The sequence below is a fragment of the Thermoclostridium stercorarium subsp. stercorarium DSM 8532 genome (genome assembly GCF_000331995.1).
In the GTDB taxonomy this organism is placed as follows: Bacteria; Bacillota; Clostridia; order DSM-8532; family DSM-8532; genus Thermoclostridium; species Thermoclostridium stercorarium.
Genome location: NC_020134.1, coordinates 1,728,275 through 1,958,960, shown reverse-complemented (window position 1 = coordinate 1,958,960; position 230,686 = coordinate 1,728,275). Strand labels below are relative to the sequence as shown.

Annotated in this window: 177 protein-coding genes, 7 pseudogenes, 1 CRISPR repeat array and 1 other annotated feature (1 of these 186 only partly in view); of the genes and pseudogenes, 135 read left to right on the top strand and 49 right to left on the bottom strand. The window is 41.3% G+C overall.

The window, feature by feature from the left end:
* The 3 genes from CST_RS08445 to CST_RS13740 all read left to right on the top strand — a co-directional run.
* On the top strand, positions 1-950 hold the 3' portion of the coding sequence (locus CST_RS08445) for a saccharopine dehydrogenase family protein (protein WP_015359459.1). The gene continues 250 nt to the left of window position 1, outside the view; 950 of the gene's 1,200 nt are visible here — the last part of the coding sequence; its start codon lies off the left edge, out of view; the stop codon is at positions 948-950.
* Between the two features lie 10 nt (positions 951-960).
* Entirely contained in the window at positions 961-2,136 is a 1,176-nt protein-coding gene (nspC, locus tag CST_RS08440) for a carboxynorspermidine decarboxylase (RefSeq protein ID WP_015359458.1), read from the top strand.
* Positions 2,137-2,432: 296 nt separating this feature from the next.
* Complete coding sequence (locus CST_RS13740; protein ID WP_015359456.1) at positions 2,433-2,660, top strand: DUF6485 family protein; 228 nt, start codon at positions 2,433-2,435, stop codon at positions 2,658-2,660.
* A 478-nt stretch (positions 2,661-3,138) separates the two neighbouring features.
* On the opposite strand, the gene CST_RS08430 is transcribed toward CST_RS13740, so the two are convergent.
* Positions 3,139-3,699, bottom strand: a complete 561-nt coding sequence (locus CST_RS08430) for a tyrosine-type recombinase/integrase (RefSeq protein WP_015359455.1) — start codon at positions 3,697-3,699, stop codon at positions 3,139-3,141.
* A gap of 410 nt (positions 3,700-4,109) precedes the next feature.
* On the opposite strand from CST_RS08430, the gene CST_RS08425 reads away from it, so the two are divergent.
* The 6 genes from CST_RS08425 (at position 4,110) to CST_RS08400 (ending at position 13,686) form a co-directional block, all read left to right on the top strand.
* Positions 4,110-4,463 carry a response regulator gene (locus tag CST_RS08425; RefSeq protein ID WP_034836250.1) on the top strand — a complete coding sequence of 118 codons (354 nt, stop codon included), beginning with the start codon at positions 4,110-4,112 and terminating at the stop codon, positions 4,461-4,463.
* A gap of 25 nt (positions 4,464-4,488) precedes the next feature.
* The gene (locus CST_RS08420; RefSeq protein ID WP_015359453.1) at positions 4,489-4,917 is read left to right on the top strand and encodes a chemotaxis protein CheW; all 429 of its coding nucleotides are present in this window, start codon (positions 4,489-4,491) and stop codon (positions 4,915-4,917) included.
* Positions 4,910-7,021, top strand: coding sequence for a chemotaxis protein CheA (locus tag CST_RS08415; RefSeq protein ID WP_242823539.1), 2,112 nt, complete (start codon positions 4,910-4,912; stop codon positions 7,019-7,021). The genes CST_RS08420 and CST_RS08415 overlap by 8 nt, the downstream gene beginning before the upstream one ends.
* 41 nt (positions 7,022-7,062) lie before the next feature.
* Positions 7,063-11,499, top strand: a complete 4,437-nt coding sequence (locus CST_RS08410) for a methyl-accepting chemotaxis protein (RefSeq protein ID WP_015485049.1) — start codon at positions 7,063-7,065, stop codon at positions 11,497-11,499.
* Positions 11,500-11,773: 274 nt separating this feature from the next.
* Entirely contained in the window at positions 11,774-12,610 is an 837-nt protein-coding gene (locus tag CST_RS08405) for a CheR family methyltransferase (RefSeq protein ID WP_242823538.1), read from the top strand.
* A complete protein-coding gene (locus CST_RS08400) occupies positions 12,607-13,686 on the top strand; it encodes a protein-glutamate methylesterase/protein-glutamine glutaminase (RefSeq protein WP_041746575.1) in 1,080 nt (359 codons plus the stop codon). Before CST_RS08405 ends, CST_RS08400 begins: the two co-directional genes overlap by 4 nt.
* Positions 13,687-13,880: 194 nt before the next feature.
* Here the strand turns inward: CST_RS08400 and CST_RS08395 are convergent, their stop codons facing one another.
* From CST_RS08395 to asnA, 3 genes are all read right to left on the bottom strand, one after another.
* Positions 13,881-15,146: an adenylosuccinate synthase gene (locus CST_RS08395; protein ID WP_015359448.1), complete on the bottom strand. Its 1,266-nt coding sequence runs from the start codon at positions 15,144-15,146 to the stop codon at positions 13,881-13,883.
* Between the two features lie 189 nt (positions 15,147-15,335).
* On the bottom strand, positions 15,336-17,438 hold the full coding sequence (locus CST_RS08390) for a glutamine synthetase III family protein (protein ID WP_015359447.1): 2,103 nt from the start codon (positions 17,436-17,438) through the stop codon (positions 15,336-15,338).
* Positions 17,439-17,453: 15 nt separating this feature from the next.
* On the bottom strand, positions 17,454-18,461 hold the full coding sequence (asnA, locus tag CST_RS08385; RefSeq protein WP_169316010.1) for an aspartate--ammonia ligase: 1,008 nt from the start codon (positions 18,459-18,461) through the stop codon (positions 17,454-17,456).
* A 602-nt stretch (positions 18,462-19,063) separates the two neighbouring features.
* On the opposite strand from asnA, the gene CST_RS08380 reads away from it, so the two are divergent.
* The 15 genes and pseudogenes from CST_RS08380 (at position 19,064) to CST_RS08310 (ending at position 35,514) form a co-directional block, all read left to right on the top strand.
* On the top strand, positions 19,064-20,203 hold the full coding sequence (locus tag CST_RS08380) for a class II glutamine amidotransferase (RefSeq protein ID WP_479694037.1): 1,140 nt from the start codon (positions 19,064-19,066) through the stop codon (positions 20,201-20,203).
* Positions 20,194-21,699, top strand: coding sequence for a glutamate synthase-related protein (locus tag CST_RS08375; RefSeq protein WP_015359444.1), 1,506 nt, complete (start codon positions 20,194-20,196; stop codon positions 21,697-21,699). Before CST_RS08380 ends, CST_RS08375 begins: the two co-directional genes overlap by 10 nt.
* A 69-nt stretch (positions 21,700-21,768) precedes the next feature.
* Complete coding sequence (locus CST_RS08370; protein WP_015359443.1) at positions 21,769-22,485, top strand: GltB/FmdC/FwdC-like GXGXG domain-containing protein; 717 nt, start codon at positions 21,769-21,771, stop codon at positions 22,483-22,485.
* Positions 22,486-22,578: 93 nt separating this feature from the next.
* Positions 22,579-22,854, top strand: a pseudogene (locus tag CST_RS08365) (glutamine synthetase beta-grasp domain-containing protein); the annotation flags it as partial.
* A gap of 81 nt (positions 22,855-22,935) precedes the next feature.
* Entirely contained in the window at positions 22,936-23,376 is a 441-nt protein-coding gene (locus tag CST_RS08360; RefSeq protein WP_015358154.1) for an ISL3 family transposase, read from the top strand.
* Positions 23,363-24,721 carry an ISL3 family transposase gene (locus CST_RS08355; RefSeq protein ID WP_257745869.1) on the top strand — a complete coding sequence of 453 codons (1,359 nt, stop codon included), beginning with the start codon at positions 23,363-23,365 and terminating at the stop codon, positions 24,719-24,721. The genes CST_RS08360 and CST_RS08355 overlap by 14 nt, the downstream gene beginning before the upstream one ends.
* Positions 24,696-25,787, top strand: coding sequence for a glutamine synthetase family protein (locus CST_RS08350; protein ID WP_095666467.1), 1,092 nt, complete (start codon positions 24,696-24,698; stop codon positions 25,785-25,787). Before CST_RS08355 ends, CST_RS08350 begins: the two co-directional genes overlap by 26 nt.
* A gap of 34 nt (positions 25,788-25,821) precedes the next feature.
* Complete coding sequence (locus CST_RS08345) at positions 25,822-26,391, top strand: ANTAR domain-containing response regulator (RefSeq protein WP_015359440.1); 570 nt, start codon at positions 25,822-25,824, stop codon at positions 26,389-26,391.
* Between the two features lie 106 nt (positions 26,392-26,497).
* Positions 26,498-28,108: a CTP synthase gene (locus CST_RS08340; RefSeq protein WP_015359439.1), complete on the top strand. Its 1,611-nt coding sequence runs from the start codon at positions 26,498-26,500 to the stop codon at positions 28,106-28,108.
* A gap of 123 nt (positions 28,109-28,231) precedes the next feature.
* Complete coding sequence (asnB, locus tag CST_RS08335) at positions 28,232-30,076, top strand: asparagine synthase (glutamine-hydrolyzing) (protein ID WP_015359438.1); 1,845 nt, start codon at positions 28,232-28,234, stop codon at positions 30,074-30,076.
* Between the two features lie 193 nt (positions 30,077-30,269).
* Positions 30,270-30,716 (top strand): MFS transporter, encoded by a 447-nt coding sequence (locus CST_RS08330; protein WP_015359437.1) that lies wholly within the window; start codon positions 30,270-30,272, stop codon positions 30,714-30,716.
* On the top strand, positions 30,662-32,974 hold the full coding sequence (locus CST_RS08325; RefSeq protein WP_015359436.1) for a chemotaxis protein CheA: 2,313 nt from the start codon (positions 30,662-30,664) through the stop codon (positions 32,972-32,974). Before CST_RS08330 ends, CST_RS08325 begins: the two co-directional genes overlap by 55 nt.
* A gap of 30 nt (positions 32,975-33,004) precedes the next feature.
* Positions 33,005-33,499, top strand: coding sequence for a chemotaxis protein CheW (locus tag CST_RS08320; RefSeq protein ID WP_015359435.1), 495 nt, complete (start codon positions 33,005-33,007; stop codon positions 33,497-33,499).
* Positions 33,500-33,646: 147 nt separating this feature from the next.
* Entirely contained in the window at positions 33,647-34,462 is an 816-nt protein-coding gene (locus CST_RS08315) for a CheR family methyltransferase (RefSeq protein ID WP_015359434.1), read from the top strand.
* 5 nt (positions 34,463-34,467) lie between these two features.
* Positions 34,468-35,514, top strand: a complete 1,047-nt coding sequence (locus CST_RS08310; protein ID WP_015359433.1) for a protein-glutamate methylesterase/protein-glutamine glutaminase — start codon at positions 34,468-34,470, stop codon at positions 35,512-35,514.
* A gap of 256 nt (positions 35,515-35,770) precedes the next feature.
* On the opposite strand, the gene CST_RS13735 is transcribed toward CST_RS08310, so the two are convergent.
* Together CST_RS13735 and CST_RS13730 are read right to left on the bottom strand one after the other, a co-directional pair.
* A complete protein-coding gene (locus tag CST_RS13735) occupies positions 35,771-36,262 on the bottom strand; it encodes a P-II family nitrogen regulator (protein WP_257745864.1) in 492 nt (163 codons plus the stop codon).
* 39 nt (positions 36,263-36,301) lie between these two features.
* Positions 36,302-36,652: pseudogene (locus CST_RS13730) on the bottom strand (P-II family nitrogen regulator); the annotation flags it as partial.
* Positions 36,653-36,754: 102 nt separating this feature from the next.
* Between CST_RS13730 and CST_RS08300 the strand changes: the two are divergent.
* Both CST_RS08300 and CST_RS08295 read left to right on the top strand, forming a co-directional pair.
* Complete coding sequence (locus CST_RS08300; protein ID WP_015359430.1) at positions 36,755-37,444, top strand: hypothetical protein; 690 nt, start codon at positions 36,755-36,757, stop codon at positions 37,442-37,444.
* Positions 37,445-37,525: 81 nt separating this feature from the next.
* On the top strand, positions 37,526-37,969 hold the full coding sequence (locus CST_RS08295) for a hypothetical protein (protein WP_015359429.1): 444 nt from the start codon (positions 37,526-37,528) through the stop codon (positions 37,967-37,969).
* A 415-nt stretch (positions 37,970-38,384) separates the two neighbouring features.
* Here CST_RS08295 and CST_RS08290 read toward each other — a convergent pair whose 3' ends face one another.
* Positions 38,385-39,656, bottom strand: a complete 1,272-nt coding sequence (locus CST_RS08290; RefSeq protein WP_015359428.1) for an ISL3 family transposase — start codon at positions 39,654-39,656, stop codon at positions 38,385-38,387.
* A gap of 319 nt (positions 39,657-39,975) precedes the next feature.
* Entirely contained in the window at positions 39,976-41,649 is a 1,674-nt protein-coding gene (locus CST_RS08285) for a helix-turn-helix domain-containing protein (protein ID WP_015359427.1), read from the bottom strand.
* Between the two features lie 321 nt (positions 41,650-41,970).
* Between CST_RS08285 and CST_RS08280 the strand changes: the two genes are divergently transcribed.
* The 3 genes from CST_RS08280 (at position 41,971) to CST_RS08270 (ending at position 45,510) form a co-directional block, all read left to right on the top strand.
* Entirely contained in the window at positions 41,971-42,438 is a 468-nt protein-coding gene (locus tag CST_RS08280; RefSeq protein WP_015359426.1) for a chemotaxis protein CheW, read from the top strand.
* A gap of 80 nt (positions 42,439-42,518) precedes the next feature.
* Entirely contained in the window at positions 42,519-43,043 is a 525-nt protein-coding gene (locus CST_RS08275) for a CHASE3 domain-containing protein (protein WP_015359425.1), read from the top strand.
* The gene (locus CST_RS08270; RefSeq protein ID WP_015359424.1) at positions 43,027-45,510 is read left to right on the top strand and encodes a methyl-accepting chemotaxis protein; all 2,484 of its coding nucleotides are present in this window, start codon (positions 43,027-43,029) and stop codon (positions 45,508-45,510) included. The genes CST_RS08275 and CST_RS08270 overlap by 17 nt, the downstream gene beginning before the upstream one ends.
* Positions 45,511-45,620: 110 nt before the next feature.
* On the opposite strand, the gene CST_RS08265 is transcribed toward CST_RS08270, so the two are convergent.
* Complete coding sequence (locus CST_RS08265; RefSeq protein ID WP_015359423.1) at positions 45,621-46,847, bottom strand: sensor histidine kinase; 1,227 nt, start codon at positions 46,845-46,847, stop codon at positions 45,621-45,623.
* Positions 46,844-47,515, bottom strand: a complete 672-nt coding sequence (locus CST_RS08260; RefSeq protein WP_015359422.1) for a response regulator transcription factor — start codon at positions 47,513-47,515, stop codon at positions 46,844-46,846. Before CST_RS08260 ends, CST_RS08265 begins: the two co-directional genes overlap by 4 nt.
* Before the next feature lie 189 nt (positions 47,516-47,704).
* On the opposite strand from CST_RS08260, the gene CST_RS08255 reads away from it, so the two are divergent.
* The 8 genes from CST_RS08255 to CST_RS08220 all read left to right on the top strand — a co-directional run bounded on the left by CST_RS08255 (position 47,705) and on the right by CST_RS08220 (position 57,049).
* A complete protein-coding gene (locus CST_RS08255) occupies positions 47,705-48,433 on the top strand; it encodes a polyphosphate polymerase domain-containing protein (protein WP_015359421.1) in 729 nt (242 codons plus the stop codon).
* Complete coding sequence (locus CST_RS08250; RefSeq protein WP_015359420.1) at positions 48,426-49,130, top strand: DUF4956 domain-containing protein; 705 nt, start codon at positions 48,426-48,428, stop codon at positions 49,128-49,130. The genes CST_RS08255 and CST_RS08250 overlap by 8 nt, the downstream gene beginning before the upstream one ends.
* A gap of 16 nt (positions 49,131-49,146) precedes the next feature.
* A complete protein-coding gene (locus CST_RS08245; RefSeq protein WP_015359419.1) occupies positions 49,147-50,967 on the top strand; it encodes a carbohydrate-binding domain-containing protein in 1,821 nt (606 codons plus the stop codon).
* Positions 50,968-51,078: 111 nt separating this feature from the next.
* On the top strand, positions 51,079-53,289 hold the full coding sequence (locus CST_RS08240) for a methyl-accepting chemotaxis protein (RefSeq protein WP_015359418.1): 2,211 nt from the start codon (positions 51,079-51,081) through the stop codon (positions 53,287-53,289).
* A gap of 73 nt (positions 53,290-53,362) precedes the next feature.
* On the top strand, positions 53,363-53,848 hold the full coding sequence (locus tag CST_RS08235; protein WP_015359417.1) for an NADPH-dependent FMN reductase family protein: 486 nt from the start codon (positions 53,363-53,365) through the stop codon (positions 53,846-53,848).
* Positions 53,849-54,074: 226 nt separating this feature from the next.
* The gene (brnQ, locus tag CST_RS08230) at positions 54,075-55,463 is read left to right on the top strand and encodes a branched-chain amino acid transport system II carrier protein (RefSeq protein ID WP_015359416.1); all 1,389 of its coding nucleotides are present in this window, start codon (positions 54,075-54,077) and stop codon (positions 55,461-55,463) included.
* 144 nt (positions 55,464-55,607) lie between these two features.
* Positions 55,608-56,081, top strand: coding sequence for a YbaK/EbsC family protein (locus tag CST_RS08225; protein ID WP_015359415.1), 474 nt, complete (start codon positions 55,608-55,610; stop codon positions 56,079-56,081).
* A 179-nt stretch (positions 56,082-56,260) separates the two neighbouring features.
* Positions 56,261-57,049 (top strand): SDR family NAD(P)-dependent oxidoreductase, encoded by a 789-nt coding sequence (locus CST_RS08220; RefSeq protein WP_015359414.1) that lies wholly within the window; start codon positions 56,261-56,263, stop codon positions 57,047-57,049.
* A gap of 52 nt (positions 57,050-57,101) precedes the next feature.
* Here the strand turns inward: CST_RS08220 and CST_RS13235 are convergent, their stop codons facing one another.
* From CST_RS13235 to CST_RS08185, 7 genes are all read right to left on the bottom strand, one after another.
* The gene (locus CST_RS13235; protein ID WP_015359413.1) at positions 57,102-57,269 is read right to left on the bottom strand and encodes a FeoB-associated Cys-rich membrane protein; all 168 of its coding nucleotides are present in this window, start codon (positions 57,267-57,269) and stop codon (positions 57,102-57,104) included.
* Between the two features lie 27 nt (positions 57,270-57,296).
* The gene (gene feoB, locus CST_RS08215) at positions 57,297-59,450 is read right to left on the bottom strand and encodes a ferrous iron transport protein B (RefSeq protein WP_015359412.1); all 2,154 of its coding nucleotides are present in this window, start codon (positions 59,448-59,450) and stop codon (positions 57,297-57,299) included.
* A gap of 48 nt (positions 59,451-59,498) precedes the next feature.
* On the bottom strand, positions 59,499-59,720 hold the full coding sequence (locus CST_RS08210; protein ID WP_015359411.1) for a FeoA family protein: 222 nt from the start codon (positions 59,718-59,720) through the stop codon (positions 59,499-59,501).
* Between the two features lie 26 nt (positions 59,721-59,746).
* Entirely contained in the window at positions 59,747-59,959 is a 213-nt protein-coding gene (locus tag CST_RS08205) for a FeoA family protein (protein WP_015359410.1), read from the bottom strand.
* Between the two features lie 440 nt (positions 59,960-60,399).
* Positions 60,400-60,807, bottom strand: coding sequence for a metal-dependent transcriptional regulator (locus CST_RS08200; protein ID WP_015359409.1), 408 nt, complete (start codon positions 60,805-60,807; stop codon positions 60,400-60,402).
* Between the two features lie 890 nt (positions 60,808-61,697).
* Positions 61,698-63,521 (bottom strand): ABC transporter ATP-binding protein, encoded by a 1,824-nt coding sequence (locus tag CST_RS08190; RefSeq protein ID WP_015359407.1) that lies wholly within the window; start codon positions 63,519-63,521, stop codon positions 61,698-61,700.
* A complete protein-coding gene (locus CST_RS08185) occupies positions 63,439-65,175 on the bottom strand; it encodes an ABC transporter ATP-binding protein (protein ID WP_015359406.1) in 1,737 nt (578 codons plus the stop codon). The genes CST_RS08190 and CST_RS08185 overlap by 83 nt, the downstream gene beginning before the upstream one ends.
* Positions 65,176-65,394: 219 nt before the next feature.
* Here CST_RS08185 and CST_RS08180 point away from each other — a divergent pair, with 219 nt between their 5' ends.
* The 4 genes from CST_RS08180 to CST_RS08165 all read left to right on the top strand — a co-directional run bounded on the left by CST_RS08180 (position 65,395) and on the right by CST_RS08165 (position 69,579).
* Entirely contained in the window at positions 65,395-65,964 is a 570-nt protein-coding gene (locus tag CST_RS08180; protein ID WP_015359405.1) for an NADPH-dependent FMN reductase, read from the top strand.
* A gap of 201 nt (positions 65,965-66,165) precedes the next feature.
* On the top strand, positions 66,166-67,467 hold the full coding sequence (locus tag CST_RS08175; protein WP_015359404.1) for an MFS transporter: 1,302 nt from the start codon (positions 66,166-66,168) through the stop codon (positions 67,465-67,467).
* A gap of 369 nt (positions 67,468-67,836) precedes the next feature.
* A complete protein-coding gene (locus CST_RS08170; protein WP_015359402.1) occupies positions 67,837-68,481 on the top strand; it encodes a phosphoribosyltransferase in 645 nt (214 codons plus the stop codon).
* Positions 68,482-68,589: 108 nt separating this feature from the next.
* Complete coding sequence (locus tag CST_RS08165; protein WP_015359401.1) at positions 68,590-69,579, top strand: hypothetical protein; 990 nt, start codon at positions 68,590-68,592, stop codon at positions 69,577-69,579.
* Positions 69,580-70,192: 613 nt separating this feature from the next.
* Here CST_RS08165 and CST_RS08160 read toward each other — a convergent pair.
* Both CST_RS08160 and CST_RS08155 read right to left on the bottom strand, forming a co-directional pair.
* The gene (locus tag CST_RS08160) at positions 70,193-71,011 is read right to left on the bottom strand and encodes an alpha/beta fold hydrolase (protein ID WP_015359400.1); all 819 of its coding nucleotides are present in this window, start codon (positions 71,009-71,011) and stop codon (positions 70,193-70,195) included.
* 60 nt (positions 71,012-71,071) lie between these two features.
* Positions 71,072-72,271 (bottom strand): SLC13 family permease, encoded by a 1,200-nt coding sequence (locus tag CST_RS08155; protein WP_015359399.1) that lies wholly within the window; start codon positions 72,269-72,271, stop codon positions 71,072-71,074.
* A gap of 303 nt (positions 72,272-72,574) precedes the next feature.
* Between CST_RS08155 and CST_RS08145 the strand changes: the two genes are divergently transcribed.
* The 12 genes from CST_RS08145 to CST_RS08090 all read left to right on the top strand — a co-directional run bounded on the left by CST_RS08145 (position 72,575) and on the right by CST_RS08090 (position 86,700).
* The gene (locus CST_RS08145; RefSeq protein WP_015359398.1) at positions 72,575-73,543 is read left to right on the top strand and encodes a D-2-hydroxyacid dehydrogenase; all 969 of its coding nucleotides are present in this window, start codon (positions 72,575-72,577) and stop codon (positions 73,541-73,543) included.
* Between the two features lie 167 nt (positions 73,544-73,710).
* Positions 73,711-75,657 carry a glycosyltransferase gene (locus CST_RS08140; RefSeq protein WP_015359397.1) on the top strand — a complete coding sequence of 649 codons (1,947 nt, stop codon included), beginning with the start codon at positions 73,711-73,713 and terminating at the stop codon, positions 75,655-75,657.
* A 243-nt stretch (positions 75,658-75,900) separates the two neighbouring features.
* Positions 75,901-76,389, top strand: coding sequence for an RNA polymerase sigma factor (locus CST_RS08135; protein ID WP_015359396.1), 489 nt, complete (start codon positions 75,901-75,903; stop codon positions 76,387-76,389).
* Complete coding sequence (locus tag CST_RS08130; protein WP_015359395.1) at positions 76,386-77,549, top strand: hypothetical protein; 1,164 nt, start codon at positions 76,386-76,388, stop codon at positions 77,547-77,549. The genes CST_RS08135 and CST_RS08130 overlap by 4 nt, the downstream gene beginning before the upstream one ends.
* Positions 77,550-77,728: 179 nt before the next feature.
* Positions 77,729-79,540: a transglycosylase SLT domain-containing protein gene (locus CST_RS08125; protein ID WP_015359394.1), complete on the top strand. Its 1,812-nt coding sequence runs from the start codon at positions 77,729-77,731 to the stop codon at positions 79,538-79,540.
* 38 nt (positions 79,541-79,578) lie between these two features.
* Positions 79,579-79,926, top strand: coding sequence for a cupin domain-containing protein (locus tag CST_RS08120; protein ID WP_015359393.1), 348 nt, complete (start codon positions 79,579-79,581; stop codon positions 79,924-79,926).
* Positions 79,927-80,142: 216 nt separating this feature from the next.
* A complete protein-coding gene (gene rbr / locus CST_RS08115) occupies positions 80,143-80,805 on the top strand; it encodes a rubrerythrin (RefSeq protein WP_015359392.1) in 663 nt (220 codons plus the stop codon).
* 184 nt (positions 80,806-80,989) lie between these two features.
* Positions 80,990-82,024 carry an S-methyl-5-thioribose-1-phosphate isomerase gene (gene mtnA, locus CST_RS08110; RefSeq protein ID WP_015359391.1) on the top strand — a complete coding sequence of 345 codons (1,035 nt, stop codon included), beginning with the start codon at positions 80,990-80,992 and terminating at the stop codon, positions 82,022-82,024.
* A 46-nt stretch (positions 82,025-82,070) separates the two neighbouring features.
* Positions 82,071-83,810 (top strand): S-layer homology domain-containing protein, encoded by a 1,740-nt coding sequence (locus tag CST_RS08105; protein WP_015359390.1) that lies wholly within the window; start codon positions 82,071-82,073, stop codon positions 83,808-83,810.
* Positions 83,811-83,968: 158 nt separating this feature from the next.
* Positions 83,969-85,171, top strand: a complete 1,203-nt coding sequence (locus CST_RS08100; RefSeq protein ID WP_015359389.1) for an MFS transporter — start codon at positions 83,969-83,971, stop codon at positions 85,169-85,171.
* Positions 85,172-85,186: 15 nt separating this feature from the next.
* A complete protein-coding gene (locus tag CST_RS08095; protein ID WP_015359388.1) occupies positions 85,187-86,230 on the top strand; it encodes an oligogalacturonate lyase family protein in 1,044 nt (347 codons plus the stop codon).
* A 119-nt stretch (positions 86,231-86,349) separates the two neighbouring features.
* On the top strand, positions 86,350-86,700 hold the full coding sequence (locus CST_RS08090; RefSeq protein ID WP_015359387.1) for a cupin domain-containing protein: 351 nt from the start codon (positions 86,350-86,352) through the stop codon (positions 86,698-86,700).
* A 57-nt stretch (positions 86,701-86,757) separates the two neighbouring features.
* Here the strand turns inward: CST_RS08090 and CST_RS08085 are convergent, their stop codons facing one another.
* Entirely contained in the window at positions 86,758-87,891 is a 1,134-nt protein-coding gene (locus CST_RS08085) for a serine hydrolase domain-containing protein (protein ID WP_015359386.1), read from the bottom strand.
* A gap of 238 nt (positions 87,892-88,129) precedes the next feature.
* Here CST_RS08085 and CST_RS08080 point away from each other — a divergent pair, with 238 nt between their 5' ends.
* From CST_RS08080 to CST_RS08060, 5 genes are all read left to right on the top strand, one after another.
* Positions 88,130-89,104, top strand: coding sequence for an ABC transporter ATP-binding protein (locus tag CST_RS08080; RefSeq protein WP_015359385.1), 975 nt, complete (start codon positions 88,130-88,132; stop codon positions 89,102-89,104).
* A gap of 112 nt (positions 89,105-89,216) precedes the next feature.
* Positions 89,217-89,906, top strand: a complete 690-nt coding sequence (locus tag CST_RS08075; protein WP_015485042.1) for an ABC transporter permease — start codon at positions 89,217-89,219, stop codon at positions 89,904-89,906.
* Position 89,907: 1 nt separating this feature from the next.
* Entirely contained in the window at positions 89,908-90,684 is a 777-nt protein-coding gene (locus CST_RS08070) for an ABC transporter permease (protein ID WP_015359384.1), read from the top strand.
* Between the two features lie 186 nt (positions 90,685-90,870).
* Positions 90,871-91,323: an RNA polymerase sigma factor gene (locus tag CST_RS08065; RefSeq protein WP_015359383.1), complete on the top strand. Its 453-nt coding sequence runs from the start codon at positions 90,871-90,873 to the stop codon at positions 91,321-91,323.
* Between the two features lie 17 nt (positions 91,324-91,340).
* Positions 91,341-92,558: a hypothetical protein gene (locus tag CST_RS08060; protein WP_015359382.1), complete on the top strand. Its 1,218-nt coding sequence runs from the start codon at positions 91,341-91,343 to the stop codon at positions 92,556-92,558.
* Between the two features lie 111 nt (positions 92,559-92,669).
* Here the strand turns inward: CST_RS08060 and CST_RS08055 are convergent, their stop codons facing one another.
* Both CST_RS08055 and thrS read right to left on the bottom strand, forming a co-directional pair.
* The gene (locus tag CST_RS08055; protein ID WP_015359381.1) at positions 92,670-93,578 is read right to left on the bottom strand and encodes a DUF2935 domain-containing protein; all 909 of its coding nucleotides are present in this window, start codon (positions 93,576-93,578) and stop codon (positions 92,670-92,672) included.
* Positions 93,579-93,907: 329 nt separating this feature from the next.
* Entirely contained in the window at positions 93,908-95,557 is a 1,650-nt protein-coding gene (gene thrS / locus CST_RS08050; protein ID WP_015359379.1) for a threonine--tRNA ligase, read from the bottom strand.
* A gap of 273 nt (positions 95,558-95,830) precedes the next feature.
* Positions 95,831-96,055, bottom strand: a binding site (T-box leader).
* 426 nt (positions 96,056-96,481) lie between these two features.
* Between thrS and CST_RS08045 the strand changes: the two genes are divergently transcribed.
* A complete protein-coding gene (locus tag CST_RS08045) occupies positions 96,482-98,473 on the top strand; it encodes a methionine--tRNA ligase (RefSeq protein WP_015359378.1) in 1,992 nt (663 codons plus the stop codon).
* Positions 98,474-98,540: 67 nt separating this feature from the next.
* On the opposite strand, the gene CST_RS08040 is transcribed toward CST_RS08045, so the two are convergent.
* A complete protein-coding gene (locus CST_RS08040) occupies positions 98,541-100,628 on the bottom strand; it encodes a methyl-accepting chemotaxis protein (protein WP_242823537.1) in 2,088 nt (695 codons plus the stop codon).
* Between the two features lie 272 nt (positions 100,629-100,900).
* On the opposite strand from CST_RS08040, the gene CST_RS08035 reads away from it, so the two are divergent.
* Positions 100,901-106,327: a glycosyl hydrolase 53 family protein gene (locus CST_RS08035; protein ID WP_015359375.1), complete on the top strand. Its 5,427-nt coding sequence runs from the start codon at positions 100,901-100,903 to the stop codon at positions 106,325-106,327.
* An 85-nt stretch (positions 106,328-106,412) separates the two neighbouring features.
* On the opposite strand, the gene CST_RS13725 is transcribed toward CST_RS08035, so the two are convergent.
* Complete coding sequence (locus CST_RS13725) at positions 106,413-106,613, bottom strand: hypothetical protein (RefSeq protein ID WP_015485041.1); 201 nt, start codon at positions 106,611-106,613, stop codon at positions 106,413-106,415.
* Positions 106,614-106,643: 30 nt separating this feature from the next.
* Positions 106,644-108,356 carry a methyl-accepting chemotaxis protein gene (locus CST_RS13535; RefSeq protein ID WP_242823536.1) on the bottom strand — a complete coding sequence of 571 codons (1,713 nt, stop codon included), beginning with the start codon at positions 108,354-108,356 and terminating at the stop codon, positions 106,644-106,646.
* Between the two features lie 310 nt (positions 108,357-108,666).
* Here CST_RS13535 and CST_RS13915 point away from each other — a divergent pair.
* Positions 108,667-108,780, top strand: a pseudogene (locus tag CST_RS13915) (IS30-like element ISCth2 family transposase); the annotation flags it as partial.
* Here CST_RS13915 and CST_RS08025 read toward each other — a convergent pair.
* Positions 108,774-110,000 carry an IS256 family transposase gene (locus tag CST_RS08025; RefSeq protein WP_015358103.1) on the bottom strand — a complete coding sequence of 409 codons (1,227 nt, stop codon included), beginning with the start codon at positions 109,998-110,000 and terminating at the stop codon, positions 108,774-108,776. The pseudogene CST_RS13915 and the gene CST_RS08025 overlap by 7 nt on opposite strands.
* Before the next feature lie 28 nt (positions 110,001-110,028).
* Here CST_RS08025 and CST_RS13345 point away from each other — a divergent pair.
* The 3 genes and pseudogenes from CST_RS13345 to CST_RS08015 all read left to right on the top strand — a co-directional run.
* Positions 110,029-110,247 (top strand): annotated as a pseudogene (locus CST_RS13345) (IS30 family transposase); the annotation flags it as partial.
* Between the two features lie 177 nt (positions 110,248-110,424).
* Positions 110,425-110,964 carry an inorganic diphosphatase gene (locus tag CST_RS08020; RefSeq protein ID WP_015359374.1) on the top strand — a complete coding sequence of 180 codons (540 nt, stop codon included), beginning with the start codon at positions 110,425-110,427 and terminating at the stop codon, positions 110,962-110,964.
* 177 nt (positions 110,965-111,141) lie between these two features.
* Entirely contained in the window at positions 111,142-111,336 is a 195-nt protein-coding gene (locus tag CST_RS08015; protein ID WP_015485040.1) for a DUF6485 family protein, read from the top strand.
* A gap of 39 nt (positions 111,337-111,375) precedes the next feature.
* Here CST_RS08015 and CST_RS08010 read toward each other — a convergent pair whose 3' ends face one another.
* Positions 111,376-112,908 carry a hypothetical protein gene (locus CST_RS08010; protein ID WP_015359371.1) on the bottom strand — a complete coding sequence of 511 codons (1,533 nt, stop codon included), beginning with the start codon at positions 112,906-112,908 and terminating at the stop codon, positions 111,376-111,378.
* Between the two features lie 446 nt (positions 112,909-113,354).
* Between CST_RS08010 and CST_RS08005 the strand changes: the two genes are divergently transcribed.
* The 3 genes from CST_RS08005 to CST_RS07995 all read left to right on the top strand — a co-directional run bounded on the left by CST_RS08005 (position 113,355) and on the right by CST_RS07995 (position 116,591).
* Positions 113,355-113,552, top strand: a complete 198-nt coding sequence (locus CST_RS08005; RefSeq protein WP_015359369.1) for a ferredoxin — start codon at positions 113,355-113,357, stop codon at positions 113,550-113,552.
* A 127-nt stretch (positions 113,553-113,679) separates the two neighbouring features.
* Positions 113,680-114,744, top strand: a complete 1,065-nt coding sequence (locus tag CST_RS08000; RefSeq protein ID WP_015359368.1) for a YkvI family membrane protein — start codon at positions 113,680-113,682, stop codon at positions 114,742-114,744.
* Between the two features lie 119 nt (positions 114,745-114,863).
* A complete protein-coding gene (locus CST_RS07995) occupies positions 114,864-116,591 on the top strand; it encodes an ABC transporter ATP-binding protein (RefSeq protein WP_041746662.1) in 1,728 nt (575 codons plus the stop codon).
* 27 nt (positions 116,592-116,618) lie between these two features.
* On the opposite strand, the gene CST_RS07990 is transcribed toward CST_RS07995, so the two are convergent.
* The 5 genes from CST_RS07990 to CST_RS07970 all read right to left on the bottom strand — a co-directional run bounded on the left by CST_RS07990 (position 116,619) and on the right by CST_RS07970 (position 122,468).
* Complete coding sequence (locus tag CST_RS07990; protein WP_242823535.1) at positions 116,619-117,371, bottom strand: carbohydrate ABC transporter permease; 753 nt, start codon at positions 117,369-117,371, stop codon at positions 116,619-116,621.
* Positions 117,372-117,495: 124 nt separating this feature from the next.
* On the bottom strand, positions 117,496-118,380 hold the full coding sequence (locus CST_RS07985; protein WP_015359365.1) for a carbohydrate ABC transporter permease: 885 nt from the start codon (positions 118,378-118,380) through the stop codon (positions 117,496-117,498).
* A gap of 123 nt (positions 118,381-118,503) precedes the next feature.
* A complete protein-coding gene (locus tag CST_RS07980) occupies positions 118,504-119,796 on the bottom strand; it encodes an ABC transporter substrate-binding protein (RefSeq protein WP_015359364.1) in 1,293 nt (430 codons plus the stop codon).
* Positions 119,797-119,921: 125 nt separating this feature from the next.
* Complete coding sequence (locus tag CST_RS07975) at positions 119,922-121,706, bottom strand: cache domain-containing sensor histidine kinase (RefSeq protein WP_015359363.1); 1,785 nt, start codon at positions 121,704-121,706, stop codon at positions 119,922-119,924.
* Positions 121,707-121,712: 6 nt separating this feature from the next.
* Positions 121,713-122,468 (bottom strand): response regulator transcription factor, encoded by a 756-nt coding sequence (locus CST_RS07970; RefSeq protein WP_015359362.1) that lies wholly within the window; start codon positions 122,466-122,468, stop codon positions 121,713-121,715.
* A 358-nt stretch (positions 122,469-122,826) separates the two neighbouring features.
* Between CST_RS07970 and CST_RS07965 the strand changes: the two genes are divergently transcribed.
* From CST_RS07965 to CST_RS07935, 7 genes are all read left to right on the top strand, one after another.
* Positions 122,827-123,684: a transporter substrate-binding domain-containing protein gene (locus tag CST_RS07965; protein WP_015359361.1), complete on the top strand. Its 858-nt coding sequence runs from the start codon at positions 122,827-122,829 to the stop codon at positions 123,682-123,684.
* Between the two features lie 232 nt (positions 123,685-123,916).
* On the top strand, positions 123,917-124,627 hold the full coding sequence (locus CST_RS07960) for an amino acid ABC transporter permease (protein ID WP_015359359.1): 711 nt from the start codon (positions 123,917-123,919) through the stop codon (positions 124,625-124,627).
* Complete coding sequence (locus CST_RS07955; RefSeq protein ID WP_015359358.1) at positions 124,611-125,435, top strand: amino acid ABC transporter ATP-binding protein; 825 nt, start codon at positions 124,611-124,613, stop codon at positions 125,433-125,435. Before CST_RS07960 ends, CST_RS07955 begins: the two co-directional genes overlap by 17 nt.
* 184 nt (positions 125,436-125,619) lie before the next feature.
* Positions 125,620-126,786, top strand: coding sequence for an aminotransferase class I/II-fold pyridoxal phosphate-dependent enzyme (locus tag CST_RS07950; protein ID WP_015359357.1), 1,167 nt, complete (start codon positions 125,620-125,622; stop codon positions 126,784-126,786).
* 265 nt (positions 126,787-127,051) lie between these two features.
* Entirely contained in the window at positions 127,052-129,184 is a 2,133-nt protein-coding gene (locus CST_RS07945) for a methyl-accepting chemotaxis protein (protein ID WP_015359356.1), read from the top strand.
* A gap of 80 nt (positions 129,185-129,264) precedes the next feature.
* Positions 129,265-130,566, top strand: coding sequence for a glycoside hydrolase family 27 protein (locus CST_RS07940; protein ID WP_015359355.1), 1,302 nt, complete (start codon positions 129,265-129,267; stop codon positions 130,564-130,566).
* A gap of 221 nt (positions 130,567-130,787) precedes the next feature.
* Positions 130,788-132,482, top strand: coding sequence for a M3 family oligoendopeptidase (locus CST_RS07935; RefSeq protein ID WP_015359354.1), 1,695 nt, complete (start codon positions 130,788-130,790; stop codon positions 132,480-132,482).
* A gap of 41 nt (positions 132,483-132,523) precedes the next feature.
* Here the strand turns inward: CST_RS07935 and plsX are convergent, their stop codons facing one another.
* Both plsX and CST_RS07925 read right to left on the bottom strand, forming a co-directional pair.
* A complete protein-coding gene (plsX, locus tag CST_RS07930) occupies positions 132,524-133,522 on the bottom strand; it encodes a phosphate acyltransferase PlsX (protein ID WP_237266396.1) in 999 nt (332 codons plus the stop codon).
* A gap of 55 nt (positions 133,523-133,577) precedes the next feature.
* A complete protein-coding gene (locus CST_RS07925; protein WP_237266307.1) occupies positions 133,578-134,012 on the bottom strand; it encodes a hypothetical protein in 435 nt (144 codons plus the stop codon).
* Positions 134,013-134,245: 233 nt separating this feature from the next.
* Between CST_RS07925 and CST_RS07920 the strand changes: the two genes are divergently transcribed.
* The 5 genes from CST_RS07920 (at position 134,246) to csx2 (ending at position 140,078) form a co-directional block, all read left to right on the top strand.
* A complete protein-coding gene (locus CST_RS07920; protein ID WP_015359351.1) occupies positions 134,246-134,938 on the top strand; it encodes a response regulator transcription factor in 693 nt (230 codons plus the stop codon).
* A complete protein-coding gene (locus tag CST_RS07915; RefSeq protein WP_015359350.1) occupies positions 134,916-135,971 on the top strand; it encodes a HAMP domain-containing sensor histidine kinase in 1,056 nt (351 codons plus the stop codon). Before CST_RS07920 ends, CST_RS07915 begins: the two co-directional genes overlap by 23 nt.
* A 92-nt stretch (positions 135,972-136,063) precedes the next feature.
* Entirely contained in the window at positions 136,064-137,488 is a 1,425-nt protein-coding gene (locus tag CST_RS07910; protein WP_015359349.1) for an MATE family efflux transporter, read from the top strand.
* Between the two features lie 68 nt (positions 137,489-137,556).
* A complete protein-coding gene (cas6, locus tag CST_RS07905) occupies positions 137,557-138,285 on the top strand; it encodes a CRISPR-associated endoribonuclease Cas6 (RefSeq protein ID WP_015359348.1) in 729 nt (242 codons plus the stop codon).
* Between the two features lie 437 nt (positions 138,286-138,722).
* A complete protein-coding gene (gene csx2 / locus CST_RS07900; protein ID WP_015359346.1) occupies positions 138,723-140,078 on the top strand; it encodes a TIGR02221 family CRISPR-associated protein in 1,356 nt (451 codons plus the stop codon).
* A 248-nt stretch (positions 140,079-140,326) separates the two neighbouring features.
* Here the strand turns inward: csx2 and CST_RS07895 are convergent, their stop codons facing one another.
* Positions 140,327-141,571 (bottom strand): DNA polymerase Y family protein, encoded by a 1,245-nt coding sequence (locus tag CST_RS07895; protein ID WP_015359345.1) that lies wholly within the window; start codon positions 141,569-141,571, stop codon positions 140,327-140,329.
* Positions 141,572-141,886: 315 nt separating this feature from the next.
* Between CST_RS07895 and trpS the strand changes: the two genes are divergently transcribed.
* From trpS to CST_RS07835, 12 genes are all read left to right on the top strand, one after another.
* Complete coding sequence (trpS, locus tag CST_RS07890) at positions 141,887-142,972, top strand: tryptophan--tRNA ligase (RefSeq protein ID WP_015359343.1); 1,086 nt, start codon at positions 141,887-141,889, stop codon at positions 142,970-142,972.
* A 267-nt stretch (positions 142,973-143,239) separates the two neighbouring features.
* Positions 143,240-144,874, top strand: a complete 1,635-nt coding sequence (locus CST_RS07885) for a class I adenylate-forming enzyme family protein (RefSeq protein ID WP_015359342.1) — start codon at positions 143,240-143,242, stop codon at positions 144,872-144,874.
* A gap of 245 nt (positions 144,875-145,119) precedes the next feature.
* Positions 145,120-146,361, top strand: coding sequence for a BaiN/RdsA family NAD(P)/FAD-dependent oxidoreductase (locus tag CST_RS07880; RefSeq protein WP_015359341.1), 1,242 nt, complete (start codon positions 145,120-145,122; stop codon positions 146,359-146,361).
* Positions 146,358-147,968: an NAD(P)/FAD-dependent oxidoreductase gene (locus CST_RS07875; protein WP_041746570.1), complete on the top strand. Its 1,611-nt coding sequence runs from the start codon at positions 146,358-146,360 to the stop codon at positions 147,966-147,968. Before CST_RS07880 ends, CST_RS07875 begins: the two co-directional genes overlap by 4 nt.
* Positions 147,969-147,995: 27 nt before the next feature.
* Entirely contained in the window at positions 147,996-148,910 is a 915-nt protein-coding gene (locus tag CST_RS07870; RefSeq protein WP_015359339.1) for a ribonuclease Z, read from the top strand.
* A 207-nt stretch (positions 148,911-149,117) separates the two neighbouring features.
* Positions 149,118-150,755 (top strand): transglutaminase domain-containing protein, encoded by a 1,638-nt coding sequence (locus CST_RS07865; protein WP_237266306.1) that lies wholly within the window; start codon positions 149,118-149,120, stop codon positions 150,753-150,755.
* Between the two features lie 69 nt (positions 150,756-150,824).
* A complete protein-coding gene (locus tag CST_RS07860) occupies positions 150,825-151,547 on the top strand; it encodes an aspartate/glutamate racemase family protein (RefSeq protein ID WP_015359337.1) in 723 nt (240 codons plus the stop codon).
* 93 nt (positions 151,548-151,640) lie between these two features.
* The gene (locus CST_RS07855; RefSeq protein WP_015359336.1) at positions 151,641-153,170 is read left to right on the top strand and encodes an AMP-binding protein; all 1,530 of its coding nucleotides are present in this window, start codon (positions 151,641-151,643) and stop codon (positions 153,168-153,170) included.
* A 2-nt stretch (positions 153,171-153,172) separates the two neighbouring features.
* A complete protein-coding gene (locus CST_RS07850; RefSeq protein WP_015359335.1) occupies positions 153,173-153,403 on the top strand; it encodes an acyl carrier protein in 231 nt (76 codons plus the stop codon).
* Between the two features lie 5 nt (positions 153,404-153,408).
* Positions 153,409-154,998 (top strand): MBOAT family O-acyltransferase, encoded by a 1,590-nt coding sequence (locus CST_RS07845; RefSeq protein ID WP_015359334.1) that lies wholly within the window; start codon positions 153,409-153,411, stop codon positions 154,996-154,998.
* Between the two features lie 17 nt (positions 154,999-155,015).
* Positions 155,016-156,098 carry an SGNH/GDSL hydrolase family protein gene (locus tag CST_RS07840; protein WP_015359333.1) on the top strand — a complete coding sequence of 361 codons (1,083 nt, stop codon included), beginning with the start codon at positions 155,016-155,018 and terminating at the stop codon, positions 156,096-156,098.
* A 39-nt stretch (positions 156,099-156,137) separates the two neighbouring features.
* Positions 156,138-156,749 (top strand): hypothetical protein, encoded by a 612-nt coding sequence (locus tag CST_RS07835; protein WP_015359332.1) that lies wholly within the window; start codon positions 156,138-156,140, stop codon positions 156,747-156,749.
* Positions 156,750-156,752: 3 nt separating this feature from the next.
* On the opposite strand, the gene CST_RS07830 is transcribed toward CST_RS07835, so the two are convergent.
* A complete protein-coding gene (locus tag CST_RS07830) occupies positions 156,753-157,163 on the bottom strand; it encodes a hypothetical protein (RefSeq protein ID WP_015359331.1) in 411 nt (136 codons plus the stop codon).
* 213 nt (positions 157,164-157,376) lie between these two features.
* Between CST_RS07830 and CST_RS13400 the strand changes: the two are divergent.
* The 12 genes and pseudogenes from CST_RS13400 to cas2 all read left to right on the top strand — a co-directional run bounded on the left by CST_RS13400 (position 157,377) and on the right by cas2 (position 169,538).
* Positions 157,377-157,939 (top strand): annotated as a pseudogene (locus CST_RS13400) (LemA family protein).
* Between the two features lie 68 nt (positions 157,940-158,007).
* On the top strand, positions 158,008-158,250 hold the full coding sequence (locus CST_RS13530) for a hypothetical protein (RefSeq protein WP_015485035.1): 243 nt from the start codon (positions 158,008-158,010) through the stop codon (positions 158,248-158,250).
* A complete protein-coding gene (locus tag CST_RS13105; RefSeq protein WP_015359328.1) occupies positions 158,186-159,400 on the top strand; it encodes an MgtC/SapB family protein in 1,215 nt (404 codons plus the stop codon). The genes CST_RS13530 and CST_RS13105 overlap by 65 nt, the downstream gene beginning before the upstream one ends.
* Before the next feature lie 44 nt (positions 159,401-159,444).
* A complete protein-coding gene (locus CST_RS07810) occupies positions 159,445-161,076 on the top strand; it encodes an FAD-dependent oxidoreductase (RefSeq protein ID WP_015359327.1) in 1,632 nt (543 codons plus the stop codon).
* A gap of 205 nt (positions 161,077-161,281) precedes the next feature.
* Positions 161,282-161,998: a CRISPR-associated endoribonuclease Cas6 gene (cas6, locus tag CST_RS07805; RefSeq protein WP_015359325.1), complete on the top strand. Its 717-nt coding sequence runs from the start codon at positions 161,282-161,284 to the stop codon at positions 161,996-161,998.
* A gap of 18 nt (positions 161,999-162,016) precedes the next feature.
* Positions 162,017-163,711, top strand: coding sequence for a type I-B CRISPR-associated protein Cas8b1/Cst1 (gene cas8a1, locus CST_RS07800; RefSeq protein ID WP_015359324.1), 1,695 nt, complete (start codon positions 162,017-162,019; stop codon positions 163,709-163,711).
* Between the two features lie 2 nt (positions 163,712-163,713).
* Positions 163,714-164,589, top strand: coding sequence for a type I-B CRISPR-associated protein Cas7/Cst2/DevR (gene cas7i / locus CST_RS07795; RefSeq protein ID WP_015359323.1), 876 nt, complete (start codon positions 163,714-163,716; stop codon positions 164,587-164,589).
* Positions 164,586-165,338: a CRISPR-associated protein Cas5 gene (gene cas5 / locus CST_RS07790; protein WP_015359322.1), complete on the top strand. Its 753-nt coding sequence runs from the start codon at positions 164,586-164,588 to the stop codon at positions 165,336-165,338. Before cas7i ends, cas5 begins: the two co-directional genes overlap by 4 nt.
* Positions 165,339-165,371: 33 nt before the next feature.
* Positions 165,372-167,717, top strand: coding sequence for a CRISPR-associated helicase/endonuclease Cas3 (locus CST_RS07785; protein ID WP_015359321.1), 2,346 nt, complete (start codon positions 165,372-165,374; stop codon positions 167,715-167,717).
* 16 nt (positions 167,718-167,733) lie between these two features.
* Positions 167,734-168,225 (top strand): CRISPR-associated protein Cas4, encoded by a 492-nt coding sequence (gene cas4 / locus CST_RS07780; protein WP_015485033.1) that lies wholly within the window; start codon positions 167,734-167,736, stop codon positions 168,223-168,225.
* Positions 168,226-168,261: 36 nt separating this feature from the next.
* The gene (cas1b, locus tag CST_RS07775) at positions 168,262-169,254 is read left to right on the top strand and encodes a type I-B CRISPR-associated endonuclease Cas1b (protein WP_015359319.1); all 993 of its coding nucleotides are present in this window, start codon (positions 168,262-168,264) and stop codon (positions 169,252-169,254) included.
* Between the two features lie 5 nt (positions 169,255-169,259).
* On the top strand, positions 169,260-169,538 hold the full coding sequence (gene cas2 / locus CST_RS07770; RefSeq protein ID WP_015359318.1) for a CRISPR-associated endonuclease Cas2: 279 nt from the start codon (positions 169,260-169,262) through the stop codon (positions 169,536-169,538).
* Positions 169,539-169,825: 287 nt separating this feature from the next.
* A CRISPR array of direct repeats spans positions 169,826-173,952; the repeat unit is 30 nt; unit sequence CTTTGAATCTAACCATATTGGAATGTAAAT.
* A 44-nt stretch (positions 173,953-173,996) separates the two neighbouring features.
* Here the strand turns inward: cas2 and CST_RS13910 are convergent.
* A pseudogene (locus tag CST_RS13910) lies at positions 173,997-174,254 on the bottom strand (IS3 family transposase); the annotation flags it as partial.
* Between the two features lie 377 nt (positions 174,255-174,631).
* Here CST_RS13910 and CST_RS07765 point away from each other — a divergent pair.
* From CST_RS07765 to CST_RS07750, 4 genes are all read left to right on the top strand, one after another.
* A complete protein-coding gene (locus CST_RS07765; RefSeq protein ID WP_015359316.1) occupies positions 174,632-175,954 on the top strand; it encodes an ABC transporter substrate-binding protein in 1,323 nt (440 codons plus the stop codon).
* A gap of 95 nt (positions 175,955-176,049) precedes the next feature.
* Positions 176,050-176,952 carry a carbohydrate ABC transporter permease gene (locus tag CST_RS07760; RefSeq protein WP_015359315.1) on the top strand — a complete coding sequence of 301 codons (903 nt, stop codon included), beginning with the start codon at positions 176,050-176,052 and terminating at the stop codon, positions 176,950-176,952.
* A 10-nt stretch (positions 176,953-176,962) separates the two neighbouring features.
* Positions 176,963-177,793, top strand: a complete 831-nt coding sequence (locus CST_RS07755; protein WP_015359314.1) for a carbohydrate ABC transporter permease — start codon at positions 176,963-176,965, stop codon at positions 177,791-177,793.
* A 37-nt stretch (positions 177,794-177,830) separates the two neighbouring features.
* On the top strand, positions 177,831-180,041 hold the full coding sequence (locus CST_RS07750) for an alpha-galactosidase (protein WP_015359313.1): 2,211 nt from the start codon (positions 177,831-177,833) through the stop codon (positions 180,039-180,041).
* A 60-nt stretch (positions 180,042-180,101) separates the two neighbouring features.
* Here the strand turns inward: CST_RS07750 and CST_RS07745 are convergent, their stop codons facing one another.
* Both CST_RS07745 and CST_RS13525 read right to left on the bottom strand, forming a co-directional pair.
* Positions 180,102-180,983, bottom strand: a complete 882-nt coding sequence (locus CST_RS07745; protein WP_015359312.1) for an AraC family transcriptional regulator — start codon at positions 180,981-180,983, stop codon at positions 180,102-180,104.
* Between the two features lie 103 nt (positions 180,984-181,086).
* Positions 181,087-181,245, bottom strand: coding sequence for a hypothetical protein (locus CST_RS13525; RefSeq protein ID WP_015359311.1), 159 nt, complete (start codon positions 181,243-181,245; stop codon positions 181,087-181,089).
* A gap of 374 nt (positions 181,246-181,619) precedes the next feature.
* Between CST_RS13525 and CST_RS07740 the strand changes: the two genes are divergently transcribed.
* The 12 genes from CST_RS07740 (at position 181,620) to CST_RS07690 (ending at position 193,528) form a co-directional block, all read left to right on the top strand.
* Positions 181,620-182,990 carry a sn-glycerol-1-phosphate dehydrogenase gene (locus CST_RS07740; RefSeq protein ID WP_015359310.1) on the top strand — a complete coding sequence of 457 codons (1,371 nt, stop codon included), beginning with the start codon at positions 181,620-181,622 and terminating at the stop codon, positions 182,988-182,990.
* A gap of 138 nt (positions 182,991-183,128) precedes the next feature.
* Positions 183,129-183,926: a YlmH family RNA-binding protein gene (locus CST_RS07735; protein ID WP_015359309.1), complete on the top strand. Its 798-nt coding sequence runs from the start codon at positions 183,129-183,131 to the stop codon at positions 183,924-183,926.
* 115 nt (positions 183,927-184,041) lie between these two features.
* Positions 184,042-185,613, top strand: coding sequence for a sodium/proline symporter PutP (putP, locus tag CST_RS07730; RefSeq protein WP_015359308.1), 1,572 nt, complete (start codon positions 184,042-184,044; stop codon positions 185,611-185,613).
* Between the two features lie 20 nt (positions 185,614-185,633).
* On the top strand, positions 185,634-186,986 hold the full coding sequence (locus CST_RS07725) for a sn-glycerol-1-phosphate dehydrogenase (protein WP_015359307.1): 1,353 nt from the start codon (positions 185,634-185,636) through the stop codon (positions 186,984-186,986).
* Positions 186,987-187,046: 60 nt separating this feature from the next.
* Positions 187,047-188,327 (top strand): MFS transporter, encoded by a 1,281-nt coding sequence (locus CST_RS07720; RefSeq protein WP_015359306.1) that lies wholly within the window; start codon positions 187,047-187,049, stop codon positions 188,325-188,327.
* Between the two features lie 4 nt (positions 188,328-188,331).
* On the top strand, positions 188,332-189,135 hold the full coding sequence (locus tag CST_RS07715; protein WP_015359305.1) for a glycerophosphodiester phosphodiesterase family protein: 804 nt from the start codon (positions 188,332-188,334) through the stop codon (positions 189,133-189,135).
* A 467-nt stretch (positions 189,136-189,602) separates the two neighbouring features.
* On the top strand, positions 189,603-189,794 hold the full coding sequence (locus tag CST_RS13865; RefSeq protein WP_015485030.1) for a hypothetical protein: 192 nt from the start codon (positions 189,603-189,605) through the stop codon (positions 189,792-189,794).
* Positions 189,770-190,135 (top strand): ECF transporter S component, encoded by a 366-nt coding sequence (locus tag CST_RS07710; RefSeq protein ID WP_338064561.1) that lies wholly within the window; start codon positions 189,770-189,772, stop codon positions 190,133-190,135. The genes CST_RS13865 and CST_RS07710 overlap by 25 nt, the downstream gene beginning before the upstream one ends.
* Positions 190,128-191,198: a uridine kinase family protein gene (locus CST_RS07705; RefSeq protein ID WP_015359303.1), complete on the top strand. Its 1,071-nt coding sequence runs from the start codon at positions 190,128-190,130 to the stop codon at positions 191,196-191,198. The genes CST_RS07710 and CST_RS07705 overlap by 8 nt, the downstream gene beginning before the upstream one ends.
* Before the next feature lie 109 nt (positions 191,199-191,307).
* Positions 191,308-192,528 carry a cation diffusion facilitator family transporter gene (locus CST_RS07700; RefSeq protein WP_015359302.1) on the top strand — a complete coding sequence of 407 codons (1,221 nt, stop codon included), beginning with the start codon at positions 191,308-191,310 and terminating at the stop codon, positions 192,526-192,528.
* Positions 192,529-192,679: 151 nt separating this feature from the next.
* Positions 192,680-193,153, top strand: a complete 474-nt coding sequence (locus tag CST_RS07695) for a MarR family winged helix-turn-helix transcriptional regulator (protein ID WP_015359301.1) — start codon at positions 192,680-192,682, stop codon at positions 193,151-193,153.
* A gap of 33 nt (positions 193,154-193,186) precedes the next feature.
* Positions 193,187-193,528 carry a HEAT repeat domain-containing protein gene (locus CST_RS07690; RefSeq protein ID WP_015359300.1) on the top strand — a complete coding sequence of 114 codons (342 nt, stop codon included), beginning with the start codon at positions 193,187-193,189 and terminating at the stop codon, positions 193,526-193,528.
* Positions 193,529-193,580: 52 nt separating this feature from the next.
* Here CST_RS07690 and CST_RS07685 read toward each other — a convergent pair whose 3' ends face one another.
* Positions 193,581-194,939: a hemolysin family protein gene (locus CST_RS07685; protein ID WP_015359299.1), complete on the bottom strand. Its 1,359-nt coding sequence runs from the start codon at positions 194,937-194,939 to the stop codon at positions 193,581-193,583.
* Positions 194,940-195,415: 476 nt separating this feature from the next.
* Between CST_RS07685 and CST_RS07680 the strand changes: the two genes are divergently transcribed.
* Complete coding sequence (locus CST_RS07680) at positions 195,416-197,518, top strand: substrate-binding domain-containing protein (RefSeq protein ID WP_015359298.1); 2,103 nt, start codon at positions 195,416-195,418, stop codon at positions 197,516-197,518.
* 21 nt (positions 197,519-197,539) lie between these two features.
* Here the strand turns inward: CST_RS07680 and CST_RS07675 are convergent, their stop codons facing one another.
* Both CST_RS07675 and CST_RS07670 read right to left on the bottom strand, forming a co-directional pair.
* The gene (locus CST_RS07675; protein ID WP_015359297.1) at positions 197,540-198,580 is read right to left on the bottom strand and encodes a response regulator transcription factor; all 1,041 of its coding nucleotides are present in this window, start codon (positions 198,578-198,580) and stop codon (positions 197,540-197,542) included.
* Positions 198,558-200,357: a sensor histidine kinase gene (locus tag CST_RS07670; protein WP_015485027.1), complete on the bottom strand. Its 1,800-nt coding sequence runs from the start codon at positions 200,355-200,357 to the stop codon at positions 198,558-198,560. Before CST_RS07670 ends, CST_RS07675 begins: the two co-directional genes overlap by 23 nt.
* Before the next feature lie 197 nt (positions 200,358-200,554).
* On the opposite strand from CST_RS07670, the gene CST_RS07665 reads away from it, so the two are divergent.
* The 4 genes from CST_RS07665 (at position 200,555) to CST_RS07650 (ending at position 206,080) form a co-directional block, all read left to right on the top strand.
* Positions 200,555-201,511: an ABC transporter permease gene (locus tag CST_RS07665; RefSeq protein WP_015359295.1), complete on the top strand. Its 957-nt coding sequence runs from the start codon at positions 200,555-200,557 to the stop codon at positions 201,509-201,511.
* A gap of 12 nt (positions 201,512-201,523) precedes the next feature.
* Entirely contained in the window at positions 201,524-202,405 is an 882-nt protein-coding gene (locus CST_RS07660; RefSeq protein ID WP_015359294.1) for a carbohydrate ABC transporter permease, read from the top strand.
* A gap of 28 nt (positions 202,406-202,433) precedes the next feature.
* The gene (locus CST_RS07655) at positions 202,434-203,990 is read left to right on the top strand and encodes a type 2 periplasmic-binding domain-containing protein (protein WP_015359293.1); all 1,557 of its coding nucleotides are present in this window, start codon (positions 202,434-202,436) and stop codon (positions 203,988-203,990) included.
* A gap of 77 nt (positions 203,991-204,067) precedes the next feature.
* Positions 204,068-206,080 carry a rhamnogalacturonan lyase family protein gene (locus CST_RS07650; protein WP_015359292.1) on the top strand — a complete coding sequence of 671 codons (2,013 nt, stop codon included), beginning with the start codon at positions 204,068-204,070 and terminating at the stop codon, positions 206,078-206,080.
* Between the two features lie 54 nt (positions 206,081-206,134).
* Here CST_RS07650 and CST_RS07645 read toward each other — a convergent pair whose 3' ends face one another.
* Positions 206,135-207,361: a CCA tRNA nucleotidyltransferase gene (locus tag CST_RS07645; RefSeq protein ID WP_015359291.1), complete on the bottom strand. Its 1,227-nt coding sequence runs from the start codon at positions 207,359-207,361 to the stop codon at positions 206,135-206,137.
* A 262-nt stretch (positions 207,362-207,623) separates the two neighbouring features.
* On the opposite strand from CST_RS07645, the gene CST_RS07640 reads away from it, so the two are divergent.
* The gene (locus CST_RS07640; protein WP_015359290.1) at positions 207,624-209,297 is read left to right on the top strand and encodes a ribonuclease J; all 1,674 of its coding nucleotides are present in this window, start codon (positions 207,624-207,626) and stop codon (positions 209,295-209,297) included.
* A 62-nt stretch (positions 209,298-209,359) separates the two neighbouring features.
* On the opposite strand, the gene araA is transcribed toward CST_RS07640, so the two are convergent.
* Entirely contained in the window at positions 209,360-210,847 is a 1,488-nt protein-coding gene (gene araA, locus CST_RS07635) for an L-arabinose isomerase (protein WP_015359289.1), read from the bottom strand.
* A gap of 321 nt (positions 210,848-211,168) precedes the next feature.
* On the opposite strand from araA, the gene CST_RS07630 reads away from it, so the two are divergent.
* The 3 genes from CST_RS07630 to araD are packed head-to-tail and all read left to right on the top strand — an operon-like array spanning position 211,169 to position 214,699.
* Positions 211,169-212,248 (top strand): GntR family transcriptional regulator, encoded by a 1,080-nt coding sequence (locus CST_RS07630; protein ID WP_015359288.1) that lies wholly within the window; start codon positions 211,169-211,171, stop codon positions 212,246-212,248.
* A gap of 56 nt (positions 212,249-212,304) precedes the next feature.
* Positions 212,305-213,981, top strand: coding sequence for a ribulokinase (araB, locus tag CST_RS07625; protein ID WP_015359287.1), 1,677 nt, complete (start codon positions 212,305-212,307; stop codon positions 213,979-213,981).
* Between the two features lie 31 nt (positions 213,982-214,012).
* Positions 214,013-214,699: an L-ribulose-5-phosphate 4-epimerase gene (gene araD, locus CST_RS07620; protein ID WP_015359286.1), complete on the top strand. Its 687-nt coding sequence runs from the start codon at positions 214,013-214,015 to the stop codon at positions 214,697-214,699.
* Positions 214,700-214,781: 82 nt separating this feature from the next.
* Here the strand turns inward: araD and CST_RS07615 are convergent, their stop codons facing one another.
* Both CST_RS07615 and CST_RS07610 read right to left on the bottom strand, forming a co-directional pair.
* Positions 214,782-218,363 (bottom strand): DUF5704 domain-containing protein, encoded by a 3,582-nt coding sequence (locus tag CST_RS07615; protein WP_015359285.1) that lies wholly within the window; start codon positions 218,361-218,363, stop codon positions 214,782-214,784.
* Complete coding sequence (locus CST_RS07610) at positions 218,357-219,661, bottom strand: S-layer homology domain-containing protein (protein WP_015359284.1); 1,305 nt, start codon at positions 219,659-219,661, stop codon at positions 218,357-218,359. Before CST_RS07610 ends, CST_RS07615 begins: the two co-directional genes overlap by 7 nt.
* Before the next feature lie 362 nt (positions 219,662-220,023).
* Here CST_RS07610 and CST_RS07605 point away from each other — a divergent pair, with 362 nt between their 5' ends.
* Complete coding sequence (locus CST_RS07605) at positions 220,024-221,367, top strand: MATE family efflux transporter (RefSeq protein WP_015359282.1); 1,344 nt, start codon at positions 220,024-220,026, stop codon at positions 221,365-221,367.
* Between the two features lie 145 nt (positions 221,368-221,512).
* On the opposite strand, the gene CST_RS07600 is transcribed toward CST_RS07605, so the two are convergent.
* Complete coding sequence (locus CST_RS07600) at positions 221,513-221,941, bottom strand: DMT family transporter (RefSeq protein ID WP_015485025.1); 429 nt, start codon at positions 221,939-221,941, stop codon at positions 221,513-221,515.
* 422 nt (positions 221,942-222,363) lie between these two features.
* Here CST_RS07600 and CST_RS07595 point away from each other — a divergent pair, with 422 nt between their 5' ends.
* Positions 222,364-222,789, top strand: a complete 426-nt coding sequence (locus CST_RS07595; RefSeq protein ID WP_015359279.1) for a VOC family protein — start codon at positions 222,364-222,366, stop codon at positions 222,787-222,789.
* A gap of 252 nt (positions 222,790-223,041) precedes the next feature.
* On the opposite strand, the gene CST_RS07590 is transcribed toward CST_RS07595, so the two are convergent.
* Complete coding sequence (locus CST_RS07590) at positions 223,042-223,701, bottom strand: zinc dependent phospholipase C family protein (protein ID WP_242823534.1); 660 nt, start codon at positions 223,699-223,701, stop codon at positions 223,042-223,044.
* Between the two features lie 246 nt (positions 223,702-223,947).
* Here CST_RS07590 and ku point away from each other — a divergent pair, with 246 nt between their 5' ends.
* The 5 genes and pseudogenes from ku to kamA all read left to right on the top strand — a co-directional run bounded on the left by ku (position 223,948) and on the right by kamA (position 229,081).
* On the top strand, positions 223,948-224,772 hold the full coding sequence (gene ku / locus CST_RS07585; protein WP_015359276.1) for a non-homologous end joining protein Ku: 825 nt from the start codon (positions 223,948-223,950) through the stop codon (positions 224,770-224,772).
* Positions 224,773-224,775: 3 nt separating this feature from the next.
* The gene (ligD, locus tag CST_RS07580) at positions 224,776-225,687 is read left to right on the top strand and encodes a non-homologous end-joining DNA ligase (RefSeq protein ID WP_015359275.1); all 912 of its coding nucleotides are present in this window, start codon (positions 224,776-224,778) and stop codon (positions 225,685-225,687) included.
* 98 nt (positions 225,688-225,785) lie between these two features.
* A pseudogene (ligD, locus tag CST_RS13860) lies at positions 225,786-226,604 on the top strand (non-homologous end-joining DNA ligase).
* Between the two features lie 326 nt (positions 226,605-226,930).
* A complete protein-coding gene (locus CST_RS07570; RefSeq protein ID WP_015359272.1) occupies positions 226,931-227,953 on the top strand; it encodes a D-alanine--D-alanine ligase family protein in 1,023 nt (340 codons plus the stop codon).
* A 15-nt stretch (positions 227,954-227,968) separates the two neighbouring features.
* Positions 227,969-229,081: a lysine 2,3-aminomutase gene (kamA, locus tag CST_RS07565; protein WP_015359271.1), complete on the top strand. Its 1,113-nt coding sequence runs from the start codon at positions 227,969-227,971 to the stop codon at positions 229,079-229,081.
* Positions 229,082-229,215: 134 nt separating this feature from the next.
* On the opposite strand, the gene CST_RS07560 is transcribed toward kamA, so the two are convergent.
* A complete protein-coding gene (locus CST_RS07560) occupies positions 229,216-230,547 on the bottom strand; it encodes a D-alanyl-D-alanine carboxypeptidase family protein (RefSeq protein ID WP_015485023.1) in 1,332 nt (443 codons plus the stop codon).
* Positions 230,548-230,686: the final 139 nt, after the last annotated feature.

Below are 230,686 nucleotides of genomic sequence, written 5' to 3'. Positions count from 1 at the left end.
TGCCGTATCAGGATCTGACCATAATGGATGCGTGCCTTGCCACAGGAACCGATTACCTGGATACTGCCAATTATGAGCCACCCGAGATCCCGAAATTTGAGTACAAGTGGCAGTGGGCATACAAAGAAAGATATGAAAAGGCAGGAATTACCGCTATTTTGGGTTGTGGTTTTGATCCCGGTGTTACAGGAGTATTCACTGCCTATGCCCAGAAACATTATTTTGATGAAATTCACTACATAGACATACTGGACTGTAACGCCGGGGATCATGGCTATCCGTTTGCCACTAACTTCAACCCGGAAATCAATATACGTGAAATAACGGCACCGGGACTTTACTGGGAAAACGGGGAATGGATTGAAACAAAACCGCTGGAAATCAAAAGAACTTACAATTTTCCGGAGATAGGCAACATGGATATTTATTTGCTGCATCATGAGGAAATAGAATCGCTGGCAAAGAACATAAAGGGTGTAAAGAGAATTAGATTCTGGATGACGTTTTCCCAGAAATATCTTACCCACCTTCAGGTTCTCCAGAATGTCGGCATGACGTCGATAGAACCGATAGAATTTGAGGGTAAGCTCATACAGCCACTGAAATTCTTGAAGGCCGTTCTGCCCGATCCGGCAACGCTGGGGCCCAAAACAAAAGGCAAGACAAATATCGGGTGCATATTCCGGGGAGTTAAAGACGGCAAGCCCAGGGATTATTATGTCTATAACGTCTGTGACCATCAGGAATGCTACAGGGAAGTTGGGTCTCAGGCAGTTTCATATACCGCCGGTGTTCCGGCAATGATAGGTGCAATGATGGTACTGACCGGCAAATGGAAAAAGCCGGGCGTATTCAATGTAGAAGAACTTGATCCCGATCCGTTTATGGATGCGCTGAACAAAAACGGCCTGCCGTGGAAGGAAAGTTTTACACCCGATATTTTGGATTAGGTGAGTGCGGATGAATAAAAGTGTCCAAAGTTTCAAAGCCGTTGATTTGGATATTGATATATCCGGGCTTCCAACACCGATATACATTGTAGATGAGAGGCTTGTGGAGAAAAATCTCAGGATACTTAAAAACGTAATGGACAGGACAGGCTGCAAAATTCTCCTCGCCCAGAAAGCTTTTTCGATGTACTCGCTGTATCCGCTTATCGGCAAATACCTCAGCGGTACGGCAGCCAGTTCGCTTTTTGAGGCAAGGCTGGGTTTTGAGGAGATGAAGGGGAAAGAAGTGCATATATACGCTCCGGCGTACAGGGAAGAAGAATTTGATGAGATAATGAAAATATGCGACCATATAATTTTTAATTCCTTTTCCCAGTGGAACAAATACAAAGCCAGGGTTAAATCTTCAGGCAGGAAAATAGAATGCGGGCTGAGGATAAACCCGGAGTATTCGGAAATTGAAACTCAGATTTATAATCCGTGTTCCGAGGGTTCCAGGCTTGGTATAACGCTGGAGAATTTCAGGGAGGATGATTTGGAAGGCATAGACGGCCTGCATTTTCATACCATGTGTGAACAGAACTCTGATGTGTTAAAGCGAACTATTGAAGTGGTGGACAGGAAGTTTGGAAAATATATAAGCAGGATGAAATGGATAAACTTTGGCGGAGGACATCACATTACCAGGCCCGGATATGATATGGAAACACTGAGTGAATGCATTATGTATATGAAAAATAAATACGGTGTGGAGGTTTATCTCGAACCCGGCGAGGCGATAGCTTTGAATGCGGGGTATCTGGCTGCCAGGGTTCTGGATTTTGTGAAAAATAAAGTTGACATAGCAATACTGGATACTTCCGCGGCATGCCACATGCCCGATGTTATTGAAATGCCTTACAGGCCCAAAATAGTAGGGGCAGGCGACGCAGGAATGTATCCCTATACTTACAGGCTTGGCGGGCTTACATGCCTTGCAGGCGACGTTATAGGGGATTATTCCTTCAAAGAACCGTTGCAGGAAGGCGACGTTCTTCTTTTTACCGATATGGCAATTTATACGATGGTCAAAAACAATACATTTAACGGCGTAAACCTTCCTGCAATAGCGGTATATAACGATAAAGACGGATTAAGAATAATCAAAAAGTTTGGATATGAAGACTTCAAAGGACGTCTGTCGTAGTGTAAGATAAATTTGGCAGCCCCCGGTATTGTTACGGTATCGGGGGTTTTGTTTTGTCAGGCGTATAGTCGGGAATGTCTTTGGTACCGGTTTTTAAACCAAAATAAAAAAATGACATGGTATCTGTTTTTAGCCAAAACATAATAATTAACCTTTGAAGAATTGAAATTCCATTAAAACTTTCATGTTTTTAGGAAAATATTTTTTCATGTAAAAATTTTGCATTTCTTTACAATAAAAAAGCCGCGTGATATAATATGCTCCATGCATAATGCGGAAGGGAGCAATAAGTAGATATGGAAAATAAAAAACATTTTTGCACATGCACCGATTTAAGCTGCAAATTGCATCCTAATAACCATTCCAAAGGATGTGATCCCTGCGTGCGTAAAAATCTTAAAGACGGGGAAATTCCGAGCTGTTTTTTCAGACTGATTAATAATGATATATCAGAATTGAAAGAGTTCACAATCGAAAGTTTTGTTGATTTCTATTTAAAAAACAAAACAAATAAAACTGAATAAGGCGCTGCATGCCAAAAAATCGTTTTATACTGTATTGGGTTCACGTAATTATTGTAAAAAACCGTTTTAAAATCCTATAGCCGATGTGAGGGCATATGAAATCCGTGGACAGAAACCTTCATGTGCACAGGGGTAATTCAAGTGGATGAAAAATGTCGCACGGTGTGTAGGCGGAATGATTGAAAGAACTATGGATAGCTGGATATTAGTTGTTAGGAAAACGGTGCAGCTTTTCAGTAATTGTAGGATCTGGCAGTTGCTTTAGAAACAAAAATGTTTATTTGTCATTTAAATGTGGTAAATAATAATGCGAAAAATATTATTCAATTAGAGGGCAGAGTTTTCCTATATGCAATGTAACAATATGTCCATTTTGTTACTTTAAATTATATATCGGCAAGATTGTTAATTATTCAACGTATTTAAATACGTCCAAAAATAAAATTCCCAAATAATTTATTTGGGAATTTTATTATACTCAAAATTGGACTAAAGAGTAAAGCTCATCTTTTTGATCCTGGTTTACACCTATATAACGCAGCGTTATACTTTGTGAGCTGTGATTGAATGTATCCATAATAAGCCCTATATTATACCGGGACATTTTATAGGTCCAGTATCCCCAGGTTTTACGCAAACTATGGGTGCCAAAGTTCTCCACGCCTACGGCTTCGGCTGCTTCACGCAATACTCGGTAGCTTTGTACTCTGCCAATATGCCCTCCTTTTCTGCTCGCGAAAAGCCAATCCTCATATTTTAAATTTTGCGTTTTTACGTAGTTATCTATCTCTCTCTTTAAAGAATGGTTTATTTTTATTTTTTTCTCCTTATCCGTTTTTTTCTCTTTCAGAATAAGGTATTCACGAAACCGGTTATCCGGTGTATAGACATCTTTAACTTTTAAAGGCAAAATATCGCTTATCCTTAATCCCGTGTTCAGACCAAATTTAAACAACAGTCCGTATTTGGGATCCTTTCCGTTCAAGTAATAGTACATTTTTTTAATTTTTTCCTTGCTGCGAATTGGTTCCACAGTCATGAATCTATCCTCCCTTTAAAGTTTTAAAGCGGTTTTATATGCCTGTATCATCCGGGTATGCACAAATAATATATCGTAACTAAGCTGCCGGCTAATGCAACAATTTATCAGAAATATAATTAAAAAGATTCATGAGTTTTTTTGCTAAAAATTGATGTTTAAAAAGTTATTAACGTCAGACATGCGGTATATAAGGCTTTTTATTTCTAAATAATGTAACAAAATGGACATATTGTTACTTTAGAAAAAAGAAAAGAAATATAAAACATGTATTGTGTTTGTAATTTTAGAAAACAAACCCGGGAGGCACACGGAGTACCGGGGTTTGGGCCAAAGGAACGCAATTGAAGGCCGGAATGGCTGATTATTTTGTTTTGTATTTTTACATGACTTGAGAGGGTGAAATGCTAATGAAGAGAGTTCTTATCGTTGATGACACCGCTTTTATGAGAATGTCTTTAAAAGCCATGCTTGAAAAGAATGGCTTTCAGGTAGTGGACGAGGCAGAAAACGGTTCAGTGGCAGTAAAAAAATATAAAGAGCTCAGACCGGATATTGTAACGATGGATATAACAATGCCGGTCATGGATGGTATCCAGGCACTGAAGGAAATAAGAAAATTTGATGCCAATTCCAAAGTTATAATGATTTCGGCCCTCGGGCAGGAAGCTTATGTGAGGGAGGCAGTCCTGTCTGGAGCAAAAGGGTTTATAGTAAAGCCGTTTAAGGAGGATTACGTAATTCAGACATTAAATAAACTGTAACAATTTTCAAACGGGGGGGGGAACAATGATGGACGAGCTTTTAAACAGCCAATATGTGGTTTATGAATTGGCCGGTGAGAAATATGCGTTAAAAATCAGCGATGTATATGAAATTATAAAAATGCAGAATATTACACCAATACATAACAGTAAAGCTTTTCTTGAGGGAATTATTAATCTCAGGGGCAGGATCATACCTGTAGCCAATCTTCATAGAAAATTCGGTCTTCCTGATTACACCTCTACGAAGAAAACCAGGATAATAGTTGTAAAAAGCAGGAATGAAATGATTGGGATTGTGGTTGATAAAGTAAACCAGGTTATAAGATTTTCCGATATTCAGCCACCTCCGGAGATGGTAGCCGGTATTGACGGCAGCTATTTTGAGGGCGTAGGTATTACCGACGAAGGCGTTATAAGCATTTTGAACATTGACAAGGTACTCTATGAATAAGAAGGGGGAAAGCATGGCCAGTATATTTGAAAGTCCTGAGATGATTGGAGCTTTTATTGCCGAAGTGGAAGAACAGTTACAAATGCTTGAAAACAGCATTATAAGTTTGGAACAAAACGGGGAGACGGAAGAACATGTGCATGAATTATTCCGCATTGCCCATACCTTAAAGGGCTGTTCGGCCACCATGGGTTTTGAGAAAATGAAAAACCTTGCCCATGAACTGGAGAATGTTTTGGACAGTATCCGGAACGGTTTTCTGAAAATATCCGGACCGGTTACAGATGTCCTTTTTGATTGCCTGGACTGTTTAAGAATGCTGAAAGATGATTACGTATCGGACGCGAACAACATTAAGACCGATATAAATCCTGTTATAAACAAACTGAAAGCAATAACGGCGTCTGAGAATAAGCAAGAAGATAATCCGGATAAAGCCGGGAATGCGGAGGTTGAACATAGTAAATCAGTAATATTCGCTCTTGACACAAAACAGCGGGAGCAGATAAACCATGCCTTGGAAATCGGGCAGAATGTTCTTGTATGCGAAATTAGTATTTCTGAAGACAGCCAGATGAAATCAACCAGAGCCTGTCTTATTATGAACTTTCTTAATGAATGGGGCACTGTCGTAAGCATGGTTCCAAATGTCTTGGAGGTGCCGGTAGATTCTGATATCTGCAACGTGGCCTTTTTAGTTATCACACAGATGAGCGCTGCTGCGTTGGAGCATAAAGCGCGGAATGACCTGATGGATGTAAGTGATGTCAAAGTTTTTCCTTATAGCGTCGATACCGCTGAACATGTAATAAAAGCATATGAGACTGAGACACGGGACATGGACAATGCCTCGTGTGCAAAAACACCGGGGGATGAAAAAAAGATTGTACATACCGTTAGGATTGATGTGGATCGGCTGGAAAGAATGATGGAGCTGGTAGGAGAACTGGTGATAGAACAGATAAGAATTGCACAGGTTGCAAACAGCTTATACAACCGGTATCGGTCTGATGAAACTGTCGATGATCTGGTTGTTATTTCAAACAATATATCGGTGTTGATAAACGAGCTTCGCGAAAAAATCATAAAAACACGCATGATTCCGATACAGCAATTGTTCAGCCGATTTCCCCGAATGGTGCGGGATTTGTCCCGATCGTTGAATAAAGAGGTAAATCTTGTGCTTGAGGGTGAAGAAACCGAGATAGACAGGACAATAATGGAAGAAATGAGTGATCCTTTGATCCACCTTATACGGAATGCCATAGATCACGGGATTGAAGAGCCGGAGGTACGCAGAAGATTGGGAAAGCCTGAAAAGGGTACTTTGCGGATAACTGCATTTCATCATGACAGCAATGTAATAATAACTGTTGAAGATGACGGGGCGGGGATTGATATACAGAAAATAAAAGAAGCTGCGGTAAAAAAACGGCTTGTAACAGCGCAGGAAGCAGACAGTATGACCGAACAGCAGCTGATAAACTTAATTTTTCATTCGGGTTTTTCAACTTCGCAAACTGTAAGTGATATTTCCGGGCGTGGAGTCGGACTGGATATTGTAAAGTCGCATGTTGAGAAATTAAATGGAATCATTGATGTTGAAACATGCGCTGGGGCCGGTACAAGGTTTATAATCAAGCTTCCGTTCACGCTCGCAATATTGAAAGGACTTCTGGTAAAAATCGGGGATGAAACATACGCGATTCCTATGAATAACGTGATTGAAATTGTAAGGAAAACAAATAACGAAATAGAGTCGGTTAACGGACAGGCCATTACGGTTATAAGGGACAAAGCAATTCCTTTGGTATGGCTGCATGATTATTTCGGGATTCCGCGAGGAGAGGAGAAAAGGAATGTTCTTGTAGTATTACTCGGAATAGCTGAAAGGCATTTCGGCCTTGTAGTGGATGGACTTATAGGGAACCAGGAAATTGTTGTTACAAACCTGGGATCTTACATAGGAAAAGTTGAAGGTATATCCGGAGCTACGATTCTGGGTGACAGAAGTGTAGCCTGCATACTTGACGTGGCGGGAATTCTGGACATGATAAGCAAGAAAAGGGCTGCAAAAATCCATAATAAACAGACTGAAAATTAATTTTCAATAAACATGAATATTTTGGTAGGGGGCAATTATATATGGGATTCAAAAGAAATATGGCTTTAAAATTTATGAAGAAATCGGGAATTACTTACAGTGTTAATATTGCCGCAGATTCAGCAAAAAAACTGGATGAAAAACTAAAGGTTTTATCCGGTATTGCCGAACAGGTAAAAAAAGGTACCGTGGAACAATCCGCTGCTGTAGTTTCCACAAATTCAATGACGGACGAGCTTTCAAAGTCAATTAAAGGTGTTGTAAGGAACGCCGAAAGACTGATGGAACTTGCCGAACAGTCCCAAAAGTTTCTTGAAGAAATGGTTTTTACGATAAAACAGGTTGTCGGGAACAGTGAAAGCACGTCGAAGTCGGTGGAGGAGATATCGGCTTCGATTGAGCAAATGGGAAAATCAATAAAAAGTGTGGCAGGTAACGCTGAAAGTATGGCAGCTTCAGCCGAAGAGATCTCAAAGATCTCAAAAGCCATACAGGAGATAGTTGCGTCTATCCAGCAGGTGGCCGGAAATGCTGAAAGTACTGCTGGGTCTGTAGAGCAGATTTCTGTTTCGATAGAACAGATGAGTAAATCGATAAAAGGCGTTGCCGGAAATGCCGAAAATCTTACCGGCTCTGCAAAAGAGGCTACTGCGGTGGTTCAGGAAGTTGCTGCGTCTATTCAGCAGGTAGCTGGTAATGCTGAAAGCACAGCTGCCTCGGTGGAACAAATCTCTGCTGCCATTGAACGAATGGGCAAATCTATCAAAGGAGTGGCGGATAACGCGGAAAGTCTGTCAAGTTCTGCCGAAGAAGCGACAAAAGCCATTCATTCAATGGTTGCATCAATCCGGCAGGTGGCCGGCAATGCTGAAAATACTGCGAATTCCATAGAAAGGATATCTTTATCCGTCGAGCAAATGGGCAAATCGGTTAAAAGTGTTGCCGGAAATGCCGAAAGCATGACAGAATCCGCCCAGGAAACATCGGAAGCGGTACAGGAGATTGTGGCGTCCATTCAGCAGGTTGCCGGAAACAGTGAAAGCACATCGATATCCATAGAACAGATATCTTCTTCAATAGAGCAGATGGGTAAGTCTATAAAAGGCGTTGCCGGAAACGCCGAAAGCCTGAAAGAATCTGCCGAAGAGGCTACAGCGGCGGTGCAGGAAATTATATCGTCCATACAGCAGGTATCCGGTAATGCCGAGAGTACCGCCAACTCGGTGGAACAAATTTCTTCATCCATTGAACAGATAGGAAAGTCTATCAGGAGTGTAGCGGGCAATGCCGAAAGCCTGACAGGTTCCGCGGAAGAAGCGTCGGCGGCAATACAGGAGATTGTGGCATCCATCCAGCAGGTGGCCGGGAACGCGGAAAGCACGTCAAAATCAGTCGAAGAAATAGCTTCATCTATAGAACAAATGGGTAAGTCCATACAAGGAGTTGCGGGAAATGCCGAAAGTTTAAAAACATCTGCGGACGAGACTGCTGCGGCAATACAGGAAATAGTAACATCCATCCAGCAGGTGGCCGGAAATTCGGAAAGTACGGCAAGCTCAGTAGAACAAATCGCTTCGTCCATAGAACAAATTGGTAAGTCGATAAAAGGAGTGGCAGGGAACAGTGAAAGCCTGAAAGCATCGGCAGATGAATCCTCTGCTGCAATACAGGAAATGGTGGTATCAATACAGCAGGTATCGGGTAATGCGGAAAGTACCGCAAGTTCCGTGGAACAAATTTCATCATCCATCGAACAAATGAGCAAATCGATAAAAGGTGTTGCCGGAAACGCCGAAAGCCTTAAAGGATCAGCAGAAGAGGCAACGGCAGCGGTGCAGGAAATAGTGGCGTCAATCCAGCAGGTAGCCGGAAATGCGGAAAGTACGGCCAAATCGGTTGAAGAGATATCTGCTTCTATAGAACAGATGAGCAAATCAATTCAGGGTGTTGCGAAAAGTGCCGAGTTGCTCCAGAAATCCGCAAATGAAACATTTAACGTCGTTGAAAACATGGCGGCTTCGATCAGCCAGGTCGCGCAAAGCGCGCAAAATGTAAATAAATTGAGTGAAAATGTGATGAATGACGCGAAAGACGGTCAGAAAGCCGTTGCCGATACATTGCTGGCTATAAAGGATATATCCGAGGTTATTCATCGTGCTGAAAATGTTATAAACGGACTTGGGAAAAGTTCGGAAAAAATAGGCAGTATAATTGAAGTCATTGACGATATCGCGGAACAGACCAATCTCCTTGCGCTGAACGCTGCAATTGAAGCGGCAAGAGCGGGAGAGCATGGCAAGGGATTTGCGGTTGTCGCCGATGAAGTAAGAAAACTGGCGGAACGCACGGCCACAGCAACAAAGGAAATATCGGATCTCATTAAAGGAATACAGGGAGAAACAAGCCAGGCCATCAAGGCGATAGAAATCGGCACTCAAAAGGTTGAGCATGGTTCAAGGTTAAGTGATGAGGCAGGAAAGGCCATTGAAAAAATAGTTGAAGGAATAGAAAATGTGAATGCGGAGATCCGCCAGATAACCACTGCGACTGAAGAACAGAATAAAGGCAGCGCAAAAATCATTGAAGCGGTGAATACGGTAGCTAACCAGGCGGCGATGGTTACCCAGGCGACGAAAGAACAGGCTGCAGGAGTGGAAAATATAGTCAAAGGTATTGCAAATGCAAGAGAACAGGTGAGACAGGTTACTGTTGCGGTGAAGGAACAGGCAAAACAGGGACAGAATATTGTAATCGCCGTGGAAAACGTAACAAATCAGGCCGCGCAAGTTACTCAGGCTACAACGGAACAGGCCAGAGGCGTGGAAGAAATTATCAAGGGGGTAGCCAATGCAAGGGAACAGATGCGTCAGGTTACCGTTGCGGTGAAAGAACAGGCAAAGCAGGGGCAAAACATCGTACAGGCCGTTGAAAACGTTACCTTGCAAACAGCCCAGGTATCTGCCGCGGTGAAAGAACAGGCCGCCGGGGTTGAGGAAATAATAAAGGGCATAGCCAATGCCCGCGAACAGCTAAGGCAGATTACCATAGCGGTGAAAGAGCAGGCAAAACAAAGCCAGAATATAGTGGCTGCCGCTGAAAACGTTACCAAACAGGCCGCACAGGTAACTCAGGCCACCATCGAACAGGCTAAAGGTGTTGAAAATATAATTAAAGATATTGATAACGCAAGGGAACAAATGCGTCAGGTTACACTTGCAGTGCGAGAACAGGCCAAGCAGGGGCAGAGCATTGTTGCGGCGGTTGAGAATGTGACCAGGCAGGCGGCACAGGTGAGCGATATAACCAAGGAACAGGCCAAAGAGCTTGAAAATATTATAAAGGGCATAGAGAATTCCAGGGAACAGATAAGGCAAGTCAGCGAAGCGGTGAAGGAACAGGCGAAACAGGGGCAGAATATTGTAATTGCAGTGGAAAACGTGACAAAACAGGCAGCCCAGGTGACACAGGCCACCATTGAACAGGCTCAGGGAGTTGAAGAAATCATTAAGGGTGTAGTCAACGCAAGAGAACAGGTAAGGCAGATTTCAGATGCGGTAAAGGAACAGGCAAAACAGGGACAGAATATTATAGCGGCAGTGGAAAATGTAACAAAACAGGCAGCCCAGGTGACACAGGCCACCATTGAACAGGCCCAGGGCGTGGAAGAAATCATTAAAAGTGTTCTGAATGCGAGGGAACAGATAAATCAAATAAGCGAAGCAGTAAAAGAACAGGCGTCTCAGGGACAAATCATCGTTAAAGCCGCTGAAAACGTTACAAACCAAGCCTCCCAGGTTTCCCAGACGGTACAGGAACAGGCGGCAGGTGTTGATGAAATCATCAGGGGTGTTGCCAATGCGCGGGAACAGGTACGACAGATTACCGTTGCAGTGAAAGAACAGGCAAAACATGGCCAGGATATTACAAAGTCGGTTCAGAACATTACCGAACAGGCGGCTTTTGTGACAAACGCGGTTAAAGAACAGGCTCAAGGTATTAACGATATAGTGAAAAGCATTGAGAATGCAAGAGAACAAATGCTCCAGGTTACAACTGCAGTAAAAGAACAGGCCAGACAGGGGCAAAACATAGTTTCCGGCGTTGAGAATATTACCAGTCAGGCGGCACAGATTACCAATATTACAAAAGAACAGGCTCATGGAGTTGAGAATATAGTAAGAGGCGTGGCAAATGCAAGAGAACAGGTAAAACAGATTACGGCGGCTATGAAAGAGCAGTCGGCAAGTGCGGATAAGGTTATTAATAACGTAGAGCATGTAACCCTTCAGGCAGGTGGAGTGGCTGACGCGACAAAAATTCAGGCGAATGATGTGGAACAGTTGGCTAAATATACTTCGGAAATAAACCGTGTTATCAACCTTAATATCAAGGATGTTGAACGAACTGTTACAGTAACGAATGAATTGTCTAAATACTCGGAAGAGATTATGAATGTGCTTCTTGAATTAATTCAATGACTAAAAAACAAGGCGTTTCATTGTAAAATCCCATCCGCCTGAAACAATAACCTGATTTCGGTGTGATTAAGCAGTAACGTTGTGGTGGAGGCGGGGACCCTGCCTCCACATACATATGATACGGGTATTTCAGTGCAGAAACAGATTCCTTTAGCGTATATGATCGGGTTAACTGATAAAAGTTCTTCGTGATCTGCGTGTTTTAGATCGGTCAATTGGGAAAAAAGAATCGTTCAAACCGGAAAATACTTACGTTCTCATGAGATAAAACGCTGTGGAGGATGGAACAGTCGGTATGGATACGTTCGGGCTTATTCAACTGGCAGAGCTTATATATGAATACTGCGGAATTGATTTTTCCAAAAGTCTTTCCTCACTTGAAGCCAAAATATCGGAAAGGCTTAACGAACTTGGGCTTTCCTGCTGGGAATACGGAGGTTATTTAAGGGTTGAACCGAAAGAATGGGATATGCTTATTGAACTTATTACGGTGAATGAAACTTATTTTTTCCGTGAAGAAAACCTTTTGGCAGAATTTCAAAAGACTGTACTGCCACAATATAAGGACCGTACTCCCGAAAATCCTTTGCGTATATGGTGTTCAGCCTGTTCCAGCGGGGAGGAGCCTTATACATTGGCGATAATAGCCGAAGAAACAGGACTTTTTCAAACCGGCGCCGTTGAAATCATTGCATCTGATATAAATAAAAAGGTTCTGGAAAAGGCCATAAGTGGATCATATAACAAAAAGTCATTTTCTTTCCGTACAATGCCCAAAGAGATGCTTGAAAAATATTTTGTTTCGGCTGAAGAGGAATATGTGATCAGGGATTCGGTCAGGGCAATGGTTGATTTTCGCTGTATAAATCTCATGGACAAGGATATAGCGGAAAGAATAGGGAAAGTGGATATAATTTTTTGCAGGAATGTACTGATTTATTTTAATAAGGAAGCTATAAACAAAGTTATTAATTCCCTGTATGATGTGTTAAACGACGGCGGATACCTGTTCTTAGGTCATGCTGAAACCATAACCGGTATGAATACCGGATTTGAGACTATATACACACCTTCTGCATTTTATTACCGGAAAGGGGAAAAGTGTACGTGAAGCAGTATGGGGTATTGGTAGTGGACGATTCGTCCTTTATGCGCAAATGTATAAGCATGCTTATAGAGAGGGATCCTCAGCTTTTTGTCATAGGAATCGCAAGAAATGGCGTTGAAGCGATAGAGAAAGTACGGAGGCTAAGGCCCGACATTGTGACAATGGATATTGAGATGCCTGAAATGGACGGTATTACAGCTTTGAAAGAAATTAAGAAGTCTTGTCCTGTTCCTGTTGTTGTGCTGTGCAACAAAACCGGCAAATATCCGGAAGCTGCTTTTCAAGCTTTGGAGTCGGGGGCTGCAGACTTCTTTTTAAAAAACGTATTGTTGGGGGATGATGTAAAACCTGAGATAATAAAGGAGTTTCTTGAAAAATTAAAAACCATAGCCGAAAACGCGAAAAGGACTGTAAATAAAGAGCGAAATAAAACCATTTCTGAGGTGACTGAAATTCTCGAAAGCATTTTGAATAAACCCGAAAAGGTGACCGAAACAAAAACAGGACTGGCGGATCTTATAATAATAGGATGTTCAACCGGAGGTCCCTCGGCGTTACAGGCCATACTGCCCCGTTTTCCGGAAGACATGCATGTGCCAGTCGTTGTTTTGCAGCATATGCCTCCGGGTTTTACAAAACCGTTGGCTGAACGTTTTGACACCATCTGCAAATTACGGGTAAAAGAAGCTGAAAACGGGGATATTCTCAAAGCCGGTAACATTTATATAGCGCCGGCAGGTTACCAAACATTCATTGATAAGAAAACGGACGGAGCAACAGTTTTAAGAATAGAAGACAACCTGTCTGTTGACACTGTTTACAAACCGTCTATTGACATAACCCTTTATTCGGCGGCGCAGGTGTTTAAAGAAAGGTTATTGTCTGTAATTCTTACGGGAATGGGAAACGACGGTCTTTTAGGATGTGAAGCGGTGAAAAAATACAACGGAAAGGTGATTGTTGAGGCTGAAGAATCATGTATTGTGTATGGCATGCCAAAGGCCGTTTATGAGGCAGGGCTGGCTGATGTTCAGGTGCCTTTGTCGGGTATTTTTCGTGAAATAATGTCATATATCTGAATTGCCTTTTATTTCAAATGAAAAAGATAAGCCGCATATAACAACCACGCGTGATATGCGGTGATCCATGGTCTTAAACCGCGCGGCGTTCTGTTATTTGGGCTTTAATTATTACGAAAAGAAATTGAGCACCCATGAGGAATAAAAATAGAAAGGTGAGCGGATGAGAATCAGGGTGCCCAATAATAAACAGCTTACATTTCTATATAATCGTCCCTTCCCGGACCCACAGAAACATATTTAATCGGGCAGCCTACTGCTTCTTCAATAAAGCGGATATATTTCAGGGCTGCTTCTGGTAAATCTCCTGGGGTTCTGCATTTTGATATGTCGGTCTTAAATCCGTCAAGATATTCAAAAACAGGTTTTGCTTTCAGAAGTCTGTCGCCTGTGGGGAAGCTGTCACACCGCACGCCGTCGATTTCATATGCCACACATACGGGAATTTTGTCCATATAGGACAGCACGTCAAGTTTTGTTAAAGCAATTTCGTCCGCGCCCTGCATTTTAACCCCGTATCTGCTTGCAGGAATGTCGAATGCGCCCACCCTTCGCGGCCTTCCCGTTGCGGCACCGTACTCGCCTCCGGCTTCACGGAGTTTTTCCGCCTCTTCACCGAAGAATTCGGCGGTAAAAGGACCTTCCCCAACACAGCTCGAATAGGCCTTCATGATACCGATTACATGGTCAAGTTTTACACCCGGTATTCCAGCGCCAATGGGAGCGTATGCGGCAAGGGTCTGGGACGACGTGGTGAACGGATAAATTCCGAAATCAATGTCGCGCAATGCACCCAGCTGGGCTTCAAACAAAATATTTTTATTACCGTTAACGGCATCGGTAAGGAATTTGGTTGTATCAGTGATGAAAGGAATAAGTGGTTTGCCGAATTCATTAATCCATTGCATTATATCTTTCAGCGAAAACTTCTGCCCATACCCCCTGAGTGTAAGATTTTTCCACTCGAGTATATCGGCGATTTTGCCTTCAAGAGTATCAAGGCAGAGCAAATCACCCATCCGAATGCCTTTTTTCATGTATTTGTCGCCATATACAGGCGCAATGCCTCTTCGGGTTGATCCGTATTTTTTCTCTGCCAGGCGTTCCTCTTCAAGAATATCCTGCTGTTTGTGATAAGGCATGCAAATAAAGGCTTTGTCACTTATCTTTAAATTGTCAGGAGTTATTCTGACGCCTTTTTCTCTGAGCCTTTCAATTTCACCGCATAAATGCTCTATGTCAATAACCATGCCGTTTCCCATGACATTAACAGTATTCTCCCGTAATATGCCGGACGGAAGAAGATTCAATATAAATTTCCCTTTCTCATTCACTACGGTATGCCCGGCATTGTTGCCGCCCTGGTACCGGCATATTATGTCATATTCTTTGGAAAGCAAATCCACCATGCGGCCTTTTCCTTCGTCTCCCCAGTTTATTCCGACAACTGCTGTAAGCATAAAAAAATCCCCCTTAATCTTATGTACTAACCCGTTTTTTTTGCGCGGGCAAACAGCCATGAAAACCGGAGCATTTTAAAGATCCAGCCTATATAACCTGAAAAATAAGAATGCATTTATACTTTACCCTCTTTCTGAATTCTTAATCACGCACAAAGGTGTGAAACCTTCGTGCGTGGGAGAGGGGGGTTATTCATAAACACTGTTTAAAATCTCGGAATAGGACGGAATTCTCCAGTGTTTGCTGCTTACAATCAGCTCAAGCTCATCAACAATCATGCGAAGTTCGCTCATTGCGGCACATACTTTTTCACGGTATGCCTTTGCCATTTCCAGATTGTCCTTGATTTCCTTTACGGCTATTGTCTGTTCTGTAAGGCGTTCCAGCTTTTCCGTCAGGTATTCTGAAAGTTTTGACAGCCTTTCCATAAGCTTTTCTTCCGGAAGAGTTGAAAGCTCAGGGCTAATGCTCTTTTTACGGATTGCCAGCTCGGCAAGTTCGTTCTGGTAATCAAAAACGGCAGGAATTACCATCTTGTTAACCATGTCAATCATTGTCAGGGCCTCGATGTTAATTGTTTTTGAATAATTTTCAAGCAAAATTTCATAGCGTGAACGGATTTCATGCTCGGTAAATACGCGGTGACGGGTGAACAATTCAATGCTTTTCGGGCTGACAAAGGCCGGCAGCGCATCGGGCGTGGTTTTCAGATTTGACAGCCCTCTTGCTTCCGCCTCTTTAACCCATGAGCCGTCATAGCCATTACCGTTGAAGATAATGCGCTTGTGCTCTCTGATAACCCTTTTAATAAGTTTGTTCAGATTGGCCTTAAAATCACTGCTGTTTTCAAGTTCGTCGGCAAATTGCCGTAACGATTCCGCCACAATTGTATTCAGGACAATGAGCGGGCCTGCGATCGAAAAGGCTGAGCCAAGCATACGCAGCTCAAACTTGTTGCCTGTAAACGCAAAGGGGGATGTGCGGTTCCGGTCAGTAGAGTCTTTAGGGAAGCGGGGCAGTACCGGTGCGCCTATTTCCATCAGTGCCTTACCCTTGCATTCATACAAAGCGTCGTTTTCGATGGCATTCAAAATTCCAGTAAGTTCGTCACCGAGGAATATTGAAACTATTGCAGGAGGAGCTTCGTTTGCTCCCAGCCTATGATCGTTACCCGCACTTGCTACCGAAACACGGAGAAGGTCCTGATAGTCGTCCACTGCTTTTATTACCGCAACAAGGAATAAAAGGAAGAGCGCATTTTCAAAGGGCGTGTCACCGGGATCAAGAAGGTTTATTCCCGTGTCTGTGGCCAAAGACCAGTTGACGTGTTTTCCGCTGCCGTTTATCCCTGCAAAGGGTTTTTCATGTAAAAGGCATGCCAGACCATGTTTGGCCCCTATGGTTTTCATAAGTTCCATTGTCAGTTGGTTCTGGTCGGTCGCCACATTGGCTTCGGCATAAATTGGTGCTATTTCATGCTGTGAAGGAGCCACCTCGTTATGTTCGGTTTTTGCATAAACGCCAAGTTTCCATAACTCTTCATCCAGTTCTCTCATAAATTTCAGGACACGCTGCTTTATCGGCCTGAAATAATGATCTTCCAGCTCCTGGCCTTTTGGCGGACGGGCACCGAACAAAGTTCTTCCGCAGTGCATCAGATCCGGTCTTTTTAAATACATATTCATGTCGATTAAAAAGTATTCCTGTTCCGGGCCTGCCATTGCCACAACACGTTTTACGTCGTTCAGCCCGAAAAGGCGGAGTATCCTTAAAGCCTGTTCGTTTAATGCATGCATTGAGCGTAAAAGCGGGGTCTTTTTGTCAAGGGCTTCTCCGCTGTACGAGCAGAATGCGGTAGGGATGTACAGTGTATTGTCTTTTATGAAAGCATAAGAAGTTGGATCCCATGCGGTATATCCTCTTGCTTCGAAAGTGCTGCGAAGACCGCCTGATGGAAAGCTTGATGCATCGGGTTCGCCTTTTACCAGCGATTTTCCGGAGAACTCGGTAATTGCCCTTCCTGTTCCGTCAGGTGCCAGAAAGCTGTCATGTTTTTCTGCGGTAATACCCGTCATGGGCTGGAACCAGTGGGTAAAATGAGTGGCACCTTTTTCTATTGCCCAGTCTTTCATAACGCTGGCAACTACGTTTGCAACGTCAAGCTCAAGCGGAGTGCCTTCGGCAATTGATTTTTTCAGGGATTTATATATATCTTTTGGCAGCCGTTCACGCATGACTGCTTCGTTAAATACCATGCTGCCGAAATTTTCGCTTATATTATTGTTGTACATGTTAAATTCCCCCTTTTAAAGCAATTCTATTCCGGCTTTTTTGCAACCTGAAATTGTTTCTTCGTCCCAAATGGAAACCTGAACTTCGCCGATATGCGCTTTCTGCAGTAACAGCATGCACACCCTCGACTGGCCTATACCGCCGCCTATTGTAAGAGGCAGCTCACCGTTAAGCAGCATTTTGTGGAAAAGCAAATTGCGGCGATCATCGCAGCCTGCTTTCGTAAGCTGTTCGTCCAGGGATTTTTCGTCAACGCGGATGCCCATCGACGACACTTCAAAAGCACATTCCAGGACATCATTCCAGAACATGATGTCACCGTTAAGTTTCCAGTCGTCATAGTCAGGCGCCCTGCCATCATGCCTAATTCCCGATTTCAGTACATCGCCAATCTGCATGATGAAGGCGGTTTTATGTTCCCTTAAGTATTCGTTTTCGCGCTCCCGTGGCGAAAGAGCGGGATATAAATCTTCCAATTCCTGAGTGGTTATGAAGGAAACTTCCCGCGAGAGCTTAACCGTAATCTGCGGGTACAGTTTTTTAATTTCGTCCAGCGTGTCGCAGATGACACCGACAATTTTTATTACCGTGCTCTTTAATGTATCCACGTTTCTTGTGGAACGATCTATCACTTTTTCCCAGTCCCACTGATCAACGTATATGGAGTGAAGGTTATCCATCTCTTCATCCCGGCGTATGGCATTCATATCGGTATATAACCCCTGACCGACAGGAAATCCGTATTTGTGCAGTGCCAAACGTTTCCATTTCGCAAGGGAGTGGACAACCTGACCGTAAGTGTTTGTTTCTCTTATGTCAAACTCCACAGGACGTTCAACGCCGTTCAGGTCGTCGTTTATTCCTGTATTGGCGGGAACGAACAGCGGAGCGGAAACCCTTATCAGATTCAATGCCTTTGACAGTTTTTCCTCAAAAATTCTTTTTATCGTTCCTATTGCATTTTGCGTTTCATAAAGATTAAGAACAGGTTTGTACCCTTTTGGAATAATGAGTTTACTAATGGTTAACACTCCTTTCATAATAAACAACCGTAGAAATATCTTAGGAATTCGGCTGCCTGAAAACATGCAGGTCTCTAAGCCATTTCTTCGGCTGTTTCGGTGAAAATGAAAAACAGAAAAGGCGCTGCGGATTTTAAAATCCACAGCGCCGTTGCTGTATTACGGGTTTAGTGTAACACAGGGAAAGTTAATTGTCAACCCTTTTTTTTACAAAAACACGGATAAAATGAATTAAAGCAATTTGAAAATTGCAAATAACAATGATTTTTAGGTCATAAGTTTTAATTATATTAGACATTATGCAATATTATTATTTAAAAACTTCATCATTTGGTTGACATCGGTTCTTATCCCATAGTATAATGAAGTAGAAATATTTAAAGGGTGTTTAATGAACAAAGGCGTTCATTAGATAGTACCCATGCTGTAAAGCATACTGGGAATTGTTTCCTTGTCGGGTACTATGTAATGGACGCCTTAATTTTTAGCTTATATTGCGGGTGTACGGAATAAAAGATACGAAAAGATTTAAAATGCGGGGCTTGTTCCCGCCAGACGGGATAAAAAAATTTTCAGTGTCCTTTTAATGTGTAAACGGAGGGTTGATTGTGAGGGAAGGAACGTTCAGAAATATATCAGGATGTGCGATTTCAGGGATCTTTTCAAAATCCGGCAGGCGATTTTCGGGCAAGCTCATAATGGATTCGATAGCCACTATGCGTGAGCGATCCAACGGGCTTGGCGGTGGTTTTGCAGCTTACGGTATATATCCGGAGTACAAAGACTATTATGCTTTCCACATATTCTATGACAGTGAGGCTGCAAAAGAGGAATGCGAAAAATTCCTTGACAGACATTTTGAAATTATATCACTTTCAAAAATTCCCACAAGAAAAATCCCACAAATAACCGATGCTCCGCTCATCTGGAGATATTTCATGGCACCGTCGCCCGTAAAGCTTGCCGAAAACAATCTGGATGAGCGTGAATATGTGGTAAGGTGTGTATTCAGGATTAACAGTACGATAGACGGCGCCTATGTCTTTTCCAGCGGAAAAAACATGGGTGTTTTCAAAGCCGTGGGATATCCCGAAGATGTAGGACGATTTTACCGCCTTGAGGAGTATGAAGGGTACTGTTTCACCGCCCATGGACGGTACCCTACAAATACTCCCGGCTGGTGGGGAGGGGCACATCCCTTTGCGCTGCTTGATTATTCCGTGGTACATAACGGTGAAATATCGTCGTATGATACCAATCGTCGTACCATTGAAATGTATGGATATAAATGTATGTTAAAAACAGATACTGAAGTAATTGCTTATATGATTGATTATCTCCATAGAAAGAAGAAGCTTACCCTTAATGAGGTTGGCACGGTATTTGCCGCACCGTTCTGGTCAAGTATGGAAAACATGCCGGAACAGGAAAGGGAACAAGTTGAATTTCTTAGAAATGCTTTTGAATCATTTCTGATTAACGGGCCGTTTTCCATTATTGTAGGTTTTGAAGGCGGAATTATGGCGCTGAATGACAGGTTGAAGCTCAGGAGCATGGTGATCGGTGAAAAGGATGACATGGTATACATAGCCAGTGAAGAGGCCGCGATACGCATAGTGCAAAATGATTTGGACAGGGTATGGTCGCCCGGTGGAGGAGAACCCGTTATTAAAACAATTGAGAAAGTTAAAACAATGGAAAAAATCAGAACAATAGAGGAAGGAATGCTGCAATGCGTGTAAATTTCCTTTATCCCGAATATGAAGTAATCAGAAACTATGATCGTTGTATAAACTGCCGTATATGCGAACGCCAGTGCGCAAATGAAGTACACAAATATTTAAGTGAAGAGAAAAAAATGGTTTGCGATGATACGAAATGCGTAAACTGCCAGCGGTGTGTTGCCGTGTGCCCGACCATGGCGTTAAAAATTGTTAAAACCGACAATACATTCAAGGAAAATTTTTACTGGAATTCAAAAACCATAAGGGAAATATACAAACAGGCCGAAAGCGGCGGGGTATTGCTGTCCAGCATGGGTAATCCGGAAGAATATCCTGTTTATTTTGACAGAATGCTCCTCAACGCGTCCCAGGTTACAAATCCCTCGATAGATCCTCTGAGGGAACCGATGGAAACCAAAGTTTTCCTTGGGCCTAAGCCGGACAGGATAGAACGGGACAGTGCCGGGAGGATAATCAGCAACATCCCTCCGCATCTTACCCTCTCAATGCCGGTTATGTTTGCGGCAATGAGCTACGGCGCCCTCAGTTATAATGCACATGAAAGCCTTGCAAGGGCGGCTGAGGAGCTGGGGATTTATTACAACACCGGTGAGGGCGGTCTTCACGAGAATCTTTACAAATACGGGAAAAATACAATTGTCCAGGTGGCGTCGGGACGTTTTGGCGTTCACAAAGCATACCTTAACAGTTGCGCGGCTGTTGAAATCAAGATTGGTCAGGGTGCAAAGCCCGGGATAGGCGGACATCTCCCCGGCACGAAAATTGTGGGAGATATTTCAAAAACACGCATGATTCCCGAGGGCTCTGATGCCATCTCTCCGGCCCCTCACCATGATATATATTCTATAGAGGATCTAAAACAGCTTGTTTATTCGATAAAGGAAGCCACTGCCTATAGTAAGCCTGTTATTGTAAAGATTGCGGCCGTTCATAATGTGGCTGCAATAGCGAGCGGCATTGCAAGAAGTGGCGCTGACATTATCGCGATTGACGGTTTCCGGGGCGGAACCGGTGCTGCGCCGACGCGTATCCGCGACCATGTGGGAATTCCAATTGAACTGGCTTTGGCAAGTGTCGACAGACGCCTTCGTGATGAAGGGATTCGTGACAAGGTATCCATTGTCATAAGCGGAGGAATACGTTCCAGCGCCGATGTGGTAAAGGCGATAGCGCTGGGGGCTGACTGTGTTTACATAGGCACCGCCGCACTTATTGCAATGGGGTGCCATATGTGCAGGAGTTGCCATACCGGTAAATGCAACTGGGGAATCGCGACTCAGAGGGAGGATCTTGTAAAGAGACTGAATCCTGACATTGCCTATAAAAGGCTTGTTAACCTGTTAACCGCATGGCAGCACGAAATAAAGGAAATGATGGGCGGTATGGGCATAAATTCAATAGAAAGTCTGAAAGGCAACCGCCTTATGCTCCGGGGCGTCGGCCTCAGTGAAAAGGAGCTTGAAATATTGGCGATTAAACACGCCGGAGAATGACGGGTTTTCTTAGAAGCGAAATTTAAGTGGTGCGAGTTTTTTCAGATAAACTGCGGGAGGTGCTTATTGATGACTTTGTCTGCTTATGAACTGGGTTTTAGGGTATTAAATGATAAAATGCGTGCCGCAAAAGGAAAGGTAGTAATAAATAATTGTTTTGGCGAGCGGTTTATCGGTGCGGGTGCCGATTCACAGACCATTATTGTAAACGGAACGCCCGGCAATGCCCTTGGCATGTACCTTGACGGTGCAACGATAATAGTAAACGGAAACGCACAGGACGCAGTCGGTGATACAATGAACGACGGGAAAATAATAATACACGGGAATGCCGGTGATGCCCTCGGTTATGCCATGCGTGGGGGAAAGATATTTGTAAAGGGAGACTCGGGATACCGTACGGGCATTCATATGAAGGAATACATGGACAAAAAGCCTGTGATAATAATCGGAGGATGTACCGGAAGTTTTCTGGGCGAATATCTTGCCGGGGGTGTTATTATAGTTCTGGGGCTTAATACCGACGGCTGGCCTGCCGGAGATTTTACAGGCGTCGGAATGCACGGCGGCGAAATGTTCATAAGAAGCAGCAAGGTTCCTTTAAATCTTCCGCCACAGGTGAGTTTTGATATAGCGGATGAAGAGGATTTGGAGAAAATAAGAGATGATCTGCTGGAGTTTGGCGGGACATTCGGTGTTTCAACCGATGAGATTTTCAGTAAACCCTTTTATCACCTGGTGCCGAATGGAAAAAATCCGTTTAAAAAACTTTATACCGAAAATTAGTGGGTGAAACCTTTAAATGTTTGAATTGCCAATTAATAGCTCATGCTGATATAATGGAATTAAAGGAAGGATAAGATAACTGGAGGGTTAGAAATGCTCACCACCGTTGATGAGGTTCTGGATTTTATAAAAGATAATGATGTAAAGTTTATTCGCCTTTCTTTCTGTGATTTGCTGGGGAGACAGAAAAACATATCCGTTATGCCTGATGAACTGCCGCGGGCATTTGAACATGGCATTCCGTTTGATGCCCATGCAATAAGCGGTTTTAACGACATAACAAAGTCAGATCTGCTGTTAGTCCCCGATCCAACCACATTGTCGGTTTTGCCGTGGCGGCCCCAGCAGGGAAGGGTGGTTCGGTTTTACGGTTCTTTCCAGAGTTAGTTGATTTAATATAAAAGTATGGTATAATGAAAAAGTATTAAACAAAAGAAAAGAGGTAATTTTATGGATGAGTTTATTAAGCAGTTAGATCAAAATCTAGACTACATTTGTCATGAAATAATTAATGGCAGATGCTATATAACAGTAGCTTCCAACCGTAAAGAAGTAATATGTCCATTCTGCGGTTGGCCATCATCCAAAACACATTCCACATATAGCAGAACCTTTCAGGATCTTCCAATACAAGGTAATAAGGTATTTATTATTATGCGTAATAGAAAGATGTTTTGTAATAATCCTGACTGTAATCATACTACTTTTGCAGAAAGATTTGATTTCATTTCCGATAAGGCGAAGAAAACACAACGCCTTGAGGATGAAATTGTACGCCTGTCATTAAATTGCAGTTCTGTTGCGGCGTCTAAAACTCTGAGGGAGAATGTTGCGGATGTTGGTAAAAGTACTATCTGCAACCTCTTAAAAAAAAGAAATACCTGTTGTTGATAAGGAGAATGTAATAGCTGTCTGCATTGATGATTTCGCCATTAGGAAACGTGAAAGCTATGGAACAATTATGGTGGATATCTCCAAACGTCAAATAATTGATATGATTAACTCAAGAGATTATGAAACTGTCTGCAAGTGGCTAAAAACATACCCAAATCTTCATGTGGTATCGAGAGACGGGTCTGTCACCTATAATAATGCAATTGCAGATGCACATCCGGGGGCTTTACAAATAAGTGATCGTTTTCACTTACTGAAGAATCTGACCTCATATGGGAAGGAGTATCTAAAAAAGAAGCTAAAGCCACAAATCTTAATACAAGCGGTTAGTCAGGAAACTTCCAATGAAGGAACAGGAACAATTAAACAGGCAGATGAAAATAGAAAACTTACATTAAAAGAGAAATATGAGCGGATAGAACAACTTCTAGCAGCAGGAAAGTGCAAAACAGCAATCTGCCAAAGCATAAATATGGATATACGGGCTTATGATAGGCTGATGTCAATGACGCCCGAAGAAAGAGAATCTTCATTTCAAACAAAGATGATGACCGTGCACGAAGAGAAAGTGAAACAAAAAATGGAACGTGTGAATGAAGTGCGTGAGTTAAAGAAAATAGGTTGTAGCAATCATGAGATATCCAGACGTACTGGACTTAATAGATCAACAATTCGGAGATATCTTGATGAAAACTTTAATCCAGTCCATGCTTCCTATGGCAAAAAGAAAAACGGGAAACTAACACCATACATAAAAGAAATTGATGAATGTCTTGAGAAAGGGATTATGGGTTCTGAGATTGAAAAAAAGATACGTGGGATGGGATATGATGGTTCATCATCAACTGTGCGGCAGTACATAACAGATTGGAAAAGGTGTAGAAAATTATATTACGATAGAAGTAGAGAAGGTGGAAGAAAAACGGAAACAATTGAAAGAAAAAATATTTTTAAGCTATTATACCACCCAATAGAGAATGTGAAGTCAATCAGCCGGGAACAATTTGAAAGGATATGCAATGAATATCCTTGTTTTGAAAAGATACATAGTATAATATGGGAATTTAAAGGACTTCTCACTGGTAAAAATGTTGACGCACTCGATAAATGGATGGAGAAAGCAAAAAAGCTAGGTATACCGGAAATAGACAGTTTTATATGTGGACTTGAACGGGATTTGGATGCCGTGAGGAATGCGATAAAATATGAATATAGCAATGGGCTTGTAGAAGGGAGTATTAATAAACTGAAGGTAATAAAACGAGTTATGTATGGGCGATGCAGTTTTGAAACATTAAGAACCAAAACTCTCCGGCTTGAAAAAATGCGATTGCTCAACTAACTCTGGAAAGAACCGGTTTTACTGCAGCATAAAGAACCCTGACGGCAGTGTTTTCTGGGGTGATACCAGGGAGATTCTCAAGTCGGTGGTAAATAAATTTTCACAAAAAGGGTACACATGCATGATAGGTGCCGAATGCGAATTTTATCTGTTTAAGACCGACGAAAACGGAGAACCTACTACAAAACCCTTTGACAACGGTGGTTATCTTGATGTTTCACCCCTTGATAAAGGTGAAAATGTAAGGCGCGAGATTTGCCTGTGCCTTGAAGAAATGGGGATTAGGCCTGAAACATCACATCATGAGCAGGGACCCGGTCAGAATGAGATAGATTTCAAATTTTCAGACGCCGTAAACAGTGCGGACAATCTTATTACTTTCAAACAGGTGGTAAGGAGTATAGCGGCAAGGAACGGACTGTTTGCTTCGTTTGCTCCGAAACCACTGCCCGGTAAAAGCGGCAGCGGTCTTCATATAAATATTTCACTGATGAAAAACGGACAGAATATATTCAGGCTGGGTGAAAAAGAAGATTCCAAAATACCCGAATCTTTTGTCGCAGGCGTCCTTCAGAAGATAACCGAAATCACCGCATTTTTAAATCCCATACCCAACTCTTACGAACGTTTGGGTTATTTTGAAGCACCGAAATATGTTTCATGGTCTTATGGCAACCGGTCACAGCTCGTGCGCATTCCTGCCGCTCAAAAGGACAGGAGGCGTATGGAGCTGAGGTCTCCCGATCCTGCCACAAATCCGTATCTTGCCTTTGCGCTTGTAATAGGAGCGGGAATGTATGGGATTGAGAACAATCTGGAATTGCCGGAAAGCATAAACGTGGATCTTTATTCGGCGGATGAGAGTATTACAGGTAAACTTCCGAGGTTGCCGGAGAACCTGGAAGAAGCTTTGAGACTTGCCGAAAAATCCGACCTTGTAAGAAGTATATTAAACGAACGGGTGATTGAAAGATTTGTAGAGCTAAAGACAAAAGAACTGAAGGAATACGACCGGGCTGAGGATAAGTATGGGCATTTTATTGAAAATTATTTCAGGGTGATTTAGTCGGTTGAGCTTCTGTAAATAAAGGTGAGACTTTATGGATAGTGCGCTTATAATATCAGGTTCAGATAAAATTGCCATGTCTCTGGCGGAGATGCTGGCACAGGCGTCTGTGACGGAAGTCACCACCGTGTCGAACGGCGGAGAAGCAAGGAGGATGCTGATAGAAAGGGATTTTGATCTATATATTATAAATACGCCGTTGCCCGATGAATTTGGAGAGAGTCTTGCATTAAGCATCGCAACAAAGGAAATAAGCGTAGTTATTCTAATAGTAAAGGCTGAACTGATGGATGAAGTTTCAGACAGAGTGGAGGATTATGGCGTCATTACATTGGGACGGCCTCTGAGCAGGGCACTGTTCTGGAATGCACTGAAACTTGCTTCTGCAACTCATAAAAAGCTTAAAGCAATACATAATGAAAATAAGAAACTCATTCAAAAAATAGAAGACCTGCGTGTTATAGACAGGGCAAAATGTATTCTGATTTCGCGTTTTTCAATGACCGAGCCAGAAGCGCACAGATTTATAGAAAAACAGGCAATGGATATGCGGATAACAAGAAGGAAAGTCGCGGAAAAGATACTGAGAGTTTATGAAAATTAAAATAAGGTGTTGCAGAACTACATAAAACGGATGTGGGGCGTTAAGCCCCTAATCTGTGTGAATTGCAAAAGTAGTTTGATTTGCAACGGGTAACAAGGAGGATAAAATGACTAAATTTATATTCGTAACAGGCGGAGTTGTGTCAGGGCTTGGAAAAGGGATTACTGCCGCAAGTCTGGGAAGGCTTCTGAAACAAAGAGGTTTAAAGGTTGCGGCACAGAAACTGGATCCGTATATAAATGTAGATCCCGGAACAATGAACCCCTTTCAGCATGGTGAAGTGTTCGTGACCGATGACGGCGCTGAAACCGATTTGGATTTGGGACATTACGAGAGGTTTATTGATGAAGATTTGACCAAGTTTTCAAATCTTACTGCCGGAAAGGTTTACTGGAATGTACTGAACCGTGAGCGTACAGGTGGTTATCTGGGGCAAACCGTTCAGGTTATCCCGCATATTACAGGGGAAATCATCAATTTCATATACAGCGGAGCGGAAAAGAGCGGGGCTGATGTATTGATTACCGAAATCGGCGGTACGACAGGGGATATTGAAAGCCAGCCTTTTCTTGAAGCAGCAAGACAGATCTATCTTGAAAAGGGGCATGAGAACTGCCTTTTTATTCATGTTACGCTTGTTCCGTATTTGAAAGGTTCAAATGAGCATAAATCAAAACCCACGCAGCATTCGGTGAAAGAACTGCGGTCCATGGGAATTTCGCCGAATATCATTGTTGCACGAACCGATGAACCTTTTGATGAAAGCATAAAAGCAAAGATTTCTTTATTTTGCAATGTCAAGCCCGACTGCGTGATTGAGAACCTTACCCTTCCGTGCATATATGAGGCACCGCTGGTATTGCATGAAAACGGCCTGGACGAGGTGGTATGCAGGGAGCTCGGGCTTAAAACTGATAAACCCGATTTGACGGAATGGAGGGATCTGATAAATAAGATTAACAGCCGGGATAAAGAGGTCACGATTGCTATTGTGGGCAAGTATGTGAAATTCCATGATGCATACCTGTCAATCATAGAAAGCCTTAACCATGCCGGATTTGATACAGGCACAAAAGTTAATATTAAATGGATAGAAAGCGAAACGGTAACCGAACAGAATGTGGATGAGAAATTGAATGATGTAAGCGGTATTATTATACCCGGCGGATTCGGAGACAGGGGAATAGAAGGCAAGATAGCGGCCTGCAGATATGCAAGGGAAAACAACATACCTTACCTCGGGATATGCCTTGGAATGCAAATAGCAGTTATCGAATTCGCGCGGAACGTTTGCGGGCTTAAGGGCGCCCATTCCACTGAATTTGATCTAAACACCCCGCATCCTGTTATTGATCTTATGGAACAGCAGATTGGAATTACGCAAAAGGGCGGTACAATGAGGCTGGGGGCTTATCCGTGCAAAACAAGGGAAGGAACAAAAATCAGGCAGTTATACCGGAAAGAATTAATCAGTGAAAGGCACCGCCACAGGTATGAATTCAACAATGCTTACAGAAAAATCATTACCGAGAACGGAATGAAAATATGCGGGACATCACCTGATGAAAATCTTGTGGAAGCAATTGAACTTCCCGGAAATAATTTTTTCATTGGTGTTCAATACCATCCCGAATTCAAGAGCCGCCCGAACAAACCCCATCCGCTGTTTGTGGGCCTTGTGGAAGCCGCTCTGGAGTTCCGGAAAGGGAAAAAATAAAACATAGAGCAGGGGATTTGCGTACATTTTTTATTTTGTCGCATATACTGTAGTATGTGAACAAAGGCGTTCATCCGGTATTGCTTTCCGGATAGCGCCTTTTATGTTTTCGGAGGTTCAGGTATGTGCGGAATTGCAGGTTTTTGTAATTTAAACACCGATTATACCCGTAACAGTGAATACTGGCATCAAATTCTTGTTGATATGAGAAAGTCTGTTTCACACCGCGGATGTGACAATACCGGTGAATATCTGAGAAGAAATGTCGGGCTTGGCCATACCCGCCTGGCAATAAGGGATTTATGTTTCGGGGCGCAGCCTATTGTCAGAAACATCAGCGGGAAAGAATACGTAATTGTTTATAACGGAGAAATCTACAATACCGACGAATTAACGCCTGAGCTGAAAAGAGAGGGATTTGTTTTTGAAACCACAACCGACACCGAAGTAATTCTATATGCTTATATTCATCACGGCATTGATTTCGTAAGCAGGCTTAACGGTATCTTCGCCTTTGCAATCTGGGACGAGGCTTGTGAAAGACTGGTATTGTATCGTGACCGGCTTGGCGTAAAACCGTTATTCTATACTATAAAGGATGATACGCTGGTCTTCGGATCCGAAATAAAGGCCCTTTTCTGCTTCCCGGCAGTAAAACCTGAAATAGACATTGAAGGTCTGAGGGAAATTTTCGGTGTCGGCCCTGCAAGAACGCCTGGAAATGGTGTCTTTAAGGGTATAAATGAGATAAAACCCGGGCATTACGCTGTTTTTTCAAAAGAAGGTTTTAATGTCAAAAGGTATTGGGAGCTTGAAAGCCGTCCGCATACAGACAGCTATGAAGAAACGGTGGATAAGGTTTCATTTCTCGTCAGGGATGCGGTTAAAAGACAGATGGTTTCGGATGTTCCGGTTTGCAGTTTTCTTTCAGGTGGTATAGACTCAAGTATTGTAACTGCAGTAGCTTCGGGCTACTTGTCCGGATTTGGCTTGAAACTGAATACTTTTTCCTTTGACTTCAAAGACAACGGTATCTACTTTAAGTCCAATTCCTTTCAGCCCGAACGTGACAGACCTTATGTGGATATTATGTTATCGGAATATAATCTTAACCATACATATCTTGAATGTGACGAATGCCTTCTGGCCGATTTGCTTTTCGACGTGGTTGATGCAAAGGATCTGCCGGGTATGGCCGATATCGATGCGTCGCTTTTGTATTTCTGCAGGCTGGTGAAAGCCCATAATAAAGTTGCGTTAACCGGTGAGTGCGCTGATGAAATTTTCGGCGGCTATCCGTGGTTTTACAGAAATGAACTTTTATGGACTGACGGTTTTCCGTGGTCAAGGGATATATCGGCCAGAACATTGCTATTGACGGATGATTTTGTAAAAGAACTTAATCTTCATGAATATGTTTCCGAAAGATATTCGGATTCATTAAAATCGGTTCCCTTTCTGGAAGGCGAAAGCCCGGCGGATAAAAGGCGCAGGGAAATTACTTATCTGAACATAAAGTGGTTCATGCAAACACTGCTTGACAGGATGGACAGGGCAAGCATGTACTCGGGGCTTGAGGCGAGAGTGCCGTTTGCAGACCACAGAATAATTGAATATGTATTTAACGTTCCGTGGGACATGAAGCTTAAAGACGGGGTGGAAAAGTCCCTTTTACGTGAGTCGTGCAAGGATCTGTTGCCCCGTAAGCTTCTGTACCGTAAAAAAAGCCCGTATCCAAAGACATATCATCCAAATTATGAAAGATTGCTTTCACAAATGTTTACCGATATTTTAAATGATCCGAATTCTCCGATTGTTTCGCTGGTAGATAAGAACAAAGCCATGATATTTCTGAAATCTCCGTCTGAATACGGAAAACCGTGGTTCGGACAGTTAATGGCGGCTCCGCAGCTTTTAGCTTATATGATACAGGTAAATTACTGGCTTGAGAAATATTCTCTTCTTTAACGGCTTCAGTAAGCTGTTCTTTTTTTATATTTGCAAAATAACGGAAAAAGAAACTTTAAGTATCGGAGATGTAACGGGACATAGTAGATGTGCGCAGTATTGCATTAGTAAAAATTGTTCTGTTTTCAGTTCACGAGCACCTCCTTTGTTTTGTTGTTAATAACAACAAAACAAAATGAAGAGGAGCCTGAACATGAACTGTATGATGAATGTCCGTAAACGGTATGCCATCCGTTTTTTTCACAACCTGATTCCGGCTTATGTAATAGAAAGGCTGTTCTGGGAACAACGGGGCATGACAGTCCCAATGGTGGTTTACACTGAAATCATATATGCGTTTACGGTTGTCCTGTTGGAGGTTCCGTCCGGTATTATTGCCGATAAATGGGGCAGAAAAAAGCTGATAATAGTAAGCGCATTCCTGGGATGTTGTGAATTTCTGATACTGATATACGCGAGAGAGTTCATTCACTTTTCGCTGGTGGTATTTCTGGCAGGGGTGGGACGCGCAGCCGGAAGTGGAGCAGAGAACGCTTTGCTTTATGATTCGCTTTTCTCAGATGGTTCCGAGGATTCTTTTGAAAAATGCCTGGGATTTTTAATGCTCTGGATTTCACAGCGTCAATTCTGGCTGCATTAAGCGGAAGCCTAATAGCCGGCCGGTACGAATTTGAGCTGAATTACCTGATATCCTTCATCAGACCCAGGAAATATTTTATTTATGTGATTTATGTTGTATATTTATTAGCTCTTAATGGCAAGTCGAAATATGTCGATATTAGTATCATATTAATGTTTAAAATACTTTGGACGGTGAAGAAAATGGCGGATCTTTTTTCAAATGATGCCATGCTGGAAATGTTCCTTTTTGAAGCTTCTCAGTTGCTGGAACAGCTTGAGCAGGTTGTTTTGTCATGTGAAACAAGGCAGCATTATTCCGAAGAGGACATAAATGAAATTTTCAGAATAATGCATACCATAAAAGGATCCTCTTCAATGATGATGTTCAACGGAATAGCGGCGCTGTCCCACGCCATTGAGGATCTGTTTTCCTATATACGCAAGGAAAAGCCCGAAAAATATTTTTCCTCGGATTTGAATGATTTAATTCTTACTTGTATAGACTTCATTAAAATTGAGCTGGAAAAAATAAGAAACAAGGATAATGTTGACGGAGACCCTTCCGAACTTGTGGAAAAGATCAAAAGTTTTCTTGCGCAGTTGAAAGAGAGAGGATTTAACGTTCCTGAGGAAAAGAATGAGGAAGTAATTAATTATTTCAAAGCCGTCCTTTATTTTGAAGACGGCTGTGAAATGGAAAACATAAGAGCATTCGCGGTTGTTCACAACCTTGAAAAAATCGCATATAAGCTTGTTTATTATCCGGCTGACATTATTGAGAATGAAAAAAGCGTTGAAACGATCCGTCGCGAAGGGTTCCAAATATTTATTAAAACCGACAGGTCGAAGGAAGAAATACAGGAGCAGCTGGTGCAGACCGTATTTTTAAGGAAACTGCAACTGCCGGTTGTTGATGAAAAAGCGTTTGCTGAAAGCCTTCAGGATCGGGAAAACGGTGAATTAGTTCTGTCTGAAAATTCTGTAAAAAAACAGGAGGAAAATGCCACGGCTGAAACTGAAGACGGAGGGAAAACTGCACAGGTTGAAAAAAGCCATACAGAGACCGAGCAAAAACAGAATGTCGGCGATCATCACAGCACGTCATCAGCGCAGAGTTATATAAGCGTCAGCGTGGCAAAACTGGACAGACTGATGGATCTTGTAGGCGAAATGGTTATAGCCGAGGCGATGGTAATACAAAATCCCGATTTGCAGGGATTAGAGCTTGCGAACTTCCATAAGGCGGCAACCCAGCTGAGTAAAATAACCAGTGAAATTCAGGATATCGTAATGTCGGTAAGAATGGTGCCGCTGGCGGCCACTTTCCAGAGAATGAACCGAATTGTAAGGGATATGTGCAGAAAGCTTAACAAGGAGGTTCAGCTCGAAATAATAGGGGAAGAAACAGAGGTGGACAAAAACATTATTGAACGGATAACAGATCCCCTGATGCACCTTGTAAGAAACGCCGTAGACCATGGAATAGAAACTGCTGAGGAAAGAGAAGCAATGGGTAAAGGCAGGGTAGGGAAAATAACCATCGAAGCCAAAAATGTGGGCAGTGACGTACATATTATCGTTAAAGACGACGGAAGGGGCCTGAACAAGGAGAAGATACTTAAGAAGGCCAGGGAAAATAATCTGCTTACAACCGATGAAGACAGCTTGTCGGATTCGGAGATATACAGACTTATACTCCTGCCCGGTTTTTCAACAAGTGATAAAGTGACTGAATTTTCAGGCCGCGGCGTTGGAATGGACGTTGTAGCGAAAAACATTGAGGCAATTGGCGGAAGTATTTCCATAGAAAGCGAAAAAAACAAGGGAACACAGATAACCCTTGCCATACCGCTTACTCTGGCGATTATTGACGGAATGAATATACAGGTGGGAAAATCCACTTTTACGATACCTACCATTTCAATACAGGAATCGTTCAGACCCAGGGATGAAAAAGTGATTGTGGATCCCGACGGTAACGAGATGATTATGGTACGGGGGGAATGCTACCCTGTATTGAGACTCCACAAGTTTTTCGGGATAGAGACCGAAGTAACGAATATTTCGGACGGTATAATTATTATGATTTCGCAGGATGAAAGGAACATATGTGTTTTTGCCGACAGACTGCTGGGCCAGCAACAGGTAGTGGTGAAATCCTTGCCTGAATATATAAAAAGATTTAAGAAAATTAGCGGCATATCCGGCTGTACCTTGCTGGGGGACGGAAGTATAAGCCTTATACTGGATATTGCCAATCTTGTTCATAACAAATAACATTTTTTATTTTTTTAAGGGGGCGTTTTAATGGCGGATATTCAGACCAGTATCGTGACGGAAGACAAAGATACCCAGGAAGGAAGGTACCTGATATTTTCAATAGATGATGAAAGCTACGGTATAGAAATCCGGTATGTAACCGAAATCATCGGGATTCAGACAATAACCGGGGTACCTGAACTGCCTGATTATGTAAAGGGTATCATTAATTTAAGGGGAAAAATTATTCCTGTAATGGACGTGCGGCTGAGGTTCAAAAAGGAACCAAGAGAATACAGCGACAGGACCTGTATTATCGTTGTGGATATAATGGGGATGTCGGTGGGACTTATTGTTGACAGCGTGTCTGAGGTGGTCACTATAAATGAAGCTGACATTTCTGAACTGCCGTATATCAGGCAGGGATATCAGAATCACTACGTTAAGAAAATAGGAAAAATAAGCGATGAAGTCAGGCTTCTTCTTGACTGCGAGAAATTGCTGACAGATGAAGATGTTGAAAGTTTAAATGAAGTTTTATGATTTATTGTTTATGCCCCTGCATGCTTCTGTGGGGGCATCTTATGGCGGACAGATGTGGGGAGAACTGTGAAAGGACAGTTATGTTAAGTGACAGTGAATTTGAAATTGAAAACATAAAAGCGGAAGCAAGCGGGTGATAAATGTATTGTGATTACAATAACGGAGCAGGAATTTAAACAGCTGGCGGAATATATTGAACAAAACTATGGAATTCATATAAAAAAAGAAAAAAAATTGATTTTAAGCAGCAGGTTATATAATGAACTTGTTAACAATAATTGTGAAAATTTTACACAGTATTTTGAATTTATCCGCTCTGACAAATCAGGTAAAGCATTGATAGAACTGGTGAATAAAATAACCACAAACCATACGTTTTTTATGAGGGAAGCAGATCATTTCAATTATTTCAGGGAAAACGTGCTTCCCTATCTTGCAAAAACGGTAAAGAACAAAGATTTAAGAATATGGAGCGCCGGGTGCTCAACCGGACAGGAGCCTTATACCCTTGCAATTATAATTGATGACTTCTTTAAAAACGAAAAAGCACTATGGGACACAAAAATACTTGCCACAGATATATCAAACAAAGTGCTTTACGAAGCTATAAACGGAATTTACGGCAAGGATGAGGTTGAAAGCCTTCCGTCAATGTGGAGGCTGAATTATTTCGAAAAATTGGACAACGGAAATTACATGATAAATAACAAAATTAAAAAGGAAGTTATTTTCAGAAGGTTTAACCTTATGGAAAAGGTTTTTCCGTTTAAGAAAAAATTTCACGTTATTTTTTGCCGCAATGTTATGATATATTTCAGGCATAGCACGAAAATGGAGCTCATTAACAAATTCTATGACATCATGGAATACGGCGGATACCTTTTTATCGGGCATACTGAGTCCATACCCCGTAACGAAACGGGCTTTCAGTATATTCTGCCGGGTATCTACAGAAAGGTGTGACATATGTGGAGTTGGGAGGAGATTCGGTGGGAAACGGCAGAACCATAAAAGTTCTTGTGGTTGACGACAGTATTGTATTTCGCGAATTATTAACGCTGGGTATCTCATCGGAGCCTGAAATAAAGGTTGTGGCTACAGCGAAGGATCCTTTTGAAGCAAGAGATAAAATACTGATATATAAGCCTGATGTTATAACATGTGACGTGGAAATGCCAAAAATGAACGGAATAGAATTTATACGGAGACTTATTCCTCAATATCCGGTACCTGTTATTGTGGTAAGTTCGGTAAGCGGCGTGGTTTTCGATGCATTGAATGCCGGTGCGGTTGATTTTGTTGAAAAACCGAATATGGGAGATGTGACAAATGTAAAACAGTTTATTTACAGCCTCATTGAAAAGATAAAAGTTGCGTCAAATGCAAAAATAGTACAGAATACGGTGAAAAGTTCCATGCAGCCCGAAGGGACGTCGGAAGCCTTTGATTCACGAAAAATAATCGCTATAGGGGCTTCTACCGGAGGAACCGAGGCAATAGCGAAAATACTGAAAGGCATGCCTCCGACAATTCCCGGAATTGTTATAGTTCAGCATATACCCCCTGTATTTTCAAGGCTTTTTGCTGAACGGCTGAATTCATCCACACAACTCCGTGTGAAAGAGGCAGAAACCGGTGACTATGTGGAACAGGGAAAAGTGCTGATAGCTCCCGGGGATAAGCATATGAGAATAAAGAAAGTGGCGAACAGGTACAAGGTGGAATGTTTTAATGGTGAAAAGGTCAACGGACACTGTCCGTCGGTTGATGTATTGTTTGAATCTGTTGCAAAAGAAGCCGGAAAGGACGCCATTGGGGTTATCCTCACCGGAATGGGTTATGACGGAGCAAAGGGCCTGCTTGCGATGAAAAGAAAAGGAGCGTATACAATCGGCCAGGACGAGCATTCTTCGGTGGTTTATGGCATGCCTAAAGTGGCATATAACATTGGTGCCGTGACCAGGCAACTTTCTCTGGAGCGGATAGCGGCATCAATAATGGAGATGGTAAGGTAACCCTGCGGGATATAAGAATATACCGACTGTAAGTATCACAAGGCGGCAGCAGCACCCATTGACTGTAAAAAATATCAAACTCCTTCTGTGTTTTAAGCATTTCGGCACAGAAGGAGTTTTGATTATTGTCCGCTGTTTTGATTATATTTGCCTTATCCGTTCACTAAAAGGATTTTATACTGTTTACATTGGAATAAAATTACAGGGAGCATATATGATTGATTGCCCCCCCTGATCGTGCGTACTTTAATATTTCTTATTCTTTATCCTCGTCCTGAAGTGCGTCGTATCCTTCTTCGCCCGTTCTTATTTTTATGACATTTTCAACATCATAAACAAATATTTTTCCGTCGCCCACATTGCCGGTGTAAAGTGATTTTTTAATTGTGTTTATCACGGTTTCTGTAGGTATTTTGCAAACCACAATGTCCACCTTAACTTTCGGAAGAAGCCGTGTCTTTACCGGTACCCCGCGGTAATACTCGGTGTACCCTTTCTGCATGCCGTAACCAAGGACATTCGTAACGGTAAGCCCGGTGATGCCGATTTTGTCCAAATCGGATTGCAGTTTCGGGAATTTTTCCTGATTGGTAATTACGGTAATTCTGGTAATCTTCGCACCGGGACGAGATTTGTCAACCACAGGTATCGCAACGTCCGGCGATACAACATCTGAAGCAGGTTTTGACACAGCGGCCTGAATACCCGCAATCTGTTCATCATAGGAAGTTCCGTTCACCGAAGCCATGATGGGTGCCACTATGGCAAAATCGGGATAGGCGGTATTCCCGTGTTCGCCTATGTCAAGCCCCTGAATCTCCTCCTCAAGGCTTACCCGGATGCCAACGGTTTCCTTGAGGATAAGCCAAACAAGGGATGTGGAGACAAACACGAATGCCCCGACAGCTATTATGCCAAGAAGTTCAATTCCGAACAGTTTCAGGCCTCCGCCGAAGAACAAGCCGTTAACGGTTGAAAGGCTTGTAACTCCTTCCTGAGCGAAAAGTCCGACGCAAAGCGTACCGAAAACGCCACAAACCAAATGGACCGACGTAGCGCCAACCGGGTCGTCAACTTTTACGCGGTCAAAAAACAGGACCGAGAAAACAACAAGCACGCCTGCTATTGCGCCGATAAGAAGAGAGCTGGCAACGACAAATTAGATTACAATGCATATAATGGCATTACAAGCAACTGTAATGCCATTATATGCATTGTAATCATGAAAGGAGTATCTAACATGAAGAAGCTAATTAAAAAGCTATTAAGTTTCACATTAGTAGTTTCAATGGTAATGTCTATGACGGCTACAGCCTTTGCTACAAGCGGTCCGCGAGATTCTTTATCTGTTAATACTACTGGATTAGTTCAAGAATTGTTTCCAGAATTAAACAATAAAGAAATTGCAGAAATAGAAAAGGAATTAAACAATTTTCTGAATCATTCATCACAAGATTCTTCGCGAATAACGCTTAGCAGCAATGGAAATTTATATTGGGGCCCAGTTACAGTAGGTGATATCCAATTAAAGATTATTGGACCTCATGCTCATAAGTTCGGAAAATTTTCATATCCTGTAGAGCATATAAATTTTCATGTTGATAAAGTTAATAATAGTGGTAAAATAGTTAAAAATGTAGCTAACTATCATATTGCAAAATATACATCTAACGGAAAAGATTGCCTCTATGTTTACGATAGTGTTTCAAGAAGCACTCTTATTGATAGATGTGACAGTAACTGGAAAGACACTGTAAAAGATGTTGTTAGTGCAGCTTCTAAAGCAGCTGCAAAAGTATCCTCCGAGGGAAATTGGATAGTTAAAGCGGCGCTTTGGGCAACGGCCGTAGTAATTATAATTGACCTAGTTTTACCTATGGATCCTATTCCTGTCATTCCATTTTCAAATGATAATCTAGTTCTTCAATAGTAATTCTATAGTGGTAGTAATTGTGCTTTATAAAAGGCAATTACTACCACTCATTTAAAATAATAAGTAAGGTGAAAGATTATGAAAAGAATAAGTCTTAATGTAATTGACTATGAAATTAATAATATTAATGTAAATTGGTGGAAACAGATTATGTCTGTATTTTTAAAACCTGGTCATAATTTTGAGATTCGATGCTGGAAAAATGAAAAAGAGGTAATAGAAAAAGCTTTGAAATATGGAAAACTTAATGAGGCTGAAAAAAGTAAAAATGAAATATCAATCAATGGAATCTTGTCGGAAAAAATGATACAAGATATTCTTGCTGAACCCAAACCAGATAACTATGATAAATGGACTGATTTCTTTACAATCAATATCAAAGATAATTTTTGTAGTGCTCATTACGGAGCTGAAATATATATATATGATTTAACAGACCATGATGTTGAAATTATCAAACAAATCATATCACCTATACAGGATTTTTTTAGTTTTGGTGTGTTTGATATGGAGAAAGATTAAACTTCGAAGATATCATTTCATATTTTGCCTAAGGCCTCAATAATATTGCTTTACGATTCATTATAGAATAATAAAAGCATAACCTTTAAAGGAGAACATAACATGAGAACTATGTTAGTTCTGATTGGTGAAAAAAATATTTATTAGAAGAACAAAGCAAGAATGATCAATGATATATTTGATATAAAAAAACGGAAATCAGTAGATAATTTGCATTCCGTTCTTTTTAAAACTCTATGGGAGATTAAAAATTATACCTGCCAAATAAAAAAATGTGTTTTGGTGGGTATACCTATGTGCTTAAATATTTGGTTCTTTGTCAACTGGTGTTGGTGAAGAAAATATTAATTAGTTTTACAACTGAATAAACTTAAGTAAAATACAATCTAGGGCTTAGGATCATTATTTATGACTCCTAAGCCTTTAATGTTGCTAAGTTTTGTGTAATGAGTATCCTATTTCTAAAATGATAAAAGCTTCTATAACCAAATGCTATTCGCTTAATAACTTTAATTTTGTTGTTTATGCCTTCTAAGATACCATTTGTATAGTCATATATAAATGAATTTTCTATGTAACCTATGTACTTCTGTAGGGTCTTAACTGATGTCTTCATATAGTCGGAAATTAGGTTATTTACATTAGATAAAGTTCTATTTAATAATGAGAAATCCTTGTGTTTAATACAATATCTAATATCGTGATATAACTCATAAGTTGCTTTAAGCTCTGGATCTAGGTCAATTAAATAGTTAATGATATCTATTTCTCTCATTGGCTTCTTAAAGGATCTATGATAATTGTACGTAGTATAGTTAATTGATGATGTATCTTTTAAGAGAAGCTTCCAATACTTTTTAAATTTATTGTAGTTCTTCTTATCCTTGTTCATAATTTTTATTCTTGTTTTATTTAAAGCTCTGCTAAATAATTGAATTATATGAAACTTATCAATAATAATTTTAGCTTTTGGGAATATAGACTTAATTAATGAGATATAGGGACTGTACATATCAATAACTACAGTTCTTACAGCATTTCTAGCTGCCTTAGAGTACTTCATAAAATAATTATTAAGTACATGTAATCTTCTATCTTCAACGATATCAACAATTTGACCAGTGTCTGCATCACAAAATATGAAGGACATTGCCCCATCAGCTGATTTAACTGATTTAAATTCATCAAAGCATAAATGTTTAGGTAGATAGTTAAACTTAGGTTTATAGTGCTGATAGAAGCTATCAATCACCCTATTTACAGTTGAGTGAGAAACATTATGATTCTTGGCAATATCCTTTTCAGATAGTTTATCCTTAGCGCTAAGAGCTATAGAAACTTTAGTATTATTAGAGATATAGCAATTTTTATTAACAATATTGGTCTTAAGGGTAAAGGTAGAATTACAATGTTTACAGTAATAACGTTGTTTCTTTAATTTTAAATAAGCATTAAAACCAGATACCTTAGGAATCTTGATAGTAGATGTTTTAAAGCCATGTTTAATAATATTATTATCCATAACATGTCCACAATTATAGCAAGCATCAGGGGTATAGCTTAAGATACCGTGAAACATCTTCGATTCAACATGATCAATGGTTTCTTCAGAATAAAAGTTATCATCAAATTTTATATTTTCATCTTTTAAATTTAATAAATTTATTATACAATCATTAAGAGACAATTTGACAACACTCCTTTAAAATATGGTTTTGGTCGATTATATTTTACCAGAGTTTGTCAGTTGTCTCATCTTTTTTTGTAAATAAAATGGTGCTGGTTTTAATCACCAACACCAAAAATTATAGAGCCATAATATTTTATTTTTTAAACCAATAGTGACATTTTCACTGAATAAAATTGCCCTCCTTTAGGTGACATTCTCTCAGACTATTGACATAGGAAACAGGGCATAAATAAAAACTGATAATGGTATATATTGGAATAATTACAGTGTATGGATAAAGTGAAATGGCCGAAACTATTTGTCCGGGACAAATTAATTATTCAACATTATCGTCGGTGTTGCATTTTTCAATCAAGGACTGAAGAAAATTGATTGTGTTTCTTTTATTTTTGTTCTCATCAGGAATATGGTTCCATATTTTTAAAAAGCAGTCACGAAAGCCGTTAACAATGCTTTTTTCCGTTATTATATTATTTATTTTTTCCGGGTTGTTTTCAAATACCCCTCCGTTTTTATTTAAGGTTTCTATAAAAACACTGGAATTACCCTTTACAAGCCAGCAGATATTGGAGAGATTATTAAAATCATGTTTGTTTACAAAGGCGATTTCGTAATTTTCATGTTTCCTCAGCATGTTGATTAAATTCTCCAAATGATACACAATGTCGCCATTGCCCGGGATTCTGTTTTCCAGCATGTAATATTCGTCAGGTGCATATTTTTTATATCTTACCAGCTTTTCCAGTGATTCCACAAAACATATGTCCTTATATTCATAGTACCTGACCTGTGCTTCAAAAGATTCAAGCCTTCTTTTATGTAAAAACTCTCTGTATGATATTTCCTGGCTTGTTCTGTTGCCAAATTTCAGATATTTTTTATATAAATCCAGTGGTATGGTAATAGTACTGAGGCCGTTTTTAAAAACATATCTGTCACCGGGAAATTCTTCTTCCTCAACAAGCACCTGCTGGAATTCTATTGTTTTCTGCGACGGATATGTTTTCATAAGCGGTTTTGAAAAAGTCAACTGCTGGAAAAAATAGGAAGTCAATATCTCTATACTTTCCTTTTCATGATACCAGAATGCCCTGTCCACCTGTTGACCGATTTTCGACGAAAAGCACAGTAATGCACCTATGTGCGGAACGATGCATAATTCATTCAGAAAAAGGATGTTATCGTTAACCTTATGATAAAAAACATAAAGGTTTCCGCATGACAGTAAAGCCTGTAAATACTCTACAATTTTAATTGTTCTTTGGCAGTTGTCATTAAGACCAATTAGGAAAATAACGGTCCACCCATAACCCAATATATCGTTAAGAATATGTAACCATTTGTTTTTTAAGTCGGTATTGTTTAGCAGTATATTCATTTCGCTGTTTAACGTAATTAATATTTTATCATCCGAATTAGGTTTCCGGCGGGCCTGTTTCAGCAATCTCAGCGCTGAGTTTATAACTTCGGTTTCGCCGTTAATAACCTGTATATAATCAGTGGTAACGCCAAAATGACCGCTTTCGTCAAGGCTTATGTTTGTCATGTTCAGTCTGCCGGCATATTTTCTGGAATTATTGTCATTGTATCTTACGGCCCCGTGAATGCCGGATGCGGTAAATAAAGTATTTGCTCTTTTGATCTTTGCCTGTTTATAAAGTTTTATCGAATAACCCTGGGCCTCCGTCAGCCATAACTTGATCTTGTTTTTCAGCTCTTCAGTGGTTACGGTTTCTTTTATTTCTATACCGTGGCTGTGGAGAAGGTTAATTACCGCTTCTTTCTGAAAGCTGTTGCTTATCTTATTTGCAACAGAATTACTTATTAACTCTATATAGGGGGTGTCATATGAAGGTACTCTTTCTTCTCTGATCCACTTATATATCAAAGAGGGATCAACATTGATCTCCTTGGCAAGTTTATTGCTTTTTAAATCCAGTGCTTTTAATATGGCAGCAAGACATTCTCCAAATGTCAGGTATACATCCATATGCCGTCACACCTCACAAAGTAAATAGGAACCATATCAGGTTATAATTTATCCATATTTGCGAAATGTAAAACTGTATCAGGGAATTGTCAGAGACTTGTACCGGACAATATCGACGAATTTCGATAAAATTCACACCCCGATTATATAATAACTTTATATAACATTTTTCCCGCTGAAAATTATATATAAGCCGATTCCATACCAAATGCACATGCGATAAACGAAGGCACGGACCGCAGGGAAAATAGGGAAATTTGTCATTCAACGACAAATTTTGGCATATTTTTATTATCAAAGCAGGAATGGAGGTGAGAATACATGACTGAAATGAGTAAGGCAGTGAAAACGGAAAATACGCAAAAAGACAAATATCTTACTTTTCTGCTCGGTGAAGAAACATATGCGATAGAGATTAAATATGTTACTGAAATAATAGGGATTCAGCCGATTACTCAGGTTCCGGAACTGCCGTCATATATAAAAGGTATTATAAATCTCCGGGGAAGGATAATTCCTGTAATGGATGTCAGACTGAGATTTAAAAAACCTCCCGTGGAGTATAACGACAGAACGTGCATTATAGTTATAGATATTGATCGCATGACAATAGGCTTAATTGTGGATAACGTGTCCGAAGTCCTGACTATTTCAGAGGAAAATGTTGTTCCGCCGCCTGAAATAAACAAAAGCGTTGAAAACGGATACATAAAAGCAATAGGAAAAGCGGGAAGCGATGTAAGGCTGATTCTCGACTGTGAAAAGCTTATAAATGAAGATGACATGTAGGGATAGTTCAGACGGCGGATATTGCATTGCATAAATAAAAATGTGGAATATTGAATCAACTGTTAGGGGGATTTGAATATATGCACAACAAAAAAACTCTTAAGCAATCTACAATTGCTTTTGCTTCAGGCGGAATAATATTGTTTTTGTCCGTTATGCTTACAGTTTTTTCATTAAAGGTGGTAAAGTATTATAATAAGGCGGCTTTTACCCGTGAAAGACAGTTGGAACTGATTCGGCTCGGAAATGATTTGGCTGATGCTTCTGAATTTCTGACAAATGAAATAAGAGAATATGTTCAAACCGGTGACAGGACAAATTATGATAATTACTTAAAAGAAGTGAATGAGGTAAAGACAATGGAGAATATCATTAACAAGCTGAAAGAACTCGGTGTGCCGGAAGACGAACTTGAATATGCCAAGCAGGCGGTAAGAAGTTCCGAGGCGTTGACGGAGATAGAAAAAAAAGCAATGGAGGCAATGACCAATAAAGATTACGACAAAGCCCGTGAACTGGTTTTTAATGACGAGTATGAGGAAAAGGCACAAAGCGTAAAAAACGCAATAAACTCATTTCTGCGAAAAGATGAATGGCAGGCTTGAAAATGAAGCCGCTGAAATAAACAATAAACTGAATAGATATATAAACTGGCTTATGATATTTATTATTTTGATTTTCGCATTTTCCTCAATTAATATTGCACTTCTTTACATAAAAATTATCAAGCCGGTTATACGGCTTAAAAATGTGATGCTGGCGATGGCAGAAGGCGATCTGACGCAAAATGTTGACGTACCTTTAAACGATTCAGAAATAGGCCAGTTGGCGGGAGCAATATTGAAAACAAAAGACAATCTGAATATGCTTGTTGCGGATACCAAAAAACTTTTAAATGCGGCGATTGAAGGAAAACTTGACACCAGAGCGGACATATCGAAACATAACGGTGATTTTGTTAAGATTATTGAAGGAGTTAATAAGATATTAGACACAGTGTATGCTCCGCTTAAAGAAACGGAAATTGTGCTCGGAAGAATGGCCAATAATGATTTTTCATGCAAAATGGAAGGTAAATACGAAGGAGAATTGTCAGAATTATCAGACTCAGTAAATGCCGTCCGTGACAGGCTGCTCAGCATAGAAGATGTATTTGTAAGCGTATCAAATGGTGATACAAGCCGACTTGAGGAATTGATTAAAGTCGGAAAACGCAGCGAAAATGACAACCTTGTTCCTGCTGCGGTTGGCATGATGCAGGCCATTCGTGATCTGATAGATGAAGTGAATATTATTACAAATGAATGTCTGAACGGTAATTTTAAAAATGCAAGAGCTGATTCAAACAAATTCAGAGGCGGGTATAAACAAGTCGCTGACGGTATAAACAATATACTTGACGCTATTGTTGAACCGTGCAGCGAAGCGGTTCAGGTATTGGGGGTTATGGCATTAAACGACTTTACTGTGCAAATGAGCAATAAATATAAGGGAGATTTTGCTGTGTTGGCCAACTCCATTAATGATGTTCAGAAGAGATTGCTGAATGTCCAAAATGTTGCGGTAAAGATTTCCCGGGGGGACATCAGTGAGCTTAATAACCTGCGTAAAATAGGCAAAAGATCTGAAAATGACAATCTTATACCTGCATTAATAAGTATGATGGAAACAATACAAAATTTGATAGATGAGATAAAAATACTTTCAAATGAGGCAGCGAACGGTAACTTGAATGTCAGAGGGGATGCCGGCAAGTTCCGGGGAGAATTCGTTACAATAATAAACGGCATAAATGATATTATCAATGCAGCAGCAACACCTGTAAAGGAAATTAAAGACGTAATGGTTCTGCTGGCGGACGGAATTATGGGAGTAACCGTTAAAGGAAATTACAAAGGTGATTATAAGATTCTTGCCGATTCGGTTAATATAACGTCTACCAGGCTGAAGAACGTGATTAATGAGATAAGCGATATACTGCTCAGGATTTCGGAGAATGATCTGAATATTGAAAAAGTTAAGGAATATAACGGAGACTTCAGGTTAATTTCTGATTCCTTAAACACAATAATTGATTCGTTGAACGTGACGATGAGAGAAATAAACATCGCAGCCGATGAAGTGGCTGCCGGCGCGGAACATATTGCGGCTGCAAGCCAGAATTTATCCCAGGCTTCTGAGGAACAGGCAAGCTCTATTGAAGAAATAACGTCTTCGATAACAGAAATTGCCGCACAGGTGAAACAGAATGCAGATAATGCCGTGCAGGCGAATAATCTAAGCATGGTGGCGAAAGACAATGCCGTTAAGGGTAACGAGCTTATGAAGGAAATGTTGAAGGCAATGAACGATATTAATGAATCTTCTGCGGAAATTTCAAAAATTATTAAAGTAATAGATGATATAGCTTTCCAGACAAACATTCTGGCGTTGAATGCGGCGGTTGAAGCGGCCCGGGCTGGACAATACGGCAAAGGCTTTGCCGTAGTGGCCGATGAGGTAAGAAATCTTGCACAAAGAAGCGCAAGCGCCGCGAGAGAAACCACGGCACTGATAGAAAATTCAATTGAAAAAACTCGCGTAGGTACTAAGATTGCAAATGATACGGCCCGGGCTCTGAATGAAATTGTCGACAGCATCAGCATGGCGGCCGAACTGGTTAGTCAGATTTCTTCCGCATCCGGCGAACAGTCCGTCGCCGTATCACAGATAAATCAGGCTATTGAACAGGTATCTGAAGTTATACAGGCCAACTCCGCAACGGCGGAAGAAAGTGCGGCTGCAAGTCAGGAATTGTCCGGGCAGGCTGAAACATTGCGCCATATGGTAGGCAAATTTAAGCTCAAGGATTTAAAGCAATTGGATTCACGTAATTTGGACAGCCTGGATCCTGAAATTATACATGCAATTGAAGAAATGATAATGAAAAAGACAAACAAAAATGAGTTACCCGAAAGTCTGAATGAGGCAAAACGCAACGGTAAGGGCAATACAACGGTCGGGCAAAATGATACATTGGAAAGGGAAAAAGAGGCTGACGCGCTCAACCGGAATGATTTTGACAAGTATTAAGTGAAAAAGGGAAGGACATATTCATATGTCCTTCCTTTTTTGTTATTCCCCACCAATAAACTTGGAAGGCCGATGACCGCCGCCGGATACATTTATCTGCCTTAAGCAGATTATGCCGGTAAAGTTACCGTCACCAGAAGCGAATGCCCGTCATCGGTGGTGCAGTGGATTCTTCCGTTATGTGCCGAAACAATTGCCTGGGCAATTGAAAGGCCTATTCCGTGCCCGCCGGTTTGGGAATTTCGGGAAGGATCCAGACGGTAAAAGCGTTCAAAGATCCTGGAAAGGCTTTCCTTTGGAATTAAATTTTCAGTTGTATTATATACCGACAAAACAACGGCTCCAGGATGTTTGTGGACATTCAGCGAAATTCTGCCCTTTTCCGGAGAATATTTCAAGGCGTTATCCAACAGAATTTCCACAAGATGGCGGATGGATTTTTCATTTCCTTTAAGGCTGACCATCGGCTGGATCTTGCATTCGAACTCTTTGTTCTGCGCTTGCGCAAGTGCCTGGAACGAGGAGGCTGTTTCACTTACCACATCAGAAAAGGGAAACTCCACCATCTGCAGTTTGTTTTCGGATTCTTCCATACGCGCCAGGAATATAAGATCATTTGTAAGTTCGGCCAGGCGTTTTACATGTTTCTTAATATCATCCAGCCATTCATTTTCGCCGAGTTCCATTTCCAGTACGTCCAGATCGGCGTTTATAACCGTCAAAGGTGTTTTAAGTTCATGCCCGGCATCGGTAATAAACCGTTTCTGTTTTTCATAGCTTTCGGAAATAGGTCTGATTACTTTGTTGGAAAAAAACACAATAAGAGCAAAAACAAGGATTAAGCTTATAAAGCATATGGCAATGCTCGCAAAAAGAAAGCTTCTGAATGCATCAAGCCGCCTTCCGCAGTCCAGGAAAATGACCCTGACATTTGAACCTTCTTTTTGCAAGCGAAAGCGAAAGGCTTTTATAAAGCCTTTTTCCCGATTGTTTTTTAAGATCTGCCGCGCAAAGGTGATGGCGTCATCACGATTCACCGAGACAATCTTCCCGGTTTCAACCTGGACAATTCTGTTTGTTTCCTGATTTATAACCACGGAAAAAAACCTGGTTTCGTACGGAACCTCAGGGGACATGCGCGGAGGCAGCTGCCCACGGCCGCCGGGGCCTATGGGGAAAACTCCTTTGTTTTTCGAAAGTATTTCCAGAAGCTCGTCTGCCTCGTGTACCACCTTCATATAATTCGCAACATTTATTCCGGTAATGATAATGGTAAGCACGGCGATAAAAACCGCCATCGAGACAATAATAAATTTCCGCTGCAGCTTTTTTATCATGATACAACCTCCAGGGAATACCCTGCATTTCGTGCTGCGCGGATTTGGATATTTGCGTTGAGGGCGCTTAATTTTTTGCGCAGGTAGGATATATACACCCAGACCACATTAATTTCTGCGTCAGAATCAAGTCCCCAGATTTTTTCCAGAAATTTTTCCGTAGAGATCAGATTTTGCGGATTGGACATCAGTATTTCCATCATCTGAAACTCTTTGTTTGCCAGCCTGAAACTGCCTGTGGGGGAAGAAAGCTCAAATGTGGCACGATCCAGTGTAATGTTTCCGAAAGTCAGCTTGTTGTCAGTTGCATGGTTCCCCCTTGTCATTGCCCTGATTCTCGCCAGGAGTTCCTTCGTATCAAAGGGCTTGGTGAGGTAGTCATTGGCGCCGCTGTCAAGCCCGGTTACTATGTCATCCACTTCGGATTTCGCGGTAAGCATAAGAATAGGCGTGGTGATGCCTTTTTCACGAACCTTTTTTAAGACCGTAATACCATCCATTTTCGGCATCATTATATCCAAAATTGCGGCGTCATAATCCCCGGTTTCAAGATAGGCCAGGGCATCTTCACCGTTATATACGGCTTCGGCAGTATAATTGTTTTTCTCCAGAATTTTTACAAGGGCGCGGACCAGTGAGCGCTCGTCTTCGGCAAGCAGTATCTTCATGCTGCACCTTCTTTCTTTAATTTAATTAATATCATAACTCAATAACATTAAGCGGAATTAAAAATTATAAATTTTTTCTTGCATATTTATTGTAAACACATGTTTGTGATCAAATTGTTAACTTTTTGTGATTTTAAAGTACAGTTAGGGTTTGGCATATAAACTATTTGCTGTGAAGGAGGAAACGCTATGGCATACAAGACGGTTTTCATGCGGTACGAACTTAAATACCTTATTGATCATGAGCAGAAGGAAAAAATCATGAAAGTTATGGAGCCCTATATGAAACCCGACAAGTATGGACGCACCATTATACGCAATATTTATTATGACACTGACAGTTACCGCCTTGTAAGGCATTCCATTGAAAGCCCGCCCTATAAGGAAAAGCTTCGGGTAAGAAGCTATGCAAAGGCTGAGCCCGGCAGTACCGTGTTTGTGGAACTTAAGAAAAAATATAAGTCGGTTGTTTACAAGCGCCGCCTGCCTATGCCTGAAACCCAGGCAATGAAATGGTTGGCGGGTGACGTGAAATTAAAAGAAAAAACACAGATTGCAAAAGAAATTGAATATTTTATGAATTATTACCGGACAATTCATCCTGTCCTGTTCCTTTCCTATGAAAGGGAAGCCTTCTATGGCCGCGAGGATGAAAATTTCCGTGTTACTTTTGATGAAAACATCCTTTGCCGGCAGGAAGTACTTTCGCTGCAAGCTGATGTATGGGGCATACCCATTTTGCCCGCCGGTAAAGTTCTTATGGAGCTTAAATGTGCGGGCGGTATTCCGTTGTGGATGGTCAGATTTCTTTCCAAAGAGCGGATTTTTAAAACATCCTTTTCTAAATACGGAACGGCTTATAAGAATATAATTTATCCGCAATTACAGCAGTCGAAGGAGGCAAGAATTTATGCTTAGTAATTCGGTTTCCGCTTTCCGAGGCTTGTTTGATACCGACATGACAAGTATTATCAATGTTAAGGATTTTCTGCTCTGTATAGGCTGTTCACTGTTAATTGGCCTGATTATGGCGTTTGCATACATGTACCGGAGCAGGTATACCAAAAGTTTTATTATTACCCTTGCCATACTGCCCGCTGTCGTTTGCGTGGTTATTATGATGGTAAACGGAAATGTCGGAACGGGAGTTGCGGTGGCGGGTGCTTTCAGTCTTGTACGTTTCCGTTCGGTTCCGGGTAATGCCAAGGAAATCACGATGCTGTTTCTTGCGATGAGTGCAGGTCTTATAACAGGTATGGGCTATTTGACTTTTGCGCTGCTTTTTACTATTGTTATGTGTCTGATTATAGTAATTTACAACAAGGTTGATTTTGGGGTAAGAAAGAATGAGGCAGCTTATAAAACACTTAACATAACAATACCTGAAGATTTGGATTACACAGGAGTATTTGAGGAAATACTTGATAAATATGCCAAATCCTATGAACTGGTAAAAGTTAAAACCACCAATATGGGCAGTATGTTCAGGCTTACCTATAACATGATACTCAGGGACGGGACAAATGAAAAGGAAATGATCGACATGCTCCGTTGCAGAAACGGTAATCTTGAAATTACCGTATCAAAGCAGGAAAATGATACGGCAGAACTGTAACAAAGGAGGCATTTTAATGAAAAAATTAATTCCCGTAATGCTTCTTGTATTTATCGTTATGTTGTCGGGATGCAGCCGGAATACCGGTGGAAAGCAGTCCGAAACCGGCGCGGGAAATCAGACCGGAAATTCCGGCAATGCCGGCGGCAGCGCATCCGTCGGCAGTTCCACCGGTAACACATCCAAACTGTTTTCATCCCGGGATTTCGAAGTGGGATATGACGAGAATGCAAGTGCCGTGATTCTTCTTGAAGGTGACACAATAACCAGTAATTCCAATGCTGCAACAGTTTCCGGGAGAACGGTGACAATTACCGATGAAGGGACGTTTATACTTTCCGGAAATCTTAATGACGGAATGATTATAGTAAACGCGGATAAAACAGATAAGATTCAGCTTGTGTTTAACAATGTTTCAATTCACAGTGAAACATCGGCCCCTGTTTATATTCTGAATGCCGATAAGGTTTTTATAACTCTTGCAAGAGATTCAAGCAATACCCTTTCCAATGGCGGGACGTTTAATGCATTAGATGGAAACAACATTGATGGGGTCATTTTTTCTAAAGAAGATCTGACTTTAAACGGTTCGGGAACGCTGACAATTTACTCGCCGGCAGGGCACGGAATTGTATCGAAGGACGAATTGAGGCTGACCAGCGGTATTTTCCGGATTACCGCCGCTTCCCACGGAATTGAAGGCAAAGACAATATATGTATAGCCAACGCCGAGATTGACATTACTGCCGGAAAGGACGGAATCCATTCTGAAAATACCGACGATACCAGCCTTGGCTTTATATATATACAAAGCGGTACTTTTAACATTACATCTGAGGGGGATGGTATCTCAGCCTCAGCCTATATGCAGATTGATGACGGTACGTTTAATATAGTTTCAGGGGGTGGAAGCTCAAATGCGCAGATGAAGACCAACGACTTCATGGGGGGCTTCATGAGAAGGGAAAGACCGGGATTAGGTCCCGCGGAAGGTGATTCAGGAAATGCCAATACAGGCACAGACGCCGGGAATGCCACTGTCAGCGGTAAGGGCATTAAAGCTGCGGGTTATCTTACCGTTAATGGCGGAAGATTTACAATTGACTCCGCTGATGATGCGGTACATTCCAACGCCTCAATAGACATTAACGGCGGCACTTTTGAGATTTCAACAGGCGATGACGGTTTTCACGCCGATGAAAGCCTTACCATAAATTCGGGTACCGTTAATATTTCGAAATCTTATGAAGGACTGGAAGCCCTTCATGTTACGGTTGCTGGCGGTGACATAACAATATATGCCGACGATGACGGTATCAACGCTGCAGGAGGTAAAGATCAAAGCGGATTTGGCGGTATTCGCGGGAATGACAGGTTTGGCAGGCCGGGACCCGGCAGTTTTTCGTCAGACGGAAGCATTGTCATTTCAGGCGGAAATATATATGTAAACGCCAGAGGTGACGGTATTGATGCAAACGGAACGCTGACGATCACAGGCGGTTATACCGTAGTATGCGGTCCTACGGTTGGTGATACGGCGACTCTTGACTTTGATATCAGCGGGACCATCACCGGCGGAACATTCATTGGCACAGGTTCGGCAAACATGGCGCAGACTTTCAGTGATTCCGAGCAGGGAGTTATTTCCGTCAGGGTAGGAAACCAGCCAGCCGGAACTACGATTATTCTTGTGGATTCGAACGGAAACACGATAATTCCTTCCTTTACGCCTGAATTGGATTTTGCCGTTGTAATTCTCAGCAGCCCCGACATTGTAAAAGGAGAAACCTATAAAATTACGATTGGTTCAAATACCGGTGAATTTACGGCTAAATAATTCAAGGGGCCCTGGTTCGGGCCCCATAACTGAAATTAAAAATGGAGAAAGGAGTTAATTATATATAGACTGTAAGATTACTAAGCTGCAACAGAGGGGGAGGCTATATATATGAAGGACTTAAAGAATGAGAAACACAAAAGAAGATCTTTTTCAATTAAAACAAAAATTGCCCTGTTATGTATCGGCGCCATTCTGCTATCGGTGTTTGTTACCTTTTTCAATATGTCACGCGAAAGCGTAAAAATTATCACCGAGAGTACCGAAATTACGCTTAAGGACATCGCGAATACTTATTCCCAGAATCTTTCCGGTACAATAAGCCAAATATCAAGATCGGCCAATATCCTTATGACTTTTCCGGAAATCAAGGCCTTTGTGGAATCGGACGGAACGGAGTATTCTGACGAAATCTCGGAACTTGCGGCGATGTTTCTCCGTTCTCAGTCATTTTACGACAGTATAAGTCTGGTCAGTGCAAGCGGCAAAGTTTTATACAGCTCGGACAGTAACCTGATTGGAAAGGATATGTCGGGGGAAGAATATTTCATTAATATGATTAAATCGGGTCAAAGCACGCAGGGAACTTTATACACTTCTGAAATTTCGGGAGAACTCTGCATTCCTTTCGCAATTCCCTTACGCACCGATATGGTTATAGAAATGGCAAGGCCAATGAATTATATTTCGGAATCAATTCAGCCGGGAGGAAGTATGGATGCAGTTCCAACACCCGGGATAATTCCTGATTCCATGAACCTGCCCGAAGTTATGGTATCAAACAATGCCGATAACCGGGAAAAACCTGCGGAAAATTTTATCGGTGCAATCGTAGTTTCAGTTAAGCTGTCCGCTTTTGACAGAATTATATCAACCAATAAGATATTTAACTATGAAACCGGTTTTGCATATATTCTGGACTCTGACGGCAATACCGTATATCACACCGACGCTTCATTAATAGGTACCAAAATTGATATAGAAGAAATTGATAATCTGCTTGAAGGAATAAAAAACGGAACATTGCCTGAATCGGGAATAATTACATATACCTATAACAATGTGAAAGAATATGCATGCTTCAAGGTTAACGAGGAAAACCGGTGGATTGTTATTGTGGGAGCCGGACAGGCTGAGGTTTTGAAATCATTAAACGCATTGACTTCAAACACTTTGCTCACAACAGTTATTCTTGTCGTGGCTGCCAGTATACTGGCATATCTGGTTACCCGGAGAATTACCCGTTCAATTAAGAAGATAACGAAATTAATTGACAAGACCGCCCGGCTTGATTTCACCGAAGATGATACGTTTGCCGGGTTGTCACTTCAAAATGACGAAATAGGAGAAATGAGCCGGGCCATTGAAGTAATGCGCAACACACTGAAAGACATGATTTCGCATATCACCAATGTTTCAGCGAAGATAAACGAATCGGCCGAAAATCTGTATTCAGTTTCAAATTCTGTGAACAGGAACGCTTGCGATAACTCAGCAACGGCGGAAGAATTGTCGGCAAGTATGGAGGAAACTGCGGCAACCACACAGCAAATTCACGAATCGGTGGAAATGATTAAAAGCAATTCTGAAGCCATTGCAATGCAGGTTACGGTCGGAACAAAACTTGCCGAAGATATAATAAGCCGGGCTGCGGCTTTGAAGGATGTGGCAGAGGATGCAACGCAGAAGATCAGGAAAATTTATGAGGATGTAAAGGCAAGCTCAGACGCTGCAATTGAGCGTTCAAGAGCCGTGGAAAAGATTGGAACCCTTACCAAAACCATTAAGGAAATTGCAAGCCAGACCAACCTGCTTGCGTTAAACGCTTCAATCGAGGCTGCACATGCAGGTGAAGCGGGAAAAGGCTTTACCGTGGTTGCGAATGAAATCAGGGGACTGGCCAGTCAGACCGCAGAAACAGTATCTTATATAACGAAAATTGTGGAAGAGGTTTATCAGGCAGTCGAAAGTATGTCAAAAAGTATGGAGCAGATATTAGCTTTCCTGGGTGGTAATGTGCTGTCGGATTACGACACTTTCCTCAACAGCAGTCTGCAGTATAATGAGGACGCAAGGACAATGAGCAGGACGATGGAACACATAAAGAAGCAGATTGACCAGCTGAATGCAAATGTACTTGGCATTGCGGAATCAATATCGGATATCAACAAAATGATCGCGGAAGCTTCAAAAGGCGTTAATGACGTAGCCGAGAAAAATACGGACATTGTAACCCTGACAAGCAAAACCCATGATATGTCCGATGAAAACAAAGTTCTTGCGAACAGCCTGAGGGAAATGATCGGGAAATTCAAACTTTAATGTTTAATATCCATGTGTACAGGATTATGATACTTTTAAAAAAATCTTATTAATATACCGAAGGTGATTGAAAATGGTCATTGTGTATGAATCGAAAACGGGCTTTACCAGAAGATATGCAGAAATGCTTGCTGCAAAAACCGGGTTGAAGGTTTTCCATGTGAGTGAGATTTCAAAGGTTAATCCCGACGAGGAAGTCATTTTCCTGGGCTGGATGAAAGTAGGGAAAATACAGGGGCTTAACAAAGTCCGAGAATATAAAGTCGTGGCCGTTTGCGGTTCGGGCACAGCCCGAACCGCTGAACCCGATGTTGAAACCGTCCTGAAAAGAAATAAAATTAAAGGTATTCCTTTTTTCTATCTTCGCGGTGGATGTTTGCCTTTAAAAGACATAAAGGGAATGGACAGGATACTTCTGGGCATGTTTGTCGGAATTCTTAAGCTTAGGAAGGATAAGGACGAAAAAACGGCAGAATCAATTGCGATTATAGAAAACGGATTTGACGGCGTAAGGGAGGAAAACCTTGAGCCTGTTCTTGAATGGCTTAAAGCAAGATAACGGGATAAAACGAAATTGCCTGAAAAATCCTGTGCACAGAAGGTCCGTATATATCTCGTATAAGATTTATAACTTCGGTAAAACGCCTGCGTTAAACGCAGGTATTTTTTTGTATAGCCCCTGTTAAGGCATTGTCGACAAAATAAACTCACTTTATGTTTTTTTCGATTTAATGTATAATAGCGAATATGTTTTCTAAACTTAATATTTCACAGGAGTTTTGACTATGAAGGAGAAGCTGGGTTTTAAATCAAGCATTTTGGTAGGAGCTTTAATGTTCGGACTTTTCTTCGGCGCGGGAAACCTGATATTTCCGGTTCAAATGGGGCAACTGGCCGGGGAAAATACATTGAAGGCGACAATCGGATTTTTGATCACGGGAGTAGGTTTGCCTCTGTTGGGGGTTATAGCCGCGGCCATTTCCAGAAGTGAAAACCTGTTTGACATGGTAAAGCCCGTAAGCAAAACCTATTCAGTTATATTTACATGCATGCTGTATCTCACAATTGGGCCTTTGTTTGCCATTCCCCGCACCGCAACGGTTGCTTTCGAGGTGGGGCTGCATCCTTTTATCGAAGAAGAGCGTCTTAAAGCAGGATTATTCGTTTTCTCGCTCATTTTCTTTGCTGTAACGCTGTATTTTTCCCTAAAGCCGGGAAGGATCCTGGACTGGGTTGGCAAATATCTTACCCCCGTTTTTTTAATACTTCTGTCGGTATTATTGGTTGCAACGTATGTTAAACCGATGGGTCGGATAGGTTCATTTACGGCGCAAGGGAATTATTCCGACAGGCCGTTGTTCACCGGCATGACAGACGGTTACAACACAATGGATGCATTGGCGTCACTTGCTTTTGCAATTGTAATTATTTCAAACATCGAAAGGCTTGGTGTAAAAGATCCGAAGAGAAAAGCAGTTGAAATTTTCAAATCGGGTTTGGTATGTGTTGCGGGAATGAGTGTCATTTATGCCTCATTGGCCTATATGGGCGCTACAAGCCTGGGCAGTGTAAGCAGGGCTGATAACGGCGGAAAAATTATGTCAATGGTAAGCGAGCATTATTTCGGAATGACGGGGAAAATACTGCTGGCTGCCATAGTGACGGTTGCGTGCCTTAAAACGGCAATAGGGTTAATTACCTCATGTTCGCAAATGTTCAGCGAGATGTTCCCGAAATCTTTATCGTATAATAAATATGCAGTGGTTTTTACTGTTTTTTCCTTTATAATAGCCAATTTCGGACTGAACAATATTATCATGCTGTCGCTCCCGGTGCTTATGTTTCTTTATCCCATGGCCATTACGCTGATATTACTGTCAATTCTGACACCGGTTATTAACAAAAGCAGGGAGATATACAGGTGGACGGTTATTCTGACTGTCATTGCGGCGTTTTTTGATTTTTGCAACGCACTCCCGGCACGGCTCAAAGAAGTGACGGTGATAAGCAGGCTAATTCAATTCGCTGTAAAGTTCCTGCCCGGATTTGAGTATGGTTTTGGCTGGATTGTTCCGTCAGTGTGCGGTTTCCTTATCGCGATAGTTATATGCCGGTTAAAAAAGTCTGTGTCGTTTCGGGAAGAAAGTGTGGTAAAACGGCTTGTGAAGCATTAAGCAATTCCGGAAAAGTTCCGATCAATGATATAACGTTGAAATTACAAACTGACTCCAAACTGTTGGCATAATAATCCTTAACTTTGTTATGCCGGAAAAGACTAAATTTAAAAGACTGAATTTTCAAGGTTCCGGGAGGTTAATATGTCAATAGAAAAAGTGAGGGAATATTTTAAAAAGTGGAATATGGAGAACAGAATTATGGAATTCGACGTGTCCAGTGCAACGGTGGAACTCGCAGCAAAGGCTCTGAACTGTGAGCCTGCCAGAATTGCAAAGACCCTTGCGCTTAAAGCGGCTGATGAAGGTGTAATTTTAATTGTCGCTGCGGGAGACGCAAAAATAGATAATCAGAAATTCAAGGCGAAATTCGGTATAAAGCCGAGAATGCTTTCCCCTGACGAGGCATTGGCAATGGTGGGACATCCGGTCGGGGGAATTTGCCCGTTTGCCGTAAATGAAGGCGTAAGGACTTATCTGGATATATCCCTGAGACGTTTTGAAACGGTATTCCCCGCCTGTGGAAGCGGCAACAGCGCAATTGAGCTGACAATTGAGGAACTGGAAACCTGTTCATGTTCCAGGGAATGGGTGAATGTATGCAAAGGCTGGGAATAACAGCAGGCATGGCTTTTAGTTGATGCTTTAAATTGAAACGATAAACGGGACTTGTGTTACAATAGAATTAACCTTTCGGTGCGGCATGGTAATACCGGTTTGTTTTGGCGACGAAAGCTGCACTCTGCAGGATTCAAAAACTATTATTAAGATAAAATAGTCATATGGGGTGATTAATTATGTCAGGAAGGTTCAGCGGTAAAGTTGCGGTTGTAACGGGCGGGGCGCTGGGAATCGGAAGATGTCTTACGCAGGAATTCGCCAAAGAAGGAGCCAGGGTGGCCTTTGTTGACATGAATAAGCGGGCTGGGGAAGAAAACGTGGAGATTATTAACGGGATGGGCGGAAAAGCCTATTTCTTTTATGGCGATATAGCTGAGGAAAAAGTGCTGAAGGAATTTGCCGATGAGGTTGTAAAAAGGTTCGGAAAGGTTGATTTTCTCATAAACAACGCATGCGTAAGCAGAAAAGGCATTCTTGAGCCATGCGGCTATGAGGATTTCAACTATGTCTTACGGGTGGGGGTTACCGCGCCGTATTATCTCACTCTGCTGTTTCTGCCTCATTTCACGGATATGGCATCGGTTGTCAATATAGCATCCACCCGTGCATTCATGTCCCAACGCAATACCGAAAGCTATACAGCCGCAAAGGGAGGTATTATAGCCCTTACCCATGCAATGGCCGTCAGCCTGTCAGGCCGTGTACGCGTGAATTCCGTATCCCCCGGATGGATTGACACCGGTAAATACCATGACGTTAATTATGTTCCTGAATATTCAAAAGCGGACCTTATACAGCATCCCTCCGGAAGAATTGGGACACCGATGGACATAGTCCGCGCAGTTTTCTATCTTTGCGATCCTGAGAATACTTTTGTCAATGGTGAGAATATTACCGTTGACGGAGGAATGACCAAACTTATGATATATACGGGAGACGAAGGTTGGACACTGAACGTGGATTGAGTGGATTGTGCTTGAAAAAATCCGGGGACCCGATAATGGGTCCCCGGATTTTTTAATTTTTGTGACATATCGAGGAGATTGAACACTCGCTGCAACCGCATCCGCAAGTGCTTCCGGTTTTTTTCTTTTTCTTTATAAGATGAACACAGATGGATATAACTATTGCCAGAAGTACTGCGCCAACCAATATTGTGCCGAGATTGTCGGCTATCCAGTTCATTAAAGCGTCGCCCCCTTCTGTTTAAATTTATGCTCTTGCCGATCTGAGAACCTTGACATCGCTTTTTCTTTCGCTGTTAGGGCGTAACAACAAGTACAGGAATGCACACAGTACAATAATTGCTGCTACGGAGCCTATTGTAAAGCTGCCATGTTTTATGAGACTGCCGAACTGGTAGATGCACAGTGAGACAGCATAGGCAAAAAGTGTCTGATAACCTATTGCAAACAATGTCCATTTCGGATTGTTCATTTCGCGTTTAATGGCACCAATGGCTGCAAAACACGGCGCGCAGAGAAGGTTGAACACGAGGAAGGAATAGGCTGACAATGTTGTAAAGCTGGTAGCGAATGTGCCCCAAATTTCTGCGCCGTCTTCCGATACTTCGGCAAAACCGTACAGTATTCCAAGGGTACCAACCACGTTTTCTTTTGCTATCAGGCCGGTCAGTGATGCAACGGCAGCCTGCCAGTTGCCCCAGCCAAGGGGTGTGAATAAGGGAGCCAGCACTCCGCCGATGGCGGAAAGGAAACCATCGCTTAAATCTTCCACCATTCCGAACCTGCCGTCAACAATACCGAAGCTTGAACCGAACCATACTATAATCGTGGACAGCAAAATAACAGTTCCCGCTTTCTTAATAAACGACCAGCCGCGTTCCCACATACTGCGTAAAACGTTGCCAACGGTGGGGAGGTGATAAGGTGGAAGTTCCATAACGAAAGGAGCGGGATCCCCGGCGAAAAGTTTGGTTTTCTTCAGTATGATGCCGGAGCAGATAATTGCGGCTATACCTACGAAATAAGCGCTCGGAGCTACCCACCATGCACCGCCGAACATGGCTCCGGCAATCAGTGCAATGATTGGGAGTTTTGCTCCGCAAGGAATGAAAGTGGTTGTAATAATCGTCATTTTACGGTCGCGGTCATTTTCAATGGTACGGGAAGCCATAATGCCCGGAACGCCGCATCCGCTTCCTACGAGCATCGGAATGAAAGATTTACCTGAAAGACCAAATTTCCTGAATATTCTGTCCATGATGAAAGCAACACGCGCCATATAACCGCAGCCTTCAAGAAAGGCCAAAAAGGCAAACAGCACAAACATCTGGGGAACAAACCCGAGTACCGCGCCGACACCGGCTACAATTCCGTCCAGAATCAGGTTCTGCAACCATTCAGCCGTTCCAATGGAAACAAGTAAATTTTCAACCGCCTGGGGAATGATTTCTCCGAAAAGCACGTCGTTTGTCCAGTCGGTGATCCATGTACCTACAGTGGTTACTGATACATAGTAAACAGCAAACATTACGAGCGCAAAGATGGGAAGCGCCAGCCACCTGTTTGTTACAACCATGTCTATTTTATCTGAAGTGGTAAGTTTTCTTTCGGCATTCTTTCTGTAGCAGTTTTTTATGATGGATGAAATATAAACATAACGCTCATTTACGATTATGCTTTCGGAGTCATCGTCAAACTGGTTTTCACAGCGCTGGATTTGGCTTTCAATTTTTTGCTTTGTTTCATCATCCAGGCTTAGTTGCTCCATAACTTTCGAATCACGTTCAAAAACCTTCACAGCAAACCAGCGCAGCTGGTTTTCGGGTACTTTGTCCTGAATTAAATCCATGATAAGGCTGACGGCCCTTTCCACATTGTCAGAGAAACTGTGTCTGGCTACCATTGGCGTATTTTTCCTGGCGAGATTAACGGCTTTCTCAGCCGCTTCAAATACGCCTTTGCCTTTAAGGGCAGAAATTTGGACAACGGGACAGCCCAATTCGCCTGAGAGTTTGTCGGCGTAAATTTTGTCACCGTTTTTCTCCACCACGTCCATCATATTTATTGCAACAACCATAGGAATTCCCAGTTCGGCGAGCTGTGTGGTGAGGTACAGATTGCGTTCCAGGTTTGAGCCGTCGACAATGTTGAGAATTACATCCGGACGTTCATTGATGAGAAAGTTCCTCGCAATTACTTCCTCAAGGGTATAGGGAGAAAGGGAATAAGTTCCCGGCAGGTCAACAATGGTTACATCCTTGTTATTTTTCAGTTTTCCTTCTTTTTTCTCAACCGTAACACCTGGCCAGTTGCCAACAAACTGGTTTGATCCGGTAAGAGTGTTGAAAAGGGTTGTCTTACCGCTGTTGGGATTGCCAGCGAGAGCAATTTTGATAGGCATGTTTTAATCCTCCTTTATTGTCAGCCCTAAACGATTATAACCGGGGAACTACTCAACCAGAATTATTTCAGCGTCGGCTTTCCGAATTGACAGTTCATACCCGCGTACGGTAACTTCCACAGGATCGCCGAGAGGTGCAACTTTTCGTATGTAAATCTGAGTTCCTTTTGTTATGCCCATGTCCATTATTCTGCGTTTGGTCGCGCCTTCACCGGTTATTTTAACCACCGTGACGGTCTGACCGCATTTAGCTTCTCTGAGTGTCTGCATATTGAAAATACCCCTTTCGGAATTTGTTACACGATTATTTTGCTTGCCATTTCACGACTGATGGCAATTCTTGAGTCTTTTACGTTTACAATCAGGTTTCCTGCCATTTCGCTGATGACGGTAACGTCACCGCCTACCACGAACCCCAAGTGCTCAAGGAATTTTTTGACTTCTTCCTTGCCGCCTATTTTTTTTATGTGATTTTTTTCACCGGTCTTTGCCATTGTTAACGGCATCATGTTTCATTCCCCCGTAAATTCCTTTATAGTTAATCATTGGACTTACTGTTGATTAAAAAAAGTTAGAATAATCTAACACTTATAAAGTTAGCATTATCTAACTTTAATGTCAATAGAATTTTCAAAATTTATTGTCAGAGAATAAACAATGTGTGGTATAAAAAAATTTATGGAAAAACGTCCGTCGATGCTGTACGTTGAAAAGCTGAAGTCAGTTTTATGTGTATTTATTTTTCTGGATTGAGCTGAAATGCATAATTTTTTTGCCGGATAGGTATGTCTGTAAGAACGATATGGATTTCAGCCGATTATAGCTGCATACATCGCCGGAGACGTGTATGCGGTTTCATATTTAGTCCGATAAGAAAGGGCATGGCGGAAATCCATGCCCTTTATAGTTTGACAAGTTATTTTATTATTTATTTCCGATAAAATGAATTTTATTTTTTACGGTTTTCTTCAGCTTTTGAAGAAACATTATAGGATGCCATAAACTTTTTCATTGCCTCAATCGACTCATTGCTTATTACGTGTTCTATATGACACGCATCCCTGTCGGCGATTTCCCTGTCCACATTTAAAACCTCAATCAGGAATTTCTGGATTGTCTGATGCTTCAGAGAGGTTTGTTTGGCCTTTTCAAGGCCGGCGGGCGTTAAATAGACTTCCTTGTATTTTTCGTTAATCACAAGACCTTTTTCTGCAAGTGTTGCCATTGCGCTGTTTACGCTCGCCTTTGAAACGCCGAGCCGCTCAGAGATGTCAGAAATCCTGACGCCTGTATTTTCGCTGGAAAGCTCATATATTGCTTCAAGGTAATTTTCCATTGTGAAAGTGAGTTTTGACATACAACACCTCAGCCAACCAGTTTAAATCCGAAAAAATATCTACCACTTTATATTACATTATACACATAATTGCAGAAAAAATAAAATTGCAGGAATTGATTTGATAAAAATACATTTAAAGGATCCGCCGTTTACGGCGGCCTTACCCTTAAAAGACGAGTTAAAGCCGGGAAAATTAGATGTAAAAGTTTTTAAATCCTTATAGGAAGGCTTAAATCAGATAATGGGATTGTAGCTTTTGAAGCTGTTGAATAGTGATAATTCCTGAAAAGGTATATTTTACGGGAATCCCACATCTCCATTATACACGCTGATATGGCAAAAAAACAAATAAAAAATAATTCTGAACTGAAAAAGATTTTGGTTAATTTACCTGATGAGAACGTGTGCAGTTCCGTTTGCAATTGAACGATTGGAACGGTTTGCTGACTTTATTGAAGCCCGTGACGGAGAAGAAGCGTACAACCTTCTGGCGGAAAGATTTCGGATTACCTTGCAAGACTTGAGGGGCAGGACATGTAAGTTACAACGCGGAATGCGTTTTTGGAAAGGGAAGGAACGGGATATTTTATGGGCGATCAAATCGGACATGCTAATTATTTTACGACCGAAAATTTTTAAGGAAAATAATATAAAATGAGTCTATTCCGTTAAAGATTTAATAAACCATTGTAAGGTTTAATCTTTATTTCCCATATTTTACTTGATAAATATTTATTTTTGTAGTATAATTTTATTGTTAAATAATTAACAAAAGTTAACATAATCTTCCCAATTGAAGCCAAATCGGGTTTTACCGATCTGGCCTGTAGTATAATCCCCCCAGCCCCTGCCTATTATATAGGCAGGGGGAAAAAGGCATTTATTGTGAATATTTATTGGAAACAGTTTCAGCAGAAACTGCTGTTGAACAGTTTTGCATAGAATCCGCCTTTTTTTAACAATTCTTCGTGAGTCCCGGTTTCAACAATTCTGCCGTTGTTCATTACAAGTATTTTATCGGCGTCAAGCACCGTTGACAGACGATGAGCAACAATGAAGCTTGTTCTTCCCTGCATTAGTTTATCGAAGGCTTTGTTAATGCGCATTTCGGTGTTCACGTCAATAGACGACGTCGCTTCGTCAAGTATCAGCATTGGTGGCAGCGCAAGCATTACGCGGGTAATACACAGAAGCTGTTTCTGTCCTTCGGAAAGGGAACCCCCGTCTTCGCCTATAAACGTGTCAAGACCGTCGGGAAGACGTTTTATAAATGAATATGAATAAGCCTGTTTCGCGGCGGCTATTATTTCGTCGTCGGTGGCATCGGGTTTGCCGAAAGCGATATTTTCACGTACTGTACCCGGTTTGAGCCATGTATCCTGAAGCACCATGCCGAAGCATGAACGGAGGGAATGCCTTGTAACGTTCCGTATATCGGTTCCGTCGACGCAAATACTTCCTTTGTCAACGTCATAAAAACGCATCAGAAGGTTTATCAGCGTGGTTTTGCCACAGCCAGTTGGGCCGACGATGGCAATCTTCTGTCCCTTCTTTACGCTTACGTTCAAATCCTTTATAAACTCTCTGTTTTTGTCGTAGGAAAAGCTAACCGAATTAATATCTATGTTCCCTTCGGGGTTTTCCAGAATTTTAGCATCAGGTGCGTCAGGAATTTCAGGAGGCTGCTCCAAAATTTCAAATATCCTCGCGGCACATGCAAGAGCATTCTGGAATTCGGCTATAACGCCCGAAATTTCATTAAAAGGTTTTGTGTACTGGTTTGCGTAACTCAGAACACTTGTAAGCATGCCGACGGTCAGAACTGTATCGGGGGAAATGACGTCCATTGCCCCGACGAATGCAACGGCGGCATAGACAATTGCGTTCACAAAGCGGGTGGCAGGGTTTGTAATTGAAGAATAAAATATCGCCTTTAGCGAAACCTTTTCAAGCCGTTTGTTTGTTTCATCAAAACGTTGCAGTTCGGCTTTCTCCCTGTTGAAAGCCTTAACGGTTTTAAGATTCCCGGTGACTTCATTTATTATTCCGGTCAGTTCGGCCCTTATTTGGGACTGTTCGCTGAAAAACTTATAGGTGTGGTTTGCTATAAATCTTGCCACAAACATTGAAAGCGGAGTAAGAAATACCACAACGAGGGCGATTTTCCAGTTAATCCTGAGCATAAAAACAAGCGTTCCGATTATTGTAAGCACGCCTGAAAAAAGCTGTGTAAATCCCATAAGAAGACCGTCAGAAAACTGCTCAACATCGGATACCATGCGGCTTACGGTCTCGCCGACGGGATGCCTGTCAATGTATTCGAGGGGAAGCACGTTGATTTTACTGAAAATATCATTCCTGATATCCCTGGCGGTGTTGAATGTGATACGGTTATTAATCATATTTGCAATAAGCTGAGCGCCGGCGCACACAACTGAAAGAATACCCGCTTTCAGCAGGCCGTGCCTTATGCCGCCGAACTTCACCTGACCCGTGCCGATGATTAAATCTATAATATTTCCGAAAAGCAGAGGAATGTACAGAGTTAAAAGGACATTTATAAAGGTCAGGAATAATGACAGTACGATGAATAATCTGTATTTGGAAACATAAGACAGTACTTTTTTAATTGTGCCTTTGGGAACCTTTTTAGCCGACACTTCCGATACCACCCTTTGTCTGCGTATGGTATATTTCCCTGTAAGTTTCGCAAAAAGAAAGCAATTCCTCATTTGTCCCGATTCCTGCTATACAGCTGTCATCCAGAACTATGATTTTATCACAGTCGATAACCGAGGAAATGCGCTGGGAAACGATAAATACAGTCGGAGAATAAGGCAGCTTTGAAATAGCCTTTCTTAAATTCCTGTCGGTTACCATATCCAGCGCCGAGGAGGAATCATCCAGAATAAGGATTGGAGCTTTTTTTACAAGGGCTCTCGCAATCGTAAGCCTCTGTTTCTGACCTCCTGAAAGGTTTTTTCCGCTTTCTGTGATTAATTCGTCAAGGCCGTTTGCCTTTGAGGCAATTATATCAAGACCCTGTGCTGTCTCAAGGGCTTCATACAGTTCCTCATCGGTGGCGTTGCCGTTACCCCATAAAAGATTGTCGCGTATGGTGCCGTTGAAGATTACCGCTTTCTGCGGTACAACGGCAACCAGTCTGTTAAGCGTATCGGCGGAATATTCTTTTACGTTCCTTCCGAAAAGAATGACTTCACCGGAATCGGGATCATAAAAACGCGGAATAAGATTGATCAATGCCGTTTTACCTGAACCTGTTGCGCCGATAATTCCTATCCGTTCACCTTTTCTGGCACTGAAACTGATACCGGTAATGGCCGGAGCCAATGAAGACGGGTAAGTAAAACTGACGTTTCGGAAAGACACAGCTGTTTCAGATGCCAAATCGGGTTCTGCGCCCGTTTCGGGATAGGTAATCTCAGGTTTTGTGCCAAATACGGCTTCTATTCGCTTTGCGGACGCCACGGCCCTTGATATGCTGATTATAAGGTTGGCAAGCTTTATAAGTTCTGCCAGTATTTGCGACATATAGTTGTACAGCGCAACTACCGACCCTTTTGTGATAAATCCGACGTCAACCCGGATGGCCCCGACATAAATAAGAACTATAATGGCAATATTTACAAGGACATACGTCAGCGGGTTTAACAGCGCCGATATGCGGCCCGCTTTACGCGAAGCAAGATTAAGTTCGGAATTGATATTTTTAAATTCCTTAATATGATCCTGTTCTCTGCCGAAGGCGCGTATAACCCTTACACCATTTAGGGCGCTGCGCGTGGACATAAGGACTTCGTCAAGGCGTTTCTGCACAAGCCTGTACAACGGCATTGAAGCCAGCATTATTGCAAATACTACAACAGACAAAGCAGGTATTGTAACGACAAATGTCAACGCAGAAACGCTGTCAACGGTAAAAGCCATGACCATTGCGCCTAAAACCACAAAAGGCGAGCGCAACAGAAGCCTTAAGGTAAGATTTATACCGTTCTGAACCTGGTTTACATCGCTTGTCATCCGGGTAATAAGCCCTGATGTGCCAAGCCTGTCTATATCGGGATAGGACAGAGTGCCTATATGTTCAAACAATGCGTGCCTGAGCCTGGTAGAAGCGCCTACGGCGGCTTTCGACGAAAAATACTGTGCAGTTATTGAAAACATAAACCCTACCAGCGCCAATAAAAAAAGTAACGCACACATTTTAAAAATGTACGTTGTATCCGACGCGGCAATTCCCACGTCTATTATTTTTTTTACTATGACAGGCACAAAAAGCTCCAGCAAAGCCTCAAACATTTTGAAAAGAGGTGCCAGAACCGCCTCTTTTCTGTAGCCGTTTATGAAAGTAAAGAGCTTTTTCACGGTCCCTCCGGAATGTTGCAGAATGTCGCGGTTACTTTATTATATAATACCATAAGCATTGTCAGGGTGTAAACCTGAAACATAAAGTTTTTGCAACTGCAATGAACGGGTGATACCGGTTGCAGAAATTTTTGGAACAATGAATGTGAAAGAGATCTGATACTGTGTTATAATAAAAGTACCGGGATATGGCCAAATAATTGCAGGGAGATGATTAAATTGAAAAAAATAAAAATCCTGGCTGTCATAGGTTCGCTGAGAAAAGGCTCGCTGAACCGCCAGCTTGCTCTCGAGGCAAAAGCCATCATAGGCGACAGGGCTGATTTTGAAATTCTGGAATACAGTGACGTGCCGTTTATGAATGAGGACATTGAATTTCCGGCGCCTGAACCGGTCAGACGTGTCCGTGAGGCGGTAAAAGCCGCAGACGGCATCTGGTTTTTCACTCCCGAATATAACCATTTCTTTTCAGGGGTTCTCAAAAACCTGATTGACTGGCTGTCCCGTCCTGAAAGCCGGGGGAAAACCCACGTACTTGACGGCAAACCTGCAACAATAAGCGGTGTTTCCCTTGGAATGTCCGGAACAACCGTGGCACAGGATCATCTGGTTACGTTAATCAGTTTCCTTAACATGGATGTAATGAATGTGCCAAGGGTGGCAATACCGTATGCAATGAATTATACGGATAGCCAGGGGAAACTGGCTTTGTCCGATGAAAGTTATTCATTCCTTAAATCACAGGCTGATTCATTTATCGATTTTGTTAAAAAACATGTTCAGGAGTAATGAACATTAGAGAGTTGAGGAATATTCAGTTGTATGATTTTTGCAGGTATGAACCTGTAATAAGAAGGGATTTAGCAGGTATGTCAGGTACCTGCTTTTTATTTGCGAAATCCCGTTTGCATTATGCTGCTGACATATTATATAATCTAAACCTGCAGACTGCTGAATAAACGACAGAAAGGAACCAAGACCGGTGGCGATATGAAGAAATTATTAAAGAAAAACAGGTTGTTACACACTCTTCTGGAACTGCGTGGTAATCCGCGGGCGTGCATATACACCGAACCCATGTGGGGGCTGTCGATGAATCTTTGCCTTCCGTATGCAAGCGTTTATATGATAGCGCTGGGATTAAACGATGTACAGGTTGGCATTGTAACATCGGTATATATGTTTTCCCAGACAATCTTTGCATTTATATCGGGGGCGGTTATTGATAAACTGGGCAGAAGAAAAAGTACCGCTATATTTGATTTTCTGGCATGGAGCATTCCATGTCTCATATGGGCGTTCAGCCGCGATTTCTGGTTTTTTGTAATAGCGGCGCTGTTTAACGGCATGATGAAAATAACGACTGTATCATGGGACTGTTTAATGGTGGAGGATGCGCCAAAGGATAAAATAACCCAGTTGTATTCGTGGGTTTTAATTTGCGGCAACCTTTCGGCGCTTTTTGCCCCAATATCCTCATATCTTGTTGCCAGGCTGACATTGGTGCCGGCCATGCGAATTCTCTATATCAATGCTTTTGTCATAATGACCGCGAAGATTTTAATTTTATATAAATTCTCAACCGAGACCTGTGTTGGTAGAATAAGATGCAGGGAATCGCAGGACATACCCCTGCATAAAATGCTGGGAGGATACAAAAACGCGGTACATAGGATATCGCATTCCAAAGGCACCAAATTTGCCATAATCATAAGCATTTTGGTGGAAATTGTGTCGATGATTGGAACAACTTTCTGGCAGATTATTGCCTCCAGGCGCATTGGCGTTCCCGACACTTTATTGCCTGTTTTTCCCATGGTCAAAAGCGTAATGGCGATTATATTATTTTTCACGGTAATATCGAAAATAGATCAATACAGACTTAAAAAGCCGCTGTATGGCGGATTCGTCAGTGCAACGGCCGGTTATTTGCTGCTTATTTCGGTTAAGAATACCGGAATTCTTGAATACGCCGTATTATTTGTTTCCTTGTTTTTCGAGGCGCTCGGAATGGCGGTTTTGAATACTGTTAGGGAATCTCTTGCCGCTATTTACGCCGATCCTGAGGAACGTTCTGTTGTTTTGGCCATTCTTCAGACAATCGTTATGCTGGTAAGCATACCTTTTGGCTACATCTGCGGCGTATTGAGCGATATTTCTAAAGAATTACCGTTTGTATTGAGCATTGCCTTATTGGCTTTAGGTGCGCTGGCGACTGCGGTATTTTACCGAAATAAACAGGAAGCCTCGTCCCTTTCAGATGTATCGGTAACGGAGGACAGTCCGGTGTAAAAAAAGGAAATCTGGCTGAAAAACCGAAACAGTGTCTGTTTTCCGTGAGAAATCCCAATGGCAAAGCTGCCGCATACGTGTGTTTTTTGTTTGTTTTTGTTTTTATAACCCCCAAAAAAAGCATGGCTGCTTAAATCGGTGTAACACATCCTTTGCTGATTTGTTCATATTGCAAGGCAAATTTCATTTTTACAGGAATAACTCTGAGTGCCGTTTCTTATAATTTGAAAAGCAGCGGAATTTTAACGCAGGTTATTGTTCGGTTCAGGTCTGAAGGGAAAATTTAGTCTTTTTATGAGACGGGAAGATACGCAGGCCTTTACTTATCAGTGTTAAAAATAAAAAGTCTTTATATAAGGGGGTAAAAGTATGTTCAATCAGTCTTTTACTGTTTCATATCCCAAAAATCCGGCAATAAACCTTAAGGTGGTTCCGGGACATTTTACCACAAACCACTTTCATACCAACAGTTATCTTGATCTTGACAATCTGAAAAGCAGCGCAACCATCGCCAGAAGTGTGGCAGTTGAACTGGCGGCACCTTATCTTACAGACACGCCGGCGGATACAATTGTATGCATGGAAGGAACCGAAGTAGTGGGGGCATATTTGGCGCAGGAACTTATGAAAAAGGGGATAGCGTACATCAACCAGGTAAAGGATATATACGTAGTGACGCCGGCCAGCAATGTGCACAGAAAGCTTATATTTCACAGCAATACACAGGAACTGATTGTAAATCGCAATATAATTCTGCTGGTGTCATCAATATCAAGCGGCATTACTCTCTACGGCGCCTTGGACTGTCTTTCTTATTACGGCGGCAGAATAGTCGGCATATCGGCTTTATTCAACGCATTCCCGGAAAGGCATAAGCATAAAATTCATTCTCTCTTTACCAATGTGAATATTCCGGATTATCAAATTTTCAGTCCTTCAGAGTGTCCTATGTGTAAAGCAGGGTACAAGCTGGATGCCATTATTGTCCATGACGGTTACATAAAAATTCAGTGAACTTTCTGGTTATCGGTTTATTTTAAATTTGAATTATATTAATTTACATTAAAGGAATTTTATCGTATACTGATTTTAATCTAAATTAAAACGGGGGACTAAAGTAATATGCCTGTTCAGAGGGCGTCGGGAACAATGGAGTTCGCCCTGCAGGTTCCGGAGGTGGTGTTAATGAAGCGGCTGAATATTGACTGGAGCGGAATAGAAGATTCTACGGGATTTCTGTTCTCGTTCGCAAAATCACTGGCTGCTGCAGTGAAAAACAGTCCGTATTCCGAGCTGTACGAAGATGTTGTCGCTACAAGCGGATTTGCTTTCAGAATGTGGGTGGATCCGGAGAAATTATGCCCAAGTGCGACAAGTATCTGGGACTTTGAGTCGCAGAAGAAATGGGTGGAAAATTGCGGGCTCATATGCAACTACATAGGAAGATACTGGGACCAGGATGATATTGAAAAAGAACGCAGGGAAAAAGCCATAGAAATTATCAGGGAATCCATAAACAGAGGAATTCCGGCGGTTTCATGGGATATAGGCATACCTGAATGGGGACTGGTTATCGGCTATAACGACGATGAAAATTCTTTTGAAGTTCTTTCGGTTCAGGGCGACTACCTGAATATGCCTTATGATGTGCTGGGAAAAAGAGAAGTACCTATTTTGTCGGTACTAACGTTGGCTGGCAAATCCGATAAATCTCATGAACGGATATATCATGATACTCTGAAAATTGCCATTTCCCATCTGAAAGGAAATGAATGGTGCGGCGGCAACAAATCGGGCCTTGAAGCTTATCCTGCCTTAATATCCTTCTTTGATGACAAATTCTCACAGGATTTGTCATGGAATATGGAATACTGTTTGGGTACGTACGGAGCACTGAAATCATATGCCTCAAGGTATTTTGAAAAAGCTGGCTCCGCTGAACTGGCCGGTTTGTATAAAAGGGTTCATGATAACTGGATAAAGGCTTTCAATATAAAGAGGCATGAGGACGTAAACGACAGGAACGTTAGGGAAAGGATTATAGGACTTTTGAAAGATTCCTGCGAATGCGAGGAAAAAGCCCTTGAGAAGATGGAAAAGGCTGTTTCATAAGCGTTGTTTCGGAGACTGACTGGGAATAAAAGACGCAGTAAGAAATTGTTGACTTTTTTGGTCTTGTAAAATAATATATATAAAAACGAATAAGTGTAAAATGGCGATGATGAGGAGCAGTATATGCTTCCCGAAGCAGAGAGAGAAGATGGCTGGTGCAAATCTTCGTGACGGAAGTATAGAAGTAGCCTTAAGGAGATAATCTACAACAGCCGGAAATACAAAACCGAAAATTCGCTGTCAATGAAAGCGGAGATGGACAGGGTTGTGATTGATACTGAGGAGAGGTTCTCCGATATGTTCAGGCGGACGATCGGCGATATAAAAGCGTGATGTCATGCCAAAAGCGTGGAAATGAATCCGGACTGACTTTCGGACTAAGACTACCGAATCCGGTTTACCTGCATATCCGGCCCTGCCTGCAAAGGCAGGGCGTTTATTATTGCGTGCATGGCTTAGTTTAATTTGGCCGGCGCCGGTTATCCGGTATAAACTGATTTTATTAATACTGCTGTGGCGGATGAAAAGGATGAGGAAATATTCATGCAGTATTACGGGGTTTTATTATTGGAATAAAAATGTTTTTCGCAGGAAGAAACAGTATAAAATATCGTTAAAGTTTGTTTGCAACAAATTTCGCCAGGACTTCATTAAATTCATCCTTCTGATCGTAAAAAACCCCATGTCCCGAAAATTCAAACGGCACCAGAACCGAATTGGCAATCAGCCTGTGCTGAACTTCTGCTATATTAAAGGGAACTATTCTGTCATGAATGCCGTGCATAATCAGAGTGGGCACATGAATGGATTCAGTCTCGGAAAACAACACTTCGTTAATCCACGTTTTTGCTATTGATGCGGTTGCCCAGCCCGCCGCCTGAAGACCTAACTGGAAAAACCAGTCTGAGAATGGCTGAGATATATGCCTGTAAAAGAAATTGTCTCCAAAATTGCGAAGCATCATGGGGCGGTCGTTGTAAGTATCCTCAATCATCTGCAATACTTTTTCCTTGTCAATGCCGTATGGAAAATTGGGACGGCGGATTAAACTCGGGGCTGCTGCTGCGATAAGAACCAGCCTTGACACACCGTACCCGCGGTGGCGTCCCATATACTTTACGGCTATTGCTCCGCCGGTGGAATGACCGGCTAAAGTAAAGTCACGCAGCCCCAGGGCTTCAACCACGCATCTTACGTCATCCGCAAGGGTATTATAATCATATCCGAAGAATGGTTTGCTGGAGTCGCCGAATCCTCTTGTGTCTATTCCAATGCACCTGAAACCCAGCTGAGGAAGTTTGTTGAACTGGTATTCAAAAAGTTTGTGACTGCCGGGCCAGCCGTGCAGAAAGAGAATTGCCTTCTGGCCTTCGGGATTCAAATCTTCCACGTATATATTGACATCCTTGCTTACATTGACATAATAACCCATATATTATCCTTCCCGCAAATAAATTACAGAATATAATATTCGGCGGGAAAGGATAATATGTTACGGTAGGAATTTGCTTACGTATGTCTGAACAAAGTAAAGGACAATCACAAACGAAAAATTTATAACGGTAAACTTGGTCAGGTAGGATTTAATGCTTTCAGGATTGTGTTTTTTATACTCGGTAAACGTAATAAGGCTTGCCAGTGAAGCAATAAGCGTTCCGCAACCGCCGATGTTGACGGCAGGAAGAAGGGATTTGTAATCGTTTGTGAAATGGGATAACAGTACGGCGCTTGGCACATTACTCATAAACTGGCAGGAAAGAATACCGAAAAGGAGTGTATTTAAAGGAAGCACGTTAGAGAAAAATTCATTTACGGCAGGAATTCTTGCCATATTGCCGCTGAAAACAAAGAAAGCACAGAAGGTGCCGAGCAAAGGGTAATTAACTTCCTTAATCGCCTTCCGGTCGAGGATGAGCAATGAAACTGTCACTAATATTGTTCCGACCGAATGAGGGATAATGCGGAAAACCTGCAATATGCTGATTATGAATAAGACAGAGTAAATAACCGTCAGTTTTCTGTCAAGGGTGTACTGTTCGTCTTTTTTCAGCGTCAAAGGTACGGGTTTTACAAACAGGCACATGACGAAAATAATTGTAATTGACGTTAGAAATGAAGGCAGCATTATTTTTGTAAATTCGACGGTATCAATATTATAAAAAGCGTATAAATACAGGTTCTGAGGGTTACCGAAGGGAGTAACCATTCCGCCGAGATTGGCGGCAATGTTCTGCATTATAAACATAAACGCCATGGCTTTTTTGTTTCCGGTGCTGCTTAATACATAGTAACCCAGCGGAAGAAATGTCAGCAATGCCATATCGTTGGCGAGAAACATTGAGCCTATGAACGTGATAAATACAATGGCTATGGTTACATTGCGGAGGTTGTGCAGCCTCAGGACAATGCCTCTGCTGACAATTTCAAACACATGAATGTGAGACAGAGCTGCAACCACGGCGAGCGTACAGTATAACGTCGCCAGTGTGGGCCAGTTGAAATAATTAACATATGTCTTGTCCACCGGAACAAAGATACATGTGACAAGCATGCATAAAACGGCTATTGAAAGCATTGGCTGTTTTTTTATAAAGCAGAATAATTTGTGGAAAAAACCGGATGTTTCTTCTTCCTGTCCGGCAAGAGCTGGAATTGTCATTTTATAACCGTCAGTATATATGTGGTTTTTCATAAGTACCTCTTTTCTTCTCACTGGTGTCAATATGGGCACAGATATGAATTCTAATAGGAGTGTTTAAAAAAACAATAACTATTTTGCCGGGAAAAAAACGTATAAAAGAGCGGACTTTGGTGGTTTTAACCAAACAGAGACGCGGGAACCGGCATGTTAAAAAACCTTGTTATGAGCTTGAACAATGTGATATATATAATATATGGATACATTTCTGCGTTGCCTGGGAATGGCGGCGTTTTACGGAAGCTCGAATCATAAATCCGGACTCAGGCTTATTGAGTTTTGGCAGGGAGCGGAACAATGACTGAAACCGACAGGAAAATACTTGTATTATATAACATCGCTTTTACACCCGATAAGGGATTTATTGAACGCTTGATTCATGGTTATGGTTTCAGATGTGATGTAAAACACACCAGGGAAGCTGTTCAGGAAGACTATCTGGATGCTGAGGTTATTATCGGGCAACCCAATCCGAAATATCTTAAGAAGGCTAAGAAACTGAAATGGGTTCAGCTTACCAGCGTAGGAGCAGATCATGTAGCCGATGCAAGTCTTTATGCAAACAATGACATTATTCTTACGAATGCCAGCGGAGTTTATGGAAAACCCATTGCCGAACATGTTTTTGCTATGATTCTTGCATTTAACAGGAATCTGATGCAGTACGAGAGGAACAGGCAGAACGGCAAATGGTCTCCCGTATTGCCAATGCGGGATTTTTACGGTTCAACGTTGTGCGTGATCGGCTTTGGTGATATAGGAAAAGAAGTTGCAATACGCGGAAAGGCTTTGGGTGCCAGAGTTATTGCAGTTAAGCGTACAGTAGGGGAATGCCCGCCGTATGTGGACGAGCTGTATCTAACCGATGAAATTGACAAAGTATTACCAAAAGCCGATTATTTGGTATTAGCCCTTCCAAACACTCCCGAAACGAGGGGAATTCTGTCTGAGGAGAGAATTAAAAAATTAAAGCCGGAGGTTTTTATCGTTAACGTGGGCAGAGGAACTGCAATTTGCCAGGAAGCACTTATCCGTGCGTTACAGGAAGGCAGGATTGCAGGAGCCGGCCTGGATGTTACCGATCCAGAACCGTTGCCTGCAGACAGCCCTTTATGGAAGATGCCGAATGTTATCATAACGTCGCACACATCAGGTTTTTCGCCGCAGAACTGGAACAGGCATGCGGAATTGATTCGCGAAAACCTTTCAAGGTATGTCGAAGGGAGGCCTCTTCTTAACCGGGTTGATTTCAATAAAAAATACTGACTGTTTTTGCTCTGAACCAATATGATTGGCAGCTTTACATATAATCATGGGTCAAATGACAGGTTTTCATAATCTCATGCAACAAACCTTTGGTTTTGTTTGCCGGTTAATTCGGGATTTCAGGCCGGCGGCAGGGTTCAGGACAAAATGCAAAGGGAGCTGTGAGTATGGGTATGCGTATTGTGTTTGTAATTGACAGTTTTAACCTGAACAACGGCACGGCGGCAACTGCCCGCAGGTATGCCGAAGAGCTGCGGAAACGCGGACATGAAGTAACCATTCTTGCAGCAGGTTCAGCCGACGGGAATAAAACAGGGATTAGAAAGTTAAGAATTCCGTTCTTTCAGCCGCTGATTGAAAAACAGGGTTTTTGTTTTGCGCGTCCTAATGATGAGGCCTATTACCGTGCATTCAGAAATGCGGATATAATACATTTTTTCCTTCCCACATGGTTCTGCCGGAGGGGGGAATTTATAGCGCGGCAGATGAGAATTCCTACGGTTTCTGCGTTCCATCTGCAGCCTGAGAACGTAACTTACAGTATAGGCTTGGGAAAGAGCAAGAGGGCCAATGATGTGATTTACCGCTATTTTTATAAATGTTTCTATAACCGTTTCCGTTTCATACACTGCCCCAGTGAAATGATTGCCGAACAGCTTATGCAGCATGGTTATGATGCCGAATGCCGCGTAATATCCAACGGTGTAAATGACCTTTTCAGACCTGCCGAGGTTAGACGCCCTGAATACCTTAAAGGGAAAATTGTACTGCTTATGGTCGGAAGACTTTCGGGAGAAAAACGGCAGGATCTTCTTATAGAAGCTGTTCAATATAGCAAATACCGGGATAAAATCCAGCTTGTGTTTGCAGGGATGGGCCCGAAGGAGAAAAAATACCGAAAGCTGAGCAGGAATCTCAAGAATAAGCCCATATTCAGATTCTTTACGCAGGAAGAACTGCTACAGATGTATAATATATGCGATCTTTATATACATACCTCAGATGCGGAAATAGAAGGAATTTCGTGCATTGAGGCGATGGCGTGCGGAGCGGTGCCTGTAATTTCGGATTCACACCTTTCAGCAACAAAATCCTTCGCTTTGCACCCCAATTGTCTGTTCAAAGCGGGTGATGCGAGGTCTTTGGCGGAAAAAATCGATTATTGGATTGAACATCCCGAGGAACGGAGCAAAATGAGCAGGATATATGCGGAAAAGGCCGAAACCATAAGGGTAAGCAAATGTGTGGCCGAAATGGAAAGACTGTATAAAGACGTTATTTCGGATTATCATAAGAACGGTTACAAACAGCCCGAAAAATCCCGCCTGAGAAAGCTGCTCCACCCGGATACCGATGCCGTAAATGTGGCCTATTCTAAGCGCACACCCGCCAGACAGGCTTTGTTTTACGTTTTCACCAATTTAATTGCAATTATAATTTATTTTATTGATACTGTATTTTTCGGGCTGGTGATAGAAGGAAAGGATAAGCTGAAAAAGGTCAGGGGCGGGGCGGTTACCGTTATGAATCATATACACCCGATGGACTGTACAATGGTTAAACTGGCGGTATTTCCACGGCCAATATATTTTACGAGCCTTGTTAATAACCTTGAGCTTCCTTTGGTGGGATGGCTTATAAGATTTTGCGGCGCGCTTCCTGTTCCAAACGGCAAGGGAAAACTGGTCGGATTTATGAAACATATTAAACATGGGATTCAAAACGGCGATTTGGTGCATTTTTATCCCGAGGGGATGCTGATTCGTAATTATGAGGGATTGCGGGAATTTCAGCCCGGCGCTTTTTATACGGCAGTACACACCGGTTGCCCGGTTATACCGATGGTGCTTGTAAACATTCATCCTCAGGGGATATGGCGCATAGCCGGAGGAAGGCGTATGCATCTTTTCATAGGAGAACCCCAGTACCCGAACAGTGAGCTTTCTCCGAAGGAATCGGTAACAGAACTTAAAAACCGGACATGGCAAATTATGAATGAAATGATGAATGAACCTGTTGAAGCTGAAAGAATAAGTTTTTCGGTTGCCGTCCGGATAGCATGTATTCTGTACATTGCCAGCCAGGTGGTCAGGATTATCGCAATAAGACTGTGATATACTTTTCGGCCGGTTGCCGGTTTTTGTGATACAACGGCGCGATGCCGGTTACAGTCTTTTTGTCTTATCCGGCACGTCTTAAAAGCATGTCCTGAGTTTTTCCGTTTTTTTAATGCAATTTGCCTTTCAGTTGAGTGTTTATTCTGATGTCCGTTCAGAAAAAATATATAAAATTATTTTTTTATTCTCCAAACGTTTTTGCGTCCCCGATCGTATTTCAGGTGAAAGGGGGAAGTCGTATTGAAGGGTTCATGTCGTACGAGTGAGGAACTTATACAAATTTACAACAGGCATGTGGACACTGTTTACCGGATTTGTTTTTTGTTTATGAAAAACAGGCATGACGCTGAGGATATGGTTCAAAACACTTTTTTAAGGCTTATAAAGGACAGGACGGTTTTTCGGAGTGAAGAGCATGAAAAAGCCTGGCTTATAAGAACGGCGACCAATCTGTGCAAGGATCATTTCAGGCACTGGTGGTCAAAGACAATAGGCATAAATCAGGTTCCGGAAACCGAGATTGAGCAGTCTTTTGCATCTGACAGTATTTTAAAAAAGGTTATGGAACTTCCCCCCAAATATAAAATGGCGATATATCTGTATTACTATGAAGGATATTCAACGGTGGAGATAGCTGAAATACTGAGGAAAAATCCGTCCACAATAAGAGGTTATCTGCACAATGGCAGGAAAATTCTTAAAATTGAACTGGAAGGTGATGAAAAATGAAAAAAGAAGACCTGAAGACGGCTTTTGGGCAAATTAGACCCGATGAAGCCGCAAAAAAGAGGATGCTTGACAATATTTTAAAACAACGCGGAAAAGAGGGAATGTATATGCCGTTTAATTTCAGAAAAACAATTCCTGCCATGGCCACGGTGGTTGTGATTGTAGCAGGGCTTTTAACTTATAATCTGTCGGGTAACCATGGTAAAAATTTATTCCGCGATCATAGAGGGACTGATTATTCAGACACGGGAAGAGAAGATGCAGTGGCCCCGATCGTGAACCAGTTCTGCCTTTCCGACAGGCATTATATACTGCTTTCAGATGATTTAAGGGAGGAATTCGGACTGCCTTCGGTGATTAACGAAAACGATTTAGGTGATAAGATTGGCATTATTGAAACCAGCCCGGATTTAAGCCTTTTAGGCGGCGAAGTGTACCATTATATTCCGGCAGGCTGCGAAGCTGTTGTTGCGGTAAAAAAAGGTAATGAGTATCAGCTTTTCAGATTTTTTGTATTTGATAGCTATAATAACAATCAGGATGAAGATTCGGCTGAATATCTGAAACTTTTTGGCATATATAAGGCCGACGATATATCAAAAATTCAGTTTATACGTCATTCTGAACAGAGCAAGCAAAACGGATATACCGATATAATTGCTGAAATGACCGACAGGGACGAAATCGAACTGTTCTATAATTATTATTCGGTCTTAAAGAATTCCAGCAACAGATATTTTGAGATTCTTTTCAATTATAATAATACCGGCAACAGTGGCATTGAATCGGATTATACCGTACCGGAAACCGATATTCCTGATAAAACCGGCAGTCAAACCGGTATCAGGCCCGGTACAGCACCGGATGATACAACCACCGCAGAAGATCTGCCTTTAACTGGTAACGGTGATACCGGAGGTATATCTGCAGATACACCCTTGTCGTCTTCCGCATTTTCAGGTACGGCTGCTGCAGGCTCAGGAACGGTGCAGCCGTTAAGAGGATATTCCGATGATGCACTGGCAAATCCGGTAACTATAAGGATTTATAACAAAAATGGTTTGTATTATGATTCGCCGTATTACAGAAACATAGGCTTTATTTCGAGATATGAAATAAATAATGATTTTAGAGAATTTCTTGATGGATATGTTAAATAAAAAAATCTTGCGCCGGCTTGCCAAATACCTTTCAGGCGGTTTTACACGAGGGAATTAAAAACAATAACAAGGAATTATAATAAAACTATTTAAAACAGAAATAAATTTATGGTAAAATAAAAACAACTGATTTATTGTCAGCAAAAATTTCTAAGAAAATCTCAAAGGGGTTTATAAGTTTGAGAAGAAAAATTACAACAGGATTATTGTTTTTAATTCCCGTTTTGGTTCTGGTTCTGATGCACACAACAGGAATACAGAACAAACCTGTGGACGGCGGGAATTATGAATATTATGAATGGGAAAGTCTGGAGGGAATCGCTTCGGTTCCCGTCACGGTTATGCCTGCTTATACCGAATTCCCCGGGATTTCTGAATTGCTGGCGGAACTTGAAACAGGAATAAAAACTGCTAAGGATGAAGTTCTTCAAATACTTGCAAAAGAAGAAAACGCTTTGGGTTATTATTCAAACCTGATACTTGCGAACCGTTCCGAAAAGGAAGGAAAGGATGCTTCTGAATATTACCGTACTGCCCTTGAGCTTTATTATACGGAGGAAATTCATTTCAAGCTGGCTGAACATCTGCTGAAAAACGGAAAGCTAAGTGAAGCTGAAAAAGAGTATCTTTTGCTTCTCCCGAATGAAAAGGCGCTCGATGTTTTAATGGCAATGAAAACCGCTCCGGAAAAAATATGCGAAGCATATGCCTCGCAGAAAGAATGGGAGGCTTTAAGGAAATTTTTAACAATGGTCTTTGAAAATAATCCCGCGGAAAATGACAATATTACGCTGATGAAATATTATGCCCAGGCTTTGTTTGAACAGGGCGATTATAAAAGTGCCCTGCCTTTTTATAAAAAACTTTACGGACTGGATAATTCGGATCAGAGTATTGCCTGGCTTTATGCACGATGTATGGAAGCTGTGGGTCAGACATCCGCGGCGGTAAAACTGTATTCAGTCATGGGTGAAAAAGGGGCGTACCGACTGGGGCTTATTTTACAGAAGCAAGGAAAGGCACTGGAGGCTGCCGATGCCTTTGCAGGCAGCAACGAGGCCGTTTCGTTATGGCATGCCGCGCGTATATGGGATAACGCGGGAATGATTGAAAAAGCCCTGGAAACGTATACACGTATAGCATCAATTGCAAGTATGTATCAGGATGATGCCGCGTACAGGGCGTATATTTTGTCTAAAAGGCTCGGGAATGATGATGTGGATAAGTTTCTCGACGTTCTGTCCTTTCATCCTGCATGGATGGACAGAATAGGGGAGAAACCGGTGATGCCGGAGTTGACGGAATTAAACTATCATGTACCAGAGTATCTGAAGCAGGCCGAAATTTATGAGGCCGAAGGATTTTTGGATGCTGCCGCGATAGAAGTTGCAATTGGCTCAAAAACCACAACCCTTGAAGAAAAATTGGCGCTGGGTGACTGGTACCTTAAACGGGGACAATATTACAACGCCATCTTATGGGGTATCAGATCGTTGAGCGAACAGCCTACAAGAAGAGGCTACGAGCTTGCATATCCTCAGCTTTTTGAAAAGTATGTCATTAAAGAAGCGGAAGAGTACAAGCTGGATCCCGCGTTAATCTGGGCGGTTATAAGGGAGGAAAGCCATTTCAGGTATGATGCCGTATCAAAAGCCGGAGCCATCGGGCTGATGCAGATTATGCCGGCAACGGGCAAAGATATTGCATCGCGCATGGGTCTGAGCATTACGGACAATGATTTGTTTAAGCCTGAAATAAACATAATGCTTGGCGCATTTTACATTAATTCAATGATGAATATGTTCAACGGGGACATTGACAAGGCACTGGCGGCATATAACGGCGGCCCCGGAAATGTGAAAAAGTGGCTTGAAAGCGGTTTAATGACTTCTGAGGAAGATTTTCCGACTGCTATTTCATTTTCCGAAACACAGGAATATGTCACAAAAGTCAGAAATGCATATTTCATTTATAAATGGCTTTATAAATAAAAGCTGTCTTTACGGTGCCGGCAAGCGGAGGAATGAACATGAAAACTGCAAATTTTTATGAAAAAGAACCCAAGTTTACCACCAGCCACAGTGGAAAAGGAATTGTCAGGGATGTGGTTCTGTTTAACGAAAATGATTTTCAGACAAATCTGAGGTTTTTCAGATATATGGTTTTGCCTTCAGGTTCGTCCATCGGATTTCATAAGCACGGTGATAACGAGGAGATTTATGTTATTCTGGATGGGAACGGAATTATGAAAGTCAATGATGATGAAATCGAAGTAAAACCGGGAGATGTAATCGTCAATCAGCCCTTTGACAGCCACGGTCTGGTGAATAATTCTGAAGGCGATCTGAAAATACTGGTATTTGAAGTAACTAAATGACGTTAAAAGTGAGTTTTTTTTGTTTACGGAGATATTCCAAAACTCGTGTAATGAACAGTATCATTTTAATGTTTATTTTCAGACCGATTTGATGTATAATCGGCTACAATAGCATGTTTTCATCAGCTGTTGTTTAACGCGTAGATTTTGGTTTACGTTGTTGTTTAAAGTGCTGGTGGGAACGGAATAGGATTCCGAAAAAGAGGAGGAGAAAAAATGGCAAAATATCGTTGTTCTGTATGCGGTTACATTTTTGAAGGGGAACTGACAGAGGATTTTAAATGCCCCAGATGCGGCAGACCTGCTTCTTATTTTGTTAAACTGGAGGAGAAGAACGAGAAGAACAACAGGTATGCCGGAACGAAAACCGAGAAAAATCTTATGGAGGCTTTTGCAGGAGAAAGCCAGGCGAGAAATAAATATACATATTTTGCTGAAGTGGCGCAAAGAGAGGGATATGAACAACTGGCGGAGATATTTCTGAAAACTGCAAGGAACGAACAGGAACATGCGAGAATCTGGCTTGAAGAGCTTGCAAAGATAGGAAACACGGCTGAGAATCTTTTACATGCGGCGGAAGGCGAAAATTACGAATGGACGGATATGTATGAACGTTTTGCAAAGGATGCCGAAGAGGAAGGATTTCCTGAACTGGCGGAAAAATTCCGCAAGGTGGCCGCTATAGAAAAAGCTCATGAGGAACGTTTCCGCAAACTGCTGAAAAACGTGGAAATGCAGCAGGTATTTGAAAAAAGCGAAGAAACCATATGGGAATGCCGTGTATGCGGGCATCTGGTAATTGGTAAAAAAGCTCCTGAAGTATGCCCTGTATGCAAACATTCCCGGAGCTTTTTTGAAGTGAGAAAGGAAAACTACTAAAATTAAGAAAACGTTCCTGGAAAAAATACCCGGTGTAGTGAATACGCCGGGTATTTTGTCGAATGTTCGGTGGAATTTTCATATTGCGGTTAATATCGGCGCTTCAGCTTACTTTCCGCTTTATCATGTGATAGTATATAATTAATAATTAAAGCGAATATCTGACAAATGGAGGCAAGATTCCGTGAGACCGCTGTATTATGAAGACGGAGTTTTAAAATTGCTGGACCAGACAAAACTTCCTGCCGAGACGGTCTGGCATGAATACAGAACATGTGAGCAGGTGGCGGAAGCCATAAGGAATATGATTGTAAGAGGTGCTCCGGCTATCGGGGTTACCGCTGCGTATGGAATGGTTTTAGGTGCTAATGCCGTTGAAACCAAAGACAAAAACGAGTTTTTTGCCCAAATAAAACAGATGGCTGAAGTTATGAAAAATACCCGGCCTACCGCCGTTAACCTTTTCTGGGCCGTGGACAGGATAGTGAAAACGGCTTATGAAAACAGAAACAGAAGCATTGAAGAAATAAAAAGTACAATACTTGAAGAAGCCCGGCGGATGGATCGGGAGGATGTGGAAAACAACCGCAGGATTGGTGAGTTCGGAAACCGGCTTATAAAATCCGGGAACACAATTCTGACCCACTGTAACGCCGGAAGCCTGGCAACATGCGATTACGGCACGGCTTTGGGGGTTATTCGCGCCGCCCATGAGGCGGGGAAAAAAGTCCGTGTGTATGCCGATGAAACAAGGCCGTACCTCCAGGGAGCAAGGCTTACCGCTTATGAGCTGATGCAGGACGGAATTCCGGTAACTCTGATTTGTGACAATATGGCAGGATATTTCATGCAGAAAGGCGAGATAGACTGCTGTATTGTTGGGGCTGACAGGATAGCGGCAAACGGGGATACCGCCAATAAAATAGGAACCTATACAATTGCGGTGCTGGCAAAAGAGCACAATATCCCGTTTTATGTGGCCGCGCCGACTTCAACCATCGATTTTGACATAGCCACCGGTGATGAAATAGTCATTGAGGAAAGGGACCACAGGGAGGTCACTCATATTGGGAATATCCGGCTTGCTCCTGAAGGGGTGGACGTTAAAAACCCTGCGTTTGATGTAACGCCTAACCGCTATATTACCGCAATAATAACCGAAAAAGGTATACTTTACCCGCCTTTCACTGAAAGTATAAAAAGGCTCAGGGAGGAATAAGTGCAAGGCGGGGGTTCATCTATAAAAGTTGAAAGGGGCCTGTTCGATGAGCAGTCTGCGAGGGATAAGCGTTAGTATTGCTTTAGCGTTGTTGATGGTTGTAATACCTTCTTTTGCGAATGAAAACAGTGTTGTGCGGTTTGACGACGTGCCCGAAGACCATTGGGCATATGCTGCGGTGAATGAACTGCGCACCCTTGGGATAACCGACGGCATTGGAAATAATAGGTTTGGTTTGGGACTTGAGATAAAAAGAAGCGAGTTTGTTACATATCTTGTAAGGCTTATGAAATGGGAAACGGTAACACCTGAAAAAGGCAGTTTCACTGATAATGTCGATCCTTCAAAATGGTATTATCCTTACGTTGAGACGGCATACAGGAACGGCGTAATACCCGAAGGAGTAGATAAATTCCGTCCCGAAGATCCGATTACCCGTGAAGAAATGGCGATAATGCTTGTAAACGCCCTCGGATATGGCGGGCTCGCGCAGAGTCTTAATTCCTTTGGAAGCGATTTTGACGATGTCAGCGAAAATGAAGGGTACATAACGATTGCTAAAGATTTTGGAATTATAAAAGGAGTGGGAGATAATAAGTTCAAACCTTACGATACGGCCAGGCGGGAAGAAGCGGCTGTTATGATGATGAGAATGTATGAGAAAATCAGCACACCTGTAAAGGAACTCCACGCTTTTTATGCGATTCGCTCTTATCCCCAGATTAATTATATCCCTTACATGAATTCGGTCAGTTTCGGCTGGAGCAGAATGGAGTTTGATTGCGACGAGGGGCGGGTGGTTCTTAATACCGCTTCGTCGGGCGGGAATGACTTTTACATTCCGGAGGGATTTACGGAGCCTTTCAATCTGGCCAGGGAAAGCAATGTTTCGGCGCAACTGATGGTCTATGCGGACAATAACTCCATTGTATGCCCGGACGGCGAGGAAATACCGTTGCTGGAATACATACTGACACGGCCGGAATTGAGAAAACAGGCCGTTTCATTAATCGCAGGACATGTTAACAATACGGTAAAGGAAGGCATTTCGATATCCTTTGACGGAGCTGTCATTGATTTTGAAAGTATGAAGGGGGAAAGACTTAAAAACGCGTTTAATGATTTTCTTCGTGAACTTAAACAGGAACTGGATGTCAGCGGAAAAAAGCTTTATGTGGCTGTTCATCCCAAAAGGATACCCGGACGGGAATATTATGATGCGTATGATTACAAAACCATCGGACAAATAGCTGACAGAGTGATACTAATGGCGCATGACTATTACGCAAAAAAACTTACAGAGGCCGAGATGAAAGCAGGATATGTTTTAACTCCTCTTACTCCGGAAGATGAACTGTATTATGCGTTAAAAGCCATTACGGACAGGGAAAACGGAGTGAGCGATCCGGATAAAATATTGCTTCAGATCTCGTTTGATTCTGTACAGTGGAATGTCAGAAACGGTGAAGTTTTAAATGATGAACCGCTAAAGCTGGGATATGACAGGATTTATCAAAAGCTTTCCTCCGGCGCGGACGTATATTATTATCCAATCAACGGCAACCCATACATGGAATATACCGATGAGACCGGACAGGTGCGTACTGTCATATGGTATGAGAACTCAGAAAGTGTCAGCGACAAGATTAGGCTTGCGAAAATGTTCGGTGTTAACCGAATATCCCTGTGGAGGCTTGGGATTATACCCGATTATGAAAATACAGGCGGAAAAAACATCAAACTTGATATATGGCAAAGTATTTTAAACGGGACTGCAAAGAGGTAAAGCCAAATTATGCAGTGCTGTATAATTAAGTAAAAGCTAAAATACTTGATATTTACATAAAAAACTGTTATAAAATTGATTGTATTCTCTCCGGAAATGTAATTTCCGGAGAAATTTTTCGGTTAAAATCCGGGGGAAACGGAAAAAGGTATTAAAGGATGAGGACGAAAAATATAAGTACAAGCTATGAACACACGATTTATGCCTGCTATATCGGCTTCATAACCCAGGCGATAATCAATAATTACGCACCGTTGCTGTTTTTGACATTTCAGAATTCATATAATCTTACAATTGACAGGATTACGCTTATAACCACGGTGAATTTTTCTGTACAGTTGCTGGTGGATCTGATATCAACTAAGCTGGTGGACAAAATCGGATACAGGGTATCTGCTGTATGTGCCCATCTTTTTGCAGGCCTTGGTTTGTTTGGTATGGCGTTCTTGCCAGATCTCAGCCGGAATGCATATATGGGGTTGATTGCCTCTGTTGTGCTGTACGCTATTGGCGGAGGTTTGATTGAGGTTATCATAAGCCCGATTGTTGAGGCATGCCCCACTGAAAAGAAAGAGGCGGCAATGAGCCTTCTCCATTCCTTTTACTGTTGGGGGCAGGTTGGTGTGGTTTTGGTATCCACCGCCTTTTTTGCGTTCGCAGGTATCGACAATTGGAAAATCCTTGCGTGTATTTGGGCTGTTATACCTTTTGCAAATCTTTTTTATTTTACTCAGGTACCGTTGTATCCAATAGTTGAAGGAGATGAAGGGCTTTCGGTAAGGGAACTTTTCAGCAGGAAAGTGTTCTGGCTGTTTTTGCTTTTAATGGTATGTGCCGGGGCATCCGAACAGGCAATGAGCCAGTGGTCTTCAGCATTCGCGGAAGCAGGGCTTAAAGTGTCTAAAACGGCAGGTGATTTGGCCGGCCCGATGACTTTTGCGGTATTAATGGGGATTGCGCGGGCCATTTACGGCAAATTCAGCGATTACATTCCATTAAGAAATATGATGATGTTAAGCGCAGGATTGTGCATAGTCAGTTATTCCGTGGCCGCCCTGTCGGGTAATGCGGTTCTGGGGTTTGTCGGATGTGCTCTGTGCGGCTTTTCTGTAGGTATTTTTTGGCCCGGCACGTTCAGTATTGCTGCCAAAAAGCTGCCAGCCGGAGGTACCGCAATGTATGCAATTATGGCGCTTGCAGGTGATTTTGGCTGCTCGGCAGGCCCCACTCTTGTCGGGCTTGTGGCTAATGCAAAAGGCGGAATGTTAAGTGCCGGGCTTTTGACTGCTATGATTTTTCCCGTATTAATGCTAACGGGATTGTTAATGATAAAAAACAGCAGGATTACAAAAAATGTATGACTTGGGGGGTTTTTTATGAAAAAATTCACTACTTACACAGATCCGGTAACGGGTTATGAAATACGCCAGTACACACATGGACCTGAAAGGTATACAAAGTTGTACTTTACAACAGAAAATTTCACCGTGGACGATCGCTATTTTTTCTGTAACAGACAAATCCCAGAGGGCGCAAACGAAGTCTACAGAGGAAAGGGCGAGCTTTTGAAGGTTGAAGTTGAAACAGGCGAAATGAAAGTGGTGGCAGGCAGCGAATACCATGGGTTTGCAATGCACTGGTATGAAAATTACGGTGTTATGGTGAAAGGCAATAATATAATATGCCGCTATGACTGTGACACCGATCAGATAACCGAACTGGGGGCCCTTCCTGAAGGAGGAAGTATTACAGGCCATCTTACCATCAGTAAAGACGGCACGATTGTTTGCGGCTATAAACAGTGGAACTGTATTTATGCATTGGTAGTATTTGATCCGAAGACAGGAAAAAGCGAAGTTGTTTACCAAAGCGACTGCAATCTCGGACATGTGCAGGTTTGCCCCACCGATCCCAATACAATTCTGTTTATACATGAGACGGGCGGTGATGCGCTGCAGAGAACATGGCTTTTTGATTTGAAAACTCGTACCGCAAGGCCGTACTATGTTGAAGTTGAGGGCGACTGGATCACCCACGAAGTATGGACATGTGACGGTGAACATGTTGTATTTATGAAACTGCCGAGATATCTGATGATGGGGTCGAAAGACGGGCATAATTTCCGGGTTGTCGCCGAAATAGAACAAATCCTCCATCCCGGTGTTTCCCGAGATTCCAAGTGGTTCTGCGCCGATCGTATCGGATATCTCGGAGTTGAAAGCCCTAATCTGATTTATCTTATAAATGGTGAAACGGGCAAGTATATTACCTTGGCCAGCACTGACACGCCAAAAACGGGTGCCGATCACATGCATCCCTCTTTTAACAGGAGGGGAGATATGATTTTGTTCAACCGTCCGTTTGAAAACGGCACAACCCAGGTTTGTCTGATTGATCTTAACCAGCTTGAACGCCCGTAGCAACGTGTTCCCGTACTGTTTATCCTTCCGGGCAATTAAACCGCCCGGTTGCAATATTGTGCTGACAAAGTGTATAATTTTTTCAGTACTGATAAATTAAAGTAAAGAGGGGATAATCAATGGTCAAACGGGCGTCGGAGATGAAAACCGAGCTGAGGGAACAAATGAGAGGCGGAAAAGGAAGTGTTGAGCTTATCCACATTCTTAACAGGGAGGAAATGAAAGGAAAGGTCCGCCTTTTTGCAAGAATAGTGTTAAATCCTGGTTGTTCGATAGGGCTGCACGAGCACGTGGATGAGGAAGAGGCTTACTATATTCTGAAAGGCAAAGGAATTGTAACTGACAACGGACAAACCACCGAAGTGCAGGCAGGAGATGTAATACTCACAGGCGACGGAGGAACTCATTCAATAGAAAATAACGGTGATGAACCGTTGGAGTTCATAGCGGTAGTTATGCTGTACAACTGATATAAAACTGTCAGACAGACTGGGAAATCTGTCTGACAGTTTTTTTAAGACTGTTTATTAAAGCCCGAGCATTTCATAGGTAAGATCCCGGACTTTTGGATGTATTACATTGTAAACATACCCGCATTGCAATACGTGCTGTATGTAGAATATTGCCAGGTTGTTTGTAACGTCAATAAGGGCGTAAGCTCCCGCGGCACCGTCCCAGCCAAACTCGCCCAAAGGGCTTTTGACACCTGATTTTTCCTTTTCAATTAGGGTACGCACCCCAAGACCGTAGCTGTAGCCGTGCCTTCCAAATAAATCAAAGTCTTTTTTGGAAACTTCATTCAACTGATCACGGCGCATAAGGTCAATGGATTCTTTTGAAAGCAGCCTGTAACCGTCTTTACTTGTCCCGCCGTGGCACATCGCGTCTAAGAACAGCAAATAGTCGTCCACCGTTGAGATGAGGCCTGCTCCTCCGCTTTCATAGTTTCTTGTAAGCACATAACGGTTATGGTTTGGTACCGGTGTGGAGGTCATTGTATTCATGTCGAACGAAAACAGATCACTCATGTTGGCCTTGCGTTCGGGTGTCAGTTCAAAACCAGTATTTTTCATGCCCAAAGGTTCAAAAATATTTTTCTTAAAGTATTCTCCAAGCCTTTGCCCTGAAACCACCTCGATTACTGCGCCAAGAACGTCATGGCTTAAACTGTACTGAAAATGAGTTCCGGGTTCAAAGTCCAGCGGTTCATTTGCAAGGGCTGCTATTACCTGTCTTGTGGTTGCCTGATTGTTAGTCTCCTTTTTGATTTTGAGAATGGAAGGGGCGTCGAGATTGTAATTCAAGCCGCTCTGCATCGAAAGGAGGTGCCTTATGGTCATCGGATTCTTTGCCGGAACTATGCCTCTGTCGGTTTTAACCGTTAAATTTTTATACTCGGGCAAGTAATCGGAAACGGGAGAATCCAGGCCAATCAGCCCTTTTTCTATAAGCTGCATTACTGCGGTGCAGGTGAACAGCTTTGTGGCCGAATAAAGCCAGTATGTGGTATTCGCGGTTAACGGTTTTTTTCTTTGGGCATCGGCATACCCAACGGTATGCCTGAAAACCTGTTCGTGCTTATATATCACCGCACAGTCACAGCCGGGAATTCCGCGCTGTTCAAGCGAATTCAGATATTCTTCCAGTATTTTTCGGTTCATTGTACATCCCCTCTGAAACCAGAATGTCTTTCAATTAATGGTTTAATATTTCCATAAATGATTTTATATCAATTTAAACAATGTTACCACAGAGTTTTTGACAGAGGCGTTTATCCCGGAATCGAATTTATAAAATTGTAACATAATTGTCAAAAGAGAATGGTAGAAATAAACATAACCATTGTGATAAAATATTAGTATTTTCCACTTTTTTCATTTTCTCTGCAGAGGATTTATTATGATTGAATTAATCAATATTAACAAAACCTTTAAGGTTTCACGGCGAAATGCCGGCTTAAAAGAAGCGTTCCGTTCCCTATTCACCTGTAACTGTACATATATTCAGGCCCTTCACGACATTTCCTTCAAAATAAATGACGGTGAAATGGTAGGGTACATTGGCCCGAACGGAGCAGGAAAAAGTACCACGGTAAAAATTATGAGCGGGATTCTTTATCCTGACAGTGGGGAATGTGTTATAAACGGTTTGATTCCATATAAAAACCGCCGCGAGCATGTAAGAAACATCGGCGTTGTTTTCGGGCAGCGTTCGCAGCTTTGGTGGGATGTCCCGGTAATTGATTCCTTTGAGCTTTTAAAGGATATCTATGACGTGGACAAACGTGTATTTAAAAATAACCTGGAAGAACTTGTGGAACTGCTTGGCCTGAAAGACATCATAAAAACCCCCGCCCGTCAGCTTAGCCTTGGGCAAAGAATGCGTTGTGAAATAGCGGCATCCTTTCTTCATAACCCCAAAATATTATTTCTTGATGAACCTACGATAGGGCTTGATGCCGTATCCAAAATAGCCGTACGGAGTTTTATTAAAAAGATGAACCAAGAAAAGAAAACCACAGTAATTCTTACAACACATGACATGCAGGATATTGAGGCTTTAACTGAAAGAATACTGCTTATCGGCAGGGGGCAGATTTTGTTTGACGGTTCTCTTTCCGATATGAAGTCAAAAAGTTCAAAAAAGAAAAAAATAACACTGCATTATGGCAAGGGCCGGTTTAGTTCGACAAACGGTATTTCCCTGATTAATCAGGTTGACGGTCATGCGGTGTTTGAAATTGATACTTCCGTGATTTCGGTTCGAGAGGCGATTGAGCTGCTTTCCAAAAGTGCCGATATAAAAGATTTATCGGTAACAGAAGCAAGCATAGACGAAATAGTTGTATCTCTGTATGAGGAACTGGGGATATGAAAAAATATATAAGTTTTTTCAGAATAAGGTTTATTAACGGCCTGCAATACAGATCCGCCGCGTATGCAGGGATTATGACACAATTTGCCTGGGGGTCCATGAGAAAATATTGATGTTCAGGGCGTTTTATGCGGAGAATCCGCAGAGTTTTCCGATGGAGTTTTCACAGCTGACATCTTATATATGGCTGCAACAGGCTTTGCTCGCGTTGTTCATGACGTGGTTTTACGATAATGATATTTTTATGTCCATAACGAGCGGAAATGTAGCTTATGAACTGACCCGGCCAATGGATCTGTATAATATTTGGTTCACAAAAAATCTTGCAGTGCGCTTCTCAAGGGCTGCTTTACGCTGTTTACCGATTCTTCTGGTTGCAGTATTTCTGCCTGAACCCTACGGCATCTCCCCTCCCGTAAGCCTGTTTGCTTTTTTCATGTTTATAATATCCATGCTCCTTGCAGTGTTTTGTCTGACGGCATTAAATATGCTGGTATATATTTCGGCGTTTTATACTGTGTCACCAATAGGGGTCCGTATTGTGTTTTCGGCGTTAACCGAGTTTTTAGCCGGAGCGATAATTCCTTTGCCTTTTTTCCCCGAAAAAATTCTGAAAATTATATCTCTGACCCCTTTTGCATCAATGCAGAACCTGCCGTTAAGAATATACGGCGGTAACATTTCAGGTAAGGATGTGCTTTCCGGAATAATGCTGCAGGTCTTCTGGATTATTGTCTTAATAGCAGTCGGAAGGCTTTGGATGACCAAGGCTTTGAAAAAAGTGGTCCTACAGGGTGGGTAATATGAGGTTGTATTTAAAGTATCTGTCAATGCATGTAAAAAGCCAGATGCAGTATAGAACATCTTTTTTCATGACTGTGGCAGGACAGTTTCTGACTTCATTTGGCGTGTTCTTAGGAATTTATTTTTTAATGTCACGCTTTCACAGTGTGAAAGATTTTTCGTACAATGAAGTCCTTTTATGTTTTGCCGTCGTTCTGATGTCATTTTCCATTGTCGAATGTTTTGCGCGGGGGTTTGATACTTTCCAATCCATGCTTGGAAACGGGGAATTTGACAGAATTTTGGTGCGTCCAAGGAATGAAATATTTCAGGTTTTGGCATCCAGGATTGAGCTGACGCGAGCAGGCAGATTCCTTCAGGCTGTCATAGTTTTTGCGTATACAATCCCTGCCGGCGGGATTGTGTGGAGTCTGGATAAAATCTTAACTCTAATTCTGATGATTACAGGCGGAGTGGTTATATTTTCAGGACTTTTTCTTGTTTATGCCGCACTCTGTTTTTTCACAACCGAAGGGCTTGAGTTTATGAACATTTTTACCGACGGAGGCAGGGAATTCGGCTGTTATCCTTTGTCAATATACGGTGAAGGAATCCTGAAATTTTTTACATATGTGGTTCCGATGGCGTTATTTCAGTATTATCCACTGCTATATCTTACCGGTAGAAGCGATAACGGATTATATATGCTTTTACCTGCCGTGGGTTCTTTGTTTATAATACCATGCTACATTTTATGGAAAATCGGAATGCACCGTTATAAATCCACCGGCTCATAGAATTTATAATTAATATTTAAAAAATTTTTTTCATATCAACACTTTTTCCTTTTTATTCGTTATATTATCGAAAATATTCCCAAGATGAATTTGTATGCAAAATTCATCGCCGTGGCACAGAAGTTATGTGAAAATGTGTTACATGCACATGACGGATAACGGGCACAGGGTGAAGGAAGAGACATTATGATTAAATTGCTTTATTCCAGGTTCTATAATGAATTATTGCGCTTTTGTGTCTCACTTTCCCATGACGTGGCGTTTGCTGAGGACATTGTCCAGGAAACTTACCTTCGCGCTCTGGCAAATGCCGACATACTCAGTGAACTGCCTGAAGCAAAGTGCAGAGTGTGGCTATACCGTACCGCAAAGAACATATTTATTGATCATGTAAGAAGACTGGCAAAGAGCATTGAGCCTGCTCAGGAACCGGCAAGTGAGGATGATTATTCAAAAGTCATGGTACAAATGATGTGCTGTCACCTTCCCGAAAACGAACGTACACTGTTTCTGCTTAGGTATTTGCATGGGTATAACTCCACCGAACTTGGAGAGATGTTCGGCATACCGCCTTCTACGGTAAGAGCCAGACTCGCTTCCGCACGGGCGAGATTAAAAAAATATTTTAATGAAAATTAATATCCGGAGGTATTATTATGCCAAAAAACAAACTTATTATCAATGCTGCCATTTGCGACGCAAGAAACGTAAAGGAAGAAACCCTTGCCAATTATGAGAATATTACAATTAATTCGGCTGTGATTCTTATTACACCCGAGTCCAAGAACCTTCTTCACAGTTACGGTGTGGCCCTTAACTGTTCCGATGTCGTGGAATTGGACAAGGATTCCGATGTGGATATTATGATTCAGAACGGGCGTTTTGTTATATCGGCATCGGATCCCGGTGGCAAAAAAGTGTATCTGATGGTTAACGGAGCTCTGGAAATAGAACCGGGGGCCGAAAAGGCACTCGAACGGTTTGTGGGGATTTATGTTAACGGGATGGTAATTTACCCCGAAAGTTTGTCTTCATATCTGGGCTCGCTTAAAGTGAACGGCAGTATAGAAACCTATCCTGATGACGCCATTTTGCTTAAAAATACTTTCGTTGTGGACAGGACGTTTATTAAAAGGTGTAAGAATGCCAGATATTTTGCCAGAAAGCGTGTGGTTATACTTGATAATTCATTGGATATTGCAGAGATGGTGAACAGAGGCGTGAGATTTCTCACAAAAAACGCAGTAATTGCAGAGTCCCTCGTTGATGCGGCTTTGCAGCTGTTCGACGATACAACCGGAATAGTCACCGTTCCCGACGGCTGCAGTTTTGTAAACGGAAGTTCCGAGCTCAGCCGGGCACTTTTGATAAAATATGGCCCGAAACTTTTTATTAACGGCGATTTAATGATTGATTTGAAAGCCGCCGATTTACTTGAAAAGATTGAATATCTCCATGTAACCGGGACTGTAAGAATACCTAAATCCCTTGAAGAGTCATTTTGTAAAATTGATGCCCACTATGGAAATTTAATGTTTGTGCGCGGAAAATGCATAATCGATAAGGTAAGCCTTAAAATCGACAGGCGTATGCTGGATCAGAACGGGGACGGAATCACGGTTATTGACTGCGTGAATGTAAGCATAGACGAGGATGTGCCGCCAGAACTGATACTTGAGCGCGTTGAATTCAAAGATTGTGTTAACATAAACTGTTTCCCCGGGCAGCGAAGCGCCGTTGAGGAAGTATCGGAAGATGTGGTTAATATTAACGATTCGGGCAGGGGAATAAAGGGAATACTCAGCGCAATTATACCCAATTTGGGAGATTTGAGCGATTCAAAAATAATCAATGCGTCCAGTTACACATTGTAAAAGCGGTTAGCCAGGAGCATTTGCCGGTCAAGTTTTCAATTTACTGACGAAGAGATTCCGAAGCTGGGTTTTCGGGCTGAAAACCCAGCTTTTTTACGGTGCTTTTTATAATTATCCGTTAATCATTTCAAGCAGTCTTAAATAATGGTTCGCTTCACGCAATACGTGATCGGCCAGAAGGGGAGGAATTATGGATTTTATTCTGCATCTTAGTATTCCGTCGGTTCCCGCCCTTTTGAAATTCCTTATTGCTTCGGTAAGGCTTAAGCTGTCCCGTTTTATTTGATATTCTGCAGTCCTTACGCAGTCCCTTGCCAGTTTTTCAAAACCTTCGGCAAAGTTCCGCGCTGTTTCCTTGAGTTTTCTTTCGGACGGATCCATCATTCCGTCAATAAACAATGCATGTTCTCCCATCAGATGATTCCAGAAATTAAGCTCCTCGCAAAGGGTTTTCCGCGGAAGCTCCTTTTTCTGCAGCGATTTTAAAAGTCCGGCGTAATAATCAGCTTCGTGGGTGACATGCTCCAGCAACTCGTTATAAAGAGTTATAAATATCCTGCATTCTCCCGAAAGGGTGGATATTCTTTTTTGAAATGCAATTACTTCTTCCAGAAGATTAATGGTTCTTTGATTGAGATCACCCACTATATTTTCCGACGATTCCCGGTAATAATCAGCCGGTATTGAAGTGAGCCCTGTTAACCGGTATTCGGCTTTTGTTATTTCGGTGTTGAGTTCCGCGCCTGTTAAAGCCGATGTCAATTCTTCAGCCGTCAGTGTAAATGGGGTAACAAGTTCATTTGAACTGATAACGTTTACTGAGATTGCCCGGTCGGAATAACTCACCGTTTCGGCCAGAAGGCGTTCAAATTCTTCTTTCAGGTTTTTGGCTTCGGCTATGTAGTCGGCGTTAACCGGTGCTAAAGCCGTTTCAATAAAGAACAGATGCTCCTTCATAAGTCTTTGAAAGAAAAGGTTTATTTCCAGGGAAAGCCTTATGAATTCATTATTTGGCAGCAATATTAACCCACCCTTTTTTGTTGTTGCATATTATCATAATATTTGGAAAATTTCAAAAAGTGTTTGTCTGATGAATGGCGTTACTGTTAAAATCGGGCCGCCCGCAGGTTCCCTGACCGTTTGCCGGATAAGGCCGTATCGGGCGGCAGCAGAAGCGTAAAATTTTACTGGCTTGCCGGAAAGTTATATCGCGGATGGCATGTCTCACTTTACATTGTAAAAAAGGCGGGAATTATTTTTATAACCCGCCTTTATTGGTTAATTCATAATGTATCTGGGAACTCCCATATCCAGTTCAGGTTTGATTTTTTCCATGAAACTTTCGAAAGTCATGAACCCAAGATTTCCTTCTTTTCTGAGCGCACCGAAAAACCTTTCCTTTCAATTTCCCTGTCTCCGACAACAAATATGATTGGTGTTTTTTTCATCTCCATTTTTCTGATTTTCGCATTCATTTTATCGTCGCCTGAATCAAGACTTACGCGTAACCCTGATTTTTTTAATTTTACCGATAAATCTTTGCAGTAATCGTTATTCCGGCTGCTTACAGGCACAATGCCTATCTGGACGGGTGCAAGCCACAACGGGAATTTTCCGTTGTAGTGTTCAATGAGCATTGCAAAAAATCTTTCCATGCTGCCGAATAATGCCCTGTGCACCATCAACGGCGTATGTTTCAGACCGTCAGCGCCTACATATTTCATATTGAATCTTTCAGGAAGATTGAAGTCAAACTGGATTGTACTGCACTGCCACTCTCTTCCTAAGGCATCGCGCAGTTTCAGATCTATTTTCGGACCGTAAAAGGCTCCGCCGCCCTCATCAATCTGATATTCCAGACCTGCCCTGATTACGGCGGACTTCAATATTTCTGTCGCCCTGTTCCAGTCATCTGTACTGCCTATGGACTTGTTCTCAGGCCTTGTTGCAATATAAGCCTTAAAGTCATTAAGACCGAATGACTGAAGAATGTAAAGTGAAAATTTAAGAACATTGAAAATCTCATCATTTGCCTGCTCAGGAGTGCAGATAATATGAGCGTCATCCTGAGTAAACCCTCTTACCCTTGTAAGTCCGTGTAATGTTCCCGAAAGCTCGTACCTGTATACCGCGGCGTATTCGGCATAGCGAATGGGCAAATCCCGGTATGAACGCACCGAACTGTTATAAATCATGACATGAAAAGGACAGCTCATGGGTTTCAGATAGTATTTCTCGTTGTCTATTTCAATGGGGTTGTACATGGAATCCTTATAGAACTGAAGATGACCCGAAGTTTTCCATAATTCCGCCCTTCCTATATGCGGTGTATATACCCACTCATAACCGTTCAGCACGTGTGCCGTCTGACTGAATTTTTCCAGAAGGTATCTGACCATAGCGCCTTTGGGATGCCATAAAACAAGCCCCTGACCGACGTCCTGGGAGAAACTGAAAAAGTCAAGCTGTTTGCCCAGGATTCTATGATCCCGTTTACTTGCTTCTTCAATTTTACTGATATACGTTTTAAGTTCTTCTTTACTTTCCCATGCCGTGCCGTATATCCGCTGCAGCATGGGTCTGCCGGCGTCTCCTTTCCAGTATGCTCCTGAAAAACTTAACAGTTTGAAAGCATGCAGATTCAGTTCTTTCAATGACGACAGTACCGGACCGCCGCACAAATCGTAAAATTCACCGATTTTGCAGACCGGTATTTGAGGGTTTTCAGAGTTTTTGCAAATTTCGCCCAGCAATTCAAGTTTATACGGCTGCCCGCTGAAAATATTCCTTGCCTTGTCAAAATCAACGGATTCTTTTGTTATCTGGTATCCTTTATTTATCAGTTCAACGATTTTATTTTCTATCAGTTCCAAATCTTCCGGGACCAAGGGCCTCGGAAGCTCAAAATCATAAAAGAATTCATTCTCTGAAACTGTGCCTGTACCCAGCTTTGCCGAACCGAAAATTTCACCGACGGCGCACGCAAGAACAAGAACCATTGTGTTTTTACTTTGTGCAGTCTTTCATTTATTTCAGCCATGACAAAACACTCCTTATAATATTTTTTTAAAGGCATGAGACCGATCTTTTAACGTTTTTTGCCCAGTTTCCGCAGACGATGACTTAAGCGATAAATGAGCTGCGGGTTATAGTTCCCGAACTGTCTGCGAAAAATATCGTACTGCCGTCGTAAGATAAGCAGGCGGTAACAAACAGTATTTTTCTCACAGTTCAGCACCACCTTCCGGGTATAATAAAAAACTCCCATCCCGCAATGGGATGAGAGCAGTTCTCACGGTTCCACCCAAATTACAGCCATATAAAACGGCTGTCACTCATTGTGATTATAACGGAATCACCGGTTGCACTTACTTTAAGTTTCGGTGCACTGCTCAGAGGGGGTTTTCAATTTTCCATGTTTAGAAGTGCTCTCAGCCTTCCGGCACTTCCTCTCTGTAAACTGGGCAAAATTTACTCGTCCTCGTCATCACATTTGTTTGTATTTTTTTGATATTATAGCAGATATTTTTTAAAAAGCAAATGATTTCGCATAATTGAAACAATAACGTTTTATTTTCTGTTTTCAGTATATGCTGTTGTGCTCAAAAGGCGTACATAAGCCTGCATTTCGTCTGACAACGTTCCAAAAGGGGTACAGGCCGGCGGTTAATTTATTTTGTTGATTTGGAAGTCAAGCTGTGCAATAATATATTGAGTAAAGTCGGCCAGATTTTGAAAAATGTAATTTACTGAGTTATAATGTTAAGTTGAAATGTCCGATAATTTTATCGTCCTTAAAAAACTCTGATTTTTTCAGAGCTATTGTTGCATGTTTGGTATTTTATGTTTGGCGCAATCAAAAAATATTAATCGGAGGAGAGGATGATTAAAATGGGGCAGAAAGGAATAGTGGTGGTTTAAGAATGACAGTGGATTCAGACAGACCTAAGTTCCCCAAAAGGGCGGTAGTTACAGCCGGGATGCCGTATGGCAATAAAGAACTGCATTTGGGCCATATAGGCGGTGTTTTTGTCCATGCAGATACTTTCGCGCGTTTTTTGCGCGATCGTATAGGAAAAGAAAATGTAATATTTGTTTCCGGCACCGACTGTTACGGCTCTCCGATTCTGGAAAACTACCGGCAGTTGGTTGAGAACGGTGAATTTAAGGGCACAATCGACGAGTTTGTACAACAGAACCATAAACTTCAGAAAGAGATACTTGACAAATATTACATTGATATAAATCTTTTTGCGGCTTCAAGTTTCGGGCCGGCCGCGGAAAATCACCGAAAATTTTCGGAAGAGTTTATAACCAGGCTTTATGAGAACGGGCACCTGATCAAAATGACCACGTCCCAGTTCTATGATCCAGAGGTTGGCATGTTCCTTAACGGCCGCCAGGTGGTGGGAAAATGCCCTATTGAGGGATGTAAATCCGAAAGAGCCTATGCGGATGAATGCTCGTTGGGGCATCAGTATATGCCGCAGGATCTTATTGATCCCAGAAGTACCCTTACCGGAAAAAGGCCTGAAATGAGGGATGTTACAAACTGGTACTTCAGGCTCGACGGTTTCCGCGACCTTTTGGTTCAGTGGGTTGAAAGGCTTGAAAGTGACGAAAGCGCAAGGAAGTTTATGATAAAGAGTATAAAAGAATTCCTTGAACCACCGGTTATTTATGTTAAGAGAGAATTTCTTGACGTGGTTGAGAAAATAAAGGATAAGCTTCCTGACTTTACGTTAATTGACGAGGGCAAGTCCTCTGCTGTGATGTCTTTTGACAAGCTGGAAAAACGGGAAAAAGCCTCTTTGATACTTGCCGAAAACGGAGTGCGTTTCCGCACAGGTAAAACCCTTGTTCCTTTCAGAATTACAGGAAATGTGGAATGGGGCGTACCCGCTCCGTGCATTGAAGGCCTTGATGGTCTTACCGTTTGGGTATGGCCTGAATCACTGTGGGCACCCATATCCTTTACAATGACATACCTTGAGATGAATAACAGGGACAAGAATGAATGGAAGGAATGGTGGTGTTCAAAGGATTCACAGGTCTATCAGTTCCTTGGCGAGGATAATGTTTATTTCTACGGACCTGCCGAAATGGCAATGTTCATGGCTCAGCAGGGGAAAAATCCCACCGTTGATCCGCCCGAAGGTCAGTTGCAGCTGCCGAAACTGATTGTTAATAACCATATTCTGTTCATGAATCAAAAAGCAAGCAGCAGCGGAAGTATAAAACCGCCTTCTGCGCGGGATTTGCTGGAATATTATACCCCTGAGCAGTTAAGGGCTCATTTTCTGGGTCTGGGCCTTGGCATCAGAAGCGTGAGTTTCCAGCCAAAACCCTTTAATCCGTCAGCATCCGAAAAAGACAGCGATCCGGTGCTGAAAGAAGGCAATTTACTCACCAATGTTTTCAACCGCGCTGTCAGGTCGTGTTTCTATACGGCGCAGAAATATACCGACGGTAAAATTCCTGTAAGGAAAATAAGCGAAGAAGTAATTAAAGAGTCCAACGAGACCATACTTGAATATGAAAGGTTAATGGCCAGGTTTGAGTTCCACCAGGTTATGAACCTTATGGATACGTATATCCGCAACATGAACAAATACTGGTCGAAAATGATCAGGGAAGCAGACACGACCAATAATGAGGAACTGCGTTTGCAGGTGCTTGCAGATACCTTCCATATGGTCAGGACAGCTGCCGTTCTGATGCATCCGATTGCTCCGAAAGGAACCGAGATGATTAGGGAATATCTCAGGGTAGGAGAAGAACTGTGGAGTTGGGACAGGATATTTGATCCCATTTATGAATTTATGGAAAATCCCGAAGAACACAAACTGAAATTCCTTGAACCACGGGTGGATTTCTTTAAGAAACACCCAAGTCAGATTAGTCAGAATGAGTAAACTTTTCAAGCATTATAAAAAATTATAGGTCGGAGAGGGAAATCCTCTCCGACCTTTATTAATCTTGTCAGATTTTGAAGACACTGATGGCTTCTTTCATCTTTGCTGCTACTTCGCCCAGTTCTTTGGCCAATGTGGCAAGATGCTCGATGCTTGCCAGCTGCTCTTCGGTGGAAGCGTTGGCTTCCTGGGATGAAGCGGCTGTTTCCTGGGATACGGCCGAAATATTCTGGATTGAAGCAAGGGTATCCGCTTTACATAAATTCATTTCATTGGTTTGTACCCTTATTTCTTCTATTTTTTCCGCAAGGGCCTGCATAGCGGTATTTATTCTATTGAAGAACTCTATCGTATTGTTGACTGCTTCATTCTGGGATTTCAGCGCTTCTTCCATTTCAATCGAACGGTTTACGGTTATTTGTGTCTGTTTAAGCGTATTGTTTACTATATTTGAAATCTCCTTCGTAGCTTCCATCGATTGTTCTGCAAGCTTTCGAACCTCATCGGCGACTACCGCAAATCCCCGTCCTGATTCACCGGCTCGTGCAGCTTCTATAGCTGCATTTAACGCCAGCAGATTGGTCTGATCAGCTATCGATCTTATTACATCCACAATTTTGCCGATGGATTTTGACTGGGCGTCAAGAGTCTGTATTTCTTTTGTGATGGCGTTGGTGTTGTCGGTTGTTTCAATGGTTTTTCTTTCAAGCTCTTTAACTGTGGTAAGCCCATGCCCTGTAATTTCCATGGCTTCGTTTGAAAGTTTTTCTATCTCGTTCGTCGTTTCGGATACGCTGTTTATTCTCATTGCCAGCTGGTCCATAAGATTTACGCTTTCCTCGGCATTGCTTGCCTGTTCCGACGCACCTTTTGCTATTTCCTGCACTGCATGTGTAATATCCCTTGATATTTCAGATACGTATTCAGTAGTTTCAGCAACTGTTATCGCCGAGTCGGCCACCTTGTTTGAAAGCTCAATTGCGTTTGCAATAAGATTCCTGGTGTTGGAAACCATTGTGTCAATTGCTTTGGAAAGCAGACCAAGTTCGTCGTCCCGCTTAAATGAGAACAGGACTGATAAATCACCTGAAGCTGCCTGTTTTGCAGCGGTTATGATTTTGTTGATGCTTTTGCCCGTGCTTATGGATATGAAAAGCCCTAAAATAACGGCGAATGTTACTCCGGCGAGAACCATAAGTATTGTCCAGAACATGATATTGCGCGATGCCGACATAAGGATTTTCATCGGTGTGAGGGATACCAGTACGAACCCCGTATCGCCCACATAAGTATATGTAAGTAAATATTTCTCTTTATTGTAATGGACAATTTCGGAACCGCTTACTGCATCACTTTCATAAATTTTTTGAATAAAATCCTGCTGATAAAGCTGTTCCGACTGGGATGTATCTCCCGAATCATTTGTATTGGCATTGGAAGAAGAGATAACCCTTCCCTCGGGGCTTATCAGGTGATATTCAGCATAACTTCCCTCCGCAAGCTGATTCAGCAGTTTCTGAATGCTTGACAGTTTAATATCAATAAAAAGGTAACCCAAGCTCTGGGAAGTATTCATATCCTTCAAGAGCCTTGCGACCGAAATTGCATAGTTAACTTTTTCGAAATGGTTTGACTGAAATTTGTCCAAATATTCATGCCATCCAAGATATAGTATCTGACCGCGTTTTTCGGTAAGCTTTTTAGTCAATTCGTCCTGTAGAAAATCCTGATAGTCAAGATTTCCCAAATAATAGGTGACGGTGGACAGAGACTTACCGTTATCGGCAATAATGACAATATCATTTATGAAATCATATGTGAATGTGATATTGCTTATGCTGCTGGATAAATTGTTTTTCAGCTCAATGTTGTCCACTTTGCTGCTTACACTTCCTTTAATATATTTTTGCAGATCCTTATTGGACAGCAGCTGTGTGGAAATAGCCTCCACATTATCAAACATCAGTTCAAAATAATTATTTGTCTGTTTAAACGTGTCAATTACGGCCGTTTTTGCCTTGTCCATAAGGGCGTCGTTTGCAATTTTGTAAGATTCATAACCCAGCAATATAACCGGGATAATTGTAAAAATAAACGCGGTCAGCAGCCTTGATCGGATGGTCCTAAACCTGAATATTTCCGCTGCTCTGTTCAAGGTATTCTTTACGTCCATGACAAAACCTGCCTTCTTTATTATGATTTTTGTTTATGTATATTGCTATATATTTATCGAAAAAAATTAACAAAAAATTAACGAAGTCGTGGAAAATACCCACATTTGAAAGCCATAAAAGATACAGAAAATATTACTGATTCTGCTTAACTTTTTACTCAGTATCCGCTGATAAAATATATTTGTATAAATTTCATCCTGCCTTAAATCCAATTTAAACGGAAAAATTAACATAAAAAGTCCGGGGTGATTACATGAGAAACAGAGATCCGAAATTAAAAGGACTGGCCGGTCTACTGGTATTTTTCCTGTTGGTTCATGTGATTGTTTTGCCTCCTGCAGTGGTCAGCGCTGAAGAAGAAATACCGGTTCCGAACGGCAACTTCGAGGACGAAGTCAATACAGCGTGGGTTCTGAAAGGGGACGGTGTTGAGATTAAGCCATACTGGGATTATGACTACAACAGCGGAACAGAAGGAAAAAGACTGGCGTTCTGGCACAGTGAGCCTTACACCGCAACGGCCGAGCAGACAATAAAAGGGCTTAAAAACGGAATTTATACGCTGAAGGCCTACGTAATGTGCGGGGAAACACACAGGGAGAGTTATATGTACGTTAAGGACTTTTGTGATGGAGAATCAGTTGAAAGGGTTGACATTAAGGATACTTCAAACCGTTGGGTTGAAATAAGCCTCAGAGTAGGAGTTACAAACGGACAGATGACAATAGGATTTTACGATGACGGAGAGGCAAATGCGTGGTACAATGCGGATACGGTGACACTTGTAAGGGAGAAAGAAATTGAGTTGCTTGAATTGCCTGTCGAAATTCCTGTACCCAACGGAGATTTTGAAAATGATACGGAGTCGTGGGAGATAACTGTGGCAGATTATGTCTACAGTGACGCATATAACGTCGACAGCGGATGGGACTGGAACGGAGAAGGGATTGGAACGGGAAAAAAGCTGAACTTTTGGAGTGAGGAAGCTTTTGAAGTGGATATACGCCAGACCATAACGGGGCTGGAAAATGGATTATATACCGTATCGGCCTGGACTTGTGATGATGACGGCAGAATCGAATATACCATGTATGTTCAGGACCATGGCTTTTCAAGCGTGAAAATCGGCGTAAAAAACGGACAATGGAGACAGAATACCGTCGATGTAATAGTTGCTGACAACAAGCTTACCGTCGGATTTTACTATAAAGGCAATGCAAAAGCGTGGGCGGCGGTTGATCATATAACGCTGATAAAAAAAGGCGAACTGGAAGGAGAAAAGCAGTCTGAAAAAATTAGTGTACCCAACGGTGACTTTGAAAAGGATTTTGATAATTGGGTAGTAAAGGGTGATGCAGGAGCTGCCTTTATTGATTACAATTCGCCGTATGAAGGCCAAAAATGCCTTGGGTACTGGTATGATGACGATTATACGGTGGATACGTATCAGATCATTACCGGGCTTGAAAACGGGTATTATACTTTAACAGCATGGACATACAGCGGTGGTTCTCATGATGCATGCTATCTGTATGCGGAACCGGCGTGGGTGTCCGAATCAAGGACTGGCGTTCCAAAATCCGAAGGCTGGACCCAGGTATTTATAAGAGGCATTCATGTAACCGACGGTACTTTGAGGATAGGGCTTTACTGCGAAGGAAAGGAGGGAAGCTGGGTGAAGGTGGACAAAATGGAGCTTGTGAAGGATGACAGGTCTTTTGATTTTCTTATAGGGGGTGACGTGTCCCAGGTAAGTTACGTTGAGGCGATGGGCGGAAAATTCTATGATACCGACGGCAATGAAAAGGATGTATTTCAAATTTTAAAGGAAAACGGTCATAATGTTGTGAGATTAAGGATATACAATAACCCGGGCAAGGGACGGGGCGACGGATCGTACTATCTTGCCGAGAATTTCATGAACAAGGACGACATACTGAGGCTTGCAAGACGGGCAAAAAGTGCAGGTTTTAAGATAGTATTGACATTTCATTACAGTGATTACTGGACAAACGGCGCAACACAGATTATTCCTCACGACTGGCAGAAAATTATAGCAGGCATACCCGACGACGAAGGAAAGGTGGATAAACTCGAGGAACTTGTATACGATTATACGAAGGAAATAATGGAAGCTATGGCGAAACAGGGTACAACTCCTGAATTTGTATCTCTTGGAAATGAGATACAGGAAGGCATGCTATACCCGTATGGAAAGGCGGCGTCGGCAACGTGGCCAAATCTTGCAAGGTTCCTGAAGGCAGGGTACAACGCAGTCAAGGAAGTATCACCGTCAACAAAAGTGATAATACACCTGGATGATGCCGGGAATTACAGCAAATACTACAGTTTTTTTGACAACTGTGAAAAATATGGTGTTGAGTATGACATAATAGGGCCGTCCTATTACCCATTCTGGACGGGAAGGGATGTAAAAACCGTAGTTGCGTTCTGCAATAATCTGATAACAAGATACAACAAGGACATACTTATTATGGAAACAGGCTATAAATGGAATCCCGTTCTTCCCGACGGAACTCCGGGGCAGCTGACACACAACGGCCCTTATGAAAATATCTATCCAAGCAGTCCCGAAGGCCAGAGGGATTTTATGTATGAACTGTTAAACGGCCTGAAAAGCGGAAAAGACGGAAGAATAATCGGGGATCTTTACTGGGATCCCGTTATGATAGAAGTTCCCGGAGTAGGATGGGCATTCAGAGAATGGGATGACAAGGCCGATGTAAACGTTGTTTCAAACACCACTCTTTTCGACTTTGATGGCAGAGCCCTTCCGGTATTCCAGGCTTACAAATTCAATACACAGGGGACGGAGACGGGGATTGTTTCAGGTACTGTAAAAGGCGAGTACGGCAGGCGTATATCGGATGCCGTGGTAACCCTTTCTATCGGAGGGAAAAATTACACAGCCAGAACCGACAAATACGGAAATTACATGTTTTTCGGCGTTGAACCCAATTCGGACGGAGACATTGCCGCAGAAAAATCGGGTTATAAAGGTGGCCGTGTGTCTTCAGTAACTGTCGTTAGAGGAAGAATAACTTATACGGAGGATATTATTCTTACCGGAGGTGCCGTTTCGGGAAAAGTCACGGACGAAAGGGGAAACCCTGTTAAAGATGCATGGGTGAGAATAGACACGGGTGAAGAATTGTTTGAAACCGTAACCGACAGTGACGGCAACTACATAATAGGGGATTTGCCCGAATCATATACCGGATATAAAGTTACCGCGGGAAAAACAGGGTATCTTCCGGATCAGGCAAACAGCGGTAGGATTGTAACGGGAGACAGGGTTCAGAACGTGAATCTGACTTTGATACTGAATTCTGGAGCCATTAGCGGAAAAGTTACCGATTTGTTTGGTAATCCTGTTGAAGGCGCAACGGTAAGTGTTGAAGTTGATAATACGGTTCTTTCGGATGTGACCGATGCGTCAGGAGAATACAGAATAGAACATGTAACGGCGGGGGAAGGATACACCGTAAGAGCAAGCAAGGAAAAATACCTGGACGGGATCCGGGAAAATGTGACGGTAAAAGTGGGTGAAACGACACAGAATATTGACATTACCGTCATATATAACATTGGCGCGATAGAAGGAATAGTACTTGACAGTGGCAGAAAAGCGGTTGCCGGCGCTAAGGTAACGGCCGTTTCAGGCAATGAACGGTATACCACAATCACCGATGATAAAGGCCGTTTTGTGCTGAATGAAGTGGAAGCGGGCAGGAAATATACCATAACTGCGGGCAAAGACGGCTATTTTGAAGGCAAGGTCGAAGATATAGAGGTTTTATTAAACAAAACGACTTTGAATGTTATCATTATACTTCAGAATAAAATTCCGGTTAAAAACTGGAGTTTTGAAGAGGAACCAACGGGCGATGAACCTATACCCGGATGGACATTCACCGGAACCAAGGGCGCAACGTACAGGCAGGACAGGAGATTTTTCGGCAACGATGCGCCGGACGGATATTATTCGCTGTCTACATGGTCGGAAGAACCGTTTGTATCTGATGTCTGTCAGACAATAACCGGACTTGAGAACGGTTTATATACGTTTTCCGCGTATATATACCATGGTATAACCAAAAACGCATACATATATGCAAAGGACGGTACCGGCAAAGAGGTTAGGGAAAGTTTCCCGCCCGCCGGCGGATGGAGAAAGGTAAGCCTTGATTTCGAGGTAACAAGCGGTGAGATTACAATTGGCTTCTATCAGGATGCAAATGCCGGAGACTGGGCTTGTATAGATGCAGTTACTCTCGGATATTCCGGACCGGTTGAAGCAGAACCCGAACCTGAACCTGAAACTGAACCTGTACCAACACCTGCACCTTTTCCAGAACCGGCGCCTGAACCTGAACCTACTCCGGTGCCAACTCAGGTACCCGTACCAACCACCACGCCGGCACCGGAAAGCCGCAGTGGACGGGCTCCAAAAGCGGACGGGACGGATTCATCTCAAACACCTGTAAACACGGTTAAGGACGGAAGCATCAGCGTAAAAATAGCTAAATACGACACTGCTGCGGGAGAGGTTAAGGCCTCTTATATAACCGAAAGTGAATTTAAGTGTGCCATGGATTCCGCGCTGACGGGACCTGACGGGGCAAAAACCGTTGTTATTAACGTTCCTGAAGCTGACAACGCAAAAATTTATACCCTTGTTCTGCCAAAAATGGCATTAACTCTGAATAATCCACGTGTCAATATTGAGGTTGATACAAAACTTGGGACATTGGTTTTGCCGGCATGTATATTCACTGAAGAGGAAATTAAAAATGCATATTATGTGCAGCTGAGTTTCGGTGTATTTGACCGAACGGGCGGGGTATCAGGGAATAGACCTGTGATATCATTTACCTTGTCTGTCAATGGAAAAGATATCAAATGGGAAAACCCTGATTTTCCGGTGCTGATTTCAGTTCGGTATGAACCGGCGGAGGATGAGGCAGAAGAAACTGAATATATTTCAGTAAGGTATATCAATGACGACGGAACGACAAGTCCCATACCCGGGGGAAGGTACAACGCCGAAACAGGGATGCTAAAATTCAGAACAATCCGCACCGGCAGTTTCATGGTTGAACTGATTAAGGTAACATTTAACGATATTTCGGCGGTGCCATGGGCGGTTAAGCCGATAGAGGTTCTGGCGTCGAAAGGAGTTATTGACGGTATGCCCGATACCGGATTTAAGCCCCATGCCGGTATAACCCGCGGGGAATACATTATGTGGCTGATTAGAACCCTTGACCTTACTGCAAAATATGACGGGAACTTTGACGATGTAACCAGGGAAGACATATATTATCACGAACTGGGGATTGCCAGAAAATTAGGAATAGCGGAAGGAACGGGCAATAACAGATATAATCCGAATGACACAATAACAAGGCAGGATTTGATGGTGCTTACCGCAAAAGCGCTGGAAGCGGCAGGTATAAATCTGGCGAAAGGGTCGGAAGACGATATTGCGGGTTTCGGTGATGCTTCGGAAGTATCAGGTTATGCCGTCCCGTATGTGGCAACGCTGGTTAAAAACGGCCTGATAAAAGGTGACGGAAAGAACCTTAGTCCGGGACGCATGACCACAAAAGCCGAAGCCGCCGCATTGCTTTACAGAATATACCATAGAGCCCAATGAATTAATGCGAAAAACAAACCGGGAAATGCGTCATTTCCCGGTTTGTTCATGTTTATGATTTCAGTGCTAAGCCCGCTCAACTGATTTATATTTTAAATACTCCGATTGACTCTTTCATTTTCTGAGCCACTTCACCCAGTTCTTTTGCCAAAGAGGCAAGATGTTCAATATTTGCAAGCTGCTCTTCGGTTGAAGCATTGGCTTCTTCGGATGATGCAGCGGTTTCCTGTGAAACGGCCGATATATTCTGAATGGATTCAATGGTATCAGTCTTGCAGGAATTCATCTCAGCAGTTTCTTTTCTTATTTCCTCTATTCATTCGGCGAGAGACTGCATTGCAGCATTTATACGCCTGAAGAATTCAATTGTGTTATTAACGGCTTCATTCTGGGACCTTAATGACTTTTCCATTTCCACTGAGCGTTGTACGGTCAGTTCTGTCTGCTTAAGGGCATTATTTATTATAGTTGAAATTTCTTTTGTGGCTTCCATGGATTGTTCCGCAAGTTTCCGGACTTCATCCGCAACCACTGCAAACCCGCGTCCGGCTTCACCGGCTCTTGCAGCCTCAATGGCTGCATTCAGGGCTAAAAGATTGGTCTGATCTGCTATTGCTCTTATAACATTCACAATTTTTCCAATGGATTTGGAATGGGTGTCAAGAGCCTGTATATCTTTTGTAATGGCATTGGTATTGTCGGTTGTCTCAACGGTTTTCCTTTCAAGTTCTCCAACCGTTGAAAGACCCTGGCCAGTTATCTCAATGGCTTCCTTTGAAAGTTTTTCTATTTCGTTTGTCGTTTCGGACACTTTGTTTATTCTCATTGCAAGCTGGTCCATCAGGTTTACGCTCTCCTCGGCGTTGCTTGCCTGATCGGAAGCACCTTTGGCAATTTCCTGAATTGCGACTGTTATATCTTTTGAAATTTCCGATACATAATGGGTTGTCGATGCAACGGTTGTGGCTGAATCTGCCACTTTGTTCGAAATTTCAATGGTATTTGCAATGAGATTTCTTGTATTCGTAATCATTGTGTCAATAGATTTTGCGAGAAGACCGAGTTCGTCTTTTCTGTTTGATGTGAATTTTACCGACAGATCACCTGAAGCTGCCTGTATTGCTGTGTTAATGATACTGTTAATGCTCCTGCCCATATTCATGGACATATACAGGCCTATTCCCACTGCGAAAGCCGAACCCAGAATTACAAGAATTAACGTCGATTTTAATATACTGCGGGATGCTTTAAACAAAACTTTTTCAGGAACAAGGGAAAGAAGTAAAAAGTTTGAATTGCCGATATGGGTATATGCCAACATATACGGCTGCTTTTTGAAAGTTACGAACATTGTTCCTTCTTCCAGACAGCTCTGGCGAATTTCCCGTATAAAATGCTGTTCATTAATATTTTCGCTGTTTTCTTCTGTCTCATTGGAATTGGATTTTGAAGACAGCACTCGTCCGTCAGGGGAGATGAGGTAGTATTCCCCTTCAATACCATTCTCAAGTTCATTAAGCATGTTTTGAATGCTTGATTCTTTAACGTCAATAAAAACGTAGCCTGTGACCGCCCCTCGGGAAATATTTTTTAATGCGCGTACCGCGGTAAAAGCATATGCATTGGCCTTGACATTTGTCCTTTTGTATTTATCCAAAAATTCATGCTTGCTGGCAAAATACAGCTGACCGTCCTTTTCGGTAGCCATTTTGGTCAATTCGTCCTCAAGAAATTCTGAATAATCAATATTGGACAAACTGTAATCAGCCGTGGATATGGATTTTTTATTGTCGGCAATAATGCTTACCGACGCCACGAAATCATAATTGAAGCTTATATTGCTCAATTTTTTGTTTACTTCGCTTTGAAGGTTAATGTATTTCATCTTGTTGTCATTGCTTAGGATTAAATACTCCTGTATATATGCGTCACTTAACACTTGTCTGGATAATGCGTCTATGTTTCTGAATACCTGTTCAAGGTAATTCCTTGATTGGGTAAGTGCATCGTTTATGGTTGACTGTGCCATTTCCTTGACCGATCTTTTTTGAAATATGATATGAAACACTTCCCAACACTATGACTGGAATAATGTTAATAAGAAAAGCGGTCAGAAGTTTTGAACGGATGGTTTTAAAACTGAATATTTCAGGTAGCCTGGAAAAAATTTGTTTTACTTGCATAATTGAGACGTACCTGCCTTCCTTTTTAGAAAGTTAAATATAGAGCTTATTATTTTTTCGACAATTAGCTGTGAAAATTTTAAACAATTTATTAACAGTGATAAAAAAAGCAAAAGGGAAGTTGTAAAATAAAATGCCGTAATATATAGAAAACTCATGGTAATCCATTGTAAAATGTTTAATAACCAAAGAAAAACATTAGCAAAGGAGTACCATGAGTTATATATGAATAATAACACAGAAACAAGAAAAAACGAGAGTTGTCAAGAATTTTGTGTCTGATTAAAGTAACGTAACTGGAAAATTTGTTGTATTTCATAAATGTGAGCATTTATCATTGGTACCGCTTTTTTCCATTTTGTCCGCCTCAAGTTCTCCCTCTGTAAATATATGTTAATTTCCAATACTTCGACAGAGTTAAAGTAACCACCCGATCTTATCCGAATTTTTTCAACTAGACTGTTGATACTCTCTACACTGTTGGTAGTATAAACATGCTTCCTCAAGGATTCGGGGTATTTAATGAAAGCCATATAATGTTCTGCTTTCTCCATGAGAATGTTCATATATCGGCTATATTTACTCTTAAATTTACTGCAAAGGTCATAAAACTTTTGAACAGCTTCATCAAAGGAAGAAGCAAATTTTATTTTATCGAGTTCTTTATTGAATTCTGCGGCATCAGCTTTGGTCATGTATTTGCGGATATTTCTCTGAAGGTGTACAAAACAGAGCTGATGATCAGCATATGGATATACAGCTTTGACGGTCTCGATAATACCTGGGAAATCATCACTTACAACCACTAAAACTCGTTTAAGACCGCGGTTTATCAAGTCTTCAAAGACCTTGTTCCAATCGGCTCTGTTTTCTTTGCCGAAGAAGGTGTAAAGGCCAAAGATGTCTTTCTTACCTTCCATATCAACGCCAAGGATTATGTAGCATGCGGCTTTCTTCACTTTTGAGCCGTCTTTTATCTCACAATGATAAGCATCGATTAATAAAGCAAACACCGATTCGGGTAATTCCCGTTGTTTGAAAAGGTCTAATTCACTTTTTAGGTCATCTTTGATTTTGTTGAGTTCATCATCAGAGTAAGGAAGGTTGAGGCTTTTGAGGGTATTTAAGAGAGAAGATTCTGAATAACCGTTGACAACAAGGGACATAAGAAGGTCTGTATAGGATTCATCCACCCTTTTATACGGTTCAGGTAGGATGTGGGGTCTGAAATCGCCAGTGCGAGTTCTTGGGACAGAGATGTCCAGGTTACCCATAGGTGTACCAAGTTTTCTATCATAAAAGCCGTTGCCTTTGTCGTTCTCGTTTTTCAAGAGATAGATTTGGCGTTCAGACAACATAAACCAGTCGAGCAAATCCTCCAGCAACTTTTTGAGGGCAGGGCGTGATGGATCTGAATCAGAGCAATACTGGTTTAATACTTTTTCAACCGCCATATTTTTGACTGTTTCATAATAGGTATTTTTATCCATAATTACCAGCCTCCTTTGTGATTTTATTATACACCAGACACAATTTTATTTTAACACCCCTCATCCTTATAGTTCTTGGGAAAGAGGAACGAACGAAAATATTAATAAACTGATAAGAAGATTTATACCAAAAGGAACAGATATATCAAAAGTAAGTAAAGCAAAAATAAAAAGTATAGAGAGATGGATTAATGAATATCCAAGAAGAATGTTTGGTTATAGGTCAGCCATAGAAATGGCGGTATGATGTATAGAATTTATTCCAGTAAGCAATGGATTTACCAAATTTTTCACGGCATTTAATATTGCAATTTATAATAAAAAAAGCAAAAAATAAATTGTCTTGATATGTAACCGTTGAAATGTTAGCATAATTTGTTACTTGCATGATTTACCGAAGGTAAAGAACGGAGGGTGGTATTACATGAACATTTGGCATGATATAGATCCGGAAGAAATAAAACCTCATGAGTTTACTGCTGTGATTGAAATACCCGCGGGTAGCAAAAAGAAATATGAACTTGACAAACGGACGGGATTGCTGGTACTGGACAGAATTCTCTATACATCCACCCATTATCCCGCCAATTATGGTTTTATACCCAGAACTTACGCGAATGACAGGGATCCACTTGATGTGCTGGTTTTGTCAAGTGAATCGTTGGATCCGATGATAATGGTAAAATGTTATCCTATAGGTGTTGTACGGATGGTTGACTGTGACGAAGTGGATGATAAAATAATTGCAATACCTGTGAAAGATCCTACATGGAATTTCTATAAGGATATTAATGCCGTTCCTCCGCACATATCCAGCGAGATAAAGCACTTTTTTGAAGTTTATAAAAGTCTTGAAAACAAAGTATCGGCAGCAACCGAAGTTCTTGGCCCTGAGGAGGCAAAAAACATAATAAGGGAGGCCATCAATATGTACGAAAGGCATTTTTGCGGTAAGCTGATTTAAGGCCGGATTTTCTTTAGCCAATCCTTTCGCGTGGAGTGAGTTTCTGAATTGCCCTGGGATATTTTCTGACGGGCGTGAAATGCCTTTCCGTTAAAATATACCAGCCCCAATTTATTGAAAAGTATAAAAGTAATTTCTATAATTAAATGGTAATAAAACTGTTCCGGAGGGTTTAAAATGGCTTGTGAATATAATAAGATCAGCTGTACCTGTACATATCCCTGCTCCCGGCGCGGCAAATGCTGCGAATGCGTGGCGTACCACCGCAGAAACGGCGAAGTGCCGGGATGTTTTTTCTCAAAGGACGGAGAAAAAACCTATGACCGATCCATAGAAAACCTTTATAGTGATTACAGAAAAAGAGGGTATTAAACATTTTGAGGCAGGGCCGAAGCTCTGCCTCGGGCATTTTTATGATATGAGCTGCTTTATAAAATCAAGATACGGCTCATGGCTTTCGCCATACGGAACATACATGTATATCTGATATGCTTTTGTGCTGTTTTTAATGGGTATCCATGCGTAAACCATTTCAAAAGGCACATACTCATTGTTATAAGACACGTATTGTTCCATAAGATATATTTCAGCATTGCCAATGCCGGTCTGACCTGAAAACAGAAGATTTTTTACAGTCGATCCTCTGAAAAATTTATTCTCAACGAGTGAAATAACCGAATAATCTATCACCGTAAACGAGCCCGCAACGCCGGATGAAGGCAGGAGATTTTCTTTCCCGGGCAGATAAAAGTTGAAATAAAAAGTATCATAATATGAATTATAATAGACATCGGCCTTGTATGAAGTGGGCAATACTTTCAGAACCACCGGTTCGTCGGGATCGTTCCTGTTTATAAAGCGGATATCGGTAAGGTTTTCAATAATACCGTCGCCATATGCAGGCAAATAAAGTGTACGTTCCTTACTTATGGATTTGCTTGTCGTCAGTTTGTCGGTTTTTAAATCAATCTTGAAGCTGTCATTTCCGACAGTCTTGATGGTGACAGTATTATTTCCGGTATCCAGGGTGTAATCGGTTATTTCATTTACCATTGCCAGCAATTTGACCTTTCCGTCCCTTGCGGTATAGAGAAACTCATAATACGGCCCTGCCGGAATTCTGCGTTTTTTGCTGTAACTGAAATTCTCATCGGTTAGTACCATATATGAATAATTGATAGCGGATTTTTCATAGTATATTTCCGCGTAAAAATTCCTCAGGTCGGCAATGCACACCGTTTGTCCTGCGGAAGTTGAGAAGGCAGCCAAAACCCTGTTTTCACTTTTCGTTATCGCATTAATGTTCGGAATTTCATCCAGCTCAAGCAGAACTTCCTCCTGTATTCCGTCCGATGCGACAACTTTATTGTTTGACATAAACACAAAACGATCATCCTTATGACCTATAATCGGCCCAAGTTGTTCTCCGGGGAACTCTGCATATACGGAATGAAACGGAAAACCGGTTTTTCTTACCGAATTGTCTTTTTTGTTCAAAATCAGGTAAGTCATTGTATTTTTATCGGCTATTAAAGAATAATTTTTTCCGTCTGCCCTGTAAACGGCATTAAAGTTTATTTTTTGTTCATCCGCCGGTGTACCAGACGGCGCATGCTCAGGATTGTTTGCCGCAGCCTCGGTGGGCGCCGGGGTCAAAGCCGGAGTGGGTTCAGGTGTGGGCGCGTTAGTAGGGGTGATGGAAACCGAGGGAATTTCGGACTCCCAGTCTGTCGGCTCAGGTTCGTGTGCCGGTGCTTCAACGGTATCATGGGCCAGGGTTGGTTGGGCTGCCGGTGTGGGAGTAACGGTAACTGCCACTTTTTTAGAGCCCTTGGATTTTGCCGGAACCAGCGAGATACCCTTTATGTCAAATATCACAAGAACTGCAAGTATGCAGGTCAGTATACACGGAACAAGAACAACGGTACGGAGATCTTTCCTCATGCCTAAACCACCTTTTTTTATTTTAAACCTTTTGTGACGTTCAGGATGTTTTATAATGATTCCCGGCAGTATTTAAGCGTATATCAACATTATATAATATGATCCTCCTGTTAACAATAAGGACAAGGACTGCCGTGTTATTTATCGGAAAAGACAATTATTTTCGTTACGGCCGTTGATTTCCGTAAAAACAAGACGTTTTAACCCAAAGTCCGCACATGAAAAAACATACTGTAAAAAACATAATCTGCCCGGTTATGTGATATATTTTAACAGCAAGATGATTTTTTCAGAAAAATAAATTTTGTTGCGCAGGATACGGAAATACAATTAATTATGTAGTATAATAGGTTTTGTTATAAAAAGGGTATTGAAGTTTGCTGAAAATTTTTTAAAATGGAAATACTGTCAGCAAATTTCATCATAAGGGGATGGGAGGTGTATTTATGAAAGCTTTTGTTGATAAGGACGTATGCATAGGGTGTGGGCTTTGCACCGATTTGTGCCCCGAAGTGTTCAGCATGGACGATGACGGAACAGCCACTGCAATAGATGAAGAAATTTCCGAGGATACGGAGGATGCAGCAAGAGAAGCCGCAGAGCAGTGTCCCGTTGGAGCTATAAAAATTGATGAAGAAGATTAATTGAAAAAGAACCCTTTTTCAAAAAGGGTTCTTTTTCAAATTCAAATATATAAGCTGAAGTTTGCAATGGCATAAAATGATATTTGCAGTCATACAATTTTACGGACACTTTTCAGGGACATGAAGTGTGAAAAGAAAAAGGATTTCTGCTTTTAAAGTGGCTGCAACATATATAGGTACCGTTGTAGGTGCGGGATTCGCCACCGGACAGGAAATCATGCAGTTTTTCGCAAGGTTTGGGATATACGGCGCGGGCGGACTGTTGGTTGCAACGGGCTTGTTTATTTTTTTCGGTTTTATAATCATGGATTTGGGAAATAAGCTGCATGCCAGATCCCATTTGGAGATTATCCGCTTCTCAGGGGGAAAGTTTCTTGGAACGGTAATTGACACAATAATAACCTTTTTTCTGTTTGGCACCTTTTCGGTAATGATAGCCGGGAACGGCGCACTGTTTGAACAGCAGTTAAGGCTTCCTGCAATAGCGGGGAATACGGTTATGGCCGTTCTTACTGCCCTTACGGTGCTCACGGGGATTAATGGGGTTATAAATTCGATAAGCTTTGTAGTGCCCTTTTTATTGACGGTGGTTATGGCGGTCAGTGTGTTTTCATTTGCTCAGAATCCTGTAAAACCGGTATTTCCGGTAATAAGCCAGGACGGACTGGTAAATCACTGGCTTGCCGCCTCTGTTTTATATGTGTCGTATAATACCGTTACATCGGTTGCGATACTCGGACCATTGGGAAATGAGGCGAAGGATGAAAAAACAATAAGGAACGGGGCAATACTCGGTGGTCTGGGTCTTGGTGCTGGAGCCGGTATGATTTACCTTGCGCTGTCAGGATATATGGCAGTTATAGATAAATTTGAAGTTCCGATGCTCCATATTGCGGGAGGTATTTCGCCGCTTTTGCAGGTTGTGTATGCAATTGTTCTGATTGCCGAAATTTACACAACTGCAGTCAGTTCCCTTTACGGATTTACCTCAAGGGTTATCGATATGGAGAAAAAACCCGTAAAGGGAAGGTACATAGTGGCGGCTTCAACCGTTGTGGCTTTATTGTCAAGCCGTTTGGGTTTTTCAAATCTGGTTAAGTTTCTATACCCCCTTATAGGCTACTGCGGGATTATCATTCTTGCAGCCCTTGTCGTGAATATGTATATAGCGAAAAAAAAGCATTTGAATTGATACCCAAAACATTTCATATTGCAAATTCCTGCTTGTAATTTTGTTCAATTCTTTTATAATGAATAATGCAATTCGACAAATTCTTTTAAAAAATCATTGAGAGAACAGGGTAGATGCGGATGGAAAAAATTAAAAATTTTATAGCTTATTATCGCCCTTACAAGGGTATGTTTTTTATGGACATGTTTTGTGCCTTGGTACTTTCAGCCATTGATCTTTTTTTCCCGAAGCTTGTTCAGTATCTGCTGGATGAAGTATACGGCAAGCGCCCGCCTGATATGATTAAAATCATACTTCTTGCGGGTTTGGGGCTTTTGGCGCTTTATATTATCAGGTATTTCTGCCAGCGCTATATAACCGCGCAGGGACATATAATGGGGGCACGCATGGAAGCGGATATGCGCAGGGATCTGTTCAGCCATCTGCAGAAACTTTCCTTTTCCTTTTATGACAATGCAAATACCGGAACACTGATGTCCCGCATGACAAACGATCTTTTTGACATTTCGGAGCTTGCGCACCATGGCCCTGAGGATCTGTTCATTTCAGTAATAAAGATTGCCGGGGCTGTGGTTATTATGCTTACAATGAATGTTAAATTGACGATCATCCTTTTGTTGCTTATTTCATTCATAATTGTATTCACAGCCAATTACAACCTTAAAATGAGGGCCGTATTTGCCGACAACCGCAGAAAAATAGCATTGGTAAACGCCCAGACGCAGGATACGCTGGAGGGAATAAGAGTAGTTAAGTCTTTTTCCAATGAAAAAATTGAGCAGCAGAAGTTTGACAGGAGCAATCATGAGTTTCTGAACTCAAAAGAGTCCAATTATACAATAATGGGGAAATTCTTTTCGGGTAACCAGTTTCTTCAGGGTGTGCTGTACCTGACGGTACTGGTGATTGGAGGCATATTCCTGAGCCACGGCAGTATATCTTCGTCCGAGCTTGTAGCGTATATTCTTTTTATAAACGTATTTTTAAATCCCATTGACAAGCTGGTGAATTTTACAGAGCAGTATCAGAAGGGAATGGCAGGATTTGAGCGGTTCCTTGAAATTCTGAATACAAAACCAGAAATAGAGGATAGCGAAGATGCCGAAGAGCTGACCAATGTGGAGGGGGAAATAAGGTTTAATAACGTGTCTTTCAGTTATAACGGCAAGAAGGAAGTTTTAAAAAACATTAATCTGACAATACCGAAAGGAAAAACAGTTGCGCTGGTGGGCCCGTCGGGGAGCGGAAAAACCACCTTCTGCAATCTGATACCCAGGTTCTATGAGGTCGATGAAGGCTCAATAACCATTGACGGAAAGGATATACGGAAGGTTACCTTGGAATCACTACGCAGAAATATAGGAATGGTCCAGCAGGATGTATACCTGTTTTCAGGAACGGTAAAGGAGAACATTTTATACGGAAAACCTGATGCGACCGATGAGGAAGTAATACAGGCCGCAAAGCTTGCCAACGCCCATGATTTTATAATGGAACTGGAAAACGGGTATGACACGTTTGTAGGTGAAAGAGGAGTAAAACTGTCGGGAGGTCAGAAACAGAGAATATCAATAGCAAGGGCTTTTCTGAAAAATCCCCCCATCCTGATACTTGATGAAGCGACTTCCGCGCTGGACAATGAAAGCGAGAGACTGGTTCAGCAGGCGCTGGATGTACTTGCAAAGGGAAGGACCACGCTGATAATAGCTCACCGCCTTTCCACCGTAAAAAATGCCGACAGAATTGTGGTTCTGACATCCAATGGTATTGAAGAAGAGGGAACCCATGATGAGCTTATTAATAAAGGCGGGGTCTACGCGTCACTGTATAAGGAAATGCAGATATAAACAAAAGCGGTAAAAGGCTTTGGAAAATTATCCTTTTACCGCTCCCACTGTCATGCTTTCAATAATCCTGTCGCTCAGAAGAAGATACACTGCAATGCTTGGAATTACCATAATAACCACTGCAGCCAGTTGCACCGTCCAGTTGGTGGAATACTGCCCCTTGAAACGGGTCAGGCATACCGGAAGGGTCATTTTATTCTGATCGGACATGAATATTAATGCGAACATAAGTTCATTCCACATGGATACGAAATTGAAAATGGATATTGTGGCAATAGGTGATTTGGACAGCGGAAAAATGATTTTCCAAAATACCCCGGCCATGCTGCCGCCGTCGATTATAAAGGCCTCTTCCACTTCCCTCGGGATAGTGCTCATGAAACCTGTAAGTATGAAAATGGAGGTCGGAAGGGCAAAAGCCACATAGGGAAGGATGAGGGAAAGATAGTTGTTTGTCAGTTTTATTTTGTTAAACATCAGAAAAAGGGGTATCAATGTGGAATGAATTGGTATCATTACCCCCAGGAGGAAGAAATCCAGAACCGCACCCGACAGCTTCCATTTCAGGCGGGTTATTGCAAAAGCAGCCATACTCGCGATGATTATTGTAATTAGCATCGAACTTGCTGACACAAACACGGAGTTAAGAAAGCTGGTGCCTATTTTGCCTGAAGTCCATGCGGTGATATAATTCCCAAACACAGGTGAAAAGGTGATTCCCCATGGATCGTTAAAAAGCTGCGAATTGGTTTTGAAGGAATTAAGAATCAGCCAAATCAAAGGGTAAAGGCATGTTATGGAAGAAACAATGAGTACTGTGTATAATATAACAGTTCCTAATTTTATTTTTTTACGTTTTCGTGCAATAACCATCATTTAATTTCGCACTCCCTGTAACTGACTGCTAATATTGTATTTCTTCAGAGCTGAACATTTTTTTCAGGATAACGGTGACAATAAGGCAGAGCAGCAGCAAAACCACCGAAATTGCGCTGCCGTATCCGTACTGATAAGTTCTGAAAGCCTTATAGTACATGTACGAGGCTATCACTTCGCTGGCATGGTTTGGGCCTCCGTAGGTCATAACATAGATAAGATCAAAAAACCGCAGCGAGCCTGTAGCCATTAAAATCGTATCAATTCTTATTATGGGTTTTATCAGGGGCAGAGTAATGTATCGGATCATTTTACCCTGATTTACGCCGTCAATGAGTGCAGCCTCTTTTAATTCCGAAGGAATGTTTTCTATCGCTGCAAGATAAATAATCATGTGATATCCCACAAACTGCCAGCATACAACTACCACAACCGAACCCATTACGGTTTTTTCGTCGGCCAGCCATAACCGGGTTAAATTCTCAAGTCCTACGGACGTAAGGAGACGGTTGACAATTCCAAAGTCGGGATTGTATATAAATGACCACAGCAGGCCTATTGCAACGCTTGAAAGGATATTTGGAAGAAAGTAAACCGTTTTAAAATATCTTTTTCCTTTTATACTGCCGCTGATGGCTATGGCAAGGGCAATTGCAAGAGGTGTTTGTATTACAATTGTCCAAAACATCAGCAGGAAAGTGTTTTTTGCGCTTATGACAAAAACGTCATCTTTCGTAAAAAGACTGATATAATTGTTTATCCCTGTAAATTTGATGGTGTCAAGAATATTCCATCTGAAAAAACTGTAATATACAGAGCTGAAGATAGGCACTATTACAATTATTGTATATATTATCAGTGCCGGTAGAATAAAAGAAAGAATTGTTTTTTTGTTTCGCAGCATGAATTCCATTGTAATTTCACCTTGACCGGTATGATATGATTATTTTATGAACAGACTCCATATCTTTTGTAATCCTGTCAGGTCGGCGGGAGATACCCGCCGCTGACAGGATGGTATTCTTTTTAACTGAATTTACTCCCTGTTTTGTTCGGTAAATTCCTGCAACGCACGAAACGCTTCTTCCGGATTTTTTCCTGCGGTAATCGCCTGGATTGTATTGTTATATTCATCGCCTATTGTATTTCCCAGTGCGACGTCATAGAACAGGAAAAACTCTTCCATGTCCTTCTGAAGTTCCGTGACCTTTATTGCAATAGGATTTGCCTTTTCAGCAGGAAGCGAGATTTTTGTCACTACAAGGTTTCCCGCTTCTGCAAATTTTTCCTGGATTTCCTGTGACGCTATGGTCTTCAGGAATTCGACGGCGGCTTTTTTGTCTTTGCAGTTCGCGCTTATGGCAAAACTCTGGTCGGGCTGACCCAGCCAGCTGTTAATGCTTCCTTTACCGTTTTCTATTATGGGGAATTTTGCAACATCAACTTTATCCTTAACCGGCGATTCATCATTGGTCAGCTGCTGGATTGCCCAGCTGCCCATAACCAGCATTGCCGCTTTTTCTTCCTTGAACAGTTCCTGGGCAGGATCGTTATCCAGTGCATTAAAGCCTTCCGGGAAAGCATTCATCTGCGCCAGCTCATACATTATTTCGCCTGCACGGATGAAAGACGGATCAAGCCATGTCCCGGTACCTTCGTATACTTTCTTAAACGGTTCACCCCCGCCTATACGGTTGGCGATAATTTCGCTGTACATTGCACCCACCCAGGGGGCTTTGTTTCCGAGTGCAAACGGAATAATGCCGTTCTCATTGAGCACCCTGATCACTTCTTTTAGTTCGGAGTATGTTTCGGGAACTTTCAGATTCAGCCTGTCGAAAATCTCTTTGTTATAGAACAGGCATACAACGGTTTGAGTGGTTGGGGCCGCATAAATTTTGCCGTCAAAGGTGAGTGCATCGAAAATGCCGTTTACATAACTGTTTTTCCATTCGGGATCATTTTCGAGGTCTTCGCTGATACTGTATACTTTTCCTGAATTGACAAAAGTCTTCAAAAACCCTGCAGCCCATGTATTAAACAAATCCGGAGCTTCATTGGCCGCCATCAGTGTTGCTATTTTTGTCTTGTACTGTTCCGATTCGGTAAACGCAATTTCTATTTCTGCTGTTTCACTTCTTTTGTTGTATAAATCTACCGCTTCTTTAATGATTTTTGAATTCGGGTCTGTTTCTATTCCCCAGGCCTCAATTCTCAGTTTGGTTTTTTGTCCGCCTGTACCGGTGTCGACATTTGAAGTGCTGCAGCCTGTTAACAGAGAAGAAATTAAAAGAACAAGGCACAAAAACAGAGACGGAATCCTTCTCATTTTGTTTTTCCCCCTGTTATTTTGTTTTTGCGGCTTACAGAAATGCCACGTTTTTATTATAGAGGTTTTCCTGTTTTAATAGATTTGATTAAATAAACTAAATATTTGAAAAAATAAACTTTTTGTTATGAATCCGATGAATTGACCGTATGATTTGAGGGGATGGATATGCTTACGCAAGTGCCGCATCCCTTGCGGCTTTGAATTTTAATCCCGTATTTTTCGCCATAATACATTTTTATCCTTTTATCCACGTTTTTCAGTCCTATATGGGTATGTCTGTCGGTTTTGCCGGAGTCGTGGTTTTCCGAAAGTATTTTTGAGCACAGTTCCTCGTCCATTCCTATTCCGTCGTCTTTCACCCGTAAAATGACTGTCCCGTTCTCGCTGAAGCCTTCTATTGATATTTTTCCATTGCCGATTTTATTTTCTATTCCATGTATTACTGCATTTTCAACTATTGGCTGAAGAATCAGCTTTGGTATTTTTACATCCAGTATCCCGGGATTTATATCCATTTCTGCGCTTATTTTGTCGCCGTATCTGAATTTCTGAATGGTCAGATAGTTTTCAATATTTCTGATTTCCTCCCTGACGGAAATGAAGTCTTCGCCGTTAATGCTCGCACGCATAAGGTCACCGAGGGCTTTGACCATTCTGCCGATTTCAGGAACTCCGTGCATTCTTGCCATCCAGTTGATGGATTCCAGTGTATTATAGAGGAAATGGGGATTAATCTGCATTCTTAAAGATTTCAGTTCGGCTTTCTGCTTAAGCAGTTCCTCCTGATAAACTTTTTTAATAAGAAGGTTCACCTGGCTTACCATTTCATTGAAACGCCTGCTTAATACGCCAATTTCATCCTTTGCGTCATAATCAATATATACACTGAAATTTCCCTTACCGACTTCCTGCATTTTCTTTGAAAGATCCTGAACAGGTTTTGAAATGTCTTTTGAAATCACTACGGACAGAACAAATGACAAAAGGCAACATAACAAAATAGTTAAAAATATCCAGTTTCTGAGCAATATTACTTCCCATTCATATTCCAGTGAAGGTATGAAACAGACCATTTTCCATGACGTACCCTTTATATCCCTGTATGAGACATAATAATTTTTACCTGCTATTTTGGCCGTTGTAAAGGTGTTATTATCCATAAAACCGTTTATTGCCTTTGACGTGAATTCATTTCTTTTTCCAAGAAGATTTCTGTCCCTTGCCAGAACAATATAACCTTGTTGGTCTATAATATACAGCTTACCGTTATTGAAAAGTTCGGTTTCCTTAAATGTGTTTATGATACTGCTTTCACGCAGGTATACGAACACATAGCCGATTTTCTTCTGAGCGTCGAGGCTGTTTATAACCCTTCCCACCATTAAGGTTTGTGTGGATGGATCGGTATTAAACCAGTACGGTCTTCCCAAACCTTTCTCCACAATTTTCCTTTCCTCTTCGTTGTCATTTAGGGAGATTGACGCAGGATTTACATAATATATCGTTCCGTTATTTGAAATTATCTGTATTGCGGCTATATCCGAAACTGAAGAAATAAGCCCACTGAGCTGCGAATGTATGTTTTTCTCGGCAGTAATTTTTTCCTGTTCATTGGCAAAACCCCTGTTGCTTTTTTTTAAACTGTTCTGGATTATTGAATTTGAAAGCACCTGGAAGGTGACACGTTCGGCTTCACGCAGTTTGTTTTCTATATTATTGCCCATTTCCATCAGTATATCATTGGTATATTGCTCGGTTTTGTGTTTTATAAGTTCACTGGATCGGCAGTAGGAAAGAATTCCGATAAAAAGCGCGGGGAAGATTGCAAGGAAGACGAATGAAAAAACCAGCTTTTTATAAATCGGAAGATCGCGAAAATGTTTGCGGATGGCATACAGCTTAGTCAATTTGTTTCATACTCCTTTTGAGGCAGAAAGCTTATCCCTGTATTCTGAAGGGGTGAGTCCGTAATATTTTTTAAAAACCTGGCTGAAATAACCCGGATCAAAAATGCCCACCATGGACGATATTTCATAAATTTTATAATCAGAATTGGAAAGCAGCTCACAGGCCTTTTGTAATCTGTATTTCGTAAGGTTTTCAAGAAATGTTTCTCCCAGTTCTTTTTTGAAAAGACGGCTTAAATAGACGTGATTCATATGCACATGTTCGGCTGCGGTAAAAAGGCTGATGTCTTCGGAATAATGATTTTCGATATAATCCAGTACTTCCCGTACAATTCTGTTGTTGATTTTCCGCTGTTTACACTGGTTTCCAAGATTTCGCAGCTGAATGATTTCGTCGATTTTGCTTTTCGCTTTTAAAACCGCTTCTATTATTTCATCGGGATCAGAAGGTTTGAGGATGTAATCTATCGCTCCCAGGCTGATGGCAGTTTTTGCATAGTTGAAATCTTCATATCCTGTCAGGAGGATTGACTGAATTTCAGGGACCTGTTCTTTTGCGGCTTCTATTAGCTTCAGACCGTCCATACCGGGCATTCGGATATCGGTTATTAAAATCTGCGGGTGCTTGGAAATTATTATCGAAAGCGCTTCGTTGCCGTTTTCCGCTGTACCAAGAACCATAATCCCATACCTGTTCCAGTCAATTGACGTAAGCCCCTGTCTTATAATAAGTTCGTCGTCAGCTATTACCATGCCTATCATTTCTAATCCTCCTGCACGAAAGATTAGCCGGCACATATGAAACGGCAAGGCATATTTTTGACATGATCATTTCCGGGGAGCAATTGTTGGCATAATAATAATATCATTTAAAATAATGGCTTGTCAATTGTATTGCTTTTATATCATATGTATATTTATACCATTAAATTATAAGCTTACAATCCAAAAGCGTTATTAAATATTTCAACCCGGGATTTCACCGGTAAATAGAAGTTCAAAACTTATGAAAAATTTTTATAAAACTATTGACAAATGCATATTTATACTGTAAATTTATAAATATACAAAAACAATTTATAATTATACATAAATATTCAATTACAGGGGGAGTAAATGAATGAAAAAAATTATAAAACTTTTGACGGTTATAATGATTGTGGCGACGGTTGCTGCAGTGTTTTCGGGCTGTAGTTCGGAAAGCAAAAGCCAAAAGGTGAAGGTTATTGATATTCCGTTAACTCAGGAAGAATATGCATTCGGGGTGAATAAAAGTGATCCCAAACTTCTTGAGGAAGTAAACAAGCTTATAGCTGATATAATGTCCGACGGCACATTTGATGAGATATTAAATAAATATTTCGGTGACGGTGAACCTGAGCCGGTGGAATCGGCAGAGCTGAATCCGTCGAAAGATCAGCTTGTGGTTGCTACAAATGCAGCCTTTGAGCCCTTTGAATACATGAAGGGCAACAAATATTACGGTATCGATATGGAAATTGCCAGACTTCTGGCAGAGCGTCTCGGAAAAGAGCTTGTAATCAGCAATATGGATTTTGATGCCGTTTGTCTGGCGGTAGGGCAGGGAAAGGCCGATATTGCAATGGCAGGGCTCACGATTAAAGAAGACCGGAAAGAGTATGTAAACTTTTCGGACAAATATTATAACGCGTCGCAAAAGATTATAGTGAAAGAGAATGATACGACATTTGATAACTGTAAAACCGCCGAAGATGTTGAGGCAATTCTTTCAGGCATGGGAAAAGATACTAAAGTTGGAGTGCAGAACGGTACTACCGCGCAATTCTATGTTGAAGGCGATGAAGAATGGGGTTTCAGCGGTTTTAACGTTACATGTGTGGGTTACAGTTCGGGAGCCTTGGCCGTTCAGGACATGCTTAACGGAAATGTGGATTTCGTAATAATTGATGAAGCACCTGCGGAATTTATAGTGAAAGCAATTAATGAGCTAAACTGAAAAAGATAACTTTTGCCTGGTGGCAGGGTCAGGCTGGATGTTTTTCCAACTGACCCTTTATGCGTTTATACGGAATTGGAAGGAAATACAGACCGTTTTTAATATTTGTCGGTTACCGGTTTTTGCACCCGGGTGAAGGCAAAATATTTGATTTTATATATAAAAAATGCATTGATAAACCGCTGTTGTGGCTGTTATAATGATGTAAATTATTACTGATAAGGGATATGGTATGGGAAACTTTGGAAGAAAGCTTGAAAAATTCTGGGAAATTTTTTATGAAAATGGCGGTTACACAAAAGTACTGACCGGCCTGAAAAATACGTTGTATATAGCGGTTGCGGGACTGGCTATTGGAATTATCATCGGAACAATTATAGCCATTATAGAGGTATTTCCGAAATACAAGAAACTTCCGAGAATACTTGATACAATATGCAGGTTTTATGTGGGACTGTTCAGGGGTTCTCCCATTGTGGTGCAGTTGCTGGTGGCATACTATGTGGTTCTGCCGTTGGTAAAGATAAATATACCTCCGCTTAATGTCTGTGTTATTGTTTTTGGACTTAACAGCGGGGCGTATGTGTCTGAAATCATGAGAAGCGGTATAATGTCGGTTGATCCAGGCCAGATGGAAGCAGGTCGCGCCCTGGGGTTAAGTTATGGAACAACGATGGTGAAAATTGTGGTACCGCAGGCGGTAAAAAACATATTGCCGACGCTGGGAAATGAATTTATAGCGCTGATTAAGGAAACGTCGGTTGTAAGTTTTGTAGGGGCTGCGGATTTATATGTCGCTTTCAATTTCATAGGAACCAACAGCTATGAATTTATGGTCCCGTATCTTGTCATGGCGTTGATTTATATTGTTATGGTCATGATTATAGCGCTGTTTGTAAGGATCATGGAAAGGAGCCTCAGGAAAAGTGATAGACGTAATTGACTTACATAAAAGTTACGGTAAAGTGGAAGTATTGAAGGGAATAACTGTTTCAATTAAGAAAGGCGAAAAAATAGCCATAATCGGACCTTCGGGTAGCGGAAAAAGCACCTTTCTGCGCTGTCTCAACTGTTTGGAGGATCCTACAAGCGGTTCTATAATCTTTGAAGGCGTGGATATTGCCGATATGAGGGTTGACATAAATATCCACCGCAGGCACATGGGAATGGTTTTTCAGCAGTTTAATCTGTTCAATAACAAAACAGTGCTTGAAAATATTATGCTTGCGCCGGTGCATATAGGCATTTCTGAGCTTCGGAAGAAAAAGGTTAGAAATTTTTTTATTAAAATAGGCAATCTGTTTGCAAAGAACAAAAAACCGCTTTACGAAATAAACACGACGCCGGCAAAAATTAAAGCCGAAGCAAGGGATAATGCGATGCGGCTTCTGAAAAGAATTGGACTTGAGGACAAAGCCAATGTTTATCCGTCCACTCTTTCGGGAGGTCAGAAGCAAAGAATAGCGATAATCCGTGCCCTTGCTATGAATCCTAAAGTGATGCTGTTTGATGAACCTACATCGGCTCTCGACCCGGAAATGGTAAAAGAGGTACTGGAACTTATAAGGCAGGTGGCGGAAGAGGGAATGACAATGGTTATTGTCACCCATGAAATGGGATTTGCAAGAGAAGTTGCTACAAGGGTTTTGTTTATGGACGAAGGAAAAATCCTTGAAGAAGGCACTCCTGAAGAGATTTTTACAAATCCGAAGCATCCCAGGACAAGAGAATTTTTGTCAAAGGTACTGTAATGTCATAAATTTTGCGGCATTTGTTTTGTCACTAAAATATGTTTTCTTTCGGGCTGCGGGATGACAGCGTAAGGCCAGAGGTTTAAGTTGCCAAGTATGGACAGTTATATTAAAATTTATTCTATATATGCAGCAGGTTGATGGTTCGCAGGAGATTTGTTTTAAATTTATCGGGGTGGTTTATATGAAATTTTCAAAACGTATCGATCAGTTGAATGAGGGTATATTTGCCAAACTGCTGGAAATAAAAAGGGAAAAGTTGGCAAGGGGAGAACAGGTTATAGATTTAAGCGTAGGTTCTCCGAATATTGCCCCCGCAAGGCATATATTGGATGCTTTATGTGCCGCCGCTGCGGATGAAAGAAATTATACCTATGCGATAAGCGATTTGCCGGAATTGCTTGAAGCTGTGAGTAAATGGTATAAGAACAGGTATGGCGTGGATTTGGATCCGAAAACCGAAATCTGTTCCCTCATGGGATCTCAGGAGGGATTTCCTCTTATATCAATGACGGTTGTGGATGAGGGGGATTTGGTCCTTATACCAGATCCGTGCTATCCGATATTTGCCGACGGACCGCGTATGGCAGGAGCAAAACTGTATTATATGCCTCAGAAGCGGGAGAACGGTTATATTGTAAATCTTAAGGATATTCCTGAGGATATTGCCAGGCTGGCAAAACTTATGATAGTATCATACCCTAACAATCCTACCACGGCAGTTGCTCCTGATGAGTTTTACCATGAGCTTATAGCTTTTGCAAAGGAATATGATATAATTGTGCTTCATGACAATGCCTACAGTGATTTGGTTTTTGACAATAAAAGAGGGGGAAGTTTCCTTGCCTACCCCGGCGCGAAGGATGTAGGCGTTGAGTTTAACTCACTGTCGAAAACCTATGGAATAGCCGGTGCGAGAATCGGATTCTGTGTAGGTAACAAAGAGGTTGTTTCACGCCTTAAAATGTTAAAATCAAATCTTGATTACGGTATGTTCATACCAATTCAAAAGGCTGCCATTGCGGCCATTACGGGCGATCAAAGCTGTGTGTCGAGAACCAGGGAGGCTTATGAAATAAGAAGAAATATCCTTTGTGACGGTTTTAACAGCATAGGCTGGCATATGAAAAAACCCGAAGCAACAATGTTTGTTTGGGCGCCAATTCCTCCGAAATATGAAAAATCCATTGATTTTGCAATGGACATGCTCAACCGTGCTGGCGTAATGGTAACCCCGGGAAGTGCTTTCGGGCCTTCGGGAGAGGGGCATGTACGCATTGCACTGGTTCAGGATATAGAGGATATTAAAAAGGCAATTGAAGCTGTAAAAAGGAGCGGAATACTGGATTAGCAAAAGTTGATTGCGGTAATGAAATAAAATATATGAGGGGTGCTATGGCACCCCTTTTTGTTGATGTTCTGCAAAAAAAAGTCTTTTAGTTTGGATTTTTGTCAGTTATTTAAAACTTTAATTAAAATCCGCCGAAAAAGATATAGTGAATGTACTGTAATTTTGTATGTCCCGAAAGCATGTTTATAGTAAAGCAAAAAAGAGTAAATATAATATGGCTTAAGTTTGTTGCTTAAATACGAAAGAAAGGGTTTGGGTGGGGTAAATGAAAAGTATAGGTTCAAGAATTATTTTTTCCTTTGGCCTTTTGCTTCTGATTGTATGTGTGGCTTTTGGAACTGTTTCATATTTTGCCTCTTCAAAATCCTTAATCAGGGTCCTCGGCGATACAATGCCCAAATATGCGATGGAAGCTTCATTAACAATAAGGGACAGTATACAGAATCATCTGAATATACTGAGTTATATGGCTTCATCGGAAGAAATGAGGGTGCTGCAGGATCCGAATGGCGATTACTCTAAGGCAGTGGCGATGCTTTCAAAGGAAAAGCAGAGATTAGGGCATGAAAGTATGCTGCTGATTAACAAAAACGGCATCGCTGTAACTGACGAGGGTAAGATTCTGGACATGAAGGAACACCAGTTGTTTAAAGCGGCAATGGCAGGTGAAAGTACCGTATCTGATCCCATGTTTAATGAAGATCGGACTAAAATAGTCATGGCTTATGCAGTACCGGTGGTAATTGACGGTGAAGTTTCAGGCGTACTTATGGCGGTCAGGGACGGGATGGAGCTTAGCGAGTTTGCCCAAAAGATTAAGTTCGGTGATACTGGCGAAGCGTTTATTATAAATAAACAGGGAAGGACCATTGCCCATGCCGATACCGAACTGCTTAAGGAAATCATTGATACAAGAACGGTTGATGCTTCGACAACAGCCTCGGTTCTTCTGCCGGCGAGAAAAGGTCTTTTAACTGCAGGAAATGGCTCCGGAACATCGGAGCAAAATGTCGACTCTGTCACTTCTGCAACTCCGGAAAACGCTGACGGCGGCAATAATTTAGGGTTTGACAATTTCAATGAGGTTCAAAGGAAAATGATGAACGGAGAAACGGGTTTTGAGGAATATAAATATAAAGGCGTTGCGAAAGTGGTAGGTTTTGCACCGATATCCGAATATGGCTGGTCGGTGGGAGTGGCCGTGGACAAAAGCGAAATGATGGCAGAAGTGGACAACCTCAGAACCACTTTCATTGTCATATCGGTTATTATTCTTGCCGCAGGGGCCGTTACGGCATTTCTGATTGGAAAAAGCATATCAAAACCGATAACTGAATTGACAAATTGCTGTATTACAATGTCAAAAGGCGATTTCACCGTAAGCGTTAAAGAAAAATATGCCAAAAGGCGTGATGAAATAGGGGATCTTGCAAGAGGCTTCAGGAAAATAACCGAAGACGTGTCGAAGATTATTAAAAACGTTATCTCGGAAGCCAACAACGTGGATAACGCTATTATTACCGCAAGTGACAGCATGTCCGAACTGACCGATCAGATTAACGTGATGTCATCCATAACTCAGGAATTGTCTGCGAAAATGGAGGAAACATCCGCAATGGCCGAAGAGATGAATGCCACTGCGACCGAAATAGAAAAAGCCATTGATTCGATTGCAAACAAGGCACAGGAAGGTGCGATGTCGGCAAATGAAGTAAGCAGGCGGGCCAATGAGCTGATGGATAACGCGATGAATTCCCAGAAAAGTGCCCTGGAGTTATTTACGAACAATGCCACAAAGCTTAGGGAAGCCATTGAAAAAGCAAGAGCGGTGGAAAGGATAGGCATTCTGTCCGATGCAATTCTTGAAATTGCCCAGCGTACAAATCTTTTGGCTCTGAATGCTTCAATTGAAGCCGCTCAGGCCGGCGATGCGGGGAGAGGCTTTGCCGTAGTTGCCGGGGAAATAAGGAATCTTGCCGAAAATTCAAGGAAGACTGTTTCAGAAATACAGCAGGTAACAAAACAGGTTGTCGAATCGGTATATAACCTTTCTGAGTGCTCTGAAAAGGTTCTGGATTTTCTGGAGAACAAAGTGGTAAAGGACTATGATATGCTTGTAGAGACGGGTGAAAAATATAACAACGATGCGCGCATGATAGACGAGATGGTGGCCGATTTCAGTGCTACTTCCGAGGAACTGTATTCATCGGTACATAGTATAATGAAAGCAATTAATGATGTGGCGGAAGCCGCTACGGAAAGTTCCGCCGAAACGACTGACATGGCGAATGAAGCCGGTATTGTGGCCACAAAAGCCAGTGAAGTAATGGAGCAGGCGAAAAAAGTGAAGGAGAGTACCGAGAAACTCCTGAATGTCGTGTCCATGTTCAGGGTTTAAAAGAGGGCTGGCACGGGAAAGCGGCAGAAAGCTTCCCGTGCTTCCTTTTTTGATTTCAAATAAAAAGGAAGGGGAATTATATGGACAAAAACAAGGTTGCCTTAACGCCGCCGATGGGATGGAACAGCTGGGACTGCTATGGCGCATCGGTTACTGAAGAACAGCTTATAGGGAACGCCGAATACATGGCCAAATATTTGAAACGATACGGCTGGGAGTATATCGTATGCGATATTCAGTGGTATGAACCGAAGGCGAAATCCACGGAGTACAATCATTTTTATCCCCTTGAAATGGATGAGTATTCCCGTCTGATACCCGCCGTAAACCGTTTCCCGTCATCCAGAAATGGCGCGGGATTTAAACCCATTGCCGATTACATCCACAGCCTTGGTCTTAAATTCGGTATACATATCATGCGCGGTGTTCCGAGACAGGCGGTACACGCAGGAACACCAATTAAAGGCACCAATGTTACAGCAAGAGACATTGCCCACAGTTATTCCATTTGCCCGTGGAATACCGATATGTATGGTGTGAACCCGGATGCCGAAGGGGCGCAGGAATACTATAATTCCCTTTTTGAACTGTATGCCGCCTGGGGTGTGGATTTCGTCAAGGTGGATGACATATGCAACACCGAATTCAGTCCCTCAAACCCGTATTCGGCGAAGCGTGAGATTGAGATGATCCGCCGTGCCATTGATAACTGCGGAAGACCAATGGTTTTGAGCCTGTCCCCCGGGCCTGCAGTAATTGAAGAGGCTGAGCATCTTTCAAAACACGCCAATATGTGGAGAATTTCGAAAGATGTATGGGATAACTGGGAACAAATTTATGAGATGTTTGAAAAATGCAATCAGTGGAGCCCGTATGTAAGGGAAGGATGCTGGCCTGACTGTGACATGCTGCCTTTAGGGCGTATTTGCATAAACACGCCCGGGTATGATCAGAATGCAAGGTACTGCCGCCTGACGAAAGACGAGCAAATAACAATGATGACGTTATGGTGTATTTTCCGCTCCCCGTTAATGATAGGAGGGGAACTGCGCGATAACGACGAGTGGACTTTTAACTTGCTTACAAACCATGAGGTTCTGGGCCTTCTGAAACATTCCTATGGTGCAAGGCAGATTATGCGCACCGGTGATACGATTGTCTGGACAAGTAATGGCATTGACGGAAGCAAATATGTGGCGTTTTTCAATATTTCATTCGCGTTCACGAATCCTTCCATAAGTCTTTCAAGGCTTGGGCTCAGAGGGACATATAAGGTCAGAAACCTCTGGAAGCATGAGGATACGGGTGTTGTCTCAGATTACGTGAGTGCAAATGTAAACCCTCACGGAGCTGTACTTTATAAGCTTACAAAAATCGACTGATCGATGTTTGCCGGATATATTTTTGAATGAAGCGGCCTGCATTGCCGGAATTTCCTAAATAATGCAGCTGACGCAAGAAGCGTTAAAACCGCGCCCGTCCGGGTTTCAAACCGACGGGTGTCCTGTTTTTTTGCGCGGTCGTGTGTTATAATTAGGTATCAAACTTTACCGGTAAACGGCATGACTCTATGGAAAAATTATGACGGAAATGGGGTTATATTATGAAGGTATCTGAACTGAAGTATGAAAGAGTATCTTTGGAGGCTGTAAAGGACGAACTGGAAGAAAATCTGGCGAAGATAAAAAACGCCGGTTCGGTTGATGAAGTGCTGAAAGCACGGGAAAAAATACTGAAAACAGTGGAGGAGTTTACCACTGCAAAGAGTATTGCCCATATGCGCTATACTTTAAATACCGTGGATGAATTTTATTTAAAGGAAATGGAATATTATAACGAAACCGAGCCGAAGTTCAACAATTACTTTCATCAATATGCAGTGGCTATGATTCAAAGCCCGTTCAGGGCAGAACTTGAAAAGGCACTGTCGCCCGTACTTTTTAAATATTATGAAGTCACAGCCAAATCCATGTCCCCTGAAATAATTGAAGAGATGGTGGAGGAAAACCGCCTTGTAACCGAGTATTCCAAACTAATGTCCGAAATGACGTTTGATTTCAGAGGCGAATCAATACCGTTGTCAATACTTCGCAAATATATGAAGGATGACGACAGGAACACAAGAAAGGAAGCATACGAAGTACTGGGCAGGGGCCTTGAGAAGCATTCCGGCGAACTGGATACTCTTTATGACAGGCTGGTAAAGGTACGCGACAGAATGGCCAAAAAGATGGGTTACAAAAATTTCATTGAGCTGGCTTATTACAGGCTTGGCCGCATCAGTTTTGACGAAAAGATGGTTGAAAAATTCCGTAAAAACGTTCTGAAGGATATTGTGCCTGTTGTTTCAAGGCTTAAACTTGAAAATGCAAAGCGTATGGGAATAGATGATTTTAAATTGTATGACAATGATGTTTATCTGCCAGGCGGCGATCCAAAACCAATTCTTGACAAGGACGGAATTTTCAAGGCTGCGCAGGAAATGTACCACGATATGAGCGAGGAAACGGGAAAATTCTTTGACATGATGCTGGAAACCGAGGCATTTGACGTAGAATCGCGAAGGAACAAATGGGGTGGAGGGTACTGTACGTATTTCTTCAAATACAAGCAGCCGTTTATCCTGGCAAACTTCAACGGTACATCCGCCGATATTGACGTTGTTACACATGAGGCAGGCCATGCCTTTGCGGCATACCTGACAAGGAATAACAGATTTGCAGTGGAACTTAACGTCGGAGGAATGGAAACAGCGGAAACGCACTCCATGAGCATGGAATTTTTTGCCGAAAAATATATGGATAAGTTTTTCGGGAAAGATGCGGCAAAATACAGGTTTATGCACGTTTTTGACGCATTTTCGTTTATCCCTTACGGCACCATCGTGGACTATTTTCAGCATATTGTTTATGCAAACCCTGACATGACACCTGAAGAAAGGAACGAAACATGGAGAAAGCTGGAGGCTGAATTCCGGCCTTACCTGAGCAGTGAAGGGATACCGTATTTGGAAAAAGGAACACGGTGGCAGTATCAGATGCACATTTATGAGAGCCCGTTCTACTATATAGATTATTGCCTTGCCCAGGTTGTGGCTTTTGAGTTCCTGCTTGAGTCGCTGAAAGATTACAACGAAGCCTTCAGAAAGTATGTACGTTTTGCTTCTCAGGGTGGTGAGGCTTTGTTCACCGATTTGATTAAGGAGGCGGGACTTGTATCTCCGTTTGAGGACGGTGCGCTTAAGGACCTGGCAGGAAAAATTGAAAAACTTCTTAACGAATTGAGAGCGCAAATATAAGAACAAAAAACGATAAACATTGTAAAAAAACCGGTAAAGTTTTAAACTTTACCGGTTTCCATCTGTGAAAATGTAACCGTCAGGCGTTCCATAAAATTCATGCACGCCGAACTGCATGCTTTAAGTATTGTATTTTTAATCGCTTTTGCCTTTGAATTTCCGTGGCATTTATAGATTATACCGTTTACTCCGAGTATCGGTGTTCCGCCTATTTCTTCGGGATCAAGCTGTTTCATCAGCTTCTTGAGTTCGTGCCTTATCATCATGTAGCTGATTTTCCCCAGTATGCTGGAAGAATACATTTTTTTCAGCTGCTGTATGATATAGCTTCCGGTGCCTTCCATAACCTTAAGCATTGTATTGCCGACAAAGCCGTCGCAGACCACAACGTCCACTTTGCCTTCCGGAATGTCCCTTCCTTCAATGTTTCCTACGAAGTTTATATCCGCCTTTTTCAAAATCTCATAGGCGCTTTTCACTACCTCGTTCCCTTTGTTTTCCTCTGTGCCCACATTAATCAGGCCTACTTTCGGGTTTTCAATATTGTACACATATTTCATGTATTCGCTGCCCATTATGGCAAACTGTAAATAATTAATGGGCTTTATCTGGGTATTCATTCCGGCGTCTATTATCATCGTCTGCCCCCTGATGGAGGGAACCACGGGTGCCAGCGCGGGCCGTACCACTCCCTTGATCCTTCCAGCAATCAGCAGCGAACCCGCCAGCAATACTCCGGTACTGCCCGCTGAAATAAATACATTGGCGGCTTTGGACTGTATCTTTTTCATACCGACTATAAGTGAGGAATTCTGTTTCTTTTTAATGGCTTCGGTTGGTTTGTCGGAATTTGTTATCTCGTCAAATGTTTCGGTAATAAAAAGCCTGCTTCTGTCAAAGGTCTCATTTTCAAGGCATTCCTCAATTTTCCTCGGATCCCCCAGTAACTCTATTTCAAACCCGTCCTGGGCTTTTATTGCTTCCACGCATCCTTTTACTATTTCTTTCGGGGCATTATCCCCGCCCATTGCGTCAACCACAATCCTCAACAGTCTCAGCTCCTTTTATGAAGAGTTTCTGAATCTATATAAGAATTTAAATGATTACCCGCATTTTGAACTCATTATTGCACCTGGGACACTGCACGGTATGTTTTCCCCTCTTATACGGCAGCCTCAGCATTGCCTTGCAGTGAGGGCATCTATGATACCGGTGTGTACGGATTTCTTTAATTCTGCGGATTGTAAAAAGCCATTCCTTTTTTACCCGGTACCACGCATTCAAAAAACGCTCATTTTCCAGACGTCTCTTATATATATTTTTCGAAAATGTTCTGGAAATCATCACTATGAATACAAACCACATTATAATTGTAAGTACCGGTGAATGCACAAATGAGTTAATGATAAGCAGAATAAAGCATAACAAAGCCAGAGCATAGTACAAGTGATCTATCCCGTACCTGCCGTACATGAACTTTATTAGCTTTTCCCTGAAGGCTCCCATTGTCATCTCTCCCTGGTCAGCCATATTGGACACTAATGTGTAATTATATCACAAAAGTCTGAATTAATTACACGGGAATTCTGAATTTGGTTTCGGCAGATAAATTATTGTGGCTGATTACCTGCCGGTGATATTATAAAAAGAAAATATAAACTGAATTTAAACAAAATCGCTTTATTTGTTAATAATCAATTAATATTTTGCTGATAAAATATTCTCATCAAGGATAAAAATGATTTCACATGGGAGGAACGCCTGTGTTCAGCATAATGGTAGTGGAAGATGATTATAACACAAGAAAACTTATGGAAGCGGTATTAACCCAGAATGGATATGACGTTATTCTTGCAACCGACGGAATAGACGCGCTGGAAAAGATGGACAGCCACCATGTGGATTTGATTGTTCTTGACCTTATGTTGCCCCGGATGGACGGTTATGAATTTACAAAAACGCTAAGGGAGAGCAATAACAATATCCCAATTCTTATGGTAACCGCAAAAGAGGCCCAGGAAGATAAAAAGAGAGGATTTATAGTCGGAACCGACGATTACATGGTAAAACCCGTGGACGAAGAGGAAATGCTTCTCAGGATTGCGGCATTGCTCAGGCGGGCGCAGATAGTCAATGAGCGGAAACTTGTAATAGGTGAAACTGTTTTGGATTATGATTCGTTTACCGTAAGACGCGGGGATAATGTTCAGGAGCTGCCCAATAAGGAATTTTTGCTGTTGTATAAATTATTGGCTTACCAGAACAAGATTTTTACCCGGCGCAGTCTTATGGATGAGCTGTGGGATATGAATTCAGATACCGACGAGCGCACGGTGGATGTCCATATCAACCGTTTGCGGGAAAGGTTCAAGGATAATCCGGATTTTGAGATAGTTACGGTAAGGGGGCTTGGATACAAGGCGGTGGTAAGGAATGAAAAGAATAAAATCTCTTAATATTATGATGGTAATTTTTATATTTTTTATAATGGTATCCTCAGGGCTGTTAACATCGGTATGTTTCCTGTTTTTCTACGCTTTGGACTTTTTTCCTTTTCCATTCCTTACGCCTATTCTTTCCCCGTTTATTGCACTTCTTGTAAGCAGCATTATAGGCACGTCACTGTCGGCAATGGTCAGCGAAAAATTTTTAAAGCCCCTGCATCAGTTAATTGACGCCACAAAAATTATAGCAAAGGGGGATTTCAGCGTCCGCGTGCCTGAAATTAACAGCGATTCCGAAATTGCCGTACTGCTCAGGAATTTTAATCAAATGGCTGAAGAACTGGGCAGTATTGAAATGTTCAGAAATGATTTTATAAATAATTTTTCTCACGAGTTTAAAACCCCGATAGTTTCAATAAGAGGGTTTGCGAAACAACTTCAGAATGAAAACCTTTCGGAGGAAAAAAGAAAAGAGTATACCGAAATTATAATCTCAGAGGCAGAAAGGCTTACAAAAATGTCATCCAACGTGCTTTTGCTGACAAAAATCGAAAACCAGCAGTTCATTACAAATCAGGCCGAGTATGATCTGGATGAGCAGATAAGGAACTGCATAATCCTTCTGGAAAAACAGTGGAGCAAAAAAAACCTTGAAATGAACCTGAACCTTTCAAACGTTAAAATTTTCAGCGATGAAGAATTGCTGTCCCATTTGTGGATTAATTTAATAGACAATGCCGTAAAATATACCGACGACAACGGAAGAATATCCATAACCCTGTATGAAACCGGCGATAACATAGTTTTCCGCATAAGTGACAACGGAAAGGGTATGGATGAATATACAATAAAACACATTTTCGACAAGTTTTATCAGGCTGACAAATCCAGATCAACCCATGGTAACGGCCTTGGTCTTTCAATAGTGAAGCGTATAGTGGAGCTCTGCAGGGGGGAAATTACCGTCGACAGCAAGCTGGGGGCCGGAACAACCTTTACGGTGATTTTGCCCAAGTGTCAAAAGGGTGGTATACATAAAAACTAACTGTATCCAGATTATGGTATTGACCGATACGTAAGATTGTTGTTTAATATAGATAAAACGGCATTTGGAAAGGATTTGTTGGAAAGGATAAAATGAATACGGTAAGAAATCAGAAGCAGCATGATTTGATGACGAAAACTCCGATGACAAAACTTATATTGAGGATGTCGTCGCCGACCATTGTCAGCATGCTGGTATCTTCAATTTACAATACTGCGGATACTTTTTTTGTGTCTCAGCTGGGAACAAGTGCAAGCGGTGCGGTCGGAGTGGTATTTCCCCTTACCGCAATTCTTCAGGCGGTAGGTTTTATGATTGGAAGCGGTGCCGGCAGCAGAATTTCAATATATCTTGGGGAAGGTAATACCGAAGAAGCGGACAAAGTAGCGTCTTCGGCGGTTTTTGCGTCGGTTTTGGGCGGTATTGTCCTGGGGGTTTTATGCAAACTTTTTCTGGCACCGATACTGAGTTTTGTCGGAGCTACCGAAACAATCCTTCCGTATGCGGAAGTTTACGCAAACTATATACTTCTTGGCTTTCCGATAATGTGTGCGTCTTTTGTATTCAATCATTTGCTGCGTTGCCAGGGGAAGACGGCTTTTTCGATGATTGGCATCTCAACAGGCGGAATATTGAATATTTTTCTTGATCCGGTATTTATTTTTACTTTCAATATGGGAATAGCGGGAGCTGCGATAGCTACAATTCTCAGTCAGACTGTAAGCCTGATATTACTGCTGGTATTTGTTCAGAGCAGGCACAGCGTTCTGAAAATAAGCCTTGCGAAAATATCCGGGGGATTTGGCGTTTATTCCGTTATTATCCGTATAGGCGCGCCGTCTTTTTTCCGTCAGGGTCTGGCAAGCATTTCTTCGTCGCTGCTTAACAACAGGGTGAAAATTTACGGAGATGCTGCAGTTGCAGCTTTTTCCATTGTCGGAAAAGTGTCATTCATAATAATGGCGATAATGCTCGGCGTAGGTCAGGGATTTCAGCCTGTCGCAGGATACAATTACGGTGCCCGGAATTACAGACGTGTACGCTCTGCTTATAAGGTAACGCTTCTAATCGGCTGCGCAATGATGAGTGTGGCTGCGGTTATTTGCTTTATTTTTGCGCCGAACATTTTGGCGGTTTTCCGTCCCGATGATCCTGATGTAATAAATATTGGCTCATTTCTTCTGAGGGTTCAGGCGGCCGTTCTTCCGTTAATGTCTGTGACGGTAAGTACGAACATGCTTCTTCAGTCCCTTGCACAGAATAAAGAAGCGACGTTTCTTGCACTGACAAGGCAGGGCCTGTATTTTATCCCGTTAATTTTTATTCTGTCATCCCTTTTGGGGCTGTTTGGAATACAAATTACGCAAAGTATTTCGGATACGTTAAGCATGCTCACCGCAATTCCGTTTGCAGTGCGTTTTTTTAGAAAAATAAAAGAGAAGGAAGCAGAATGGGTTGATGACAATACGGCAAGTAACGAAATTAATATGAATGTATTTGAAAATTTTGAACCGTAATTCTTGTCTGTTTGCCAGAAAATATGCAGATGCAACCGAAAGTAAATGAGAGCGTGGGGAGAAGACACATGCATATATGTATACGGCTGAATGCGGCAAATGACATTGTTTTGCCCGTTCATTACAACCATATTGTGCAGGGCTTTATTTATAACATGATAGACAGGGAACTGGCGGAATTTTTGCACAGCAAAGGCTATGGTGAAGGAAGGAAGTTTAAATTATTCTGTTTTTCGAATATTTTGGGAAAGTCAAATATAGACAGTGCGAACGGCACTATTACATTCAAACCCCCGATAAAACTTGAAGTATCGTCGCCCGACGAATATTTCTGTGAATCTTTTGCGAACACGGTTTTAAAAAAGGAAGCGAAGCTGGGCAAAAACCTTCTTGAGATTGAAAGCATTGAAATAAGCCGGCAGGACGTACTTGATAACAAAATAGTGCTGAAAACGCTGTCTCCGATAACGGCATACAGTACTTTGTTAAGGCCCGATCAGAGAAAGTATACATGCTTTTTTCAGCCCGGTGAAGAAGATTTTAACAGGATCGTTGAAGAAAATCTTCGGAAAAAATACAGGGCGTACACAGGAATGCAACCGCCTGAAGAAAAGGTATGGTTCAGTCCGATAACCCAGCCAAGGCTGCATATAGTAAAATACAAGGGCTACATTGTAAAGGGGTATACATGCAGGCTGAGTGTTGAAGGGCCTCGCGAACTTCTCCAGATGGCTGTGGACGCGGGACTGGGCGGCAAAAACAGCCAGGGGTTTGGCTGTGTGAAACTGGCGGAATAGTTACTTAGTTGTGAAAGGAAAGGTTAAACACGGGGATATAAACATACCTTGAAGGAATTGAAATATCCCGATGGTATTAAACTGGTTTGCCCAATATGAATAGGCTTTTATATTTCATAATTCTCTTTAAATTTTCGTCGGTTTCCGGCAAGCGGAAAACTTTCAGGGGATTTTGCTGTTCATCCTCCGAAAAACGCTCAAAACATAACTTGTAAAGACCTGGTTGAAAAGCCTTGGGATAAGGCATTAAGCATGTTTACAGAATACGCCATAAAAACGAAATCTTTTTAATCCCGAATATGTTTAAATAACATAACAGACTGAAGGCCGAAACCGATAAGAGGGATAAATAAAACTGCTGTTTCCGGTTTTATTTCATCTTCTGTACCTGTTATTTTTGCATTACTTTGTTTCAGTCAGGAGAGGGAGTGTTTTTCATGGCCAAAATTCTGATTTCGGCGTTGGGAACGGGAATAAGCCGGCAGGAGGAAAATGAAAGAAAATACATGCCTGCGGTTTACAGGTTTTCCGGTACGGGCAAGGAATATAAAACTTCATTTGTTGCTGCGGCATTATGTGAACATTTAAAAGTGGACAGGCTTTATCTGGTGGGTACGCCAAAATCGATGTGGGAGGAAGTTTACCGCTATTACACAGAAGCTGCAAACCTGCAGGAAGACAGAAAATATAAAAATTTACTGGCGGACAAGGCTAAAAGTTTTAACGTCAAAGACGCAGAGGGCAATAAAGACAGGATAAACGAGGAAGATTTGGGAAAGCTTAATCTGACAATTGATTTTTACCTGAAGAGCATAAGAAAGTCCGCAACCGGCGGTTCAAAATGTTTCGTCATAGAATACGGCCTGAACGAAACAGAACTCTGGAACAACTTCAATACCTTGCTGCGAATCAGTGATATGCTGGAAGAGGATGATGAGGTTTATCTCGACATAACCCATGCTTTCAGGTCCATCGCTTTGTTTAACTATATAACGCTGGATTTAATTGGCATACTGAAATTTAAGAAAGCGTTTAAACTGTCGGGATTGTATTACGGGATGCTGGACATAAAAGGAGAACTGGAATATGCCCCGATTGTCGATTTAAGCCCGTATTTTAACATGACTTTGTGGGCAAGGGCTGCATATAATTTTATAAATTTCGGGAACGGATACCTGCTGGCTGATTTGATTCATAACAGGGATTTATCGGAGAATATAAGGAAAATATCGGAAATTGTCAATATTAATTATATTGACGATTTCAGAGAAAATATCAAGGCTTTAAACCGGCTGCTGGAGAATAGTCCACATGCCGAGCCGGTGATAAGGCATATGTTCCCGTATTTGTCCGATTTCGCAAAACGGTTTAAAGGAATAAAAACCAACGGAGAACTTCAGTTTGCTCTGGCTGAATGGTATTTTGAAAACAAACGGTATGCCCAGGGATACATCTGTCTGGCCGAATCAATAAGAACAAGGCTTCTTGAACTTTATCAGGACAGAGGCGAAACAGTCAATTGGGATGAGAATGACAGAAAGAAAATAAAGTACCTGATAACAAAGTATCTGAAAGAAAATCCGGAGTACTGCAAAATAAGCCTGGAATATAAGATTATTAACGGAATAAGGAACACAATAGCCCATGCGGGTTATTCCGGAAATAAAAGTCTGGACAGGGACATACGAAAAGCAATTGACCACGTTAACGAACTGAAGAAGTGCCTGTTTAACAATCCGAAGATTGAGAAAATTCCCGACGAATATCCGTTTAATATGTTGAGGACAAAGTAAATTTTACTAAAAAAATTGAATAAATTTTGTTAAAAAAACCAAGTTAATAATATTGATAATAATTTAACAATGTGATAATATAATAGGTGATAGAGTGTTAATATTTTAACAAAGTGTACCTGTGTATGGTGCACGCGGCGTAACATATAAGCTTTATACAGGAATATTTCTGCTTTTACTTTAAATATAAATTTCTGCTTTTACTAAAGGTCAAAGGCCCACCGAAAGGTGGGTTTTTGACCTTTGGCTCAAAGAATGGATGACATCATTTTAAAATCTTCAATAACTCCTCCGGTAATCGGAGCAAGTCCTGAGTTGACAAAAACAGATCTGATCACCGATTTTGGGCCGTATTTCATACGTATTTGGTCAATGGATTTGTCCAAACGCCTTCTGCGTTCATTCAGCGGCTCAAACATTGAAATCTGAAATAAGTCGTTCGGAACCAGATCCGAAACGTGAACACCCATTCCGCGCAATGCTTCTCCCGTCCACATTTCTTCCATAAGCTGCGACGCACGGTTAAAAATCTGATATGTGTCATCGGTGGCTGTGGCGAACTTTCGTTGGTGGGATTTTCCGGTTAAATTTGTGTTTCTTAAATATACCGAGACCAGTTTTGCACAGTAACCCGCCTGACGAAGCCTCATGCCCACCATTTCGCACAAGGACAGCAGTACTTTTCTGGCTTCATCCGCCGAATCCACATCAAACGGAATTGTGGTTGAGTTTCCAATGCCTTTGATCGGCGGACGGGCGTCCGCTGAAACAGGGCTGTTTTCTATTCCGTTGGCGTAGTCCCGGATTAACTTTCCCCAGCTTTTGAGATGGTATTGCAATAATTCAGGATTGGCCTGCGCCAAATCCCCGATTGTAAATATATTGAGCCGGTATAGCTTCGGTGCGGTGGCAGGACCCACCATGAAAAGCTCCCGTACTGGCAACGGCCACATTTTTTCTTTTATCTCGTCAGGGAAAAGGGTATTGACCATATCGGGCTTTTTCAGTTCACTGGCCATTTTGGCAAGCAGCTTGTTGCTGGAAATACCTACATTAACGGTAAAACCAAGTTCGGTTTTTATTCTGTTTTTAAGCTTATAAGCCGCTTCCACAGGGTCGCCGTGGATGTTTTCCATACCGGTGTAATCAAGGAAAGCCTCGTCAATACTGTATACCTGTACATTGGGCGAAAAATCGTGCAGGATGTTTGTCATCGCATTGTGGCACATCATGTAAAGCTCGTACCGCACCGGAACCACAACAAGATTCGGGCATTTTTTTCTGGCGGTGTACAGCGCCTCTCCGGTTTGAATTGAATATTTCTTTGCAGGATTGCTTTTGGCAAGAACAATGCCGTGGCGGCTCTGCTCATCCCCGCCGACAACCGACGGTATTTCCCTCAGGTCTGTTTTTTCACCCATTTGAAGACGGTATACTGCTTCCCAGCTTAAATAAGCGTTATTTACATCAATATGCATTATAATTCTGTTCATATTGTGTTCACCGAACCTATTTTAACTCCGAACAAATGTTCTTTCAAATATTATTTTATGGTAAAAAAGGTTTCTGTATGCATGACTCTGGTTTTGTCGCTTTATTTCCAAAAAGCCGCGCGGGAAATGAAGTATTCATTCAGCTGAATTTGCATGCTTTCATATGTGCTGAAAGGATGCATAAACCTTGAAATGTGCCGGAACGGTGTTATATAATTACATAAAACATTTGCAATTTTTAGTCAGCCAGACAACTATATAAACCCGTATGAAACTATGATAATGCCGATTGGTGGTTATGGAGGAATGAAAGTAATGAAAAAGGTGATTTTAACAGGTGACAGACCCACAGGAAGGCTGCATATCGGCCATTATGTAGGATCGCTCAGACAAAGGATTCAGTTACAGAATTCGGGCGAATTTGATGAAATTTATATTATGATAGCCGATGCACAGGCACTTACCGACAATGCCGAAAATCCGGAGAAGGTACGCCAGAATATTGTGGAGGTGGCATTGGATTATCTGTCCTGCGGTATTGATCCCGAAAAGTCCACTATTCTCATCCAGTCCCAGATTCCCGAGCTTTTTGAATTAACCGCGTATTACATGAATCTGGTCACGGTTTCAAGACTTCAGCGAAACCCAACCGTTAAAGCCGAAATTCAGATGAGGAATTTTGAAGCAAGTATACCTGTTGGATTTTTGGCATATCCGGTCAGTCAGGCGGCTGACATAACGGCGTTTAAAGCCACAACCGTTCCCGTTGGCGAAGATCAGCAGCCGATGCTGGAGCAGACAAGGGAAATTGTGAGGAAGTTTAATTCGATATACGGTGAAACACTCGTAGAGCCTGAAATACTGCTTCCGGATAATAAAGCATGCCTCAGGCTTCCGGGAACGGACGGAAAGGCGAAAATGAGCAAGTCTTTGAACAACGCCATTTATCTGGCTGATTCCGAAGAGGAAGTAAGACAGAAAGTAATGGGCATGTTTACCGATCCGAACCATATAAGGGTGACAGATCCGGGAAGGGTTGAGGGAAATCCGGTATTCACCTATCTCGATGCTTTTTGCAGAGACGAGCATTTCGAAAGATATCTGCCCGAATATAAGAATCTGGATGAAATGAAAGCGCATTATACAAGGGGAGGCCTTGGTGACGTTAAAGTTAAGAAATTTCTGAACGCCGTCCTTCAGGAAGAATTGGAGCCAATTCGCAGAAGAAGGAAGGAATTTGAGAGAGATATACCTTATGTATATGAAATCCTGCGCAAGGGTACCGAGGCGGCGAGAGAAGTTGCGGCCCGTACGCTTGCGGAAGTTAAGAAGGCAATGAAGATAAACTATTTTGATGATTTTAGTTTGATTAATGAATATACGAATAAAATCAACAGATAACTTAAGGTTTCTGCGACGGTGAATGGTTATATAAAGTCATATTTGGATATAAATTGATAATATATAACAACATTTGACAATATTTGACATAAAAATACCCATGGAAATTTCGAAAAAGGTAAAAATATAGGACTAAAGACCTGTATAAGAGGCATAAATACTATTGATTAACCAAGATATTTGTCCTATAATGTTATTAAACGTAGTACTGTAGCACGGTTGATGCTTTATCAGAGGCGCGGGCGTAGGACGGGAGGATGGCAGAAGATGCCCATTACCGAATTTCTGGAGCGAAATGCCAGGTTATATGGCGACGAAAAATGTCTTACCGAAATAAACATGGAGGTTCAGGGAAAAAAGAATGTAACCTGGCTTGAATATGAACTTATAGAAAACAGTCCCTCAGGTTCATACCGGAGGGAGATGACGTGGAGAGAATTTGACGAGAAAGCAAACCGGCTTGCGAATTTGTTGTTAAAACGTGGGATAAAGAAGGGGGATAAGGTAGCCATCCTTTTAATGAACTGTATTGAGTGGCTTCCTATATACTTCGGAATACTTAAAGCAGGCGCGGTGGCGGTACCGTTGAATTTCAGATATACGGCAGAAGAAATAAGGTATTGTCTAAATTTGTCGGATGCGGTTGCACTTATTTTCGGACCTGAGTTTACAGAACGTATCGAGTTGATTTATCAGGATATTCCTGCTGTAAAAATGTTCATTTATGTAGGGGAAAAGACACCGTCATTTGCGGAGAGCTATGAAAGGCTTACGGCTGTCTGCCCGGCGGAAGCGCCAAAGGTAGACATATCCGACGATGACGATGCTGCAATCTACTATTCGTCGGGTACAACAGGTTTTCCAAAAGCAATTTTGCATGCGCACAGAAGCCTTGTATCGGCTTGTTACACAGAGCAGAAACATCATGGGCAGACGCGGGAAGATAATTTTCTGTGCATACCTCCGCTTTATCATACAGGCGCTAAAATGCACTGGTTTGGAAGTCTCATATCGGGAAGCAGGGCGGTTTTGCTTCGGGGTGTGAAACCCGAATGGATTCTGAAGACCGTATCAGAAGAGAAAATTACAATAGTTTGGCTTCTGGTACCCTGGGCCCAGGATATACTTGACGCAATTGAGCGAGGTGACATAAACCTCCATGATTATGATTTGTCGTCATGGCGGCTTATGCATATCGGGGCGCAGCCTGTTCCGCCCAGTTTAATCTGCAGGTGGAAAAAGTATTTTCCAAACCACCTTTATGACACAAACTATGGGCTTAGTGAATCAACCGGACCTGGATGTGTGCATTTGGGTGTTGAGAATATACATAAAGTTGGCGCAATAGGGAAACCGGGATATAACTGGGAAGCCAAAATAGTTGATGAGGACGGAAACCCGGTACCTCAGGGTGAAATAGGCGAGCTGGCTGTTAAAGGCCCGGGGGTTATGAAATGCTACTACAAGGATCCGAAAGCCACAGAAGAGGTCTTGAAGGACGGATGGCTTCTGACCGGTGACATGGCGCGCATGGATGAAGACGGTTTCATTTACCTGGTTGACAGGAAAAAAGATGTTATTATAAGCGGTGGCGAAAATATATATCCTGTTCAGGTTGAAGATTTCCTTCGTGCCCACAACGGAATTAAAGATGCCGCAGTCATAGGCCTTCCTGATCGAAGACAGGGAGAAATAGTCGCGGCAATTATAGAAACAAAACCAGGTATAAATTTAACCGAAAAGGATATAATTGAATATTGCCGGGACTTACCGCGTTATAAACGGCCAAGGAAGATAATTTTTGACAAGGTCCCGAGAAATCCTACGGGCAAAATTGAAAAGCCACTGCTTAGAGCAAAGTATGGAGCTACGCAAATAGTAGCAACCCAAACACAACTGTAGCTATCAAGAACGAGGCTCTTACCTTTCTTCTCCCCCCCCTAAGTCCGAATCGGACTAAAGGAGCCTCGTTTTTTAATATGAATTGATACGAATTTAACGGACTTAGGCTGTTATTGTAGGATAACAGTCTAAGTTTTTATTTTCTAAAACTGTTGGGCGGTTTTTCTGATAAAATAACATTGTAAAGGATAAAACAATGAAGCTGATATTTTGAGTTATGGGAAATACCGTAACGGAGGATTATTATGGCGCGGAATAAGGTAATAGTGGTTGGCGGCGGAGCAGCGGGACTTATGGCTGCAGTTTCGGCAAGAAGGACGGGAGCCGATGTCACAATACTTGAAAGGAATCCCAGGGTGGGGAAGAAAATTCTTGCCACCGGCAACGGACGCTGCAATTTTACAAATATATACGCGGATGTGAAACATTATAACGGGAAAAATCCCGGGTTTGTAAGCGGTGCGTTATCGGCTTTTACGGTCAAAGATACAATCCGTTTTTTTGAAAAGCTGGGAATAGAGCATAAGGTGGAGGAAAACGGAAAGGTTTTCCCGATGTCTGATCAGGCATCAAGTATCCTTGACGTATTTTTATATGAGCTTGATGACAAAAAAATAAATGTGGTTTGTGACTGTAAGGTAACGAATATTACCAAAAAAGGGGATATATTTCTGATTGATACCGAAAAGGGCGATTCATTTACCGCCCACAGTGTTATAGTGGCAACGGGCGGCAAGGCGATGCCGGCCTCAGGTTCGGACGGGAACGGGTATGAACTTGCAAAAAAGCTGGGACACAGGATAACAGATGTATTTCCCGCTCTGGTGCAGATTATGCTTGAGGGGGCGTTTTTCAAACGGATCGAGGGCGTAAAAATTGAAGGCACTGCCGAGGTAATACACAACAACAAGTCAGTGGCTAAGGACAGAGGGGACATTCTTTTCGCGAACTACGGCGTATCAGGACCACCGATACTTCAGATAAGCAGGAAAGCGGGAGAGCTTCTTAATGCAGGCAAGGAAGCTTATGTTAAAATAACCATTATGGATATGCCTGAAGAAAGACTTAGAAATATTTTAAAAAGACGTTTTGAAGATTTGCGCGACAAACCTTTGGATGTAAGTTTCATAGGATTTGTGAACAAAAGGCTTATTCCTGTTATATTGGCCAAAGCGGGAATAGATAATATTAAAAAGCCTGTCGCGGCTTTGACTGAAATCGAAAAGGAAAGTATAATAAAAATTCTGACCGACTGGAGAATGAAAATTCGCGGCACGAAAAGCTGGCCCAGTGCCCAGGTGACGGCCGGAGGCATCGATACGGGAGATATTGACGAAAACACAATGGAATCCAAACTGGTCAGGGGCCTGTTTTTTGCGGGCGAAATAATGGACATAGACGGCCAGTGCGGGGGCTTCAACCTCCAATGGGCATGGTCGTCGGGGTTTGTTGCAGGAAAAAATGCGGCGTTAAGGGGAATATCATGATTAGGGTTTCAAATATAAAAATAAGGCTTGCTGAAATTGATGATCCTAAAGATGAACTGCATGTTTTGAAACAAAAACTGCTGATAAAATTAAAAATTCCCGAAAAGGCTTTGAAACATTTCAGAATAGCGAAAAAATCGGTGGATGCCAGGAAAAAGGATGACATTTGCCTGGTATATTCGGTGGATGCGGATGTAAAAAACGAAGAATTGCTTTTTCGCAGGGCTGATGTTAAAGATGTGACATATACCCCCGATAAGGAAAACGAAATAATAGTGCATGGCAGCGAAAGGTTGGAAGAGCGTCCCGTCATAGTCGGAATGGGCCCTGCGGGGCTTTTTGCCGGACTTATGCTTTCAAGGCATGGTTACAGGCCAATTTTGGTCGACAGGGGTGAAGACGTCGATTCAAGGGTTGAAAAAATAGAGAAATTCTGGGATAAAGGTATCCTTGATCCCGAAAGCAATGTTCAGTTCGGAGAAGGGGGCGCGGGTACTTTTTCGGACGGAAAACTGACTACGCTGATAAATGACAAACGGTGCGCCGCAGTATTGGAGGAATTTGTTAAAGCAGGCGCGCCGAAAGAAATTATCTATCATTACAAACCACATATAGGAACTGATTTATTGAGAAGCGTAGTCAAAAACATAAGAAATGAGATTATAGCCAACGGCGGGGAAGTGAGGTTCAGAACAAAGGTTACGGATCTGATAATTAAGGACGGAAAAATTCATGCGGTAAGGCTTAACGACAATGAAACCCTGCGGTGCGGCGTTGTTTTGCTGGCACTGGGACACAGTGCAAGGGATACTTTTGAAATGCTGAAAAGACGTGGTGTAAATATAATTCCCAAACCCTTCTCAATAGGTGTGCGCATAGAACACCCGCAAAAGCTGATTAACTTCGCCCAGTATGGTGACGCAGCGGAACATCCGATGCTCGGCGCGGCAGACTATAAACTGGCATATCACTCGAAAAACGGAAGGTCGGCATATACCTTCTGCATGTGTCCCGGAGGATATGTGGTTGCCGCAGCGTCTGAACATAACGGTGTTGTGACGAACGGCATGAGCGAATACAAACGGGATGGGAGAAATGCAAATGCCGCACTGCTTGTTGGCGTTACCCCCGGGGATTTTATGAGTGATGATCCCCTTGCGGGAGTCGAGTTCCAAAGAAAGTGGGAAAGGCTTGCATTTAAGCTGGGCGGAGAAAGTTACATGGCTCCTGCGCAGCTTGTCGGGGACTTTCTGAACGACCGCAAAAGTACCGGTTTCGGCAGCGTAGTACCTACTTACAGGCCGGGTGTGGTACCTGCCGAACTTAAAAATTGCCTTCCCGCTTATGTCGTTGAAACAATGAAGGAGGCAATTCTGTACTTTGACAGGAAGCTGAAAGGTTTTGCCCTGCCGGACGGTGTTTTGACCGGCGTTGAGACCAGAAGTTCATCGCCGGTACGGATACTCAGGAACGAAAATTTTACGGCAAATATAGACGGCGTTTACCCCGTAGGCGAAGGGGCGGGATATGCAGGGGGAATTATGTCGTCTGCCGTTGACGGAATAAGAGTGGCGGAAAAAGTAATGGAAAAGTATTCACCGATATGATTTTAAACTTTTTTAGGGATGATTTATATGATTGATGTATGCCTGCTGGGAACGGGCGGAGTTATGCCGCTTCCCGAAAGATGGCTGTCGAGTGTGTTAATAAGATACAACGGAAGAATGATATTGCTGGATTGCGGAGAAGGAACACAGGTACCAGTAAAGATGGCGGGATGGGGCTTCAAGGCAATAGATGCTGTGTTACTTACCCATTATCACGGTGATCATGTGGCCGGTTTGCCGGGGTTGCTCCTTACAATAGGAAATTCAGGCCGGACCGAGCCTTTGATTTTAATGGGTCCCCCCGGTTTGAAAAAAGTGGTCGAAGGGCTGACGGTAATAGCTCCGGAACTTCCCTATGCCCTTCAGATTGTTGAGCTTCCGGAGGATAAAATATCCGAGAACCGTCTGAATGGTTTGGTAATCAGAAGCATTCCCGCCGATCACACCATTACATGCCTTAGCTACTGCGTTTTTCTTAAAAGGCAGGGGAAATTTGATGTGGAGAAAGCCGAAAAGCTCAGCATACCCGTTCGGTACTATAAGCTTCTTCAAAACGGCTGCGAGGTAAAAATAGGTGATCGGGTGATAAAACCCGAGATGGTGCTTGGCCCGGAAAGAAAGGGAATAAAGGTCTGTTATTGTACCGACACAAGGCCGACGGAATCCCTGGTTGAATTTGTCCGGGATGCAGATTTGCTGATATGTGAGGGAATGTACGGCAGTAACGAGGATTTTGAAAAAGCCGCGCAGAAAAAACACATGACTTTTCCCGAAGCTGCCGAAATTGCAAAAAAAGCAAATGTTCAGCGCCTGTGGCTGACTCATTACAGCCCGTCTTTGACCGAGCCGGGGAAATATATTCCGCAGGTGAGATGTATTTTTCCGAACGCAGAAGTTGCTACGGATTTGATTACAGCAACGTTAAGATTTAATTCGGAATGATTAACGTCCGGGGGGCAGTTGCTGTTTGGTCAAAACCGGGAACAAACGTATTTTTGGAAATAATAATATTTTTTGATTATGGAACAATTGAAATAATTGTGCTATTATAACAACGTCAAATCAGATATTGATTTCAAAGGGACCATAGAACAGCGCGGAATTTGAATTAACGTTTATTTGTTCGGTAACCGGAAGGGGAAAATCAGAATGGACTTAAAAAGAAAAAAATTAATTATTTTAACAATTTCCATTGCAATTTGTATAATTGGCGTCGGTTCGATATTTATTATAAATTATGTTAGGGCAAGCAATGTTGCAGAGGTAGTAACGGTCGAAGCAGGATCGCAAATGCCCGATGCGGGCATTTTTTACAGCGGCAGGGCGAAGAATGTAACATATGCTACCGATATTTCAACAATACCGCTGAATGTTCCGGGAATGTACGATATTAAAATAAATGTTGACGGCAGGGTTTACAAATCAAAAGTGAATGTTGTGGATACCACTGCTCCCAAAGGCGTGGTAAAAACTGTGGATTTGTACGAAGGAGAAACCGTTACACCCGAAGCGTTTTTTGAAAGCATAATCGATGCTACCGAAGTTACGGTGTCTTTTAAAGAAGAGCCTGATTTTAACAAAATAAACTCCCAGACCGTGAAACTGGTTTTAACCGATACGTCGGGGAATATGTCTGAATATGAGGCCACGCTCAGAATTTCGAAACTTAAAGAAGTTGTGCAGGTTGAAGCAGGTCAGGAGTCGCTGGATTTGGATATATTTTTAAAACCCAACGTAAATGCCCGGGAAATAACCCTTGTCAGTGGCCCTGATTCCCTTGACAAAGTCGGCAAATACCCTGTTTTCATAAATATTGACGGTAAAATATACGAATCAGCCGTTGAAGTAACCGACACAATACCTCCGCAGGGAGTGGCGGAACCGGTAACTGCATGGGTGGGCGACGCAGTTGAACCTGAAAAGTTCATTAAGGAAATTAACGATGCCACATCGGTCACCGTCAGGTATAAGGAAGAACCCGATTTCAACATGGAAGGCGAACAGGAGGTAAGCCTTGTTTTAACCGATGAGGGAGGAAATGAGACGGTTTTGCAGACCAGGCTCACCACCGTAAAAGACACCGAACCGCCGGAAATTTACGGAGATGATAAAGCAACAGCTTTTATAGGTGTGCCTTTTTCTTACAAAAAGCTCGTTTATGCTGAGGACAACAGGGACGGGGAAGTGCCTGTTTCCGTGGATGCCAGCCAGGTGAATTTAAAGGTTGAGGGCGAATATACCGCAATATTCACTGCCACGGATTCGTCCGGGAATACTGCCACGAAAGAAGTCACCATATCGGTGCGGCAGCCATCGGTTACTATGGAGGAACTGGAAAAACTTGCAGATGAGGTACTTGCCCGGATAACTACTGAAGATATGACACTGAGAGAGAAAGCATGGGCAATCTGGAAATATGTAAATACTCATATAGCTTACACCGGAAGTTCAGATAAATCTGACTGGATGAAAGAAGCATACAAAGGTATTGTTAAAGGTTACGGAGATTGTTTTACGTATTATTCGGTATCACAACTGCTGCTTAACAGAATAGGGGCGCAAACGCTCAGTGTTGAAAGGCTTACAAAACCCGGAGAAGCGCGGCATTATTGGCATATGGTGAATTTGGGTGACGGATGGTATCATTTTGATGCCACCCCGCAAATACGCAGGTTTGTGGCATTTATGGTGACTGATGAGGAATTGGAGGCTTATTCGAGAACTTACAAGGACAGTTATTATTACAGATATGATAAATCCAAATATCCCGCAACGCCTGAGAAGTAAAGCCGACCGCGCTATTGCATTTTAGGGGGCGGGCAAATTAAAGTAGACTCTAATTATGCAGGGGAGGAAATGCTTACGAAAAAGTTAGGGGTAATCGGTGGACTGGGGCCGTTAGCCACCGCCTGCTTTATGGAAATGGTGGTTAAAATGACGGATGCCCGAACCGACAGGGAACATATACCTATGATAGTATACAGCAAACCTTCGATACCCGACAGAACGGATTTTATTTTGGGCAAAAGCAGTGCTGATCCGTGCACTGATATGGTGGAAATCGGGAAAATACTCGAAGAACTTGGAGCAGACTTTATAGCCGTTCCGTGCGTAACCGCATATTTTTTCTACGAACGTCTTTGCAGGGAGATTAATGTGCCGATTATCGACATGATCGGTGAAACGGCCATTTACCTGAAAAACAGCGGTGTCAGCAGGGTTGGTATAATGGCGACGGACGGCACCGTTACGGGAGGTTTCCTCAGAAAAGGTCTCGAAAAATATGGATTGGAAGTGGTTCAGCCTTCAGCTTCAGGGCAGAAGCTTGTAATGAATATGATATACAATGGTGTAAAAGCCAATATGCCAATTGTGATGGACGAGTTTTACGCCGTTAAGAATGAGCTTTTGGAGGCAAAAGCTGAAGTTATAGTGCTGGGGTGTACCGAGTTGTCTGTCATACACCGGGACTATGATATAGGGCCGGGTTGTTTGGATGCAATGGAGGTATTGGCTCAGAAATCTGTTCTGTTTTGTGGCGGAAAAATAAAAAATGAGTATCGGAAGCTTATAACCTGAAAAGGACACGCTACCACTTTTAATCCAAATGCATTGTTTTTACCGTAGATTTATAAAAACATACAGTGTATAATTATACGCGAGGTGCTTGAAATGGGAAGGCAAATAAACATACTTGAATATCTGGAAAATATTGTTAAAATATATCCCGACAAAATCTGCTACGCAAACGAGTCAGAAGGTTATACGTTCAGGCAGGTATATAACAGTGCAAGAGCTGTTGGAACTTTTCTCCATCATCAGGGACACTACAGAAAACCTGTGGTTGTTTTTATGAAGAAACATCCGAAGGAGATTATAGCCTTTCTCGGGGTTGTTTATTCGGGAAATTATTATGTGCCTATTGATGAGGAAATGCCTGTTCACCGTATTGAATTAATATTTGCCAACTTGTTGCCCGAAGCTGTTATATGTGACAAAACCACGGCGGATTTGGTTAAAAAGTTTAATTATGATAAAAAAGTTTATCTGTATGACGACATAGTTAAGACAAATCCCGATGACAAAGCCTTGCAGGAGATTTTTGACAAAACCATAGACACCGATCCCATATATGTGGTGTTTACATCGGGTTCGACGGGTGTGCCGAAGGGCGTTGTGGCATGTCATCGTTCGGTTATCGATTATATTGAAAGTTTCTCGGAAGTTTTGGGGGTTAGCTCCGACACCGTTTTCGGAAACCAGACTCCGCTTTACGTGGACGCGTCGCTGAAAGAAATCTATCCTACGCTGAAATTCGGCGCAACGGCATACATAATCCCCAAGGAACTGTTTATGTTTCCGATAAAACTGGTGGAGTTTCTGAATGAAAAGAAAATAAACACAATATGCTGGGTTGTTCCGGCCTTAACAATGATATCGGGGCTCGGGGTGTTTGAAAAAATAAAACCAAAATACCTTCATACCATTGCCTTTGGAAGCGAAGTTTTCCCGATGAAGCAGTTCCTTATGTGGAGAAAAGCCCTGCCGGATGCGAAATTTATAAACCTTTACGGTCCTACTGAAGCTACGGGGATGTCGTGTTATTATATAGTGGATCGTGAATTTACCGAAAACGACGTGATACCGATAGGAAAACCGTTTAAAAACACCGATATCATTCTTTTGAACGACGAGAACAAGCCTGTAACGGCTCCAAACGAACCGGGGGAAATCTGCATACGCGGTACATCGTTGACTTTGGGATATTACAGGGATTTTGAAAGAACAAATGAAGTTTTTGTTCAAAATCCGCTAAATGACCTCTATCCCGAACTCATATACCGTACCGGGGACATTGGGAAATACAACGAAAGAGGAGAACTGGTTTTTGTTTCAAGAAAGGATTATCAGATAAAGCATATGGGACACAGAATTGAGCTGGGGGAGATTGAGGCTGCTGTCGGAAGGATGGATGGAATAGTAAATGCCTGCTGTATTTTCGATGACGTAAATAAGAAAATTGTGCTTTATTATACCGGCGTGCCTTCCAGAGCCGATGTTATCAATTTCGCAAAGGAAAAGCTTCCGAGATATATGCTTCCCCATATTGTTGAAAAACTTGACGTGATGCCTCTTACTGCAAACGGAAAAATAAACAGGCTTTTGCTGAAGGAAAAATATATGGACGGAAAGAAGGGTTAATTATGGAAACATTACTGAAAATTCTGGAAGAATTACATCCCGAAGTGGATTTTAAAACCGAAAAGGCGCTTATAGATAATAAAATATTGGATTCTTTTGATATCATTACATTAATTACCGAAATAAATGAAGAATTCGGCGTAAGAATACCTGTGGACGAAATAGTACCCGAAAACTTTAATTCGGCGGAAGCATTGTATAAACTTATTCAAAGGCTGCAGGATGAGGGTTAGGTAATATGCTGTTTACATCATATGGGTTTATTCTTTTTTTACTGGTATTATTTATACTTTATTATGCAATACCCATAAAATACCAGTGGGTTCTTTTGCTGATTGCAAGCTTCACCTTTTACAGCTTTTCAGGCTGGGATAATGTTGCGTACATCACTGTAACAATCATTGTTACATATATAGGTGCGACGAAAATCGGACAGCTTCACAGTCAGCAGGAAGCTTTCCTTAAGGAGAACAGGGACAAGCTTTCGAGAGAGGAGAAAAAGGCATATAGGGAACAGGTGAAGTCAAAGCAAAAGAAATATTTGATTGCTTGTCTTTTGCTGGATTTGGGAATTTTGGCGGTACTGAAATACACTAATTTTGTTATATCCAATATCAATTCAGTTCTGAGGGTGTTTAAAGCCGGCGAAATATCATTTTTGGACATAGCCCTACCGATGGGGATTTCATTTTATACATTCCAGGCGGTGGGATATCTGGTTGATGTATACCGCGGCAAGTACCCTCCTGAAAAAAATTTAGGGAAATTTGCCCTTTTCGTATCCTTTTTCCCGCAACTTGTACAGGGACCCATAAGCCGGTTTGATGATCTGGGAAGGCAGCTTTACGGCGGGCACGTTTTTGATGCAAAAAATGTTTCGTTTGGTATTCAGAGAATACTGTGGGGATTTTTCAAGAAACTTGTTATAGCGGATCGGATTTTGCCCGCGGTCAGGACGATAACCCAAAACCCGGACACTTACCAGGGAATCTATGTTCTTCTTGGAATGGTGTTTTACGCTGTGCAGCTTTATGCCGATTTTACCGGAGGTATTGATATTACGATTGGTATTGCTGAGGTTTTGGGGATTAAAGTAAAAGAGAATTTTGAACGTCCGTTTTTCTCAAAATCCACTGCGGAGTACTGGAGAAGATGGCATATAACAATGGGAACATGGTTCAGGGATTATGTGTTTTATCCTGTGTCCATAAGCGGGTTTATGATGAAGGTTTCAAAGTTCTCAAGGGAAAAACTCGGCGAAAAGATCGGGAAAAAGGTTCCTGTATATCTGTCAACCATTATTGTGTGGTTCGCAACGGGAATTTGGCATGGTGCAAGCTGGAATTTCATAGTCTGGGGGCTCCTGAATTGTCTTGTAATAATTGTATCGCAGGAATTGGAACCTTTTTACGCCTGGTTCCACAGCAGATTCAATGTCCGTGAAAAGTTTCTGTTTAAATTGTTTCAGGTTGGCAGGACTTTCATTCTGATGTCGGCGATAAGAATACTCGACTGTTACAGAAATGTTCCTGTAACTTTCCGGATGTACCGTTCACTTTTAACCAAATGGAATGTTAATGAGCTGTTTAACGGCGCGCTGCTGGAACTCGGGCTTGAGAAGACTGATTATTACGTTCTGATATTTGGTATAATTATTATGATTACCGTAAGCCTTGTCCAAAGAAGCGGAAGCATCAGGGAAAAATTGGCGGCAAGGCCGTACATTGTCCGTTATGTTGCCTATGTCGGACTGTTTATCTCAATAATAGTTTTTGGGGCTTATGGTATTGGATATGACAGCAATCAGTTTATTTACAATCAGTTTTAACGGAAAGTGGATGAGGTATGAGAACGGGTAAGAAAATCGCAAAGTGGGTTGTGTCTGCGTTAGTTACAATAGTATTGCTGGGACTGCTTCAGAATCTTTTAATGCCCAAATACATGACAAAAATATTGGAAGGAGCCTTAATTTCCGAATACTATCGCGAAAAAAACAAGGAGCACGACGTAATTTTTATCGGTGACTGTGAAGTGTATGAAAATTTTTCGCCTGTGACTCTCTGGCAGGAATACGGTATAACCAGCTTTATACGGGGCAGTGCACAACAGCTTATATGGCACTCTTATTACCTCCTTGAAGAAACCCTTGCGTACGAGAAACCCAAAGTTGTGGTTTTTAATGTGCTGTCGATGAAGTATGACAAGCCTCAGAAGGAAGCTTATAACCGCATGGCGCTGGACGGTATGCCGCTGTCGCTGTCAAAACTTAAAGCAATAAAGGCTTCGATGATGGAAGATGAGCAGTTTATTACCTACCTGTTTCCCATTTTGAGGTACCATTCAAGGTGGAGCGAACTTTCGACTGAAGATTTCAAATATCTGTTCAGAAAAGACAATGTGACCCATAACGGATATCTTATGCGGGTTGATGTAAAGCCAGTTACTTCGATACCACAGCCCAAAAAGCTTGCAAATTACAGATTCAGTGACACCTGCTATGAATATCTTGATAAAATGACAAAACTGTGCAAGGAAAACGGTATAGAACTTGTTTTGATTAAGGCCCCGACTCTTTACCCTCACTGGTACGATGAATGGGATCAGCAGATTGAGGAATATGCCCGGAAAAATGATCTTTTGTATATTAACTTTTTAAAACATGTTGATGAAATAGGAATTGATTACCAAACTGATACCTATGACGCGGGATTGCACCTGAATCTGTCGGGGGCCGAAAAACTGTCCAGGTATTTTGGAAAAATTTTACAGGAACAATTTGACCTTCCCGACCGTCGAAATGATGAAGAGCTGAGTGAGGTTTGGGAAGCGAAATGCGAACGCTACAACCGGGAAATGGAAGAACAATATGCAGAGTTGGAGGAATTTGGATATCTTAAGGCCTTCAGCGCCGGAAGAGATGACAATTAGACAACTGGAAAATTAAGAGTAAAAGAGGAGGATTAAATAATGAAGAAAAACAAAACACCGTTTATAATTGCGGCAGCGGTATTAATAGCTGTGGGAATTGCGGTTTTAGTTTTCATTAACCAGGGAAACGGCAATGAGAATATCGGCGATAAGAATGTGAGCAGCAACGCTGATGAAAACGGAGATGTTAAAGATACGGGTGAAACTGGGCAAAATAACGGCAATATTGGGGAAAGAAAAGGATATTACTTTGAATACAAAGGTGTGGAAATAGGCATTAATGATGAAGCAGCTCCGATAATTGAGGCGCTTGGCGAACCGATGAACTATTTCGAAGCGCCGAGCTGCGCTTTTGAGGGAATGGATAAAATTTATTCCTACAGCGGGTTTGAGTTTACCACTTATACGAAAGATGGCAAGGACTACATTGCATCCCTTGTTTTTCTTGACGACACCGTAACCACCAGGGAAGGTATTACGCTGAACGCCACTTTGGATGATGTGATAGCGACATACGGAAGTGATTACGAACAATCTTTCAGCAAATATTCCTACAGCGATGGCAATTGTGTTCTTTCCTTTATTATTGAAAACGGAGAAGTGGTGTCGGTGGAGTATTCAATGATTTCGGAGGAAAATACGGAAGGATAGTGTTTAATTATTACTATCCTCCTTATTTTCCTCTTTATTGCTTTCCTCAAGTTTTGCTCTTATGTCGTTGATCTTTTTTATGTTCTCAAGATAATCTTGTTTCATAATAAACTTGTTTTTGTAAAATTCTTCAATTTCATATTCAAAGGCATTGAGTTGTTTTGTGACGGTATCAAATTTTTCGGAATATTCACTGTTAATCTGCTCAATCTGTTTTTCATAATCGGCTTTTATTGCTTCGATTTCCTTCTGATGTTCGGCTTTTAGTTCCCTTATTGTGTCTTCAAGCTCAAAAACCCTTGTCAGTTGTTCATTGAGCTCGAAAACTTTTTTGATAAAATACAGATTCGAGATGGTCAGGCTCAAAAATAAAAGTCCCACTATCGTCAGTATCGCAATATGGCTTTTCTTCATGATGCTAATCTCCTTTTGCGGTATATTTACATTTTTTTTATCGGTAAACCATTCGAATTTCTAAATTCCAGGATCGCAATTATTGTATTTTGGGTATATATTACAATATAAATAAGACTTTTAGTACTGTAAGACCGTAATATATATCGGCATTATTTAATGTCGTGTTATATATGCACTTATAATGAAATATTGCAAGAAGGAGAATGAAAAATGAGAAAAGGAACAGTTGCAATTATAGTCATCATAGCATTGTTAGTCGTTATTGTTTTGCCTGTCATTAAAACTTATAACAGCCTTGTGGAACTAAGTGAGGAAGTTGAGACTGCGCTAAGTCAGATTGACAATCAGCTTCAAAGGAGGAATGATCTTATTCCTAATCTTGTCGAAACAGTTAAAGGATATGCTGCTCATGAGGAGGAAATCTTTACAAGCATAGCCGATGCCCGGTCCAGGCTTATAGGCGCAGGTTCAATGGAGGAAGAGCGGAAGCCAGTGAACAGCTGTCCGGCGCTCTGAACAGACTTATTGCTTTAGCTGAGAGTTATCCGGAACTTAAAGCCAATGAGAATTTTAAACAGCTTTCTGATGAACTGGCCGGAACGGAAAACAGAATAGCATTGGCCAGAATGGATTACAATAATGCGGCGCGAAACTACAATACGGCAATAAGAAGGTTTCCGATGGTTTTGGTCGCAAAAATTTTCGGCTTTGAAAGATATGAATACTTTGAAGCAAGTGAAAATGTAAAACAGGCTCCGGAAGTGAAATTCTGAAAACTGAATTTTACCGAAGTGGCTGCGCATAGCATTTTGGCCGAAAAATATGTAAAAGGAAGGTTCAGATGAAAAGAAATATACAGAAAAGTCTGTTTATAATTTTAACACTCGTTATTTTATTTACAACTATAACGGCGCCACATGCGGTGGCCACTTCTGTATCTCTGCCTGAACCGACCGATGATTTTTTTGTAAACGATTTTGCTGGTGTCATAAATTCCGATTATGAACGTCTGATACAGAATGAAGCGGTTTCGCTGTATGAAAACCGGCGCTCAGGTTGTGGTTGTAACAATAAACAGCCTTAACGGCGAAGCTATTGAGGAATATTCCAATGCCCTGTTCAGAAAATGGGGGATAGGCTCAAAAAAAGAGAATAACGGTGTTCTGATTCTTGTATCAGTAGGCGACAGAATGTCCAGAATTGAGGTTGGGTATGGGCTTGAAGGCGCCCTGCCCGATGGTTTGACGGGCAGGATACAGGACAATTACATGATTCCCCATTTCAGGGACGGAGACTATGGACAGGGAATCGCAAATGGTTTTATGGCGGTTATACAGCAGATATACAAAGAATATGATATTAAATATAAGCCGCCGGAGTATGGGTATACAGTGGATGATTACGGCGAAGAAAGTGAAAATACATCCGATGCGATTCTGATATTGTTGTTTTTAGCGCTTATAGTAATTGATCTGATTTTCTTTAGAGGAAGAATTACAAAATTTTTATTATTTACGGCTTCTGCGGAACGCTCTTTTAATTTTTTCTTCCTTAGCCGGAAAGGAGGTAAAATAAATTTGCATCTCGGGGTTATTTTATTACGTCTTTTAACGGCAGCATTACTTGGCGGTATTGTTGGGCTTGAAAGGGAGAACAAAAAACGTGCGGCGGGACTCAGGACACATGTCCTTGTTTGCTTGGGGTCGTCTCTGGTAATGGTATTGTCCGAATATTTGTTCAATAAATATCGCGGTTTAACAAATGTGGATCCTGCAAGACTGGGCGCTCAGGTGATAAGCGGAATAGGTTTTCTTGGTGCGGGGACTATAATAAAACAGGGAATTAGTGTCAGGGGACTGACCACCGCTGCAAGTTTGTGGGCGGTAGCATGCATAGGGCTTGCAGCCGGTTCTGGATTTTATACGGCAGCGGTTATTGCCGCGGCTATAGTGTTTATAACGCTGAAATTACTCAGCAAATTTGAAAATGTTCTTATGAGTAAAGAGGATGCCAGCATTGAGATTTGTCTGAAAATTGAAAACAGGCCGGGAAAACTCGGTGAAGTGGCATCCTTCATGGGCCGAATGGGCGCCAACATAAATAATGTGGATATTGACGAAGATGAGGAAGATTTTATGTTTGTCCGCTTCTCTCTAAAGCTCCCGAAAGGTTTGTCAAAAAGTGATCTTATTGTACAGCTGAAAACGTTGAAAGGTGTCGCAATTATGGAATAAGACGATATCCCGTTTACTGAAAACAAAAGACAGGGGGTCATGGAATGAAAGTTTTAATAGTCGGCGGTGTGGCAGGCGGTGCGTCGGCAGCCGCACGACTCAGAAGGCTTGATGAACACGCCGAGATTATAATGTTTGAAAAGGGCGAACATATTTCCTACGCGACATGCGGACTGCCATATTACATAGGTGATGTAATAAAAGACAGGGACAATCTTTTTGTTCAAACTCCTGAAGCTATGAAGGCCAGATTTAATATCGATGTAAGGACCGAAAGCGAAGTTATAAGCGTAAATCCGCAGGAAAAAAATATTACCGTAAAAAGCAAAGCCAGGGGGATTTATAGTGAAAGTTACGACTATCTCATTCTGGCACCCGGAGCAAAGCCTTTCAGGCCTAATATTCCCGGAATTAACAATGATAAAATTTACACGGTAAGAAATCTTCATGACGCCGATGCCGTTAAATCTTTAGCATGCAGTGAAGCTGTAAGAAGCGTGGTGATAATCGGCGGCGGGTTTATTGGTATAGAAATGGCCGAAAATCTTCGGAAACGGGGAATAGAAGTATCAGTCGTCGAGATGTTCCCGCATATCCTTTCCCAGTTCGATGAAGATATTGCCGTTCTGATTGAAAGGGAACTGGAGAAAAATGGCGTAAATCTTGTTTTAAACACCATGGTTAATTCAGTTGAAGAAAATGGAGAAAAAATCGAAATAACTTTGTCAAACGGGGAAAAACTTACTGCAGACTTTGTAATTCTTGCCACGGGTATAGTTCCCGATACCGATTTCCTCAGAGGCAGTGGAATCGAGCTTGGCCCAAGAGGGCATATAATTGTAAACGAGAGGATGCAGACAAATATCAAAGAAATATATGCAGTGGGTGATGCCGTGGAGGTGGCCGATTTTGTTAACGGCAGAAAGACGGCAAAACCATTGGCGGGTCCGGCAAATAAACAGGGCAGGATAGCGGCGGATAACATCGCGGGGATAAACTCGGTGTACAGGGGAACTCAGGGAACTTCCATAACCAAGGTTTTCAACCTTACCGCAGCGTGTACGGGCAATAACGAAAAGGATTTGAAGCTGGCAGATATACCTTATGAGGTAATATATGTCCATCCAATGTCTCATGCTTCTTATTATCCCGGAGCTTCCCAAATGACTTTGAAGCTTTTGTTCAATGATGACGGAAAAGTTTTAGGGGCGCAGGCAGTAGGTTATGAAGGAGTGGATAAGCGGATCGACGTTATTGCGGCTGTTATTCGCCTGAACGGTACGGTAAATGATCTTGCGGAACTGGAGCTTTCATATGCCCCTCCGTATTCATCGGCAAAAGATCCTGTCAACATTGCCGGATATGTTGCTCAAAACCGGCTGACGGGCTTGTCCCATTTAATTACGTGGAGCGAGCTCGAGCAGCTTAACAAGAATGATTATATACTTGTTGATGTGAGAACCGAGGCAGAATATAGCAAAGGTCATATTGAAGGGGCGGTTAACATACCCGTTGATGAACTGAGGGAAAGGCTTGATGAACTTGATAAAAGCAAAACAATTGTGGTATACTGCCGTGTGGGATATCGCGGTTACATAGCCGACAGAATCTTAAGCCAGAACGGATTTAAAGTTTTAAACATAACCGGAGGGTACAGTTCTGAACCGTCAGGGTAAATAAAAAAGATAAATCTAACCATTTTGGAATGTAAAAATAATAATTTTTTATATTTTTATATTAAAAATATTGAATCTATCCAGCATGGAGAGCAAATACATATGGGTATTTGTATAACAAATATTGATATTAAATGTAATATTGTGTATAATTTAGCCGAATATATAATAAAAAATTATTATGGGAGGATAAGGAGGTGAAGAAATGCGATTAAAATTAAGTTTTGAATTAAGAAAAAATATAATTCCATGTGATTACAGGCCTTTTATATTGTCCTTCCTTAAATACTCCATATCTCAGTATGATCAAGTCCTGTACAGAAATCTTTATGAAAACGGCGTGATACCTAAAAAATATACATTTTCTGTTTGGCTGGACAAGCCCATTTTTAATTCAGATGCTATACAATTAGAATCCAACCGAATGGAGGTCCAGTTTTCGACCGGTGATACCATTCTTGGCATACACATGTATAATTCATTTCTGAAGATGAGACTGAAAGAGTTTAACATTCCGTTCAATAATACGATTTTGCTTAAAGAGATCGATCTTGTACCTGAAAAAATAATTACAGAGAGAAAAATACTCATTCAGTTTATTTCGCCGTTAGTCGTCCGTTCTCACAATAATGGAAATAAAGATTTTTATTACAGTGTTGTTCATCCTGAATTTAATAATGAACTGATGAAAGTATTGCGTTATCAACTTGAAATTTTGAAAGACATACCGTCATATCTGTTGGAAGATTTTCGTATGACTCCTGTTAAACCTCAAAAAACAGTAGTGCAGTTTTACGGACAGTATATTGAAGTTACGCTTGGGACATTTATGCTGGAAGGAGATCCAGTTTTACTGGATTATTTTTATAAACAGGGAATAGGTTCAAAACGTAGTTGTGGCTTCGGAATGATAGCACTGTGAAAAGGAGGTGAATTGCTGTTGAGTTCCGGATACATAACTATTACCTTGAAAGATTTCTTGTTTAACGCCGGTGTGGTCGGATTTATAAAGGTTTTACGGCAGGAAGGCTTTAATCTTGAAGATCAGGATATAGGTAATACAATTCATGTTCCGGTATCATTACTTGAAAATTTTCATGAAAACTACATAAAAGCATTGCTGAATACTTTTCAGAACGAAACATTATATCAAAGCCTTATTAACCAATTTGAGCATTTTGCCGGTATAAAGCCGGAAGATATACCCAAAGAAGAATATAAAAGTTTTATTGAAAAATTATGTAATAAGCTAACAAGTGCAAGTTATAAATCAGGATATCAAATAATTGCAGAAAAAGGCGATGATTTTGATGTTCTTTCCCGTGTAAAAATGCTGAAAACCGAAAAAGACATTCAAAAGTCAGTAAGCATCTGCTATGAATTAATTCAGTACATGAAAAAGCATCGAGAAACCCTTTGCATGAAAGATATTATCTACACCAAAATAATTATGTTCTGGAGAAACGTTGCATTTTTTGAAAGATCAAATATTAGGAAGGATATTAAAGAATGTTACTATAATTATTTTGTTAAGCCTGCGTTGGAATATTTAAACAGAAAAAATAAAGGAGCGTTGCAATGCATTCAATGCGGCAATCCGATCAATGCCAGTTTGGGAATGGGAATGTCATGGCTGAATGATGTAGGTATTGACATGGAACGTAAGAGGTCTCATTTTTGGAATTTCAATCCTGATACTTATATCTGTCCTGTCTGTGCATTGGTATATTCATGCGTACCACTGGGTTTTACAGTAGTCGGCGGAGAAGCAATTTTTATAAACAACAATGAAAGCATTCACACGCTGGTGGCGGAAAAGGATATTTTTGAACGGGGCGGTGAAAAATACACTACTTTAAATCAGCTTTATTATAAGGTACTATATTCTTTTATAGATGATGCAGCCCAGGAACAAACAAGAGAAATTCAAAACATTCAAATCATCAGAAGAGTTTCTGTTGATACCGATACAGGAAAATATGTCTTCAATACCCTTTCGAAACCGTTGTTAGAAATACTTAAGGCCTGCAAAAGTAATTTTAAAAACCTGATAAATTGGACGTTTAAGAAAGACAAAGACACTTATGTTAATGTGTACCAGGAAGTTGCAAATAATTTCTTTTCAGGCAGAAATCAGTATGCATTGGTACATGCCATTCTGCAAAAAGTTTTTACTGAAAACCTTAGAGCTCCGTATGTAAGGGATATTCTGCAAATTCAAAGACGTAGGATGAGAAAATTCTATTCGGAGGAGGGAGGAAGTGAGGCTATGTATATCAGCCGGAAAGAATTTGATGCAGCATACAATGAAGGCTTAAGAATTCGCCGGGAGTATGCGAATACAGTCACAAACGTGAAAGGTGACAATGACAAAAACATGAAAATTAATGAAAGTCTGCGTTCTTTTGTTTATCCGTTGTTACTTGCACTGAAAACAAAAGACAAGGCAAAGTTCAATGATACTATGTTCCGTTTTTATGTAGGCAGAAATGAATCAATTCCTAAAATACTGATTGAAATGCAGCAAAGTGATGAAAAATTCCAGATGCTGGGTTATACATTTATAGCCGGGCTTCAAGGCGAAAGCTTGAATTCAGAAAATGCTGAAAATATTGTAAATGAGGAGGGTGAATAATTATGAAGAAAAATGGATTGACCATGTCCCTTATTATTGAATGTGGAAGTGCAAATTACGGTGAAGGTTTCGGAAATATTTCTCCGTTGAAAAAACTTACCAGAGGCAGCGGAGAGGTTTATACTTACATTTCAAGACAAGCATTAAGATATAACATAATTCAGCAGATGGGCTGCGACAATACCCCTGTTGAAGTTGTAAGCTCCAAAAAAGTACTGCAGTTCCATTCAGATGCGGATATTGTTACATATCCGGAGATTGATTTATTTGGGTACATGAAAACTGATTCAGGCGAAAAAGCAACCACAAGAAGCGCAGTTGTCCGTTTAAGCAATGCAATATCTCTCGAACCATATGCCGGTGACACTGATTATTTAACAAATATGGGACTTGCAGCCAGAAAAAAAGATGCGGATAATTCAATTGCTCAGAGCGAAATACATCAGTCTTTCTATGCATATACCGTAGCTATAGATTTGGACAGAGTTGGTATTGATGAAGTTAAAGGAAAAATTATTGCTATTGAGAATAGCGAGAAAGTTAAACGTGTGCAGAACCTCCTTGATACCATTATGTTTCTATACAGAGATATAAAAGGGCGAAGGGAGAACTTGTCACCGGTATTTGTTATCGGGGGAGTATATGAGAGAAAGAATCCATTCTTTGAAAACAGGCTGCAGTTGTTTAAGGGCAGTTTAAAAATTGAAATAATCAAGCAAGTTCTGGATTCCGACGATTCTATAAAGGAAAATACCGAAATAGGCTATCTTGCAGGAACTTTCCGAAATGACAAAGATGTTATTGAACAGTTAAAACCTGTTACAATCAGAGAGTTTTTTGAAAATTTGAAACGCAAAGTTGAGGAGGTTTACCGATGAAAGCTGTCCGGATAGAGGCGTATCAAAACATGCCTTGCTATCGGAAAGCATCAAGTTTCAGGTTGCGTGAAACATATCCATTGCCACCTTACAGCACGGTAATTGGAATGGTTCATAAAGCGTGCGGTTTTACCGGGTATCACAGTATGAGAATAAGTGTGCAAGGCGAATATTGCTCAACTGTAAACGATATATATACCCATTATGAGTTCAATCCGGTTCCTAAGGGGAAAACGGAATCAAAAGACTATGTAGAACGCTACAATATTGGTTATTATTCAAAAGACAATACGCATCACCGTTTAAACAGGGGGACCGGGTATCATGAACTTCTGACTGACGTACGTCTGCTAATCCATGTATGCCCCGATGATGAATCGATGGTGGATGCTATATATCAGGGAATGTTAAACCCATCATATTATCCGTCGCTTGGACGCTGGGAGGATCTATTAAGAATTGATTTGGTGGAAAAGTGCGAAATATATGAAAATATTATTAACAATGCCACATTTACGTTGAATAGAAATGCATATATTCCTGTTGAATTTTACAAGGGGAATGAGTTCAATTACAAGATTACCGGTACCCGTTACAAAATTAATAAAAGGTATACCATCAATCCTAAAACGGAACTCAGACAGTGGGTTGAGCAGATAGATGTTATTTATGCATCACCTCAGTCAAAAATTGTCAAAGGTGCGATATATTCAAAAGATTCCAAAGGTGATGCAGTATTCCTGGCATAGAAAATGCCATAGAAAAAGGAAAGGTGGTAGTATATGGGCAATCTGTTTTTGGCTAAATCGGATTTTAATCATGTAACTATATATCAGCACACCGTTGAGATGTTGAAACTTTTTGAAGAGTTAAAAAGCGCGTTTCCTGATATACTGACCCAAAAAGAATGGGAAGTGTTAAGGCTCGCAATAATTCACCACGATATCGGAAAGATAAACGCTACATTTCAGAATAAAATTTATGTGAGATTAAAGGAGAATATCTCATTGCCGGACACATTCGATGGTGTGTTTGAGATACCACATGGCTATCTTAGCACATGCATGATTGATTATGAAAGAATTCAAAAGGAGTATGGCTTTTTACCGGAGGAAATCTTGCTTCTTGCCATGTCCATATACTATCACCACTACAGAAAAGTTAATTATGATGACAATCAATTGAAAAAAACACTGGAGGAGAATGTCAGGCCATATATTTCAGAATTCAAAAGAGAATTCAGAATTGGGTTAATTTCCGATGAGCCCGATTTTGAGCACGCAAATACAAAAGTTAATTTGGAATATTTAGTTAAAAATAAAAATTTATATAATACATACGTAAAAATAAAGGGGTTACTCAATCGTATTGATTACTCAGCAAGTGCAGGCATTACTGAAATTGAGAAAAGTCCGTTTGACAGTTATAATGAATCGGTAGATCAGAAGGTACTGAAAAAGTATACGGCTAACGGTAATTCTTTAGCAGATGTACAGTGGTATTTATATAAAAACAGGGATAAAAACATCATTTTAATAGCTTCAACCGGAATAGGCAAAACTGAAGGAGCGCTGTTGTGGATTGGTCCGCAAAAAGGATTCTATACGTTACCGTTAAGAGTTACAATTAATGCGATTTATAAAAGAATAAAGGGCAGTTCTGAAAAAAACTCATTAAATTATTCTCCTGTTGCTATACTCCATTCGGATTCTTTCAATGAATATCTGAAAGAAAATGATTCATATGAATCATCAATTTATATGGAAAGCGAAGCCAGACTGTTTACCGCTCCATTGACTATTACTACAGTTGACCAGCTATTTCGCTTTGTTTTCCGCTATCACGGTTATGAAATGATACCGGCCACATTAATGTATTCAAAAGTAGTTATAGATGAAATTCAGATGTATTCTCCGACAATAATAGCCTGTATTCTATATGGATTACGGGAAATAAGCAGGTTGGGCGGTAAATTTTTGATCATGACTGCCACCATGCCGAAAATTTTTATAAAAATTCTTGAAGAAAAACTGAATATGAAGGTGTCGGAAGCATTCGAGCTACCTCAGCCCTTTTTAAGGGAAAGTAACAGAAGTGATAAGAGCAAACACTTCGTAAAATTACATGAACATGAATTGGATATTGAACAAATTGAAAAGGACAGTTTGAATCATAAGATTTTGGTAATTGTAAATACTGTGACGAAAGCGCAGGAGATATATCAAAGGCTTAATGTTGAAAATAAATGGTTATTACACAGTTTATTTACAAGAGAACACCGAAGCGTTCTGGAAAATAAAATTCTTAATTTTTCAAAGGATGAGAATGCAAAAGGAGTTTGGGTAACCACTCAGATAGTTGAAGCAAGTCTTGATATTGATTTTGACATTTTGCATACTGAAATGTGTACTGTTGACAGTCTTTTCCAGAGAATGGGAAGAATTTTAAGAGGAAGGGATCGTTTTTTGTCGGAACATACTCCTAATATTCATATATATACCGAAAATGTATCGGGATTAGGGCATGTGATCAACAAAGAAATATATGAATTTTCATTAAAAGCTTTAAGAAAATTTTTGGGGCCTTCCGGTCAGCAAATTTTAACAGAAGAAGACAAACAGAATATAATTCAGAATGTTTATGATCCTGATTTAAATCCCCAAATATTGGAGTCGAAGTATTATAGAGAAATATTAGATTATATCGGGTATTTACAAAGTATTCAGAATAGACCGTATCAATTGGAGAAATATGAAACGAAGTTCCGTGATATTATAAGCGACTTAATTATTCCCAAATCTATATATATTGAGCTTGACAATACTGGAATTTTACAGCAGATGGAAGAGCAATTTCAAAGGGCGGATTCAATCAAAAAAAGACAAATCCTGGACGAGATACTGAAGCATACTATTCAGGTTTCCCATTTTTATGATAGAGAATTATTATCCAATATAAATAACGTTTTACTAAAAGAAGCTGGTAAACGAGCGTTCGCGGATGCAGGGATTAAAATTTGTGATTGCCCTTATGACTTTAATGAGAAAGAGGAAAAAGGGTTAGGCCTTTTAAGGAAAATAAGTCGTGAGGAAAAGAATAAGATGCAAACAATGAATTCAATATTGTGAAATAATGAGGGAGAAAATGGTAAAAGTTACAGGTGTTATGATGGAATATTATTTTGTTTGCAAGAAAAAATTGTGGTATTTTGCTAACCAAATTCAAATGGAAAATGAAAACGAAAATGTTTTGATAGGTAGAATGATAGATGAAAACTCTTATATACAGGAAAAGAGAAATATTTTAATCGACGGAACTATAAACATTGATTTTATTAAAAAATATAAACAAATTCATGAAGTTAAAAAATCAAAGAGCATAGAAGAGGCGGCAATCTGGCAGGTGAAATATTATTTATACTATTTAAAAAGACTTGGAATAGAAGAAGTCACAGGTATTATCGATTACCCACTTTTACGTAAAAATTTAGTTGTAAAGCTGGAAGAAAATGATGAAGAAAAAATAGAAAAAATAATTCGCGATATTGTCGAAATCGTTACTAATCCTTCACCTCCTTCTGTAAACAGAATGAAGATATGTAAAAATTGCGCTTATTATGAATTGTGCTTTGTGTAACTATAATTAGTTTTGTAATTGGGGGAGGAATTACTATTGAAACAATCCTATTACATATTCAATAATGGAGAACTTAAACGAAAAGATAACACGTTGGAATTTTATCTTGAAGACGGTGGAAGAAAAACCATTCCCATTGAACAGGTTAGAGATCTTTATTTCTTTGGTCAGATAAATGTTAACTCAGCGTTGATGAATTTTTTGGCGTCATGTCATATTGCCGTTCATTGGTTTAATTATTACGGCTATTATTCAGGAACATTTTACCCACGGGAATATCTTGTATCAGGAAAGTTATTAGTTAAACAAGTTGAACATTATATAAATCCTGAAAAACGGATTGTATTGGCCAAAGCATTTGTTGACGGCGCTTCAGCTAATATTTACCGTAATTTAAGGTACTATAAAAACAGAGGTAAAGATTTGTCGAATATAATTGATGAGATAGATTATTACAGAAATCAAATAAATGTAAGTGATAATGTTGAATCTCTTATGGGAATAGAGGGAAATATAAGAAAAGTGTACTATACTTCTTGGAATGAAATCATTAATCAGGATGTTGAGTTTGAAAAGCGTGTAAAGAGGCCACCTGATAATATGATTAACACTCTTATTTCTTTTCTAAATTCCATGTTATATACTAAAACACTTAGTGAAATTTACAATACCCAGCTAAATCCTACTATAAGCTACTTACATGAACCAGGTACCGGAAGATTTTCTTTAAGTCTCGATATATCAGAGATATTTAAACCACTTATCGTAGATAGACTAATTTTCTCACTTCTTAATAAGAATCAAATAAATGAGGATAGTTTTTATAAGGAAACTGAATTACTTCAACTTAAAGAATCAGCTATAAAGACAATTGTTGCAGAACTTGATATCCGGTTAAAACAGACAATAGAGCACAGGGAACTGAAACGTTCGGTATCGTACCTACGACTTATTCGTCTTGAAGTATATAAACTCATTAAACATTTGTTGGAAGAAAAAGTATACGAACCGTTTAAAATTTGGTGGTGATAAAAATGTATATTATACTTGTATATGACATTGTTCTTGATGAAACAGGTCCGTCTGTTTTAAGAAAAGTTTTCAAAGAATGTAAAAAATACCTTGTACATGTTCAAAATTCAGTATTTGAGGGTGAATTATCGGAATCTCAGCTTTTTAAATTGGAAATGTCTTTAAAAAAACTTTTGAGAAAAGACAAAGATTCATTAATTGTATTCAAAACCAGGAACGAGAAATGGCTGGATAAAGAGTTTTGGGGAAAAGAAGATAATGCAACTTCAAATTTCTTATGACTTTTGTTTTTTCTCGTGAGAAAATGAGAAGTCTTAATGGCATCTACAGCAAAACTCGTGAGGATACCACCGTAGTTCTGAGTTTGACGAAGAAATAATTTCAGACTTGATCTGTCGATCATGAGTAGCATAAAATATATAGGGGATCGACAGACGTATCGGACTTTGAAAAATGAATAATTTTAAAAAATTTATATAGCTGTATGTAATACATATTTTTTTAACCTTATATCATAGACAGAAACTGTACTTAAAAGATATGAAATTCAAGTATTATAATTAATCGCCTTTGAATCTAACCATATTGGAATGTAAATTCAGAAAATTATTGGGAAACGCATTCACGCGAAAATCTTTGAATCTAACCATATTGGAATGTAAATATTGCGAAAGTGACAGGACAAAAGTATTTTGACCACTTTGAATCTAACCATATTGGAATGTAAATCTTTCTCTAAAAGAGTTTTTGGAAAACGTAATACAACCTTTGAATCTAACCATATTGGAATGTAAATCAGAAGTAGACCATATAATACCGATAAGGGTTAGACTTTGAATCTAACCATATTGGAATGTAAATTCTTCCAGACCTTCTGTGCCTCTTCATCCAGCCATGACTTTGAATCTAACCATATTGGAATGTAAATGTAAATGTTTCCAGTCGGGAATGTTCCACCGGGTGCCTTTGAATCTAACCATATTGGAATGTAAATTCAGAAAACACGGCGCATACATGACACCGGAAACACTTTGAATCTAACCATATTGGAATGTAAATTTTTACATAGTCCACCGGTTCCTCAAAAGGTGATAACCTTTGAATCTAACCATATTGGAATGTAAATGGCCCTCGTTTGTCGTATGTATAGCGCTCAGCACTGCTTTGAATCTAACCATATTGGAATGTAAATCTATCATGAAACATTACATCTATGTTTGGAGCTATTCTTTGAATCTAACCATATTGGAATGTAAATATGCCGAATATGAGGCACTCGTGGCGAAACTCGGCCTTTGAATCTAACCATATTGGAATGTAAATATGCTTCCTGTTTGGTCATGTCATGCCTTCCTCCTTCCTTTGAATCTAACCATATTGGAATGTAAATATAAAACCGGCAAGGTTGTAATGCATATCAGCTCACCTTTGAATCTAACCATATTGGAATGTAAATTTTCAAAAATTTGACCTCGGATGTGTGTTTGGGTGCTTTGAATCTAACCATATTGGAATGTAAATTAAACTCCTTACGCGGTACGGCTAAGGCTTTCCATCTTTGAATCTAACCATATTGGAATGTAAATAAAAGTTGCAAAGAAAAAACAAGAAAAAGTTGAAGCCTTTGAATCTAACCATATTGGAATGTAAATTCAGCTTTAGCTATCACAAGCTGCAGTGCAGGGTTGCCTTTGAATCTAACCATATTGGAATGTAAATGTAGATTATGTAAGATGGGTAAAGGCAGAAAAAGTACTTTGAATCTAACCATATTGGAATGTAAATTTTTGCAGATAGTAAACCGGGCGAACAAGCGCAGGCTTTGAATCTAACCATATTGGAATGTAAATACAATGTGAGTATTCCAGTCAGCATCGTTCATAATGCTTTGAATCTAACCATATTGGAATGTAAATTCACTCAGCCAGTCGATGTCTTGAGCCTCCTGCTCCCTTTGAATCTAACCATATTGGAATGTAAATATGATAGAAACATATTTCGTCATGATACGAACGCTTGCTTTGAATCTAACCATATTGGAATGTAAATTTTTTTTGATGAAATGGTTACGAATGCAACCAAATCCTTTGAATCTAACCATATTGGAATGTAAATTACAATGCAACTCATTTTATGTTAGAAAGAGCTGCCTTTGAATCTAACCATATTGGAATGTAAATTCGATTCTTTTCGATGGCGAGGAAACGGCAAGTGGCTTTGAATCTAACCATATTGGAATGTAAATCTTGTTTTTATGCGGGTAAATTGAAAACCGCTGTCATCCCTTTGAATCTAACCATATTGGAATGTAAATGATATAAAGTGCTGACGCCGATATGAACCCGACAAGCTTTGAATCTAACCATATTGGAATGTAAATTGTTTTGGTACTTTTCGATGCAAGCCTCAAGCACACTTTGAATCTAACCATATTGGAATGTAAATCGCCAAATGGCTGATGAACAAAGCCACCTTCTACCTTTGAATCTAACCATATTGGAATGTAAATCCTGGCGCTCGGCCTCCGCCTGCGCCTCGAAGTAGCCTTTGAATCTAACCATATTGGAATGTAAATTGAAGGGGTGTAGGGTACGTAACAAAGCACCAGTCCTTTGAATCTAACCATATTGGAATGTAAATACAGCTGCAACGCCCCATGCAAAGGCGTTTGATTCACTTTGAATCTAACCATATTGGAATGTAAATTCAGGAATAGGATTCAGAACCCGTTCCTCAAAAACAGCCTTTGAATCTAACCATATTGGAATGTAAATTTCGCTGGCCTCGTCGTATTCATTGTAGGTTCTTACCCTTTGAATCTAACCATATTGGAATGTAAATTGTACTCCAGCAAAAATAAAAAGCAGGGCATAAAAGACTTTGAATCTAACCATATTGGAATGTAAATTAACCGTCTATGTTAAGGCCCATTTCGGCTGGAACCTTTGAATCTAACCATATTGGAATGTAAATGTTTTAATTATGATTATGTGTTTTCTTTACTTATACTTTGAATCTAACCATATTGGAATGTAAATCAAGATTTTTGTTCAGGGTAGAAAAAGACCTGATCACTTTGAATCTAACCATATTGGAATGTAAATTATCTTTGACCCATCTTTCCCATATACCCTTATAATCTTTGAATCTAACCATATTGGAATGTAAATATGGTAAATCCATAGGGATATTACCTGCATCAGTCCTTTGAATCTAACCATATTGGAATGTAAATTACCGAGGTAATTGACGCTGTGTTTGGGAAGATACCCTTTGAATCTAACCATATTGGAATGTAAATATTCTTGTGGCTAATTTAGGGGATAGAATAGCAATACTTTGAATCTAACCATATTGGAATGTAAATTTAGGGTACGTAACGAAACACCATTTTGCGTTCTTCCTTTGAATCTAACCATATTGGAATGTAAATCCTGTACCGCCTTTATCTGAGATGCACCCTACAACTTTGAATCTAACCATATTGGAATGTAAATATATAATAGAGGGTGTCAGCAAGGCTGGAAAAGCCTTTGAATCTAACCATATTGGAATGTAAATGAGCTCAACTGGTCAGAATGAATCAAAGGGGCCTGCGTTCTTTGAATCTAACCATATTGGAATGTAAATACTCATTGTCTTCCCGGATCACGGTATAAAGGCATACTTTGAATCTAACCATATTGGAATGTAAATTCCTTCTTTTTTTCTTTTCTTCAACCTCAATTCCTCTTTGAATCTAACCATATTGGAATGTAAATCTGGACAGCACGAGGATGGAGATATGGGTTGACGACTTTGAATCTAACCATATTGGAATGTAAATGTAGGTGATAGATTTTATAACATCCAAACAGGTTGGCTTTGAATCTAACCATATTGGAATGTAAATTGATTTAAAGTATGAGCATGGAGATGAATACTATACTTTGAATCTAACCATATTGGAATGTAAATTTAGTATCTTTGTAAAAATCGGCCAGAACCGTTCCACCTTTGAATCTAACCATATTGGAATGTAAATTACATCTCCCAGGAGTTTAATTTCAGACTTAAAAAACTTTGAATCTAACCATATTGGAATGTAAATTTAAGTCAGCTCATATTGCAGATGCGGCAATTCAGCTTTGAATCTAACCATATTGGAATGTAAATGGTATAGCATACATTCACTACATAATATTAATTATGTAAGGAATAATAGAGTAACTTTGAATCTAACCATATTGGAATGTAAATTTTTTAGTATTTTGAAAGGGGTAGGGGGGGGAAACTCTTTGAATCTAACCATATTGGAATGTAAATCGGAAGAAGTGAAAAAACAGCTTCATGGGAATAGGCTTTGAATCTAACCATATTGGAATGTAAATAATTGCATTTTAGGGAAGAGTATCGCGCGGTATTTCCTTTGAATCTAACCATATTGGAATGTAAATCCTGTACCGCCTTTATCTGAAAAGCTCCCTACGAGCTTTGAATCTAACCATATTGGAATGTAAATATTATCATTCTTTATTTTTTCCTCTTCATCGCCGGCTTTGAATCTAACCATATTGGAATGTAAATCTTAATGGGCCTTGGGAGTGGGTCTCGGGCCTTACTTTGAATCTAACCATATTGGAATGTAAATAAGCTGAAGAAGCTATTAAGGCAGCCGGGTTACATCTTTGAATCTAACCATATTGGAGTGTAAATTCTTTGGTGGGATTAAGCTTAAAAATTCTAATTAACTTTGAATCTTCCCATGAGTGGTAGTAAAACATTTCGTTTTTAAGCCTCCCAAAGAACCCTTCACAAGCGGAATTATCTGCAGTACACCCTTTTTTGGACATTGACCTGATAAATCCTGCATCTTCCATCCTGGAAATCCAACCAGGCCATCTGTAGTGGCTACCCTCAGAGTGTACGATTGGATGCTCTGTATCTGAAAGACTGCTTATGGCTCCATCCAACATCGTATTGACTATCTCTGCATCCGGGCTGGTTCCTATTGCCCAGCAACGGCAGCTGCAGTCTCGTTTGTACAACTCTACTGCTTTCATTCTGTCCTCATATGAATACACATGGGGGCTCCTGCTCTATTTTAAGTCCAGGTTTTTGTCCGCACCCCCTTTGGGTAAAAATATTCCAGCGTTGACATTTGTTACACATTTTTCTACGTATTTAAGACTATAACGTAAATTCTCTGCAGGGTAGGGTAAATTACTGAACGTACATACTTTGAATTTAACCATAATGGAACTGTTTATGCCAATATTGTAAAATCACATATTTCCATACAGGAAACACACAATTCCATTCTACATGTAAAAAATTTATTATAACATACGACTGAGAATGGTTTAAAAACCGTAATAAGGAGGATTTGAGGGTTATGAAAAGAAGGGTTTTTTCTGCCATGCTGTCACTAATTTTTGTATTGACTATGTTGGCAGGCTGCGGAAATACTTCGGTGGATAAGTCGCAGTCAACAGAGCCTGCAAAAACACAGAAAAATATTTCAGGTGAAAAGACAACATCGACTGCTGAACCTGTTACTGTTACATATGCATTATGGGACAGCAACCAGGCATTAGGTTTTGAGAAAATGGCAGATGAGTTTACCGAGAAAAATCCCAATATCAAGATTGAAATCCAGCTGAACGGATGGTCAGATTACTGGACAGCATTGGATGCGGCAGCTTCAGCAGGTACCCTGCCTGATACCTTCTGGATGCATTCCAACAATTTTTACCGGTATGCTTCAAATGAAATGTTAAAGAGTCTGGACGATTTGATTGCTTCCAGTGACAAGATAGACCTGAAGAATTATCCTGAAGGCTTGGTTTCCCTCTATAATTATAACGGTAAGCAATATTGTATACCAAAGGATTTTGATACCATTGGATTATGGTACAACAAAACAATGTTTGACGAAGCAGGTCTGGAATATCCTGATGAGAACTGGACATGGGATGATCTTTATGAAGCAGCCAAGAAACTGACGAAACCCGATAAATCCCAGTATGGTTTTCTTGCTCCGCTGCATAACCAGGAAGGTTTCTACAACTTTATTTATCAGAACGGTGGAACAGTGATCACTCCTGATAAAAAATCCGGATATGATGACCCCAAGACCATTGAAGCGATGGAATTTTATATAAGGTTTGTGAAAGAAGGATTATCCCCTCTAATATTCGGTGACGCAGAACGGGCGGAGGCAATGCAGAACGGACTTTGCGCAATGGGTTTCTTCGGTTCATGGAATCTTTCAGGTTTTGCCGCTAACGAGTATATGGCTAAAAACTTTGATGTAACAGTGCTCCCCGCAGCACCAAATGGAGGAAGAGCCTCTATCTATAACGGTCTCGGATATGCCATAGCACCGAATACCAAGAAATTGGACGCAGCATGGAAATGGGTAGAATATCTTGCTTCTGAAGAAGGCCAGCTCAGACAGGCGGAACTTGGAATCGCAATTTCAGCTTATAAGGGAACAGCAGACGCTTGGGTTGAATCCAACAAAACCTTCAATATCAAATGCTTTATTGATATGCTGGATTATGCGGTAATAAGACCGTACTCCAATACAACGGCTGTTTGGGAAGATAAAGTTTATGAAGAATTAAGAGGTGCTTTCACTGGCGAAAAAACTGTCGAACAAGCCTGCAGGGATGCCGCAGCAGTTATGAACGAAAGCCTTGCGCAAGAAAGATAAGTTTTGAATAAACGGAGTTATATATCATTGGTGCGGCAACTTGAACAAAGTTGCCGTACCAGTTATTCAAAATGGCTTCGGGAAGGGCTGAAAAAATGATTGATGGAAAGAGCAAATCAAAGATAAATGAATGGTTATGGGGTTGGTTCCTGGTAGCTCCGGCTGTAATTGGACTTATAATTCTTAACATTATACCGGCAATACAGACATTTTATTTAAGTTTTTTTAAAAGCGGCGATTTCGGTCGGGGTAATATATTTATAGGATTAGAAAATTACAAGAAACTGATAAATGACTCACAGGTATGGTATGCAGTGAGAAATACTCTGCTGTATACTTTATTTGTTGTTCCGGTAAGTGTTTTTTTAGCTGCTGTTATAGCGGTGTTGCTCAATAAAAATATAAAAGGAAGAGGCATATACCGCAGTATTTATTACATGCCTGTCATTGCAACTCCTGCGGCAGTTACAATGGTTTGGAGATGGCTTTATAATTACCATTACGGGCTTATTAACTATGTTTTGAAACAATTAGGATTAAACCCTGTTAATTGGATAGACGATCCCAAGGTAGCCCTGATATCAATAGCAATTATCAGTATATGGAGTACAACGGGTTATAATATGGTACTTATTCTTGCCGGACTTCAGGATATTCCTACAGTTTATTATGAAGCTTCAAACATAGATGGTGCAAACGCAATAACTCAGTTTTTTAAAATCACAATACCTCTGGTTTCGCCGACATTGTTCTTTGTTATTACCACTTCGGTAATACAATGCATGCAGGTATTTGATGTGGTTTACATGATGATTGATGTGACAAGACCGTCATATGACAGTACCGTATCTTTGGTTTACCTCTTTTACAATAATTCATTCAAGTATTTGAACAAGGGTTATGGTTCAGCCATTGTGATGGTGTTGCTTCTGATAATTTCAGTTATTACGGTAATACAAGTTAAGCTGCAGAAAAGATGGGTTAATTATATGGGCTAGGGGGATTTTAATGACAGTCAGAAACAAAGTTTACAGGGTTATCATACATATATTTCTTATAATAGGATCATTTATTATGATTATGCCATTTGTCTGGATGGTCTTGACATCGTTTAAATCCGTTACTGAGGCCACTCAAATGAATCCTTTTGTATTTTTCCCTACTAAATGGAGAATCGAAAACTATCTTGATGTGATTAAGCAGAATAATTTCTTAAGACTGTATTATAATACTTTTTCAATGATCTTCTGGCGTGTGGTCTGTGCCGTCGCTTTCAGTTCGATGGCCGGATATGCATTTGCAAGGCTTAATTTTCCCGGGAGGGATTTCTGTTTTGGAATTGTACTGTTTCAGATGATGATCCCTACACAGGTTTTCATTATCCCCCAGTACCTTATGGTAGATAAACTTGGGGCAAGGAATACGATTTTTGCATTGGTTTTTCCCGGACTGGTAAGTGCATTCGGGACCTTTTTACTGCGCCAGTTTTTCAAAAGTATTCCGGTTGAGTTGGAACAGGCGGCAAGAATTGATGGGTGCAACATAGGCCAGACATTTGTTTTAATAATGCTGCCTTTGGTCAGGTCAGGAATGGTGGCGCTGAGTATATTTACTGCATTGTTTGCGTTTAAAGACCTTATGTGGCCTCTTATAGTAAACTCCAGCCCGGACTATGCGACATTGGCATCTGCTTTGGCCAAAATTCAAAGTGCATATTCCGTTAAGTATAACATTCTGATGGCGGCTTCTGTTCTTGCCATCTGGCCAATGATACTTATTTATTTCATATTCCAGAGGCAATTCATGCAAAGTGTAACCACATCAGGACTGACTATGTGACGTTCATCAGGGAAATTAATTGTACAGGGGGATGACAATGCCAATTATTTTTCATGAAGAATCTGGTGAATTTCATCTTTATAATAAAAGCATCAGCTATATAATTAAAATATTGCCTAATAAACAGCTTGGAAACCTTTATTTCGGCAAAGTTATAAAAGACAGAAAGTCATTTTCACATTTATTCCAGAAAAAAGCCAGACCCTTATCGGCTTATGTTTTTGAAGATGATCCGGCTTTTTCACTTCAGCATACCATGCAAGAATATCCGTCATATGGGACTACTGATTTTAGAAGCCCTGCTTTTGAGATAAAGCAGAAAAATGGGAGCAGAATATCCTGTTTTGAATATAAAAAACATGAAATTTTTGCAGGCAAGAATGGCTTAGAAGGCCTTCCGGCGACTTATGTGGAAGAACCAGCCGATGCAGATACCCTTGAAATAACGCTGTATGATGAACTTATTAAAACAGAACTGGTTTTGAGCTATACAATATTCAACAATTATTCTGCGATAGCCAGAAGCGCAAGGTTCATAAACAAAGGAGAAGAAACGATTGTGCTGGAAAGGGCAATGAGCGCAAGCATTGATTTTATTGACAGCGATTTTGAGATGATCCAGCTTTCCGGCGCATGGTCACGGGAACGGCATATTAAAACGAGAAAACTTCAGCAGGGCATACAGGGGGTTTACAGTATGCGCGGTATTAGCAGTGCGGAACATAATCCGTTTATTGCCCTAAAAAGACCAAATACGGATGAAAACAGCGGCGAAGTATATGGTTTCAGCTTAATATACAGCGGCAACCATCTTGAACAGGTTGAGGTAGATACCCACAACATGACAAGAGTTATGCTGGGTATTCATCCGGATACTTTTGAGTGGCCGTTGGAAAAAGGAGAATTTTTTCAGACACCTGAAGCAATAATTGTTTATTCAGACGAGGGGCTCAATAAGATGAGTCAGACATTCCATAAGCTGTTCAGCAAACATCTTATAAGCAGACAATGGCGTGACAAACCCAGACCGGTTCTTATAAACAGTTGGGAAGCTACTGGCGCAAATTTTACTGAGGAAAAGCTTTTAAGAATGGCAGAAATAGCAAAGGAACTTGGAATCGAACTGTTTGTGCTTGATGACGGATGGTTTGGAAACCGAGACAACGATAAAGCAGGGCTGGGAGATTGGAATATTGTTAACAGGAAAAAACTTCCCGATGGTATTGAAGGCCTGGCTGACAAAATTGAATCAATGGGCATGAAATTCGGGCTTTGGTTTGAGCCGGAATCAGTAAATAAGGACAGCAACTTATACAGAAAACACCCTGATTGGATAATTGCGACCCCGGGAAGAAGGACATCAGCTTCACGTAACCAGTACGTTTTGGATTTCTCGAGAAAAGAAGTGGTTGATTATATTTATTCCGTAATGGAAAAAGTTCTGAGCAGTGCAAAAATATCCTATGTAAAATGGGATATGAACAGGTATATAACTGAGTGTTATTCTTTGGGGGCGGAAGCCGGCAGCCAAGGAACGGTTTTTCACCGGTATATTCTGGGAGTATATAATTTATTTTCAAGATTGACAGAGAGGTTTCCATATATACTTTTTGAAGCATGCTCAAGCGGTGGGGCACGGTTTGATCCCGGAATACTGTATTATGCTCCGCAAGTATGGACAAGCGATAATACTGATGCAATTGAGAGACTGAAGATTCAGTATGGTACTTCTCTGCTCTATCCAATAAGTACTATGGGAGCTCATGTTTCAGAAGTTCCCAATCAGCAAGTAGGAAGAATTACGCCTATTGAAACAAGAGCCAATGTAGCTTATTTCGGAGTGTTTGGTTATGAACTTGATTTGACTTTATTAACAGAAGAAGAAAAAGAAAAGATAAAAAAACAGATTACTTTTTATAAATTCCACAGAGAACTTTTTCTTAAAGGAACATTTTACCGTATATTAAGCCCGTTTGACGGAAATGAAACGTCCTGGATAGTTGTATCAGAAGATAAATCAGAAGCTATTGCAGCGTATTACAAGACTCTGAATTATGCTAACAAAGGCTGGAAAAGGCTTAAACTTGTAGGGCTTGACAGAGATAAGAAATATATTATTGACAACGACAATGAAAGGTATTATTACGGTGATGAACTTATGAATGTCGGTATTGTATTAAAGGATGAAGAATTATGTGCAAACGGAAATGACTTTTCGTCCATTATCTTTTATTTGAAAAGTATCTAAATACGGAATGGGAAAAAGGCGAATGATACATATTTGTTAAGCTTATGCAAGAATAAAATATCATTCGCCTTTTTTACTTGCGCTGACCAATTCTTCGATTTGTGTTCTGTATTCGGTTGGACTTATATTATAGTACTTTTTAAACAGTTTAGAGAAATAAAGCGGATCGGAATAACCTATCCGCTCTGAAATTTCACTTATTGATAAGTTTGATTTTTTTAGAAGATTACGGGCTTTTTCCAAGCGATAATTTATCAGATACTGCTGAGGAGATACATGCATTATTTTTTTAAAAATGTTTGCAAAATAACTTCTGTCAATACCGATATAATTTGCAATGTCATTTACTTTTATGTCTTTGTCATAATTATGATCGATAAACTCAAGGGCGTGTTCAACATAGATCTGGTAAGGATAGTCATAGATATTATGCTGTTCGTTTGCATTATTTTCATTAATCAATGCCGAAAGAAACATGAATAAAAAGCCTTCCCTTTTGAGATCGTTTGCATATGTCAGTTTGCTGGCATTTAGCATTCCTTTAACACAATTCACCAATTCCTCTTTACATTTAAATACACCAATCCGGTTTTCCTTGTTAAGTGAAGCATAGTTTAAGCAGGTTTCGGCCTTAGCTCCTCCAAACCCCACCCAGATATAAGTCCATGGATCTTCCGTATCTGCCTGGTAGAAAGTAATTTCATCAGGATATATTACAAATGCATTATATTCTCCAAGGTGATATGTTTTTCCGTCTGCCTGAAAAATACCTTTTCCGCTTAATATGTAATGAATCAAGTATTCAGAGCGAGTAGCGGGACCATAATAATGCCCCGGTTCACATTCTTCCATTCCGCAATAACAGAGATATAAATCGACCGAATGTTTTTTAAGATATTCAAGACATTTATATCTTGCAGAATTGGTGAATTTAGGTTTCATATTACCCTCCAATTCCAACGGATATGCAGACATGACACTACTATTGGATAATTTGTTACAAATAAAATTTTACCATTAAGTTTCCTTAAAAACAAATGATTTGTCATATTTCACAATTATGTTTTCTGGTACATACTCCTTGAACATAAGCCTTCTGGATAATTTTCACCAGAGCTTTAACATTTCCACCGGTTTCGGAAAGCCGGGGAAGGACATACTTGCAAAGTTGTTCTAAAAGTGTCATTTTATTATTTGCAGCCACAGTATGACATCCTCAGATTTAAAAGTTTTGGGTTTTTTCATAATAGAGCAGAAATTATATCGAGGTTATTTTGTAAGTAAGCCTCCATGAAATTTACGCCACTGATTGAGACTTTAACGAGATTTAAACTGAAAAGTGGATATAGCAAGTAAGTAAAGCAAAAAACCAGAAAGATGGGATTAATTAGTACCTGTTCGGTTATAGGTCAGCCAAAAAAGTGCTGTATAAAAATAAATGTTAGGCTTTTTTGCTAAACGATTGGCTTTCTATATTTGCACGGTGTTTAATGTTTGCGATTTATATTAAATTTCATACAAAATAAAATTATTTCATATCTTTATAAAATGCTGTATAATTGTACATGGGTGATTCATATGATACTTGCGAGGGAAAATATAAGCAAATACAAAATTCAGGATTATTTGGGAAGAGGTTTTTTGTGCAACTGCGGCAGGGAACACTCCGTTGATATTGAAAAGGTTGTTATCGAAAACGGTGCCATTGCTAAAATTCCTGAGATACTCATTTTTTTTAATTTCAAGAAAATATTTATGGTTGCGGACGAAAATACCTATAATGTGGCAGGTGCCGGCATTGAAAAAATTTTAAGGAACGGAGATTTTGAACTTTACAAACTTGTTTATATCAGAGAAGGAAATCTTGTACCGGATGAGAAAGCCATGGGGGAGTTTATAATAAATCTACCTGAAACCACCGATGTAATCCTCGCAGTCGGTTCGGGAGTAATAAGCGACCTTTGCAAATTCATGAGCTACAAACTGAAAATACCGTATATAATGGTCGCCACAGCTCCGTCAATGGACGGGTATGCATCAACTGCGGCTCCTCTGACAATCAACGGTTTAAAGACAACATTATCGGCAACGGTGCCAAAAGCTATTATCGGCGATATTGACATTTTGAAAAATGCGCCGATGGATATGATCAGGGCCGGATTTGGGGATGTGATTGGAAAATACTCGGCAATAAATGACTGGAAACTTGGAAGGCTCATAAATGATGAATATTACTGCGAATTTGTCTCAGATATGGTAATGTATTCGGTAAAAAAATGTGTGGAGACGGCGGACAGACTTCAAAAAAGGGATGACAGTGCCATTCGGAATCTGATGGAGTGTTTGCTGTTAACCGGAATTGCCATGAGCTACACCGGAAATTCAAGGCCTGCTTCAGGTTCGGAACATCACCTTTCTCATTTCATCGAAATGGTTTATATGTTTGACGGTAAGGAATCCCCGCCTCACGGGATTAAAGTAGGATTTAATACCATTGCGGTGAATTACATAAGGGAAAAAATATCTGAATTAAATCCTGATTTCAGTGAAGTAACGAAAAAAGCGTCGGAATTTGACAAAAACAAATGGCTTGAAGACGTAAAAAGGCTGTTCCGTGTTTCTGCGGCGGAGGTTATAGATCTTAATGAGAGGGAAGGAATAAATTCATATGACAAAAGGATGAAGAGGGTAAAAAGGATTATTGACAGATGGAATGAAATTGTTGAGATTTTGGCTGAAGTACCGTCATATAATGAAATAAGGGATATTTTGCGGAAGATTGGCGCGCCTGTAACGCTAAAGGAGCTCGGCGTGGACAGGGAGACTGTTCTTAACGGCCTGGTGTACGCAAAAGAAATAAGAAACAGGTATACGGTTCTGCAACTGGCATGGGATCTGGGAGTGCTTGGCGATTTGGCCGAAGAAATGGGACAGAAGTTTTATGTGTAATAAAGTTACACATGAAAAAGCTTTTACCGGAAATCCGGTAAAAGCTTTTTTATATACTTCCGGTGGAAGAATAATTATGTTAAACTCTTTGATAAATATATTTTTAAGCCCAAAGAATACGAATGAGAGGGAGCTGACATGAACAAAAGTGAAATAGCCGGCAAATACACAACTGATCCGGAAGTAAAACTTGTTCTGGCTCAGATTCTTGATAAAATGGAAAAGACACGGCAAAAAAATATACTTACCATGACTGGTTTTTTAAACGAGCACCAGCGGGCTGTTGCTGGAAAGCTTATAAAAGATTTTGGAAATCCCGATCATGTCTTTTACGGAGGATATGAAGGTGCGCAGAGGGCGGTCCTGATTTTTCTGCCTGATTATATCCGACCGGAAGAAATAACCGATGATGATATAAATCCTCTTTCTTGTATTCGTGCGAAATATTCATCAGTAAATTCCGTTACTCACAGGGATATTCTTGGCGCCATCCTGGGTACCGGGTTAAAGAGGGAAGTTATAGGCGATATTCTGGTTAATGGTAATAGCAGCGACATTATTGTGATGAAGGAAGTAGTGCCTTACCTTGAAAGCAATTTCAGTTCGGCAGGTAAAACCAAACTTGAAATATCGGTTATACCGCTTAGTGAAATTCGCATACCTGAGGCAAAATTTAAAATTATTAACGATACGGTGGCTTCGCTCAGGCTTGACAGCGTAGTTTCATCGGCCTTTTCGGTCAGCCGTGAAAAAGCTGCGGAAGCGATAAAGGCAGGCAGGGTTTTTTTAAATTATCTTGAATGCAATAAAACCGACAAACAGGTAAATGAGGGTGATTTTATTACCGTCAGGGGAATGGGAAAGGCAGTTTTGCAGCAGGTCGGCGGAAAAACAGGAAAAGGACGTATCAGGGTTGTTATTGCGAAATATATATGATTTTTAATTCATGTGTATAATTATTCATTATGTTCCGCCGATTGGCAGAAGTTGTTGAAATTATATTAACCTATTAGTATAATTATACAGTATTATTTATGAGGAGGAAAGGTTCATGACCGGAGACAGGTTTCAAATGCTCATTGCAATGTCTGCATATATGATCCTCGTTATACTTATAGGGTTATATTATGCCAGGCGTGCAAATGAAAGCAGTAAACATTTTTTTCTGGGAGGAAGGACCATAGGACCTTGGATGACTGCACTGAGTGCGGAAGCTTCTGACATGAGCGGTTGGCTTTTAATGGGACTTCCCGGCGTTGCTTACTGGGTTGGGCTGAGCGATGCAATATGGACTGCGATTGGACTTGCTTTGGGTACATATATAAACTGGCTGGTGGTGGCAAAACGACTTCGCAGTTATTCCGCCATTTCCGGCGACGCTATAACAATACCCGACTTTTTAAGCAACAGATTTAAGGAAAAGAAAAAGGTAATAATGACTGTTTCGGCTCTTTTTATTCTGATTTTTTTCACTGTTTATGCAGCAAGCTGTTTTGTTACCGTCGGAAAGCTGTTCAGTACGATTTTTGGGTTAAGTTATCAGTTTATGATGGTCATCGGAGCGCTTTTTGTGCTTTCTTATGTAATAATCGGCGGATTTCTTGCCGAAAGCGCTTCGGATTTTATGCAGGCAGTGGTAATGATTTTTGCCCTTGTTACAGTCCTTGGTATCGGTACTGTTACGGCAGGAGGAGTATCGAATATAATAAGCAATATTCGCAATATTCCCGGCTTTCTTGAGTTCTTTGGCATAGCCAGACCTTTGGTGGAAAACGGTGTGCAAAAGCTGTCGGAGACAGGACAGCCTCTTTTCGGGGAAGCAGGCTCATATGGTTTCTTATCCGTCATATCCACATTGTCATGGGGGCTGGGGTATTTCGGAATGCCCCATGTATTGTTAAGATTTATGGCAATACGCGACCCGGATGAACTTTACAAGTCAAGAGTGATAGGTACCACATGGTGTGTTATTTCACTTGTTTCGGCGGTTTCAATAGGACTTGTGGGAAGGATTTTATATCCGAACATTTTTCTCACCCAAAGCGATGCGGAAAACATATTTGTGCTTATGAGTTCGAATCTGTTGCCGCCATTGGCTGCCGGAATTGTTATGTCTGGAATTCTTGCAGCAACAATAAGTTCGTCGGATTCGTACCTTTTAATAGCTACTTCTGCGGTATCGAAAAACATATACCAGGGTATTGTCAGAAAAAAAGCATCCGACCGGGAAGTTATGATTGTTTCAAGAATAGTGCTCTTGTTAATAGCAGTAGCCGGAATGCTCATTGCTCTTGACGAAGACAGCGTGATATTCAATGTTGTCGCCTTTGCATGGGCGGGCTTCGGTGCAACATTCGGACCTGTTATGCTGTTCTCGCTTTTCTGGAAAAGGACGACAAGAAGCGGTGCGATAGCTGGTATGGTTGCGGGCGGTTCGACGGTGTTTATATGGAAACTTCTCATCAGGCCTCTTGGCGGAGCTTTTGACATCTATGAGCTGTTGCCTGCGTTTATAATTTCATGTATAGTTATAGTGGTTGTTTCATTAATATCCGAAAAACCATTGGAGGAAATTCTGGAAGAATTTGAGCGTGCCAGGATGTATAAAGCGGAGGCACAATAAAGAAAAAGAGGAATTTGTATATGACTGAAATTATGGAAAACCTCTCCGTGGACGGTATTTCTGGGGCCGAAATTAAATGCCGTTGCGGAAAAATGCACAAAAACCAAATAAAGGAGATTATTATAGAGCGGGGGGCTTTGGCGAAAATACCCGATATTATAAAAAAGCACGGCGGTTCAAATGTTTATGTCATAGCTGACAGAAATACATATGCGGCGGCAGGGGAAACAGTATGCAAAAATATCGAACGTTACAATCTTCCGTATTCTTTGTATGTATTTGATTCTGAACGCATTGAACCGGACGAGTTGGCTGTCGGAAAAGCAATAATGCATTATGACGGTAAATGTGATTTTATTGTCGGAATAGGCTCGGGTACAATCAACGACATCGGTAAAATGGTTGCATGCATTACGGGCAAACCGTACATGATTGTGGCGACGGCTCCGTCGATGGACGGATATGCATCTGCCACATCGTCAATGATCAGGGACGGAATAAAGGTCAGTCTGGGCACTGTTTGCCCCTGTGTGATTGTGGCCGATACAGAAGTTTTATGTAACGCGCCGAAGATACTTTTGCAGGCGGGAATAGGGGATATGCTCGCAAAATATATCAGTATATGCGAATGGCGTCTGTCGCACCTGATAACCGGGGAATACTACTGCGAAGAAATTGCATCGATGGTGCGGAATGCCCTGAAGAATTGTATGCAAATTGAAAGCCTGGAGTTTACCGAACCTGATGATATAAAACCCGTTATTGAGGGACTTATAATATCAGGTATTGCGATGAGTTTTGCAGGGCTTTCGCGGCCTGCCTCAGGAATGGAGCATTATTTTTCACACCTCTGGGACATGAGGGCAATTGAATTTAATACACCCTCAGCCCTTCACGGGATACAGTGCGGTGTTGCTACAGTTCTGTGCCTCAGGGTATATGAATTTATTGCCCGGCTTGTCCCCGACAGGAAAAAGGCTTGTGATTTTGTAAATTCATTTTCACTGAAAGAGTGGAACAGATTTCTTGCCGGTTTTCTTGGCAGGAGCGCCGAGGGATTGATTGAACTTGAAAGAAAAGAAAGGAAATACAATCCGGAGTCACATGCGAAGAGACTGGATATTATTGTAAACAACTGGGATGAAATTGTGAAGATCATTTCTGAAGAATTGCCTCCGGCCGAGCAGGTGGAAAAATATATGAAAAAACTTGGCATGCCGACAATGCCGAAAGAGCTGGGCTTTTCGGACGGCGAGGTGCAGGGAGCCTTCCTTGCTACAAAGGATATCCGCGATAAGTATATAGGCAGCAGGCTGCTATGGGATCTGGGGCTTCTCGATGAAGCAAAACATGTGTGTAGAAGCGTATGGTAAATTTAAATTGACACCCCCCTGTTTTAAATGATATGTTTGAATGAGAAGGGGGGTTTTTTTGTGAAACTTAATTACACGCGTACGGTAATCATAGGTCTTGCATTCTTTTCCATCTGTGCTTTCTGGCAGCTCTACGACAGCATAGTTCCGCTGATTTTGAAAAATACGTTTGATATCGGCGACACGGTTGCCGGAGGTATCATGGCGATGGATAACATCCTTGCGCTTTTTATGCTTCCGTTTTTTGGAGCTTTATCCGACAGGACTTCAACAAAAATAGGAAAAAGAATGCCTTATATTATCGGAGGTACGGCATTAGCTGTTGCAGCCATGAATTTTCTTCCGTATGGAGACAATACATTGAATTTTGTATTATTTGTTGTTGCGCTTTTAATAACTCTTTTGGCCATGAGTACCTATCGTTCCCCGGCTGTTGCGTTAATGCCTGACGTAACCCCTAAACCCCTTCGTTCCAAGGCAAACGCAATAATCAATCTGATGGGAGCGCTGGGTGGGGCATTTACATTGGTTATTATCTCGTTATTGGTTCCGGACGTCGCCAAGCCAGATTATTCCCCGCTGTTTTTAATAGTTTCAGGGTTAATGATTGTTTCTGTAGTTGTCCTCTTTCTGATTATAAATGAGAACAAACTGGTTGCCGAGATGCAGGAAACAAACGGTCACGGAGCAAATGTTGAAGAAACGGCTTCGGTAACGGGCAACGCTTTACCTAAGGATGTCAGGCGAAGCCTTATTTTTATACTGTTATCCATATTTTTCTGGTTTATGGCATATAATGCCGTTACAACGGCATTTTCCAAATATGCCCAGACGGTCTTGGGGATTAAAGGTGGAGGTTTCGCGTCAAGCCTGCTTGTGGCCACCGCTGCTGCGGTTGTATCGTATATCCCTGTGGGTTTAATAGCTTCAAAAATAGGGCGCAAAAAGACAATTCTTATAGGCATAACAATGATGTTTGTTTCTTTTGCCGCGGCGTCGTTTTTTACATCATATCATCCGCTTATAACGGTATTTCTGGCTCTGGTTGGCTCAGGCTGGGCGGCGATCAATGTCAACTCCTATCCAATGGTTGTGGAGATGGCAAAAGGGTCTGACGTGGGAAAATACACCGGGTATTATTATACTTTTTCAATGTCGGCGCAAATCCTTACGCCGGTTCTTTCAGGGGCTTTGCTGGAACACGTGGGATACAGAACCCTTTTTCCATATGCTGCGGTATTTATGATTATGGCGTTCTGCACAATGCTGACTGTCCGCCATGGCGACTCTAAACCCTTGCCGCCCGAGGAAAAACTTGAAATGTTGGATATAGGTGATTAACAGTATGATAATCGGATGCATTATAGGTATTTTAACTATTATGTTTTTGATTGTTTTGTATCTGATAAAACCCAACCAAAAAAGGATTGAAGCATTGCCTGTACGACTTTTTGCCCACAGAGGGCTCCATGGGAAAGGCATTCCTGAAAATACGCTGAAGGCTTTCAGAATGGCAAGTGAAAGAAATTTTGGCGTAGAACTGGATGTACGTTTCACTCTTGACAAAAAGGTTGTTGTGTTTCATGATGATTCATTAAAACTACTGTGTGGAAGGGATATAAAGGTTGGCGAGCTTACATATGATGCACTGCAAAGCTGTAATATAGCAGGCTCGGATGAAAAAATACCGTTGCTTACCGAGGCGCTTGAAGTTTTGAACGGCGTTCCGGTGATATGTGAAATAAAATCCGATAATAAGGGGCCAATAGAGGAACTGTGCGTTGCAGTAAGCGACATAATAAAAAAGTATAATGGATTTATCTGCATAGAATCCTTTGATCCCTTTGTGGTCAGGTGGTTCAGAAAAAACAGGCCTGAAGTTATCCGCGGGCAGCTTTCCATGCGTTTTACAACTGAAAACAGCGATCTTTCGCCAATTAAGGCGTTTATGATGAGAAACCTTTTTGTAAACGTTTTTTCACGACCCGATTTCATTGCATATCGGTACAGGGATGATTCCTTTGGATACTTTTTATGCCGGTGTGTGTTTAAACCGCTGTGTATACCTTGGACGGTGAAAGGTAAAAAAGATATAACTGAAGCTTCCGGGGTTTACGGTTCGGTGATTTTCGAAGAAATAGACGCCTGAAGCGAAATTTCTGCCAATGTCAACAGATTTTTAAATTCTGGGGATAAAGCCCGGGAGAAATTTGATGTAATTGAGGCAGAGCGTTTCAGCAAAGAGTTTTATCAATTTGCAATACCCTGATTGATCGCGACGGAGTACAAGGGCTATGGTTCCATAAAAACTAAATTCTTTGAGTCAGCTTCAGGTAAAAATAAAAACCACTGTTTATTTGCTGGCTGTTATTTTAAAAATGATTAAAATTGCGTTGCTGATTGGTCAGCGGATGATTGTTGATAATATGCCCGGTGATGTGTTATAATCTATAAAAAATTCCGCAGAAGCGGAACAGTCGTTTTAAAAAGTTACCCGGGCCGCTACGAAAGAATGAAAATACCACGAAGGTATTTGCTTTCAGAAGAAAGCGAATATTTTCGTGGTTTTTTATTTTATTTCATATTAAAAACAAAAATGTACGGAGGAGATGACAGATGAGACGAAATTCACCAACAAACGTCGTGCTGGCAGGGTTTTTTATCGCACTTGGAATTGTGTTGCCCTCTGTCACAGGACATATACCTGAAATCGGAAGAATGCTTTTGCCTATGCATATTCCTGTTTTGCTCTGCGGGTATGTATTGGGCTGGCCTTATGGGCTGTGGGTTTTATTACGCCGTTGCTAAGAAGCATTTTGTTTGGCATGCCGCCGATGCTTTCTGCTGTGGCAATGGCTTTTGAACTTGCCGCATACGGTTTTGTAACCGGAATTTTGTATAAGGTTTTTGAAAAGAAAAATATATTTATTTATGTTACATTGATTATTTCCATGATTTGTGGGAGAATTGTATGGGGAATTGTGAGCCTGGCACTGTATGGTTTAGGATTCAGCAATTCTCCGTTTACTTGGCAGGTGTTTTTTGCAGGGGCTGTTGGCAACGCCATACCGGGGATTATTCTGCAAATAGTATTAATACCTGCCGTTGTTATTGCATTAAAAAGGGGAAACCTGATATACAATGAGTGATATAAAGGAAATTTTGCTGAGACATTATAATACATATCCGAAAATGCAGATACAGGACATGGTTAAGCTTATATATCAGAATGAATTTGCCGGGGGGCATTTCATTGACAGCGAACCGGAATGCCGAAAGCGTTTACAGGCTGAAATAGACGAAATTATCAGCAGCCGGTTGGGCAGTGAAAGCCCCCTTTTTGAAGACATAGGGAACGGTCTTGTGCGTCTGTATCTGCACAGAATATCCGAATTTAAAATAAGTATTGCTACAATAAACCGTTTTTTTATGAACACATCCAATTCAATTCGGGGAAACGCTGAAAGTTTTGAAAGAAAAGTGAATATAATGAAGAAATGTTGTGAAGACGGATTGTTACCTTTTAAAAAGGATGAAGTGGAGGTATTTGTTGAAGCTCTTAAGGAAAAGGGGTATCCTCCTGTAAGCCACAGTGAGGAATACAGAAAGGCATATAATCCTCACTATCGGGTAATACGGGCGGAATACGGAACTTTTTTTGATGTGTTTTTAAAAATCGACCTTTTGCTAAAAGAAAAGGAAATTGTAATCGTTGCAATAGACGGAAACAGCGGTGCCGGGAAAAGCTTTCTGGCAGAGTTGCTTGGCGGGATATATGACTGCAATATATTCCATATGGATGATTTTTTTCTTACGCCGGAGCTCAGAACCGAAGAACGGCTTAAGGAGCCCGGGGGAAACGTTGATTATGTCCGTTTCAGGCATGAGATTTTGGACAATATCAGAAAAAAAGAGGTGTTTTCATACCGCAGATACAACTGTTCAACATGTGAATTTGAAGCACCGGTCAGGGTTTTCCGAAAAAGGCTGAATATAGTTGAAGGCAGTTACAGCCTGCATCCATATTTAATAGACGAATATGACTTGAAAATATTCCTGCATATTGATGAGGAGAAGCAAAAAGCGCGGATTTTTGAAAGAAACGGACCTGAAATGTTTGAGCGCTTTATTAACGAATGGATACCTTTGGAGAACAGATATTTCTGTGAACTTAAAATACCACAGAAATGTGATTTGGTTTATGAACTTTGATGCCTCAGCATAACTTTTTCATTTTAAAGCGGAAATGCAGGTGGTATAATAATATAAATCATGCATATTGTTTAACCATAGTGGTCGTGATATTTAAGAGGAGGACGGGATGGACGGAAAAATTCCCGAAAAGGGATTTTTGTGCTTTATTACAAGGCTTTTTATAAAAAATCACGATGGCGTAACTAACCGAAATGTTCGAAAACAGTACGGGACTTTTGCCGGTATGGCAGGTATTGCAGTGAATTTACTGCTATTTATTTTTAAGTTTATTGCAGGTATACTGTCGGGAAGCATAGCCGTTGTCAGTGACGCTTTTAACAATTTGTCGGATGCCGCTTCTTCGGTTATTTCGTTTATCAGTTTTAAAATTTCAAGCAAACCCGCTGACAGGGAACATCCCTTCGGACATGCAAGAATAGAGTATATATCTTCTTCACTGGTTGCCGTAATTATTCTTTTTATAGGTATTGAGCTTTTAAAAAATTCCATTGGGAAAATCATTAATCCCGGGACAGTTGTTTTGAGCACGTTAACTGTTATTATTCTGGGTTTATCCATTGTTTTGAAGTTGTGGCTTTATTTTTTGAATAAAAGAATAGGAAAGTATATTAATTCTTACCTTATGCATGCCACTGCCGCCGATAACCTGTCCGATGTGTTTGCAACGTCAGCGGTGCTCGTGTCAGTTGCAACAGAGCAATTTACCGGGATCGGCATTGACGGGTACATGGGAGTTATCGTATCGGGGGTTATAATGCTTTCTGGGATAAAGATATTAAAGGAAATGATGGACAGCATAATAGGGCGGGCTCCGTCAAAAGAGATTATAAGCCTTATTGAGAACTATATTCTTAAGTATGACGGGGTCTTGGGCATTCATGATCTTGTAGTCCATGACTACGGGCCGTTGCACTGTTTTGCCTCCGCTCATGTCGAAGTGGATGCAAATGAGGATTTATTAAAAAGCCATGATTTGATCGACCATATTGAAAGGGATATATCCATTGATCACGGAATACATCTGGTTATCCACCTTGACCCGATAGTTACTGACGATCCGTATGTAAATGAATTAAGAGAAAAAACCGAACGTATCGTTAAAGAAATCGACGCTTCGCTTTCGGTTCATGATTTCAGAATCATTAAAGGTTCTACTCATAATAATCTTATATTTGACGTACTTATGCCTTATTACTGCAAACTAAGTGAAAAGGAAATAGAGGAAAGGATAATTGAAAAAATAAGTGAAATTGACAAAACTCTTTTTGTAGTCGTAACAATTGACAAATCTTTTGTTTCCACACCAAATCAAAAGGCTGTAAAATGAAATTTGTCTTTTCTTTCCTTGACATTGATTGCCTAACCATTTTATAATAAAACAGTTATACTGATAAACTAATTTTATGTAACCCGCCACCTATTTCAGGTGGCTCAAACTGTTTTGATATATACTTGGTGAGGGAAAGGGGGAATTATCTTTGACATCCGACAGGGAACATATTTGTGAACAGCTTCAGGATCTGTTGAAACAAATCAGCATGGTACTAAGCTATATTCTTTCAAAAGTGCTTGAAGATTCCGCCCTTACTTTCCACCAGGTTTACGTTATGAAAATAATAGGTGCAAAAACGGATGTAAATTTGACTTCCCTATGTAAAGAGCTTAATCTGTCAAAAGGTGCAATGAGTCTGACTGTTAACAGACTTGAAGAAGAAGGGTATGTAAAGAAATGTGAAAACCCTTCGGACAGAAGAAACAGAAATATCGTTCTTACTCCCAAAGGCGAGGAAGTTTTAAACAGTACGCGGGAAAAGCTCAGGGAAGCGTTTGACAAGCTCACAAAGGATTTGACCATCGAAGAACTGGAAAATATAAAAAACAGCCTCATGAGGCTGAATGAAACGATGTGCGGCGCCATGAAACAATATCATGTATATCAGGAACAAAAATAAATTAACATAAATTTACGGTAGGGAGTGTTTGACATGCTGTTTGGTAGCAAGGAAGGCAAAATTGCCAGTCTCATCAAAAAAGGAAAGTGGGAAGTCCTTAGCAAAAAATATTTGAATGCTGATTCCGATACCAAAATAATATTGGCCAGGGAATGCGCAAAGGCAAATGATCCTGGTGTTAACAGCTTACTTTCCACTCTTCTCCGGGATCCTGATCCGAAAGTCCAGATGGAGGCTGTAAAAGCCCTTGCGGTTACAGGTAAGGATCATGAAGTTGCCCAGCTTCAGTGGTTGCTTGAACATGTTCCCGATAATAACCAGGAACTTAAAGAGGCAATTGAACATGCAATAGGCAATTGCCGCGGCAGAAGGTAATTATTATACAAAATTTTAAAAGCCATACCTGTTGGGTATGGCTTTTAAAATCTCATTCATTATTTTCCGAGTTATCGTCGGTTTTATCTTTATTCTCCTGTATATACACAATGGCCTTTTCCAGTTGGTGATCTCTGATTTGCAACACTTTTATATTAAGACCGTAGCCTTCAACTTCAGGGGTATTTCCGTCTTCCGGTATGTAACCCAATATTCCGAAAACGAAGCCGCCGAAGGTTTCATATTCATCATAGGGCAAATTAATGTCCAGCGCTTCGGAAACGGCTTTCAGCGAAGTGAGGCCGTTAATTTTCCATGTACGGGAATCAACCCTTTCTATCAAAGGCTTGGGTTCTTCCTGCGATGTTTCGTCATCGTCAAAATCTCCGACTATTTGTTCAAGCAAATCTTTTATAGTTATAATACCGCTCATACCGCCGTATTCATCCAGGACGATTGCAAAGTGGTTGCGGCTTTGTTTCATGTTGCGGAACAAAACGTCGGTACGTACCGTTTCGGGTACAAAATACGGGGGTTTTACCGCATATTTCATTACATTTTCCCTTGACTTGTCTTTAAGCCTGAAATAGTCCTTGGTATTAAGTACTCCGACTATGTCATCCGTATCTTCATCGCATATGGGGTAATAAGTATGTCTGCTCTCTATTATTGTTTTTTCCCACTGTTCGTCGCTTTCATCAAGCCACAGTATCGAGACCTCCGTTCTGTGAGTCATCACTTCTTCCGCGGTCTTGTCGTCAAACTCAAAAACATTCTGAATCATTTCCTTTTCTGAGTGGTTAATGGCGCCCTTTTTGCTTCCCTCATCAACCATCATGCGTATTTCTTCTTCGGTAATCTGTTCGTCGGCTGCCGTTGGATCAATGCCTAACAGCCTGAGCACGCCGTTTGTGGACAATGTGAGGAATGAAACGACGGGAGCAAAAATCTTCGATATCACATATACCAGTCCTGATATTCCCAGGGCTATTTTTTCGGTATATCTCATAGCAATTCTTTTAGGAACAAGTTCCCCCAGCACAAGGGTAAAATAGGACAGGATTAGCGTAATTACAATAACCGATATTGTATTCAATGTAGCCGCCGGAATTTTTACTCCCATATTTATAAGACTGTCCACTATGCGGTCGGAAAAATTGTCTGCCGCAAAAGCGCTTCCCAGAAACCCTGCCAGTGTAATTCCAACCTGTATTGTTGCAAGAAAGCGCGCAGGCTGTTCAGTAAGTTTCAGAAGCCTTAATGCCCGTTTATTGCCTTCTTCGTTTGCCAGCTTCTCCATTTTGCTGTCGCTCATTGATATCACGGCAATCTCGGCGCTTGCAAATAAAGCATTAACAATAATCAGAAAAAATTGCAGCAATAGATTACCAATTACAGAATTGTCTGACAAATAAAAAACCTCCTTAATGAATTATAAGCATAATAGTATTTTATTATACATTTACTACCATTTAAAAAATAAAAGCACACACAAGGAAAGCAGCTAAGCGCCCTTCCCCCGTGTGTGCTTATATTAACAGATACATAACGATATTCATTTTCGATATATTTAATATATTTAATATATTTATATTTATAGTAATGTTTCGCTCAGGTAACGGCGAATCGTCCATTTAATCTATCACTCCTGTTAGGATAGATTATACTAACAAAGGAATTCAAAGTCAATAAGGGCACAAAGTCGGTAAAGTGCATGATGATAAGCCACGGGCTTTCAGCGGGTATTCAGCTGTAAGGAAATATGTTGCAATATTGCATATGTTAAGGTTTTAATGGGAATTAAAAATAAAAATAGCATTAATATTATAAAACAATCAGAAATAACCGATATAAATAATAGAGTTATTTTTTTAAGGGGAAATGAATATGAGAAAAAACGAAAAGCCGGTTGTGGTTTTTATTTCACATATTCTCACGTCAGTTTTTCCAATTGTTTTGATAACATTATCTTTCTTTTACAAACCCGAAATTTTAAAATTAATAATTTACATTTCATTATTTCTTGCGCTGGCGGGAAACATACCGCTGATTCTGATCTCAATACGAATGAATGCAGAATACAAATTTCTGGCAGAAACCCTGTTAAATGCCAGTAACGGTGATTTGCTTGCAGCGATGCAACGGAATAAAAATAAAGGGGCAAAAGGTATTTTGACGGAATTTGAAAAATTCATTAAATATCTTGACGATGTATTTTCGAAAGTGGGACATTCAGCGGAAGAAGTTAAACATCTTGTAAATACCGTTAAAGCCACGTCAAAAGAAGCGTCCGAAGTGGCAAACCAAATAGCCGCATCAGCCGAACTGGTATCAAAAGGGGCAATAGAACAGGCGAATGACGCAGAGGAGAGTACTAAAATAACCTCTGAGCTTTTGACCATGTTTGAAGAGGTTGCAAAATCCGCAGAAATTATGACACGAAAGGCTGAAAATACAAAAGCCGTGTCCGAGTTCGGGAAGGCAAACATTAATGAGCTGCTTGATAAAAGCAAGCTGACCGAAATCAATATGGGGGAAATAAACAGTAAAATTAACGAACTGAATAAGATGGCCGAGAATATAGACAGGATAACCACAGCCATGGCGCAGATTGCAGGCCAGACAAATCTTCTGGCTCTGAATGCATCAATAGAAGCCGCACGGGCCGGAGAAGCCGGTAAAGGCTTCGGAGTGGTTGCCGAGCAGATAAAAAGGCTGGCCCAGCAAAGTGCGGTTTCGAGTGAAGAAATTAAAAAGATTGTACTCGGTATACAGAATCAAATAAATGTAACCACCGAAACAATATTGGCTACTTCCGATACAATAAGGCTTCAGACCCAATCGGTGTATAAAACGCGAGATGCGTTCAACGAAATCTCAAAGGCGATAAATGATTTATATAATCAGCTGATTGAAGTCAAAACCGGAATCGGAATTCTGGACAAGGTTAAACAAAAGCTTTATAATTCCATAGCCAATATTTCTTCCGTCGCTGAAAAAACAGTTGCTTCAACCCAGGAGATTGCCACTCTTATGTTTTCCCAGACCAATTCTTCGGAAATACTTGTTCAGCTTTCTGAAAGTTTTGATACCCTCATTAAGAATCTTGATGATGCTTTAAACAAGTTTAACTATACCAAAGTTGAAGCCAGAAAACGTTCTTTTGCAATAATTCCATGCGTCGATATAGAATTTTTCTCCGAGACAAGGGAAGGGGCAGAAGATGCGGCGGCAAAACTGGGGGTGGATTTAATATGGCGTGCTCCCGAGAAATATGATTCCAGACTCCAGGCCGAATTGATAGACGAAGTTGTAGCAATGGGTGTTTCGGGAATAGGGATAGGCCCAATTGACGGGCCTGAAGTGAGGGAAAGCCTGAAAAAGGCCATGAATATGGGAATCAAGGTAATTTGTTTTGACACCGATATACCAGATATCGGAAGGGATGCATTTATAGGAACCGACAACTACAAAGCGGGAATAACTTTCGGCGAACTGGTTGCGAAAAAACTTAATTATAAAGGCCGTGTTATCGGAACACAGGCCAAAAAACAGACTTTAAACCAGAAAGAGCGCATGGCCGGGTTTATCGAAACAATAAAAAAATACCCTGACATTGAGCTGGTTGAAATATGTGAAACCGATGAAAAAGACGGAGAACGGAGATGGCAGGCCGTTAAGGCCTTTATTCAGAAAATAAGAAATTTTGACTGCTTTATATGTATGGATGCTTCTGGAAGTTACATAGCGGGAAAAATCAGGGAAGAGCTGGGCATAACGCCTGTCTGTGTGGTATTTGACAAAACCGAGTACTCGGAAAAACCCGTAAGGGACGGCTATACCACTGTGCTTGCCCAGAGGCCAAGGTTATGGGGTGAACTCTGTGTCAGAAGGCTTAATGAATTATGCAACGGTAAAACTATAAAAGAAAAGGAAGATACAGGTATATATGAGATAAACAGAAACAATGTGAATATATTTTTCAAGTAGATTTATTTGAAATTCATGAAATTAGGCATTCCCTTTCAGTAAGTTAACAAATGCGCTTGGTGTAATACCTTCATACTTTTTGAAAAGCTGAGTCAGGTACTGCGGATTGTTTCCGCAGCCAACCATTTCTGCCACAGTATATATTTTTTCATCCGGGTTTTTGCGTAAAATATCTTTTGCATTCTCTACTCTTAACCTGCCGAGAAAAGTAGAGAATTTTTCGCCTGTTATTTTGCAGAACTGTCTGCTGACATAGTCAACATTCATGTAAAGATAATTTTCGGCAATATATTTTAGCGTGAGGGAGGGATTGGAAAAATTTTCTTTAGCATACTCAATGCATTTTTTTATAAATTCCTTTGAACTGTCCAACGGTTTTGAATTTCTGATTATTTTTTGGCTTAGCAGTTTCAGATGGCCATTCAGAAATTCCATGATTTCTTCTTTTGTTTTTGAGTTTTCCAGTTCATTATAATATATTGAGGAATCGATTAAGTTAACATAAGAGTACCAAATATTTGTCAGAAAGCTCAATACCACAGCTTTTACGTAATCACAGTCATTGTTGTCCGACAACAAGTTAAACATATCATTTATGATTTCTTCAGGTTGCTTTATCTTTTCAATAAAATCCTGACTCAGTTTTCTTGCTATTTTAAAAATATAACTCGGCACGGTTTTTTTCTTACTGCAGCAGTCTTCTATTGCCTGCTTTACGGTATTGATAATTGTTTCCTTGCTGCAAGGCTTTAGAATATAATATTTTACATTTAAGGCCATAGCCGTGCGGGCGTATTCAAACTCACTGTATCCCGAAAGAATGATAAACTCTATGTCCTTATTAAGCTGCCTTATTCTTTTTATTAGTTCCAGTCCCGAAAACACTGGCATACGAATGTCTGTCATAACTATATCGGGGTCTTCGTCTATTATCATATCAAGGCCTTCCATACCGTTTGAACATAACCCGACAAGTTCTACATCTATACTTTTCCAGTCTATCATTGAACCGATTGTTTCGCGGATTATTTTTTCATCGTCAATTATTATAAGTTTGTACATGTTCCTCCTCCTTTAATTCACTCTCTATTTTTGGCAGTTTAATTCTTACAACGGCCATATTGTCTTCATTGGATACGGTTAAACCGTAATTTTGGCCATACGCAAGCTGCAGTCTGTCGTGTATGTTACGAAGTCCAATTCCAAATCCCTGTGGCACAACATGTTGTTCCTTGATTTTGTCTATAATGTTTTCCTCGAATTCTGAACCGGTGTTTTTAACGGTAATACATATGTCATTTCCACACTGTTTTACGTAAATATAAATATAGCAGGTATCCATATTTTCTTCCAGACCGTATTTAATTGCATTTTCAACAATGGGTTGTATGGTTATTTTCGGGATTCGGCAGTTTAGCAAAGTTTCATCGGCGTCAATGTAATATTCCAGCCGATTCTCGTAACGGATTTTCTGAATTGTCATGTAATTATTTACCAGTTCAAGTTCGCTTTTTATGGTGACTATATCGCTGCGCTCGAGTGTACTCCTCAGGGTACTTCCAAGAGCGCGGACAAGCTGAGCAATCTTGTGCTCGCCTGCTGCCTCGCTGTACCAGTTGATTGTTTCAAGAGTATTATACAGGAAATGGGGATTAATTTGCTGTTCAAGCTGTTTAAATTGCGCTTCTTTAAGCAGAAGTTGTTTTACATAATTGTCGTTAATCAGTGTTCGTATCTGATCAGCCATTTTGTCAAACTGTTGATGAACCATACCTATTTCATCATTCCGTTTTGAATAGTCATAGCCTACGTCAATTGACTCAAAATTACCGTTGCTGTATATTACCATCTTTTTTATTAAATTGTCAAAATGTATTGTAATTGAATCGAGAATGTGCTTGCTTGTAAAAAAAAGTATTGACGCGACTAAAATGATTACAACTGTCGTTATGATGTAAATAGAACGTAAAAGGTGGTAATTTTCGTAATAAGCCATATAAAAATACCTTAATCCGAGCAGTTTAAAATGGCGTTCCATGACAAAATAATTTTTTCCGTTTATTTTAAGCACTTTATACTCCCTGTTCATACTTAGAATTTTTTTGCAGATTGCTTCGGGCAGTTTCTGGGAAGAAAAAAGAACCTCTTCATCATTTGCAAGAAGGAGGATGGTCTGTTCTGATGTATTATTCGCTTTTGAAAGATCTTTTAAAAGCCGCTGAACATTAAGGCGTATGGCAAGTACACCGTGGTTTATGAAAGTATAGTCATCGATTGTATGTATAACACGGGTCAGGAAAATGCCTTCCTTGTCCTCGTCAAGAAAACAGTATTCAACTTTTCCGTTCTTTTCCACGGCAACTTCATTCAGTTTACGGCGCGAATCTTCCTTAATCATCGACGCCACAGGGTAGTATCTTGAATACCGTATAATCGAACCGTCTTCATCACGGTACTTTCCGTTTTGCCATAAATATATATAAGAAATATAAGGATTATTATTGCAGTAGTTTGCCAAAGCCTTGGTTATTTCTCCTGTTCTGGCAAATTCAGGCTTATTGTTGGTAACGGGCTCCTTTACGTAATTCAGTAACACGGGATCTTCCGCCATAAGTACCGCAATCCCTGAAGTCGCATCGAATACGCTTTCAAGACGTTCGGCTGCATAACTCATGGCTTCGGTCATGGAATGTTGCAGCATTTTATTGCTTATATGCCAAAGGACTATAGTTATCAGGATCGAAAAAACGCAGATAATGGAAATTGCTATCATAAGCATGGATAAAAGTTTGCCTTTAAGTGTGTTGGGTTTTAGTATTGAGCTAATTTTGTCGAACACCGCACCATCTCCGTCATATTGTGATGCTAAAGTCATGTCCGTATATATAATAGCATAAAAAAATATTTTATTGATGTTGTTTTTTGTGCAAAAAGTCAGTTTTTTAATGGTGAAACTCAGTTTTGTTATATTCGAAAATTTATAAAACCATGATAAAATTAGTACATAAAAATCTCAGAAGTTAGCAGGAGTGTTCTATGGACTCGGTGGCGAACAAAAAATTTGTAAAAAAATGTCCCGGATATTTTCATCAGCTTGTCAGAGATATTGTGAAAAATCGGTGGTTATATTTGATGCTTGTACCGGGAGTAATATGGTTTTTAATTTACAGGTACCTCCCAATGTTAGGGCTTTATATAGCCTTTTGCGATTTCAATGTTGTTAAGGGTATTAAAGGCAGCGAGTTTGTGGGTTTAAAATATTTTAAATATATTTTCTTTGAACATCGCAATTTCTGGCAACTGGTTGAAAATACCCTTGCAATCAATGTTTTGAAACTAATATTTTATTTTCCGGCTCCGATAATTTTTGCAATTATGTTAAACGAGATTATGAATGTTAAATACAAAAGAACTCTTCAGACACTGATATATCTTCCCCATTTTGTATCATGGGTTGTATTCGGAAGTATCATTATTACGTTCCTAAGTCCAACTGATGGCATTGTAAACCAGGTAATAAAATTAATGGGGAAGGAACCAATTTTCTTTATGTCAGAGCCCAAATATTTCCGATGGATTGTGGTTGCTTCTGATATATGGAAAGAAGCCGGCTGGGGAACTATTATATATTTGGCTGCAATTACAAATATTGATCCTCAGTTGTATGAAGCAGCTAAAATCGATTCGGCAAACAAACTGCAGCTCATACGGTATATTACCATACCCTGTATTTCAGAAACCATAATCGTTATGTTGCTTCTGGACATTGGAAGAATTATGAACGTAAGTTTTGAACAGATTTATGTTCTGGCTAATCCTACAGTATACAGTACAGGCGATGTCATAAGCACATATGTTTACAGAGTGGGTATTGGAAACGGACGCTTCAGTCTTACCACCGCTATTGGTCTTTTTCAGTCGGTAATAGGCTTTATACTTCTTTTAATCTGTAATGCTATAAGTAAAAGATGCTTTGAAAAAAGCTTATGGTGAGGGATGATTTCTGTGGGTAAAAACAGGGAGCAAATCAGGGAAGAAACCGATGTAATTAAGATAATCAGTTATATTGTAATGACATTGTTTGGTCTTATGTGTCTGTTCCCATTTTACTATATTTTTGTCGTTTCAATAAGTGCTCCCCAATTTGTCCGTGAGGGTCAGATAATTCTGTGGCCTAAAGGTTTTTCACTTCAGGCGTATAAAGTTACCTTCAATCACGCACGTTTTTATTCATCCTTCAGGATATCGGTAATACGGACTTTAATTGGTACGGCACTGGGAGTTACCCTTTCAAGTTCGCTTGCATATGCGGTGTCAAGGAAGTATCTCAGAGGAAGAAAGTTTTTCATGGTGTTTATCGTTTTTACGATGTTATTTAACGGCGGAATAATTCCGACATATCTTGTTGTGCGGTATACAGGTTTGATTGATTCAATTTGGGCATTGATAATTCCTAATATGATAAATACATTCAACGTAATAGTTCTGGTAAACTTTTTCAAAGGTATTCCCGATGAAATTGAAGAGTCAGCTAAAATAGACGGGGCAAACGACCTGATAATATTCTATAAGCTGATGATCCCGGTGGCTATGCCGGCGATTGCGACCATTACACTTTTCATTTCAGTATATCACTGGAATTCATTGATGGATGGTATCCTTTATATAAATACTCCTTCTAAAAAACCTCTTCAGGTATACCTAAACGACATCGTCGCAGCAGGTCAGACCGATGACCTTTTTGGCGATGCTTCAGCGCGCTGGATGCCAACGCTTTCACTTAAAACTGCCACTATTTTTGCTTCCACACTGCCGATCTTAATGGTATATCCCTTCCTGCAAAAATATTTTGTGAAGGGCATTATGGTCGGTTCTGTGAAAGGATAAATTGTGAATTTAAAAGGAGGTATATCTTATGAGGAAGGCCTTAGCGGTGATTTTGTGTTTGGTGTTAGTCGTGTCCATCGCCGCTTGTGGCAAGACAGATACCGGAACGACTGCAGCGGATTCAGGTGGAAAATCTGAAACGGGCTCTGCCCAGCAGTCAGGCACAAATACTGATAAACGGGTGAAACTGACTTTCCTTTGCCAGATTAATGTAGACACCGAAGGGTATGACGTAAACGACAACCCGTATATCAACTATCTGCGTGATACACTGAATATTGATATTGAAATTATCAGTGAAAGTTCAAACTATGAAAATAAGGTTAATACCGTTATGGCATCAGGGGATTACCCGGATTATGTGCAGCTTTCAAAATCACTATATTTTAAATACGCTTATGACGGTGCGCTGATAAAACTTGATGATTTGCTCAATGAAACCGATTATCCCAATCTGATGGCCGGCGTTGACGAAAAGTACTGGAATTACTCAAAAATAGACGGAAGTATTTATGGAATACCTTTTGTAAGGTATGATACTACCCCGTATCTTTCATATGCAAGGAAAGACTGGCTTGAGAACCTGGGCATTGATCCTTCAACTTTAAAAACTGTAGACGACTATTACAATATGTTATATGCTTTTACGTACAATGATCCCGATCGCAACGGTCTTAATGATACATATGGCTTAAGCGGCTGCAGTGGCGGCACGGCCATGAACAGTGTTGCGGAACGTTATATGGGAATGCTTTTCATAGATGCTTTTGATGCAGCTCAGTTCCAGGTAGTGGATGGAAAAGTGATTCCCAATTATATTACCGATGGATACAAAGATTATCTGAAGTTCCTTGCAAAGCTTTATGCTGACGGTATCATAGTTCCTGACTACATAACAAAGACGCAGAAACAGACCGAAGAAGAGTTTATGAATGGAAAATTTGGAGTTCTGAACTTATTCTGGTCGCTTTCAACCTTAAGTTCAATGAGAGAAAATCTGTATCCTCTCAGACCTCCGCAGAAAGTTAACGGAGGAGGAGAGTCAAAATATGTATACGCAACACCTATAAGACATTGGATAGGAATTACAACAGCGTGCAAGTATCCTGAAAAAGTACTTCAGATATTTGACTGGTCTGAAACAGATGAAGGTTCGGTATATGTTCATGCAGGAATTGAAGGCTGGGATTACGACAAAGTTAACGGTGAAATAGTAATCCGTGAAGACAGGGCCGGAATTAACTGGGCATGGCGCTTTATTACCCTTGGACATCAGAAGAGCAAAGTAGACAGCCAGCTGCTTCCAATCCTTACCCAGTCATGGGGAGAACTTGCAATGGAGCATCTTAAGCTTTCCGAACAGTATGGAACAAATGACCCGATTTATGTATCAGCCCCGGAATTCAGTGAACTCAGTGATTATGACTTTGACACATATGTAGCGTCATACCGTGACGAAGTGATTATGGGTAAAAAAGACATAGACGCTACATGGGATGATTATGTTGCAGGCTGGTATAAATATGGAGGGGAACGCTGGGTAGAACTTTATACTGAATGGTATAATAATTCATATAACAAATAACCGTGTTTGCATACTGAATGATGTCTGTGAAAAGGGGGGGCACAGGCATCAGTTATATTATTTCAGGGGTGAATTGAATGGACGATAAAAAAATTTTGCTTTTCAGCAACGATTTTACTGATTTTCCCATCGGACCTTTTCCATATGATCCGGAACATTCCGCAATGGGGGAATATCACTATTACCCTGTAAAAGGGTATACGGGGCAGTGGTATGATCCGATAACCGATTCCAACTACCGCGGACCTTCGTGGATTGTTACCGAAGAAGACGGCAAAAAATTCATGGAGCAGATGCGCGTACTTACCCCCGGAAAGCATATATCATGTCCTACACTTGTAGCAGGCGACAAGGACTGGGAAGATTATACCGTTTCGGTCAGAATGCGGCCTTTGTATACAAAAGAGCCCGCCGGCCTGCTTTTCAGGTATCAGACAAGCCTTATGCATTATGCTTTCATGCTGTGTGATCAGAAGGCCTGCTTATACCTCGTAGAGAAGGAAAAGAGGGAACTTCTTGGCGAGGCAAATTTTGACTTCAACTGCGACACGTTTTATGAGCTGAAGGTGGACGTAAAAGGCCATTTAATGAAATGTTATGTCGACAATAAGCTGCTGATAGAAGCGGTAAACGACCGTTATTCATATGGTTCTATTGCGATTGCGGCTTATATGCCCACTCAGTTTACCGACGTAAAAGTTTGCTGCGATTCTGATGAATATCAGAATTATATCAGGAAGAAACAGGTAAAAGAAAAACGCGTCGCCGATAAGCGCCTTAAATACCCGCAACCGAAACTTGTTAAAATTATAGATCTCAAGGATTTCGGAGCAGGAAGGCAGATACGTTTCGGGCACCTTACCGGAACCGATGAATGGTTTTTTGTAATGGCGCAGCATCAGAAACGCGTATATAAGGACAGGTATGCCGTTATAAGCTGCCTTACGGCAGTGAGCATTGAAACCGGAGAAGTCCTGTGGCAGATAGGTGAGCCGAGCAGATTAAAAGACAATGCGTATCTTACCGCGGATCTGCCTTTCCAGGTATACGATATTGACGGCGACGGCGCTGACGAAGTCATAATGTCCAGAAATTTTAAACTGATGATTCTTGACGGGAAAACAGGAAAGGTGAAAAAAAGCGTTCCGACGCCGTTTAATGAAGACCCGGCAGATAAGCTTTGCGGCATTGAATTTAAAAAACATGCCTTCGACAGGGTAAACGTTGACGCAATACGAATTGTTAATGTTTCAGGCAAGGAAAGGCCGACAGATATTCTGATAAAAGACAGATACAGCCGTCTTTGGGTGTATGACAGCGACTTGAATTTATTATGGAAGTTCACTCACAACAATACCGGGCATTTTCCGTATTCCTGCGATATTAACGGGGACGGAAAGGACGAGATTATAAGCTGCTACAATCTTGTTTCCAGTGACGGAAAACTGATATGGAAGCTGCCCATTGAAACCGATCATGTGGACGAAATCATTTATGGTAAATTTGATCCCGATCGGGATGAATTAATAGCCCTTGTGGCAGGCTGGGAAGGCTTTATGATTGTGGACAAGAACGGAAACATTCTTGTGCGGGATATTAACGGTCACGGACAGCGTATCAGCGCAGGTAAATTCCGCTCAGACATACCGGGGCTTCAGATTTGTACCACGACGTACTGGGGAAACCAGGGGATTATATACCTGTACGACTGCAAGGGAAATGAAATCTGGCATATGGAACCATCGAGCAACGGAAATATTATTGCGCCTGTTAACTGGTGCGGTGACGGGACTGAACTGATACTGCTTAACGGGAATGTCAAATACGGCGGAATGATTGACGGCGAAGGTGATGTGGTTGTGTCATTCCCTGACGACGGACATCCGGATTTATGTGCCGAAGTTATTGATATCATGGGGGATGCAAGGGATGAAATAATACTGTGGGATGAGAACAAAATGTACATATATACTCAGGACAGACCCTGTGAAATTGCCGACAGGGAATATGTGCCTGATAAATACCCGCGCTATAATTTCTCAAATTACCGTGGTGAATATTCCTTTGCCAGATGGAGGGACAAAAAGTAAATTTCTTATTATAAAAAGCCGGTAAAATTCATTTACCGGCTTTTTATATCAGGTTCAAAAGTCCAAAGCCTCTCTGTTGCCGAACTTGTTGTTTATAATACCGGCGAAATGAATGAGAATGTCTTTACGGTTCAGATCGGGATTTTGCAGCACGCAAAGAAATAAAGTATTTAATATAACCCCAAGGTTTTTTCCCGGTTTAACGCCCATTGCTATAAGGTCGCTGCCGTTAACGGCCAATTCAGAAAGGCTTAAACAGTGCTTTTCAGCGATTATTCGCTCAAAGGATATTTCCGCGTCTGATATATTGGTTTGGTACAAGCCAAAAGCTTTCATAATATTCAGGGCACGGGCAAAAGGTTCACAACCGGTGTCCGCCAGAGTAAGACGCATTACGAACTGATTTTTCGGCAGTCCGGTTTTGAGCGTCACTGAAATTTTCAGAATGTCATTTTTCAGTTTGTTGCTCATTCTAAGGCACGAACAGATTTCTTTTATATTTCCCGGATCACGAATTTCAGCAAGCCACAGAAAACCTGCCCATCTTGTTGAAATTTCCTCAGGAAGTTTTTTTAAAAGCGAGAAATCCCCTTTTTCGGAAAAGAAAACGGGAAAGATGAATTTTAACAGTCCTGTTTCAAACAAACTCCCGAAAGCTTCAGTATGCGATGAGAGCAAAGTTTTGTTCAGTTCCTCCAGTATTCTTTCGCGGCTGATTGCACTGATGTTTCCGGAAAGCTCCTTTATTGCCGAAAAGGTATCCGGATCGATTGAAAAACCGTAAGCAGCCTGAAAACGAATGGCCCTGAGCATCCTTAGCGCGTCTTCGCCAAATCTTTCCCTCGGATTGCCAACAGTCCTTATCACCATTTTCCTGAGGTCGTTAATGCCGTTGAAAGGATCTATAACGCCCTTAACGGGGTGATAAGCCATCGCATTAATAGTGAAGTCCCGTCTTTTGAGATCTTCAGTGAGGGAGTCAGAAAATATTACTTTCTCCGGATGCCTGAAGTCGGTATAACCGGATTCAATCCGGAAAGTTGTAACTTCAAAGGGAGTATTGTTTATAATAACGGTAACAGTTCCGTGTTTTATGCCTGTCGGAATGCTTCTGGGAAACAATTCCATAACCTGTTCGGGATAAGCCGACGTACATATGTCGTAATCCTTTGGCTTAAGCCCGAGAAGCATGTCACGCACGCAACCGCCTACGATATACGCCTCATACCCGTGTTTTTCAAGCGTGTTTATAATTGTCATCACTTCGTCGGGTAAATGCATAAAGCCTCCTGAAAGTTCTGATTATTATCAAATTATACGGAACTATTATAACATTTTTCTGGCTTTATTAATAAATGAATGTCTGCTATGGAGATTATAACAAAAAAATGCGGGAAATAATAAAAAAAGCCTCCAAGAGGCCTGAAGTCATTTAAATTGCAATTTAAAGCTTTACTGTGATATAATCATATGGTTGAGTATGGATGCAGAGACCGGGCTGGGGTTTAAAATATATAAAATATAAAAGAATATGGAGGTTATCGTGGCAAACAGAAAGAAAAACAAGCTAAGAGTAATTCCGTTAGGCGGTCTTGAAGAGATAGGTAAAAACATGACGGTTTTCGAGTATGGTGAAAGTATCATTGTTGTGGACTGCGGAGTGGCTTTTCCTGAAGATGAGATGCTGGGTATTGATCTGGTGATTCCCGATGTTACCTATCTTGAGAAAAATCTGTCGAAGGTGAAAGGGATTATCGTTACCCATGGCCATGAAGATCATATAGGAGCTCTGCCGTATGTATTGAACAGAATTCCGGTGCCTGTTTATGGAACCGATCTTACACTGGCGTTGATTGAAAACAAACTTGTAGAGCACCAGATGCTGAACAGGGCTGAGCTTAGGGCGGTAAGAGCGGGTCAGACCATTCAGTTGGGAGCATTTAAAGTGGAGTTTATCAGATCAACTCACAGCATAGCAGATTCGGTGGCACTTGCAATCCACACGCCTGTTGGTGTGGTCCTTCATACTTCCGACTTTAAGATTGATCATACTCCCATTGAAGGCGAGCCGATAGACCTTGCACGGATAGCTGAACTGGGCAAAAAAGGCGTTTTGCTTTTGATGGCGGACAGCACCAATGTTGAACGCCCCGGTTACACAATGAGTGAAAGAACTGTCGGAGAAACCCTTGATAATGTGTTTAAGGATGCGAAATCCAGGATTATAGTTGCCACTTTTGCGTCGAATATCCACAGGATACAGCAGATTGTAAATTCTGCGATGAAGTTTAACCGGAAAGTGGCGCTGAACGGCCGAAGCATGATTAATGTAGTAAAAACGGCAATGAAACTGGGATATCTGAATATTCCTCCGGATGTTTTGATTGATATAGACAGGATACAGAAACTTCCGAGAAATCAGATAGTGATGATTACAACCGGCAGTCAGGGCGAGCCTATGTCGGCGCTTTCGAGAATTGCTTCGAACAGCCACCGCAAGGTAAGCATAGAAAAAGGCGACCTGGTTATTATATCGGCAAGCCCAATACCTGGAAACGAGAAATATATCTCCCGTGTCATAAACGATTTGTTCAAACAGGGGGCAAACGTTATATATGAAGCCCTTGTTGAGGTTCATGTTTCGGGACACGCCAGGCAGGAGGAGCTTAAACTTATTCACAGGCTGGTTCGTCCCAAATTTTTTATGCCTGTTCATGGTGAATACAGGCATCTGAAACAGCATGCGAACCTTGCCCAGTCCCTTGGTATGCCGGAGGAGAATATTTTTATTATGGAAAACGGACAAGTATTGGAATTGTCCCAGAGAAAGGCTCAGATTGCCGGAACGGTGCAGGCGGGGAGTATTCTTATTGACGGCCTTGGGGTTGGAGACGTGGGCAATATTGTTCTTAGAGACAGAAAGCACCTTTCCGAAGACGGCTTGATTGTTGTGGTGGTTACGGTTAATTCGGATGGCAAAATATTAACAACCCCAGAGGTTATATCAAGAGGCTTTGTATATGTTAAAGAGTCGGAAGAATTGATGGACGAAATAAGAGAACTGACGCTTGAAATTATACAGAAAAATCTTGGAAAGAGAAAAAGCAGTTATGCGAACATCAAAAACAATGTCAAGGATGAACTGAGTTCATATCTTTACCAGAAAACCAAGAGAAAACCCATGATTTTGCCTGTAATTATTGAAATACCGTGCTGACGTAAACGGAAAAAAGCCCCGGACAGAAATTCCGGGGCTTTTTTACAGGCTAAAATTTGATATCAGCGGGCTCTCCAGACATAGTCATTTATTCTAAGCTGCTCTCTGAATCTGTACAAGTCAGTGGTATTTTCATTAATCAGAACAAACTCGATTCCCGCCATTTCTGCCCAGTCCATCATATGCTCGGTTGTAACTGAATATGAGAAAGACGTATGGTGCGCCCCACCGGCAAGAATCCATGCTTTGGCGGCATCGCGGAGCGAAGGCTTTGGCTTCCAGAGAACTCTTGCCACCGGCAGCCTCGGCATATCCTTCGTGGGTTCAATGGCCTCAACTTCGTTTACAATCAGGCGGAAACGATCTCCCAAGTCAACCAGAGACGCGGCGATGGCAGGGCCGCTTCTGCCTTTGAAAACCAGACGTGCAGGATCGGCTTTTCCGCCGATGCTTAACGGGTGGACTTCAATCCTCGGTTTCTCAGCAGCCACGGAAGGGCAGACTTCAAGCATGTGGGCGCCGAGAATCATTTCATTGTTCTGTTCGAGGTGATAAGTGTAGTCCTCCATAAAGGATGTTCCTTCAGGCAAGCCGGTATTCATAATTTTCATTGTGCGAACCAAAGCAGCCGTTTTCCAGTCTCCTTCGGCGCCAAATCCGTAACCTTCATGCATAAGATGCTGAACGGCAAGGCCGGGAAGTTGCTTTAATCCATGCAAGTCTTCAAAGGTTGTGGTAAATGCGGTATATCCGCCATCATCGAGGAATTTTTTCAAGCCTGCTTCTATCTTTGCCTGTTCCCTGATTGCGTCATGGGTATTGGGATCAGACGGGAATTCGTACAGTTTTTTGTATGTTTCCAATACATTTTCAATTTCGTCGTTTGTTACTTTGGAAACGTAATCCACCAGATCCCCTACGCCGTATCCGTCCACAGACCAGCCAAATTTAATTTGAGCCTCAACCTTGTCACCTTCGGTAACGGCCACCTGGCGCATATTGTCTCCGAAACGCGCAACCTTGATATTTTTACCTTCAACAAAAGCGATTGCTGCGTTCATCCAAACCTGTATTTCGCGGCTCACTTCTGGGTCTTTATAATATCCTACAACAACTTTCCTTGGTATGCGCATTCTGGCGCCGATAAATCCATATTCCCTGTCGCCGTGGGCTGACTGGTTAAGGTTCATGAAATCCATATCGATGGTATCCCAGGGAATTTCGCAATTGAACTGGGTATGGAGGTGAAGGAGAGGTTTTTTAAGCTCATTTAATCCGGATATCCACATCTTCGCAGGCGAGAAAGTGTGCATCCATGTAATGATTCCCGCACAGGTCTTGTCGAAATTGGCTTCGGCGCAGAGATTGAGAATTTCTTCGGGAGTTGTAAGGACGGGTTTAAATACTACGTTGCAGTGAGGCAGGGTGTTCTGGTCAAGCCACGAGGCAATTATTTCCGAATGCCTGTTAACCTCTTTCAGCGTGTCGTCGCCGTACAAATGCTGGCTTCCGGTTACAAACCAAAAGTTATAGTTTTTTTGTATCATCATGCTTCCCCCTTAAAAATATATTATTTTGCCGGCGTCAATTTTATTTTGAACCGGTTTACTGATTTTACCGAAAACCGGTTTTCATTTGTCAGGCCTGTTATAGCCACATTCGGTAATTATATTTATGCTGTACCGGTTAATTGTATGCACAACCTGAAATAAATGCAAAACTTTACGTCTTTCTTGCTACAATTAAATTATAACAGTAAATGCTGAAAAAGAAAATAGTTTTGTTTCAAACTGTTTTTTTTGGTTGTGCATACAAGTTGTGCATGATATAATATACATATACAGTGATATTGTCTGTTGGTGGTGAGCTTTTTGGAACAGGACAAGCCAAAGTACCTGCAGCTTAAGGAATATCTGATTGGTCTTATTGAAAACAATGAACTGCCGCGGGGAAACAAAATTCCTTCAGAAAACGAACTTGCGGAAAAATTCCATATAAGCAGGCATACCGTAAGAAGGGCAATAAGTGAGCTAGTCAATGAAGGCGTTTTAATAACAAGCCAGGGCAAAGGTACGTTTGTAAACAACGAGCCCAAAAGCAGGCAAAACCTGATAGGGGTTATTACAACGTACATAGGGGACTATATTTTCCCTTCCATAATCCGAGGCATTGATCAGGTTCTGAGTGAGAACGGATACAGTATTGCCCTTGGATGTACGAACAACCAGTTTGACAAGGAAAGGCAATGCCTTGAGAATTTCATGAAGCAGGACATTAAAGGACTTATTGTCGAGACAACAAAAAGCGCTCTGCCCAATCCTAATATTGAACTGTATGATGAATTCAGAAAGAGAAATATACCTGTTTTGTTCATGCACGGCAGCTACAAAGGTTATTCCGCGTCTTCAATATATGAAGACGATGTTGAGGCGGGATATATTGCCACAAAGCACCTGATAGAACTTGGTCACAGGAAAATCGCCGGAATATTCAAAATTGACGATATTCAGGGTCATGCAAGATTCGAAGGTTACTGCAGGGCGCACAGGGAGTCGGGGATTGATATAAACGATAAAAGAATTATGTGGTTCGGCACCGACGACATGCTGTATAAGTTCGGCAAACAGTCGGGTGATATGGTTATTGAGTTTCTGGAAGATTCAACTTCACTTGTATGTTACAACGAGCAGATAAGCATTAAAGTCATTGATATTATCAGAGAAAAAGGATTAACAATTCCGGAACGGTTGTCGCTGGTCAGTTTTGACGATTCGGAGCTGGCCGTGGCTTCAGAGGTGAAAATGACAACGGTTGCCCATCCCAAGGAAAAGCTGGGTATAGAGGCTGCAAATCTAATGCTGAAAATGATAAAAGAAGGAGACGGTATTTTTAAAGTTAAAATGACCCCCGAGCTTGTTGTAAGAAACAGCACGGGGCGGGTAAACGGCTGAACGGGTTACCCGCATGAGGGGCCTTGATATAAAATTTATGAAACGGAGGGTTGTTTATGGCAAAAAAATATGCCATAGGTGTTGATTTTGGAACACTTTCGGGAAGGGCAGTTCTCGTGGAGGTCGATACCGGCAATGAAATTGCAACCGCTGTAAAGGAATACCCGCATGGCGTTATGGACGAATATCTTCCTTATGGCAACGTAAGGCTTGAACCGGACTGGGCTCTGCAGCATCCGCAGGATTACCTCGATGTATTGGCTGAAACCATTCCGGCTGTTTTAAAAGAGTCAGGCGTATCACCCGACGATGTCATAGGAATAGGCATTGATTTTACGGCCTGCACGATGCTTCCGATTGATAAGGAAGGCAATCCTTTGTGCTTTGATGAAAAATATAAAACACAACCGCACGCATATGTAAAGCTGTGGAAACACCATGCAGCACAGGATGAAGCCAACAGGCTGAACCAGATTGCGCAGGAACGCGGTGAGAAATTTTTGCAGCTTTACGGCGGGAAGATTTCTTCAGAATGGCTGATTCCGAAGATATGGCAGATATTAAATGAAGCTCCTGAAATATATGAAGCTGCTGACAGGTTTATTGAAGCAACCGACTGGATTGTACTCCAGCTGACCGGTGTGGAAAAAAGGAACAGTTGTACGGCGGGATACAAGGCAATATGGCATAAGAAGATGGGGTATCCTTCGAAGGAATTTTTTAAAGCACTGGACCCAAGGCTGGAAAACCTTGTTGACGAAAAGTTAAGCAGGGATATTTACCCGATAGGAACAAAGGCGGGGGAAATTACCGAAAAAGCTGCTAAATTAACCGGACTCAGGCCGGGAACCGCCGTGGCGGTTGGTAACGTTGATGCCCATGTAGCCGTACCTGCGGTGGGAATTACCGAACCGGGAAAAATGCTGATGATAATAGGCACGTCCACATGCCATATGCTCCTCGGAACTGAAGAAAAGATGGTTCCCGGCATATGCGGTGTTGTTGAAGACGGAATAATACCCGGGTATTTGGGCTACGAAGCCGGTCAGTCCTGTGTCGGCGACCATTTCCAGTGGTTTATTGAAAACTGTGTTCCCGAGGAATACAAAAAAGAGGCAAGGGATCGCGGAGTCAGCATACATAAGGTTCTGAGAGAAAAAGCAAGCAGGTTAAAACCCGGAGAGAGCGGTCTTCTCGCTCTGGACTGGTGGAACGGAAACCGTTCCGTTCTTGTTGATGTGGATCTGACAGGTATGCTTCTGGGATGTACGCTGCTTACAAAACCCGAGGAAATTTACAGAGCATTAATTGAAGCTACGGCGTATGGAACACGAATGATAATAGACAATTTCGAGGAACATGGTGTTCCGATATACGAGCTGTATGCCGCCGGCGGTATTGCTCAGAAGGATGAAATGATGATGCAGATATATGCAGATGTTACGAACAGGGAAATAAGAATTTCGGCTTCACCTCAGACTCCGGCACTGGGATCAGCGATGTTCGGGGCAGTGGCTGCCGGTTCTGCAAGGGGTGGTTTTGACAGCATTGTTGATGCTGCGAAAGTTATGGCAAAGGTGTTGGATAAGGTATACAAACCAATCCCGGAAAACGTGGCTGTTTATGAGAAACTTTATCAGGAATACAAAATACTCCATGATTACTTCGGCAGGGGCCAGAATGACGTTATGAAGCGCTTGAAAGAAATAAAAAAGAGCGTTTCAAAATCATAACTAAACTTAATATTCTGTAAGGGGCGATAATATGCTTGACGAACTGAAAGAACAGGTTTTACGGGCAAACCTGGCGTTGCCAGAACATGGCCTTGTGACATTTACATGGGGAAATGTAAGCGGAATAGACAGGGAAACGGGCCTTGTGGTTATAAAACCAAGCGGAGTGCCATATTCCGAGCTGAAAAAAGAACATCTTGTTGTGGTGGATTTGGACGGCAACAAGGTGGAAGGGAACCTGAAACCTTCGTCCGATACACCCACCCATCTCGTACTTTACAGAGCGTTCAGGAATATCGGCGGAATTGTGCATACCCATTCACCGTGGGCTACCTCCTTTGCCCAGGCCGGGATGGGAATACCGGCTTTTGGAACAACTCATGCCGATTATTTCCATGGTGAGATACCATGCACAAGAAAAATGACTCCTGCGGAAATTAACGGCGATTATGAGAAAGAAACCGGAAATGTCATTGTGGAGACATTCTCAGGGAAAGATCCCATGGACATACCCGCGGTGCTTGTAAACATGCACGGGCCTTTTGCATGGGGCAAAGATGCGCTGGATGCGGTGCACAATGCAGTTGTTCTTGAGGAAGTTGCCAAAATGGCATTTAATACAATAATGTTAAATCCAAAAATCGGGCCTATGGACACGGTGCTTATGAATAAACATTTCTTCAGAAAACACGGCGCAAACGCTTATTACGGCCAGTAATGAAAAGGGAAGCAGAGGGGACCTCTGCTTCCTTAATTTTTTAACAAATGACGTATTATGCAACCTATTTCTTCCTTAAAATTTAATGTGTTCCGCCTGTTCTGTAATCATCGCTTGAACGCTTGTCGGTATCATAGAATACAATATCCCCGTCCTTCAGCTCAAAGGTTGCTCCATAATAGTCTGTCTTTGTATGCGAAAAGCCTTCCCGCTCAAACATATTGCAATGCTGCGCACCCCAGTAGCTTAACACAGGGCTGTCGAAGTCTCCGTTCTTTATTGTTTCTATCCTGAAATTCACAATTATGTACCCGTCTTTTAGCCAGAAACTTTCCCTGCCCGTAAGCCCGTTGTTTTTCCTCCCGTATTCGGCCACGTCGAATCCTGCAGGCGCCGCATAAACATCATTGGGAATGTAATATTCGCCATACCATCTTTGAACCGATTGCAGCACCCTGTCGGCATTCACACCCGGCGGTAGGTTTTCCGTATTGCCCGTAAGCGTCCTTTGGTACTTCGACAGCACTATCCGGTCGAGCCAGCCGATGGGCGACAGCCTGTTCCTGAACATATCAGCGTTTAGCCCAAGTATCCGCGCGGTGTTTGTTATTTCTTCTTCGGGAACGTCGCGGTAAATATCGCCCAGCTTCATAAACTTCGGATTATCCCTGTTTCTGCCCGTGGGTTCTATTTTCACAAAGTAATTCATTTTGCCGCTGAATTCCTCATGATACCATAAATCCACTTTCTGCCGGCCGGTCCCGTCCTTTCTGACGTAATAGAACTCGGGGATTATGCTTATATGGTCATTGTCGCCGTAATAACAACCCACTGTGGTAAGGTCGAACCTGAAAGTATAACCTGTTTTTAACGCGCCGCGGTTTTTGTAAACGGCGTGGCTTCCCTCAAGAATAGGAAGGGTAAACAAAGGGCTTATCCCGCGGTCTTTTCCTTCTTCGTCCCTGGTTCCGACGTAATAGCAGTTACCCGTATGCCCGGAGGTGCCTTTGCTTTTCCGGAATACATTTTCCCAAAGCTTGTCGGCTATGCCGGTAACCCTGAACCCGTATATCCTGCCAATGACCCGGACGGGACTGTTCCGCACCGCCACATAGTTGTTTATATTGAGATTGGCAAGGTATTCTTTTGTGTTTAAATCGGGGGCATTTACCGCTATCTGCCTGAACTCGACTTCATAGTCCCCTTCGGGTACCCATGTGGGAATGTAGATGTTTATTTCGTCATATGCCTCGTCGAGGGGTATTGAATACCAGGTGTTTGCGGGGACAAAGCGGGAGTTGTCGGGCTTGTCGGTACCAATGTAGACATCGAACGGGAAACGCACCTGCCTGTCACGGGTGTATTTTCTGCAGTCCATAGGCCGGTTTTCGCTGTAGCCTTTGATATTCAGGTGATTGCCGACGGTGAAAATCCTGATTCGGGACGGCCTTCCCAGAACGAGGGCCGAACGGCTCCTGTCGGGATTGAGCGTCTGGTCGTTTTTTACGTCGTCCAGCACGCCCGAACTGCAGACCACAGGCGTGTGCACCCTGACGCTGTTTATAGGGGAGATGGGTATTTCTATTTTTTCAGGCCGTTTCGGGTTTACCGTTTCGGCAAGCCTTCTGTATGTAATTGTCCCTTTGCTTTCATGAACGCCGTTCAGAGTATTGTCCGGGATTGTAAGGCCTTTTGCGTAGAAGGCGTTTTCATGGCATATAACGCTTTCGGGAACAGCCGAAGGTTCAGGGGCTTTCCCGCTGGTGGAGACTGTATCATCCATTATTGTCATGCCGTTGAATATTAACAGGTCGTTTTTGGTGTGATATTGCGGTATCGCCCTTTCGATGATTTTGTCATGGTTTTTTATGTCCGGAACCGACGGCCTGGAGGTGCTGCCGTTTATGTGTTCGGTTCCAAGGTCTATGACATATGAACCGACGGTATGGTCATACACGAGAGTGCCTGACTCTATTGCGTCGGATATGGGATTGTTCAAAACATGGGCAGGTATACTGTTGCTGTGGGACAAAGTGATTTCGGGAACGGGTATTCCGTTTTGGGGTATCGTCACTTTCCCGCCAGGCAATGCGGCGTTTTCCACCGTTACTTTTTCAGGGATAAACGCTTCAAAAGCGTCAACAGTCCAGTAGGAATAGCCGCGGGTTAAAGTGTACGGCTCTGAATATACAACCACCGTGTCGGACATATCCACCCAGTTCGAAACCCATGTATCGTGGCCGGGGCATGAATCCTTTTCGCCGTCGCCGTCAGAATCAACGCACCCTGAGTACTTGTGGCCCGGGCAGGTGTCATTTATTCCGTCGCCGTCGGAATCCTCACAGTATGTACCGCGTATATGGTAGAACGTGCCTGAACCGCAGTAGGTGGTTTCATACCTGCCGTGGTCTTCCCTCCATGAAAGGTGGTATGTTTTTCTGGCATACACAGTTTCGGTATCGGTGTAGGAGTGTTTGGTAAAGGTTAGGTCGTAAAGGTATTCCCTGGTTTTGATGTTAACGTACAAATTTTCACGTACGGGAATTCCCTTGGCGACATCGAACTTTTCATTGCCTCTGTCGTCTGCCGCGATAACGGCAGCCGCTTCTTCGTCCATTGAAGAGTTGACTACAGGTGTGAGGTTTTCGGTGATGTCCCGGTTACGTTCGGGCGGGGGAGGCGGCAGCGTAGGCGAAGGTGTGGGTGTAGGGGTAACGGTTGTTGGGAATTGTGCGTAATAGTCAATTCTTATCGGGTACCAGAAACGGATTGAAATTGCACCGGCGTTGGCAAAGGTCCCATGGCCTATGTTAAGTATTTCGCTTTTTTCATCTATTCTTTCTGTATCCTCTTTTACGGTAACTAAGAAATTTTCCTTTAATTTGCCGGATATGTCCTCAATCATGTGAAACGGAATGGTGTATCTGCTCCCGTAAAAAGGATCGGGAGAGTACGCGACACCCGCTTTGGTGCCCGGTTTTTCGGCTTTATTGTTGTAGAACATCGCATAGCCGAGGCTGCCGAAACCGGTTTGAACGATGGGGATAGGATGTGGGTAGCCGAAATAAAGTTTGTCTTGTATTGTTATTCCGGCTTCGCAGAAAAAATTCGGCAAGGCCTTTATAATTATATAGTTATCGTACATTGCATATATAGGTTTTTCGGGTAAATTTGATGGCATTTCTGGCGGAAGTTTTTCATAATTAAAATAGTTTTTAATTATTGTATATTTGTCGGAATATTTAAGGGTTTCGATATCAATGTTCATGACAGGAGTTATTTTCGCTCCGTGTGCTAATGCATTTAAAACCTCCTGAGGATGGTGTATTTTAAATTCAAGAATAAAATTATGTTTATATACTTTTTCTTTGAGAAAATTAATATCTGCCCATAAAATATTTTTCGCTTCTTTATCATATATAATTATTTCCTTGATGTCATCTTCTGAAGCAAGCGTCACTTTCCAATATTTATTTGAATAATGCCAAAACTCAATTAATATCCAGCCACCTCTATCAGCAATATATTCACCAATATTATCAGGTGGGGAGCCGGTAAGTATTTCACTAAAGTAGGGTTCAATTTTTGACGAGTAGGAAAGAGTACAGGAAAAGGGGAAAATAAATACTAATACCAGTATTGAAAAAAATAGTTTTTTTACCATTCAAAAAACCCCCTGGGATCAAATTCGGTGACCAAAGAATGCCCTCCTTCGGAATCATATCTGCTATACCTGTTTAGCGTTAGAGATATAAAAATTCTGCCACCGGTTGCTTTATCCACAGTGTGAATTTCAAATACTAAAGCTATGGATTCTATTCTATCCTTACTTGTATAAAGCGGCACATCAAATGATTTGCCTGGTTCAGGAAGTTTTTTTTCAGGGGCTGCGTCTTTATGCGTTGAAATGGTTCCTGGGCTTAATCCTCTGTCATCCGTACCCTCAATGTAATAATATATTCCAATTACCCACTTATATCCATCAGGCAATTCAGGAATATATCCTCTAACGCGGGCTTTGCCTTCATGCTCATAAAATTTCAGATATTTTAAGAATACGTCTACGAATTCTTCAGCCTTAAGTATTCCCATTGCACCATTGGACTTATTGACTATATCTGTTTTTGGATCAAATTTTATTCCTTCCACTTCCACTACACCGTTCCCCAAATCTCTCTTGGGCGGGCGGTTTAGTTTACTGACAGGTATGGGTGTCGGAGTCGGGTTTGCCGCAACTGGCAGTTCAGGTCTTTTCCTTGCCGACGGGTCTATTATCCTTCTTATGACTGCCAGCGCTTCATCACGGGTCAGATAATTATTTGGCTTGAATTCACCGTCAGGGTAGCCTGTTAAAATACCCAAATCGTAGAACTTCACAACGCTGGATTTTATATCCGGCGGTATAAGGTTATAATCTTTTATCAGGCTTGCCACTGCAACTTGATCCCTGTAATCGGGATTTTTAATGATTTTATCCATGGCCCTTCCTGCAATCAGTGCCATGTCCCCGCGGCTTATGGGCCTTTTGTATCCCGCGTATGGGTCATCTTTTGTAACAAATGTCAGATGAGAATCCTGCCAGGGGATGATAAGCCCTTCATCAATGGCCTTTTTGATATACGTCGTAGCCCAGTATTCTTCGCCGTTCTGAAGGTTATATCCCATTATTGTGATAATCAGTTTAATGAACATGTCGACGGTAAGGGGTTCATGGGGCCTGAAGGTACCGTCAGGGTACCCTTCGAAAATTTTTCTGTTGTCTTTCATGATGAATAGTAGGTCGTCGTAATACCACGCAGATTTGGGCACGTCTGAAAAGCTTATTGTTTCTTCCGCGTTCGCAAAGGCGGGTGCCATGATTTCAGGAAATCCTATACCGGAATGATTTTCGGGCATGGGTAAGACCGATAAAACCAAAGAAATTATGATAAGCCTTGCAATTTTTTTTGCGAATGTTTTCATCGTTTTCACTCCCTGAAATAAGGTTTGCAGCAGCAGAACGCCAATATTAAAAACGAAAATAAACAAAAATGGAAATTAAAGATGAATATACAATATTTGTTAATATAATATTTGCTAATTTGAAGAATGTCAACATATTTGCATAAAATGCATATTTTTGTGCATAAACTGCATTTTTGTCAGTGTATTGGTACGTTTTATAGTGTCAATTGAGCTTAATCTGCGCAACGGCTTTCTGTTGAATTGGTAGGAAGAGTTATTTATATGTTTATCCTCGTACTTCCGTTATTATTTAAAATATTCTATAATGTCTATTATGTTTTCATTGAAGACTGCAAGGTAAACCGGGAGTTTGATACAGAATGGAAAAGACTTATAATTTGACAGAGGGATCTATTACAAAAACTTTATTCAGGCTGGCTCTTCCTATTATAGGCACAAGTTTCGCCGAAGTCGCTTACAGTTTTGTTGATATGTTCTGGGTTGGCAAAATGGGTACTGAAGCAGTGGCGTCAGTGGGAACGGCAGGTTTTTTCACATGGCTTGCCAGTGCTATTGTCCTAATACCGAAAATAGGGGCAGAGGTTGGAGTTGCTCAATCCACAGGCAAGAATGAATTAAAAGAGGTTAAAAGATATATTAAGCACAGCATTCAGATTGCTGTATGCCTTGCCATTTTGTACGGGTTTATTATGATTGTTTTTCGCAAAGAAATGATCGGTTTCTTTAACCTGAAAGAAGAAAAGATAATTCGGGATGCAATTAATTATTTGGTTATTGTTTCATGCGGTTTTGTATTTTATTTTTTAAATCCGGTATTTACCGCTGTATTCAACGGGTATGGAGACAGTAGAACTCCATTTGTTGTTAATACTGTCGGTCTTGTAACAAATATTATACTTGACCCTTTTTTAATTCTGGGAATTGGGCCGTTCCCAAGGCTGGAAGTGATCGGTGCGGCGTTGGCTACGGTATTTTCACAGATGATTTCTACTTTTATCTTTATTATAAAAGCCAAAAGAACTCCTTTAATATTTTCGGAGATCGCTCTTTTTCAAAAACCGGATTTCTCTCTTGTCAAGACGATTGTCAGGCTTGGGCTGCCGACGGCTTTACAAAACGGATTTTTTTCAGTGATTGGTATGGTGCTGGCAAGAATTATTGCGCAGTGGGGAGCAACTCCAATAGCGGTCCAAAACATTGGCTCGCAGATAGAGGCAATATCATGGATGACCGCAGGAGGCTTCGAAAGTGCCATGTGCGCTTTTACCGGGCAAAATTACGGAGCGAACAAATGGGAAAGGGTAAAAAAAGCATATATGGCGGGAATGGCGATTGTGTCCGGTATAGGGATATTTGCTTCGGTATTGCTGATCTTTTGTGGAGGGCCTTTATTTTCAATCTTTATTAAGGAAGAAGAAGCGGTATTGCTGGGAGTTCAGTATCTCAGAATACTTGGATTTTCACAGTTGTTTATGTGCATTGAAATAACTACAGCAGGAGCTTTTTACGGAATAGGAAAAACATTGCCGCCTTCAATTACAGGGATCGTGTTTAATATTTTACGCGTCCCTGGTGCTCTCTTTTTGTCAGCCACAGGACTCGGCCTGAACGGGATCTGGTGGGCTATCAGCATTTCCAGCATTTTTAAGGGAACAGTATTAACGTTATGGTATGTTTTTGAGCTTAAAAAGAAATTATGTTAAGCCGTCGATAAAAGTGATTATTCTCGCTGAAATGCCGGTGCGTTTTGGCTGAAAGCCACTTACCGGCATTTCAGTTGTGTTTTGTGATGAGATATTTATCTTTTGTGTCAGAATTTTAGCTTAAGAATATAATTTCCGGAATTCTTTATTTCTGAAAGACTATTATTCCGGCGATCATAAGCGCAACCCCTATCAGTTTGCTCCATTCAAAGCACATTTTTTCGGTGCCGAAAAGGCCTAAAACTTCAATTAAGCAGGATGTTACAAGCTGCGCCAGTAAAATCAGCATTGTGGCATATGCAGGTCCCAGATCGGATATGCTTTTTATGACCGTAAATGTAATAAGGGCGCCTATGATGCCGCTTAACAGGTATAATTTATTGCTGACCTGAAATATAGAAAGCAAATTTTCATGGCCCGAGAAAAACCAGATGACTATGCTGGTTATAAAAGCCGTTAAATGTACCCAGCTGTTTGTTGTCCACATATTTGAAGAATCCATCAGGCGGGTGTTGAAAACACCCTGGACACTCATTAACAATCCTGCAAGTAAGCCTAATAAAATGCCAATCAAATAATCTCCTCCGTTTTAGAGTTAAAATATGTTTTACAAAACTGGATTCAGGAAATTTTTGATTTTAAACGGGGCGCTGTTATGGCATATCCCCGGTATGAATATATTATTGCCTTTAGTTTGCCGGCATATTCCGGCAATGGAAAAGGTATTTAAAAAAACTTGTCATGCTGTAGATTTATGCATTGGTATTGTATCATAAGTATCGTTATTATTTGTAACCGGTACTTGACTTAAGCCAAAAATATACTTACCATGAAGACATACTTAACATAACCGCTCACAGTTAATAATTAAGAGAGCAATTCCGGCCCAAAATGTGCGTTTAAGCAAGCCCCGTAATCATTGATGAAATGCTTTGTGAAAGATGCATTTTCAAAAACTTCCAACCGGCAGATTTATTTTGGGAGGTATTGAGTATTATGAATGATGAAATTAAAATCAAAATGTATTCCTTTACGCTGGATTGCAAGGATCCGCATGCGCTGGCAAAATTTTATGCGGCTCTGCTGAACTGGGAGGCTAAGGTTATTAATGAGGATTGGGCATATGTACTTGCTCCGGGGAAAAAACAAGGACAATACCCATGTCTGCTGTTTCAGCGGAATCCCGAATTTGTGCCGCCTGTATGGCCGGAAGAACCGGGAGCCCAACAGCAAATGGCTCATCTGGACTTTGCGGTAAATGATTTGGAAAAGGCAGTTCAGCACGCAATCCAGTGCGGAGCGAAAGTCAGTGAAAAACAATTCTCCGATGAATGGACCGTTATGTTTGACCCGGCCGGCCATCCGTTTTGTTTATGCGAGATGAAATCCCTTATCGAAAGCGATAGTTTTGCGCTGTTATAATATACCACTGATATAACAGTTTTTCCGTCCGGCCTTTATTGTGGTGATGGTAAACCTTAAGGAAAGAAATTTTTATGCGACAGTGAAACTTATAATGAGGACGAAGTTTATATCTGAAAAATTGGAAGACAAGTAATTTACATAATTTCCCGGCGCCGGAGTGTTGTTTAAGCCGGCGCTTTATTTTGTTATTTCCGAAAAAAATTACTGAGGTTGCTGCTTCAAAGGCTGTTTTTTGTTCATTTGGAAAAGCTAACAGGTATCTCCGACAAAGTAGAGTATTTTATCAATAATAAAATCAGTCGCGTCTTTTATGAACTTCATTGTGCTTTCAACCGTTACCAGCTTATTTTCGGACAAATCCTGGTGTTTTTTGTTTTTATACCAGTTATGCAATATATTTTCTTTATGTTTTCCTATTTCTTCGGCAGACACAATATTATCCAGGTCTATCGGTTCGGCTTTTTCAAGATGAACCCAGAAATCATTCCTGTTTTCTTCCCTTAAGCCCAATTCTATATCAACCTTTTCAGATTCCTGATGATATAATCCTCCATAACCTTTTGCAAACTCTTCGGGATATTTCAGTCTGAACGGTGTCCATACCGCAATGTTGTTGAATATATCCGAAAGAACATGGCAGCAATAGCCGAGTATGAAATCACGGTTTTCTGAGTTTTTGTTATTTTGAAGAAATTTGAGCACATTTCCGATCCATTCATCGTTATTTGTAGCCATTCCCCATGGCGCATCCCCGACACACAAATGGGAAATTCTCTTATAATCGGATTTGTAACCTTTTCTGTTGTGTATTGCGTCGGGGGCTATATTCCCAAGATAGAACTGGGGTAAATTCTCAATTGCTTCAGGCAAGGCTCTGTATATATTTTTGGCTATGTGCAGATGTGTCATATGAAACGGCATAACATGATATCCTCTCTGTTTCAAATGTGTTTTAACCCTGTTATGTTTCCACAATTTTACTTTATCACAATTATTTCTGTTATGCAAAACAAAATTATTTGCTTGTTTAAAGTGAATGAAAACAATTATCTTTCAGGACATTTCATGCTGTATAAAACCGCTGCAGGTTATTTAAACTAAAGATGTTTGAACAGATAAATACGAAAAGGCTGTTCAGCCGAAAGGAGGAAGTCAATGCATACCGTATGGAAGGGAGCGATTAGCTTTGGGCTTGTGAATATACCGGTCAGGATGTTCACCGCAACAGAAGACAGGGACATAAAGTTCCGATACCTGCACAAAGTATGTAATACACCGATAAATTATAAAAAATTCTGTCCTACGTGCAATACCGACGTAAGTGAGGATGACATTGTCCGAGGTTTTGAGTATGAACCCGGTCATTTTGTTATTTTAAACGATGCCGATTTTGAAGCGGCAAAGGGCTCATCCGGGGGTAAAAATATTGAAATTCTGGATTTTGTAAATCTTTCCGAAATAGATCCCGTTTATTTTGACAAGACATATTATTTATCACCGCAAGAAACAGGTGCAAAAGCATATAACCTTTTACGGAGGGCTATGAGCGACACCGGCAAAATAGCAATAGCCAGGGTTACAATCAGGTCAAAGGAAACCCTTGCGGCCCTCAGGGTATATAAAAACGCTCTGGTGATGGAAACTCTGTTTTATGCCGACGAAGTACGTCCTGCAGAACAAATACCCGGGCTTCCCGAAGTGACCGAAACAAACGAAAAGGAACTGGATATTGCCGTAAAGCTTATAGAAAGTCTTACCACAAAGTTTGAGCCTGAAAAGTACACGAATGAATACAAAACAGCTTTAACCGAATTAATACGAAAGAAGGTGGAAGGCAAAGAAATAAAAGTTGCGCCTGAAGCACCTAAACAAAATGTAATCGACCTTATGGAAGCTTTAAAGGCAAGTTTACAGGAGGCGGCCAAGAAAAAGCCCGCAAAGAGCGGTGCCAGAAAGAAAACCGCCGGAAAAGCGGTGTAGGATATGGATTGGTTCGAGCCGATGGAGCCCATACTTACAAATACTATAATGAAGGGAGACCAATGGATTCACCAGGTAAAATGGGACGGAATAAGATGTCTGGCATATAAAGACGGCAATAATGTCAGGCTGTTTACCAAACGAGGCCGTGAACGTTCCCGGTGGTACCCTGAAATAACAAAGGAAATTTTAGATCTGAATTGCAAACAGGTGGTACTGGACGGCGAACTGATAGTACCGGACGAGTACGGAAAACCTTCATTTCATAATATTATGGCAAGGGACAGAGTTAGTAGAATTGATAGGCTCAGACAGTACATCGAAAAATATCCTGTATGGTATATGGTTTTTGACATACTGTGTAAAGAAGGTCAGGATTTAAGGGTGCTTCCGCTGCTTGAAAGAAAAAGAATGCTTGATGAAACGTTAAAAAGCAATGGCAATGTTCAGGCTGTTTCCGATTATTCCGATGGAGAAGCTCTGTTTTCAATAATGAAGGAAAAGGACATGGAGGGCATTGTATCAAAAAAAGCCGACAGCCCTTATATCGGCGGGAAAAAACATAAAATGTGGTTTAAAACGAAAATAATAAAGCAAATGACCGCAACGGTGTGCGGGGTCAAAGTAAAGGATTACAGGGTTAAATCCCTTGTTATTGCGGAAAACCGTGACGGGAAACTTGTGCCTGTCGGAAACGTATCGTCGGGCTTATCCGATAAAGACAAAATAACCCTTTTCAATGTTCTTCCACAGCTTGCCGCAGATGCGGCAGGTTTGTACGGAAACGTAAAAAGCGATGATGTGATTTGGGTAAAACCGGTTCTTAAAGTTATTGTCTCATTTATCGAGCGGGAAGAAAACGGAAGCTTGAGACATCCGGTTTTGGTGGGTTTTACCGATGAGAAGACGGAGTAGAAAACCGTCAGTTTAGCGGCAAAACAACAAGGGGGGATGGTGTTTTGAACAAGAGCAGGTTACAAATATCCAATCCGGATAAACTGCTGTTTCCCGATGTGGGGATAACCAAATTGGAATATATTGAAAAACTTTATGAGTTATCGGGCTATATTTTAAAATATACAAAAGGCAGAGCGTTGACTACAATACATTATCCTGACGGTGTGAGCGAAAAATCATATTACCAGAAAAACATTCCTTCCCATGCGCCCGATTTTGTCTCCCATAAATTAATAGGAGATATTGATTACATTATAATGGATTCGGCGGAAACCCTCCTTTGGCTTGGAAACATGGCTGCTTTGTAATTTCACATACCGTTTAATTCAATAACCAGGCCGGACCATCCCGATGCCCTTGTTTTTGATTTGGATCCGTCGGAAGGTCAGTCTTTTGCCCAGGTAACCGACGCTGCAATGATAATTTACAATACCCTGGAAGAGCTGGGAATTAGAAGCTACTGCAAGACTTCAGGGGCGACTGGGCTGCAAATAGCGGTACCGTTGGCCGGTGAGATTGATTACGATACCGCAAGAAAGGTAAATGAGTTTTTCGGACGGTATTTTGCACAGAAATATCCTGATGTTTTTACAATAGAGCGTAAAATAAACGACAGAGGCAAAAAAATATATTTTGACTACCTGCAGATGTGGAAGGGTAAAACGATTATCTGCCCGTATTCGCCGAGAGCTACGAAAACTGCGAATGTCTCGGCTCCTGTTTTATGGGAAGAGGTGGAAAAAGGAATTGTACCTGAGGATTTTACGTTAAAAAACATAATACAAAGGCTTGAGGAAAAAGGTGATTTGTATGAAAGTGTATATACCTCAGGGCTTGATGCAGGAATTAAAAATTTAATGGCAGAAATAATGTGAAACTATATGTATAATTCAAAATCAGGGTTATATTGCTTACTTTGCATTTATGGGTTAACTTTGGTTCTACAGACTTAACTGATGAATTTTTTATATGTAAACAGAAATATATGGTAATAAATGTATATACAGGTATCAATACATGAAAAATCAAGATAAATCGTGATTGAATACGATTGGGGAGAGATATTTTTACAAACGGTTTTTTATGATATTAAACGGTTAAATTATGCTTAATCCCGTTGTTTCTTTTTATTCGGTTTCTGTTATTATAGCAGTAAAGGGCTTGAGCTCTTTAAATACAAAAAGAATCGAGGTTGTTCAAAATGAGTGATGTTCCCGAATGTCCAGGGTACAGGGTTGGAATTACTTTTAACCTTAAACGAAACCAAAACGATGAGTATGAGGATGAACAGGCCGAATATGACAGTTTAAGCACTATTGAAGCCATTGGAAAAGCAATCAGCAAAGCAGGCTGCGAAACCATCTTACTTGAAGCGGATACCGATTTGCCTGAAAAGCTGCGGAATATCAAACCGGATATAGTTTTCAACATAGCCGAGGGAAAGGGAGGAAGAGGCAGAGAAGCCCAGGTACCGTCAATTCTCAATCTTTACTCAATTCCATTCACAGGTTCCGATGAAACAACATTGTGCGTAGCTCTCGACAAGGGTCTTGCGAAAAGAATTGTTCGGTCGTGCAGAATAAAAACGCCGGATTTTTTCATTTGGAAGGATAAAGATACTGAAATACCGTCAAATCTTCATTTTCCCGTCATTGTAAAACCAAATGCCGAAGGTTCAAGCAAGGGACTTATAGGAAATTCAATTGCAAAAAACCGAAAAGAATTGATCAATCTGTTGTGCGAAAAATGGGACAGATATCATCAGGCTCTTCTTGTAGAAGAATATGTATCAGGACGCGAATTTACCGTTGGGATTCTCGGCAACGGAAACGAGAAACGTGTATTCAGGCCCATGGAAATAATTGTTTCTCCCGAAGGCAACCCCGATCGCAGCAGAATATACAGTTTCCACGTTAAAACCAATTATCAGAAATATGTAAGATACAGGTGCCCTGCGGACCTGGACCCGCAAACCGAAGAAAAAATGATCAGCTGTTCCGAAAAAATATATGACATTCTGGAATGCAAAGATTTTGCGAGAATAGATTATATACTTTCTGAAAGCAACGAAATTTATTTTATTGAAATCAATCCTTTGCCTGGTCTGGCGCCTGGTTACAGTGACTACCCCATGCTGGCAGAATACAACGGAATGGGCTATGATGAGCTGGTTAAGGCGATTCTCAACAGCGGTCTGAAACGTTACGGAATGGCAGCAGTATAGCATGGGGGGATTCTGATGATAGACTACCGAACTACCGCTTTATGGCGTGATGTTACCGAAAAGCAATGGAACGACTGGCGCTGGCAGTTTAAGAACCGAATCAGGGACGTGGATACGCTGAAAAAAATAATTGACCTTTCTCCTGATGAGGAAAAATTTTTAAGAGAATGCCTTAATCATTTCAGAATGGCTATAACTCCGTACTATGCATGCCTTATTAATCCTGAAGACAGAAACTGCCCTATCAGGCAACAGTGCATACCTTCACCTCATGAAATGGAAGTTTCATCTTTTGAAATGTTGGATCCCCTTGCGGAGGAGAGGGATACAAAAGCTCCCGGGATTGTTCACAGGTATCCGGACAGGGTTTTGTTTATAATAACCAGAAAATGTGCAATGTATTGCAGACATTGTACAAGGAGAAGGCTTGCGGGGGATGAGGATTTTTCAATCAGCAACAGGGAAGTTGATATGGCTCTTGAATATATTACCGATCACCGTGAGATAAGGGATGTATTGCTTTCAGGGGGAGATCCTTTCGTTTTGAGTGAAAAATTCCTGGAATCCATTATCAGGCGGTTAAGGCAGATATCCCATGTGGAAATCATCAGGATTGGCACACGTACGCCTGTGGTGATTCCGATGCGTATTACCGATGAACTTCTGGATATGCTGAAAAGATATCAGCCAATCTGGATTAACACACATTTTAATCATCCCAACGAAATAACAGAAGCGTCTGCAAAGGCATGCCAGAAAATTGTGGACGCAGGCATTCCCCTTGGCAATCAAACGGTTTTGCTTAAAGGCGTAAACGACAGTGCGGAAACAATAAAAGAGCTGTGCCTGAAACTTGTCAGGAACAGGATCCGCCCTTATTACCTTTATCAGTGCGATCTGGCGCAGGGGATAAATCATTTCAGGACACCTGTGGAAAAAGGGCTTGAAATAATGAGCAAACTAAGAGGATATATTTCCGGGTTTGCTGTTCCCACATATGTGATTGATGCTCCAAACGGCGGCGGAAAAATTCCCATTAATGTGCAGTACGTTGAAGAAATAAACGATCATGAAGTGAGAATGAGGAACTATAAAGGGGAATATTATGTTTATCCAAATGTCAGGTAATAGGCTTTAAAATTGTTTTAAACGGCAAAAGGACGGTATTTAACCGTCCTTTTGCCTTAATTTCACGTTAAAATGGAAAGGTTCAGCAAAATTTGATTTTTCAGACGAAAACTTCGCTCTGTAACTAAAATTTTTTAATACCTGTAATAACGGCTTCTGTATTTTCTACGTCTTGAAATACCCCTTAAAATAACCCGGAGTATTATGAAAACTATAATTATTACCAAAAGAATGATTGTTATAATCCTTAACTTTTTGTTATTCACAATCTCAATAATTTTGTCGCGAATTTTTGCAGACATTGTTTTTTCAACGTCATTCATTGCGATCAGCTGAACTGTGCCTATTTCTTCACCGTTGTAATACCATGTTTTTGTGCCTAAAACCTGACCTTTTTCAATAGGTGCGGAAAACGGCGTGTTCAGCGTTTCATTTACCGTTATGGAAGCCTGAAGTTTTTCTGACGAAACAGGCAGAAGATGAGTCACTTCGCCCTGTATTTGTATATCAACAGGGGTATTGTCCACGGCGTCAGCAACTTCGTAGCGGCCATAATATTCGCCGTCGGATGCCAGAGTCTGGAATTTGTAATTCTTATACCCATATTCCAGTAAAGCCTGAGATTCTTTGAACAACGTATCGTAACTGTCGGTGCCGAGAATTACCCCGACCAGTTCAAGGCCTTCACTGTTTATCGCAGAGAACACCAGGCATCTTCCCGCTTTATCGGTATACCCCGTTTTTATTCCTGTAACCCTGTCATAATACTGTGAGGTACTGTTTAAGAGCTTATTTGTGGATTCAATGTGCCAGTTTTCCCATTCACTGCTTTTTCTTAAATTTGTATCGGGCAGAGGAACAACCTTTTTTGCCACTATTTCCCTGAAAGCAGGATATTTCATGGCTTCCCGTGCCATTATTGAAAGATCACGTGCTGATGAATAATGGTTATCTTCATCAAGCCCGTATGAGTTGGTAAAATGGGTATTTTTAAGGCCAAGCCTTTCGGCTTCCCTATTCATCATATCCACAAAATCTTCAATTCTCCCTGTGGGAGAAATATTTTCAGCAATTACGTTTGCGGCTTCATTTGCCGATATAATCAGCACAAAATTTAAAAGATCATTAAGTGTTAACTCCTCGCCAACCTTTATACCTGCAATTCCGTAATCAAGGGGGATGGAGTTTATTGCGGTCGCCGACGCTTTCATTTTGGTGTTAATATCAGCATTTTCAAGGGCCACAAGTGCTGTCATGATTTTCGTTGTACTGGCAGGTGACCATCTCATGTCGGCGTTTTTCTCATACAAAACCTGTCCCGTCTCCATTTCCACCAAAATTGCTGCCTTTGCGGTCAATTCAATGTCATCTTCGGCATAAGACACGGTAACGGTCCCTGGTACCGAAAGCAAAAACACGGTTACAACTGCGACGATCAAGCTTGTTATTCGCTTATAGCGGTACATGATGCGAAAACACTCTCCTTTTACCTTTATCCTTTGTGTGAGGAGACTTTCTGTAACAGATTGTGTATTTTACGGAATATGTATCCAAATGTATTTATCGGCTAAACAGTCTCCTCAGATTATACTTACTTTTATCAAT

What these genes read in the sequence shown, in the direction of transcription:
- araB (WP_015359287.1), top strand. Translation starts at nt 212,305, where the DNA reads ATGGCAAAAAAATATGCCATAGGTGTTGATTTTGGAACACTTTCGGGA.
- CST_RS07995 (WP_041746662.1), top strand. Translation starts at nt 114,864, where the DNA reads ATGGAAAAAATTAAAAATTTTATAGCTTATTATCGCCCTTACAAGGGT.
- CST_RS08300 (WP_015359430.1), top strand. Translation starts at nt 36,755, where the DNA reads ATGAAGAAGCTAATTAAAAAGCTATTAAGTTTCACATTAGTAGTTTCA.
- trpS (WP_015359343.1), top strand. Translation starts at nt 141,887, where the DNA reads ATGAAAAAGGTGATTTTAACAGGTGACAGACCCACAGGAAGGCTGCAT.
- CST_RS08200 (WP_015359409.1), bottom strand. Translation starts at nt 60,807, where the DNA reads ATGTCAAAACTCACTTTCACAATGGAAAATTACCTTGAAGCAATATAT.
- CST_RS13105 (WP_015359328.1), top strand. Translation starts at nt 158,186, where the DNA reads ATGAAGCGGTTTCGCTGTATGAAAACCGGCGCTCAGGTTGTGGTTGTA.
- CST_RS08105 (WP_015359390.1), top strand. Translation starts at nt 82,071, where the DNA reads ATGAGCAGTCTGCGAGGGATAAGCGTTAGTATTGCTTTAGCGTTGTTG.
- CST_RS08210 (WP_015359411.1), bottom strand. Translation starts at nt 59,720, where the DNA reads ATGCAGACACTCAGAGAAGCTAAATGCGGTCAGACCGTCACGGTGGTT.
- CST_RS08425 (WP_034836250.1), top strand. Translation starts at nt 4,110, where the DNA reads ATGAAGAGAGTTCTTATCGTTGATGACACCGCTTTTATGAGAATGTCT.
- CST_RS07945 (WP_015359356.1), top strand. Translation starts at nt 127,052, where the DNA reads ATGAAAAGTATAGGTTCAAGAATTATTTTTTCCTTTGGCCTTTTGCTT.
- CST_RS08205 (WP_015359410.1), bottom strand. Translation starts at nt 59,959, where the DNA reads ATGATGCCGTTAACAATGGCAAAGACCGGTGAAAAAAATCACATAAAA.
- CST_RS07715 (WP_015359305.1), top strand. Translation starts at nt 188,332, where the DNA reads ATGATAATCGGATGCATTATAGGTATTTTAACTATTATGTTTTTGATT.
- CST_RS07765 (WP_015359316.1), top strand. Translation starts at nt 174,632, where the DNA reads ATGAAAAGAAGGGTTTTTTCTGCCATGCTGTCACTAATTTTTGTATTG.
- CST_RS08420 (WP_015359453.1), top strand. Translation starts at nt 4,489, where the DNA reads ATGATGGACGAGCTTTTAAACAGCCAATATGTGGTTTATGAATTGGCC.
- CST_RS08075 (WP_015485042.1), top strand. Translation starts at nt 89,217, where the DNA reads ATGTTCAGGGCGTTTTATGCGGAGAATCCGCAGAGTTTTCCGATGGAG.
- CST_RS08065 (WP_015359383.1), top strand. Translation starts at nt 90,871, where the DNA reads ATGATTAAATTGCTTTATTCCAGGTTCTATAATGAATTATTGCGCTTT.
- CST_RS08025 (WP_015358103.1), bottom strand. Translation starts at nt 110,000, where the DNA reads ATGGATAAAAATACCTATTATGAAACAGTCAAAAATATGGCGGTTGAA.
- CST_RS08140 (WP_015359397.1), top strand. Translation starts at nt 73,711, where the DNA reads ATGGGTATGCGTATTGTGTTTGTAATTGACAGTTTTAACCTGAACAAC.
- CST_RS08130 (WP_015359395.1), top strand. Translation starts at nt 76,386, where the DNA reads ATGAAAAAAGAAGACCTGAAGACGGCTTTTGGGCAAATTAGACCCGAT.
- CST_RS08100 (WP_015359389.1), top strand. Translation starts at nt 83,969, where the DNA reads ATGAGGACGAAAAATATAAGTACAAGCTATGAACACACGATTTATGCC.
- CST_RS08320 (WP_015359435.1), top strand. Translation starts at nt 33,005, where the DNA reads ATGGCGGATATTCAGACCAGTATCGTGACGGAAGACAAAGATACCCAG.
- CST_RS08090 (WP_015359387.1), top strand. Translation starts at nt 86,350, where the DNA reads ATGGTCAAACGGGCGTCGGAGATGAAAACCGAGCTGAGGGAACAAATG.
- CST_RS07970 (WP_015359362.1), bottom strand. Translation starts at nt 122,468, where the DNA reads ATGATAGGCATGGTAATAGCTGACGACGAACTTATTATAAGACAGGGG.
- CST_RS08295 (WP_015359429.1), top strand. Translation starts at nt 37,526, where the DNA reads ATGAAAAGAATAAGTCTTAATGTAATTGACTATGAAATTAATAATATT.
- CST_RS08010 (WP_015359371.1), bottom strand. Translation starts at nt 112,908, where the DNA reads ATGAGGAAAGATCTCCGTACCGTTGTTCTTGTTCCGTGTATACTGACC.
- feoB (WP_015359412.1), bottom strand. Translation starts at nt 59,450, where the DNA reads ATGCCTATCAAAATTGCTCTCGCTGGCAATCCCAACAGCGGTAAGACA.
- CST_RS07895 (WP_015359345.1), bottom strand. Translation starts at nt 141,571, where the DNA reads ATGAACAGAATTATAATGCATATTGATGTAAATAACGCTTATTTAAGC.
- CST_RS07750 (WP_015359313.1), top strand. Translation starts at nt 177,831, where the DNA reads ATGCCAATTATTTTTCATGAAGAATCTGGTGAATTTCATCTTTATAAT.
- CST_RS13725 (WP_015485041.1), bottom strand. Translation starts at nt 106,613, where the DNA reads ATGAATTCCTGCAAGACTGATACCATTGAATCCATTCAGAATATATCG.
- CST_RS08395 (WP_015359448.1), bottom strand. Translation starts at nt 15,146, where the DNA reads ATGCTTACAGCAGTTGTCGGAATAAACTGGGGAGACGAAGGAAAAGGC.
- CST_RS07810 (WP_015359327.1), top strand. Translation starts at nt 159,445, where the DNA reads ATGAAAGTTTTAATAGTCGGCGGTGTGGCAGGCGGTGCGTCGGCAGCC.
- CST_RS07615 (WP_015359285.1), bottom strand. Translation starts at nt 218,363, where the DNA reads ATGGTAAAAAAACTATTTTTTTCAATACTGGTATTAGTATTTATTTTC.
- CST_RS13235 (WP_015359413.1), bottom strand. Translation starts at nt 57,269, where the DNA reads ATGAACTGGATAGCCGACAATCTCGGCACAATATTGGTTGGCGCAGTA.
- CST_RS07860 (WP_015359337.1), top strand. Translation starts at nt 150,825, where the DNA reads ATGCTTACGAAAAAGTTAGGGGTAATCGGTGGACTGGGGCCGTTAGCC.
- cas7i (WP_015359323.1), top strand. Translation starts at nt 163,714, where the DNA reads ATGAAGAAAAATGGATTGACCATGTCCCTTATTATTGAATGTGGAAGT.
- CST_RS08020 (WP_015359374.1), top strand. Translation starts at nt 110,425, where the DNA reads ATGAACATTTGGCATGATATAGATCCGGAAGAAATAAAACCTCATGAG.
- CST_RS08015 (WP_015485040.1), top strand. Translation starts at nt 111,142, where the DNA reads ATGGCTTGTGAATATAATAAGATCAGCTGTACCTGTACATATCCCTGC.
- putP (WP_015359308.1), top strand. Translation starts at nt 184,042, where the DNA reads ATGACCGGAGACAGGTTTCAAATGCTCATTGCAATGTCTGCATATATG.
- CST_RS07605 (WP_015359282.1), top strand. Translation starts at nt 220,024, where the DNA reads ATGGAAAAGACTTATAATTTGACAGAGGGATCTATTACAAAAACTTTA.
- CST_RS07570 (WP_015359272.1), top strand. Translation starts at nt 226,931, where the DNA reads ATGAGTGATGTTCCCGAATGTCCAGGGTACAGGGTTGGAATTACTTTT.
- cas4 (WP_015485033.1), top strand. Translation starts at nt 167,734, where the DNA reads ATGGTAAAAGTTACAGGTGTTATGATGGAATATTATTTTGTTTGCAAG.
- CST_RS08255 (WP_015359421.1), top strand. Translation starts at nt 47,705, where the DNA reads ATGGCATACAAGACGGTTTTCATGCGGTACGAACTTAAATACCTTATT.
- CST_RS08285 (WP_015359427.1), bottom strand. Translation starts at nt 41,649, where the DNA reads ATGGATGTATACCTGACATTTGGAGAATGTCTTGCTGCCATATTAAAA.
- CST_RS08080 (WP_015359385.1), top strand. Translation starts at nt 88,130, where the DNA reads ATGATTGAATTAATCAATATTAACAAAACCTTTAAGGTTTCACGGCGA.
- CST_RS08375 (WP_015359444.1), top strand. Translation starts at nt 20,194, where the DNA reads ATGCGTGTAAATTTCCTTTATCCCGAATATGAAGTAATCAGAAACTAT.
- CST_RS07980 (WP_015359364.1), bottom strand. Translation starts at nt 119,796, where the DNA reads ATGAGAAGGATTCCGTCTCTGTTTTTGTGCCTTGTTCTTTTAATTTCT.
- CST_RS07755 (WP_015359314.1), top strand. Translation starts at nt 176,963, where the DNA reads ATGACAGTCAGAAACAAAGTTTACAGGGTTATCATACATATATTTCTT.
- CST_RS07725 (WP_015359307.1), top strand. Translation starts at nt 185,634, where the DNA reads ATGACTGAAATTATGGAAAACCTCTCCGTGGACGGTATTTCTGGGGCC.
- cas6 (WP_015359325.1), top strand. Translation starts at nt 161,282, where the DNA reads ATGCGATTAAAATTAAGTTTTGAATTAAGAAAAAATATAATTCCATGT.
- CST_RS13740 (WP_015359456.1), top strand. Translation starts at nt 2,433, where the DNA reads ATGGAAAATAAAAAACATTTTTGCACATGCACCGATTTAAGCTGCAAA.
- CST_RS07835 (WP_015359332.1), top strand. Translation starts at nt 156,138, where the DNA reads ATGAAGAAAAACAAAACACCGTTTATAATTGCGGCAGCGGTATTAATA.
- CST_RS08265 (WP_015359423.1), bottom strand. Translation starts at nt 46,847, where the DNA reads ATGATAAAAAAGCTGCAGCGGAAATTTATTATTGTCTCGATGGCGGTT.
- CST_RS08280 (WP_015359426.1), top strand. Translation starts at nt 41,971, where the DNA reads ATGACTGAAATGAGTAAGGCAGTGAAAACGGAAAATACGCAAAAAGAC.
- CST_RS08270 (WP_015359424.1), top strand. Translation starts at nt 43,027, where the DNA reads ATGAATGGCAGGCTTGAAAATGAAGCCGCTGAAATAAACAATAAACTG.
- CST_RS07645 (WP_015359291.1), bottom strand. Translation starts at nt 207,361, where the DNA reads ATGCATTTACCCGACGAAGTGATGACAATTATAAACACGCTTGAAAAA.
- CST_RS08160 (WP_015359400.1), bottom strand. Translation starts at nt 71,011, where the DNA reads ATGGGTTATTATGTCAATGTAAGCAAGGATGTCAATATATACGTGGAA.
- CST_RS07785 (WP_015359321.1), top strand. Translation starts at nt 165,372, where the DNA reads ATGGGCAATCTGTTTTTGGCTAAATCGGATTTTAATCATGTAACTATA.
- CST_RS07875 (WP_041746570.1), top strand. Translation starts at nt 146,358, where the DNA reads ATGATTAGGGTTTCAAATATAAAAATAAGGCTTGCTGAAATTGATGAT.
- CST_RS08250 (WP_015359420.1), top strand. Translation starts at nt 48,426, where the DNA reads ATGCTTAGTAATTCGGTTTCCGCTTTCCGAGGCTTGTTTGATACCGAC.
- CST_RS08245 (WP_015359419.1), top strand. Translation starts at nt 49,147, where the DNA reads ATGAAAAAATTAATTCCCGTAATGCTTCTTGTATTTATCGTTATGTTG.
- CST_RS07675 (WP_015359297.1), bottom strand. Translation starts at nt 198,580, where the DNA reads ATGTACAAACTTATAATAATTGACGATGAAAAAATAATCCGCGAAACA.
- CST_RS08345 (WP_015359440.1), top strand. Translation starts at nt 25,822, where the DNA reads ATGGATAGTGCGCTTATAATATCAGGTTCAGATAAAATTGCCATGTCT.
- CST_RS08240 (WP_015359418.1), top strand. Translation starts at nt 51,079, where the DNA reads ATGAAGGACTTAAAGAATGAGAAACACAAAAGAAGATCTTTTTCAATT.
- CST_RS07705 (WP_015359303.1), top strand. Translation starts at nt 190,128, where the DNA reads ATGAGTGATATAAAGGAAATTTTGCTGAGACATTATAATACATATCCG.
- CST_RS08220 (WP_015359414.1), top strand. Translation starts at nt 56,261, where the DNA reads ATGTCAGGAAGGTTCAGCGGTAAAGTTGCGGTTGTAACGGGCGGGGCG.
- CST_RS08370 (WP_015359443.1), top strand. Translation starts at nt 21,769, where the DNA reads ATGACTTTGTCTGCTTATGAACTGGGTTTTAGGGTATTAAATGATAAA.
- CST_RS07960 (WP_015359359.1), top strand. Translation starts at nt 123,917, where the DNA reads ATGGGAAACTTTGGAAGAAAGCTTGAAAAATTCTGGGAAATTTTTTAT.
- CST_RS08275 (WP_015359425.1), top strand. Translation starts at nt 42,519, where the DNA reads ATGCACAACAAAAAAACTCTTAAGCAATCTACAATTGCTTTTGCTTCA.
- CST_RS08005 (WP_015359369.1), top strand. Translation starts at nt 113,355, where the DNA reads ATGAAAGCTTTTGTTGATAAGGACGTATGCATAGGGTGTGGGCTTTGC.
- CST_RS07950 (WP_015359357.1), top strand. Translation starts at nt 125,620, where the DNA reads ATGAAATTTTCAAAACGTATCGATCAGTTGAATGAGGGTATATTTGCC.
- CST_RS08035 (WP_015359375.1), top strand. Translation starts at nt 100,901, where the DNA reads ATGAGAAACAGAGATCCGAAATTAAAAGGACTGGCCGGTCTACTGGTA.
- CST_RS07830 (WP_015359331.1), bottom strand. Translation starts at nt 157,163, where the DNA reads ATGAAGAAAAGCCATATTGCGATACTGACGATAGTGGGACTTTTATTT.
- ligD (WP_015359275.1), top strand. Translation starts at nt 224,776, where the DNA reads ATGGATTGGTTCGAGCCGATGGAGCCCATACTTACAAATACTATAATG.
- CST_RS08095 (WP_015359388.1), top strand. Translation starts at nt 85,187, where the DNA reads ATGAAAAAATTCACTACTTACACAGATCCGGTAACGGGTTATGAAATA.
- CST_RS07855 (WP_015359336.1), top strand. Translation starts at nt 151,641, where the DNA reads ATGGGAAGGCAAATAAACATACTTGAATATCTGGAAAATATTGTTAAA.
- CST_RS07925 (WP_237266307.1), bottom strand. Translation starts at nt 134,012, where the DNA reads ATGGCTGACCAGGGAGAGATGACAATGGGAGCCTTCAGGGAAAAGCTA.
- CST_RS07885 (WP_015359342.1), top strand. Translation starts at nt 143,240, where the DNA reads ATGCCCATTACCGAATTTCTGGAGCGAAATGCCAGGTTATATGGCGAC.
- CST_RS07650 (WP_015359292.1), top strand. Translation starts at nt 204,068, where the DNA reads ATGGACGATAAAAAAATTTTGCTTTTCAGCAACGATTTTACTGATTTT.
- CST_RS07735 (WP_015359309.1), top strand. Translation starts at nt 183,129, where the DNA reads ATGAACAAAAGTGAAATAGCCGGCAAATACACAACTGATCCGGAAGTA.
- cas6 (WP_015359348.1), top strand. Translation starts at nt 137,557, where the DNA reads ATGCATATATGTATACGGCTGAATGCGGCAAATGACATTGTTTTGCCC.
- CST_RS08235 (WP_015359417.1), top strand. Translation starts at nt 53,363, where the DNA reads ATGGTCATTGTGTATGAATCGAAAACGGGCTTTACCAGAAGATATGCA.
- ku (WP_015359276.1), top strand. Translation starts at nt 223,948, where the DNA reads ATGCATACCGTATGGAAGGGAGCGATTAGCTTTGGGCTTGTGAATATA.
- brnQ (WP_015359416.1), top strand. Translation starts at nt 54,075, where the DNA reads ATGAAGGAGAAGCTGGGTTTTAAATCAAGCATTTTGGTAGGAGCTTTA.
- araD (WP_015359286.1), top strand. Translation starts at nt 214,013, where the DNA reads ATGCTTGACGAACTGAAAGAACAGGTTTTACGGGCAAACCTGGCGTTG.
- CST_RS08085 (WP_015359386.1), bottom strand. Translation starts at nt 87,891, where the DNA reads ATGAACCGAAAAATACTGGAAGAATATCTGAATTCGCTTGAACAGCGC.
- CST_RS07870 (WP_015359339.1), top strand. Translation starts at nt 147,996, where the DNA reads ATGATTGATGTATGCCTGCTGGGAACGGGCGGAGTTATGCCGCTTCCC.
- CST_RS07595 (WP_015359279.1), top strand. Translation starts at nt 222,364, where the DNA reads ATGAATGATGAAATTAAAATCAAAATGTATTCCTTTACGCTGGATTGC.
- CST_RS07740 (WP_015359310.1), top strand. Translation starts at nt 181,620, where the DNA reads ATGATACTTGCGAGGGAAAATATAAGCAAATACAAAATTCAGGATTAT.
- CST_RS13865 (WP_015485030.1), top strand. Translation starts at nt 189,603, where the DNA reads ATGAGACGAAATTCACCAACAAACGTCGTGCTGGCAGGGTTTTTTATC.
- CST_RS07590 (WP_242823534.1), bottom strand. Translation starts at nt 223,701, where the DNA reads ATGACACATCTGCACATAGCCAAAAATATATACAGAGCCTTGCCTGAA.
- CST_RS07915 (WP_015359350.1), top strand. Translation starts at nt 134,916, where the DNA reads ATGAAAAGAATAAAATCTCTTAATATTATGATGGTAATTTTTATATTT.
- CST_RS08165 (WP_015359401.1), top strand. Translation starts at nt 68,590, where the DNA reads ATGCCTGTTCAGAGGGCGTCGGGAACAATGGAGTTCGCCCTGCAGGTT.
- CST_RS07690 (WP_015359300.1), top strand. Translation starts at nt 193,187, where the DNA reads ATGCTGTTTGGTAGCAAGGAAGGCAAAATTGCCAGTCTCATCAAAAAA.
- CST_RS08330 (WP_015359437.1), top strand. Translation starts at nt 30,270, where the DNA reads ATGAACTGTATGATGAATGTCCGTAAACGGTATGCCATCCGTTTTTTT.
- araA (WP_015359289.1), bottom strand. Translation starts at nt 210,847, where the DNA reads ATGATGATACAAAAAAACTATAACTTTTGGTTTGTAACCGGAAGCCAG.
- asnB (WP_015359438.1), top strand. Translation starts at nt 28,232, where the DNA reads ATGTGCGGAATTGCAGGTTTTTGTAATTTAAACACCGATTATACCCGT.
- nspC (WP_015359458.1), top strand. Translation starts at nt 961, where the DNA reads ATGAATAAAAGTGTCCAAAGTTTCAAAGCCGTTGATTTGGATATTGAT.
- CST_RS07880 (WP_015359341.1), top strand. Translation starts at nt 145,120, where the DNA reads ATGGCGCGGAATAAGGTAATAGTGGTTGGCGGCGGAGCAGCGGGACTT.
- CST_RS07560 (WP_015485023.1), bottom strand. Translation starts at nt 230,547, where the DNA reads ATGTACCGCTATAAGCGAATAACAAGCTTGATCGTCGCAGTTGTAACC.
- CST_RS08190 (WP_015359407.1), bottom strand. Translation starts at nt 63,521, where the DNA reads ATGAGGAATTGCTTTCTTTTTGCGAAACTTACAGGGAAATATACCATA.
- CST_RS08170 (WP_015359402.1), top strand. Translation starts at nt 67,837, where the DNA reads ATGTTCAATCAGTCTTTTACTGTTTCATATCCCAAAAATCCGGCAATA.
- CST_RS08145 (WP_015359398.1), top strand. Translation starts at nt 72,575, where the DNA reads ATGACTGAAACCGACAGGAAAATACTTGTATTATATAACATCGCTTTT.
- CST_RS07965 (WP_015359361.1), top strand. Translation starts at nt 122,827, where the DNA reads ATGAAAAAAATTATAAAACTTTTGACGGTTATAATGATTGTGGCGACG.
- csx2 (WP_015359346.1), top strand. Translation starts at nt 138,723, where the DNA reads ATGGCCAAAATTCTGATTTCGGCGTTGGGAACGGGAATAAGCCGGCAG.
- CST_RS08060 (WP_015359382.1), top strand. Translation starts at nt 91,341, where the DNA reads ATGCCAAAAAACAAACTTATTATCAATGCTGCCATTTGCGACGCAAGA.
- CST_RS13535 (WP_242823536.1), bottom strand. Translation starts at nt 108,356, where the DNA reads ATGGCACAGTCAACCATAAACGATGCACTTACCCAATCAAGGAATTAC.
- cas2 (WP_015359318.1), top strand. Translation starts at nt 169,260, where the DNA reads ATGTATATTATACTTGTATATGACATTGTTCTTGATGAAACAGGTCCG.
- CST_RS07655 (WP_015359293.1), top strand. Translation starts at nt 202,434, where the DNA reads ATGAGGAAGGCCTTAGCGGTGATTTTGTGTTTGGTGTTAGTCGTGTCC.
- CST_RS08360 (WP_015358154.1), top strand. Translation starts at nt 22,936, where the DNA reads ATGGATGAGTTTATTAAGCAGTTAGATCAAAATCTAGACTACATTTGT.
- CST_RS13530 (WP_015485035.1), top strand. Translation starts at nt 158,008, where the DNA reads ATGAAAAGAAATATACAGAAAAGTCTGTTTATAATTTTAACACTCGTT.
- cas5 (WP_015359322.1), top strand. Translation starts at nt 164,586, where the DNA reads ATGAAAGCTGTCCGGATAGAGGCGTATCAAAACATGCCTTGCTATCGG.
- kamA (WP_015359271.1), top strand. Translation starts at nt 227,969, where the DNA reads ATGATAGACTACCGAACTACCGCTTTATGGCGTGATGTTACCGAAAAG.
- CST_RS07760 (WP_015359315.1), top strand. Translation starts at nt 176,050, where the DNA reads ATGATTGATGGAAAGAGCAAATCAAAGATAAATGAATGGTTATGGGGT.
- CST_RS07700 (WP_015359302.1), top strand. Translation starts at nt 191,308, where the DNA reads ATGGACGGAAAAATTCCCGAAAAGGGATTTTTGTGCTTTATTACAAGG.
- CST_RS07845 (WP_015359334.1), top strand. Translation starts at nt 153,409, where the DNA reads ATGCTGTTTACATCATATGGGTTTATTCTTTTTTTACTGGTATTATTT.
- CST_RS08390 (WP_015359447.1), bottom strand. Translation starts at nt 17,438, where the DNA reads ATGTACAACAATAATATAAGCGAAAATTTCGGCAGCATGGTATTTAAC.
- CST_RS07665 (WP_015359295.1), top strand. Translation starts at nt 200,555, where the DNA reads ATGGACTCGGTGGCGAACAAAAAATTTGTAAAAAAATGTCCCGGATAT.
- CST_RS08340 (WP_015359439.1), top strand. Translation starts at nt 26,498, where the DNA reads ATGACTAAATTTATATTCGTAACAGGCGGAGTTGTGTCAGGGCTTGGA.
- CST_RS08260 (WP_015359422.1), bottom strand. Translation starts at nt 47,515, where the DNA reads ATGAAGATACTGCTTGCCGAAGACGAGCGCTCACTGGTCCGCGCCCTT.
- CST_RS07940 (WP_015359355.1), top strand. Translation starts at nt 129,265, where the DNA reads ATGGACAAAAACAAGGTTGCCTTAACGCCGCCGATGGGATGGAACAGC.
- thrS (WP_015359379.1), bottom strand. Translation starts at nt 95,557, where the DNA reads ATGGTTCTTGTTCTTGCGTGCGCCGTCGGTGAAATTTTCGGTTCGGCA.
- CST_RS07840 (WP_015359333.1), top strand. Translation starts at nt 155,016, where the DNA reads ATGAGAACGGGTAAGAAAATCGCAAAGTGGGTTGTGTCTGCGTTAGTT.
- CST_RS13735 (WP_257745864.1), bottom strand. Translation starts at nt 36,262, where the DNA reads ATGGCTTCGGTGAACGGAACTTCCTATGATGAACAGATTGCGGGTATT.
- CST_RS07745 (WP_015359312.1), bottom strand. Translation starts at nt 180,983, where the DNA reads ATGAAACCTAAATTCACCAATTCTGCAAGATATAAATGTCTTGAATAT.
- CST_RS07850 (WP_015359335.1), top strand. Translation starts at nt 153,173, where the DNA reads ATGGAAACATTACTGAAAATTCTGGAAGAATTACATCCCGAAGTGGAT.
- CST_RS07935 (WP_015359354.1), top strand. Translation starts at nt 130,788, where the DNA reads ATGAAGGTATCTGAACTGAAGTATGAAAGAGTATCTTTGGAGGCTGTA.
- rbr (WP_015359392.1), top strand. Translation starts at nt 80,143, where the DNA reads ATGGCAAAATATCGTTGTTCTGTATGCGGTTACATTTTTGAAGGGGAA.
- CST_RS07610 (WP_015359284.1), bottom strand. Translation starts at nt 219,661, where the DNA reads ATGAAAACATTCGCAAAAAAAATTGCAAGGCTTATCATAATTTCTTTG.
- CST_RS08410 (WP_015485049.1), top strand. Translation starts at nt 7,063, where the DNA reads ATGGGATTCAAAAGAAATATGGCTTTAAAATTTATGAAGAAATCGGGA.
- CST_RS08430 (WP_015359455.1), bottom strand. Translation starts at nt 3,699, where the DNA reads ATGACTGTGGAACCAATTCGCAGCAAGGAAAAAATTAAAAAAATGTAC.
- CST_RS08325 (WP_015359436.1), top strand. Translation starts at nt 30,662, where the DNA reads ATGCCTGGGATTTTTAATGCTCTGGATTTCACAGCGTCAATTCTGGCT.
- CST_RS07910 (WP_015359349.1), top strand. Translation starts at nt 136,064, where the DNA reads ATGAATACGGTAAGAAATCAGAAGCAGCATGATTTGATGACGAAAACT.
- CST_RS08120 (WP_015359393.1), top strand. Translation starts at nt 79,579, where the DNA reads ATGAAAACTGCAAATTTTTATGAAAAAGAACCCAAGTTTACCACCAGC.
- CST_RS08225 (WP_015359415.1), top strand. Translation starts at nt 55,608, where the DNA reads ATGTCAATAGAAAAAGTGAGGGAATATTTTAAAAAGTGGAATATGGAG.
- CST_RS08155 (WP_015359399.1), bottom strand. Translation starts at nt 72,271, where the DNA reads ATGAAAAACCACATATATACTGACGGTTATAAAATGACAATTCCAGCT.
- CST_RS07985 (WP_015359365.1), bottom strand. Translation starts at nt 118,380, where the DNA reads ATGGAATTCATGCTGCGAAACAAAAAAACAATTCTTTCTTTTATTCTA.
- CST_RS07865 (WP_237266306.1), top strand. Translation starts at nt 149,118, where the DNA reads ATGGACTTAAAAAGAAAAAAATTAATTATTTTAACAATTTCCATTGCA.
- CST_RS08175 (WP_015359404.1), top strand. Translation starts at nt 66,166, where the DNA reads ATGAAGAAATTATTAAAGAAAAACAGGTTGTTACACACTCTTCTGGAA.
- CST_RS07680 (WP_015359298.1), top strand. Translation starts at nt 195,416, where the DNA reads ATGAGAAAAAACGAAAAGCCGGTTGTGGTTTTTATTTCACATATTCTC.
- CST_RS08415 (WP_242823539.1), top strand. Translation starts at nt 4,910, where the DNA reads ATGAATAAGAAGGGGGAAAGCATGGCCAGTATATTTGAAAGTCCTGAG.
- CST_RS08045 (WP_015359378.1), top strand. Translation starts at nt 96,482, where the DNA reads ATGACAGTGGATTCAGACAGACCTAAGTTCCCCAAAAGGGCGGTAGTT.
- CST_RS08070 (WP_015359384.1), top strand. Translation starts at nt 89,908, where the DNA reads ATGAGGTTGTATTTAAAGTATCTGTCAATGCATGTAAAAAGCCAGATG.